The organism is Streptomyces kronopolitis (assembly GCF_050953795.1).
Classification (GTDB): domain Bacteria; phylum Actinomycetota; class Actinomycetes; order Streptomycetales; family Streptomycetaceae; genus Streptomyces; species Streptomyces kronopolitis_A.
The window spans coordinates 5525313-5755998 of sequence record NZ_CP191850.1; the positions used below are offsets into that span (position 1 = coordinate 5525313).

General features: G+C 71.5%; 194 protein-coding genes, 2 tRNA genes, 3 pseudogenes and 1 riboswitch (2 of these 200 only partly in view). Of the genes and pseudogenes, 99 read left to right on the forward strand and 100 right to left on the reverse strand.

Annotation, left to right across the window (positions count from 1 at the left end; all coding sequences use genetic code 11):
• From ACQP17_RS24590 to ACQP17_RS24710, 25 genes are all read right to left on the reverse strand, one after another.
• Nucleotides 1-1253: the 5' portion of a hypothetical protein gene (locus ACQP17_RS24590; RefSeq protein WP_433858225.1), read on the reverse strand. The gene continues 481 nt to the left of window position 1, outside the view; 1253 of the gene's 1734 nt are visible here — the first part of the coding sequence; its start codon is at nt 1251-1253; its stop codon lies off the left edge, out of view.
• 83 nt (nt 1254-1336) lie between these two features.
• Nucleotides 1337-1507, reverse strand: coding sequence for a hypothetical protein (locus tag ACQP17_RS24595; RefSeq protein ID WP_433858226.1), 171 nt, complete (start codon nt 1505-1507; stop codon nt 1337-1339).
• 125 nt (nt 1508-1632) lie between these two features.
• Nucleotides 1633-2208: a hypothetical protein gene (locus ACQP17_RS24600; protein ID WP_433858227.1), complete on the reverse strand. Its 576-nt coding sequence runs from the start codon at nt 2206-2208 to the stop codon at nt 1633-1635.
• 258 nt (nt 2209-2466) lie between these two features.
• Nucleotides 2467-3279, reverse strand: coding sequence for a peptidoglycan-binding protein (locus ACQP17_RS24605; protein WP_433858228.1), 813 nt, complete (start codon nt 3277-3279; stop codon nt 2467-2469).
• Nucleotides 3280-3358: 79 nt separating this feature from the next.
• Nucleotides 3359-5251: a hypothetical protein gene (locus ACQP17_RS24610; protein WP_433858229.1), complete on the reverse strand. Its 1893-nt coding sequence runs from the start codon at nt 5249-5251 to the stop codon at nt 3359-3361.
• A complete protein-coding gene (locus ACQP17_RS24615; protein ID WP_433858230.1) occupies nt 5235-5495 on the reverse strand; it encodes a hypothetical protein in 261 nt (86 codons plus the stop codon). Before ACQP17_RS24615 ends, ACQP17_RS24610 begins: the two co-directional genes overlap by 17 nt.
• Before the next feature lie 3 nt (nt 5496-5498).
• A complete protein-coding gene (locus ACQP17_RS24620; protein ID WP_433858231.1) occupies nt 5499-6293 on the reverse strand; it encodes a hypothetical protein in 795 nt (264 codons plus the stop codon).
• Nucleotides 6283-7323, reverse strand: a complete 1041-nt coding sequence (locus ACQP17_RS24625) for a hypothetical protein (RefSeq protein ID WP_433858232.1) — start codon at nt 7321-7323, stop codon at nt 6283-6285. Before ACQP17_RS24625 ends, ACQP17_RS24620 begins: the two co-directional genes overlap by 11 nt.
• Nucleotides 7324-7359: 36 nt before the next feature.
• Complete coding sequence (locus tag ACQP17_RS24630; RefSeq protein ID WP_433858233.1) at nt 7360-8346, reverse strand: hypothetical protein; 987 nt, start codon at nt 8344-8346, stop codon at nt 7360-7362.
• Nucleotides 8346-9209 carry a hypothetical protein gene (locus ACQP17_RS24635; protein WP_433858234.1) on the reverse strand — a complete coding sequence of 288 codons (864 nt, stop codon included), beginning with the start codon at nt 9207-9209 and terminating at the stop codon, nt 8346-8348. Before ACQP17_RS24635 ends, ACQP17_RS24630 begins: the two co-directional genes overlap by 1 nt.
• A gap of 83 nt (nt 9210-9292) precedes the next feature.
• Nucleotides 9293-11455 (reverse strand): phage tail tape measure protein, encoded by a 2163-nt coding sequence (locus tag ACQP17_RS24640; RefSeq protein ID WP_433858235.1) that lies wholly within the window; start codon nt 11453-11455, stop codon nt 9293-9295.
• 236 nt (nt 11456-11691) lie between these two features.
• Nucleotides 11692-11973 carry a hypothetical protein gene (locus ACQP17_RS24645; protein ID WP_433858236.1) on the reverse strand — a complete coding sequence of 94 codons (282 nt, stop codon included), beginning with the start codon at nt 11971-11973 and terminating at the stop codon, nt 11692-11694.
• 1 nt (nt 11974) lies between these two features.
• Nucleotides 11975-12406 (reverse strand): hypothetical protein, encoded by a 432-nt coding sequence (locus tag ACQP17_RS24650; protein ID WP_433858237.1) that lies wholly within the window; start codon nt 12404-12406, stop codon nt 11975-11977.
• Nucleotides 12406-13389 carry a phage tail tube protein gene (locus ACQP17_RS24655; protein ID WP_433858238.1) on the reverse strand — a complete coding sequence of 328 codons (984 nt, stop codon included), beginning with the start codon at nt 13387-13389 and terminating at the stop codon, nt 12406-12408. Before ACQP17_RS24655 ends, ACQP17_RS24650 begins: the two co-directional genes overlap by 1 nt.
• Nucleotides 13390-13403: 14 nt before the next feature.
• Nucleotides 13404-13841, reverse strand: a complete 438-nt coding sequence (locus ACQP17_RS24660; protein WP_433858239.1) for a hypothetical protein — start codon at nt 13839-13841, stop codon at nt 13404-13406.
• Nucleotides 13842-13850: 9 nt separating this feature from the next.
• Nucleotides 13851-14219: a hypothetical protein gene (locus tag ACQP17_RS24665; protein ID WP_433858240.1), complete on the reverse strand. Its 369-nt coding sequence runs from the start codon at nt 14217-14219 to the stop codon at nt 13851-13853.
• An 83-nt stretch (nt 14220-14302) separates the two neighbouring features.
• Complete coding sequence (locus ACQP17_RS24670; protein ID WP_433858241.1) at nt 14303-15484, reverse strand: phage major capsid protein; 1182 nt, start codon at nt 15482-15484, stop codon at nt 14303-14305.
• A gap of 10 nt (nt 15485-15494) precedes the next feature.
• Nucleotides 15495-16136 (reverse strand): HK97 family phage prohead protease, encoded by a 642-nt coding sequence (locus tag ACQP17_RS24675; RefSeq protein WP_433858242.1) that lies wholly within the window; start codon nt 16134-16136, stop codon nt 15495-15497.
• Nucleotides 16123-17514: a phage portal protein gene (locus ACQP17_RS24680; protein WP_433858243.1), complete on the reverse strand. Its 1392-nt coding sequence runs from the start codon at nt 17512-17514 to the stop codon at nt 16123-16125. Before ACQP17_RS24680 ends, ACQP17_RS24675 begins: the two co-directional genes overlap by 14 nt.
• A gap of 50 nt (nt 17515-17564) precedes the next feature.
• Nucleotides 17565-19124, reverse strand: a complete 1560-nt coding sequence (locus ACQP17_RS24685; RefSeq protein ID WP_433858244.1) for a terminase large subunit domain-containing protein — start codon at nt 19122-19124, stop codon at nt 17565-17567.
• Between the two features lie 12 nt (nt 19125-19136).
• Nucleotides 19137-19505: a phage terminase small subunit P27 family gene (locus ACQP17_RS24690; RefSeq protein WP_433859999.1), complete on the reverse strand. Its 369-nt coding sequence runs from the start codon at nt 19503-19505 to the stop codon at nt 19137-19139.
• Nucleotides 19506-19763: 258 nt separating this feature from the next.
• Nucleotides 19764-20111 (reverse strand): HNH endonuclease, encoded by a 348-nt coding sequence (locus ACQP17_RS24695; RefSeq protein WP_433858245.1) that lies wholly within the window; start codon nt 20109-20111, stop codon nt 19764-19766.
• Nucleotides 20112-20198: 87 nt separating this feature from the next.
• Nucleotides 20199-20435 carry a hypothetical protein gene (locus ACQP17_RS24700; RefSeq protein WP_433858246.1) on the reverse strand — a complete coding sequence of 79 codons (237 nt, stop codon included), beginning with the start codon at nt 20433-20435 and terminating at the stop codon, nt 20199-20201.
• A gap of 96 nt (nt 20436-20531) precedes the next feature.
• Nucleotides 20532-20604, reverse strand: a tRNA-Lys gene (locus tag ACQP17_RS24705).
• Between the two features lie 375 nt (nt 20605-20979).
• Nucleotides 20980-22722: a recombinase family protein gene (locus ACQP17_RS24710; protein ID WP_433858247.1), complete on the reverse strand. Its 1743-nt coding sequence runs from the start codon at nt 22720-22722 to the stop codon at nt 20980-20982.
• Nucleotides 22723-22754: 32 nt separating this feature from the next.
• Here ACQP17_RS24710 and ACQP17_RS24715 point away from each other — a divergent pair.
• Nucleotides 22755-24062, forward strand: a pseudogene (locus ACQP17_RS24715) (S16 family serine protease); the annotation flags it as partial.
• A gap of 70 nt (nt 24063-24132) precedes the next feature.
• Here the strand turns inward: ACQP17_RS24715 and ACQP17_RS24720 are convergent.
• On the reverse strand, nt 24133-25011 hold the full coding sequence (locus ACQP17_RS24720) for a lysozyme (protein WP_433858248.1): 879 nt from the start codon (nt 25009-25011) through the stop codon (nt 24133-24135).
• Between the two features lie 277 nt (nt 25012-25288).
• Here ACQP17_RS24720 and ACQP17_RS24725 point away from each other — a divergent pair, with 277 nt between their 5' ends.
• A complete protein-coding gene (locus tag ACQP17_RS24725) occupies nt 25289-25789 on the forward strand; it encodes a MarR family winged helix-turn-helix transcriptional regulator (protein WP_433858249.1) in 501 nt (166 codons plus the stop codon).
• A 133-nt stretch (nt 25790-25922) separates the two neighbouring features.
• Here ACQP17_RS24725 and ACQP17_RS24730 read toward each other — a convergent pair whose 3' ends face one another.
• Nucleotides 25923-26768: a hypothetical protein gene (locus tag ACQP17_RS24730; RefSeq protein ID WP_433858250.1), complete on the reverse strand. Its 846-nt coding sequence runs from the start codon at nt 26766-26768 to the stop codon at nt 25923-25925.
• Nucleotides 26769-27387: 619 nt separating this feature from the next.
• Between ACQP17_RS24730 and ACQP17_RS24735 the strand changes: the two genes are divergently transcribed.
• The 5 genes from ACQP17_RS24735 to ACQP17_RS24755 all read left to right on the forward strand — a co-directional run bounded on the left by ACQP17_RS24735 (nt 27388) and on the right by ACQP17_RS24755 (nt 33128).
• Nucleotides 27388-30249 (forward strand): nitrate- and nitrite sensing domain-containing protein, encoded by a 2862-nt coding sequence (locus ACQP17_RS24735; protein WP_433858251.1) that lies wholly within the window; start codon nt 27388-27390, stop codon nt 30247-30249.
• Nucleotides 30246-30740 (forward strand): roadblock/LC7 domain-containing protein, encoded by a 495-nt coding sequence (locus ACQP17_RS24740; RefSeq protein WP_433858252.1) that lies wholly within the window; start codon nt 30246-30248, stop codon nt 30738-30740. The genes ACQP17_RS24735 and ACQP17_RS24740 overlap by 4 nt, the downstream gene beginning before the upstream one ends.
• Nucleotides 30737-31135: a DUF742 domain-containing protein gene (locus ACQP17_RS24745; RefSeq protein WP_040898351.1), complete on the forward strand. Its 399-nt coding sequence runs from the start codon at nt 30737-30739 to the stop codon at nt 31133-31135. The genes ACQP17_RS24740 and ACQP17_RS24745 overlap by 4 nt, the downstream gene beginning before the upstream one ends.
• Nucleotides 31116-31787, forward strand: a complete 672-nt coding sequence (locus ACQP17_RS24750) for a GTP-binding protein (protein WP_433858253.1) — start codon at nt 31116-31118, stop codon at nt 31785-31787. The genes ACQP17_RS24745 and ACQP17_RS24750 overlap by 20 nt, the downstream gene beginning before the upstream one ends.
• A gap of 87 nt (nt 31788-31874) precedes the next feature.
• Nucleotides 31875-33128, forward strand: coding sequence for a styrene monooxygenase/indole monooxygenase family protein (locus ACQP17_RS24755; RefSeq protein ID WP_433858254.1), 1254 nt, complete (start codon nt 31875-31877; stop codon nt 33126-33128).
• Between the two features lie 40 nt (nt 33129-33168).
• On the opposite strand, the gene ACQP17_RS24760 is transcribed toward ACQP17_RS24755, so the two are convergent.
• The 3 genes from ACQP17_RS24760 to ACQP17_RS24770 form a co-directional block, all read right to left on the reverse strand.
• On the reverse strand, nt 33169-33432 hold the full coding sequence (locus ACQP17_RS24760; RefSeq protein ID WP_433858255.1) for a hypothetical protein: 264 nt from the start codon (nt 33430-33432) through the stop codon (nt 33169-33171).
• 36 nt (nt 33433-33468) lie between these two features.
• A complete protein-coding gene (locus ACQP17_RS24765) occupies nt 33469-34209 on the reverse strand; it encodes a TetR/AcrR family transcriptional regulator (protein WP_364877389.1) in 741 nt (246 codons plus the stop codon).
• Between the two features lie 72 nt (nt 34210-34281).
• Nucleotides 34282-35229, reverse strand: coding sequence for an AurF N-oxygenase family protein (locus ACQP17_RS24770; protein ID WP_433858256.1), 948 nt, complete (start codon nt 35227-35229; stop codon nt 34282-34284).
• A gap of 165 nt (nt 35230-35394) precedes the next feature.
• On the opposite strand from ACQP17_RS24770, the gene ACQP17_RS24775 reads away from it, so the two are divergent.
• Complete coding sequence (locus ACQP17_RS24775) at nt 35395-36504, forward strand: ferritin-like domain-containing protein (protein WP_433858257.1); 1110 nt, start codon at nt 35395-35397, stop codon at nt 36502-36504.
• A gap of 80 nt (nt 36505-36584) precedes the next feature.
• Here ACQP17_RS24775 and ACQP17_RS24780 read toward each other — a convergent pair whose 3' ends face one another.
• The 5 genes from ACQP17_RS24780 to ACQP17_RS24800 all read right to left on the reverse strand — a co-directional run bounded on the left by ACQP17_RS24780 (nt 36585) and on the right by ACQP17_RS24800 (nt 41739).
• Nucleotides 36585-37442, reverse strand: coding sequence for an ABC transporter ATP-binding protein (locus ACQP17_RS24780; RefSeq protein ID WP_433858258.1), 858 nt, complete (start codon nt 37440-37442; stop codon nt 36585-36587).
• Nucleotides 37443-37544: 102 nt separating this feature from the next.
• The gene (locus ACQP17_RS24785) at nt 37545-38030 is read right to left on the reverse strand and encodes an HD domain-containing protein (RefSeq protein ID WP_433858259.1); all 486 of its coding nucleotides are present in this window, start codon (nt 38028-38030) and stop codon (nt 37545-37547) included.
• Nucleotides 38031-38095: 65 nt separating this feature from the next.
• Nucleotides 38096-39550, reverse strand: a complete 1455-nt coding sequence (locus ACQP17_RS24790) for a penicillin-binding transpeptidase domain-containing protein (protein WP_433858260.1) — start codon at nt 39548-39550, stop codon at nt 38096-38098.
• A complete protein-coding gene (locus tag ACQP17_RS24795; protein WP_433860000.1) occupies nt 39547-41196 on the reverse strand; it encodes an FtsW/RodA/SpoVE family cell cycle protein in 1650 nt (549 codons plus the stop codon). The genes ACQP17_RS24790 and ACQP17_RS24795 overlap by 4 nt, the downstream gene beginning before the upstream one ends.
• Nucleotides 41197-41391: 195 nt before the next feature.
• Nucleotides 41392-41739: a hypothetical protein gene (locus tag ACQP17_RS24800; protein WP_433858261.1), complete on the reverse strand. Its 348-nt coding sequence runs from the start codon at nt 41737-41739 to the stop codon at nt 41392-41394.
• Nucleotides 41740-42613: 874 nt separating this feature from the next.
• On the opposite strand from ACQP17_RS24800, the gene ACQP17_RS24805 reads away from it, so the two are divergent.
• Nucleotides 42614-43900 (forward strand): cytochrome P450, encoded by a 1287-nt coding sequence (locus ACQP17_RS24805; protein WP_433858262.1) that lies wholly within the window; start codon nt 42614-42616, stop codon nt 43898-43900.
• 412 nt (nt 43901-44312) lie between these two features.
• Here ACQP17_RS24805 and ACQP17_RS24810 read toward each other — a convergent pair.
• A tRNA-Arg gene (locus ACQP17_RS24810) sits at nt 44313-44384 on the reverse strand.
• 211 nt (nt 44385-44595) lie between these two features.
• On the opposite strand from ACQP17_RS24810, the gene ACQP17_RS24815 reads away from it, so the two are divergent.
• From ACQP17_RS24815 to ACQP17_RS24935, 25 genes are all read left to right on the forward strand, one after another.
• A complete protein-coding gene (locus ACQP17_RS24815) occupies nt 44596-45117 on the forward strand; it encodes a response regulator (RefSeq protein ID WP_433858263.1) in 522 nt (173 codons plus the stop codon).
• Nucleotides 45118-45396: 279 nt separating this feature from the next.
• Complete coding sequence (gene nrtL, locus ACQP17_RS24820) at nt 45397-46611, forward strand: ArgS-related anticodon-binding protein NrtL (RefSeq protein ID WP_433858264.1); 1215 nt, start codon at nt 45397-45399, stop codon at nt 46609-46611.
• A 23-nt stretch (nt 46612-46634) separates the two neighbouring features.
• A complete protein-coding gene (lysA, locus tag ACQP17_RS24825; protein ID WP_433858265.1) occupies nt 46635-48026 on the forward strand; it encodes a diaminopimelate decarboxylase in 1392 nt (463 codons plus the stop codon).
• 135 nt (nt 48027-48161) lie between these two features.
• Entirely contained in the window at nt 48162-49454 is a 1293-nt protein-coding gene (locus tag ACQP17_RS24830; RefSeq protein ID WP_364877406.1) for a homoserine dehydrogenase, read from the forward strand.
• A gap of 8 nt (nt 49455-49462) precedes the next feature.
• Nucleotides 49463-50548 (forward strand): threonine synthase, encoded by a 1086-nt coding sequence (thrC, locus tag ACQP17_RS24835; protein ID WP_433858266.1) that lies wholly within the window; start codon nt 49463-49465, stop codon nt 50546-50548.
• Between the two features lie 421 nt (nt 50549-50969).
• Entirely contained in the window at nt 50970-51887 is a 918-nt protein-coding gene (thrB, locus tag ACQP17_RS24840; protein WP_189098971.1) for a homoserine kinase, read from the forward strand.
• Nucleotides 51888-52275: 388 nt separating this feature from the next.
• Complete coding sequence (gene rho / locus ACQP17_RS24845) at nt 52276-54327, forward strand: transcription termination factor Rho (protein ID WP_433858267.1); 2052 nt, start codon at nt 52276-52278, stop codon at nt 54325-54327.
• A 397-nt stretch (nt 54328-54724) separates the two neighbouring features.
• Nucleotides 54725-55849, forward strand: coding sequence for an LCP family protein (locus ACQP17_RS24850; RefSeq protein WP_433858268.1), 1125 nt, complete (start codon nt 54725-54727; stop codon nt 55847-55849).
• A 175-nt stretch (nt 55850-56024) separates the two neighbouring features.
• Complete coding sequence (gene rpmE, locus ACQP17_RS24855) at nt 56025-56246, forward strand: 50S ribosomal protein L31 (protein WP_189098965.1); 222 nt, start codon at nt 56025-56027, stop codon at nt 56244-56246.
• Between the two features lie 112 nt (nt 56247-56358).
• A complete protein-coding gene (gene prfA / locus ACQP17_RS24860) occupies nt 56359-57438 on the forward strand; it encodes a peptide chain release factor 1 (RefSeq protein WP_433858269.1) in 1080 nt (359 codons plus the stop codon).
• A gap of 91 nt (nt 57439-57529) precedes the next feature.
• A complete protein-coding gene (prmC, locus tag ACQP17_RS24865; RefSeq protein WP_189098961.1) occupies nt 57530-58375 on the forward strand; it encodes a peptide chain release factor N(5)-glutamine methyltransferase in 846 nt (281 codons plus the stop codon).
• 67 nt (nt 58376-58442) lie between these two features.
• Nucleotides 58443-59090 carry an L-threonylcarbamoyladenylate synthase gene (locus ACQP17_RS24870; protein ID WP_364877419.1) on the forward strand — a complete coding sequence of 216 codons (648 nt, stop codon included), beginning with the start codon at nt 58443-58445 and terminating at the stop codon, nt 59088-59090.
• Nucleotides 59087-59761 carry a protein-tyrosine-phosphatase gene (locus ACQP17_RS24875; RefSeq protein WP_433858270.1) on the forward strand — a complete coding sequence of 225 codons (675 nt, stop codon included), beginning with the start codon at nt 59087-59089 and terminating at the stop codon, nt 59759-59761. Before ACQP17_RS24870 ends, ACQP17_RS24875 begins: the two co-directional genes overlap by 4 nt.
• A gap of 104 nt (nt 59762-59865) precedes the next feature.
• The gene (gene glyA, locus ACQP17_RS24880) at nt 59866-61245 is read left to right on the forward strand and encodes a serine hydroxymethyltransferase (protein WP_433858271.1); all 1380 of its coding nucleotides are present in this window, start codon (nt 59866-59868) and stop codon (nt 61243-61245) included.
• 129 nt (nt 61246-61374) lie between these two features.
• Nucleotides 61375-62712 carry an MraY family glycosyltransferase gene (locus ACQP17_RS24885; protein ID WP_433858272.1) on the forward strand — a complete coding sequence of 446 codons (1338 nt, stop codon included), beginning with the start codon at nt 61375-61377 and terminating at the stop codon, nt 62710-62712.
• 290 nt (nt 62713-63002) lie between these two features.
• On the forward strand, nt 63003-63440 hold the full coding sequence (locus ACQP17_RS24890; RefSeq protein WP_433858273.1) for a hypothetical protein: 438 nt from the start codon (nt 63003-63005) through the stop codon (nt 63438-63440).
• A gap of 279 nt (nt 63441-63719) precedes the next feature.
• Nucleotides 63720-64517: a F0F1 ATP synthase subunit A gene (gene atpB, locus ACQP17_RS24895; protein WP_189099090.1), complete on the forward strand. Its 798-nt coding sequence runs from the start codon at nt 63720-63722 to the stop codon at nt 64515-64517.
• A gap of 75 nt (nt 64518-64592) precedes the next feature.
• Nucleotides 64593-64853: an ATP synthase F0 subunit C gene (gene atpE, locus ACQP17_RS24900; RefSeq protein ID WP_085922929.1), complete on the forward strand. Its 261-nt coding sequence runs from the start codon at nt 64593-64595 to the stop codon at nt 64851-64853.
• Between the two features lie 41 nt (nt 64854-64894).
• Nucleotides 64895-65461 carry a F0F1 ATP synthase subunit B gene (locus ACQP17_RS24905; protein ID WP_329146405.1) on the forward strand — a complete coding sequence of 189 codons (567 nt, stop codon included), beginning with the start codon at nt 64895-64897 and terminating at the stop codon, nt 65459-65461.
• Complete coding sequence (locus tag ACQP17_RS24910) at nt 65458-66273, forward strand: F0F1 ATP synthase subunit delta (RefSeq protein ID WP_433858274.1); 816 nt, start codon at nt 65458-65460, stop codon at nt 66271-66273. The genes ACQP17_RS24905 and ACQP17_RS24910 overlap by 4 nt, the downstream gene beginning before the upstream one ends.
• 214 nt (nt 66274-66487) lie before the next feature.
• On the forward strand, nt 66488-68080 hold the full coding sequence (atpA, locus tag ACQP17_RS24915) for a F0F1 ATP synthase subunit alpha (RefSeq protein ID WP_364877431.1): 1593 nt from the start codon (nt 66488-66490) through the stop codon (nt 68078-68080).
• Between the two features lie 20 nt (nt 68081-68100).
• On the forward strand, nt 68101-69021 hold the full coding sequence (locus ACQP17_RS24920) for a F0F1 ATP synthase subunit gamma (RefSeq protein WP_433858275.1): 921 nt from the start codon (nt 68101-68103) through the stop codon (nt 69019-69021).
• A gap of 5 nt (nt 69022-69026) precedes the next feature.
• The gene (gene atpD / locus ACQP17_RS24925) at nt 69027-70481 is read left to right on the forward strand and encodes a F0F1 ATP synthase subunit beta (protein WP_364877436.1); all 1455 of its coding nucleotides are present in this window, start codon (nt 69027-69029) and stop codon (nt 70479-70481) included.
• A gap of 108 nt (nt 70482-70589) precedes the next feature.
• The gene (locus tag ACQP17_RS24930) at nt 70590-70973 is read left to right on the forward strand and encodes a F0F1 ATP synthase subunit epsilon (protein ID WP_329146395.1); all 384 of its coding nucleotides are present in this window, start codon (nt 70590-70592) and stop codon (nt 70971-70973) included.
• Between the two features lie 145 nt (nt 70974-71118).
• The gene (locus tag ACQP17_RS24935) at nt 71119-71565 is read left to right on the forward strand and encodes a DUF2550 domain-containing protein (RefSeq protein ID WP_364877439.1); all 447 of its coding nucleotides are present in this window, start codon (nt 71119-71121) and stop codon (nt 71563-71565) included.
• Nucleotides 71566-71765: 200 nt separating this feature from the next.
• On the opposite strand, the gene ACQP17_RS24940 is transcribed toward ACQP17_RS24935, so the two are convergent.
• On the reverse strand, nt 71766-72428 hold the full coding sequence (locus ACQP17_RS24940; RefSeq protein WP_433860001.1) for a response regulator: 663 nt from the start codon (nt 72426-72428) through the stop codon (nt 71766-71768).
• A gap of 71 nt (nt 72429-72499) precedes the next feature.
• Nucleotides 72500-73744, reverse strand: a complete 1245-nt coding sequence (locus ACQP17_RS24945) for a sensor histidine kinase (RefSeq protein WP_433858276.1) — start codon at nt 73742-73744, stop codon at nt 72500-72502.
• A 180-nt stretch (nt 73745-73924) separates the two neighbouring features.
• On the opposite strand from ACQP17_RS24945, the gene ACQP17_RS24950 reads away from it, so the two are divergent.
• On the forward strand, nt 73925-74512 hold the full coding sequence (locus ACQP17_RS24950; RefSeq protein ID WP_433858277.1) for a hypothetical protein: 588 nt from the start codon (nt 73925-73927) through the stop codon (nt 74510-74512).
• Between the two features lie 93 nt (nt 74513-74605).
• Here ACQP17_RS24950 and ACQP17_RS24955 read toward each other — a convergent pair whose 3' ends face one another.
• The gene (locus ACQP17_RS24955; protein ID WP_364877447.1) at nt 74606-75178 is read right to left on the reverse strand and encodes a cob(I)yrinic acid a,c-diamide adenosyltransferase; all 573 of its coding nucleotides are present in this window, start codon (nt 75176-75178) and stop codon (nt 74606-74608) included.
• A 540-nt stretch (nt 75179-75718) separates the two neighbouring features.
• On the opposite strand from ACQP17_RS24955, the gene ACQP17_RS24960 reads away from it, so the two are divergent.
• From ACQP17_RS24960 to ACQP17_RS24970, 3 genes are all read left to right on the forward strand, one after another.
• On the forward strand, nt 75719-76567 hold the full coding sequence (locus tag ACQP17_RS24960) for a 3-hydroxyacyl-CoA dehydrogenase family protein (protein WP_433858278.1): 849 nt from the start codon (nt 75719-75721) through the stop codon (nt 76565-76567).
• A gap of 145 nt (nt 76568-76712) precedes the next feature.
• The gene (locus tag ACQP17_RS24965; protein ID WP_364877449.1) at nt 76713-77036 is read left to right on the forward strand and encodes an STAS domain-containing protein; all 324 of its coding nucleotides are present in this window, start codon (nt 76713-76715) and stop codon (nt 77034-77036) included.
• A 359-nt stretch (nt 77037-77395) separates the two neighbouring features.
• Nucleotides 77396-79960 carry an ATP-binding protein gene (locus tag ACQP17_RS24970; protein ID WP_433858279.1) on the forward strand — a complete coding sequence of 855 codons (2565 nt, stop codon included), beginning with the start codon at nt 77396-77398 and terminating at the stop codon, nt 79958-79960.
• A gap of 116 nt (nt 79961-80076) precedes the next feature.
• Here the strand turns inward: ACQP17_RS24970 and nucS are convergent, their stop codons facing one another.
• A complete protein-coding gene (gene nucS / locus ACQP17_RS24975) occupies nt 80077-80739 on the reverse strand; it encodes an endonuclease NucS (protein WP_329146377.1) in 663 nt (220 codons plus the stop codon).
• Nucleotides 80740-80988: 249 nt separating this feature from the next.
• Here nucS and ACQP17_RS24980 point away from each other — a divergent pair, with 249 nt between their 5' ends.
• Entirely contained in the window at nt 80989-81381 is a 393-nt protein-coding gene (locus ACQP17_RS24980) for an SCO5389 family protein (protein WP_364877455.1), read from the forward strand.
• Nucleotides 81382-81536: 155 nt separating this feature from the next.
• On the opposite strand, the gene ACQP17_RS24985 is transcribed toward ACQP17_RS24980, so the two are convergent.
• Nucleotides 81537-82586, reverse strand: a complete 1050-nt coding sequence (locus tag ACQP17_RS24985; protein ID WP_433858280.1) for an LLM class flavin-dependent oxidoreductase — start codon at nt 82584-82586, stop codon at nt 81537-81539.
• Between the two features lie 185 nt (nt 82587-82771).
• Here ACQP17_RS24985 and ACQP17_RS24990 point away from each other — a divergent pair, with 185 nt between their 5' ends.
• Nucleotides 82772-83089 (forward strand): ATP/GTP-binding protein, encoded by a 318-nt coding sequence (locus tag ACQP17_RS24990; protein WP_433858281.1) that lies wholly within the window; start codon nt 82772-82774, stop codon nt 83087-83089.
• A 21-nt stretch (nt 83090-83110) separates the two neighbouring features.
• On the opposite strand, the gene ACQP17_RS24995 is transcribed toward ACQP17_RS24990, so the two are convergent.
• From ACQP17_RS24995 to mce, 7 genes are all read right to left on the reverse strand, one after another.
• The gene (locus ACQP17_RS24995; RefSeq protein ID WP_433860002.1) at nt 83111-84109 is read right to left on the reverse strand and encodes an ABC transporter permease; all 999 of its coding nucleotides are present in this window, start codon (nt 84107-84109) and stop codon (nt 83111-83113) included.
• A 326-nt stretch (nt 84110-84435) separates the two neighbouring features.
• On the reverse strand, nt 84436-85695 hold the full coding sequence (locus ACQP17_RS25000) for an ABC transporter ATP-binding protein (protein ID WP_433858282.1): 1260 nt from the start codon (nt 85693-85695) through the stop codon (nt 84436-84438).
• Between the two features lie 162 nt (nt 85696-85857).
• Nucleotides 85858-86631, reverse strand: a complete 774-nt coding sequence (locus ACQP17_RS25005; RefSeq protein ID WP_364877464.1) for an ABC transporter permease — start codon at nt 86629-86631, stop codon at nt 85858-85860.
• Nucleotides 86632-86634: 3 nt separating this feature from the next.
• Nucleotides 86635-87672 carry an ABC transporter ATP-binding protein gene (locus tag ACQP17_RS25010; protein WP_433858283.1) on the reverse strand — a complete coding sequence of 346 codons (1038 nt, stop codon included), beginning with the start codon at nt 87670-87672 and terminating at the stop codon, nt 86635-86637.
• A 172-nt stretch (nt 87673-87844) separates the two neighbouring features.
• Nucleotides 87845-88783, reverse strand: a complete 939-nt coding sequence (locus tag ACQP17_RS25015) for a cellulose-binding protein (RefSeq protein ID WP_329146365.1) — start codon at nt 88781-88783, stop codon at nt 87845-87847.
• A gap of 113 nt (nt 88784-88896) precedes the next feature.
• Nucleotides 88897-93147 (reverse strand): polarized growth protein Scy, encoded by a 4251-nt coding sequence (scy, locus tag ACQP17_RS25020; RefSeq protein ID WP_433858284.1) that lies wholly within the window; start codon nt 93145-93147, stop codon nt 88897-88899.
• 208 nt (nt 93148-93355) lie between these two features.
• Nucleotides 93356-93796: a methylmalonyl-CoA epimerase gene (mce, locus tag ACQP17_RS25025; protein ID WP_433858285.1), complete on the reverse strand. Its 441-nt coding sequence runs from the start codon at nt 93794-93796 to the stop codon at nt 93356-93358.
• 173 nt (nt 93797-93969) lie between these two features.
• On the opposite strand from mce, the gene ACQP17_RS25030 reads away from it, so the two are divergent.
• Both ACQP17_RS25030 and meaB read left to right on the forward strand, forming a co-directional pair.
• On the forward strand, nt 93970-95145 hold the full coding sequence (locus tag ACQP17_RS25030) for an acetyl-CoA C-acetyltransferase (protein WP_364877708.1): 1176 nt from the start codon (nt 93970-93972) through the stop codon (nt 95143-95145).
• A gap of 70 nt (nt 95146-95215) precedes the next feature.
• Nucleotides 95216-96175, forward strand: a complete 960-nt coding sequence (gene meaB, locus ACQP17_RS25035) for a methylmalonyl Co-A mutase-associated GTPase MeaB (RefSeq protein WP_433858286.1) — start codon at nt 95216-95218, stop codon at nt 96173-96175.
• Between the two features lie 174 nt (nt 96176-96349).
• Here meaB and ACQP17_RS25040 read toward each other — a convergent pair whose 3' ends face one another.
• The gene (locus tag ACQP17_RS25040) at nt 96350-97063 is read right to left on the reverse strand and encodes a PepSY domain-containing protein (RefSeq protein WP_433858287.1); all 714 of its coding nucleotides are present in this window, start codon (nt 97061-97063) and stop codon (nt 96350-96352) included.
• A 110-nt stretch (nt 97064-97173) separates the two neighbouring features.
• On the opposite strand from ACQP17_RS25040, the gene ACQP17_RS25045 reads away from it, so the two are divergent.
• Both ACQP17_RS25045 and ACQP17_RS25050 read left to right on the forward strand, forming a co-directional pair.
• Nucleotides 97174-97887, forward strand: a complete 714-nt coding sequence (locus ACQP17_RS25045; RefSeq protein WP_433858288.1) for a response regulator transcription factor — start codon at nt 97174-97176, stop codon at nt 97885-97887.
• The gene (locus ACQP17_RS25050) at nt 97880-99301 is read left to right on the forward strand and encodes an ATP-binding protein (RefSeq protein WP_433858289.1); all 1422 of its coding nucleotides are present in this window, start codon (nt 97880-97882) and stop codon (nt 99299-99301) included. The genes ACQP17_RS25045 and ACQP17_RS25050 overlap by 8 nt, the downstream gene beginning before the upstream one ends.
• 50 nt (nt 99302-99351) lie before the next feature.
• On the opposite strand, the gene ACQP17_RS25055 is transcribed toward ACQP17_RS25050, so the two are convergent.
• From ACQP17_RS25055 to ACQP17_RS25070, 4 genes are all read right to left on the reverse strand, one after another.
• A complete protein-coding gene (locus ACQP17_RS25055) occupies nt 99352-99828 on the reverse strand; it encodes a MarR family winged helix-turn-helix transcriptional regulator (RefSeq protein WP_189098901.1) in 477 nt (158 codons plus the stop codon).
• A gap of 117 nt (nt 99829-99945) precedes the next feature.
• Complete coding sequence (locus ACQP17_RS25060; RefSeq protein WP_364877481.1) at nt 99946-100719, reverse strand: AIM24 family protein; 774 nt, start codon at nt 100717-100719, stop codon at nt 99946-99948.
• A complete protein-coding gene (locus tag ACQP17_RS25065; protein WP_433858290.1) occupies nt 100716-101399 on the reverse strand; it encodes an AIM24 family protein in 684 nt (227 codons plus the stop codon). Before ACQP17_RS25065 ends, ACQP17_RS25060 begins: the two co-directional genes overlap by 4 nt.
• A complete protein-coding gene (locus tag ACQP17_RS25070) occupies nt 101399-102037 on the reverse strand; it encodes an AIM24 family protein (protein ID WP_433858291.1) in 639 nt (212 codons plus the stop codon). Before ACQP17_RS25070 ends, ACQP17_RS25065 begins: the two co-directional genes overlap by 1 nt.
• A 321-nt stretch (nt 102038-102358) precedes the next feature.
• Between ACQP17_RS25070 and ACQP17_RS25075 the strand changes: the two genes are divergently transcribed.
• Together ACQP17_RS25075 and ACQP17_RS25080 are read left to right on the forward strand one after the other, a co-directional pair.
• Nucleotides 102359-102709: a DUF3817 domain-containing protein gene (locus ACQP17_RS25075; protein ID WP_364877487.1), complete on the forward strand. Its 351-nt coding sequence runs from the start codon at nt 102359-102361 to the stop codon at nt 102707-102709.
• Nucleotides 102706-103014, forward strand: coding sequence for an MTH1187 family thiamine-binding protein (locus tag ACQP17_RS25080; protein WP_433858292.1), 309 nt, complete (start codon nt 102706-102708; stop codon nt 103012-103014). Before ACQP17_RS25075 ends, ACQP17_RS25080 begins: the two co-directional genes overlap by 4 nt.
• Nucleotides 103015-103024: 10 nt before the next feature.
• Here ACQP17_RS25080 and ACQP17_RS25085 read toward each other — a convergent pair whose 3' ends face one another.
• Nucleotides 103025-104011: a DUF5937 family protein gene (locus tag ACQP17_RS25085; protein ID WP_433858293.1), complete on the reverse strand. Its 987-nt coding sequence runs from the start codon at nt 104009-104011 to the stop codon at nt 103025-103027.
• Nucleotides 104012-104097: 86 nt separating this feature from the next.
• Here ACQP17_RS25085 and ACQP17_RS25090 point away from each other — a divergent pair, with 86 nt between their 5' ends.
• The 4 genes from ACQP17_RS25090 (at nt 104098) to ACQP17_RS25105 (ending at nt 108300) form a co-directional block, all read left to right on the forward strand.
• Nucleotides 104098-105474, forward strand: a complete 1377-nt coding sequence (locus tag ACQP17_RS25090) for an MFS transporter (protein ID WP_433858294.1) — start codon at nt 104098-104100, stop codon at nt 105472-105474.
• Between the two features lie 43 nt (nt 105475-105517).
• Complete coding sequence (locus ACQP17_RS25095; protein ID WP_433858295.1) at nt 105518-106027, forward strand: MarR family winged helix-turn-helix transcriptional regulator; 510 nt, start codon at nt 105518-105520, stop codon at nt 106025-106027.
• Nucleotides 106028-106112: 85 nt separating this feature from the next.
• Complete coding sequence (locus tag ACQP17_RS25100; RefSeq protein WP_433858296.1) at nt 106113-106445, forward strand: DUF3817 domain-containing protein; 333 nt, start codon at nt 106113-106115, stop codon at nt 106443-106445.
• Between the two features lie 154 nt (nt 106446-106599).
• Nucleotides 106600-108300, forward strand: coding sequence for an acyl-CoA mutase large subunit family protein (locus ACQP17_RS25105; protein ID WP_433858297.1), 1701 nt, complete (start codon nt 106600-106602; stop codon nt 108298-108300).
• Nucleotides 108301-108399: 99 nt separating this feature from the next.
• Here ACQP17_RS25105 and ACQP17_RS25110 read toward each other — a convergent pair whose 3' ends face one another.
• A complete protein-coding gene (locus ACQP17_RS25110; RefSeq protein WP_433858298.1) occupies nt 108400-109023 on the reverse strand; it encodes a hypothetical protein in 624 nt (207 codons plus the stop codon).
• Between the two features lie 190 nt (nt 109024-109213).
• On the opposite strand from ACQP17_RS25110, the gene ACQP17_RS25115 reads away from it, so the two are divergent.
• The 3 genes from ACQP17_RS25115 (at nt 109214) to ACQP17_RS25125 (ending at nt 111140) form a co-directional block, all read left to right on the forward strand.
• Nucleotides 109214-109558, forward strand: a complete 345-nt coding sequence (locus tag ACQP17_RS25115) for a hypothetical protein (RefSeq protein WP_433858299.1) — start codon at nt 109214-109216, stop codon at nt 109556-109558.
• An 82-nt stretch (nt 109559-109640) separates the two neighbouring features.
• Nucleotides 109641-110762, forward strand: coding sequence for a hypothetical protein (locus tag ACQP17_RS25120; protein WP_433858300.1), 1122 nt, complete (start codon nt 109641-109643; stop codon nt 110760-110762).
• A 27-nt stretch (nt 110763-110789) separates the two neighbouring features.
• Nucleotides 110790-111140, forward strand: a complete 351-nt coding sequence (locus ACQP17_RS25125) for a hypothetical protein (RefSeq protein WP_433858301.1) — start codon at nt 110790-110792, stop codon at nt 111138-111140.
• Between the two features lie 6 nt (nt 111141-111146).
• On the opposite strand, the gene ACQP17_RS25130 is transcribed toward ACQP17_RS25125, so the two are convergent.
• Nucleotides 111147-112547: a sensor histidine kinase gene (locus tag ACQP17_RS25130; RefSeq protein ID WP_433858302.1), complete on the reverse strand. Its 1401-nt coding sequence runs from the start codon at nt 112545-112547 to the stop codon at nt 111147-111149.
• Nucleotides 112544-113266, reverse strand: coding sequence for a response regulator transcription factor (locus ACQP17_RS25135; protein WP_364877514.1), 723 nt, complete (start codon nt 113264-113266; stop codon nt 112544-112546). The genes ACQP17_RS25130 and ACQP17_RS25135 overlap by 4 nt, the downstream gene beginning before the upstream one ends.
• A 57-nt stretch (nt 113267-113323) precedes the next feature.
• Between ACQP17_RS25135 and ACQP17_RS25140 the strand changes: the two genes are divergently transcribed.
• Entirely contained in the window at nt 113324-114493 is a 1170-nt protein-coding gene (locus ACQP17_RS25140; RefSeq protein ID WP_433858303.1) for a UDP-N-acetylglucosamine--N-acetylmuramyl-(pentapeptide) pyrophosphoryl-undecaprenol N-acetylglucosamine transferase, read from the forward strand.
• Nucleotides 114490-115497: a GDP-mannose 4,6-dehydratase gene (locus ACQP17_RS25145; protein WP_433858304.1), complete on the forward strand. Its 1008-nt coding sequence runs from the start codon at nt 114490-114492 to the stop codon at nt 115495-115497. Before ACQP17_RS25140 ends, ACQP17_RS25145 begins: the two co-directional genes overlap by 4 nt.
• Nucleotides 115498-115563: 66 nt before the next feature.
• On the opposite strand, the gene ACQP17_RS25150 is transcribed toward ACQP17_RS25145, so the two are convergent.
• Entirely contained in the window at nt 115564-116217 is a 654-nt protein-coding gene (locus tag ACQP17_RS25150) for a TetR/AcrR family transcriptional regulator (RefSeq protein WP_433858305.1), read from the reverse strand.
• Between the two features lie 360 nt (nt 116218-116577).
• Between ACQP17_RS25150 and ACQP17_RS25155 the strand changes: the two genes are divergently transcribed.
• The 4 genes from ACQP17_RS25155 to ACQP17_RS25170 all read left to right on the forward strand — a co-directional run bounded on the left by ACQP17_RS25155 (nt 116578) and on the right by ACQP17_RS25170 (nt 120791).
• Nucleotides 116578-117549 carry a tetratricopeptide repeat protein gene (locus tag ACQP17_RS25155; protein ID WP_433858306.1) on the forward strand — a complete coding sequence of 324 codons (972 nt, stop codon included), beginning with the start codon at nt 116578-116580 and terminating at the stop codon, nt 117547-117549.
• Between the two features lie 610 nt (nt 117550-118159).
• Nucleotides 118160-118777, forward strand: a complete 618-nt coding sequence (locus ACQP17_RS25160; protein WP_364877524.1) for a DUF6230 family protein — start codon at nt 118160-118162, stop codon at nt 118775-118777.
• A gap of 132 nt (nt 118778-118909) precedes the next feature.
• The gene (locus ACQP17_RS25165) at nt 118910-119473 is read left to right on the forward strand and encodes a DUF6114 domain-containing protein (RefSeq protein ID WP_433858307.1); all 564 of its coding nucleotides are present in this window, start codon (nt 118910-118912) and stop codon (nt 119471-119473) included.
• A complete protein-coding gene (locus ACQP17_RS25170) occupies nt 119442-120791 on the forward strand; it encodes a hypothetical protein (RefSeq protein WP_433858308.1) in 1350 nt (449 codons plus the stop codon). The genes ACQP17_RS25165 and ACQP17_RS25170 overlap by 32 nt, the downstream gene beginning before the upstream one ends.
• Before the next feature lie 98 nt (nt 120792-120889).
• Here ACQP17_RS25170 and pyk read toward each other — a convergent pair whose 3' ends face one another.
• The 3 genes from pyk to pta all read right to left on the reverse strand — a co-directional run bounded on the left by pyk (nt 120890) and on the right by pta (nt 125740).
• On the reverse strand, nt 120890-122317 hold the full coding sequence (pyk, locus tag ACQP17_RS25175; RefSeq protein WP_433858309.1) for a pyruvate kinase: 1428 nt from the start codon (nt 122315-122317) through the stop codon (nt 120890-120892).
• A 61-nt stretch (nt 122318-122378) separates the two neighbouring features.
• On the reverse strand, nt 122379-123599 hold the full coding sequence (locus ACQP17_RS25180) for an acetate kinase (RefSeq protein WP_433858310.1): 1221 nt from the start codon (nt 123597-123599) through the stop codon (nt 122379-122381).
• 44 nt (nt 123600-123643) lie between these two features.
• A complete protein-coding gene (gene pta / locus ACQP17_RS25185) occupies nt 123644-125740 on the reverse strand; it encodes a phosphate acetyltransferase (protein ID WP_364877535.1) in 2097 nt (698 codons plus the stop codon).
• 235 nt (nt 125741-125975) lie between these two features.
• On the opposite strand from pta, the gene ACQP17_RS25190 reads away from it, so the two are divergent.
• On the forward strand, nt 125976-127001 hold the full coding sequence (locus ACQP17_RS25190) for an ATP-dependent 6-phosphofructokinase (protein WP_433858311.1): 1026 nt from the start codon (nt 125976-125978) through the stop codon (nt 126999-127001).
• Nucleotides 127002-127085: 84 nt separating this feature from the next.
• Here ACQP17_RS25190 and ACQP17_RS25195 read toward each other — a convergent pair whose 3' ends face one another.
• From ACQP17_RS25195 to ACQP17_RS25215, 5 genes and pseudogenes are all read right to left on the reverse strand, one after another.
• Complete coding sequence (locus ACQP17_RS25195) at nt 127086-129638, reverse strand: ABC transporter permease (RefSeq protein WP_433858312.1); 2553 nt, start codon at nt 129636-129638, stop codon at nt 127086-127088.
• Nucleotides 129639-129702: 64 nt separating this feature from the next.
• Nucleotides 129703-130500, reverse strand: coding sequence for an ABC transporter ATP-binding protein (locus ACQP17_RS25200; RefSeq protein ID WP_433858313.1), 798 nt, complete (start codon nt 130498-130500; stop codon nt 129703-129705).
• Between the two features lie 192 nt (nt 130501-130692).
• Nucleotides 130693-131317 (reverse strand): annotated as a pseudogene (locus ACQP17_RS25205) (helix-turn-helix domain-containing protein).
• Nucleotides 131318-131561: 244 nt separating this feature from the next.
• The gene (locus ACQP17_RS25210; protein WP_364877545.1) at nt 131562-132242 is read right to left on the reverse strand and encodes a response regulator; all 681 of its coding nucleotides are present in this window, start codon (nt 132240-132242) and stop codon (nt 131562-131564) included.
• Between the two features lie 46 nt (nt 132243-132288).
• Complete coding sequence (locus tag ACQP17_RS25215; RefSeq protein WP_433858314.1) at nt 132289-133947, reverse strand: ATP-binding protein; 1659 nt, start codon at nt 133945-133947, stop codon at nt 132289-132291.
• Between the two features lie 165 nt (nt 133948-134112).
• Here ACQP17_RS25215 and ACQP17_RS25220 point away from each other — a divergent pair, with 165 nt between their 5' ends.
• Nucleotides 134113-135528 carry a cation:dicarboxylate symporter family transporter gene (locus ACQP17_RS25220; RefSeq protein WP_433858315.1) on the forward strand — a complete coding sequence of 472 codons (1416 nt, stop codon included), beginning with the start codon at nt 134113-134115 and terminating at the stop codon, nt 135526-135528.
• A 317-nt stretch (nt 135529-135845) separates the two neighbouring features.
• On the opposite strand, the gene glgB is transcribed toward ACQP17_RS25220, so the two are convergent.
• The 13 genes from glgB to glgX all read right to left on the reverse strand — a co-directional run bounded on the left by glgB (nt 135846) and on the right by glgX (nt 161407).
• Nucleotides 135846-138305 (reverse strand): 1,4-alpha-glucan branching enzyme, encoded by a 2460-nt coding sequence (gene glgB, locus ACQP17_RS25225; RefSeq protein WP_433858316.1) that lies wholly within the window; start codon nt 138303-138305, stop codon nt 135846-135848.
• Nucleotides 138306-138401: 96 nt separating this feature from the next.
• The gene (locus tag ACQP17_RS25230) at nt 138402-139910 is read right to left on the reverse strand and encodes a maltokinase N-terminal cap-like domain-containing protein (protein ID WP_433858317.1); all 1509 of its coding nucleotides are present in this window, start codon (nt 139908-139910) and stop codon (nt 138402-138404) included.
• Nucleotides 139911-140233: 323 nt separating this feature from the next.
• On the reverse strand, nt 140234-141952 hold the full coding sequence (treS, locus tag ACQP17_RS25235) for a maltose alpha-D-glucosyltransferase (protein WP_189104778.1): 1719 nt from the start codon (nt 141950-141952) through the stop codon (nt 140234-140236).
• Nucleotides 141949-143952 carry an alpha-1,4-glucan--maltose-1-phosphate maltosyltransferase gene (locus ACQP17_RS25240; RefSeq protein ID WP_433858318.1) on the reverse strand — a complete coding sequence of 668 codons (2004 nt, stop codon included), beginning with the start codon at nt 143950-143952 and terminating at the stop codon, nt 141949-141951. The genes treS and ACQP17_RS25240 overlap by 4 nt, the downstream gene beginning before the upstream one ends.
• Nucleotides 143953-144767: 815 nt before the next feature.
• The gene (locus ACQP17_RS25245; RefSeq protein WP_433858319.1) at nt 144768-146396 is read right to left on the reverse strand and encodes a M4 family metallopeptidase; all 1629 of its coding nucleotides are present in this window, start codon (nt 146394-146396) and stop codon (nt 144768-144770) included.
• Nucleotides 146397-146683: 287 nt separating this feature from the next.
• Nucleotides 146684-148966 (reverse strand): M4 family metallopeptidase, encoded by a 2283-nt coding sequence (locus ACQP17_RS25250; protein WP_433858320.1) that lies wholly within the window; start codon nt 148964-148966, stop codon nt 146684-146686.
• Nucleotides 148967-149346: 380 nt separating this feature from the next.
• Nucleotides 149347-151254, reverse strand: a complete 1908-nt coding sequence (locus ACQP17_RS25255; RefSeq protein WP_433858321.1) for an ABC transporter ATP-binding protein — start codon at nt 151252-151254, stop codon at nt 149347-149349.
• Nucleotides 151251-153158, reverse strand: coding sequence for an ABC transporter transmembrane domain-containing protein (locus ACQP17_RS25260; protein WP_433858322.1), 1908 nt, complete (start codon nt 153156-153158; stop codon nt 151251-151253). The genes ACQP17_RS25255 and ACQP17_RS25260 overlap by 4 nt, the downstream gene beginning before the upstream one ends.
• 289 nt (nt 153159-153447) lie before the next feature.
• Nucleotides 153448-153978 (reverse strand): DinB family protein, encoded by a 531-nt coding sequence (locus ACQP17_RS25265; RefSeq protein ID WP_433858323.1) that lies wholly within the window; start codon nt 153976-153978, stop codon nt 153448-153450.
• A gap of 95 nt (nt 153979-154073) precedes the next feature.
• Nucleotides 154074-154748, reverse strand: coding sequence for a DUF4328 domain-containing protein (locus ACQP17_RS25270; protein ID WP_433858324.1), 675 nt, complete (start codon nt 154746-154748; stop codon nt 154074-154076).
• A gap of 549 nt (nt 154749-155297) precedes the next feature.
• Nucleotides 155298-157199 (reverse strand): ABC transporter ATP-binding protein, encoded by a 1902-nt coding sequence (locus ACQP17_RS25275; protein ID WP_433858325.1) that lies wholly within the window; start codon nt 157197-157199, stop codon nt 155298-155300.
• Entirely contained in the window at nt 157196-159019 is a 1824-nt protein-coding gene (locus ACQP17_RS25280) for an ABC transporter ATP-binding protein (protein WP_433858326.1), read from the reverse strand. The genes ACQP17_RS25275 and ACQP17_RS25280 overlap by 4 nt, the downstream gene beginning before the upstream one ends.
• A 135-nt stretch (nt 159020-159154) precedes the next feature.
• Nucleotides 159155-161407, reverse strand: a complete 2253-nt coding sequence (glgX, locus tag ACQP17_RS25285; protein ID WP_433858327.1) for a glycogen debranching protein GlgX — start codon at nt 161405-161407, stop codon at nt 159155-159157.
• 241 nt (nt 161408-161648) lie between these two features.
• On the opposite strand from glgX, the gene ACQP17_RS25290 reads away from it, so the two are divergent.
• From ACQP17_RS25290 to ACQP17_RS25320, 7 genes are all read left to right on the forward strand, one after another.
• Nucleotides 161649-162965 carry an Ig-like domain-containing protein gene (locus ACQP17_RS25290; RefSeq protein WP_433858328.1) on the forward strand — a complete coding sequence of 439 codons (1317 nt, stop codon included), beginning with the start codon at nt 161649-161651 and terminating at the stop codon, nt 162963-162965.
• Nucleotides 162966-163141: 176 nt separating this feature from the next.
• On the forward strand, nt 163142-164380 hold the full coding sequence (locus tag ACQP17_RS25295; protein ID WP_433858329.1) for a L,D-transpeptidase: 1239 nt from the start codon (nt 163142-163144) through the stop codon (nt 164378-164380).
• Between the two features lie 81 nt (nt 164381-164461).
• Nucleotides 164462-165229: an enoyl-CoA hydratase/isomerase family protein gene (locus ACQP17_RS25300; protein ID WP_433858330.1), complete on the forward strand. Its 768-nt coding sequence runs from the start codon at nt 164462-164464 to the stop codon at nt 165227-165229.
• Between the two features lie 274 nt (nt 165230-165503).
• Nucleotides 165504-166031, forward strand: a complete 528-nt coding sequence (locus ACQP17_RS25305) for an ATP-binding protein (RefSeq protein WP_433858331.1) — start codon at nt 165504-165506, stop codon at nt 166029-166031.
• Nucleotides 166032-166153: 122 nt separating this feature from the next.
• Nucleotides 166154-166678, forward strand: coding sequence for a hypothetical protein (locus tag ACQP17_RS25310; protein WP_433858332.1), 525 nt, complete (start codon nt 166154-166156; stop codon nt 166676-166678).
• A 57-nt stretch (nt 166679-166735) separates the two neighbouring features.
• Nucleotides 166736-167518, forward strand: a complete 783-nt coding sequence (locus ACQP17_RS25315; protein ID WP_433858333.1) for a DsbA family protein — start codon at nt 166736-166738, stop codon at nt 167516-167518.
• Complete coding sequence (locus ACQP17_RS25320) at nt 167515-168402, forward strand: cytochrome c biogenesis CcdA family protein (RefSeq protein WP_433858334.1); 888 nt, start codon at nt 167515-167517, stop codon at nt 168400-168402. Before ACQP17_RS25315 ends, ACQP17_RS25320 begins: the two co-directional genes overlap by 4 nt.
• A 61-nt stretch (nt 168403-168463) precedes the next feature.
• On the opposite strand, the gene dgt is transcribed toward ACQP17_RS25320, so the two are convergent.
• From dgt to ACQP17_RS25340, 4 genes are all read right to left on the reverse strand, one after another.
• Nucleotides 168464-169789 (reverse strand): dGTP triphosphohydrolase, encoded by a 1326-nt coding sequence (gene dgt, locus ACQP17_RS25325; RefSeq protein ID WP_433858335.1) that lies wholly within the window; start codon nt 169787-169789, stop codon nt 168464-168466.
• 58 nt (nt 169790-169847) lie between these two features.
• Entirely contained in the window at nt 169848-170201 is a 354-nt protein-coding gene (locus ACQP17_RS25330; protein WP_433858336.1) for a hypothetical protein, read from the reverse strand.
• 195 nt (nt 170202-170396) lie between these two features.
• Nucleotides 170397-171227: an ammonia-dependent NAD(+) synthetase gene (nadE, locus tag ACQP17_RS25335; RefSeq protein ID WP_433858337.1), complete on the reverse strand. Its 831-nt coding sequence runs from the start codon at nt 171225-171227 to the stop codon at nt 170397-170399.
• Between the two features lie 165 nt (nt 171228-171392).
• The gene (locus ACQP17_RS25340; protein WP_433858338.1) at nt 171393-171947 is read right to left on the reverse strand and encodes a GH25 family lysozyme; all 555 of its coding nucleotides are present in this window, start codon (nt 171945-171947) and stop codon (nt 171393-171395) included.
• Between ACQP17_RS25340 and ACQP17_RS25345 the strand changes: the two genes are divergently transcribed.
• Nucleotides 171946-172293, forward strand: coding sequence for a hypothetical protein (locus tag ACQP17_RS25345; RefSeq protein WP_433858339.1), 348 nt, complete (start codon nt 171946-171948; stop codon nt 172291-172293). The genes ACQP17_RS25340 and ACQP17_RS25345 overlap by 2 nt on opposite strands.
• A 41-nt stretch (nt 172294-172334) precedes the next feature.
• Here ACQP17_RS25345 and ACQP17_RS25350 read toward each other — a convergent pair whose 3' ends face one another.
• On the reverse strand, nt 172335-173555 hold the full coding sequence (locus ACQP17_RS25350; RefSeq protein WP_433858340.1) for a glycosyltransferase family 4 protein: 1221 nt from the start codon (nt 173553-173555) through the stop codon (nt 172335-172337).
• Between the two features lie 340 nt (nt 173556-173895).
• Here ACQP17_RS25350 and ACQP17_RS25355 point away from each other — a divergent pair, with 340 nt between their 5' ends.
• Complete coding sequence (locus ACQP17_RS25355; protein WP_433858341.1) at nt 173896-174960, forward strand: hypothetical protein; 1065 nt, start codon at nt 173896-173898, stop codon at nt 174958-174960.
• A 248-nt stretch (nt 174961-175208) separates the two neighbouring features.
• Nucleotides 175209-175769, forward strand: coding sequence for a hypothetical protein (locus tag ACQP17_RS25360; RefSeq protein ID WP_433858342.1), 561 nt, complete (start codon nt 175209-175211; stop codon nt 175767-175769).
• Between the two features lie 79 nt (nt 175770-175848).
• Here the strand turns inward: ACQP17_RS25360 and ACQP17_RS25365 are convergent, their stop codons facing one another.
• Genes ACQP17_RS25365 through ACQP17_RS25375 form a run of 3 tightly spaced genes read right to left on the reverse strand, consistent with a single transcriptional unit; the run spans nt 175849 to nt 179748 of the window.
• A complete protein-coding gene (locus ACQP17_RS25365; protein WP_433858343.1) occupies nt 175849-178284 on the reverse strand; it encodes a site-specific integrase in 2436 nt (811 codons plus the stop codon).
• Nucleotides 178281-178622 carry a helix-turn-helix domain-containing protein gene (locus tag ACQP17_RS25370; RefSeq protein WP_331746744.1) on the reverse strand — a complete coding sequence of 114 codons (342 nt, stop codon included), beginning with the start codon at nt 178620-178622 and terminating at the stop codon, nt 178281-178283. Before ACQP17_RS25370 ends, ACQP17_RS25365 begins: the two co-directional genes overlap by 4 nt.
• A gap of 28 nt (nt 178623-178650) precedes the next feature.
• On the reverse strand, nt 178651-179748 hold the full coding sequence (locus ACQP17_RS25375) for a tyrosine-type recombinase/integrase (RefSeq protein ID WP_433858344.1): 1098 nt from the start codon (nt 179746-179748) through the stop codon (nt 178651-178653).
• A gap of 266 nt (nt 179749-180014) precedes the next feature.
• On the opposite strand from ACQP17_RS25375, the gene ACQP17_RS25380 reads away from it, so the two are divergent.
• Together ACQP17_RS25380 and ACQP17_RS25385 are read left to right on the forward strand one after the other, a co-directional pair.
• Nucleotides 180015-180758: a response regulator transcription factor gene (locus ACQP17_RS25380; protein ID WP_364877599.1), complete on the forward strand. Its 744-nt coding sequence runs from the start codon at nt 180015-180017 to the stop codon at nt 180756-180758.
• Nucleotide 180759: 1 nt separating this feature from the next.
• Entirely contained in the window at nt 180760-182319 is a 1560-nt protein-coding gene (locus ACQP17_RS25385; RefSeq protein WP_433858345.1) for a HAMP domain-containing sensor histidine kinase, read from the forward strand.
• 28 nt (nt 182320-182347) lie between these two features.
• On the opposite strand, the gene ACQP17_RS25390 is transcribed toward ACQP17_RS25385, so the two are convergent.
• Together ACQP17_RS25390 and ACQP17_RS25395 are read right to left on the reverse strand one after the other, a co-directional pair.
• A complete protein-coding gene (locus ACQP17_RS25390; protein ID WP_433858346.1) occupies nt 182348-183313 on the reverse strand; it encodes a M56 family metallopeptidase in 966 nt (321 codons plus the stop codon).
• Nucleotides 183310-183729, reverse strand: a complete 420-nt coding sequence (locus ACQP17_RS25395) for a BlaI/MecI/CopY family transcriptional regulator (RefSeq protein WP_433858347.1) — start codon at nt 183727-183729, stop codon at nt 183310-183312. Before ACQP17_RS25395 ends, ACQP17_RS25390 begins: the two co-directional genes overlap by 4 nt.
• A 246-nt stretch (nt 183730-183975) precedes the next feature.
• Here ACQP17_RS25395 and ACQP17_RS25400 point away from each other — a divergent pair, with 246 nt between their 5' ends.
• From ACQP17_RS25400 to ACQP17_RS25410, 3 genes are all read left to right on the forward strand, one after another.
• Nucleotides 183976-184581: a phosphatase PAP2 family protein gene (locus tag ACQP17_RS25400; protein WP_433858348.1), complete on the forward strand. Its 606-nt coding sequence runs from the start codon at nt 183976-183978 to the stop codon at nt 184579-184581.
• Nucleotides 184578-185273 (forward strand): phosphatase PAP2 family protein, encoded by a 696-nt coding sequence (locus ACQP17_RS25405; RefSeq protein ID WP_433858349.1) that lies wholly within the window; start codon nt 184578-184580, stop codon nt 185271-185273. The genes ACQP17_RS25400 and ACQP17_RS25405 overlap by 4 nt, the downstream gene beginning before the upstream one ends.
• A gap of 185 nt (nt 185274-185458) precedes the next feature.
• The gene (locus ACQP17_RS25410; protein WP_433858350.1) at nt 185459-185755 is read left to right on the forward strand and encodes a hypothetical protein; all 297 of its coding nucleotides are present in this window, start codon (nt 185459-185461) and stop codon (nt 185753-185755) included.
• 54 nt (nt 185756-185809) lie between these two features.
• Here the strand turns inward: ACQP17_RS25410 and ACQP17_RS25415 are convergent, their stop codons facing one another.
• The 4 genes from ACQP17_RS25415 to ACQP17_RS25430 all read right to left on the reverse strand — a co-directional run bounded on the left by ACQP17_RS25415 (nt 185810) and on the right by ACQP17_RS25430 (nt 191402).
• Entirely contained in the window at nt 185810-188293 is a 2484-nt protein-coding gene (locus ACQP17_RS25415) for a SpoIIE family protein phosphatase (RefSeq protein WP_433858351.1), read from the reverse strand.
• A 177-nt stretch (nt 188294-188470) separates the two neighbouring features.
• Nucleotides 188471-190312: a LuxR C-terminal-related transcriptional regulator gene (locus ACQP17_RS25420; protein WP_433858352.1), complete on the reverse strand. Its 1842-nt coding sequence runs from the start codon at nt 190310-190312 to the stop codon at nt 188471-188473.
• Between the two features lie 170 nt (nt 190313-190482).
• Nucleotides 190483-190926: a hypothetical protein gene (locus ACQP17_RS25425; RefSeq protein WP_433858353.1), complete on the reverse strand. Its 444-nt coding sequence runs from the start codon at nt 190924-190926 to the stop codon at nt 190483-190485.
• A 101-nt stretch (nt 190927-191027) separates the two neighbouring features.
• The gene (locus tag ACQP17_RS25430) at nt 191028-191402 is read right to left on the reverse strand and encodes an ATP-binding protein (RefSeq protein WP_433858354.1); all 375 of its coding nucleotides are present in this window, start codon (nt 191400-191402) and stop codon (nt 191028-191030) included.
• A gap of 616 nt (nt 191403-192018) precedes the next feature.
• Here ACQP17_RS25430 and ACQP17_RS25435 point away from each other — a divergent pair.
• Together ACQP17_RS25435 and ACQP17_RS25440 are read left to right on the forward strand one after the other, a co-directional pair.
• On the forward strand, nt 192019-192813 hold the full coding sequence (locus ACQP17_RS25435; RefSeq protein ID WP_433858355.1) for an alpha/beta fold hydrolase: 795 nt from the start codon (nt 192019-192021) through the stop codon (nt 192811-192813).
• Nucleotides 192814-193027: 214 nt separating this feature from the next.
• Nucleotides 193028-195322, forward strand: coding sequence for an ATP-binding protein (locus tag ACQP17_RS25440; protein WP_433858356.1), 2295 nt, complete (start codon nt 193028-193030; stop codon nt 195320-195322).
• Between the two features lie 337 nt (nt 195323-195659).
• Here ACQP17_RS25440 and ACQP17_RS25445 read toward each other — a convergent pair whose 3' ends face one another.
• Complete coding sequence (locus tag ACQP17_RS25445) at nt 195660-197102, reverse strand: FG-GAP-like repeat-containing protein (protein ID WP_433858357.1); 1443 nt, start codon at nt 197100-197102, stop codon at nt 195660-195662.
• A gap of 858 nt (nt 197103-197960) precedes the next feature.
• Here ACQP17_RS25445 and ACQP17_RS25450 point away from each other — a divergent pair.
• From ACQP17_RS25450 to ACQP17_RS25475, 6 genes and pseudogenes are all read left to right on the forward strand, one after another.
• A complete protein-coding gene (locus ACQP17_RS25450) occupies nt 197961-198356 on the forward strand; it encodes a PEP-utilizing enzyme (RefSeq protein ID WP_433858358.1) in 396 nt (131 codons plus the stop codon).
• Between the two features lie 25 nt (nt 198357-198381).
• A complete protein-coding gene (locus tag ACQP17_RS25455; protein WP_433858359.1) occupies nt 198382-199119 on the forward strand; it encodes an SDR family NAD(P)-dependent oxidoreductase in 738 nt (245 codons plus the stop codon).
• A gap of 59 nt (nt 199120-199178) precedes the next feature.
• On the forward strand, nt 199179-199970 hold the full coding sequence (locus ACQP17_RS25460; RefSeq protein WP_433858360.1) for a maleylpyruvate isomerase family mycothiol-dependent enzyme: 792 nt from the start codon (nt 199179-199181) through the stop codon (nt 199968-199970).
• 35 nt (nt 199971-200005) lie between these two features.
• Nucleotides 200006-200797, forward strand: a complete 792-nt coding sequence (locus tag ACQP17_RS25465) for a class I SAM-dependent methyltransferase (protein WP_433858361.1) — start codon at nt 200006-200008, stop codon at nt 200795-200797.
• Nucleotides 200798-201271 (forward strand): annotated as a pseudogene (locus ACQP17_RS25470) (2-isopropylmalate synthase); the annotation flags it as partial.
• 4 nt (nt 201272-201275) lie between these two features.
• The gene (locus ACQP17_RS25475) at nt 201276-201845 is read left to right on the forward strand and encodes a helix-turn-helix transcriptional regulator (protein WP_433858362.1); all 570 of its coding nucleotides are present in this window, start codon (nt 201276-201278) and stop codon (nt 201843-201845) included.
• Nucleotides 201846-203835: 1990 nt separating this feature from the next.
• On the opposite strand, the gene ACQP17_RS25480 is transcribed toward ACQP17_RS25475, so the two are convergent.
• The 4 genes from ACQP17_RS25480 to gcvT form a co-directional block, all read right to left on the reverse strand.
• Entirely contained in the window at nt 203836-205221 is a 1386-nt protein-coding gene (locus ACQP17_RS25480; protein WP_433858363.1) for an L-serine ammonia-lyase, read from the reverse strand.
• Between the two features lie 446 nt (nt 205222-205667).
• The gene (gene glyA / locus ACQP17_RS25485) at nt 205668-206927 is read right to left on the reverse strand and encodes a serine hydroxymethyltransferase (protein WP_364877627.1); all 1260 of its coding nucleotides are present in this window, start codon (nt 206925-206927) and stop codon (nt 205668-205670) included.
• Nucleotides 206928-207025: 98 nt separating this feature from the next.
• Nucleotides 207026-207403 (reverse strand): glycine cleavage system protein GcvH, encoded by a 378-nt coding sequence (gcvH, locus tag ACQP17_RS25490; protein WP_433858364.1) that lies wholly within the window; start codon nt 207401-207403, stop codon nt 207026-207028.
• Between the two features lie 129 nt (nt 207404-207532).
• On the reverse strand, nt 207533-208660 hold the full coding sequence (gcvT, locus tag ACQP17_RS25495) for a glycine cleavage system aminomethyltransferase GcvT (RefSeq protein WP_433858365.1): 1128 nt from the start codon (nt 208658-208660) through the stop codon (nt 207533-207535).
• A gap of 151 nt (nt 208661-208811) precedes the next feature.
• Nucleotides 208812-208908: riboswitch (glycine riboswitch) on the reverse strand.
• A gap of 275 nt (nt 208909-209183) precedes the next feature.
• Between gcvT and ACQP17_RS25500 the strand changes: the two genes are divergently transcribed.
• The 9 genes from ACQP17_RS25500 (at nt 209184) to ACQP17_RS25540 (ending at nt 219698) form a co-directional block, all read left to right on the forward strand.
• Complete coding sequence (locus tag ACQP17_RS25500) at nt 209184-209879, forward strand: AAA family ATPase (RefSeq protein WP_433860003.1); 696 nt, start codon at nt 209184-209186, stop codon at nt 209877-209879.
• Nucleotides 209880-209983: 104 nt separating this feature from the next.
• The gene (locus ACQP17_RS25505; RefSeq protein WP_433858366.1) at nt 209984-210781 is read left to right on the forward strand and encodes an enhanced serine sensitivity protein SseB; all 798 of its coding nucleotides are present in this window, start codon (nt 209984-209986) and stop codon (nt 210779-210781) included.
• Between the two features lie 63 nt (nt 210782-210844).
• Nucleotides 210845-211636 (forward strand): enhanced serine sensitivity protein SseB C-terminal domain-containing protein, encoded by a 792-nt coding sequence (locus ACQP17_RS25510; RefSeq protein ID WP_433858367.1) that lies wholly within the window; start codon nt 210845-210847, stop codon nt 211634-211636.
• Nucleotides 211637-212034: 398 nt separating this feature from the next.
• The gene (locus ACQP17_RS25515; protein ID WP_433858368.1) at nt 212035-213033 is read left to right on the forward strand and encodes an ABC transporter permease; all 999 of its coding nucleotides are present in this window, start codon (nt 212035-212037) and stop codon (nt 213031-213033) included.
• A 93-nt stretch (nt 213034-213126) separates the two neighbouring features.
• Nucleotides 213127-214878 (forward strand): ABC transporter substrate-binding protein, encoded by a 1752-nt coding sequence (locus ACQP17_RS25520; RefSeq protein WP_433858369.1) that lies wholly within the window; start codon nt 213127-213129, stop codon nt 214876-214878.
• 72 nt (nt 214879-214950) lie between these two features.
• The gene (locus tag ACQP17_RS25525; protein WP_433858370.1) at nt 214951-215961 is read left to right on the forward strand and encodes an ABC transporter permease; all 1011 of its coding nucleotides are present in this window, start codon (nt 214951-214953) and stop codon (nt 215959-215961) included.
• Nucleotides 215958-217073, forward strand: a complete 1116-nt coding sequence (locus ACQP17_RS25530; protein WP_433858371.1) for an ABC transporter ATP-binding protein — start codon at nt 215958-215960, stop codon at nt 217071-217073. The genes ACQP17_RS25525 and ACQP17_RS25530 overlap by 4 nt, the downstream gene beginning before the upstream one ends.
• Before the next feature lie 29 nt (nt 217074-217102).
• Complete coding sequence (locus ACQP17_RS25535; RefSeq protein WP_433860004.1) at nt 217103-218191, forward strand: ABC transporter ATP-binding protein; 1089 nt, start codon at nt 217103-217105, stop codon at nt 218189-218191.
• Nucleotides 218192-218288: 97 nt separating this feature from the next.
• Nucleotides 218289-219698, forward strand: coding sequence for a M1 family metallopeptidase (locus ACQP17_RS25540; RefSeq protein WP_433858372.1), 1410 nt, complete (start codon nt 218289-218291; stop codon nt 219696-219698).
• 16 nt (nt 219699-219714) lie between these two features.
• On the opposite strand, the gene ACQP17_RS25545 is transcribed toward ACQP17_RS25540, so the two are convergent.
• Nucleotides 219715-220350, reverse strand: coding sequence for a trimeric intracellular cation channel family protein (locus tag ACQP17_RS25545; RefSeq protein WP_189100133.1), 636 nt, complete (start codon nt 220348-220350; stop codon nt 219715-219717).
• A 96-nt stretch (nt 220351-220446) separates the two neighbouring features.
• Between ACQP17_RS25545 and ACQP17_RS25550 the strand changes: the two genes are divergently transcribed.
• The 6 genes from ACQP17_RS25550 to ACQP17_RS25575 all read left to right on the forward strand — a co-directional run bounded on the left by ACQP17_RS25550 (nt 220447) and on the right by ACQP17_RS25575 (nt 230086).
• A complete protein-coding gene (locus ACQP17_RS25550; protein WP_433858373.1) occupies nt 220447-221295 on the forward strand; it encodes a thioesterase family protein in 849 nt (282 codons plus the stop codon).
• 111 nt (nt 221296-221406) lie between these two features.
• Nucleotides 221407-221868 carry a CU044_2847 family protein gene (locus ACQP17_RS25555; protein ID WP_433858374.1) on the forward strand — a complete coding sequence of 154 codons (462 nt, stop codon included), beginning with the start codon at nt 221407-221409 and terminating at the stop codon, nt 221866-221868.
• On the forward strand, nt 221865-224036 hold the full coding sequence (locus tag ACQP17_RS25560) for a trypsin-like peptidase domain-containing protein (protein WP_433858375.1): 2172 nt from the start codon (nt 221865-221867) through the stop codon (nt 224034-224036). Before ACQP17_RS25555 ends, ACQP17_RS25560 begins: the two co-directional genes overlap by 4 nt.
• Before the next feature lie 68 nt (nt 224037-224104).
• A complete protein-coding gene (locus tag ACQP17_RS25565; RefSeq protein WP_433858376.1) occupies nt 224105-225121 on the forward strand; it encodes an AAA family ATPase in 1017 nt (338 codons plus the stop codon).
• Complete coding sequence (locus ACQP17_RS25570) at nt 225118-228621, forward strand: SAV_2336 N-terminal domain-related protein (protein ID WP_433858377.1); 3504 nt, start codon at nt 225118-225120, stop codon at nt 228619-228621. Before ACQP17_RS25565 ends, ACQP17_RS25570 begins: the two co-directional genes overlap by 4 nt.
• A gap of 295 nt (nt 228622-228916) precedes the next feature.
• On the forward strand, nt 228917-230086 hold the full coding sequence (locus tag ACQP17_RS25575; RefSeq protein WP_433858378.1) for a cysteine desulfurase family protein: 1170 nt from the start codon (nt 228917-228919) through the stop codon (nt 230084-230086).
• 56 nt (nt 230087-230142) lie between these two features.
• On the opposite strand, the gene pcp is transcribed toward ACQP17_RS25575, so the two are convergent.
• On the reverse strand, nt 230143-230686 hold the 3' portion of the coding sequence (pcp, locus tag ACQP17_RS25580) for a pyroglutamyl-peptidase I (RefSeq protein ID WP_433858379.1). The gene runs 125 nt beyond the window's last position; only the last 544 of its 669 coding nucleotides appear in the window; the start codon falls outside the window, past its right edge; its stop codon occupies nt 230143-230145.

Here is a 230686-nt window from a genome sequence, read left to right on the forward strand (position 1 = left end):
TCGATCGCCTGGGCGTTCTCTTCCATGAGCTTGATAGCTCCGGGGAAGTGCTTGTTCAGCGACTCAGTTACCGTCGAGAACTCCGACGTGTCGAACGCGTCCAGCCACTCAACAAGGACGTCGGAAGCCTTGTTCTGAGACGCGCGCACCATGGACGTGTGAGCGGCAATCCGGTCAACGTCGTCGTCGGCAATCTTCTTGCGGACCGTGTCGTAAATCTCTCCGGCACCATTCTTCGTCGTCTTCCGGACCGACGTCAGGTCGGGCAGGTTCGCGGCGTCCGGGTTCGGGATGCTGAGGCGCATCCGAAGGATGATGCCCGCCAGACGCTCACCGACGTTCGACAGCTTCAGCCCCAGGTCGAGACCTTCGCTGAACGCCTTGACGCCGTCCGTGATGAGCTTGTCAACGCCTTCGAAGCTACGCGGGTCTTCGGCGGCAACCTCAGCGCGCGTCTGCACTGCGGTAGGCGTGATCGGATCGGCAGCGGGGGCCGGCTCCGGCTCAGGCTTCGCGGTCACCGCCTTGAACGCCTTCGTCACCTGGGTGCGAAGGGTGTTGCGCTTCGCCGTCGGAAGCTGACGAATCTTCTCGTCTGCCTCTTGCTTCAGCGCGGTCGCCTCACCGTGCGCCCCCAGGCCCGGAGTGACAGCCTTCAACTGGTCAATGGTCGCGTGAATCGCGCTGATCAGTTCGTCAACGTCCGGGGCGTTCGTGGCGTCGTTCTCAGTGGTTTCGGGCTTCTTCGCGGCCATGTCGTCTTCCTTCGGGTCGGCTTCAACTTCGGGTTCGTACGTTGCGAACACTTCGGCGTCGTATGTCGAACACGTCTTGCAGTCAACGGCGGCTTCGGTCGTGCGGTACTTCGTGCCACTGTTCGTCATGGCACCCGTACGGCAAGCGGGGAACACGTGGTCACCCAGGTACTTCGCGCGGAAGTGCACCTTGCCGCCCCGTACGCTGACCACGTTCGTACCGCTCATGTCCGCCCCTTTGCCGCTGTCGTTGTCTTGCGTGGCCGACTCTACCGGGGTCGCCGCGCCGTTGTCTAGCCTACTCACGTGAGTAGGCTGAGTTTCTTTGTTCGAGCCGTTCAGCTTGTCGAGCATGATGCAGCTTCGGCAGGTGGCCGGCGCGTCCGTGAAGCGGAACTTCATAAGGCGCATGGCCGGAGTGCTGTACTTCGGGAACGGGTGCGCGCACGTCGGGTCAGCAATATGCACCGTGCCACTGTCCACGCTTACGACGTTCACGCCCGAACCTTCCCGCCTCATGTGTCCGCTGGGATTGAGCGGCCCAACCTACTCACGTGAGTAGGTTGGGCCCGTGTTAGCTCTTACTCGGCCGTCTCGACTTCTTCGAACGGCTCGAAGATCAGCGCGTTCGGTCCCCAACCGATCATCGTGGTGCCACAGATCATGTCGGTTGAAACCGTCTTGACGTCCATCACGCCGCCTTCGGTGATAAGTACGTCCCCAAGGGTTACGTCCTTCGCGCGCTTCTTCATCCCGCCCCCTTCGTTGTTCTTGCTGACAGGTAAGAGACTACTCACGTGAGTAGGCACATGCAACCCCAGGCCACAAAAAAAGGCCCCCTACCGGCCACCCGAAGGCAGTCAGTAGGGGGCACGCGTCAGCGGCTCCGGGGGAGAAGAAGGCTGTCAACGATCCGGTTCAGGTCCTCAAGCGTCCCCGTGTTCGCAATGGTCAGTGAAGCCGCCCAGGTGGCTAGCTCCGTCTCGCTGTCATGCTTCGCAGTGTCGCCGGTAGCTCCGGCCCCAGGTCGAGTAACCCGAACCGTGGCGAAGCCCCTGTCACGAAGGTAGGTGGCTTCGTTCTCGTACCGCACGTCAGTGACGACGACCGGAAGCCCCAGGTGCTCAGCGGCGTCGATAGCCGGCGAAGCGGCACGGACCCAGAAACCGGGGTCAATGTCGCGTACCGTCTGCCCGACGTGCTGAAGCACCCGACGCACTTCCGGATACGTCACCTTCGCGTAATCCCAACCGACAGCGGCAATGAGCTTGCTCAGCCTCACATGCACGCCGTACGTGGTCGGGATGATCGGGTCAACGCGAAGCGCTGCCGCCTTCAAAGGGTCAGCAAACGCGACGCGCTGATAGCCGTAACGCTGCCGGAGCCGGGTTCCGACCGAATCCTTGCCCGACTGAGCCGGACCGACAAGCCCAATGCTCTTGTAATACGCCATGCCCCGACGTCCCTTCGTGTGGATGCTCTTACACCCGACACGAAGGGAGTCGGTGACGTTGGCCGGCTAGACCCCTAGCACCATGTGCGCGACGTCGAGCACGACCCGCCCAGGGAAGTCAGGCTTTACGGCCGTGATAGCCGAGACAGCACCGACCACGAAGGACAGAACGACCCGCTTGTGAGTCATGACCCAGGCGAGAAGAGCGCGAAGCTTCCCCACCTTGTCCGGCTTGCTGTGCTCACCCATAGACACCCCTTAGACCTTCGGAACCTTCAGCGCGTCCCACGAAGCCTTACCGGGCCAACCGTCGGCGTCGGCACCCGTGTACTTCTGCTTACGCTGCCACTTCGCATACGAAGCCTTGTCGGCGTCCGTCCACTGGGGGCCCGGACCCGACTTGTACGCGGAGCAACCGACGGCAACAAGGCGCTTGCCCATAGCCGTAACGATCGCGCTCTTCGGCTTGCCCTTGAAGAAGGCGGAACCGGGGAACGGCTCATACTTCGGCTTCGGCTTCTCGACAGTGCCGCCAACGTCCTTGACGCTGCCGGTTGCCTTGACCTTGTAACCGAACTTTGCGGCGTTCGGGTCCGCAGACACCGACCCGCCGTCGTAAGCCGGGTAGCCGTAGCCGTAAAGGTACGAGTCACGTCGAGCGCGCTTCTTCTCGTACACGCCGTCACCTTCGGCGCTCCCGTTCGCGTTCGTGTTGCCGCCGACCGTGTAGACGTAATCGGCGTCGTAAGAGACGACAATCTCAGTGTGCGACCCGCCACCGTTCCCGAAGAAAACCTGAGAACCAACCGCCGGGTACTCACTGAATCGGCCCTTGTTCCGGAACCAGGAAACGCCGGTTGCACACGAAGCCGTGCGCGGGAAAAGGTCAGCGTGCCCAGCGGTCAGCGCCACCCAGGAAATGAAGGTTGCGCACCATGCCTGATTCTGCGACCACTCAAGCCCCGGAACGGCCGGCGAATACTTCTGAAAGTTGTTCCAATGCCCGCCCGACTTGCCTTCGTGATAGCCGACTTCGGCAGTGGCGACGGACAGAACCTTTGCGATGCTCATACGAGTCTCTTTCTGTGCACCAAAAAGCCCCCCAGTCGGATTACTGAGGGGCCGTACCTACTCACGTGAGTAGGCTGGATTAGACGTTGGCTAGCGCCACAATCGGAAGGTCATGGTCAGCAAGGGCGGTCGACGCTCCCTGATTCGCTGTGGCCGGAAGAGCGCCCGTTCCCTGCCCTTCCGTGTACCAAGCGCGCGCCCATGGCGACGTCGTCATGAAGAAGTTCGCCGTTGCCACCGTGGCTTCGTTCTGTACGTGGTAGTAGGCGAAGTCAGCCGTGCCGCCCGTGACAAGCGCGAAGGCGACCCAGTACCGCCCAGGCGTAAGAACCGTCTGGGCAATCGTGATCGGCACAGCGCCTACGTGAGTCGTCCCCATGGCCGGAAGCGCTCCGGCTTCCTGCCCAGCCATCGTCAGCGCGACGGAAGCCGACTCAACAACCTTCGTGCCCGTGCCCGTGCCGTTCTCGCGGTAGATAGCCGCGCGGTACCGGTTTGCCGCAACGCCGCCGTATCCACGCGCGAACAACACGATCCGGTCAACGGTTGTCGACTCCGTGATGTTGATTCCCGTGAAGTACAGACGCGCGGGCTTCAGGTACTTTGCAACCGGGTTCACGACGCCGTACGGGTCGCACGACCATGCCTCAAAGCCCAGCGCCTTCGCGTTCCACTCGTTCCGGGCCACGTTCGGCACCTGGGCAATGGGAACGTCCCCCGACGCGTCGAGTGAAGCAACGCCGTTCACAGCGCCCTTCGTTGACGTAGCAAGCGCGCCCACGTTCGCGGCGGTAAGCGTCACGGTCGGGCCCGACTGACCGTTGACCGAAGTCACGGCGTTCGGGTCGGCAAGCGTCGGAAGCTGAGCCGAAGGAACCTTGCCGTCAGCGCCCAGCGAAGCAACGCCGTTCGCCACGCCCTTAGTTGACGCCGCAAGCGCCCCGACGTTGACAGCGGCTAGCGTGACGTTGCCGTTTACGTCCGGCGCGACAGTGTTGACCGCCGTGACCGTTCCCGCGCCCGTACCGTCAGCCCCAGCCGGCCCCGTGTCGCCCCGGTCGCCCTTGTCACCCTTGACGCCCTGAACGCCCTGGGGCCCAGCGTCGCCCTTGACTCCCTGAGCGCCTGTATCACCCTTGACGCCCTGAACACCCTGGGGCCCCTTCAGGTTGCCCACAACGGAGCCCCAGCCACTCGCGCCACGCTGCCACACGTCACCCGTGTCGGAGCGAAGCAACATGTCACCCGGCTTCGTGTCAGCGCTCGAAGTGCTCGACGTGCTGACGTACCATGCCGCGCCGCGAACGTCGCCACCAACGCGCGCCCAACTTCCGCCGGAACGCGCCCACATGGCTACCGTTGTCGACGTGACGCCCAGGAAGGTTGACGTCGTGTACTGGGTATAGACGTCGCCGTTCGCGCCCAGTGCCGAAGTCGGGTCAGCGGAACCAGTCCACACCTGGGAGCCGCGCACGCCCTGAACGCCCTGAATTCCCTGGGGACCTTCGAGCGACGCAACCCACTGCGCTTCGGTGCCTTCGTAGCCATTCGCAACGGCCACTTCGTACGCGCTGGGTCCGGGAACGGCTACGTAAGTCGGAGTCTCCGGGTTGGCCGGCGCGACGTCGGCAAGGTCAATCGTGTTGTTTAGTGTGTCCTTCGGCAGCACCATGGAATAGGTGCGCGCCCCAACGACGCCGGTCAGATTCTCCTTAACCGTGTACGTCCACCCAGTCGGGTTCATGTTGGGGGAGTCGGTAGCGGGAAGCCGCACGCCAATGTTTCCGTCGGCGTCAATCAGCCTGCCCGACTCATCGAGCGAACAGACGACCGGACCGGCAAGGAAAAGGTCCGACTCAGCGAACGTGACGAAGGGCGCAGTGAATGTAACGGTGCCCTTCAGCCCCCTTCCGCCGAAACCCTCGTACCATGCCGTGACCTTAACGGTAGGAATTTCATTCGGAATCGGCACGTGCGCCCCCTATCAGGTTGTCGATGTGAGTGCGAAGCTCCCGGTTCTCGATTCGGAGCGCTTCAACGACGTCGATAAGACGCGCAACTTCCTTTTCGAGTCGGTCAGCGCGCGCCGTCTGTGCCTCAGCCTCTTCGCGCCACGCATCCCGCGCGCCGGTCTTCACCTGCCGATAGACCAGCATGAGGAAAAGGCACGCGCCGCCGACAATCTCAGCCGTGCCTATCAGGTTGGAAAATTCCACGGTCTACCCAATCCAAGGGTCATTGATGTTGCCTGGGTCGCCCGTGCTCACGCCTTCCATAGACGTCCAACCCCAGCCGATCGGGTGCGCTTCGGGAATGACGCTTTCGGGCAACCCAACGCAGTAATGGAAATTCGAGATGTTGTAAGAGCCGTCGTCATCGCTGATCGGGCGACGCTGCCACGTCCAGCCCTTCGAACTCTGGTAATACATCTGCCACCAGGTCTCGCCGTTGATCGTCTGCGAGAATCCCGTAAGCCCGTCATCGGTCGTGGCGTTCTTCTTGATGGGGCCGGCGACGTACGTGATAGCCGAAGTGTCCGGCCCGACTAGATAGCGGTGCTGAAGCTCAATCGTGTAGACGCTCGTACCGTCTTCGTAATCCCAGCCAAAGGGGATTCCGTGCACCCAGCGCATAACGAAGGAATCGACAGCGCGCGACGTACCGCCGTGAAGCTGTACGGAAGTGGTCGCGCTGACGCATTCCTTGATGTTGTTTCCCGTGTGCTTGAAGGCGGCAAGCCTCACTTCGCCTTCGCGCTTTCCCTTGATGAAGTTGTCAGTGATGAACTTGACTTCAACGCGGTCGTACACAAGGCCCGTGACGTTCGCGATGCCGCAGGATGACCACACGTTCCCCGCAACCTTGCCGCGCCCTACTGCCGCCCAATCGTTGGTCGGGTACCGGTCGAACTTTGCGAGCACATCAGGCTTCCGCTCGACAGCCGCTAGCCGGCGCTTCAGGTCGTTCAGCTCATTCACAAGGGAAGGGCTCAGCGCGTTCGCGTTAATCGCCACTCGTAAACAACTCCTTATTGGCGAGAGAAAGCGACGTGACTTCGGTGCCGTTCACGTCAACATCGGTCTTGCGCTCCGTAATCACGAAGTCGTCAAGGATCGCGACGTACCCGGAATCAACCTGAACGCCGCCGCTGTCGCCCGGTATGAAGTCGAGCGGGTTGAACTCACCCGGATACAGGGTCAGCGAAGGAATGGCGACAGGGGCACGGCCGGCGGACGCAATCGCATACGCCTTGACTAGAAGAGCCTCAGTCGACTTCACATCAGAGAAAGTCGTGACGCTGTGCTTCGTCGGCATGTCAAGGGCGTTGTCAGCGATACCGACAAGCTTCGTCCCGTTGCCGTTGTCGGCACCGACGGCATACACGCGGGTTGCCATGGCGGCAGCGTCGTACGACACCTGAGTGACGTCACAGTTCGCCTTGTGCGTCAGCGCGAACGGAATAGGGTTCCCGCCCTTGCCCGTCTTCAGCGCCCGGTTACCAACGCGCGTGTTGCTTCGCCAAAAGGTCTCGTACCGGAAATTGAAACCGCCGTCTTCTTCGGCAAGCTCATTGATGGCTTCGGAAACAACCTTCAGTTCGTATTGCGTCCACGTGCGGGAACGAATCTTTCCGGTCGTCGTCAGCCGCGAAACGTCGGTGTCAATGCCGCCGTCTCCGTTGCACAGCGCGAACCAATCCGACAATAGAAGCGCCTGATCGGTCTTCCGGTTGTAGCCGTCGTGAAGCACGCGACCGGCGTAGTAGCTGTGCCACCCAGACGCATTGAGCGCCAACGTTCCGGCGGCAAGGTCAGCCGAAGCCGTCCACAGAATGCCGCCCCACACGGGTTCGTCGTCGCGCGTCACCACAAGGGCGGAGCGCCCAGGAATCAGCGTCGAAGGGTCGGCAGCGTCGAGCGGCATACCGACTGAGCACGCACCCGCAGCGTTCAGGGTTTCGCCGTAGCTAATACCCGTGACGGGCAACGCCATTTCGACGTTGCCCGTCTTCGCCTCTACTTGAAGTACCTCGTATTCAGGCATGGATATACCCCCTACCTATGCGAAGGGAGTCGGTGACTAGGAATTCCACGGGGACTTACTGAACTGTTCGTTGATGTACAGGTTGGCAATGTTGCCGTCGTTCCCGTACTCAACCGTCCCGTTGGTCATCAGCGCGAGACGACCGACGCCACCCGCTGAAGTGGTCCCGTACGTCTGCCCCGACGCCCCGTAAGTGTTCTGAGTCGGTCGAGTAATCCCCGAAGGGAGAAGGGCCGGCGTAGTCAGCGTGTCTAGATCCTTGCTGGGGGAGAAGCCCAACTGACCCGACAACTCCCAGCCGTTCGAAGACTCGCGCACGTACAGGGCACCGGTCACGGTCACGTTCGTGCCGTCCTTCGCCTGAACGTTCTGAGGGGTGCACGCCTTCCACGGTCCGGGGTCAGCCGTGAACCATGTCGAGTTGTCTCGACGCACCCAACGCTGATTCGTGCCGTAGTCGTACAGGGTGAAGCCCACGGGGAACGCCGACGCCGCCGGAAGGGTGCCGCCCCAGTCGATAGCCACACAGCCACCCGCGTACGCTGCCTGATCGGCATACTGACCCGTTGTGCGAACAACCGTGAGTGTGAAGGTAGTTGAGGACTTCGGAACGTCGACAACGCACAGCGCAACCGCATTGTTCGGGCGAGTAGGCGCGGCCGGAGTAGCGGCAGGCGTGCCCTGAATCAGTTCGACAGCAAGCCCGTTGCTGCCGTCAGCCGTCTTCGTGGTCAGCCGAGCAACGATAAGGTCCTTGCGCGGGTTGGTAGTTGAGGCGGCAGGCACCGACAGAGTTACGGCCGGCGACCATGCCCAGGTTGCGCCCCCAGGTGTGCCGCCGATCAGGGCGTTGCCGGAACCAACGGCAATCGTGCGCGTCGTCTGATCAGAGTTCGCAAGGAACTGAGAAGTGGACGTGAACAGATGCTTCAGCGTTCCGCGCGGAGTCATCACGCTTAGCCAATTGGCAAGGTCGTCCGCCGGGTACGAAGAGCCATCCTGAAACCATGCAAACCCAGCCATCAAACCCACCTATCCGACCACGTGATTACCGCCGTGGCTTCCGTGTAAGCGTCGGCACTCAGCAGACGCAACCGATGTTCCCCAGGCTTGTACTCCGGCCACGTGGCACCCGCAGAAATGAAGCCGCTAAGGTCCCCGCCCTGATCGTTCTTAACCGTCTGGGCAGCGGAGTCAATGACGATGTTTCCGGCGTACGACAAGCCGAACCAAAGCCCCGTAACGTCGTCAACAAGCCACGGGGAAGACGCGTTGCGAATCTCAACGACCGGTCGAGCAACAACGCTGCCGTACTCCGTGAAGCGGCTAACCGGGTCCGCCGTGACGCCCTGGGCTTCGAGCACGAACGGCACCGTTTCCCCAGTCGTAAGACCGGTAGCCGGCTGAGCCGTAACGGAACTCCGAACGGTCACGATTCGCGGAGCGTCGCCAACGATGTAAGGGGACGTCGAGAAAAGCTCAACGACCATGTTGCAAGTCATGTACGCGAAGTTCAGGTCAAGGGGTGCGCTCCGCTTCCGCACACGTGCCATGACGTACGCCGTCTGATCGGCCGCAGCGCCCGGAAAGCGGAACCGGAAGGGGATTTCATCAACCCCCGGAGTGAAAGCCGCCTGAAGGGCGTTCAGGGCTTCCGTGAACTCTTCACGCGTCGAGCCGTAGACCTCAAGCGTCAGCGTGACCGTGCGCCCGTTCATGTAGTCGCGCCCAGGCCAAAGCCCGTGACGCTGAACGATGGTTAGGTCTGACGACCGAATCTCAGGCAGCGACAGAAGCCCGTCAACGCCAACGATCGAAACGGCGGAGTCGGGCACCCCCATGACAAGCCCGTTGAACTCACATGTCCAGTCGCTCAGTTCCGCCACTGGGTCAACCTCCTTCAGTCATGGGAGCGCCCCCCAGCCGTCGAGACTGAGGGGCGCTTACCTACTCACGTGAGTAGGCTGGGTTATGCCGGGTTGGTGCGGAGCGCCCAGGCCACTTCACGGCCGATCGCGAACGGGTCGGCGTTGGTCTGGACGTTGACCGTGACTCCGCTGCCGCCGCTCAGGGCATGGTTCGGGCGAACCTGGGAGCCGTTCGGCAAGAAGACTTCTTCCGGGCCACGCTCACCAACGCGCGTCCAGCCTGAAGCCGGTCCACCCATGGCGCGAATCTTCGGAATCGGGCTGTCCGGAAGGTCAATGCTGAGCTTGCCCCAACCCAGCTTGTTCGGAATCGCCCAGTTCAAAAGGTCGATCACTCCGTTGATGGCACCCTTGGCGGCGCGACCGACAGCGGAAGCAAGCGACGACGCGAAGCCGCCCAGCTTGGAAAGCCCGTTCTTGATTCCGTCAATCACGTACCCGCCCAGGCTCTTCGCTGCGCTGAGCAAACGGGAGCCGGCCGAAAGGATGCGCCCAGGGAGCGAACTCACGAAGTTGACCACAGCGTCTAGGGCGTTCTTCGCTAGGTTCTTCACCCAGTTGAAGGCGCTCTTCGTCTTCTCAACGATCGTGTCCCAATGCTTGATGATCAGTCCCGGACCCGTGAAGTTCAGGAAGAGATCCTTCAGCCATCCGAAGATTTTCTTGACCCAGTCCCAAAGCCACTGAAAGACCTTCTTCGTGTACGCCCAAATCGTGTCCCAGTTGGCCACGATCAGAACGACAAGGCCAACGATCAGGGCAATGATGATCGGAATAGGGCCCATGGCGAGAAGCCACGCAGCGGCCATGCGCGCACCCTGAAGCATTGCCTGAGCACCCATGAGCACCCAACCGGCAACGACCTTCGCCGCATTGAGTGCCGCCTGAGCGCCCGACGCTATCCACCCGGCAACGACCTTCGCGTGTGCTAGGGCTTGCTTCGTGGATTCGATCACGGCCGTAGCCGACGACGTCACCCAGGCAGCAACCGCCTTCGCTGCGTTGATCGTTGACTGAACACCCCAGGCAATCAGCGCCGGAAGGAGAAGAACCGTGATGACTCCGGCAACGATGCTGAACGCCGTCTTGTGCTGGGAGACGAAACCCGCAGTGGACGCGATAGCCGAACCAATGCCCGCAATCGTCGGCGTGAACTTCTCAAGAACCGGCAGCACCGTGCCGCCGATGAAGTCGACCATGCCAGTCTGAAGCGCACGCGTGAACTGAGAAATCTTGTTCGCGGCGTTGTCGTGCATGGTTTCACCGGCGGTCTTCGCGGCTCCGTCGACCTTGCCCAGCGACTCAACAGCCGTAGAAGGGTCGAGCGCGAAAAGCGCGTCTTGCATGTCCTCAGCCTGGGTGCCAAAAAGCTTCACCGCTAGGGCCGAACGCTCCGCCGGGTCCTTGACCTTACGAAGCCCGTCAAGAGTCTGGTCAAGCGCCTTCGCTGCCGTCGGCCCACCTTCCGCAATGGCCTTCGTCATGTCCTTGCCGTTAAGGCCAATGGCCTTGTACGACGCGTTCACTTCGTCGCCACCCGCGCGGACGATAAGCCCGAATTCCTTCAGGGAGTCGGCCACAAGGTCAGCGTCACGCGCGCCACCCTTCAAGCCCTGAGACAGAAGACCCATGGCGGTCTTACCGTCAAGCCCGATGCCCTTGAACTGAACGCCGTATTCGTTGAAGGTGTCTAGAAGATCCTCGCTCTTGTTCGCGCCTTCCTGGGTGCCCTTGACGAGAATGTCAAAAGCCTCAGTGGCGTTCTTCGCAAGACCGGTCTTCAACATCTGACCGACAGCGGCAGACGTCGGGCCCACTTCGTCGCCCAGGACGTTCGCGACGTCCATAGCTTGTTTCGAAATGTGCGCCATTTCATCGGCAGTGGCACCCGCCGGAACTAGACCTTGCTGCCACAGTCCCTTCAAGGCTTCGTTCGCATCGGCCACAGACTCGCCGTAGCCGTCCGAATAGACCTTGCCCGCTGCCTCACCCAGGGTCTTCGCCTCAGCCGGCGACGCACCCAACTGAGCGGCGAGAAGGTCAGTGCCCACTTCCTTCTCAAGCGCCGAAGCGATACCCGCACCGATGCCGACAGCGATAGCGCCACCCGCTACAGCAGCAAGCCCCTTCGCCGTCTCACCGAACGAACTGACATCATCGGCGGCGTCATCAAGCGTCTGTGCAAGTTGATCAGCGTCGCCCATGATCGTGACCTGAATAGGTCGAGCCATAGCGCCCCCTTACGTCATGACCGGCGTACGCCGTTCCCCACCCTGGGCACTGCCGCCCCTGCCACGTCCGGCGCGCTTAACGTCCTTGCGCTCCGCCTCAATGTCGTCAACCATCTGAGCAACCAACGCGTTGAAATCGCGAAGTTCCATGCCGCGCACGTCCGACCATGTGAGCCCCTTGAAGTGGCTGATCAGACGTGCGCAAGCAATCACGCGTTGGTCGCGGTAGGGTCCGCCTTGCCCTTGCCCTTCAGGTTGATGCGAAGGTTGCCCGCATCCTCAATCGTGAACTCAGGGTGCTTGCGCTTCATGACGACAAACGCCATGGCCTTAAGCATCGGAGCGCGCCGAGAACCGGGCTTGTTCAGCGCGTCGAGCGGCTGACCCGTAATCTCCTCAATGGCGTCAATCTCATCAATGGTCAGCGACTCAAGCTTGAGGTCAAGAGTGAAGTCGGTCGGGGGCACAAAAACGGGCTTCTTCGCGGGCATATCAACTCTCCAAGAATTGGCGAACGACAGCTTCAATGCGGCGTTCGTAAGTAGCGGCCACGACGTCCGACTTACGGGCCATGGCACGAAACAGGAATCGGTTCGGGCGGATATTCCGCTTCCGGAAACCGAAGTGAATTGCGGCGGCATACGGCACACGCGCCGCTGAGCCGGCCTTGATGACAGCGCCCTTCGCGGACGCCGTGACCTTGATGGACTTATCCAACTTGCCCGGACGGTACTTCTTAGACGACTTCGCGTCGCGGTGACCGTCCGGGCTTTCGTGCTTCGCCTGGGGAATCAGAACTTCGCCGGAAGCCTTGTTGGCAGCGCGTACGGCCTTGTTCAGTTCCTTGTCTTTGAGCGTGCGCACGTTGCGCTGAAATTCGCGGAGTCCATCAACCTGAACCGTGTACGCACTCCGCTGCGCCATTACGGCTCGACCGGAGTACCCGGCTCGACGTACGTGAGCTTGATTGCCGCCGTACCGTCACCGGGGTCGAGCACGCGGAACGGCAGGTTGTGAACGGTGACTTCGTCGGTAGCCGCTTCCGGAGACTCACCCGTGAACTGAATCGCCGGAGCCTCAACGGTCAGCGAAGTGCCGGGCAGGATGCCCGCGAAGGACACCTTCAGGGCGCACAGCTCACCCGCAATGAACGCCTCATACAGTCCCAGCGAAGCCGCCGAGAACTCACCTTCAAGGGTGCCTTCGTACGTGGGCACGGCGTTGCGAATCGGCTTCTTCTTCAGCTCATTGCCGCGAAGGAACCGGCGGTCAACCTTCATGCCCAGTTCGCCGGTCAGCTCAAGCGAAGTGGCGTCGAACGCAACCGCGCTGCCGTTCCGGGAAAGCTCAACTCCGGTACGCGTCCAGTCGTACGGGTACGCCTCAGCGGGATACGTGGGCGCGACAATCTCAGACGGAGTCGACGTGTGCGTGACGTCCTGAAAGTCGAAGGTGACGGCAAGCTTCACAGCCTCTTCGACTTCGGCCGTGATGCTCCACTCAGTGGCGACGCAACCCAGGTGCTTGTAAGCGACCTTACTGCCGTCGGTACCGGGGCGAACCATCTGAGCCGAGAACGACGGAGCCTGAGACACGTCGGAAGTCTCGAAGACCGAAGTCCGTACGCCGGCCGTGTCGGTGACCGTGACCTTGTCGAAAGCGGACTTCAGAACGCTCGAAGCTCCGGCGTCGAGCACGTCAATCTCAAGCTCACCTTCGCCACCCATGTTGACGATATTCCGGCGGTCCGCGCGCGCCGTCTGCATACCGGCCCGGAAGCCGACAGACTCAATGAACTCTCGCGACGTCTTCCAAGAATCCGCCTGCCCCTCATAACCCTCAACGACAGCGGAAACCGTGCCGTAAGTGTCTTCCTGCCCAATGCCAATGCTTGCGTCAAGCGCCATGCGTGCGCCCCCTTCTATTGGTAGACGCGCCCACGAACACGGACGCGAACAGTCAGCGCCGAATAAGCGCCGTCAGTGGTTTCGGTAGATTCGACGCTTGCCGACTCCGGTCGGGCGTCGAGCAATCCGGGCACCGAAGCAAGGTCAGCGTTCAACGCTGCGCACGCTTGCTTGACGTAATCGCGAATGCCGTACACGGCGCGTTCAGCGTCAATCGGGTTGCCCGGAGTCGTGACTACGGCGTGCGCTTCTACGTAGCCGGTCACGTTGGTTGGCTTCGCTCCGGAGCGCATAGCCGCTGGGGCAAGGTCATCGTCAACCGTCGCGCCCAGCCACACACTCTTTCGTCGGGAAGTGTCGCCCGTTTCCGCGAAGGTGCACTGAACGTCAGCCGGCACAGTGGCCTTCAGGCGCTCGAAAAGTGCAACCTTCGCGTCAAAGATCAGTGCCACGGTCGCCCCTCACATGAAAATGAACGGGAGCCTGACCCTGTACAGATTCAGCTTCGCGTTCACTTCGGGCAGCGACGTCGGACGCCAATTGCCCCCAGCCTGAGCAAGCTGAATCGAGCCGAACTCAGACTGAAGCTGAAGCGCCCGATCGGGAATGCGCGACACATGGTCGAGCACGTATTGCCGTGCGAGAGTGCGCACGCACCAACGGATGATTTCCGGCGTCGGGTCTTCCGCCGTGTCCCACTTCCGGCCGCAGTACACTTCGACGGTTTCAACGCTGAAGTCGATTGCGTCCGACAGAAGCTCATCCGTGAACAGCGCCGAATCATCCAACCCGTCAAGCGCGCGAAGCTCTTCAATCGTCGCGTACGCCACGCTGTGCCCCCTTCCGAAGGGCCCAGGGGAAGGGGCCCAACCTACTCACGTGAGTAGGCTGAGCCCCAGCCACCTAGGACGGATTAGGCACCCGCACCGACAGTCAGAACCTTCGCGCCACGGGCGTCAACGAGAAGCCCGTCCGCACGCTGAAGGAAGCGATACACAATCTGATCGGTGCTGAACTTCGCGTCAACCGAACGGTCAACACGCAGCGAACCGGCGAAGCGGACCCGGTACTTGCTCAGGTCGGCAAACAGGATCTTGTCGACCGGCATACCGTCGTCAGTCTCGACAACCTTGCCGTTGAAGAGCGACGGAGCGCCCACGGTAAGGCCGCTCTGCCACAAATACTGTCCGTTGGCATCCTTCAGCTTCCGCATCTGAGCCGCGCGAAGGTCGTTCACGACGTACTTCGCGTTGCCCCGGTACGCGGACGGGACCTCATGGAACAGGTCAATCAGCGCGTCGGAAACCTTGCTGTCCTCATCGGTCAGTGCGAAAGTCGCAGTGGCCGGCGAAGCGTCAGTCAGGATGCCGCGCGGCTGACCCGTACCGGTACCCGTGATGAAGTGGCGACCCATGGCGTCACCGATAGCCGGACCGGCGTCGGAAACCAGGAAGCCGACAAGGTCAAGAACCTGATCGGTAGCGAACTCATACGACACGACAGACGCGAAGCCGTACTTGAAGCCGCCCATGCTGCGCTGAGTGGTTGCCGGGTAGGACTCAGGGACCGGAGTCGCCTCACCGACGATGGACGCCGAAGAGCGCCCCGTGATGATGGTGAAGTCAAGCGGGTTGGCGTCGGACGTGGTGAAGGTCGTCGCGCCGCCGCGCATGATCGCGGAACGCTCGACAGCCTGCGCAATGAGCTGACCGTAAAGGGTGCGGCTCAGAACGTTCGGGTTGTCAGCCTTGTTGCCACCCGCGCGCTTCTCAGGGGCGAACTCAAACGACCGTGCCTCACCCAGGTTGCCCGCGCGAAGGGTCGCGTCGTCGTCAACGTCGGCGGAACGCTGGGCACCGGAGCCGGAACCCTGAAGGCCCGACAGAAGGGAGGTGACAGCGTCGGTCGCCTTGATTGCCTCAATGCCACGCTTGATACGGCCGTCAAAGTCGGCAACCGCAGTGAGAAGGCGCTCTTCAGTCTGTCGAGCGTCAGCGGTCATGTCCTTGCCGGCGAACTCATCAGTGAGCTTGCGAAGCTCCGCAGTGGCCTTCTCGCGTGCCTCAAAGTTCGCGGACAGAGTGGTTGCGTCCATGTGGAGCCCCTTACTTGGAAAGAGCGCGGACAAGGGCACGCGCGTCAAGGTGAGAAGCCGGGGCGTCGTCGCCGTCCGACTGGGAATCGCGCTCTTCGTCAGAAGCCGGGGGCGCGAACTCCCCGATGCTCAGAGCCTCTTCAATCGAGCGAAGAGAAGCCTGAGTTGTGAGATAAGCCGGGTTGGTAACCGGGCCCAGTTCCCGGACGTCCATTGACGTGATCTCCCGAATAGGAAGACCGCTTTCCGGGTCGTCGTCTGCCGAACGCCGCTGCCCGTTGTCGAGCACGCGGAACGTGAACGACGAACCCTGAAGGTCACCGCGCTTCAGAAGCTCAGCAACGTCACGGCCAACCGTCGTGTCCGGTAGATCAATCTCGTACCAACCGCCTTCGCGGTCTTCACCAACTCGCAGCGTGCCGGACGAAGTACGCCCTAGCAGTGCTGACGCGTTGTGGTTGAACGTGGCGTACACGTCGTTTGATCGCAGCGACGGAGCACCGGCCCCAGGAACAATGCGTTCCCGGAAGCCGCCGAGATCCTGACTCAGTTCGTTGAACCGGTAGGCGTACCCGCGCATAGAAATGCGCCCGTCATCAGACGCGCGCTCTTCAAGTGCTCCGACCGCGAACCGAAGTTCACGCGTCGTCATCCTCGTTATCCCCTTCGTTGTCCGGCTCTTCGGCCGGCTCTTCGTCCGGGTCGCCTTCGGCGTTGTCCGGCTCTTCGCCCGGTTCAGATACCGGGGCTTCAATGGCTGGGGGAGTAGGGGCCGGTTCAGGCTCAGGTTCGTCAGTGACTTTGCTGAGATTCATCGGAACCCGGTAAGACTCGCCCAACCCATCGGGCAGGGGCGGCATGTCTTCAGCGGCTCGAACTTCGTCAATCGAATAGATGCCGTTCTGAAGACCCAGTGACCAAAGCTCCATTCGTTCCTTCGGAGCGCCACGCTTGATTTCGTCAAGGTCGAACTTCACGAACTTCATTCGGTCCGCTGTCTCAGCGAAGAGCAGTCGGTTAAAGCCCGACTCGATACGCTCAAGCCACGGACGAAGGCTGAACATCGTGAATGCAATGTTCTGTTCAGCAAGACCGGAGCCCCACGAAGTGGAGTTCGTAGCGTCCGAAATCAGGTGCGGCGGCACGCCAAAGATGCGCGCAATTTCCGGCACCTGAAACTGTCGGGTCTGAAGAAACTGAGCTTCGTCGGGGCTCATGGCCACCTTCGAAAACTTCGCGCCCTCAGTCAGCAATGCGACTCTGTGAGCGTTGTCGACGCCGGAGTTGGCAGCACGCCACGCTTCCCGCGCACGGGCCAAACCCTCTTCTGACATGGTGCCCGGTACCTCAACCACTGCACCCGGCATAGCGCCGTTGCGAAAGAAGTGAGCCCCGTACTTCTGCGAAGCAAGGGCAAGCCCGATGGACTCCCGTGCGTATGAGATAGGCGAGCAACCGACGAAGTCACCGGGCAACATCATCCCCGGAATGTGAAGCACGTCGCGCGGCGTGAACCAACCCAACAGAACTTCGTTCCCGTCGGCGTCAATGTCGTACGCCTCAAACACCTTCCGACGGATGCCGTCCACCATGACCATGTGAACGTGAATCTTCGTCGGGTCGAGCACGTCAAGCCCAGCGATGTTCGGGCCGGCCCAGCGCACAGCAAGGAACGCGTTACCGTCGAGAAGGAGAGAGAGAACCGTCTGAGACAGAACGTCAATCCGACCCATACCCCCAGGTTCGGCGTTCGGGTAGTCCAGCCACTCAGGGGACGCAATCTCACGACGCGCCCCGCCCCGCTTGCTGTACGACGTCAGCGGAAGCGTTGCAATCGTTTCTGAGAGGAGACGAACGCACCCGAAGACCGCAGACACCTGAAGTGCCTCATGGGGCGTTACGCGCTCACCTGAAGCCGCCGTTGCCCCCAGGGCGTACACGGCTGGGTCGTACGGTTCCCATACTCGACCTTCAGCGGCGTCGAGCGCCGGAGAGTGCCCCCGCCCGAAGAGTGCAGACCAGAAACCCACGGTGCCCCCTTCGGGAGTCGGCCCAGCCAACTCACGTGAGTAGGCTGGGGTCAAAGATCAGAGAAGTAGTCGGCAGAAAGCCCGTCCGTGAATACGTGACCGTCGGCGTCTTCCCAGGTGGCGAGAATCGCCGTATCAACCTGGGTGCCGTTGTCTTCGCGCCACATCACAGCGCCATGGACAGCAAGGATCATCGCGATAGCAAGGTCAATCTTTCGACGGCTTGCCGCGTATTCCTTCGTCACGCGTGCGCCGTTCTTGTCCTCACGAAGTACGGCGTTGCCGATGTGTCGAGCCAAAGCCGGGTTGCCGTCGTGGCACAGTCGGCTGTCACGGCACGCGTCGTAAACCGCTTGAGTCGCCGGAATCATGCGCTTCAGTGAGTTGGTCGGGAACGCCTCAACCGGGAAGCCGTCGGCTTCGAGATTGTCTAGCGTCTCTTCCCAGCGGTACGGGTCGGCAACAAGGTTCCGTACCCGGTAGACGTCGAGCGCATCGTGAAGAGCGTCGCGAACGTCAGCCATCGGAACGCGCCAATGCACATCATCGGCCGGCGCTTCCCAGTGGCCCAGGACGAACACCTTCAGGTCGCGCACGCGGCAAGCGACAAGCGCTGTGCTGTCGCCCTTCCATGACCCATCGAAGCCCAAGACAACTTCGTCCCCAGGCTCAAGCGGGTCGTCCGTCGAGACAAGCGAATCCCAAAGCCCATGCGGCAACCACGTAGACGCGCCACGCACGAACTGACTCAGTCGGTAGATGCGGAAGCTAGCTTCCGTACTCCGCTGCGCTGCCGCCTTGAAGTCGTCGGGATTCAGAATCTCGTAAGACGGGTTGCACGCTGCCCACACTTCGGGGTCAAGGTGATCAACCGTCTGACCCAGCTTCGGGCCCCATGACCGATAGAACAACGTCGGGTCGTCGGCTTCGCCGGAGTTGACCCGCTCACCTTGCTCACAGAGTGCGGCAAAGGGGCCGTCCGGGTCGGGCCCAGCGGTCGAGATAATCAAGAACATTGGCTGACTACGGGCAGCACTGCCCAGGGTCAACGCGTCGAACAAGTCGGAGTTCTTCGAGAACGCGTATTCGTCCAGACTGACAGCGGCAGGGTTGAGACCTTGCTGACGTCCGGCGTCCGCAGACACGACCCGATAAGTGTTGTCCTTGTACCGGATCACGTCGCGCTGAACGTTGCACACGGCGGACAGCTTCGGGGACGCGTTCACCATTTGCTTCGCGCTGTCGAAAACCATGCGCGCCTGATTTCTGTCATTCGCAGCGGCGATAACCTGTCGCTGAGAATCGCCACGATCGGCAATCAGGTGATAGAGCATGATGGCAGCGGCAATCGTTGACTTGCCGTTCTTGCGCGCCACGCACACGACAACGGTTCGATGCTTTCGACGCCAACGCCCGAAGGTGTCCTGAGTCAGTTCGTACGCGTCAATCAGAAGCGAACGTTGCCACGGGAGAAGCCGGAACGGTTGGCCGGCGAACGATCCCGTCAGGTAGCAAAACTCTTCAATCCACTTCGCGACCCGGTAACCCTCAGAAGGGAACGGCGCGTCAGCGGGAATGTGTCGAGCGATAACCGGATCAATTCCTGTCACCGGTCACCCCTCCTAAAAGTCTTCGGGTCCGGCGGACACCTTCCGTGCCTCAGCGGCCACGATGCCCAGGCGCAAGCGCGCTTCAGGCGTGAAGCCGATCGCCGTCTCAATCGAGCGGAGTTCCTTCTCCGTCGATTCGACATAGCGGAGCATCGGGTGTGCGACCGGCTGACCGTTGTATCCCTCAGACATGAAGCCGTCGGCTTCGACAAGGGCGAGAAGGTCAGTGCGTCGGTCGTGAAGTTCGCAGTACCGAAGAATCACGTTGCGGTCAGTTTCGGGGGAGTAGGCACCCATACCCGCTGACCACACGTTGCGCCATACGTCCTTGCCCGCGCTCTTCAGGTGAGCCGGCACACGGGGCGCTCGACCCTCGTACACGATGGGGGCAGCGGACTCAGCGGCAGCGTTGGCGTTCCCGGTTCGCATGTCTGGGGACTTCGCGCGGCTCATTAGCACCCCCTTAACGGGTCGTTAACTGACCCATTCTCAGCGTGCCGAAGTGCCGCTTGCCCAGTGTTTACAAGGGTCGTTGCCGCTGGGGGTCGGGGTCCGGCGTCACACCTAGCGTGCGTTTTCCGAGCTGGGGCCGGGATCGCTGAGAGGCAACGGGCTGAACTTTCGCCGCGCCTTCCCCCCTCAGAAGGGACGCTTACCGAAATCCATTGCGGTCTTCGTCTTATGGCATCGCTTGCACAGAGCTTGAACGTTCTCTTCAACGTCTTCGCCACCCAATGCAAGGGGCTTGACATGATCAATGTCTAGCTGACTAGGCAGGTACCAACCCAGGCACACAGCGCAGTGCGCACCGACAGCCTTACGTACAGCGCGCCGCATCTTGGCCGCAGCATTGTTGCCACGCGCTATGGCAGCACGCCGCTTGCTGTGACTCTTGATGCTGCGCTGTGCGTTGTAGTGGGAGTGGTGCAGTGCGCACCTTCCCGCATGGGTGGCCCAGTCTCGACAGTCAAGGCAGCGTGTACGCATGGGCACCCCCCCCTATTACAGGGGCACCCCCCTGGGTAGAACACCCCCCTACCCTTCGAGCCGGCCCAACCTACTCACGTGAGTAGGTTAGAAACGGCCACCTGTCAGGAAGTGCACACTGAGCCATGCCATGAAGGCGAGAAGGCTGAAACGCCGTATGCGGACCCAGCCGCTAGGCGTACCAGTAGAACCCTGGGCAGTGGCGAACCAACGCCACACATGCTCGCTCAGGGTGTCCCCAGCCGTCTTGTTGAACAGTGCCTTGCCCTCAATGGCGACGAACGCGCCCAGCCAAGCAAGCCAAGCCCAGGTGTAACCGCTCATCCTGAGCCCCTTTCAAAATGCGTACCGGTCCGCGCGGTTGCGCGAAAAGAGAGTGCCTGCCCTTCGTAGCCCGTTACGGGGTCGCCGGTAGCTCCGTGCTTCTGACTGGACTTGAACCAGTGACAAGCGCATTAAGAGTGCGCCGCTCTACCAACTGAGCTACAGAAGCAAGGCCGGTCGCTCAACCGTGGGAGAGACACGGGAGTAACCGGCTAAGGGGAGTGCACTCAAGCGCCGTTGCGTTTCGCTACTAGATGCGCGGTGCGGAATCACCCCTCTACCTATATGAAGGGAGTCGGTGACCCGCTCAGCGAAGGGTGCGCGTGACGCTGTGATGAAGTGGCGTCGAATCTGAATTGCCCTTAGAGAAGTCTTATATGAATCCTGGTTATGGGTCACAGCGTCACAGCATCACTCTTCCCAGCTCAGACGGCTTGCCCCTGGGCGCTGTCGTGACGGAGTCACTATTACTTAGCCTAACTAACGATCTGAAGTCAGCAAAAAAGGGCCGAACCGTTCGCCGGCTCGACCCCTTCCCGCTGTGCTACGCCGCTACCGTCTCCGGCTCTTCGTCGTCGTCGTCGCTGCGCCACGTGATCGTTACGCGCTCTTGAATCGGGTCGTACTTGTTGCCCGTCTTCGACTTGCGCACCGTGATGGACTCAACGAAGAGTTGGACGAACGCGCGCTTGTCGGCAAGGCTCGCAGCGGCCCACCATGACCCTGGGCCGGTCGGGTCGCCCCCGTCTTCGGGTAGCCACTGTTCGAGCGGCAAGACAGGGTTCATGGCCGCTGCAAGCTCTCTCAGGCGCTCTTCAGCACCGTCAAGCTTGACGCTGAGACGGGCCTCTTGCTCAAGGAACTTCTTCCGCCCGATGCTGCCGCCGTAGCCGCCTGCCGCACGGTCGTCGTACAGCTCTTCAAGGGCTTTGGCAGCGTCCGCGCGCTCAGCGACCAACGACGCACGTTCACCGGCCAATTCGGGCTTCTCGTTCACGCGCCCGAAGAGCTTGGTTGCCGCATGGATTACGGCAAGGGTGTCTTCGTCGCCTTCCGCCGTCTGAATCAGGGCGTAAATCCGGGATGCAACGTAACCGTCGAGCCGGTCACACGTGATCGTGACGCTTCCGACGTGCTCACCCTTCCGGCATTTGCACTGATAGCCGCTTGCCTTGTTCTGACGCCCGTGGCCGACCATGGGGTTGCCGCCTTCGCACTTCAGCGCTCCGAAGCCGGTCAACAGGTATTCCCCGCGCGTCATGCCCTTGCCACGTCCACGCGTGCTTAGCCATTGCTGAAGTTCGTACCAATCTTCGGGCGGGATGATCGGGCCACACCCCAGCGTCAACGGTTCCATGGTTACCGGGTCGCGCTCGATTCGGTATCCCGTGATGGTGCGCTTGCCGCTCTTCGTCGGCTTGTCGCTGTAAATCGGGCGGGTACGGAACCCTGCAACGCGCGGGTCAATGAGAATGCGCTTAATGGTTGCAGCATCCCATGCGCTGTCAGCGGTCTTCTTTCCAGCCGTAGCGCCCACAGTGGGCACTTTGGTGGCGTGCAATGTGCGCGCAAGATTGGTCAGCGAGCCGGGATGATGCTTTCCGCGAACCGGGGTGAACGTCACGGCCATATTGGGCTTGATGACGTCATACCACCAACGGCGGATTTCTTCGTATTCCCGCTTCTCGTGACGGAGCGCCTGAATCACAACGGGCCGGCCGTCTTCCGTGTAACGCGTCTCCGGAACCATGCGGAAGCCGTATCCAGCCTTGCCCACATATCCGCCCAGTTCGCGCGCCAAATCATGCGCGTCTTTCACGGCGGTCGACTTGTTTTTTGATTCGTTGTGGGCAGCGTCAAGACGCATGATCAGGTGAATCAAGTCCATAAGGTTGCCCTTACGGAAAATGCCTTCTGTCACGCTGACAATGGTCACGCCCAGGTTCAGCAACTCCGTAACAACAGGAATCGCTTCGAGCGGGTCAAGGCGTGAGAACCGGGATACATAATTCACGATCACCATGTTGATTTTGCCCGCATGGCAATCGTGCAAGAGTCGCGTAAATTCGGGCCGATCAGCCTTACCGAAAGCGGAAGTTCCGGGGGCTTCCGAGTAGTGGCCGACCCAAACTAGGTCTTCCCCCGCCTTAATGCGCCGCTTCGCTTCTCCGTGATTAGCCGCGCGCTGTGCTACAGGAGACGCTACGCTTCGGTTATCGCGTTCCTGTGACTGCCGGTCATAGCCTGCCGCGTGAGTGGTCAACCCGGACACCGTCCCAATGGTCATGGGGGAGACGCTAGCCCCCCCAACTGAGGTTTGGCAAGACCTCGCTCGGCGAGTCCGTCGCACGCGCCATGGGCCGCACCTTCGTGCGGGTCGCGCTCGGCGGCGTCCGCGACGAGGCGGAGATCCGCGGCCACCGCCGCACGTACGTCGGCGCGCTGCCCGGCCGGATCGTCCGGGCGGTCAAGGAAGCCGGATCGATGAACCCGGTGGTGCTGCTCGACGAGATCGACAAGGTGGGCTCCGACTTCCGGGGCGACCCGGCCGCCGCCCTCCTGGAGGTCTTGGACCCGGCACAGAACCACACCTTCCGCGACCACTACCTGGAGGTGGAACTCGACCTCAGCGACGTGGTCTTCCTGGCCACCGCCAACGTCCTCGACGCCATCCCCGAGGCGCTGCTCGACCGGATGGAGCTGGTCCGCCTGGACGGCTACACCGAGGACGAGAAGGTCGTCATCGCCCGCGACCACCTGCTGCCGCGCCAGCTGGAGCGGGCCGGACTGGAGCCCGGCGAGGTGAGCCTGGAGGACGGTGCGCTGCGCAAGCTGGCCGGTGAGTACACCCGCGAGGCGGGCGTGCGGAATCTGGAGCGCGCCCTGGCCCGACTGTTGCGCAAGGTCGCCGTCCGGCACGAACTCGGCGAGCAGGAGCTGCCGTTCACGGTGGCCGCGGAGCAGCTGCGCGCGCTGATCGGGCGGCCGCACCACACCCCCGAGTCCGCGCAGGACCCCTCCGAGCGGCGCACCGCGGTGCCCGGCGTGGTCACCGGACTCGCGGTCACCGGCGCCGGCGGCGACGTGCTCTACGTGGAGGCCTCGCTCGCCGATCCGGAGACCGGCGCGTCCGGGCTCCAGTTGACCGGCCAGCTCGGTGACGTCATGAAGGAGTCCGCGCACATCGCGCTGTCCTTCCTGCGCTCCCACGGGGCGGAACTGGAGCTGCCGGTCGCCGACCTGAAGGAACGGGGCGTGCATCTGCACGTGCCGGCGGGCGCCGTGCCCAAGGACGGCCCGAGCGCGGGCGTGACGATGACGACGGCGCTGGCCTCGCTGCTGTCCGGCCGGCCGGTGCGGCCCGACGTGGCGATGACCGGTGAGGTCTCGCTGACCGGGCGGGTGCTGCCGGTCGGCGGCATCAAGCAGAAGCTGCTGGCGGCGCACCGCGCGGGGATCACCACCGTCGTCATCCCGCAGCGCAACGAACCGGACCTGGACGACGTCCCCGCCGAGATCCTCGACGCCCTGGAGGTCCACCCGGTCGCGGACGTCCGTCAGGTGCTGGAGCTGGCGCTGACCCCGGCGTCGAACGGCGCCGCGCCGCAGGTCCCGGTCGCGGCCTGACGGCCGCCGCCGGCAGAGGGCCGGCCCCGTGCCTCCGCGAGGGGAGCACGGGGCCGGCCGCGCGCCGTTCTCAGCCGTTGGCAAGGGCCTTGAGCCGGTCCGCCGAGCCGTTGAAGCGGTTGTGGTCACCGACCGTCGGGCCGGAGGAGGTGTACTGCCAGAGGGTGTGGAAGTCCCAGCCGGCCGGGAGTTCGCCGACCGAGGAGCCGTAGCGCGGGATCCACAGCGGGTTGACGGCGCCGAAGGCCGTGGAGTTGCCGGTGCACTGCTTCCACCAGTTGGTGGAGGTGTAGAGGACGGCGTCGCGTCCGGTGCGCGCCTTGTAGGTCGCGAACCAGTCCTTCATCCAGGAGACCAGCGCGGCCGGGCTCAGCCCGTAACAGGTCGACCCGTAGGGGTTGTACTCCATGTCGAGCGCGCCGGGCAGCGTCCTGCCGTCGCGGGACCAGCCGCCGCCGTGGGTGGCGAAGTAGGCGGCCTGGGCGGCGCCGCCGGAGGTGTCGGGGGTGGCGAAGTGGTACGCGCCGCGGATCATCCCGGCGCTGTAGGACCCGTTGTACTGCTGCGCGAAGGACGGGTTGGTGTAGCTGGTGGACTCCGTCGCCTTCACATAGGCGAAGCGGACGCCACTGCTCCAGAGCGTCGACCAGGACACGCTGCCGTTGTGGCTGCTGACGTCCACGCCCTCGACGGACGCGGTGAGCGAGGCCGCGGGCGGTGCGCCGCCGGCCGTCGTGCCCTCGTGCCGGGCGATCTGCGAGCCCGCCCAGTCCTGGCCGGGGTGGCGGGGCTCGGGGGCGCGCCGGACGTCCGCGGCGCCCGCGGTACCGGCGAGGCCCAGAACGAACGCGAGGAGGGAGAGGAGGGAGAGGAGCGGGAGGAGGACCCCGGGCACGGCCGCCGGGGTGCGGGCGGGCCGGTGGGGGGAGCCGGATCTGAGCACGGACATACGTGCCTCCGAAGAGCTCGGGGGAGGAGCCGAGGGGGGAAGAGCCGAGGCATGGCCGGGCGTGCGGACGCAGGGGGGTGCGGCTTGCGGGACGCGGCGGATCCGCCGGGCGTCCGGGGCCGAAGGTACGGCCATACCGGAAATGACGGTACGCGCGTAGACCGGTGTGCCGAAAGAGGGGGCGCGCACTGCCGTTGGTCTCGTCCTGCGAAATACTGGCCGAGCTGCGGCTTCAGCCGCCGAGGGCGGAAAACTTTCAGGTGAGGAAAGCGGAAGAATGGGCGCTGACGTGCACGACACCGGAGCCGGCGGGGCGGCGGAGGGCGAACCGGTCGGGGTGGACCACGTATTCCTCGCCCTGGAGCGCGAATTGGCGGTGTTTCTGCGCCGGGCCCGTGCCTCGTCCGGCGAACTGGCCCGGGAGGTGCATCCCGATCTGGAGCCCGCCGCCTACGGCCTGCTGTTCCGGCTGGCCGACGCCGGCGCCCAGCGCGCCACCGACCTCGCCGGCTTCTTCGGTGTCGGCAAGGCCACCATGAGCCGCCAGCTGCACGCCCTGGGGACGCTCGGGCTGGTCGCCCGCGAGCCCGACCCGGCCGACGGCCGCGCGGTCCTGGTACGCCTCACCGACGAGGGCCACGCCCGCTTCACCCGCGTCCGCACCGGCCGCCGCGCCCGCTACGCCCGCAACCTCGCCTCCTGGGACCGCGGCGAGGTCGCCGAACTCGCCCGCCTGCTCCACCGGCTGAACGCCGAGCAGGAGAGCGACGAGGCGTAGGGCGGGTAGACGCACGCGCACCGGCCGCGGACCGTCGCGGTCCGCCGTCGCCCCGTCGCCCCGTCGCCGGTCCGCGGCCGTCGAGGCGGCGCGCCGAAGCGGCGGGAGAAAAGCCGCACCCGCCGGTGATTTGTCACGGCGCCACAAAAATCACCGCCGCGTCGTCGCGCGCCTTGCCGCGCGGATACGCCGCGCCCGCGGGGTCGGCCGCCTCCGCCGCGCGGACCCGGTCGATCAGCGCCTGCGGGCCCTGCCCCGCCACCAGGGCCACACAGTCGGCCCAGGAGCCCTCCCGGAAGACCTCCACCCAGCGGCTCGCGCCGTCGCTGAGCGCGGTCAGCGAACGGACCGCGGAGCGCGGGGTGGTGCCGGTGACCGCGCGGGCGGCCACCGAGGGGTCGGCGGCCGCGGTGAAGAAGCCGCCCTCGGCGTTGCGCAGCGCCTCGACCGCGCGGGCGTACTCGCGGCCCGCGGCGGCCCGTTCCGCCGAGCCGCGCGGCAGCGCCCGTACGGCCGCCCGCAGCTCCCGCACCGAGGGCGGCAGTTCGTCCAGCCGGGGGTCCCGCACCGGCAGCACCGAGCCGTCCGTGCGCTCCAGCAGCAGCACCGAATCGGACAGCACCAGATGCTCGACGGTGTGCTCCGACCACCGCGCGGCGACCACGGTTGCCTGCGGCGTACGGGCGTGAGAAAGGTCACAGGAGGCGCGGTGTCCGTCAGTCGTCCGGGAGATGGCCGCGGCGAGCGCCTTCGGGAGCGTCATATCCGGGTGTGAAACCGACAGTTCGAGCATTGCGCCGCCCAGCCGCGCGGTGAACCAGGGCACCGAGTGCACACAGCCGTGGTCGTCCTCGGGTGGTGTCACGCCGTCCAGCAGGACCAGGACCCCGCCCTGGCCGGAGGCCGGAACGGCTACCGATGCGTAGTCCTCGTTCGGGTGTTGGGGGTCGCCCGGCTCGGTGGCGAGTGCGAGATGCATGGCCGCCAGTCTGCCGGAGGGCGTGCGGACGGCCCGCGGGCCGGACGCGCACGGCCGCACCGGTGCGGGAACACCACAGATGTGCAGGGATCGTGTGGAGCGCGGCCCGGCGGCATGCGGGCGCGCATCCTGCCAGGACCCGGACGCATCTCCAAACCCGTCCGGGGGTTGCGCGACGTTGCGGCCGAAAACCTTCTCGCGCGGAAGTTGATGGCCAAACTCCGATTGATGTTCACTCGTTCAGGTGGCCGGGCATGTGTTGCCGAGCCACTGCGCGGCGCCGGTGGAATGGTCGTTGCCCGGATCATGGGGTGGGGCCAGGACGTTCGTCGCGACGCGCAGAGCCGGGCTGCTTCCCCTCGCGGACGTGTGCGTTGCTGCGGTTTTCGCGCAGATCCGCCCCGCCCCGCGAGCGGAGAGCGAGCCGGGTCCGCGACGCCACAGGGCGTGAGCAGGCGAGACAGGAATGCGAGCAGCGGTGCGGAAGATGCGGCTTCGGGGCGGCGCAGGGAAGCCGGGATCACCGGCCGGTTCGAGCGCGGGCACGGGCTCGGCTCCTGGTAAGAGCGGGGGCACGGCGAACGGCGGCGAGGGCCGCACGGGACGCCGTCCCGCGCGGGTGCGCAACCGCCTCGTCGGGGCGGTGGCCGTGGTGGCCGCCGCGGTCCTCGGGGCCGGCGCCCCCGGCCTCGCGGCGACGGCCGACGACGCCACCACCGGCCAGCACCTGGTCGATCTGGCGGAGCTGAACGTCCGCGCCATCGCCCTGGCGCACTCCCTCGCCGACGAACGCGACGCCATGACCGCCTACGCGGCCGGTCACCGCGGCGCCGCGGCGACCGGCGCCGGCGGCGCGGCGGCCACCGCCACCCGGACCCAGCGGGCCCAGGTGGACCGGCAGATCGACGACCTGCGCACCGAGGCCCAGGACGCCTCGGGCGACAGCGCCGCCTACGCCACCGCCGCCAAGCAGCTGGCCGCCCTCCCGCAGACCCGTCACCAAGCGCTCTCCCGCACGGTCTCGGCCGACCAGATCTACGGCGCCTACACCCGCACCCTCCAGGCGCTCGGCACGATCGGCGACGACATCGCCCGCGGGCTGCCCGCCCGCGCGGACGCCGCCGACGCCGACCTGCGCGCCCTGCCCGCGCTGGGCCGCGCCACCGAACAGGCCGCCGGGGCCCGCGCCCTGCTGCTGGCCGCGCTCGACGCGGGCGGCAGCCAGCCCCGGCTGACCGCCCTCGCCCAGGTCGCCCACACCCGTGCCCAGGGCGCGCTGGGCGACTTCCAGCAGGCCGCGAGCGAGCGCGCCCGCGACCGCTACGCCGCCACCGTCAACGGCGCGGACGTCACCGACGCCGAGCGCTATCTGACCCGGCTGACCGACCAGCCCCGGCTGGACGCGACCGATCTGCGGCTCAACCGCGCGCGGGTGCGCGCCACCCTGACCACCCGCGTCGGGCTGATGCGCGGCGTCGAGTCCGCCATGGCCACCGCGGACGTCCAGCGGCTGGGCGTGCTGCGCGACGAGGCGGTGACGGAGCTGGAGATCCGCATCGGGCTGGAGGGGCTGTGCCTGCTGCTGGCCGTCGGCGCCGGCGTCTGGGCGGCCCGCTCGCTGACCCAGCCGCTCGCGGCGCTGCGGATCGGCGCCAAGCGGCTGGCCGCCGACCCCGCCCACGAGGAGCCCCTCGCCTACAAGGGCCGCAACGACGAATTCGCCGCCGCCGTGGGGTCCGTCAACGCGCTGCACGCCCAGGTCGGCGAACTGGCGCGGCGCACCTCCGAGCTGGAGGGCGAACGCAAACGGCTGATCGGCGGCCGGCAGCGCCTGGTCGCCGAACGCGAGGTGCTCCAGGAGCAGGGCGAGACGCTGCGGGAGGAGATCGCCGATCTCACCGAGCGGCTGGCGGCCCTGCACAGCGGTGTGCACGGCCGGTTCGTGAACCTCTCGCTGCGCACCCTGGGCCTCGTGGAGCGCCAGCTCGGCGTCATCGAGTCGCTGGAGGAGAGCGAGCAGGACCCCGAGCGGCTGGAAACCCTCTTCAAGCTGGACCACTTCGCCGCGCGGATGCGCCGCAACAGCGAGAACCTCCTCGTGCTGGCGGGCGCCGAGCAGCACAGCACCAACCACCAGGGGGCGGTGCCGCTGCTGGACGTGCTGCGCGCCGCGATCAGCGAGATCGAGCGCTACGAGCGGGTGCGCATCCAGTCGCTGCCGCCGCACTCCCAGGTCGCCGGGTTCGCCGCGGACGACCTCAGCCACCTGGTCGCCGAGCTCCTGGAGAACGCCACCGCGTTCTCCCCGCCGAACGCCCATGTCGAGCTGTCCGGCTGGCTGCTGGAGAGCGGCGAGGTGATGCTCTCCGTCGAGGACGAGGGCATCGGGATGACCTCGGAGCGGCTGGCCGAGCTGAACGAGCGGCTCGCTGACGTCGAGGCCGCCTCGTCCTCCGAGACCATCGACGAGGCGCTGGGCCTGGGGCTGTACGTCGTGGTGCGGCTGGCCGCCCGGCACGGGGTGCGGGTCCAGCTGCGGGACGGCAAGCACGGCGGGGTCACCGCCGTCATCGTGCTGCCCGGCTCGATCCTGCCCACCCGGCCGGCGCCGTCGGGCCCCCCGGCGCCCGCCTCCCCGGACCTGGCGCACTCCCCGGGGCTGCCCGGCTCGGTCGCCGAGGCCAACTCCAACGCGCTGCCGACGCGGGCGCCGCGCACCGAACCGGCGGCGCGGGCCGGCGCACCGGCCCCGGCGTCCCCGCCCCCCGCTTCCCCGCCCCAGGACGACCGGGACCCGGCCACCGGTGCCGAGCCGTCCGACGCACCGCCGGCCGCACCGGAGCCCCGCGACGAGGGCACCGCGGCCGCCACCGGCGCCGACCCGTTCGTGGCCGCCGCGGAGCGCGCGATCGACGCCGCCGGGCTCGGCGGCCCGGAGGGGCCGGAGCCCGTGGCGCAGCCGTCCGGCCCGACCACCTACTCCCCGTCGGAATCGAGCCCGTACGGCCCGCGGTCGCCCGGACCGTACGCCGCCACCACCCACGGCACCGGTGACCACCTCCCGGCCGGGGACGAGGGGAGCCCGGACCCGGCGCCCGCCGCCCCGGCCCCCGGCCCCGACGCCGAGGTGCCGGCCGGCGAGGTGCCGCCCGCCGGGGAGCCGGCGGCCGGCGAGGCGGCCGACCCAGAGACTGCCGCCGCCCCCTCGGGGAAGCGGCGGACGGCCACCGGGCTGCCCAAGCGCACGCCCAAGGTCGTGGCGCAGCAGCAGGCGCCCGCCGCACCGCGCAAGAGCGGTGCGGCAAACGCCGAGGCGCTGCGGCGCCGGCTCGGCGGGTTCCAGGCGGGGGCGCGAGTCGGCCGGAGCGAGGTCGAGGCCGAAATCGCGGAGCGTACAACGGAGCAGACCATCCCACAGACGGACACCGACGGCGCGGGGGCCCCGGGAGAGAGCCACGTTGTCGAGGAGGCACGCGATTGAACGCGCAAGCGCCCACTGCTTACGGAAACGGCCTGAGCAGCCAGGCACAGAACCTGCACTGGCTGTTGACGAACCTGGTGGACGAGGTGCCGGGCATCCGCTCGGTGGCCGTGGTCTCCTCCGACGGCCTGCTGCTGCTGTCCTCCGACCCCGACCGCACGGACGAGGCGGCACGGCCGGGCGAGCGTGACGGGCCGCGGGGCTCCAGCGCGGATCTGGCCACCATCGTCTCCGGGCTCGGCAGCCTCACCAACGGCGCCGCCAAGCTGATGGAGGGCGGAGCCGTCAAGCAGACGATGATCACGATGGACGAGGGCAGCCTGTTCGTCATGTCGATCAGCGACGGGTCGCTGCTCGGCGTGCACGCCACCCCCGACTGCGACATGAACGTCATCGCCTACCACATGGCGCTGTTCGTCGGCCGGGCCGGACATGTCCTCACCCCCGAACTCCGCAGTGAATTGCGCAAGTCGATGGAGAACGCCAAGTGAGTACTCCCAAACTCCCCGTGCGCGGCGGGGACCGGAAACCCTCGCGCGTGCGGCCGTATTCGCTCACCGGCGGCCGGACGCGATTCGGCCATGTGCTGCTGGTGGAGACGTTCGTGGCCGCGCTGGAGGCGCCCGAGGAGCGCCGCGAACTCACCTCCGGGGGCTGGGGTGACCGGGTGATGCCCGAGATGCGGGCGATCGTCGAGCTGTGCCGCCGGATGCGCTCGGTCGCGGAGATCTCCGCGCTCCTCAAGATGCCGCTGGGCGTGGTCCGGGTACTGCTCAGCGACCTCGCCGACCAGGGAAAGATTCGCGTCTACGGCACCGGGCACGGCTCCGGCCGGCCCGACCGCGCGCTGCTCGAAAGGGTGCTGAGTGGACTTCACAGGCTCTGACACGATATCGGCCGGACCGGCGGCGTCCGCCGGATCCGCGGGCCGGGCCGACCCCGCGGCCGCGGCCGACGCGGGGCTGCAGAGCTGGCAGACGGACCGTTCGCGGGCGCCGATCGCCACCAAGATCGTGGTGGCGGGCGGCTTCGGCGTCGGCAAGACCACGTTCGTCGGATCGGTCTCGGAGATCACCCCGCTCCAGACCGAGGCGGTGATGACCCAGGCCAGCGAGGACACCGACGATCTGACCGCCACCCCGGAGAAGACCACGACCACGGTCGCGATGGACTTCGGGCGGATCACCCTCGACCAGGAACTGGTGCTGTACCTGTTCGGCACGCCCGGACAGCAGCGCTTCTGGTTCATGTGGGACGACCTGGTGCGCGGCGCGATCGGCGCGATCGTGATGGCCGACACCCGCCGCCTGGAGGACTGTTTCCCGGCGCTGGACTACTTCGAGAGCTGCGGACTGCCGTACGTCGTCGCGGTCAACCACTTCGAGGGGACCGACTCCTACGACGCGGAGGACGTCCGCGACGCGCTGACCGTCCCGCCGCACGTGCCCGTGGTGGTCATGGACGCGCGCCGCCGGACCACGGTCATCCAGGCACTGCTGGCGCTGGTCGGCCACGCCCTGGAGTCCGCGCCCGAGTAACGGCCACCGCGGAGGTCCGCCCCCCGGGCGCCCTGCCACCCCCCACTTCACCCCCGAACACCCGCAGTAGCAGAGAAGAGTGCCGCCATGCGGAAGATACTCATCATCGGGGCCGGCCAGTCCGGTCTCCAGCTGGCCCTCGGCCTCCAGTCCCAGGGCTATGAGGTCACCCTCATGTCCAACCGCACCGCCGATGAGATCCGCGCGGGGCGCGTGATGTCGACCCAGTGCATGTTCCACACCGCCCTCCAGCACGAGCGCGACCTCCAGATCAACTTCTGGGAGAGCCAGGCCCCGCGCATCGAGGGCCTCGGCGTCTCGGTCGCCGCCCCCGGCAGCCACGAGTCACCCGAGGGCTCGCAGCGCGCCATCGACTGGGTCGGCCGGCTCGACGGCCACGCCCAGTCCGTCGACCAGCGCGTGAAGATGGCCGGCTGGATGGAGACCTTCGCCCAGCGCGGCGGGCAGCTCGTCATCCACGGCGCCGCCGTCTCCGACCTGGACTTCTTCGCCGGCCGCTACGACCTGACGCTGGTCTCGGCCGGCAAGGGCGAGCTGGTGTCCATGTTCGGCCGCGACGCCTCCCGTTCCCCCTACGACGCCCCGCAGCGCGCGCTCGCCGTCGCCTATGTGCACGGCATGGGCCCGCGCCCCGAGCACCCCGACTTCGAGGCGGTGCGCTGCAACCTGGTGCCCGGCGTCGGCGAGCTGTTCGTCATGCCGACGCTCACCACCTCCGGCCGCGCCGACATCCTCTTCTGGGAGGGCATACCCGGCGGCCCGCTGGACGCCTTCCAGGGCGTCAAGGACCCCCAGGAGCACCTGGCGCTCACGCTGGACCTGATGAAGACGTTCCTGCCCTGGGAGTACGCCCGCGCCACCGGGGTCGAACTGACCGACGCCAACGGCACGCTGGCCGGCCGCTACGCGCCCACCGTGCGCAACCCCGTCGGCCGGCTGCCCTCCGGCGGTCTGGTCCTGGGCGTCGCGGACGTCGTGGTCGCCAACGACCCGATCACCGGCCAGGGCTCGAACTCCGCCGCCAAGTGCGCCGCGTCCTACCTGGCCTCCATCGTCGAGCGCGGCGAGGAGCCGTTCGACGGGGAGTGGATGCGGGCCACCTTCGACCGGTACTGGAACACCGCCCGGCACGTCACCAAGTGGACCAACGCGATGCTGGCGCCGCCGCCGGAGCACGTGCTGAACGTCATCGGCGCGGCCGGCCGGCTCCAGCCCGTCGCCGACCGTTTCGCCAACGGCTTCGACGACCCGTCCGACTTCGAGAACTTCTTCTACGAGCCGGAGAAGGCGAACGCCTACCTGGCGTCGCTGACCGCCTGAGCCCCGGCGGTGTGCCCCCGTTCCGCGGGGGCGCACCGCCTCAGCGCTTGCGCCAGGGCCACCGGGGCCCGTCGCCGGCGGCCCTGCCCTCCGGGTCGTACTCGTAGCGCCAGCCGCTGGGCAGCCCCAGCCGGCCCACCCGCCCCGGCACCCGCCGGTAGACATGACGCCGCGGCGGCCCCTTGCCGTCGTCCGGCACCGGGACCTCGTAGGTCTTCGGCGGCTGCCCGGTCATGCCGACCAGGACGGGCAGGACCCGGCCGTCCAGCGGCCCGCCGACGAACGGCGTGTTCTCGCTTCGCACGCCGTCAGTCTCCCACCGCCGCCGCGGGGCGGAAGCTCACAGCAGATGCGTGGCGTCGCTCACCACGGGCAGCAGCCGGCGGGCCAGTGCGCCGGCCGGGCCGTCGGCGGCCTCCAGCTTCAGCGCCGCCCGGGTCACCCGGGCGGTCTGCGGGTCCCGGGCCGCGGTCGCGGTCAGCAGGGCGATGAAGTGGTCGACCAGCCAGTCCCGCAGCTCGTCGAGGCCCGGCTGCTTGTCCTCGTCGAGCCAGATCAGCGAGGCGCCCTCGACCGCGGTGATCCACATGCGCACGGTCATCCGCAGCCGCAGGCCCGGCTCGGGCTCGCCCAGATGCCGCAGGATCTGATCGGCCGCGGCCCGCCGCACCTCGTCCACGATCGCGCCGGTGCGGGCGGTCTCCACGACGCTGCCGCCCTGGAGCAGTGCGCTGAAGCCCGCGTCGTGCTCGTCGACGAACGCCAGATAGCGATCCAGCGCGCGCGACAGCCGCTGGGTCAGCGGCCCGCTCTCCGGCTCGGCGAAACAGCGCTCCAGCATGTCGGCCGCGCTGCGCAGCGCGGCCTCGTACAACTGCTGCTTGCCGCCGGGGAAGTAGCGGTAGACGAGCGGACGCGAGACCTCGGCCGCGGTCGCCACGTCGTCCAGCGAGACGTCCTCGGGGGCGCGCTGGGCGAACAGACCCAGGGCGGCGGTGAGCAGTTGGCTGCGGCGCTGCTCGACGCTCAGCCTGCGGTAGGCGGGTCGGGGTACTGCTGGGGCGGTGCCGCTGCCGTTCATGAACAGCAGCGTAACCGGCCCGGATTCCGCTTCGGACAGGCGCTCGGTTACCGGGCGGTTCACAGGAATCCTTCAGGCCAGCAGACCCGAGCGGCGCCACAACCTGCGGCCCACGCCCTGCAGTACGCCGATGTCGTCCAGGAAGTCGGTCAGCCGCTTCGCGCCGGACTGCATCACCTCGCGGCGGTGGCCGCTGGCCTTCACCTGGGCGAGGGCCGCGCGCCGGTCCAGCCCGACCTGGGAGTAGACGTCCGGGTTGACGAAGGCGAGCGAGAACACCCGGGCCGCCTCGCCGGAGCTGACGCGGGTCAACTCCCGCTCCCAGCGCGGCGCGGTGATCATCTGGCGGCGCAGTTCCTCCCGGGCGTAGCGCACGTGCCGGGCCTCCTCGACGACATGGATGCGGGTCACCCCGCGCACGATCGGCTGCACCCGCTCGTCCGGGAAGGTCAGCCGCTGCATCCAGTCCAGGATCTCCTCGCCGAGCAGGGTGCAGGCGAACGAACCCGGGGTGGTGGAGACCGTCTTGAGGACGCGGGCGAGGTTGTGGTGCACCCGGGAGACCGGGTAGGCGGGGGTGCCGCCCTTGTGGATCATGCGGGCGAACATCTTGGAGTGCCGGCACTCATCGGCGATCTCGGTGAGCGCGTAGCGGACGTGCGCGCTGGTCACCGGCTTGTCGTAGATGTGCCGCACCAGCAGCTGCATCAGGATGATCTCGAACCAGATGCCCAGCGAGGCGAGCGAGGCGGCCTCGTGCCGGGCGAGGTCCTGCTGCTGCTCCAGGGACATCCGCCGCCACAGCGGGGTGTCGTAGAGCGAGACCAGCTCCGGCGGCCAGAACCACTTGCCCTCCTCCAGGGGCGCGTCCCAGTCGAGTTCGGTATCGGGGTCGAAGGAGTGCCGGGCGGAGGAGTCCAGCAGCCGCTCGGCGACCTGTTCCCGGTCCTTGAGCAGACCGAGGGCGTCCCGCAGGACCTCGGTGTCCGTCACGGTCATGTCGGTGGGTGCGCTCGTCATGATCTGGCTACCTCGCTCTGGGTTTCCCGCGTTCCCTCTTATGAGACTGCTTGTCAGCAAGCTCGTCAATCCCTCGTGCGCGACTTATTGACCCGCCGGTAAGAAGCGTGTGAGCCTGCCAACGACCGCCCGTGACAAGGCGTTTGGCGAGCCGAGGAGGCGTCCGTGTCGACCCGAGACCTCTATGTGCAAGACCCAGGCGACCCCGTGTGGAAGGTGCCCGCCTCCGGCGCGGCCCGCTTCAGCTGGGACTACGACGACGGACGCGAACGGCTGCTCGCGCTCTACCAGAAGGGCAAGGACAAGCAGTGGGACGCCACCCTGCGGATCGACTGGGACCTCGAAGTGGACCCCCGGGACCCGCTCGGCACCCCGGACGAGTCCATGTCCCTGTACGGCACGCGGTACTGGGACAAGATGACCGAGAAGGACCGCGGCGATCTGCGGCAGCACTACACCTCCTGGCAGTTCAGCCAGTTCCTCCACGGTGAGCAGGGCGCGATGGTCTGCGCGGCCCGGATCGTGGAATCCGTCCCGGACCTCGACGCGAAGTTCTACTCCGCCACCCAGACCATGGACGAGGCCCGGCACGCCGAGATCTACAGCCGTTTCCTGCAGGAAAAGATCGGGATGCTCTACCCGATCAACGACAATCTCCAGGCGCTGCTGTCCGACACCCTGAAGGATTCCCGCTGGGACATGCCGTACCTCGGTATGCAGGTCCTGATCGAGGGCCTCGCGCTGGCCGCTTTCGGCATGATCCGCGACACCACCACCAAGCCGTTGCCCAAGCAGATCCTCGCCTATGTCATGCAGGACGAGGCCCGGCACGTCGCCTTCGGACGCATGGCGCTGCGCGATTACTACCGGCAGCTCACCGACGCCGAACTGCGCGAACGCGAGGAATTCGTCATCGAGGGCTGCTACTTGATGCGCGACCGGCTGCGCGGCCTGGAAGTCCTGGAGAACTTCGGCATTCCGCCGAAGGAGGCCGCCGAATTCACCGAGAACTCCGAATTCCTGCACCTCTTCCGGAAGCTGCTCTTCAGCCGCATCGTGCCCTGCGTCAAGGACATCGGACTGTGGGGCGAGCGGCTGCAGCGCGCCTATGTGGACATGGGCGTCTTCGAGATGGGCGACTCCAACCTCGATCTGCTGATGGCCGAGGACGAGGAACTCGCCGAGAAGCTGGACGCCGAGCGCTTCGCGGCCGAGGAACAGGCCCGTACGGCGGAGGTCGCGGCGGCCATCGAGGAGGGCGCGGCACAGGACTGACCCGCGGGGCGGGGCTGACCTGCGGGGCGGGGCGGGCCTGCGGGGCGGGGCGGGCCGGCGGCCCGCCCGGGATCAGGGGGTCAGCGCTTCCCCGACCGTGCCAGCCAGCGCCCCTCGTGCCGCGAGACCTCGATCGGCCGGCCGAAGCAGGCCGTCATCCGCGCCCCGGTGAGCACCTCGTCCACCGGCCCGCGCGCCTGCACCCGGCCCTCGCGCAGCAGCAGGGCGTGGCCGATGGCCGGCGACAGCTCCTCCAGATGATGGGTGACCGTCACCGTCGACAGCTCCGGCCGCCCCGCCGCCAGCCGGTGCAGCGCGTCGATCAGGTCCTCGCGGGAGGGCAGGTCGAGCGCGTTGAACGGCTCGTCGAGCAGCAGCAGCCGGGGCTCGGCCATCAGCGCGCGGGCGATCAGGATCCGGGCCCGCTGGCCGCCCGAGCACACCCCGTACGGCCGGTCCGCCAGCTCCTTGCAGTCCAGCTCGGCGAGCAGCTCGTGGGCGCGCTCACGGGTGGCCGCGTCGTACTTCCGCCACAGCGGCTGCACGGTTCCGGTCGCGCCGGTCAGCACGACGGTGTGGCCGGTCGCGTCCTGCGGGACCTTCTGCGCGCCGGAGACCAGGCCGATGGCGGCCCGCAGCTCCCGCACGTCCACCGAGCCGAGCCGGTGGCCGAGCACCTCGACGGTGCCGACGGTGGGGAACATCAGCGCCCCGGTCAGGCGCAGCACGGTGGTCTTGCCGGCGCCGTTCGCACCGAGCAGCGCCCAGTGCTCGCCGGACCGTACGGTCCAGTCGACGGCGTCGAGGATGACCTGCCCCGTGGTGTGGCGGTGGACGCCGACGCCCTCCAGGGCGGCGATCACACGGGCGGCTCCCGGGTCCGGCCGCGGTGCGGACGGCGCGGGCTCCGGGGACGGCGAAGGCTGCGGAGTGGTCATCACCGCAGACTAGCTGCGTATGACACCTTTCTGTGCAGGTGTCCGATGTGTGGACCCCCGGGGGGCCGGTCGCGGCCGCCGGGCGGCCCGGACCCGCTTCGGTTACGGGCCGGTCAGCCCCAGCAGGGCCCGCACCCGCGCGTACTTCTCCGCCAGCCGCTCCCGGGTCGGTGCGTCCAGGACGGCCAGCCGCTCCGGATCGGCGTTGTGCGCCAGATCCGACTCCTTGATCAGCAGCGCCCCGGGGGTGGCCAGAATGCGGGCGGTGTACTCCTCGAGCGGTTCCTCCGGCCCCTTGGTGACCGCCAGGATCATCGCCTTGACCTCCTGGCTCAGCGCCGCACCGGCCAGCCACGCACGGCTCAGCGCCCCGTCCTCGACCGCGTCGTGCAGCCAGGCCGCGGCGATCTGCTCCTCGCTGCCGCCCCGCTCCCGTACGCCCGCCGCGACCGCGGCCAGATGCTCGGCATAGGGGCGGCCGGCCTTGTCGGTCTGCCCGGAGTGCACCCGCCGGGCCAGCGCCTCCACCTCGGCCAGGGACAGCAGCGGGGGCGGAGCCGGTTCCATGGGCGGGATCGCGTCAGCCATGGGGCCATTGTGACCCGGCGGCCGGGCCGGGCGTCGGCGGGTCCCGCCGGCTCCCGCCCCGTGCCTCATCCCAGCGCCGCCGCCATCACCGCCTGCGCGATCGGCGCCGCGCTCCCGCCGCCGCTGATGTCCGCGCGGTCGGCGGCCGCGTCCTCGACCACCACGGCCACCGCCACGGCCGGCTCGTAGCTGTCCTTGGCCCGCGCCCAGGAGATGAACCAGGCATAGGGCATCCCCTCGTTGTGCACCCCGTGCTGCGCGGTGCCCGTCTTGCCGCCGACCGTGACGCCCTTGAGCGCGGCGTGCCGCCCGCTGCCGTGCGCGACGACGTCGACCATCATCTCCTGGAGCTGCTGGGCCGTGACCGGGCCGATCACCTGGCGGGCGGCCGGGCGCGGACCGTCCTCGACCAGGACCCCGCGGGCGTCGGTCACCTTGTCGACGAGGTACGGCGGCGCCAGCCGCCCCCCATTGGCGACCACCGCCGAGACCATCGCCATCTGGAGCGGCGTGGCGGCGGTGTCGTACTGGCCGATGGCGGACAGCGCGACCTGCGAGGGATCCATCCGGGTGTCGAAGTTGCTGGGCGCCACCGGTGAGGGGATCCGCAGCCGGCGGTCGTTGAAGCCGAACTTCCGGGCGGTGGCGGCCATGCCGCGCAGCCCGACCCGGGCGCCCAGCCGCGCGAAGACGGTGTTGCACGAGGCCCGGAAGGCGTCCTTGAGCGGGGCGTCCGCACAGCCCTTGGCGGCATTGCCGAGCCGGGTGGCGGTACCGGGCAGCGGATAGGGGTCGGGGGAATCCGTCGGGGCGTCGATATCGGTGACCGCGCCGCTCTCCAGCGCGGCCGCCGCGGTGACGACCTTGAAGGTGGAACCGGGCGGATAGGTCTCCCCCAGGGCCCGGTTGAGCATCGGCCGCCGCTCGGCACCGTTCAGCCGGCGCCAGGCCGCGCCCGCCGTCCGGCCGTTGCCGGACAGCTCACCCGGGTCGTACGACGGCGTGCTGACCAGCGCCAGCACCCGGCCGGTCTGCGGCTCGATCGCGGCCACCGCGCCCTTCTTGTCCCCGAGGCCCTCGAACGCGGCGCGCTGCATGCGGGGGTCGATGGTGGTGTGGACCCTGCCGCCCGGCCGGTGGGTGCCGGTGAGACGGTCCCACCAGGGGAAGGCGGCGAGCCGGTCGTCGGCGCCGGAGAGCACGCCGTCCTCGGCGCTCTCCAGCAGCGAGGTCCCGTAGATCTGCGAGGAGTAGCCGGTGACCGGCGCGTACAGGGGGCCGTCGGCGTAGCTGCGCTCGTAGCGCAGCCGCCCGCCGCTGTCCCGGGAGCCGGTCACCGGGCGGCCCGCGACGAGCAGGGCACCGCGCGGCTGCGCGTAACGGGCGATCGCGGTGCGGCGGTTGGCCGGGCTCTTCCCGTAGTGCCCGGTCTCCAGGATCTGTACCCGTGCCGCGTTGACCAGCAGCGCCATGAGCAGCAGGAACGAGAAGGCGGCGGTGTGCCGGATGCAGCGGATCACCGGCCGGCCTCCGGGGCGGAGGCGTCATCGGCGGGCGGGGACGCGGGGGCGGTCGGGGCGTGCGGTGGGGCCGGTGGGGACGACGGGACGGACGCGCCCGAAGGGGGCCGGCTCCGGGCCGCGGAACCGGTCGGCTTCAAGAAGCCCACCACCCAGCTGCCCGCCCCGAACAGGCTGTCCCGCCCGGCCAGGCTCCCCGCCCTGCTCCCGCCGTGCGCCGCCTCGTCGCCCGGCCGGCCGCCGGCCGCAACCGCGGGGGCCCCGGCCTGTGCGCTCCCCACCGCGCCGTCGCCGCCGGCGCCTTCCTTTCCCGGCATCCGCGCCCGGTTACTGATCCGCAGCAGCAGCGCGACGATGATCCAGTTGGTGACGACGGACGACCCGCCCTGCGCGAGGAACGGCATCGCCATCCCCGTCAGCGGAATCAGCCCCATCACCCCGCCCGCGATGACGAAGACCTGGAGCGCGGGCAGCGCCGCGAGGCCCACGGCCAGCAGGCTGCCGAACGCGTCCGGCAGCCCGAGCGCGGCCCGGTAGCCGCGGGCCACCAGCAGCGCGTACAGCAGAAACAGCGCGGTCAGCCCGGCCAGCCCGAGCTCCTCGCCGAACGTCGCCAGGATGAAGTCGGACTTCATCGCGAAGCCGATCAGATACGAGTGCCCCTGGCCCAGGCCGGTGCCGAACATCCCGCCGGCCGCGAACGCGAACAGCGACTGGGCGAGCTGCCCCGGCCCCTGACCCGCAGCGATCCCGGCGAACGGATGCTGCCAGTCCTGGACCCGGACGTGCACATGCGGCTCCAGCGTGCCCACGGCGGCCGCCCCGATGCCCGCCAGAAGCAGCCCGACCGCGATCCAGCCGGTCCGCCCGGTGGCCACGTACAGCAGCACGACGAAGATCCCGAAGAACAGCAGCGAGGTCCCCAGGTCCCGTTCGAGGACCAGCACGGCCACGCTGACCAGCCAGATCGCCACCACCGGCCCCAGGACCCGGCCGGCGGGCAGCTGCAACCGCCCCATACTGCGGCCGGTGCGCGCCAGCACCCCGCGGTTGGCCGCGAGGTAGGCCGCGAAGAAGACGGTGATCAACACCTTGGCGAACTCACCCGGCTGAATGGAGAATCCGGCGAGCCGGATCCAGATCTTCGCCCCGTTGACGGCGGGGAAGAGGATCGGCGACGCCATCAGCAGCAGCGCGAGCGCCGCACACCGCGCGGCGTGCCGCTGCAGCGTCCGGTGGTCGTCCAGCAGCACCACCACCGCGATGAAGAGCACGAATCCGACCGTCGACCACACCAGCTGGGTGGGCGCGGCATGGTCCGCCGGGGTGTCCAGGTCGAGCCGGAAGATCAGCACCAGCCCGAGCCCGTTGAGCAGCACCGCGGTGGGCAGCAGCAGCGGATCGGCGTACGGGGCGCGGAAGCGGACGGCGAGATGCGCCAGCAGCGCCAGCCCGCCGAGCCCCGCCCCGTACCGCAGCGCCCCGGCCGGCAGCGCGTGCCACCGGGCGAGCCCCACGACGACGTACCCGCAGACGCTGATGAGGACGGCGCCCGCCAGGAGGGCCAGTTCGACGCCCCTGCGCCGGGGCAGTAGCGGCAAGGGTGGGGGAGTGTCCAACGGGCGCGCGGCGGCCGCCCTTGCCATTGCCGTCATGCCTGGCAACGTAGCAAGCAGAGGCCGCTATTTCCGTTATGTCGGATACGGCGTCCGGGGCGTCCGCGATGTTCCGGACGCCGGGGCGCACCCGCCGCCGCACACCCCGGACACCGGGACCGGGGATGACCCCGACGTCACCCCGGGATGTCCCCGGGGGCGCCCCGGGGCTGACGCCCGGACGCCTCAACACCAGCGGGGCGGCTCCTGCCCGACCCGCACGATGTGGCGCTCCGAGGACCAGACGTACGAGGAGTCGCTGAGCTTGTACCAGACCCGGTTGCCCTCGACCTTCTGCCCGTTGAGCCTGCAGACGATCCCCACCACCGCCCCGTAGCCCTTCGAGCCCACCGCGCTGAACTCGTAGCTCGGCCCCGTGCGCAGCTCCACCCCCGCCCTGGCGACGATGTGCGCCTCGTACGGGGCGAGGCTGCCGTCACCGTCGGACGCCCGCGCCGGACTCGCCAGGACGGCCCCGGTCAGCGCGCACAGGGCGAACGCACCGGCCACGCCGGTCTTCGGCTTCGGAAACATGCGCTTCCTCCTGCGAAGGGAGAGCCCCGGGGAGTCCCCGCGGGGTGGATCACGTGGTGTCACCTGGCATCACCCGACGGACAGGCCGGGGCCTGCGCCCCGCCGGTGGTGCCGAGCGCACCCTTCCCCGGCGGCGAGTACGGCTCCTGCCCGCCACGCGCCACGCTCCCGCAGCGCGCCCTGCCGCCCGTCTCGCCTCTCCTTTTCACGCTAGAGAGACACCGGACAGTACGCAACTCATCACTTTGCGTAACGAATCCAGTGAGGGCCATCGGGGGTTGCCGCCGGGCGATCCGCCACCCCCGGGCGCGGAAGGGAGCCGCCAACTGCCCGCCCCCGCAGCGCCCTTGATTGCCGTCGGGGCGGCGCGGGCCCGGACGCCGGGCCCTCACGACCTGTACGGAAGTGCAGAACCGCGGGCCCCAGGGGGCACCATCACGGATTCGGGGGGCGTGCGTCCGACATCGCAGCCCTCGGCCCTACGTCATCAGTCATCGATCCTCGGCCGTTCGGTCACCGGTCATCACCCCTCGGCCGTGGGCGGGGAACCGCAGGGCGCATCAGGGGAGAATCAGGGGCCGCCCCGGGGTGGCTCGGGGGTATTCCGGGTTGTTCCGCGAACGCGCCCAATGGCACTTTGTAAACTCGTCCAGACCGAAGAGAAGAAGAAGGCCGAGGCCGAGCTCGTCACGCTGATGCGGATGACCGAAGACACCGGTCGATGGCATGGACCTGGTCCATGACCACCGTGAGCGAGGGGCTATGGCGTACGTCACACCCGTGCACGCCGAGTGGAGGTCCCGTGCCGTCCCGCCTGTTGCGGGCCGCGGAGCGCGGGTGACCGTCCCCCTCGACGAAAGGCAGTATTAGCGTCATGACGACTCTCCGTTCCCGGATCATCGCCTGGGCCGGCCGTATGTATCTGGCGAGAACGCGCAGGAAAGGATTCGACCTGTCTCGAATGTCTTTCTTGCCCGAGTCCGTCCTGATGCCATTGCGGCGCGATGGCCTCGATCCCGTGGGTGATTTGGCGGCCGTCCGGGAGGAGGAGCCCATCAGCCGGCTCCCCGTACCCATAGCCGCCAACGTCTGGCTGGTCACCGGCTACGACGAGGTCAAGGCGGTACTGGGAAAGGCCAATGCCTTCAGTTCGGACTTCACCAACCTCGTCGGCAAGGCCGGCGCGGGCGCCGAACAGAACCCCGGCGGGCTGGGATTCGCCGACCCGCCGGTGCACACCCGCCTCCGGCGCCTTCTCACCCCCGAATTCACCATGCGCCGGCTCAGCCGGCTCACCCCCCGCATCCACGAGATCGTCGAGGAACAGCTCGACGCCATGGAAAAGGCGGGCAAGGACGGCGACCCGGTCGACATCGTCCACTCTTTCGCCCTGCCCATCCCCTCCCTCGTCATTTGCGAACTCCTCGGCGTCCCTTACGAGGACCGCGCCGACTTCGAGCGCCTCAGCGCCGCCCGCTTCGACCTTTTCAGCGGCGCCAATGCCTCCTTCGGCGCCATATCGGAATCCCTTTCCTATTTCCGGGACATCGTCAAGAAGCAGCGTGAGAACCCGGGTGACGGCCTGCTCGGGATGATCGTGAAGGAGCACGGCGACTCGGTCAGCGACGAAGAGCTGGCCGGCCTCGCCGACGGCGTCCTGACCGGCGGCTTCGAAACCACCGCCAGCATGCTGGCGCTCGGCGCCCTCGTCCTCCTCCAGGACCCCAAGCACTTCGCGGCCCTGAACGACGGCGACGACGTCGTCGACCGCTACGTCGAGGAACTCCTGCGCTACCTGACCGTCGTACAGGTCGCCTTCCCGCGCTTCGCCCGCGAGGACCTGGAAATCGGCGGCGTCCAGATCACCACCGGCGACGTGGTTCTGTGCTCCCTGAGCGGCGCCGACCGCGACGGCAAACTGGGCCCGGACATGGAACGCTTCGACCCCTCCCGCAACGTCCCCTCCCACCTCGCCTTCGGCTACGGCATCCACCGCTGCGTGGGCGCCGAACTCGCCCGCATGGAACTCCGCGCCGCCTACCCCGCCCTGGTACGCCGCTTCCCCCACATGCGGCTGGCCGCCACTCCCGAGGAACTGGAATTCCGCAAACTCTCGATCGTCTACGGCATCGAGTCGCTGCCGGTACGCCTGGACGGCTGACGCCGGGAAGCTCCCCCGCCGACCGGGCGTACGGCCACCGAGCCGGGTGCCCGGTCGCTGTGTTGCCACGACGGCGCCGAGAAAAGCCGCGGCGCACTCGCTCCCGACTCGGCCCCCTCTGCCTCGACTCCCGTAGCCTGCCGGGTGAGTTGGGGTTGCTGTGTCGTGCGAGTGCCCCCAACGGGCGGGCTGCACCGAGGGCAGGGACTGCGCCGCTCGGGCGGCGCATCTCGGCAGGCAGGAGACCGAGGCCGATCTCGATCTTCGCGACCCGGCGGAGGGGGCGAGTTCCCGGGCCTCGCCCACGAATGTCGGCGCAGGCCCTCTTCTGGCCGGCCCTGCCTGCGCATACGCGAAGACCCCGGCCTCAGCGTCTCCGCTGATGTCGGGGTCTTGGGCACCTTGTGCAAGGTGCCCCCGGCAGGATTCGAACCTGCGCACACGGCTCCGGAGGCCGTTGCTCTATCCCCTGAGCTACGGGGGCGTTGTCGCCGGTTTGTGTGGCGACGGGTAGAACCCTACCAGCTCTGATGGGGTGTTCATGAACAGGTTTGGTGGGTGGCGGGGGAGGGGGATCGGCGGGGCCTAGCGCATGGATGTCGGGTGGCGGTGGTGGTCGGGGAAAGGTCCCTCACACGGGGGCGGAAGTGGGGAAAACCGGGACGCAGTCGCAGGTGGGGTCCTAGTCTCATGGTGTGCCTGGCTTGTCCGGTCGGATCCTTGTAGTCGATGACAACAAGGTGATCCGACAGCTGATCAGGGTCAATCTCGAGCTGGAGGGCTTCGAGGTCGTGACCGCGGCTGATGGTGCCGAGTGTCTGGATGTCGTGCACCACGTGAGACCTGATGTCGTGACCCTTGATGTCGTGATGCCGCGACTCAACGGTCTGCACACCGCGGCGCGGTTGCGCTCCGATCCGCGGACGTGGGACATCCCGATCGCCATCGTCAGTGCGTGTACCCAAGGCGAGGTGGACAACGGGGAGTCGGTCGGGGTGGACGCGTTTCTGGCGAAGCCGTTCGAGCCGGCCGATCTGGTGCGAACCGTGGGGAAGCTGGTGCGCGAGGGACGGCAGCGGCAGCGCGGGCCCCAGGGCGGCGCCGACGACGAGGACGGGGAAAGCGACGGGGGCGGGGGAGTGGCGGAGCACGGCGCTCCGTCCGGTGGGGTCGCGACATCCGGTGGGATCGGCATGCTGGACGCGGGCGGGGAGTGAGGGATGCCGCCGGATACCTCCGGATACCTTCGGATACTCCGGGAAAGGCGAGCGTCCTTGTTCACCCGCTGAGCGCGCTGACTGCTGATACCTGGTCGTTGATCGCTGGCCGCCGGCTGCCCACCGCTGATCTCTGACGGCTGTGCCCGGCGTTGAATCGTTGGGCGGGCCCGCGGGGTGATCGGTTCGGTCCCGTGTGGCTGGGCGGATCGGGGTGTCGGGTGTCCACAGGGCGAAACCGGTCGCATGGGTACCCCCGGTCTCCCATACGCTTGTCCTGTGACACCCGCTGAGCTCTCCCGTACCGTCCTGCGCTCCGTGCGTGGCGCGGTGGAGGAACAGGAGCTCTCCGTGGCCGTGCCGGCGCGGATCGTGGTGCAGCCGCCGCCGCGCCCCGGGTGCGGGGACTACGCCTCCAATGTCGCGCTGCAGCTCGCCAAGCCGGCGGGCCGGCCCGCCCGCGAGGTGGCCGAGATCCTGCGGAAGCGGCTGGCCGGAAGCCCCGGGATCGCCCGGGTCGAGATCGCCGGGCCGGGGTTCTTGAACTTCACGCTGGGGGACGATGCGCAGGTCGCCCTGGTGCGGCAGGTGCTGGCGCAGGGCGCCGGCTACGGCGACCGGAGCGCCGGGGCCGCCGCGGTCGCCCCGCGCACCGCTGATGCCGTTTTTCCCGCTGATTCCTCGTCCCGTGTCGGCAGCGCAGCCGGCCCCCGGCCTCCCGCCGCCCGTAGCGCTCGCGAGGCCGTGGTGGCCGAGGCCCTCGCGCGGATCGACGAGGCGGCGGCGGCCGGAGTGCCGGACCGGCAGGCCCGGGCCGACGCCCACCCCGTCCCCGTCTCCACCTCGTCGAACGGGCTCGCCGCCCCGGCCGACCCCATCGGCCCCCTCGCCCCCGCCGACCTCCTGGCTCTCCTCCGCCGCCTCGGCTCCGACGAGGCGCGCTGGGTGCTGTTGCGGCCGGCCGCGCACGATCCGGTGCGGGTGCCGGAGCGGCCGGTGCAGCGGGAGAGCAATCCGCGGTTCCGGGTGCAGTACGCGCACGCCCGGGTCCGGGCGCTGCTGCGGAACGCGGGTGAGCTGGGGTTCTCGGGGGAGCCGGGGGACGTGGGGCCGCCCGTGCACGGGGGCCTTCCGGAGGTCCCGGACGAGGCGTCCCGGCGGTCCGTATCCGGTGGAGGCGGCCGGGTGCCGGACGCCCCGAGGACGCCGGACGCCCCCGCCCGGGCCCTGCAGGGGTTCCTCGCGCTGGTTGCCGCCTATCCCTCCGTCGTCGAGGCCGCCGCGCGGCTGCGGTCGCCGGACCGGGTGGTGCGGCATCTGGAGGCGACGGCGGACGCGTTCTTCCGCTGGCACGACGTTTTTCCGCCACTGCCCGTCGGGGAGCAGAAACCCTTGGCCGTGCACCGGGCCCGGCTGGCGCTTGCCGAAGCCGGCGGGACGGTGCTCGCCAACGGCCTGCGTCTGCTCGGCATCTCCGCTCCCGAACACCTCTGAACCATGGTGAGGATCTCTCCGCTATGAGCCGTTCCGCGCATCCCGCAGGGCCCCGGCACGCCGACGTGCTGCCCGAGGGGCATTACGCAGGCCCGCCCGCCGATCTCAACTCTCTCGACCCGCGCGTCTGGTCCCGTACGGTCCGGCGCAACGCCGACGGTGTGGTCACCGTCGGCGGGCTGGACGTCACCGCGCTCGCCGAGGAGTTCGGCACGCCGGCGTACTTCCTGGACGAGGACGACTTCCGGGCGCGCTGCCGGGCCTGGAAGGACGCCTTCGGGGCGGAGGCGGACGTCTTCTACGCCGGGAAGGCCTTCCTGTCGCGGGCGATCGTGCGGTGGCTGAACGAGGAAGGGCTGCACCTCGACGTCTGCTCGGGCGGCGAGCTGGCCACGGCGCTGGACGCGGGCATGCCGGCCGAGCGGATCGCGCTGCACGGCAACAACAAGAGCACCGAGGAGATCACCCGGGCCGTGGAGGCGGGGGTCGGGCGGATCGTGCTCGACTCGTTCCAGGAGATCGTCCGGGTCGCGCACATCGCGGAGCGGCTGGGCCGGCGCCAGCGGGTGCAGATCCGGGTCACGGTCGGTGTCGAGGCGCACACGCACGAATTCATCGCGACCGCGCACGAGGACCAGAAGTTCGGCATCGCGCTGGCGGGCGGGCAGGCGGCCGAGGCCGTACGGCGCGCGCTCAAGCTGGACGGGCTGGAACTCATCGGAATTCACAGCCATATCGGATCGCAGATTTTCGATATGGCCGGATTCGAGGTTTCCGCCCGCCGCGTCGTGCAATTGCTGACCGAGGTCCGCGACGAGCACGGCGTCGAGCTGCCCGAGATCGACCTGGGCGGCGGCCTGGGGATCGCCTACACCTCGGACGACGACCCGCGCGAGCCGCACGAGATCGCGGCGGCGCTGGGCGACATCGTGCGCCGCGAGTGCGCGGCGGCGGGACTCGCGGTGCCGCGGCTGTCGGTCGAGCCGGGCCGGGCGATCGTCGGGCCGACGGCGTTCACGCTGTACGAGGTCGGCACGGTCAAGGAGCTGGAGGGCCTGCGGACGTATGTGTCCGTGGACGGCGGGATGTCGGACAACATCCGCACCGCGCTCTACGACGCGGAGTACAGCGTGGCCCTGGTCTCGCGGACCTCCGACGCCGAGCCGATGCTGTCGCGGGTGGTCGGCAAGCACTGCGAGAGCGGGGACATCGTCGTGCGCGACGCCTTCCTGCCGGCCGATGTCGCGCCCGGGGACCTGCTCGCGGTGCCGGCCACCGGTGCGTACTGCCGTTCCATGGCGAGCAACTACAACCACTCGCTGCGGCCGCCGGTCGTAGCTGTCAGGGACGGTGTGGCCAGGGTGATCGTCCGGCGGGAGACCGAGGAAGATCTCCTGCGCCTGGACGTCGGCTAGGCCAGATCGCCGGGCCCCGCCCCGGGATGAAATAAATGTCTCGGTATCCGGACGACGGACGGAATTCGCCGTCCGGTGCGTGAGACTGGTGCATGAGCAACCGATAATCGCCGATCGATGAGAAGCAGGGGTCGAATGATGCGTACGCGTCCGTTGAAGGTGGCGCTCCTGGGCTGTGGAGTTGTCGGCTCAGAGGTGGCGCGCATCATGACGACGCACGCCGACGACCTCGCCGCCCGTATCGGCGCGCCCGTGGAACTCGCCGGGATCGCCGTCCGCCGCCCGGACCGGGTGCGCGAGGGCGTCCCGGCCGAGCTGGTCACCACCGATGCCACCGCGCTGGTCAAACGCGGCGACATTGATGTCGTGATCGAGGTGATCGGCGGTATCGAGCCGGCCCGCACGCTCATCACCACCGCCTTCGAGCACGGCGCGAGCGTGGTCTCCGCCAACAAGGCGCTGGTCGCCGCGGACGGTGCGGCGCTGCACGCGGCGGCCGAGGCCAACGGCGCGGACCTCTACTACGAGGCCGCCGTCGCCGGCGCGATCCCGCTGGTGCGGCCGCTGCGCGAGTCGCTGGCCGGCGACAAGGTCAACCGGGTGCTCGGCATCGTCAACGGCACCACCAATTTCATTCTCGACAAGATGGATTCGACCGGCGCCGGCTACAGCGAGGCGCTGGACGAGGCCACCGCGCTGGGCTACGCCGAGGCCGACCCGACCGCCGACGTCGAGGGCTTCGACGCCGCCGCCAAGGCCGCGATCCTGGCCGGAATCGCCTTCCACACCCGGGTGACCATCGACGACGTGCACCGCGAGGGCCTCACCGAGGTCACCGCGGCCGACATCGCCTCCGCCCAGCGCATGGGGTGCACGGTCAAGCTGCTGGCGATCTGCGAGCGGGCCGCGGACGGCGCTTCCGTCACCGCGCGGGTGCATCCCGCGATGATCCCGCTGACGCATCCGCTCGCCTCCGTCCGCGAGGCGTACAACGCGGTCTTCATCGAGGCCGACGCGGCCGGCCAGCTGATGTTCTACGGACCGGGCGCGGGGGGCTCGCCGACCGCCTCCGCGGTCCTCGGCGACCTCGTGGCGGTCTGCCGCAACAAGCTCTCCGGCACCACCGGGCCCGGCGAGTCCGCCTACACACGGCTGCCCGTCAGCCCCATGGGCGCGGTCATCACGCGGTACCACATCAGCCTCGACGTGGCCGACAAGCCCGGTGTACTCGCGCAGGTCGCGACCATCTTCGCCGAACACGGCGTATCGATCGATACGGTCCGTCAGCAGGGCAAGGACGGCGAGGCATCGCTCGTCATCGTCACCCACCGGGCGGCGGACGCGGCCCTGTCGTCGACCGTCGTGGCACTGCGCGAGCTCGACACCGTCCGCGGTGTCGCCAGCATCATGCGGGTCGAAGGGGAGTAGAGGAACCCATGTCAGCCAATTCCACCGTGACCACGACGAGCAGTCAGTGGCGCGGAATCATCGAGGAATACCGCGACCGGCTCCCGGTCAGCGACACGACCGAGGCCGTCACCCTCCGGGAGGGCGGCACCCCCCTCGTACCGGCCCAGGTCCTCTCCGAGCGCACCGGATGCGAGGTGCACCTCAAGGTCGAGGGCGCCAACCCCACCGGTTCCTTCAAGGACCGCGGCATGACGATGGCCATCACCCGTGCCAAGGAGGAGGGCGCCAAGGCGGTCATCTGTGCCTCCACGGGCAACACCTCCGCCTCGGCCGCCGCCTACGCGGTCCGCGCGGGCATGGTCTGCGCGGTGCTCGTCCCGCAGGGCAAGATCGCGCTCGGCAAGATGGGCCAGGCGCTGGTCCACGGCGCGAAGATCCTCCAGGTCGACGGAAACTTCGACGACTGTCTGACGCTGGCCCGCCGGCTCTCCGACAACTACCCCGTCGCACTCGTGAACTCCGTGAACCCGGTGCGCATCGAGGGCCAGAAGACCGCGGCCTTCGAAATCGTCGACATGCTCGACGACGCCCCCGACATCCATGTGCTGCCGGTCGGCAACGCCGGCAACATCACCGCGTACTGGCGGGGCTACCAGGAGTACGCGGCCGACGGCATCGCCTCCCGCACCCCGCGCATGTGGGGCTTCCAGGCCTCCGGCAGCGCCCCGATCGTGCGCGGCGAGGTCGTGAAGGACCCGACGACCATCGCCACCGCCATCCGCATCGGAAACCCCGCCTCGTGGGCGAACGCCGAGCGGGCGCGGGACGAGTCCGGCGGCTTCATCGACGACGTGACCGACCGTCAAATCCTGTCCGCCTACCGCCTGTTGGCCGCGCAGGAGGGCGTCTTCGTGGAGCCCGCCTCGGCCGCGTCGGTGGCCGGTCTGCTCAAGGCCGCCGCGGAGGGCAAGGTCGACCCCGGCCAGCGCATCGTCTGCACGGTCACCGGCAACGGCCTCAAGGACCCGGACTGGGCGGTGGCCGGCGCGCCGCAGCCGGTGACGGTCCCGATCGACGCGGACGCCGCCGCCGAGCGCCTCGGCCTCGTCTAGGACGCCGTCGTACGGGCGGGGCCGCCCGTACGGCACCCGGTGGCGGGACGCGATGTGCGTCCCGTCACCTCCGCACGGCGCGCAGATGCGCAGCGGCAAAGTCAGCAATGCCGCAAAGTCGGCGAAGTCGGCGGAGGCGGCCCGGCCGGCGCGGTCTGCAAAAGGCCGCAAAGGTCGCAAAGGCCAGGGAAGGCAGCGCTGGGGCACGGGACGGTGCGCGACACGCATCGTGCGCCTCCTGTGCGCCCTATGTCGCGACAGAACCTTCCTTCGATAGGCTGGCAGCCAACTCCCCTCCCCACGGCATGACGCAGTGGTGTGCAGGGCAGGTCAGAACGGTCCCCATGAGCCGGCCGGGCGCCTCGGTGCCGCGGCGTTCCGGGGCAGTACCGCAGCATCAATCAAGGAGAGTCATCGAGCGATGGCCGGTCCCGCGTTCCGCGCCGCCGCCGTCCGGGTGCGCACCCCCGCTACCAGCGCCAATCTCGGTCCCGGCTTCGATGCCCTGGGTCTTTCCCTCGGCCTGTACGACGATGTCGTGGTGCGGGTCGCCGACTCCGGGCTGCACATCGACATCGCAGGTGAGGGCGCCGACGGCCTGCCCCGCGACGAGAGCCACCTGCTCGTACGGTCCATGCGCACCGCCTTCGAGCTGCTCGGCGGACAGCCGCGCGGCCTGGAAATCGTCTGCGCCAACCGCATTCCGCACGGCCGTGGCCTGGGGTCCTCCTCCGCCGCCATCTGCGCCGGCATCGTCGCCGCGCGCGCGGTGACGATAGGCGGCGAGCAAAAGCTCGACGACACCGCACTGCTGGAACTGGCCACCGAGATCGAGGGCCACCCCGACAATGTCGCCGCCTGCCTGCTGGGCGGATTCACGCTCGCCTGGATGGACTCCGGAACCGCACGCGCGATCCGGATGGATCCCGCCGATTCCATCGTTCCGGTGGTCTTCGTGCCCGGAAAGCCGGTGCTCACCGAGACCGCCCGCGGACTGCTGCCGCGCACCGTCCCGCATGTGGACGCCGCGGCCAACGCCGGTCGCGCCGCACTGCTCGTCGAGGCCCTGACCAGGCGCCCCGAGCTGCTGCTCGCCGCGACCGAGGACCGACTCCACCAGGAATACCGCGCTCCGGCGATGCCGGAGAGCGTGGCCCTGGTGAACCGGCTGCGCGCGGACGGCGTCCCCGCAGTCGTGTCCGGTGCGGGCCCGACGGTGCTCGCGCTGGTCGAGGACGCGGCGGCCGAGAAGGTCGCGGCACTGGCGGGCGAGGGGTGGGCGGCGAACCGTCTGGCCCTCGACGCGGCGGGCGCCTGCGTACTGCCGCTCGCCGGGTGAGCACGCAGGTGGCCGACGATTGCCGGTCTTGGAGAGGGGGAATGTTTGTTGGATCCGGTAGTGTTAACCTCAAGTCAGTACTCGACGCCTGAGCGGCGCGGTGCTTCGTGTCCCCCATCGGGACCACTTTCTTCCGGGAGCCTCCCAAATTGCTTGGCGCAATTGTCGAAACCGGCAATTTCCTGAGCGGGAGTGAGCACGCTCCGGAATCGGCGTGGTGAATGGCCACTCTGCCTCTCCTCACGCCGGCGCCATGAACTGATCTCTCCGCCATTTCCGGCGGGACCACCGCCCCGGCCCGGTGTCCACCAGACCAAGGACCCAGCCGGACAGCACAACCGGTCGCCGAGCCAGACAGGCCGACGCCCGCTCCAGGGAAGGACCCTTCGTGAGCGACACCACCGATCTGATGGGCGCGCGTACCGATGGCAGTGCCACCGCGCCCGCCACGGACGCTCCCGCTGCGCCTGCAACCACGCGGCGCCGCCGTTCCGGCACCGGCCTTGACGGCATGGTCCTGGCAGAGCTGCAGCAGGTCGCCTCCGGCCTCGGCATCAAGGGCACCGCGCGGATGCGCAAGAGCCAGCTGATCGAGGTCATCAAGGAGAAGCAGGCCACCGGCCCGGGCTCCGGTGCCAAGGCCGACGCGTCCGCCGACACCGAGACCAAGCCCAAGCGCCGTACGACCTCCAAGGCCCGTACCGGCGACGACGGCACGGAGCAGGCCGCCGGCAAGGCGGCCGCGTCCGACAAGGGCGCCAAGGCCGCCGAGAAGGCCGGGGCCCAGCAGCAGATCGACATCCCCGGCCAGCCTGTCAGCGACGAGCAGCCGGCCGGCGAGCGCCGCCGGCGCCGCGCCACGGCCGCCGCGGGCAGCCCCGAGGCCGTCTCCGGCGACCTCAAGACCGACACCAAGGTCGAGGCGAAGACCGACACCCGCACCGACTCCAGGACCGACACCGCCGTCTCCCCCCAGGAGACGGGCGAGGGCCGTCCGGGCAAGGGTGAGCGCCAGGAGCGCGGGGACCGCCAGGACCGCGGCCAGAAGGGCGACCGCGGGGACCGCGGCCAGCGCCAGCGCGACCGCGGCGACCGCCGCAAGGGCGACGCCGGCGACGGCGGCCAGGGCGGTCAGGGCGGCGGCCAGGGCGGCCAGCGCCAGCGCGACCGCCGCAATGACAACGACGACGACGACTTCGAGGGCGGCCGCCGGGGCCGTCGCGGCCGCTACCGCGACCGCCGCGGCCGTCGCGGGGGCCGCGAGGACTTCGGCAACGAGCCGCAGGTCTCCGAGGACGACGTCCTGATCCCCGTCGCGGGCATCCTCGACATCCTCGACAACTACGCGTTCATCCGGACCTCCGGCTACCTGCCCGGCCCGAACGACGTGTACGTCTCGCTCGCCCAGGTCCGCAAGAACGGCCTGCGCAAGGGCGACCACGTCACCGGCGCGGTCCGCCAGCCCAAGGACGGCGAGCGGCGCGAGAAGTTCAACGCGCTGGTCCGCCTCGACACGGTCAACAGCGTGGCGCCCGAACAGGGCCGCGGGCGGCCGGAGTTCGGGAAGCTGACGCCCCTTTACCCGCAGGAGCGACTGCGCCTGGAGGGTGAGTCGGGCGGGCTGACGACCCGGATCATCGATCTGGTCACCCCGATCGGCAAGGGCCAGCGCGGTCTGATCGTGGCCCCGCCGAAGACCGGCAAGACCATGATCATGCAGGCGATCGCCAACTCGATCACCCGCAACAACCCCGAGTGCCACCTGATGGTCGTCCTCGTCGACGAGCGTCCCGAAGAGGTCACCGACATGCAGCGGTCGGTCAAGGGCGAGGTCATCTCCTCGACCTTCGACCGCCCGGCCGAGGACCACACCACCGTCGCGGAGCTGGCCATCGAGCGCGCCAAGCGCCTGGTGGAGCTGGGCCACGACGTGGTCGTCCTGCTGGACTCGATCACCCGTCTGGGACGTGCGTACAACCTGGCGGCCCCGGCCTCCGGCCGCATCCTGTCCGGTGGTGTCGACTCGACCGCGCTCTACCCGCCGAAGCGCTTCTTCGGCGCCGCGCGCAACATCGAGGACGGCGGCTCGCTGACCATCCTGGCCACCGCGCTGGTCGAGACCGGCTCGCGGATGGACGAGGTGATCTTCGAGGAGTTCAAGGGCACCGGCAACCTGGAGCTCAAGCTCGACCGCAAGCTCTCGGACAAGCGCATCTTCCCGGCGGTGGACGTGGACGCGTCCAGCACCCGTAAGGAAGAGATCCTGATGGGCAGCGACGAGCTGGCCGTCGTGTGGAAGCTGCGCCGGGTGCTGCACGCCCTGGACCAGCAGCAGGCCATCGAGCTGCTGCTGGACAAGATGAAGCAGACGAAGTCCAACGCGGAGTTCCTGCTCCAGATCCAGAAGACGACGCCGACCACGGGCAACGGCAACGACTGACGCCCGCGGGCGCGTCCGCGCCGTCCCCGGAGCCCCCCTCGCCGCTGTGGCGAGGGGGGCTCCGTGTTGTCCGCCGCCTTGGCCGGGCGGCAGGGGGCGCACTGTGACCTGCGCCCCGTCCGGCCGGGTCCGCGGACGCCTGGTTTGAGACGTTCCGCACAGATCCACTGCCCTCCGCGCGGTTTCGGCCACGGGGGAAATCGGGACGAAAGGCCAGGTGGGAAGGACGAAGGTCCCGGGCAGGCGGATCTTGCCGCCGCCGCTTTCTAAGAAAGCGCTCATGACTCGCTGTGCAACCCTTCCCGTCGACCTCCCGTCTGACAGGGCGCACCGGGCATGACAGCGCGCTGTCCGGTGGCGGCGGGGCGCAGCCGAGCGAACGAGGACTGAGGAGCAGATGGCGGACAGCAACGGGACCGCGAAGACGGCCGAAAGCCGTGCCCGCGGCATACGGGCCACGGGCCGTCGGCGCAAAGGGCCCACCCGACGCCGCCGGATAGTGACCATCACCCTGTGCGCGGCGGTCAGCGTCGTGCTGCTGGGTGGTGCCGCGCTCGGCTACGTCTACTTCAAGCTCAACGGCAATCTCAAGGGCGTCGACATCAACTCCGCCCTCGGGCACGACCGGCCGAAGAACGTCGACAACGGCTCGATGGACATCCTCGTGATGGGCTCCGACTCCCGGGCCGGCAAGAACGGGGAGTACGGCAAGGACGAGGGCGGCGCGCGCTCCGACACGGCGATGATCGTGCACGTCTACAAGGGCCGCAAGAAGGCCAGCGTGGTGAGCATCCCGCGCGACACCCTGGTCAAGCGCCCGGACTGCACCAGCAACGGCAAGGACGTCCCCGGGCAGGAGCGGGCGATGTTCAACACCGCGTTCGAGGTCGGCGGTCCGGCCTGTGCCGTGAAGACCGTCGAGTCGATCAGCGGGGTCCGGATGGACCACTTCATCGAGGTCGACTTCACCGGCTTCAAGAAGCTCATCGACGCGCTGGGCGGGGTGGAGGTCACCACCAAGAAGCCGATCAACGACAACAACAGCCATCTGCACCTGCCGGCCGGCACGCACACCCTCAACGGCGAGCAGTCGCTCGGCCTGGTCCGCACCCGGCACGGCGTCCCCGGCGGCGACGGCAGCGACCTGGGCCGTATCCAGCTCCAGCAGACGTTCCTGAAGGCCCTGATGAACCAGGTCAAGAACGTCGGGGTGCTCACCAACCCCACCAAGCTCTACGACATCGCCGACACGGCCACCAAGGCCATCACCACCGACACCGACCTCAACTCGGTCAGCGAGCTGACCGGACTGGCCAAGAGCCTGGGCAACATCGGGTCGGACAACATCAACATGGTGACGCTGCCGGTCACGTACGACAAGACCAACCCCGACCGGGTGGTGCCGCTGGAGAAGCAGAGCCGCCTGGTGTGGGAAGCGCTCCGGCAGGACCGGGAGATCCCCAAGTCCGCCACCAAGGGCTCGGCCGGTGACCAGGGCGGCACGGACCGGTACGTGAAGTAGCCGGACGCCGTCGCTCCGGGGGCCCGCCGGCCCGCGGAGGCGGCCCGGGAATAGTCGCGGCTCCACCCCGGTTTTGGGAGATACGGCTAGTCCTGGCAGACTGGACCGTCGGCCCCGGTTCACGTGACGCAACCCGCGACACGACCCGGAGCACTCCCGAACCTAGGAGAATCCCTTGAAGCGCGACATCCACCCGGATTACGTCGAGACCCAGGTGAGCTGCACCTGTGGCGCGTCCTTCACCACCCGCAGCACCGTCGCCGGCGGCACCATCCGCGCCGACGTCTGCTCCGAGTGCCACCCGTTCTACACGGGCAAGCAGAAGATCATGGACACGGGCGGCCGCGTGGCCCGCTTCGAGGCCCGCTTCGGCAAGGGCGCCGCTGCCAAGAAGTAGCGACCCTCAAGGCGCCGGTCTCCGGTCGCCCCTGCTCAGGGGTGACCGGACCGGCGTCTTTGTTTGCGTCGTCCCAGGCCCCCGGTAGTCACAGCCAGCAGAGGAACCCACGATGTTCGAGGCGGTCGAAGAACTGATCGGCGAGCACGCCGATCTCGAGAAGCGGCTGGCCGACCCCGCGGTCCACGCCGACCAGCGCGAGGCCATGCGGCTGAACAAGCGCTACGCCGAGCTGACCCCGATCATCACGACCTACCGCGGCTGGAAGCAGACCGGCGACGACATCGAGACCGCGCGCGAACTCAGCCAGGACGACCCGGAGTTCGCCGACGAGGTCAAGGAGCTCGACGCCCAGCGCGAGCAGCTGACCGAGAAGCTGCGGCTGCTGCTGGTCCCGCGCGACCCCAGCGACGACAAGGACGTCATCCTCGAGGTCAAGGCCGGCGAGGGCGGCGAGGAGTCCGCGCTGTTCGCCGGCGATCTGCTGCGGATGTATCTGCGCTACGCCGAGCGGGTCGGCTGGAAGACCGAGATCCTGGACGCCAACGAGTCCGACCTCGGCGGCTACAAGGACGTCCAGGTCGCGGTGAAGACCAAGGGCGGCAACGGCGCCACCGAGCCCGGACAGGGCGTGTGGGCGCGGCTGAAGTACGAGGGCGGGGTGCACCGCGTCCAGCGGGTGCCCGCCACCGAGTCGCAGGGCCGCATCCACACCTCCGCCGCCGGAGTGCTGGTCACGCCCGAGGCCGAGGAGGTCGAGGTCGAGATCCTGGCCAACGACCTGCGGATCGACGTCTACCGCTCCTCCGGGCCCGGCGGCCAGTCCGTCAACACCACCGACTCCGCGGTGCGCATCACGCACCTGCCCACCGGCATCGTCGTCTCCTGCCAGAACGAGAAGAGCCAGCTCCAGAACAAGGAGCAGGCGATGCGCATCCTGCGGTCGCGGCTGCTGGCCGCCGCCCAGGAGGAGGCCGAGCGCGAGGCGTCCGACGCCCGGCGCAGCCAGGTCCGCACCGTCGACCGCTCCGAGCGCATCCGGACGTACAACTTCCCGGAAAACCGCATCTCGGACCACCGGGTCGGGTTCAAGGCGTACAACTTGGACCAGGTGCTCGACGGCGAACTCGACCCGGTCATCCAGGCCTGTGTCGACGCCGACTCGGCCGCCAAGCTCGCCGCCGCCCAGTAGGACCGCACGAGCCGGTACGCACCGGCCACAGACCGCGGCCCCGGCCGGCGGACCGCACAACGAAGACGCAGCGCACTAGGAGGAAGGCCCCGTGAACCTTCTGCTCGCCGAGGTGGCCCAGGCCACCCAGCGGCTGGCCGACGCCGGTGTGCCCTCGCCGCGCTTCGACGCCGAGGAACTGGCCGCGTTCGTGCACGCCGTCAAACGGGGTGAGCTGCACCACGTCAAGGACGCCGACTTCGACGCCCGCTACTGGGAGGCCGTCGCCCGCCGCGAGGCCCGCGAGCCGCTCCAGCACATCACCGGACGCGCGTTCTTCCGCTACCTCGAACTCGCCGTCGGGCCAGGGGTGTTCGTGCCCCGCCCGGAGACCGAGTCGGTGGTCGGCTGGGCGATAGACGCGGTACGGGCCATGGACGTCGTCGAGCCGCTGATCGTCGACCTGTGCACCGGCTCGGGAGCCATCGCGCTGGCCCTGGCCCAGGAGGTGCCCCGCTCGCGGGTGCACGCCGTGGAGCTGTCCGAGCAGGCCCTGGACTACGCCCGCAAGAACGTCGAGGGGTCCCGCGTCGTTCTCCATCACGGCGACGCGCTGACCGCGCTTCCCGAACTGGACGGGCAGGTCGACCTGGTCGTCTCCAACCCGCCGTACATCCCGCTGACCGAGTGGGAGTACGTCGCACCCGAGGCCCGCGACCACGACCCCGAGCTCGCGCTGTTCTCGGGCCAGGACGGCCTGGACACCATCCGTGGCATCGAGCGGACCGCACACCGCCTGCTGCGGCCCGGCGGCGTGGTCGTCATCGAGCACGCCGACACCCAGGGCGGACAGGTTCCGTGGATCTTCACCGAGGAGCGGGGCTGGGCCGACGCGGCCGACCACCCGGACCTCAACAACAGGCCCCGTTTCGCCACCGCCCGCCGGGCGACGCCATGACGCGTCCCGCCCCGGCGCCGGCGGCCGACGCAACCGAAGTTTTCGTTTCGCACGAGGAGGTCCCGTAATGGCACGGCGATACGACTGCAGCGACGCGACCGACCGCACCACCGGTCTGCGCGAGGCCGCCTCGGCCGTCCGCCGCGGTGAGCTGGTCGTGCTGCCGACCGACACCGTCTACGGCATCGGCGCGGACGCCTTCAGCGCCGAGGCCGTCGGCGACCTGCTGGAGGCCAAGGGCCGCGGCCGCGGGATGCCCTCCCCGGTCCTGGTCGGGTCCCCCAACACCCTGCACGGCCTGGTCACCGACTTCTCCGAGCAGGCCTGGGAGCTGGTCGACGCCTTCTGGCCCGGCGCGCTCACCCTCGTCGCCAAGCACCAGCCGTCGCTGACCTGGGACCTCGGCGAGACCCGCGGCACGGTCGCGGTACGGATGCCGCTGCACCCCGTCGCGATCGAGCTGCTGACCGAGTTCGGCCCGATGGCCGTCTCCAGCGCCAACCTCACCGGCCACCCGTCCCCGCAGGACTGCGACGCCGCCCAGGAGATGCTGGGCGACTCGGTCTCCGTCTACCTCGACGGCGGCCCGACGCCGGCCGCCGTGCCGTCCTCGATCGTCGATGTCACCGGCAAGACCCCGGTGCTGCTGCGCGCGGGCGCGATCAGCGCGGAAGAGCTGCGCAAGGTGGTACCCGAGCTCGAGGTGGCCAATTGATGGCGCCCCTCGGGCGTGGCATAGCGGGACCAGGCGACGGCTCTCTCCCCTCCGCATCCCCTTTCCGGATCCTCCACGTCAGCACCGGCAACGTGTGCCGCTCACCGATCACCGAGCGGCTGCACCGCCATGCCCTGGAACTGCGGCTGGGCGCGGCCCGCAGCGGCGGGCTGCTGGTGGAGAGCGCCGGCACCTGGGGCCACGAAGGCGCCCCCATGGAGACCCACGCCGCGACGGTGCTCACCGACTACGGCGCGGACCCGGACGGCTTCCTGGGCCGTGAGCTGCTCGACGAGCACGTCATCCGCGCCGACCTGGTGCTCACCGCCACCCGCGACCACCGCGCCCAGGTCATCTCGATGGGCCACTCCGCGGGACTGCGCACCTTCACCCTCAAGGAGTTCAACCGCCTGGTGCGGGCCATAGACCCCGCCACGCTGCCCGAGCCCGACCCGCGCCTGCCGGACGGCGGGCTGGTCGAGCGCGCCCGGGCACTGGTCGGCGCCGCCGCGGCGCTGCGCGGCTGGCTGCTGGCGCCCAACCCGGAGTCCGACGAGGTCTACGACCCCTACGGCGCCCCCATCACCTTCTTCCGCTCCATCGGCGACGAGATCAACCAGGCCCTCGACCCGGTCGTCACCGCCCTCACGGGACTCCCGGCGCGGGCCTGACGCCCCGGGGCGCGCCGGTGGCCCCTGTGGCCCGCACACCGCGCCCGATCGCCCCGCCGCGCCTACATTGGGACTACGTCCCCGTACGAGGCCCGGAGCAAGCGATGCCTGCCACCACCGCGTCACCCCGCAGCGAGAGCCCGGACGCCCCTTCCCGGACCACCGGGCAGGCCGCCGCCGACCCCTCCGAGACCCTCGCGGACCGTGCCCGGGCCGCCGCCGCGGACGCCGTCACCCGGCCGGCCGGCTCCCCGGACTTCGCCGCCCTGCTGCGCCAGGACCCCGAGATCGCCGGCGTCCTGCTCGGCGAGAGCGCCCGGCAGAGCGACGGACTCCAGCTGATCGCCGCCGAGAACTTCACCTCACCGGCCGTCCTCGCAGCCCTCGGCTCCCCGCTGGGCAACAAGTACGCCGAGGGCTACCCGGGCGCCCGGCACCACGGCGGCTGCGAGATCGTCGACCTCGCCGAGCGGATCGCCGTGGAGCGCGCCAAGGCCCTGTTCGGCGCCGAACACGCCAACGTCCAGGCCCACTCCGGGTCTTCGGCCGTCCTGGCCGCCTACGCCGCCCTGCTGCGCCCCGGTGACACCGTCCTTGCCATGTCCCTCCCGCACGGCGGACACCTCACCCACGGCTCGCCCGCCAACTTCTCCGGCCGCTGGTTCGACTTCGCCGGCTACGGCGTCGACGAGGAGACCGGACTCCTCGACTACGACGCGATCCGCGAGCTGGCCCGCGGCCGCCGCCCCAAGGCCATCGTCTGCGGCTCGATCTCCTACCCCCGGCACCCCGACTACGCCGCCTTCCGGGACATCGCCGACGAGACCGGCGCCTATCTGATCGCCGACGTCGCCCATCCGCTCGGGCTGATCGCCGGGGGAGCGGCCCCCAGTCCCGTCCCGTACGCCGATGTGGTGTGTGCAACCACACACAAGGTGCTGCGCGGGCCGCGCGGCGGGCTGATCCTGTGCGGCGCCGGGCTGGCCGAGCGCATCGACCGCGCGGTGTTCCCGTTCACCCAGGGCGGCGCGCAGATGAACGCCGTCGCCGCCAAGGCCGTGGCCTTCGCGGAGGCCGCCACACCCGCCTTCGCCGCGTACGCCCACCAGGTCACGGCCAATGCCCGCGCGCTCGCCGAGGCGCTGGCCGGACACGGTCTGACGGTCACCACCGGCGGCACCGACACCCACCTGATCACCACCGACACGGCCCCGCTGGGCCAGGACGCGCGCACCGCCCGGGGCCGGCTGGCGGCCGCCGGGATCGTCCTGGACACCTGCGCGCTGCCCTGCGCCGAGGAGCCGGCGAGGGGCCGGACCGGCCTCCGGCTGGGCACCGCCGCGGTGACCACCCAGGGGATGGGCGAGGCGGAGATGACGCAGGTCGCGAAGCTGATCGTGGCGGCGCTGGAGGAGGACCCGGCGGCCCGCTCCGGCACTGTCGCTCTGGTCCGCGGCTTTCCGCCGTATCCCGATCACGGGTGACGGCCGGAACGGAACCGTACGCCGGGTGTCCTGCGTCTTCCCGTGTATTCACGGCTGTATCCACGACTGCATTCACGACCGAGGGGCCGACGCGCATAGGGTGTGGGGCTGTGATGGCCAGCTATACCGATGGGGCAGCCCGTGCGTGAATACCTGCTGACGCTGTGCGTCACGGCCGCGGTGACCTACCTGCTGACGGGGCCGGTGCGGAAGTTCGCGATCGCGGCCGGTGCGATGCCGGAGATCCGCGCCCGCGACGTGCACCGTGAGCCGACCCCGCGGCTCGGCGGGATCGCCATGTTCGGCGGGCTGTGCGCCGGTCTGCTGGTGGCCTCGCACCTGACCAACCTCAAGAGCGTCTTCGAGAACTCCAACGAGCCGCGGGCGCTGCTCTCGGGCGCCGCGCTGATCTGGATCCTCGGCGTCCTGGACGACAAGTGGGGCGTGGACGCGCTGGTCAAGCTCGGCGGCCAGATGATCGCCGCGGGCGTGATGGTCCTCCAGGGCCTGACGATCCTGTGGATCCCCATCCCCGGCGTCGGCACGGTCTCGCTGACGCCGATGCAGGGCACGCTGCTGACCGTCGCCCTGGTCGTCATCACCATCAACGCGGTGAACTTCGTGGACGGGCTGGACGGCCTCGCCTCCGGCATGGTGTGCATCGCCGCCGCGGCGTTCTTCATGTACGCCTACCGGATGTGGTTCGGCTACGGCATCGAGGCGGCCGCGCCCGCAACGCTGTTCTCGGTCGTTCTGATGGGCATGTGCCTGGGCTTCCTGCCGCACAACATGCACCCGGCGCGGATCTTCATGGGCGACTCCGGCTCGATGCTGATCGGCCTGGTGATGGCCGCCGGCGCGGTCTCGGTGACCGGCCAGGTCGACCCGGACCTGCTCTACCTGAAGGCCGGCGGTCTGCGCGAGGCGACCCATGCGATGGTGCCCGTCTACATCCCGCTGCTGCTGCCGCTGACGGTCATCGCGGTACCGGTCGCCGACCTGATCCTGGCGATCGTGCGGCGTACGTGGAAGGGCCAGTCGCCGTTCGCCGCCGACCGCGGCCACCTGCACCACCGGCTGCTGGAGATCGGCCACTCGCACAGCCGGGCGGTGCTGATCATGTACTTCTGGTCGGCGCTGATCGCCTTCGGCGCGGTCGCCTACTCCGCGAACAACGCCAGCATGTGGATCGTGCTGGGCATCGTCCTGCTGAGCGCGTTCGGTCTGGTGCTGCTCCTGCTGCCGCGCTTCACCCCGCGTGCGCCGCAGTGGGCGGAGCGCATGGTGCCGCCGCGCTACCGCCGGCTGGCCCGCGCGGTGGTGGACCCGGCCGGTGCGGCCGCGGAGGCCGAGGCCGCCGCCGCGGAGGAGGAGCGGGAGCCGGTCCCGGCGGGCATCAACGGTGCCACGGCGATCGGCGACCGGTCACGCTTCGTGGACCGCCGAAAGGCGAACAGTCACCGCTGATCCCGGCATCTTGTCACTCGAACGTGCGTCAGGAATCGGGAGAGTTGGCCCCATACCAGACAAAAATCGAGCTGTCAGTGCACCAACGCGCAGGTTCACGCTCAGGTGTGACAGGGTCCACACGAACCAGGTAAAGACCTCATCAAATAGTTTGTGATACCGTTCACGAAACCCGGCGACAGAGCCGGAGGGCCCTAGTGCGACGGCCCTCGGGCCTCAGGTTCCGCCTCAAGGCCGGGTCTACGCTCGTCCCTGACGAACACACCCCCATTTTTTGCCGGAGCGCCGCCATGCAGTCGAATGACGCCCGACTACTTCTTCACGCCCTTGTGCCCACGCTCGCCCTCGGTGCTGTCGCCGTTGGCGTGAGCGTCGCGGTCGCAGGCGCGAAAGGAGCGCTCGGCGCCGTCATCGGCACCCTGCTGGTGGCGCTCGTCATGGGGGCCGGTCTGCTGGTCCTGCAGAAGACCGCAAAGAGCCTTCCGCAGCTGTTCCAGATGATGGGGCTGCTGCTCTACACGACGCAGATCCTGTTCGTGCTGGTGTTCCTGATCGTCTTCAAGGACACAACGCTCTTCGACACCAAGGCATTTGCGTTCACCTTGCTCGGCGCCACCCTCGTATGGATCGCGGCCCAGACCCACGGTCATATGAAGGCGAAGACTCTGTACGTGGAACCCGACTCCGCCGGGACGAAGAAGGCGGAGACGGCGGGGTCGCCGACGTGACACGTAGGGCCGAGATAAATGCCCACAAGCGGGCCTGCTATCGTCCGGTGCCAACTGCGGCGCAGATGGCGCAGGCGGCTGAGCTCCCGGGTTCCACTCGCTGGAACGGGCAGTTCTCGCGGCCGATGCCTGTGATGTGGCCGGGCCCAGCGCCTGCCAGCCGCCCCCTAATCCGTAAGACCAGTCCAGTGCCGCTCCGTGGCTCAACGCCGCGCCGACACAACGAGGTTGCCGTACCCATGCGCCACGCTGAAGGAGCCCGCGGTGAGTGCTGAAACGATGCTCGCCTTCGACACGGAGTGCCACCTCTTCATTCCGGGGTGTGGCTTCGAGGCCCCGGGCCTTCATTCGTTCGTATTCGAACCCCTCTTCACCATCGGTGGCTACGAGTTCAACAAGCCGATGCTGCTGGCGTTCCTCAGCACGATCGTGGTGGTGGGGTTCTTCTGGGCCGCATTCGGCCGGGCCAAGGTCGTGCCCGGAAAGCTGCAGATGATCGGCGAGGCGGGCTACGACTTCGTGCGCCGCGGGCTCGTCTATGACGCGCTGGGGAAAAGGGAGGGTGACAAGTACGTCCCCTTCATGGTCTCGCTGTTCTTCTTCGTGTGGATGATGAACCTCTGGTCGATCATCCCGGTCATGGCGTTCCCGGTGACGTCGGTCATCGCGTTCCCGGTGGGCATGGCCCTGATCGTCTACGTCCTGTGGATGTACCTGACGTTCAAGAAGCAGGGCTTCGTCGGAGGCCTGAAGAACATCTCCGGCTATGACAAGTCGCTCGGCTGGGTGCTGCCGCTGATCATGGTGCTCGAGCTGCTCCAGCACCTGATCATCCGCCCGTTCACGCACGCGGTCCGGCTCTTCGCGAACATGTTCGCGGGTCACCTGCTGATCCTGCTGTTCACCATCGCGAGCTGGTACATGCTGAACGGCGTCGGCATCGTCTACGCGGGGGCGTCCTTCGTGATGACCATCGTGATGACCGCCTTCGAGCTCTTCATCCAGGCCGTCCAGGCGTATGTCTTCGTCCTCCTGGCCTGCAACTACGTCCAGGGCGCGCTCGCCGAGCACCACTGAGCACCCCTCTCCCAGCCCAACAGCTGTCCGGTGGCCAACCCCCACCGGTACGTGAAATGAGAAGGAAGTAACGGCATGTCCGCTGCTCTCGAAATGGTCAACCTCGCCGCCGGCTCCGCCAAGACCAACGTCGTCGGCAACGTCGCCTCGATCGGTTACGGCCTCGCCGCGATCGGCCCCGGCGTCGGCGTCGGCATCATCTTCGGTAACGGCACCCAGGCCCTGGCCCGTCAGCCCGAGGCGGCCGGCCTGATCCGCACCAACCAGATCATGGGTTTCGCCTTCTGTGAGGCGCTCGCCCTGATCGGCATCGTCATGGGCTTCGTTTACCAGTAAACGAACCGCATCGACTATCCATTCAGACGGAAGGCACTGATGTGAACGCCCTGGCGAACATGGCGGCGGAGGTTCCCGAGAACCCCCTGATCCCGCCGATTCCAGAGCTGGTCATCGGCCTGATCGCTTTCTTCATCGTCTTCGGCTTCCTGGCCAAGAAGCTCCTCCCGAACATCAACAAGGTTCTGGACGAGCGCCGGAAGCAGATCGAAGGCCGCATTGAGGAGGCCGAGGCGACCCAGGCCGAGGCTCAGCAGGTGCTCGCGGACTACCGGGCCCAGCTGGCCGACGCCCGCCACGAGGCCGCGCGTCTGCGCCAGGAGGCGCAGGAGCAGGGCGCGACGCTCATCGCTGAGATGCGCGCCGAGGGCCAGCGGCAGCGTGAGGACATCATCGCTGCCGGTCACGCCCAGATCGAGGCTGACCGCAAGCAGGCTGCGCTGTCGCTGCGCCAGGACGTGGGCAAGCTCGCCACCGAACTGGCCGGCAAGCTCGTCGGCGAGTCCCTCGAGGACGCCGCCCGGCAGAGCCGGACCATCGACCGCTTCCTCGACGAGGTCGAGGCCAAGGCGGCGTCGGACACGACGAAGGCTGAGGCCGGCCGATGAACGGAGCGAGCCGCGAGGCACTCGCCTCCGCACGCGAGCGTTTCGACGCGCTGACGGACAACACCTCCGTCGACGCGGCGAAGCTCGCCGAGGAGCTTGCTGCCGTCACCGCTCTGCTCGACCGCGAGGTGTCGCTGCGTCGGGTCCTGACCGACCCGGCGCAGGCCGGTGAGGCCCGCGCCGAACTGGCCGGACGGCTGCTCGGCAGCCGGGTCGGCGGTCCGGCCGCCGACCTGGTGGCCGGCATGGTCCGCTCCCGCTGGTCGCGCTCGCGTGACCTGACGGACGCGCTCGAGGAGCTGGCCTACAGCGCCGACCTCGTCGCCGCGCAGCGGGCCGGCCAGCTCGACGACGTCGAGGACGAGCTCTTCCGGTTCGGCCGCATCGTCAGCTCGAACCCCGAGCTGCGCCGTGCGCTGACCGACCGGAACGCGACGGTCGCGGCCAAGACGGACCTGCTGCACACGCTGCTGGGCGGCCGGGGCAACCAGGTCACCGAGCGTGTGGTGATCCGTCTTGTCGCACAGCCGCGGGGTCGTAGCCTGGAGGCGGGGCTCGACGCCCTCTCCAAGCTGGCGGCGAGCCGCCGGGACCGGATGGTCGCGGTGGTCACCTCCGCGGTGCCCCTCAGTGAAGGACAGCGGCAGCGCCTGGGCGCTTCCCTGGCGCAGCTGTACGGACGGCAGATCCATCTGAACCTCGACGTGGACCCCGAGGTCCTCGGCGGAGTCAAGGTGCGGATCGGCGACGAGGTCATCAACGGGACCATCGCGGACCGTCTCGACGAGGCGGCCCGGCGGATGGCCGGCTGACCCAGCCACCAACTCAAGAGCTGCACAACCGGCGGCCAGACGCCGGACCAGCCGGCCGGACCTCGAGGTCCGGCTGCGGTCCGGGACAGGCCCCGGGGACCAGCACAAGCACGACGGCGGCCCGAGTTGGGCCGTAAGCGGAAACCCCCCGGGGGACAGACCCCCGGACACCCGCAAGTAACTTCGGGCCCAACAAGGAGAGCAGGGAACCCAGATGGCGGAGCTCACGATCCGGCCGGAGGAGATCCGGGACGCGCTGGAGAACTTCGTCCAGGCGTACAAGCCGGACGCGGCCTCGCGCGAGGAGGTCGGCACGGTCAGTGATGCCGGAGACGGCATCGCGCATGTCGAGGGCCTTCCCTCGGCGATGGCGAACGAACTGCTGAAGTTCGAGGACGGCACCCTCGGTCTTGCGCTGAACCTGGAAGAGCGCGAGATCGGTGCGGTCATCCTCGGCGAGTTCAGCGGCATCGAGCAGGGCCAGCCGGTGCAGCGCACCGGCGAGGTGCTGTCGGTCGCCGTGGGCGAGGGCTACCTCGGCCGCGTCGTCGACCCGCTGGGCAACCCGATCGACGGCCTCGGCGAGATCGAGTCCGAGGGCCGCCGCGCCCTGGAGCTGCAGGCTCCGGGCGTCATGGTCCGTAAGTCGGTCCACGAGCCGATGGAGACCGGCTACAAGGCCGTCGACTCGATGGTGCCGATCGGCCGCGGCCAGCGTCAGCTGATCATCGGCGACCGCCAGACCGGCAAGACCGCCCTGGCCGTCGACACGATCATCAACCAGCGCGACAACTGGCGCTCGGGCGACCCCAAGAAGCAGGTCCGCTGCATCTACGTCGCCATCGGCCAGAAGGGCTCCACCATCGCGTCCGTGCGCGGTGCGCTGGAGGAGGCCGGCGCCCTGGAGTACACCACCATCGTCGCCGCCCCGGCGTCCGACCCGGCGGGCTTCAAGTACCTCGCGCCCTACACCGGCTCGGCCATCGGCCAGCACTGGATGTACCAGGGCAAGCACGTCCTGATCATCTTCGATGACCTCTCGAAGCAGGCCGACGCCTACCGCGCCGTGTCCCTGCTCCTGCGCCGTCCGCCGGGCCGCGAGGCCTACCCGGGCGACGTCTTCTACCTGCACTCGCGTCTGCTGGAGCGCTGCGCCAAGCTCTCCGACGAGATGGGCTCCGGCTCGATGACCGGTCTGCCGATCGTCGAGACCAAGGCGAACGACGTGTCGGCGTTCATCCCGACCAACGTCATCTCCATCACCGACGGCCAGTGCTTCCTGGAGTCGGACCTCTTCAACGCGGGCCAGCGCCCGGCGCTGAACGTCGGTATCTCCGTCTCCCGTGTCGGTGGCTCGGCCCAGCACAAGGCCATGAAGCAGGTCTCCGGCCGGCTCCGCGTGGACCTCGCCCAGTACCGCGAGCTGGAGGCCTTCGCCGCCTTCGGTTCCGACCTGGACGCGGCCTCCAAGGCGCAGCTGGAGCGCGGTAAGCGCATGACCGAGCTGCTCAAGCAGGGTCAGTACGCCCCGTACCCCACCGAGGACCAGGTCGTCTCCGTCTGGGCCGGCACCAACGGCAAGATGGACGACGTCCCGGTCGAGGACATCCGCCGCTTCGAGCGGGAGCTCCTCGACCACCTCCACCGGGAGAAGAAGGACCTGCTGACCAGCATCCGCGAGGGCGGCAAGATGTCCGATGACACCATCGGCGCGATCGCCGAGGCCGTCGACGGCTTCAAGCGGCAGTTCGAGACCTCGGACGGCAAGCTGCTCGGCGAGGACGCCCCGGCCGGCACCAGCAAGTGACGACGGAAGGGACCTGATCCATGGGAGCCAAGCTCCGGGTCTACAAGCGTCGCATCCGCTCCGTCACCGCGACCAAGAAGATCACCAGGGCGATGGAGATGATCGCCGCCTCGCGCGTCGTCAAGGCGCAGCGCAAGGTGGCGGCGTCGACGCCGTACGCGAGTGAACTGACCCGCGCGGTGACGGCGGTTGCCACGGGCTCGAACACCCAGCACCCGCTGACCACCGAGGTGGAGAACCCGACCCGCGCCGCGCTGCTGCTCATCACGAGCGACCGCGGCCTGGCCGGCGGCTACTCCGCCAACGTCATCAAGGCCGCGGAGCAGCTCACCGAGCGCCTCAAGGCCGAGGGCAAGGAGGTCGACGCCTACATCGTCGGCCGCAAGGGTGTGTCGTACTACAGCTTCCGCGAGCGCAAGGTCGTGGAGTCGTGGACCGGCTTCACCGACAGCCCGGCGTACGCGGACGCGAAGGCGATCGCCGCACCGCTGATCGAGACCGTCCAGAAGGACACCGCCGAGGGCGGCGTGGACGAACTCCACATCGTCTACACCGAGTTCGTCTCGATGATGACGCAGACGGCGCTCGACGACCGGCTGCTGCCGCTCAGCCTGGACAAGGCCGTGGCGGAGTCCGAGGAGTCGGTCAAGGGCGAAATCCTTCCGCTCTTCGACTTCGAGCCGTCGGCCGAGGACGTCCTGGACGCCCTGCTGCCGCGGTACGTCGAGTCGCGGATCTACAACGCGCTTCTGCAGGCCGCCGCCTCCAAGCACGCCGCCACGCGCCGTGCGATGAAGTCGGCGACCGACAACGCGGAAGAGCTCATCAAGTCGCTCTCGCGGCTTGCCAATGAGGCCCGACAGGCCGAAATCACCCAGGAAATCAGCGAGATCGTCGGTGGTGCCAGTGCTCTGGCCGACGCGACCGCGGGGAGTGACTGACCACTATGACCACCACTGTTGAAACGGCCGCTGCGGCAGGCGTGGCCACTGGCCGCGTCGCGCGGGTCATCGGCCCGGTCGTCGACGTGGAGTTCCCCGTCGACGCGATGCCGGAGATCTACAACGCGCTGACCGTCGAGGTCTCCGACCCGGCCGACGCCGGCAAGAAGAAGATCCTGACCCTCGAGGTAGCCCAGCACCTGGGCGAGGGCCTGGTCCGTGCGATCTCGATGCAGCCCACCGACGGCCTGGTCCGCCAGGCCTCGGTGACCGACACCGGCAACGGCATCACCGTGCCCGTCGGTGACGTCACCAAGGGCAAGGTGTTCAACACCCTCGGCGAGATCCTCAACAAGCCGGAGGCGGCTGCCGAGGTCACCGAGCGCTGGCCCATCCACCGCAAGGCGCCCGGCTTCGACCAGCTCGAGTCCAAGACCGAGATGTTCGAGACCGGCATCAAGGTCATCGACCTGCTGACCCCGTACGTCAAGGGCGGCAAGATCGGTCTGTTCGGTGGTGCCGGTGTCGGCAAGACCGTTCTGATCCAGGAAATGATCTACCGCGTGGCCAACAACCACGACGGTGTGTCGGTGTTCGCCGGTGTCGGCGAGCGCACCCGTGAGGGCAACGACCTCATCGAGGAAATGTCGGACTCCGGCGTCATCGACAAGACCGCGCTGGTCTTCGGTCAGATGGACGAGCCGCCGGGCACCCGTCTGCGCGTCGCGCTCGCCGGTCTGACCATGGCGGAGTACTTCCGCGATGTGCAGAAGCAGGACGTGCTGTTCTTCATCGACAACATCTTCCGGTACACCCAGGCCGGTTCCGAGGTGTCGACCCTGCTCGGCCGGATGCCCTCCGCGGTGGGCTACCAGCCGAACCTGGCCGACGAGATGGGTCTCCTCCAGGAGCGCATCACCTCGACCCGTGGTCACTCGATCACCTCCATGCAGGCGATCTACGTCCCCGCGGACGACCTGACCGACCCGGCGCCGGCGACCACCTTCGCCCACCTGGACGCGACCACCGTGCTGTCGCGTCCGATCTCCGAGAAGGGCATCTACCCGGCGGTCGACCCGCTGGACTCGACGTCCCGGATCCTGGACCCCCGCTACATCTCGCAGGACCACTACGACTGCGCCTCGCGCGTCAAGACGATCCTGCAGAAGTACAAGGACCTCCAGGACATCATCTCGATTCTGGGTATGGACGAGCTCGGCGAGGAGGACCGTCTCACGGTCTACCGCGCCCGGCGGATCGAGCGGTTCCTGTCGCAGAACACCCACGTGGCCAAGCAGTTCACCGGTGTGGACGGCTCGGACGTGCCGCTGGACGAGTCGATCGCGGCCTTCAACGCGATCGCCGACGGCGAGTTCGACCACTACCCGGAGCAGGCCTTCTTCATGTGCGGTGGTCTTGAGGACCTCAAGAACAACGCCAAGGAGCTGGGCGTCTCCTGACCCCGGTATCGGCCCCGGGGGCGGCCCTGGCCGCCCCCGGTGTGCACGACCACTAGTATTTGACCCAACACCTGCCGCACCAGGCAGGTGGAGACCCGAGGAGCCATCGTGGCTGAGCTGCACGTCGAGTTGGTCGCCGCGGACCGCAAGGTCTGGTCGGGCAAGGCCAGCCTGGTCGTCGCGCGCACCTCGTCGGGCGACATCGGCGTCATGCCCGGACACCAGCCGCTGCTGGGCGTGCTGCAGTCGGGCCCGGTGACGATTCGTACGACCGGCGAGAGCGGGGACGGCACCGTCGTCGCCGCGGTGCACGGCGGTTTCATCTCGTTCGCCGACAACAAGCTGTCTCTGCTCGCGGAGATCGCGGAACTGTCCGACGAGATCGATGTCCAGCGCGCGGAGCGGGCTCTGGAGCGAGCGAAGTCGGAGGCCGACGCGGCCGCCGAGCGCCGCGCCGATTCCCGGCTGCGTGCGGTGACGGGCGTTCACTGAGCCCCGGCACCGACGAGATCGATCCTCAGCCGCGGGCTGCCCGGAATACTCCGGAGCGGCCCGCGGCTGAGGCAATGCAGGTGCGTTTCCCTGCTCCCGGGCTCCGTCCGGGGGCACCCCCACCGAGGCGAGGAGGTCGGTCGAGATGGTCCTCGCTCTGCTTGTGAGCGGCGCGGTCGTGGTGGTCCTGGTGCTGCTGGGACTGTTCGTCTTCGGACTGCGACGGCGGCTCATCCAGAGGTCCGGCGGCACCTTCGACTGCAGCCTGCGCTGGAACGTGCCGGAGAAAGAGTCCGGCGGCAAGGGCTGGATCTACGGTGTGGCGCGCTACAACGGCGACCGGATCGAGTGGTTCCGGGTGTTCTCCTACGCGCCCCGGCCACGCCGGGTGCTGGAGCGCTCCGCCATCGAGGTCCTGGAGCGCCGCACCCCCCAGGGCGAGGAGGAGCTGGCGCTGCTCTCCGACTCGATCGTGCTGGCCTGCCGGCACCGCGGCACCCGCCTGGAACTGGCGATGAGCGAGGACGCCCTCACCGGCTTCCTCGCCTGGCTGGAGGCGGCCCCGCCCGGCCAGCGGGTGAACGTGGCGTGAGGCCGGGTGCGCGATCCGGGCTGCCGTGACCGTGGGTGGCCGTGATCGTGGGCGGCCGTCCCGGGAATGTTCTCCGGGCGCGCCGCGTTGAAGGCCCGAAGGGGGCGCCGGTGACCCTTACGGGATCCGTTCGGCCATCCCCTACGGCTGCTGCCCTGCGCCCTGCCCCCGCCCCGTATGCCCGTCCCCGTTGAGGCCCCCTACGGCCCCTCCACCCCCAACTCCCTCGCCAGTACGGCCGCTTGCATCCGGCTGCGCAGGTCCAGTTTGCCCAGCAGCCGGCTGACGTGTGTCTTCACGGTGGCCTCCGCCATCACCAGCCGGCGCGCGATGTCGGCGTTCGACAGTCCGTGCCCCAGGCACCCCAGTACCTCCCGCTCGCGTGGCGTCAGCGCGTCCAGGACCCCCGGATCGGGGGCCGACCCGTCCGCCGGCCGCGTCGCCGTACGGGGATCGGCGAACTCCGCGAGCAGCCGCCGGGTCACCGCCGGCGCGATCAGCCCCTCGCCGGACGCCACGGTGCGCACCGCGGTCAGCAGCGTGGCCGCGTCGCTGTCCTTGAGCAGAAAGCCCGCGGCCCCCGCCCGCAGCGCCCCGAAGACGTATTCGTCCAGGTCGAAGGTGGTCAGCACCAGCACGTCCGCGAGCTGCTCGGCGACGATCCGGCGGGTGGCGGACACCCCGTCGAGCCGGGGCATCTGGACGTCCATGAGGACCAGCGCGGGACGCAGCGTGCGGGCGAGCCGTACCGCCTCCACGCCGTCCGCGGCCTCCCCGACGACCTCGATGTCGGGGGCGGAACGCAGGATGAGGACGAGTCCGGCCCGGACGGCGGACTGGTCCTCGGCGACCAGCACCCGGATCGGTTCCGCCGCGCCGCCGGTGTGCGCGTCTGCCGCATCGCCGGTGTGCGCGTCCGTCGCGCCGCGGGTGGTCACGTTGTCTCCTCCTCGGTGGGCAGTGCTGCCCGGACCAGCCAGAACCGGCCGTCCGGCTGCTGTGCCGGACCGGCCTCGAACTCCCCGCCCAGCAGGGCGATCCGCTCGCGCATCCCGATCAGGCCGGTGCCGGAGCCGGGTGCCCGGGGGCCGGTCCGGTCGGCGAACGGGCTGCGGACGGCGACGGTGAGCGCCCCGTCCTGCTCCCGGGTGAGGCGGACGCGCACCTCACCGGGGGCGGCGTGCTTGAGGGCGTTGGTCAGCGCTTCCTGGACGATGCGGTACGCGGCCAGCTCGGCCGGGGCGGCGGGCCTCGGCGCGGCCCCGGTGCCGTGCGGGGCGCGGGCGTCGTCCAGCACGAAGGTCAGCCCGCTGCTCGCGCCGCTGGTCCGGGCCTGGTCGAGCAGGGCGTCCAGGCCGTCGAGGGTGGGGGTGGCGGCGGGAGTGTCCTGCGGTCCGGTGGTCGCCGGGTTCCGCAACAGCCTGATGAGGCGGCGCATTTCGGTCAGACCTTGCACGCTGTTCTCGCGGATCACCCCGAGCGCCTCGCGGGTCGCCGACGGGTCGTCGATGGACTGGGCGGCGGTGGAGTGGATCGCGATGGCGGACAGATGGTTGGCCACCATGTCGTGCAGCTCGCGCGCCATCCGGGCCCGCTCGCCGGCCACCGCCCGCGCCCGGTCCCGCTCGGCCAGCAGCGCGATCCGCTCGGCCCGCAGCCGGGCGGCCTCCGCGGCATCGCGGTGTTCACGGAGCATCAGACCGGTCGAGGCCGGGGCGATGGTGATCAGCGCCAGGCCGATCGCGACCAGGACGACCTGCGGGCTGTGCCACACCGCGGTCAGCACACCGGTCCCCAGGACCGTCACCAGGACGCAGTGCAGCGGGATCCGGCGGGCCGCGCCCGGCGGACCGTAGAGCACCGCGGCGTAGACCACGTCCGTGAACATCAGAACGGTGACGACCAGGTTGCCGGTGCAGACGTCCAGCGCCAGCGCCGGCAGCGCGACGGCCAGCGCGACCAGCGGGGCCGTGCGGCGCACCAGCTCCGCCAGTGCCATCGCGGCGAGCGCGAGCAGGGTCAGCGCGGGCGGCAGGCCCAGCTGCGGGGGACCGCCGTGCAGCCCCAGCGCCCACAGCAGGAGACCGCCGAGCAGCCCGCCGCCCGCGAGGAGCACATCGAGGCGGTGCGGCCGGCGGACGGTGGCGGGGGAGGTGGCGTGGGGGGACCGGGCGAACACCCCTCCATCCAACACGGGGGCACGGCCCGCCGCGTCCCCGTGAGGGACACCCGTGGGGCAGCGGGCTACATCGAAGGATGCAGCGCCGGATCGTCGCGGACGACGAGGTGCCGGGCGGCGGCCGCTGACAGGCTCAACTGGGGCGGCCGCAGGGCCGGGAGAAGGGAAAGGGGGACAGCCGTGGTCGTCACGCTGATCATCGTCTGTGAGGTCGGTTTCTGGGTGCTGCTGGCGGCCGGTCTGGCGCTGCGCTACCTGGCCGGGATGCGGCGCACCGGCGCCGCGGTGCTGCTGCTGGAACCGCTGCTGGAACTGGTGTTGCTGATCGTCACCGCGATCGACCTGAAGAACGGGGCGACGGCGGACTGGAAACACGGGCTGGCCGCCGTCTACATCGGCTACACCGTCGCCTACGGGCACTACACGATCACCTGGGTCGACGCCCGGGGCGCGCACCGTTTCGCGGGCGGCCCGCCGCCGGTCAGGCCGCCCCGCTACGGGATGGCCCGGGCCCGGCACGAGGGCCTGCTGTGGCTGCGTACGGTGCTGATGGCCGTCGTCGCCTCCGCGCTGCTGCAGTGCGCGATCTGGTACGTCGGCGACGGCGACACCGGCTCCCTGCGCAGCTGGCAGGCCGTCACGCTGCGCGCCGTCGTGATCCACGGCGTGATCGCGCTGACCTATCTCCTCTGGCCGAAGAAGGACCCGGGCCGCGCCGCCACCTCTGACGGCGAAGCGGCCGGGCCGCGGCGGAAGACGCTGCGTTAGGCCGCTGTCCGCCGGACCGCCGGGTGCCCCGCCCGGCCCTGGGGTTCTGGCGAACGTCGCAACACTCGACGTCCGGGCGGGGCACGGAAGGGCTCAGCGCTCGCCGCCCGGCACCCACAGCACGTCCCCGACCTCCTTGTTGGCCGTACGCGCCAGGATGAACAGGAGGTCGGAGAGGCGGTTGAGGTAGGTGGCGGTCAGCGGGTTCATGGTCTCGCCGTGCTCCTCGAAGGCCGCCCAGGTCGCGCGCTCGGCGCGGCGGACGACCGTGCACGCCTGGTGCAGCAGCGCGGCGCCGGCCGTCCCGCCCGGGAGGATGAAGCTGCGCAGCTTCTCCAGCTCTTCCAGGAAGCGGTCGCAGTCGGCCTCCAGCTTGTCGATGTAGCTCTGCTCGACGCGCAGCGGCGGGAACTCCGGGTTCTCCACGACCGGCGTGGAGAGGTCCGCGCCGACGTCGAAGAGGTCGTTCTGCACCCGCAGCAGCACCGCGGTGACGTCCTCGGGGAGCGAGCCGAGCGCGATCGCCACACCGAGGGCCGCGTTGGCCTCGTTGGCGTCCGCGTACGCCGCGATCCGCGAGTCGGTCTTGGCGGTACGGCTCATGTCGCCCAGGGCGGTGGTGCCCTTGTCGCCGGTCCGGGTGTAGATGCGCGTCAGATTCACCATACGGGCGAGCCTACGCCGCGGACCTGCGGAAGGCCCGGGCGCACGGGCGAGGCGCCCGGGCCCGGTGGACGGTCTCCGGCGGCTGGGGGAGGCGGGCCGCGAGCACCGCGCGGAGCGGAGCGCGGCGCCCCGACGGGCGACCGGTGCCAGGCTGATGGCGGGCCAGACCGTCCGGGGCGACCGGAGCCTGACGCACCGGTGGGCGCGTGCGGTGCCCGCCGGCCGCGCGCCCGCGCGGGCCTCGGGCCAGGTGCCGGTCCCCTCGGGGAGAGGGCGGGGACGCCGAGGGGCAAAGGTGCTCAACTACGCCGTACGGCCCGCCGGCTGACGGCGAAGTGTCCGGATCGTTCCCCCCGCGGCGCACCCCGCCGATGTGATGTCCGTCATGGATAATCGGCGCCGTGGCACGAAGCGCCTCGTTACAGGGCGGTCGTCGGGTGACGCGCGGGCGTGACGCGCATCTCTTACCCTCCAAAGGATCGCTCACGACCGCTAACGTCACCCACGACCGTCAAAAGCACAGGGTGTGAGGGGACAGCAGTGGCAAAGAAGCTCGCCGTCATCGGCGCCGGACTCATGGGGTCCGGTATCGCGCAGGTCTCGGCCCAGGCGGGCTGGGACGTGGTCCTCCGCGACGTGACGGACGAGGCGCTGGCCCGGGGCAAGGGTGGCATCGAGGCCTCGTACGAGAAGTTCGTCGCCAAGGGCAAGCTCGCGGCGTCCGAAGCCGAACAGGCGCTGGCCCGCATCACCACCACGACCGACCTGGAAGCCACCGCCGAGGCCGACATCGTCGTCGAGGCCGTCTTCGAGCGGATCGACGTCAAGCGGGAGATCTTCCAGACGCTGGACAAGCTCGTCAAGGACGAGGCGGTGCTGGCCTCCAACACGTCCGCCATTCCGATCACCAAGATCGCGGCGGCGACCTCCCGCCCCGAGCGGGTCGTCGGTGCGCACTTCTTCTCGCCGGTGCCGATGATGCAGCTGTGCGAGCTGGTGCGCGGCTACAAGACCAGCGACGAAACCCTCGCCACCGCCCGGGAGTTCGCCGAGTCGGTGGGCAAGACCTGCGTCGTCGTCAACCGTGACGTGGCCGGCTTCGTCACCACCCGCCTGATCTCGGCGCTGGTCGTCGAGGCCACCAAGCTCTACGAGTCGGGCGTGGCCAGCGCCGAGGACATCGACACCGCCTGCAAGTTGGGCTTCGGCCACGCGATGGGACCGCTCGCCACCGCCGACCTGACCGGCATCGACATCCTGATGCACGCCACCGACAACATCTACACCGAGTCCCAGGACGAGAAGTTCGCACCGCCGGAGATCATGCGCCGGATGGTCGATGCGGGCGATATCGGACGCAAGAGTGGGCAGGGCTTCTACACGCACTGATGCCGCGTCAGGGCCGTCGGCCCGATCGGCTCACCCCGCGGGGTGAATTCGGGTATCGGTTCGCTTACAGGCGGCAACTTCGCCGCACGAGAGGCAGTCAGATCTGTAGACGTCCAGGCACCACCCATGACACCGGGGAGCGCATATGCACATCAGGGGCGACCACGCCGAGCTGGTCGTCGGGGGCCGCCTCGACGTCCGCAGCGCGGCGGACGCCCGAACGGCCCTGCACGCCGCCGTCGACTCCGGTCGCGGCGATCTCGTGCTGGACCTGACCGAGCTGGATTCCTGGGATGCCACCGGCCTCGGTGTGATCATGGGCGTGCACCGCCGTGCCGGCCGGGTCAACCGCAGGCTGGTCCTGCGCGGAGTGCCGCCCCAGATGCAGCGCCTGCTGGTCGCCACCCGGCTGCACCGCATCCTCGCCATCGAGGGCGGCATCGAAGCGGAAACGCTTCCCCGGGTGTGAGGCGGGGCCGCCATGCCGCCCGGACGGCCCGCGCACGGCGTCGGGACGGGGACCGGGTGATCACAAAGGCGCGGCACAGCACGAAAAGCGTGACGCACCGCGTAAGAGAAATGTCGTAAAGCGCGCGATACCGGCCAATCCCGGAAGTTCCGGTCGGGATGGGGCCCCGGCGGCGTGCCGGTCGCACTCCAGGTCTAGGGTTCGGATCCCGCCCGTATGTCACCATCCGCGGCGGGATCCGGACCGGACGCGACGGCGAGACCAGCCGCCGGAGCCGGACAAGCGCAGCCGGCACGACGCCCGGCCTCCTGGGTGCCCGTCGGAGGCGGCGCGGAACGAAGCATCTGGGAGCTTTCAGCATGGACCCGAACACGCACCGGGGGCCCGCGGAGTACGACGAGCAGGACGCCCCCGCCGAGCCGCCGGTCCCCGTGCCCGTCGGCCCGCAGAGCGGCTCCAGGGGGCTCGCCCGCGTCGTCCGGGTCGTCTCCGGCGGCTACCTCCTCACCGTCAATCCCGTCGACGGCAGCGAAATAGAACCCTGCCCGCCGGGTGAGGTCCCCGCCGCCCCCGAGAAGCTCGGCCAGGAGGAACGCGACGCGGCCGCCCGCGCGGCGGCGCCTCCGCCGCCCCCCGGCCCGTCCGGGGCCGCCGGGCGCCAGACCGTCCTCGAAGAGCGCACCGAGGACACCGAGCGGCTGGTCCGGCTGCTCTCCCGCGGCCGCTCGGTACGCGTCACCGGCCCCTCCGGCTCGGGCCGCACCCGGCTGCTGGACGCCGTCGCGGAGGCCTGCGCCGACCTCGCCCCGGACGGGGTGATCCGGCTGTCCGGCTACCACCGCAACGCCACCGACCTGCTCTACGCGCTGTTCGCGGCCGCCCACCGGGCCCCGCAGCACCGCCCCGACCGGGCCGGGATGCTGCGCAGGGTCGCCGGGATCGGCGCGATCGTCGTGCTGGACGACCTGGAGTTCGGCGGCGCCGCGCTCGACGAACTGCTCGACGCCACCCCCGAGTGCGCCTTCCTGATCGCCGCCACCCCCGACGTCGCGGCCCCCAGCCCCGCCTCGCACCTCGAAGAGGTCTTCCTCGGCGGCCTCGGCCGCGGCGGCTGCGTGCGGATGCTGGAGCGCGCCGTGGAGCGGCCGCTCACCGACGACGAGGAGGCCTGGGCGGCCGACCTCTGGTTCGAGTCCGAGGGGCTGCCGCTGCGGTTCGTGCAGGCGGCCGCCCTGCTGCGGCAGCGCGACCGGCTGCTCGCCGGGCCGGGCGCGCTCGACGACGGCTACGGCCTCTTCCCCGCGGAGGCGCCGGACGCCGGCGCACCGGACGCCGGGGCGGACGAGCGGCCCGAGGTGCCGCTGCCGTCCCTCGGCGAGGCCGCCGCCCCCGCCCCGCTGCTGGCCTCCCGGCTGAGCGAGGCCGCGCGGGAGACGCTGCGCCTGGCCGTCGCCCTCGGCGGCGAACTGCCGCACCCGGCGCACCTGCCGGCCCTCACCGAGGACACCCACGCCGACGCCGCCCTCGGCGACCTCCTGGACTGCGGGCTGATCACCCCGGTCGCGGGCCACTACCGGCTCGCCGCCACCGTCCAGGACCAGCTGACCGCGGCCGGCTACGCGGAGGGCGCCGCCGCCCGGGCCCACACCGTCGCCCAGCACTACGCCTGGTGGGCCGGTCACCCCTCGGTCACTCCCGAGCGGGCCGCCGCGGAGTCCGGTGTGGCGCTGGCCGCGATGGGCGTGCTGACCGGCAGCCGGGAGAGCGGGCACACCAGCGCGGCCGTGCTGCTCGCCCGGACGGCCGCCCCGGCGTTCGCCGCGGCGCTGCACTGGAACGCCTGGGAGCGCACCCTGCGGCACGGCCAGGAGGCCGCACGGCTGGCCGGCGAGGTCGCCGAGGAGGCCTACTTCCACCACGAGCTGGGGGTGCTGGCGCTGTGCACCGGCAACCTCGACCGGGCGCGCGCCGAGCTGGAGGCCTCCATCGGGCTGCGCGGGGTGCTCTCCGACCGCGACGGCGCGGTGGCCGGACGCCGTGCCCTGGCACTGGTCACCGACAGCTCGCGGGCCGCTGCCGCCGCCGCGGCCACCACCACCCTTCCGCAGGCGTCCGGCGCCGCCGCGCGCAAGCCCGACCTGGCGAAGAGCCCGGCGGCCACCCCGCCCGGCGGCGTGACGGCGGCGGTGGCGCGGGCGACGCCCGCCGAGGGGGCGGCGACCATCGTCGCCCGCGGCTCCTCCCCGACCGCCGCCACGGCGGCCGTCCCGGCCGTGACCGCGAGCGGCGGAAAGGGCGGCAAGCGGGTGTTCGGCCGGGCCCGCCGCAATGTCGTGGCCGCCGGCGCCGGCGCCCTGCTGGCCGCGGTCCTCGGCACCGTCGTCACCCTCGGCATGCCGTCCGGCAACGAGCACCACGACGACAAGGTCAGCACCGAACAGACCTCGGACGACGACGGCGCCTCCAGCGACGACCCGGCGGAGCAGCCCGCCACCGGCACCGACCAGCTGCCGTTGCGGCCCGGCACTCCCCGCCCCGGCACTCCCGGGCACCCGGCGTCCCCGTCCCCGTCGGCCGGCAGCCCCGGTGCCAGTGGTTCGCCCGCCGGACCCAGCACCGGCCCGACGGACCCGACGACCGGCCCCACCGAACCGACCGGACGGCCCACCACGCCCACCGGCCGGCCGACGCGTCCCACGAAGCCGCCGACCGACGAGCCGAGCAGTCCCCCGCCGTCGGACGAGCCGACCGACAGCACCAGCCCGACCCCCAGCAAGCCCCCCACGGGCAAGCCGTCGACGGAGAGCCCCTCCCAGTCCGCGGCCGCCCCCTCCGGCGGCTCCACGGGGGGCCGCACGCCCGGTGGCACGCCGTCGGACGGCGGCGCCTCCTCCGCCGGTACGGCGAGTTCCCCGGCGGGCTGACGGTCCGCACACCACAGCGCGGCGGCCCGGTCCACGACCGGGCCGTCGCGCTGTGTGGTTCTCGGAGGTCCGCCCCGGGGGATCATGGCCGAGAAGCCCCCCGGGTGCCGACGGGGTCAGAACAGCCGGAGCTTGTCGTCCTCGATGCCGCGCAGCGCGTTGTAGTCCAGGACGACACAGTCGATGCCGCGGTCGGTGGCCAGCACCCGCGCCTGCGGCTTGATCTCCTGAGCGGCGAAGACGCCCTTCACCGGGGCCAGATGCGGGTCACGGTTGAGGAGTTCGAGGTAGCGGGTGAGCTGCTCGACACCGTCGATCTCACCGCGCCGCTTGATCTCCACGGCGACGGTCCGGTGATCGGCGTCCCGGCACAAGATATCCACCGGGCCGATGGCAGTGGGGTATTCACGCCGAATCAGGGAGTATCCCTCGCCGAGGGTTTCGATCCGGTCCGCGAGCAGCTCCTGGAGGTGCGCCTCCACCCCGTCCTTGATGAGCCCGGGGTCGACGCCGAGTTCGTGCGAGGAGTCGTGCATGACCTCCTCCAGGGTGATGATGAGCTTCTCGCCGCCCTTGTTCTCCACCGTCCACACGTCCCCGTCGCCCTCCTTGAGGGTGCACGGCGGCGACATCCAGTTGAGGGGTTTGTAGGCCCGGTCGTCCGCGTGAACGGAGACGGAGCCGTCGGCCTTCACCAGGATGAGGCGGGGGGCCGAGGGGAGGTGGGCGGTGAGCCGGCCCGCGTAGTCCACGGAGCAGCGGGCGATGACGAGACGCATGGGGCGAAACGCTACTCGACCGGGGGCCCCGCACGCGATTCGCCCTGGGTCACTGTGCCTTTACGGGGGAAATCCCCGCACCCCCGGCGCTCGCCAATGGCCGGTTGTATGTGCAATCTCCTGGTGCGGGCCCCTTGCGCGGCATACCGTTGAAGCGGGGGGTCGTGAGGCGAACACGCTGTGTCGCGAAACCCCTTGTCCCGTCCCTAGGCCCCGTCCGTCCCGGCGGGGCCGCGAGAGGAGAACCTCATGTCGCTCGACGTCTCACCGGCCCTCCTCGAACAGGCCGAGCGAGGCGAGGTCGACGAAGCCGCATTTGTCGACTGCGTCCGGACCTCCCTGCCCTTCGCATGGGGGATGATCAGCTCTCTGGTGGCTCAGCTGAAGGTCGACGGCGGAGAGTTCGCCGACAATCAGACGCCTCCGCCGGACGAGCAGGCGCGCGGGCAGCTGCTTCGCGCACTGGCGAGTGACGCCATCCGTGGTTCGCTGGAGCGCCACTTCGGTGTGCGGCTCGCCTTTCAGAACTGCCACCGGGTCGCGGTCTTCCCGCTCGACCCGGCGGTGGACGACCGTCTGGCCCGCTTCACCTCCATACGGGGCCAGCTGCTGAATCAGTCGCCGCAACTCCGCGACTGCTGACCGCCGTTGCTGCCGCTGCGCACAGGGTTGTGAGACGCACCGTTCCGGTGTGCCAGCGGCAGCACTCTCCCAGGACGGGGACAACTCCCGGGCACGGCGCGGGGCTTCACCGCGCGCGGGTGCCCCCACCCGCGCACGGCGGCGCCCCGGACCTGTCACCCCACCTGCGGCAGGACTTCCGCGCCCAGCCGGCGCACATTCTCCTCCGTCGCCGCGAGATCACCGGAGCCCTCGACGAGCAGCGCGAAGCGGGTGATGCCCGTACGCTCCGACGTCGCCGCCAGCCGGTCCGCACACCACCGCGGCGGGCCGACGGGGTGCAGCCCGCACAGCAACTCCGTGTACGCCAGCGGATCACGCATCGCGCGGTAGCGGCCGTCGACGGTCACATGCGCGCCCAGGCCCTGCCGCAGCCAGCCGGGCATCGCCTTCGTCAGCGACTCCCGTGCCGCCTCGCGGGCATCGGCGATCTGCACCACGCCCGCCGAGACGTGCGCGGCCGCGGCCACCTCGTCGCCGTCCCGGCCCGCCTCCAGGGCGGCCGAGCGCCACAGCGCGACCATCTCCGCCTTCTCCTCGTCGCCGCAGTGCATGCCCAGCAGCATCGGCAGTCCGCGCGCGGCGGCCGTGCGCACCGAGGCGGGGGAGGTGCAGGCCACCACCACGGGTGGGCCCGGGGGCCCGGCGCAGGGATCGTCCGGAGCGGTCAGCGCCTGATCCGACCGCGGCACCACCGCCACCTCCCGGAACGCGTAGCGCTCGCCCGCCGCGCCGACCCGCGGCTCGCGCAGCCAGCGCAGCAGCAGGTCGAGGGACTCGGGGAAGCCGTGGTCGTACGCGGCGAGCCCGGCGCCGAAGACCTCCAGATCCACCCAGGGCCCGCCCCGGCCCACACCGAGCGTGAAGCGGCCGCCGGTGGTCAGATGCAGCAGCGCCGCCTGCTCCCCGAGCGCCACCGGATGCTGGGTCGGCAGCACGCTGACCGCCGTGCCGACGCCGATCCGGCGGGTGCGCCCCAGCAGCAGGGCCGCCAGCGTCACCGCGCTCGGACAGACGCCGTACGGCACGAAATGGTGTTCCGCCAGCCAGACGTCGTCGAGTCCGGCCTCCTCCGCGATCTCCGCGGAGCGCACCGCGCGGTGCAGTGCTTCCCCCTGTCCCTGGCCCGGGAATTGAGCGGCCAGGATGAAAGCCCCAACGCGCATCGCTCTCTGCCTCCTCGCAGCCGACGCGACTCCCCCCACCGGCAACAACGGGTGACACGTGCCAAGGGCACGGCCTGACGGGAAATTTCCCGATGATCGCAGAATCCTGCCGAGCGGAGTCCACCCCTGACCGAGCCGCGTACGCTGGTGACATCCCGTGACCCCGTGACCCTCCGAGGTGCTCTGTGTCCCCGCGTCGAAACCGCCAGCACGGCGGCGCGAAGCCCATCGACCGCACGGGCGGTGACCGTTACGGCCTGGAACGTACCGAGGAGTGGCGCGGTGAGACCTGGGTCGTCCGGCAACTGGGCGGTGGCGGCGCGGCCAAGCACTACCGCTGCCCCGGCTGCGACCAGGAGATCCCGCCCGGGGTGCCGCACGTCGTCGCCTGGCAGCAGCACGGCGACGTCGACGACCGCCGGCACTGGCACAGGGCGTGCTGGAACGCACGGGACCGCCGGAGCGCACGGCTCCAGCGGTCCCGGAACGCGCCCAGATACTGAGCGGTCGAGCGGCGGGCGGGGTCAGACGTCGCGCTGCGCGACGGCGGCGTAGGCGCCGCCGAGCACCACCGCGGTCACCCCGGCCAGGATCAGCAGCGGGGTCCAGCCGCTGGGGCCGGTGGTCAGGAACGGGATGTCGTAAAGCTGCGCCAGGGCGCTGGGCACCGAGTACTCGATCAGCACCCGCTGGAGGTCCTTGACGCTCTCGCCCTGGAGGAACAGCGCCAGCAGCATCGGCAGCAGCACGACGCCCATCATCGTGCTGATGGCGCCCGCCGAGTGCCGCAGCAGGGTGCCGACGGCCAGCGCCAGCAGACCGAGCAGCGCGACGTACAGACCGGCGCCGAGGGTGGCGCGCAGCCACTGGTCGGCGGTCGGCTCGGGGCCGCGCAGCATGGCGGCGTCGAGCAGCGCGACCACGGTGGTCGCGACGGTCGTGAGCACCAGCGCGAGGGTGAAGAACACGACGGACTTCGCGGTCAGCACCCGGACGCGGCTGGGGCAGGCGGTCAGCGTCGTACGGATCATGCCGGTGCCGTACTCGGACGAGATCGACAGCACGCCCAGGGTGATCACGCACAGGCTGCCGAGCAGTACGCCGACGAAGCCGACGCCGAGCAGCGGGTCCATCTCGCGGTCCGAGCCCGCCGCGAGGGTGGCCAGCAGGCCGATGCCCACGGTCAGGGCGACCATCACGCCCAGCGTCCAGATCGTCGAGCGCAGCGAGCGGATCTTCGTCCACTCGGAGGCCAGCGCATGGCCGAGGTGGGTGGGGCGCACGGGGATGGGCGAGACGTAGCCACCCGCTCCGGCCCAGGCCTGCTGCGGGTGCGCCTGCTGGGGGTGGGCCTGCTGCGGGACGGGCTGCGGGGCGTGGGGGTGGTGCTGCGGCCGGTCCTGGGCGGGCGGCTGCGCGGGGGCGGGCTGCTGCGCCTGGGGCTGGAGCATCATCGTGCCGGCGTCCCGGCCCGGTCCGTGTGCCGCCAGTGGCTGCGGCGCGGCCTGCTGGGGCTGGAGCATCATCGTGCCCGGCTCCCCGGCCCGCGGGGACGGCGCGGGCTGCCCGGGGGCCTGCTGCGCCGGGGGCTGCTGCGCCTGCAGCGTCATGGTGCCGGGCTCCCCGGCGGGCGGCTGCGGCGCGGGGGGCTGCTGGGGCTGGAGCATCATCGTGCCCGGCTCCGCGGCGGGCGGCGGCTGCTGACCGGGCTGCTGCGGCTGCTGCGGACCGGGCCGCGCGGGGGCGGCGGGCGGTGCCTGGGGCGGCATCGGCGGCGCGGCCGGCAGCGGCTGCTCCCGGGCGCCGGTGTCGTCGGGTCCGCGCTCAGGCTGCGGCTGCTGAGGGCTGGTCATCGGGCTTCCTCGTGGTGCGGCGTGGGCTGGTCTGCGGGGGCGGCGGGCGGCGCGAACGGGGCCGCGGGCGGCATCGGCGCGGCGGGCTGCTGCCCGTACGGGTGAGGCGCGGCGTACGACGCGGGAGCCCCGTACGGGTGACCCTGAGCCGGCCCGGGAGCGGCGCCGGGCGCCTGGGCGTACGGATTCGGGTGGCCCGGCCCGGGCATGCCCGCCGGGACCTGGCCCGGCATGCCCGGCTGACCGGCCGGGTACCCGGGACCACCCGGATACCCCTGCGGGCCGGGACCCTGCGGGGCGTACCCGGCGGGGGCCTCCTGCAGACCGGCCCGCGCGTCGGCCGTCGAGCGGTAGTCCACGGCGCCCTGCGTCATCCGCATGTACGCCTCCTCCAGGGACGCCTGGTGCGGCGACAGCTCCCACAGCCGGACCTCGGCGGCGTGCGCGAGGTCGCTGATGCGGGGGAGCGGCAGGCCCGCCACCCGCAGCGCGCCGTCCGGCTCGTGGGTGACCTGCCCGCCCGCCTCACCGAGCGCGGCGGTCAGCTTCTCGCGCTGCTCCGGCGCGGAGTCCGGGGTGCGGACCCGGGCGAAGTCGGCGGAGTGGGCCGAGATGAAGTCCTTGACCGACATGTCCGCCAGCAGCTGGCCGCGGCCGATCACGATCAGATGTTCGGCGGTCAGCGCCATCTCGCTCATCAGGTGCGAGGAGACGAAGACCGTACGGCCCTCGGACGCCAGCTGCTTCATCAGGTTGCGCACCCACAGGATGCCCTCGGGGTCGAGGCCGTTGACCGGCTCGTCGAAGAGGAGGACCTGCGGATCGCCGAGCAGCGCCGCGGCGATGCCCAGCCGCTGGCCCATGCCGAGCGAGAAGCCCTGGGAGCGCCGTCCCGCCACGTCCTGGAGACCGACCACCTTGAGCACCTCGTCGACCCGGGGAGCCGGGATGCCCGACAGCTGGGCGAGCGAGAGCAGATGCTGGCGCGCGCTGCGCCCGCCGTGCACGGCCTTGGCGTCGAGCAGCGCGCCCACCTGGCGCGGGGCGTTGGGGAGCTGGCGGTAGGGGCGGCCGGCGATGGTCGCGCGCCCCGAGGTCGGTGCGTCCAGGCCCAGGATCATGCGCATCGTGGTCGACTTGCCGGAGCCGTTGGGCCCCAGGAAGCCGGTCACCGTGCCCGGCCGTACCTGGAACGACAGGTTGTACACGGCCGTCTTGGCGCCGTAGCGCTTCGTCAGGCCGACTGCCTCGATCATTCTCCGCCCCTCGCGAGATGCCTCGGGGCAGAGGCGTCCTCGTACCCCCGTGAGGGTTAGGAGGCTATCCGGAGATTGACGGTTCCCGTCAATCGCGACGGGACGCCGGGCCGGCCCGTCACCTGCGCAGGGGCGGGTGACGGGCCGCTTCGCGGGCGGGGGCTACGCGTCCCGCCGCTTCAGCAGGACATAGCCGCCGATCAGCGCGACCACCGTCCAGGCGATCATGATGCCGAGCCCGCCCCACGGCCCGTACGGCACATCGCTGTTGGTGGGCGCGACCACCTGCATGATCTTCGAGCCCGCCTGGTCCGGCAGATAGCGGCCGACCTTCCGGGTCGCCGAGACGTTGCCGAGGATGTTGGAGATGAGGAAGAAGAACGGCATCAGGATGCCCAGCGACAGCATCGGACTGCGCAGCATCACGGCCACCGCCATCGAGAACAGCGCGATCAGCGTCATGTAGAGCCCACCGCCGAACACCGCGCGCAGCACGCCCGGATCGCCCAGGTGCGCGCGCAGGTCGCCGAGCATCGCCTGTCCCGCGAAGAAGGCCACGAAGCTGGTCGCCAGGCCGACCGCGAAGACCAGCACGGTGGCCACCAGCAGCTTGCAGAACAGGAAGGTGCCGCGCTGCGGGACCGCCGCCAGCGAGGCCCGGATCATGCCGGTGCTGTACTCGTTGGAGACCACCAGCACCCCGAAGACGATCATCGCGAGCTGGCCCAGCCCCATCCCGGAGAAGCTGATGTTGGTGGCGTCGAACGACAGCCGCTGCCTGGCCGGCATGGAGTGGAAGTCGTTGCTGGCCAGGAAGCAGATCAGCATGCCCAGCGCGATGGTGAGCACCGCGGCGATGCCCAGCGTCCACACCGTGGACCGCACCGATCTGATCTTGGTCCACTCCGACCGAATGACCTGCCCGAGTGCCGCCATCCGTCAGCTCCTCTTCTTCTGCCAGTCGGCACCCCAGCCGGACGGCTGCGGCTCGCCGGGCCGTGCCCCGGCCGGCTGCGGGGGGCCCGGGGGCCGGGCGCCGGGCGCGGAGCCCGCCTGCGCCGGCACCGGCTCGCCGTCGCGCGCGTGGTACTCCACCGATCCCGCCGTCAGCTGCATGAACGCCTCCTCCAGGGACGCCTGCTGGGGGCTCAGCTCGTGCAGCACCAGCTGGTGCGCCGCGGCCAGCTCGCCCAGCCGGTCGGCGGGCACCCCGTCGACCTCCAGCGTGCCGTTGCCGGCCGTCACCGCCTCGATGCCCTCGGAGTGCAGCAGATCCAGCAGCTTCTCCTGCTCCGGGGACCGCATCCGGACGTAGGACCGGGAGTTCTGCTGGATGAAGTCCCGCATGGAGGTGTCGGCCATCAGCCGGCCCTGCCCGATCACGATCAGATGCTCGGCGGTCAGCGCCATCTCGCTCATCAGATGCGAGGAGACGAACACGGTCCGGCCCTGGGCCGCGAGATTCTTCATCAGGTTGCGGATCCAGTGGATGCCCTCGGGGTCGAGGCCGTTGACCGGCTCGTCGAAGAGCAGGACCTGCGGATCGCCGAGCAGCGCCGCGGCGATGCCCAGCCGCTGGCTCATCCCGAGCGAGAACCCCTTCGCCCGCTTCTTGGCGACCGCGCTCAGCCCCACGGTGTCCAGCACCTCAAAGACCCGGCGGCGCGCGAGGCCGTTGCTCTGCGCCAGACACAGCAGATGGTTGGCGGCGCTGCGGCCGCCGTGCACCGACTTCGCCTCCAGCAGCGCCCCGATGTAGGTGAGCGGATCCTGCAGCTGGCGGTAGTGCTTGCCGTCGATCCGGACCGTCCCCGCCGTCGGGTTGTCCAGGTCGAGCATCATCCGCATGGTGGTCGACTTGCCCGCGCCGTTGGGGCCGAGGAAGCCGGTGACGATGCCGGGCCGAACCGCGAAGGTGAGGTTGTCCACGGCGACCTTGTCGCCGTAATGCTTGGTCAGCCCCTCGAGCTCGATCATGTACGGCACGCTAGGCCCGGCCGTGGGCCCCGGCCACCGGAGCGGGGCCGCCCGGCTGACCCCCCTGTACGCACCGCGCCCCCGCGACCACCCAAACGGCGGTACGGGGGCGGGGGAAGCGGCGGGCCGAAACCTGCCGGGTCGCCGGCCGGCGTGAGCCGGCGGGGGAGGGTCAGCGGGTCTGCTGGGCGGGGACGCCGCGCGAGACGGTCTCCTCCTCGCCGGGCGCACCGGCCGCGGCCACCGCCGCACCGGTCAGCGTCGCGAGCATCTCGCGGACGTTGGTCAGCTGCGCGTTGATCGAGTCGCGGCGGTTGGTCAGCGCCGCCAGCTCGCGCTCGGATTCGCTGCGGATGCGGTCCGCCTTGGCGTTGGCGTCCGCCACGATGTCCTCGGCCTGGCGCTGCGCGGTCTCCACCGTCTGGCGGGCCCGGCGCTCCGCGTCCGTGCGCAGCTTCTCGGCCTCCAGGCGGAGCTGCTCGGCGCGGTGCTCGATCTCGGCGAGCCGCTTCTCGGCCTTGGCCTGACGCGAGGCCAGGTCGCGCTCGGACTGCTCACGGCGCTTGGCGAGGTTGGTCTCGAAGTCCGCGGCGGCCTGGGCCGCCTTGGCGCGGGTCTCCTCGAAGAGGGAGTCCGCCTCCTCGCGCTTGGACTGCGCGTCCTTCTGGGCCTCGGAGCGCAGCGTGGACGCCTCGCCCTTGGCCTTCTCGACGATCCGGGCGCCCTCGTCCTCCGCCTTCGACTTGCGCTCGGCGGCGAACGCCTCGGCGTCGTTGCGGACCTGCTGGGCGGCCGACTCGGCCAGCTCACGGTGCTGCTCGGCGGCCCGGCGGGCCTCCTCGCGCAGATCCTTCGCCTCTTCCTCGGCGAGCCGGAGGATCTTCTCCACGCGCGCACCCAGGCCCGCGTAGGACGGTTCGGCGTCATTGACCTGCGCCTGGGCGTTCTGCGTCTCGAGGTGCAACTCCTCGATCCGCTTTTCCAGCGACGTGATGCGGGCCAGCGCGCTGTCGCGGTCGGCGACGAGCTTCGTAATGCGGTCGTCCACCTGACCGCGGTCGTACCCACGCCGCACGAGCTCGAAGCCGAAGGGGGAGGAAGTGTCGCTCATGGGGTTCCTGTCGAAGAGACCGGTGAGGTGATACGGAGAATCCTAGGGGCCATAACGGCGTGTCATCGAGTCAATGCCGGTTTGATCTGGAGAATGTCCCCTCATTTGAGTGGCTACCCTTCAGACTGCTTGCCACTCGAACGAGTTGCCCCCGCTCCGGCGGCCGCCTTCACACCCCCGCCCTTGCCCTCCCCGTTGCCGCCCGGCGTCTCGAACGACTCCAGCGCCTCCAGCACGTCCTGGACGCGGGAGATCTCGGCGTTGATGTCCTCGCGCCGGCGCACCAGGACCTCCAGCTCCCGCTTGCCCTCGTCCACGATGCGGGCGGCCTCCTCCTCGGCCTCGCGGCGCCGTGCCTCCGCGTCGCGCACCGCCTCGGCCTTCTTGTTCTCGGCCTCCTTGATCAGGCCCTCGGCCTTCTTCACCGCCGAGATCCGGACCTTGCTCGCCTCGCTGTTGGCGTCCGCGACCATCCGGTCGGCCTTCTCCTCGGCCTCCACCTGCTGGGCGGTGGCCTGCGCGATGAGCTTGTCGACGCGTTCGCCGGCGTTCTTCATCGTCTCCGCCGACTCCCGGCGGGCCCGCTCGTGCAGCTCCTCGACCTCGGACTCGATCCGCTGGCGCAGTTCCTCGGCGCGCTCGCGGATGCCGGTGGCGTCGCGGCGGGCCTCCTCCAGCAGGGTGTTCGCGTCCGTGCGGGCCTTCTCCACCCGCTCGTTGCCGTCGGAGGCCGCCTCCGCGAGGACCCGCTCGGCTTCCTTGCGGGCCGCCCCCACCATCGTGTCGGCCTGCTCCTCGGCGGCGGTGGCCGCCTTGAGCGCCTCCTCCTGGGCCCGCGCGACGAGCTGGTCGGCCTGCTCGGCGGCGTCCCCGCGGCGCTGGGCCGCGTCCTTGCGCGCCTCGTCGAGCAGCCGGTCCGCCTCCTGCTGGGCCTCGGTGCGGGTCCGCTCGGCCGCGGCCTGCGCGTCCTCCTTGACCTTCGCGGACTCGTTGCGGGTGCGGTTGGCGTGCTCCTGCGCGGCGGTGACCGTCTCGGCCGCGTCCGTCCGCAGCCGGTCGGCCTCCGCGGTGGCCGTCGCGTGCATCCGGTCCGCCTGCTCCCGGGCGTCGGCCCGGGTGCGGTCCGCGTCCCGCTCGGCGTCCGCGGTCGTCTCCGCGGCCTCCGTACGGAGCCGCTCGGCCTCGGTCGCGGCCTCCGTCATCAGCTGGTCGGCCTGCTCGGCGGCGTCCGAGCGGGTCTTGTTCGCCGCCTCGCGCGCCTGGTCGCCGGTGCGCTCCGCGTCCACCCGGGCGCTCTCCAGCGCCTCGGCCGCTTCGGCGCGCAGCCGCTCGGCCATCCCGGTCGCCTCCGCGACCAGTGCCTGGGCCTGCTGCTCGCCCTCCGTGCGCATCCGGTCGGCGGCCTGCTGGGCCTCCTGGACGATCCGGTCGGCGTCGCCCTGCGCCGAAGACGTCAGCTCGGTGGCCTCGGTGACGATCCGTTCGGCCTCCGTGCGGGCCTCGGTGATCAGCCGGTCGGCCTGCTCCGCGGCGTCCGCGCGCATCCGGTTCGCGTCGTCGCGCGCCTCCGCACGGGCCCGGGCCGCGTCCTGCTCGCCCGACGCCAGCGCGTCCGAGGCGTCGGTGCGCAGCTGCTGTGCCTTCGCGGTGGCGTCGCCGACCAGCTTCTCGGCCTGCGCGTTCGCCTCCGACACCAGCCGGTCGGCCTGCTCGGCGGCCTCGGTGCGCAGCGTGCTGGCTTCCCGGCGTGCCTCGTCGAGCCCCGCGGCCGCCTCGGCGCGCAGCCCCTCGGCCTCCTCGATGGCCTCGGAGACCGCCCGTTCGGCGAGGGACTTCGCGTCGTCCCGCGCCTCCTGCGCCTCCTGGCGCACCCGGACGGCCTCCTCGGAGGCGCGCTCGCGCTCCTCGTAGGCCTCCTTGCGGAGCCGGTCCGCCTCGTCCTGCGCCTCGGCGGTGGTGCGCTCCGCGGCGTGCTCGGCCGCCGAACGCAGCCCGGCGATCTCCTCACCGGCCTGCTCGTGCAGCCCCGCGACGGAGTCCCGCACCTGCTGGGCGGTCTGCTCGGCCGCCGCCATCAGCTCGCCGGCCCGCCGGTCGGCGTCCTCGACCAGCCGCTCGGCCTCCTCCTGGGCCTCGCCGACCCGGGTACGGGCCGCCGCCAGCAGCTCCTCGCTCTGCTCGCGCGCCGCGGTGCGCTCCTGGTGGGCCTCCTCGCGGGCCTCGCCCAGCTGCTGCTCGGCCTCCCGGCGCCGCCGCGCGGCCTCCTCCTGGGCCGCGGCCAGTGCCTGCGCCGCCTCCGTGCCCGTGCGCTCCGCGGCGGTCGCCGCCTCCGCGCGCACCCGGTCCGCGGTCTCCTGCGCCTCCGCCTTCAGCCGCTCGGCCTCGGCCGCCGCCTCGGCGCGCAGCCGTACGGCCACCGCCTCGGCCTCGTCCCGTGCCGCGGAGACGTCGGCGGCGGCCTCGGCGCGCAGCCGCTCGGTCTCCTCCTCGGCCTGCTGCTCCAGCGTCCGGCGCCGCTCGGCCGACTCCGCCTTGAGGCGGGCCGCCTCCTCCTGGGTCTCGCGGCGCAGCCCCTCCGCCTCGGCGCGGGCGTCGCGCAGCCGCTGCTCGGCGGCGGTGACCTTCTCCTCCGCCTCGGTGCGCAGCCGGTCCAGCTCGGCCTGCGCCTCGGCCCGCCGTTCCTGCGCGGCCTCCTCGGCCTCGGCGCGCAGCCGGGCGGCGGACTCCTCCGCCTCGGTGGTGACCATCTCGGCGGCCTGGGCGCCCTCGGTGAGCAGCTCCTCGGCCTCCGAGCGGGCCCGCTCCAGGGCCTCCTCGGCCTGCCGGCGCAGCGACGTGGCGCGTTCGATGGCCTCCGTCCGCACCCGCTCGCTCTCCGCGACGGCGCCCGAACGGGTCTCCTCGGCATCGTTCTTGGCCTTGCCCAGCAGCTCCTCGGCGGACCCGGCCGCCTCCTCGATCTGCTGGACCGCCTCGCGGCGGGCCTCGCTGCGGATCCGCTCGCCCTCGGCGACCGCGTCCGCCCGCAGCTGCTCGGCCTCGCCGCGCAGCCGCCGCGCCTCCTCCTGGAGTTCGACGGTCTTGGCGCGGTACTCCTTGGTGTCGTCCTTCGCCGCGCCCTTGAGCTGCGCGACGGTGTCGTGCGCCTCCTCGCGCAGCCGGTCCGCCTCGGACTCGGCCTCGTGGCGCAGCCGTTCGGCCTCCTCGGCGGCGGCCTTGGTGGTGGCCTTGGCGTCCTCCGACGCCTTGGTCAACACCTCCTCGGCGGTGCGCGCGGCCTTCGCCAGCTGTGCGGCGGAGTCCTCGGCGGCCTGGGACCGGGCGGACTCCTGGGCCTCGGCGAGCAGCCGTTCGGACTCCGTGCGGGCGTCGGTGCGCAGCTGCTCGGCCTCGGCCTTGAGCGCCTCGGCCTCCTTGGTGGCCTCCCCGACCAGCCGGGCGATCTCCGTCTTGGCGGTGCGGGTGCGCTGCTCGTTGTCCGACTCGACCGCCGACAGCCGCTTGGAGGCGGCCTGCTGCGCCTCTTCGACGAGCTTCTCCGCCTCGGCGCGCGCCTCGCGCAGCGCCGTGTCGGCCTCCTGGATGCGGGCCTCGGCGGTACGGGTCAGCTCCGCGGCCTGCCGGCGGGCCTCCTCCGACTCGCTGCCGACGCTGGTGCGCAGCTGTTCGGCCTGGTCGGTGGCCTCCTGGGCCTGGCTGGACGCGGCGTTCAGCAGCCGCTCGGCGTCGGTGCGCGCCCGGCGCAGGAGGGCTTCCGCCTCGCCGCGGGCCTGCTCCGCCTCGGAGCCGAGCCGCTCACGGGCGCGTTCGGCCAGCCGCTGGGCCTCGGCGCGGGCGGCCGTCAGCGCCTGCTCGGCCTCCGCCCGGGACTCCTCCATCAGCCGGCGGGCCTGAGACTCCGTGCGGGCGCGCAGCTGTTCGGCCCAGGCGACGTTCTCGTTGACGTGTGACTCGACGGTCTGGCGGCGCTCGTTGAGCTCCTCGTCGAGCCGCTGGCGGCGGGTGACCGCCTCGGCGTGCAGCTCGGCCTCCAGCCGGGACTGCCGCTCGGACTGCTCCTGCAGCAGCCGCTGGGTCTGTGCCCGCGCCTCGCGGACCTCCCGCTCGGCGTCCGAACGCAGCTGATCGGCCTGGATCTGCGCATTGCGCAGCAGTTGTTCGGCCTGATGGCTGACGTTGTCGTAGGCAGGGCGGGTCGCGAGGTTGCGGCGCGCCTCATGGAGCTTGGCGCGCAGCACCTCGACCTGGTAGCCGAGGTCGTCGGCGTGCTGAACGGCCTTGTCCCGCTCGCTCTTCAGCCGCTCCATCTCGGCCTCGAACTGCGAGAGGTGGTCGTCAGCCTCGTAGCGGTCGTTGCCCCGCACTGCGCGGTCCCATCCGTCCCCTGGTCATGGTGGCGGCCGTCTCCGGATACTGCAGTGCTCGCCCCGTACACGTCACGTCGTACGGACTCGCACCCCTCGGAGCTGACCCTTCCGAAGAAATGGTGTCAGATCATCGGCAGGGTATGGACCGAGCCCCACTCCCTTACCCCGGCCGAAGCTGCACTCTACCGGCCGGGGAAGGCAAAGGTCAGTGGTCCGCCGCGGCAGGGGGCACCGCGGTGACAAGTTCGGTGAGAACCCCATGGCAGTCCTTGGGGTGCAGGAAGGTGATCCGCGACCCCATCGAACCCGTCCTGGGCTCGTCGTAGAGGACCCGCACACCCTTGCCGCGGATGGCCTCGGAGTCGCCGTCGACGTCCGCGGTGCCGAAGGCGATGTGGTGCACGCCCTCGCCGTTCTTGGCAAGCCACTTGCCCACCGCGGAGTCCTCGCGGGTGGGCTCCAGAAGCTGGAGGTAGGAGGCTCCGCCGTCCGAGGTCTCATTGATCTTGAGCATGGCCTCCCGGACGCCCTGCTCCTCGTTGACCTCGGAGTGGAACACCTCGAAGCCGTACGTGGCACGGTAGAACTCGACAGTCTTGTCGAGGTCGAAACAGGCGATCCCGATGTGGTCGATTCGCGTCAGCATGGCTCCAGTGCACCCCTCTCATGGCTGGTTACGCAACGTGCGCGCGATCACACCTGCTTGCCGGTGACCCGGCGCGTACCGCTCAGTACATTGACGGGAACCCTCGTTAACTTCCCTGCAAAGGAAGGCCGCACCGCATGTCTGCAACGAACGGCACCAACGGCAGCACCTCAGTGATCGTGGCGGGAGCGCGCACCCCCATGGGCCGGCTCCTGGGATCCCTGCGGACCTTCTCCGGCGCGGATCTGGGCGGTGTCGCCATCAAGGCGGCGCTGGACCGGGCGGGCATCGGCGGCGACCAGGTGCAGTACGTGATCATGGGCCAGGTCCTGCAGGCCGGGGCGGGGCAGATCCCGGCACGTCAGGCCGCCGTCAAGGCCGGGATCCCGATGAACGTCCCCGCCCTGACCATCAACAAGGTCTGCCTCTCCGGCCTCGACGCGATCGCGCTGGCCGACCAGCTCATCCGCGCCGGTGAATTCGACGTCGTCGTCGCGGGCGGCCAGGAGTCCATGACCAACGCCCCGCACCTGCTCCCGAAGTCCCGCGAGGGCTACAAGTACGGCGCCGTCGAGATGCTCGACGCGATGGCGCACGACGGTCTGACGGACGCCTTCGAGAACATCGCGATGGGCGAGTCGACCGAGAAGCACAACACCCGTCTGGGCATCGCCCGGGCGGAGCAGGACGAGATCGCCGCGCGCTCCCACCAGCGGGCCGCAGCGGCCCAGAAGAACGGGCTCTTCGAGGCCGAGATCACCCCCGTGGAGATCCCGCAGCGCAAGGGCGAGCCGGTCGTCTTCAGCAAGGACGAGGGCATCCGCGGCGAGACCACCGCCGAGTCCCTGGGCAAGCTGCGTCCGGCCTTCGCCAAGGACGGCACGATCACGGCCGGCAGCTCCTCGCAGATCTCCGACGGCGCCGCCGCGGTCGTGGTGATGAGCAAGGCCAAGGCCGAGGAACTCGGCCTGGAGTGGATCGCGGAGATCGGCGCCCACGGCAACGTCGCCGGCCCCGACAACTCCCTCCAGTCCCAGCCCTCCAACGCCATCAATCACGCCCTGAAGAAGGACGGCCTGGCCGTCGGCGATCTTGACCTGATCGAGATCAACGAGGCGTTCGCGGCGGTCGCCGTGCAGTCGGTGAAGGACCTCGGGGTGTCGCCGGAAAAGGTGAATGTCAATGGCGGCGCGATCGCGCTGGGTCACCCGATCGGGATGTCCGGCGCCCGGATCGTGCTGCATCTCGCGCTGGAACTGCGCCGGCGGGGCGGTGGCGTGGGTGCCGCCGCGCTGTGCGGGGGCGGCGGTCAGGGCGACGCGCTGATCATCCGCGTTCCGGGTAAGTAACCGAGAGCCCGTACGCACCGGCGTACGGGCGGCCGATGCGCTACGAGTGAGCCGAAGGAGCCGAGCGGCGATGGTGGACGTTCCCCAGCTGGTGGAGCAGGCACGGCAGGGCCGGCCGCGGGCCGTGGCCCGGCTGATCTCCCTCGTGGAGGGGGCGTCGCCGGAGCTGCGCGAGGTGATGGCGGCCCTGGCGCCGCTCACCGGCAACGCCTACGTGGTCGGGCTGACCGGCTCCCCGGGCGTCGGGAAGTCGACCACCACCTCCGCGCTGGTGACGGCCTACCGCAAGACCGGCAAGCGGGTCGGCGTGCTCGCCGTCGACCCGTCCTCGCCGTTCTCCGGGGGCGCGCTGCTCGGCGACCGGGTGCGGATGAGCGAGCACGCCTCCGACCCCGGCGTCTACATCCGCTCGATGGCCACCCGCGGCCATCTCGGCGGGCTCGCCTGGGCCGCGCCGCAGGCCATCCGGGTGCTGGACGCGGCGGGCTGCGACGTGGTCCTCGTCGAGACGGTCGGCGTCGGCCAGTCCGAGGTGGAGATCGCCTCGCAGGCCGATACCAGCGTGGTGCTGCTCGCGCCGGGCATGGGCGACGGGATCCAGGCGGCCAAGGCGGGAATCCTGGAGATCGGCGACGTCTACGTGGTCAACAAGGCCGACCGGGACGGCGCCGACGCCACCGCCCGCGAGCTCAACCACATGCTGGGGCTGGGCGAGTCCCGGACCCCCGGCGACTGGCGGCCGCCGATCGTCAAGACCGTCGCGGCGCGCGGCGAGGGCGTGGACGAGGTCGTCGAGGCGCTGGAGAAGCACCGGGCCTGGATGGAGGAGCGCGGCGTGCTGGCCGAGCGGCGCCGCTCCCGCGCGGCCCACGAGGTCGAGACGATCGCCGTCACGGCCCTGCGCGAGCGGATCGGCGACCTGCGGGGGGACCGGCGGCTGGACGCGCTGGCCGAGCGCATCGTCACGGGCGGGACGGACCCCTACCGGGCGGCGGACGAGCTGGTGGACGGGCTGACGAACGGCGACTGAGCCACGGGCCGATGCACCCTGTGGCCCGCGCCGCCTCGTGCGTAGGTGAGGCGCCCCGGCGTCCGGCGGCGCGTACCGCGGTCATGCGAGGAAGGCCCGGCCCCCGCCCACCGTGCGGTGGACGGGGGCCGGGCCTTCGCAGGACCGTGTCGCGGCCGGGGCCGGACCGGCGTGTCAGTCGTCCGAGCCGTCGTTGTCGTCGTCATCGGAGTCCTGCGGCGCCGCGCTCGCCTTGCCCGACTGCGGGTCGACCAGCAGCGTGCGCTCGGTGCCGTCCTTCGTGACCGTCCCGACCTCCCAGACGGCCTTCGCGCCGTGGTCGTCGTCCAGCTCGACGGAGGTGACCGTGCGGTCCCCCTTGTCGGTGGCCGCGGTCCGGGCGGCCTCGGCCGCGGTGGTCCGGGCGTCCTTGAGGGCGGCGCGCTCCCGGGCGCGGTCGTCGTCGTCCCCGCGGTCGGTGTGCTGGTTCAGCACCCGCGCGGTGCCGGCGTCGAGGGTGATCTCGTGCTGCTTTCCGTCCTTGCTCAGCACGTCCGCCTCCCAGACCGGGCCGGAGCGCTCCGAGTCCAGGTCGAGGGCGGTCACGGTGCCGGGGACGGCCTTGAGGGCGGCGGCCACGGCGTCCGGTGCGGACACCTTGGCGCCCTTCGCCTCGCGGAGGTCCTCGCGGCCGTCGTCGCCGTCGTCGTCCGTCGCGTCGATGTCCGAGCGGCCGTCCTGCGCCCGGTCGGTGCCCGGGCCGGACGCCCCCGCCTGGCGGGCGGTCGGCTGCGCCGCGGACGACGCGGCGCCGGAGCCGCTGTCGCCGCCGGCCGCGACGGCGGTCACCGTGCCGCCCGCGACGAGGGCGGCCGCGGCGGCGGTGGCGATGATCAGGTGGCGCTTCATGTGGTTTCTCCCCTTGCGATCGACTGTGCCCATACCGTGGCGGATCGAAGCTGAAGGGGAGCTGAAGCAGCCTGAAGGGGCCTTCAGGTTCCGGATGGCAGGGTGGGCGCATGCACCCGCACGTATCGCGCCACCCCCATCCCGGCGCCGCACGCCGCCCCTTCCGGCTCCTGATCGTCGAGGACGAGAAGCGGCTGGCGCTGTCGCTGGCCAAGGGCCTGATGGCCGAGGGGTACGCGGTCGACGTGGTGCACGACGGCCTGGAGGGGCTGCGGCAGGCCGGTGAGGGCGGCTACGACCTGGTCGTGCTCGACATCATGCTGCCGGGGATGAACGGCTACCGGGTGTGCGCGGCGCTGCGGGCGGCCGGCCACGAGATGCCGGTGCTGATGCTGACCGCCAAGGACGGTGAGTACGACGAGGCCGAGGGGCTGGACACCGGGGCCGACGACTACCTGACCAAGCCGTTCTCGTACGTCGTGCTGGTGGCGCGGGTCAAGGCGCTGCTGCGCCGCCGCGGCCGGGACGCCGAACCGGTGCTGCGGGTGGGCGCGCTGGCCGTGGACCAGGGAGCCCGGCGGGTCGAGCGGGACGGGGCCGAGGTGGTGCTGACCACGAAGGAGTTCGCCGTGCTGGAGCAGCTGGCGCTGCGGGCCGGTGAGGTGGTCTCCAAGGCGGAGATCCTGGAGCATGTCTGGGACTTCGCCTATGAAGGCGATGTCAACATCATCGAGGTGTACGTGAGTGCGCTGCGGCGCAAGCTCGGCGCCGGACACATCCTGACGGTGCGCGGCGCCGGATACCGGCTGGTGGCCGATGCGTAAGGCGCTGGGATCCGTACGGGCCAAGGCGGCGGTGGGCGCGACCGTGGTGGTGGCCCTGGCGCTGATCGCCACGGGGGTGGCGGTGCTGCTGGTGCTGCGCGGCCATCTGCAGAGCCAGGCGGGGCTCCAGGCCCAGGTCCAGGGCGCGAAGGTGGCCGGGCAGATCGCGACGGGGACGGCGTACGACAAGCTGGACCTGCCGGACGGTGACGAGGCTCCGGTGGTGGTCACCGACAAGGACGGGCGGGTGCTGGCCGCCGGCGAGGACGTGCGCGCCCTCGACGGCAAGCCCGTCGGCAAGGGGAAGACGGCGGGAGACTCCCGGTCGGCGGAGCACGACGACGACGGCGATGACGACGGCGACGGCGGGCGCCGGCTCGGGCCCGGTGAGATCGATGACGACGTCGGCCTCCGGAACGGGAGCGCCGATGTCGGGGGGAAGGTGGCCGACTACCGGTTCGCGTCGGTCGAGGCCAAGGACAGCCGCGGGACGTCGGTGACGGTGCGGGCCGGGGCGGCGCTGGCACCGGAGGAGGACGCGGTCGCCTCGGTGCGCGACGCCATGCTGATCGGGCTGCCGCTGCTGCTCGTGGTGGTGGCCGGGGTGACCTGGCTGGTGACCCGGCGGGCGCTGCGGCCGGTGGAGGGGATCCGCGGGGAGATGGCCGCGATCACGGCGAGCACGGACCTCAGCCGGCGGGTGCCGGTGCCGTCCTCGCAGGACGAGGTCGGCCGGCTGGCGCGTACGACGAACGAGACGCTGGCGGCGCTGGAGCTGTCCGTGGAGCGGCAGCGGCGGTTCGTCGCCGACGCCTCGCACGAGCTGCGCAGCCCGATCGCGTCTCTGCGCACCCAGCTGGAGGTGGCGGTGGCCCATCCGGAACTGCTCGACGTGCCGGGTGCGGTGGCCGACACCGTGCGGCTGCAGCGGCTGGCGGCCGATCTGCTGTTGCTGGCCCGGCTGGACGCGGGGGAGCGGCCCTCGGACACCCGGGTCGAGCTGGCGGCGATGGTGCGCGAGGAGACCTCGCAGCGCCTGGCGGACCGGGTGCCGGTGCGGATCGGGGAGCTGGCCGGCGGGGAAGTGGCCGGCTCGCGCGGTCAGTTGGCGCGGGTGCTGGGGAATCTGCTGGACAACGCGCAGCGGCATGCAGCCGAGTGGGTGCGGGTGTCCGTGGTGCGCGAGGGGGAGTGGCTGGCGCTGCGGGTCGAGGACGACGGGCCCGGGGTGCCGCCGGACGAGCGGGAGCGGATCTTCGAGCGGTTCGTCCGGCTGGACGACGCCCGGGCCCGGGACGACGGCGGGGCGGGGCTGGGGCTGGCCATCGCGCGGGACGTCGCGGTGCGGCACGGCGGCTCGCTGGCCGTGCGCACGGGGTCGGTCTTCGAACTGCGGCTGCCGGCGGCCGGCTGAGGCCGCCCGCCGGCCGGCGCCCCGGCCCGCCCGGGGCCGAGGCGGGCCGGTCAGAGGCCGCCGCGTTCCTTGCGGAGGTGTTCGGCCACGGGGGTGAGGGAGGCGCGGAACGCCTGGAGGTCCTCGGCCGGGAACAGGTCGATGAAATGCTTGCGGACCGAGGCGACGTGGTGCGGGGCGACCCGGCGCATGGTGTCCCAGCCCTCCTCGGTGAGCACGGCGTACAGCCCGCGGCGGTCCGACTCGCAGCTCTCGCGGCGCACCAGTCCGGCGTTCTCCATCCGGGTGATCTGGTGGGAGAGCCGGCTCTTGGACTGCAGGGTGCTGGTGGCCAGGTCGCTCATCCGGAGCCGGTGGTCCTCGGCCTCGGAGAGGTTGACCAGGATCTCGTAGTCGTTGTTCGTCAGGCCGAACGGCTGCAGGTCGCGCTCGAGTTGGTGCATCAGCAGTCTGCTGACGTCCAGATGAGTGCGCCAGGCACGCTGCTCCTGGTCGGTCAGCCAGGGGGTGTCGCTGTCGGTCGTCATGGAGGAATTCTACCCGTAAATGTTGAATACTGAATTAAATGGGTGGGGGTGGTGACGTCGGCCGGCGGGGGCCGGGCGTGGGTCAGACGTTCGAGGTCACCGTCCGCAGACTACCGCTCACAGCCCGAAGCGGCGCTGGAGGCTCCCGAGGTTGCCGGGCAACTGGGGCAGTTGTGAGCCACTTTGCGGGACGTGTCCGCCCCCGCCCGGAACGCCCGCTTCGGTGGGTACCGCCCCGGTTGCCAGCTCCGGCATCAGCTGCTCCGTGGACTGCAGCAGCACCGTGCCCGCGCCGACGAACTCGAATTGGTGCTCCTCGCCGGACGCCCCGCCGATCCCGGTGTGGGCCCGCAGCCCGCCCAGGAATCCCCGCAGGTACTGATGGTCGTAGTGATGGCACGGGGACGGGCAGTCCGCCCAGCCGACCAGCGCCTGCGGATCCACCCGGATCGGCGGCTCCATGAAGACCACCGGACCGTTGGACGCGGCCACGAACTTGCCCGTACCGATGAGGGTGAGAAAGCCCGGGATGATGGACTGCTTCAGCGACAGAGATGGCTGAAACGCGAGCAGGTTGCCCGAGCGAATCGTCAGATTGCCGTCCTCCAGGTCGAAGGAATTCACATCGAACGCACGGTCCGCCAGCAGCATTTTCCCGCGGCCCTCGGCGACGACCCAGTCCGCGGCGTGCAGTGGCGAATGGAAACTGCCGGCGATCAGGCGGTCCAGCCGGCCGTGCCCTATGCCGTGGAAGTCGATCTGCCCGTAGTAGGCGATCATCTTCCCCTTCTGCAGGAACCACTGGCCGTTCAGATCGACGCTGAAGGCGTAGGCGTTGACGTTGTCGTCGACGGGCAGCGAGGAGACGTCGTGGATGACGGGACCGGTCACAGCTTTTCCTCCGACGCCTGGACGTAGACGGTGCCCTGGCCCGACAGCTCCAGCTGGAAGGCCTCGCCGGAGCCGCGGCCGACCATGTCCCGCCAGCCGAGCGCCGTGGACAGTTTGTTGCGGACCTCGCCGCGGTGGGCGACATAGGCCTGGGGATCGACATGGACCGGGCGCTGGGGGCTGATCGGCAGCTCGATGACGCCGCCGTGCGCCATCACCGCCACCGAGCCGACGCCCTTGAGGGTCGTGGTGAACAGGCCCTGGCCGGTGACCTGGCCGCGCACCATGCCCATCACCCCGCCCTGCGAGCCCATGAACATCGTGCCCTGCTGGAGGGAGCCGTCGAAGGCCAGCAGCCGGTCGGCCTCGACGTAGAGCGTCTCGCCGGTCAGGTCGACGACATGGACGTGATGGCCGCCGTGGCCGAACATGACCGTGGCGATGGGGGCACCTCCCTGGCCATTGAGGCCTTGGGGGACCTCGACGGTCATCAGGGGGGTGGCCTCGCCGGCGATGCGGCGGCCGATCATCGAGCCGACGCCGCCGCGGCCGCCCTGGATGTCGGGGGTGAAGGCGACCTCGCCGCGGTAGGCGAGCATCGCGCCGCGCTGGCTGTACAGCCGCTGGCCCGGACCGATCCGGGCCTCCACCATGCGGGAGTTGAGCACCGTGAACGGCATCAGACCTCACCGCCCACGGTGTTGCGCTCGCTGGGCTGGACGTAGACCAGGCCCTCGCCCTCGAAGCGGATCTGGAAGGCCTCGCCGGAGCCCTCCCCGAGGACGGTGCGGAAATTGACCCCGGACTGGAAGTGCTGCCGCAGCTCGCCGGTGTGCGCGACATAGGCGCCCGGATCGACCTGGAGCGGGGACTGCTTGGTGACCCGCAGCACCACCGCGGGGCCGTCGGAGACGATCGCCGCCTGGCCGCTGCCCTCGACGGTGGTGGTGAACAGGCCGTGCCCCTGGGAGGCGCCGCGCAGGCCGGTGAAGGTCGTGCCGGTCCGCAGCGCGGCATCCGTGCACAGCAGATTGCCGGCCTCGACGTACAGCTTCTCGCCCCGCAGTTGGACGAGGTTGATCTCGCTGGCGCGGTCGGCGAAGTAGCAGGTGCCGTGGCCCTTCACCTCCATCACCTCCATCTGCTCCCCCGTGAGCCGCCGGGTGACCATGCCGCGCAGGCCCTCGCCGCCGCCGGTCATCTTCTTGAACGACATCTGGCCGTCGTACGCGACCATCACACCGTTTTTCGCCTTGACGGCGTCGCCCGTCATGTCGACGGCGAGCACCTTGCTCCCCTGGAGCCGAAACTGAGCCACGCGTCAGACCGTAGTCGGCCCCGGCCGCGCGCGGCAGGGCCTCCGGCCCTGACTTCGCCCTGATCTCCGGGCGGCGCGCGTCGGGGTGGCGCCGGCCGCGGCGCCCCGGTACGGCGGTCACCGCACCCCGGCGCAGTGATCGCCGGAGCGGCTGTAACAATGGGGCGAAGCTTGTGAACTCTTGCACAAGCCCGCCCGTCACCCGACCTCCACCCCCCGAAGACGGCGCTCCGCGCCGACCGCCCGCCCGTCGCCCGACCTCCACCCCCGGAAGACGGCGCTCCGCGCCGATCGCCCCTCTGCCACCCGAACGAGGTTCCCGTGGACATCAAGACCGCTGCCGCCCTGCACCGACTGCGCCTGGCCTCCGTCCCGGAGGCGATCTCCTTCCCGGCGCTGCTGATCTTCGGCACCGGGTTCCGCCTGGCCTTCGGCTACGACTCCCTGGTGATGCCGCTCGGCATGATCCACGGACTGCTGTTCATCACGTACGTGGTGCTGCTGCTGGACGTGTGGAACCGCACCAAGTGGCCCGCCAAGCGCGTCGCCTTCTTCTTCCTGCTGGCGATCGTGCCGTTCGGCGGCCTCTACGGGGACCGCGTCCTCAAGCGCGAGGAGGAGGCCGGCGTGATCGCCGCCCGCGCACGCAAGGAAGGCGTGCTGAACGCATGATCGTCGCCTTCTCCGTGAGCCCGCTGGGCGTCGGTGAGGACGTCGGCGAGTACGTCGCCGACGCGGTCCGGGTCGTCCGCGAATCGGGCTTGCCGCACCGCACGGACGCCATGTTCACCTCCTTGGAGGGCGAATGGGACGAGGTCATGGACGTCGTCAAGCGCGCCGTCGCGGCCGTCGAGGCCCGCTCCGGCCGGGTCTCGCTGGTGCTCAAGGCGGACATCCGCCCCGGGGTCACCGACGGACTGACCTCGAAGGTGGCGACCGTCGAGCGCTACCTCGCCGACGGCGGCGCCTCCTCCTGACCCGCGGTCCTCAGCCGCCCGCCGCCAGCGTGATCCCCAGCGGCGTGCGCGCGTAGCGGACCCGGTGCCCGTCCCGGTGCGAGGTCAGCAGCCCGGCGTCGCGCAGCACGGACAGATGCGCCGAGACGGACGACGGCGCCAGGCCGAGGCGGTGCGCCAGCTCCGTCGTGGTCGAGGGGGTGTCGAGGGCGGCCAGTACGGCGGCGCGGTTCGCCCCCAGCAGCCGGGCCAGCGCCGGGCCGGCCGCCGGCTCGGTCCACAGCCCGCCGATGCCGCGCGCCGGATAGATGACGGTGGGCTGCCACGGCGGGTCGAAGCCGCTGACCACGTCCGGCCAGACGAAGACGCTGGGCAGCAGCAGGACCCCGCGCCCGTCCAGGTCCTGCATCCGGACGAAGTCGGCACGGGTGCGGACGGTGAGGGTGCCGCCCGACCAGGACAGCCGCGGGTGCAGATCCGCGAAGAGCAGCCGCAGCCCGCCGCCCGCCAACTGCCGTGACCGGTAGGCGATCTCGGCCTCCAGCAGCGCCCGCAGCCGCGGCCAGTCCGGGGCGAGCAGCGCCCGCCAGGCCCGTTCGGTGACATCGGCCAGCTCCCGGACCGCCCGCGCCGGGTCCGCCAGCGCCGCCCGGCCGCGCGCCGACCGTGCCGCGTCCGGCCGGCCGGCCAGCGACTTGGCCATCTCGGCGCGGGCCAGGGCCGGATCGGTGGCCCGCAGCCGGGCGATCTCCTCCTCGAAGCCCGCCATCGGGGACTCCGGCGGGCGGCCCAGGAAGTCGGGGGTGTAGCCCGGGGGCGAGGACGGCATGAAGAGCCACAGCGGGGTCAGGTCCAGGCCGTCCAGCGCCCGGCGCATCCGGCGCAGCCACGGGACGTGATAGCCGTGCCGGTCGGTGCGGCGCAGGGTGCGTACCGCCTCATGGGTCTCGCACAGCGGGGAGACGGCGAACCGGACGCGCAGGAAGTCGTCGGCGCCGAAGTGGAGGTTCACCGGCATGGCGGGGCGCGCTCCCCTTCCGGGCCCGGGATTCGGCCGCAGCCGAAAGAATACGGGGCGGGGAGCGGCTCCGGCAGGCTGCGGACATGCCTTCGCCCTCCGGGCCCGCGCCGTCGGGCCCCACCCCCGCCTGCCCTGACGGCGGTCCCGGCCCCGATGCCGCCGCCCGCCCCGACGGCGCGCGCCCGCCCCGGTACCGCGCCGTCTTCGCCGTCCGCGAGTTCCGTGCCGTCTTCGCCGCGCATCTGCTGTCCTCGCTCGGTGTGGTCGTCTGCGAGCTGGCCCTGTCCGTGCTGGTCTTCCGGATCACCGCGTCGCCGCTGCTCGGCGCGCTGACCCTGGCGCTGGGGCTGCTGCCGTACGCGGTCGGCGGGACGCTGCTGTCGGCGGTCGCCGACCGGTGCGCGGCCCGGCGGGTGCTGGTCGGCTGCGATCTGCTGTGCGCCCTGGCGGCCGCCGGGATGGTGCTGCCGGGCACGCCGGTCCCGGTCCTGCTGGCGCTGCGGTGTGCGCTCGCCGCCGTCGCGCCGGTCTTCGCCGGTACCCGGGCCGCGACGCTGGGCGAGATCCTCGGCACGGGGGAGCGGTTCGCGCTGGGGCGCTCGGTGATCCGCCTGGTGAACCAGGGCGCCCAGCTCGCCGGGTTCGGGGCGGGCGGCCTGCTGCTCGCCGCGGTCTCCCCGCGGGCCGTGCTCGCGCTCACCGCGGGCTCCTTCCTCGGCTCGGCGCTGCTGCTGCGGCTGGGGACCCGGGCCCGGCCGGCCCGCGGCGCGGGGCGGGGCGCCGCGGGGCGTGGCGCGCTGCTGGGGGCTTCGCTGGGCGGCGTCCGCCGGCTGCTGACCGACCGCCGGGTGCGGGCGTTGCTGCTGCTGTCGTGGCTGCCGCCGGCGTTCGTCGTCGTCCCGGAGGCGCTGCTGGTGCCCTACGCCGGCCTGCTGGGGGTGGGGCCGGCCGGGGCGGGGCTGCTGCTGTGCGCCATGCCGCTGGGCGCGGTGGCCGCGGAGAGCCTGGTGGGCGCGTTCCTCGGGCCGCGGGCCCGGGCCCGGCTGACCTTCCCCATGGGCGTCTTCGCCGTCCTGCCCTCGCTCGGCTTCGCCGCGCGGCCCTCGTTCGGCTGGGCGGTGCTGCTGCTGGTGCTGACCGGCACCGGGATCTCGTACAACTTCGGGGTCGACCGCTGGTTCGTCGCCGCGGTCCCCGAGGAGCTGCTCGGGCAGGCGATGACGGTGCTGCAGGCGGGGCGGATGACCGTGATGGGGCTCGCGATGGGGCTGGCGGGGGCGGCCGCGGAGTGGGCGCCCCTGCGGGTGGTGATGCCGGCCGCGGGGGTCGTGGGGGCGGTCGCGGTGGCGGCGGTGATCCGGGAGGTGCGGCGGACGGCCCGGGGGCCTGCGCGGCCGGTCCGCAGGCGCGTCCGGGCGGGGCACACCGCGGCCGGGCCGGTCCCCGGGACCGAAAACTGAGACGCGGCTGACCACCATGTGAGCCCCGGGTAGGGTCGGACGCGTGCCGAAGCCGCTCAGCCTTGCTTTCGATCCCATCGCGCGCGCCGACGAACTGTGGCAGCAGCGCTGGGGGGCCGTGCCCTCGATGGCCGCCATCACCTCGATCATGCGCGCCCATCAGATCCTGCTGGCCGAGGTGGACGCGGTGGTCAAGCCGTACGGGCTGACCTTCGCACGGTACGAGGCGCTGGTGCTGCTGACCTTCTCCAAGGCCGGTGAGCTGCCGATGTCCAAGATCGGTGAGCGGCTCATGGTGCATCCGACCTCGGTGACCAACACCGTCGACCGGCTGGTGAAGTCCGGTCTCGTCGCCAAGCGGCCCAACCCGAACGACGGACGGGGCACGCTCGCCACCATCACCGAAAAGGGTCGTGAGGTGTGTGACGCGGCGACCCGCGAGCTGATGGCGATGGACTTCGGGCTCGGGACGTACGACGCCGAGGAGTGCGGGGAGATCTTCGCGCTGCTGCGGCCGCTGCGGGTGGCGGCGGCCGACTTCAAGGACGAGTGACCCGCTCTCCCTGCCCGGTGCCCGGCCCGTCCGTCCACAGGGGGGCGGCGAAGATCGCCGCGGCACCGGTGGTTACGCTCGGGGCATGAAGCGAAGCGTCCTGACCCGCTACCGGGTGATGGCCTACATCACCGCCGTGATGCTGCTGGTGCTCTGCACCTGCATGGTGTTCAAGTACGGCTTCGGGATGGGCAAGGACCTCACCCTGGTCGTCTCGCAGATCCACGGCGTGCTCTACATCGTCTACCTGGTCTTCGCCTTCGACCTGGGCTCCAAGGCCAAGTGGAAGTTCGGCAAGCTGCTGTGGGTGCTGATCGCCGGCACGATCCCCACCGCCGCGTTCTTCGTCGAGCGCACCGTGGTCCGCGAGATCGAGCCGCTGCTCGCCGCCGGGACGCCGGAGCCGGCGAAGGTCTGACGGCGGCCCGGCCCGCCTGACGCGCCTGTCCCCGTGGGGCGGGCGCGTTCTGCTGTGTGCCCGCGGTTACGGAAGGTGACTTCTGGGACGCATGAGGCGACTCCGGGCCCGTTCCCGTCGACAATTACTAGGACGTCCTAGTAAATTCGAGGGTATGGACGCTGACGCGATCGATGAGGGCCGCCGCCGCTGGCAGGCTCGGTACGACTCCGCCCGCAAGCGGGACGCGGACTTCACCACGCTCTCGGGCGATCCCGTCGAGCCGGCCTACGGGCCCCGGCCCGGGGACACCGTCGAGGGGTTCGAGCGGATCGGCTGGCCGGGCGAGTACCCCTTCACCCGGGGGCTCTACCCGACCGGCTACCGGGGGCGGACCTGGACGATCCGCCAGTTCGCCGGCTTCGGCAACGCCGAGCAGACCAACGAGCGCTACAAGATGATCCTCAAGGCCGGCGGTGGCGGACTCTCCGTGGCCTTCGACATGCCGACCCTGATGGGGCGGGACTCCGACGACCCGCGCTCGCTCGGCGAGGTCGGTCACTGCGGTGTCGCCATCGACTCCGCCGCCGACATGGAGGTCCTCTTCAAGGACATCCCGCTGGGCGACGTCACGACGTCCATGACGATCAGCGGGCCGGCCGTCCCGGTCTTCTGCATGTATCTGGTGGCCGCCGAACGGCAGGGGATCGACCCCGGCGTCCTGAACGGCACCCTCCAGACGGACATCTTCAAGGAGTACATCGCGCAGAAGGAGTGGCTCTTCCAGCCCGAGCCTCATCTGCGCCTGATCGGCGACCTGATGGAGCACTGCGCCCGCGGCATCCCCGCGTACAAGCCGCTCTCGGTCTCCGGCTACCACATCCGCGAGGCGGGCGCGACGGCCGCACAGGAGCTGGCGTACACGCTGGCCGACGGCTTCGGCTACGTGGAACTGGGGCTCTCGCGCGGACTGGACGTCAACACCTTCGCCCCCGGCCTGTCCTTCTTCTTCGACGCGCATCTCGACTTCTTCGAGGAGATCGCCAAGTTCCGCGCCGCGCGCCGGATCTGGGCCCGCTGGATGCGGGACGTCTACGGCGCGACCAGCGAGAAGGCGCAGTGGCTGCGCTTCCACACCCAGACCGCGGGTGTCTCGCTGACCGCCCAGCAGCCGTACAACAACGTGGTGCGTACCGCCGTCGAGGCCCTGGCGGCCGTGCTCGGCGGCACCAACTCGCTGCACACCAACGCGCTGGACGAGACCCTGGCGCTGCCCAGTGAGCAGGCCGCGGAGATCGCGCTGCGCACCCAGCAGGTGCTGATGGAGGAGACCGGCGTCGCCAACGTCGCCGACCCGCTGGGCGGTTCGTGGTTCATCGAGTCGCTGACCGACCGGATCGAGGCGGACGCGGAGAAGATCTTCGAGCAGATCAAGGAGCGCGGCCGCCGCGCGGTCCCCACCGGCGAGCACCCCATCGGCCCGATGACCTCCGGCATCCTGCGCGGCATCGAGGACGGCTGGTTCACCGGCGAGATCGCCGAGTCCGCCTTCCAGTACCAGCAGGCGCTGGAGAAGGGCGACAAGAAGGTCGTCGGCGTCAACTGCCACCACGGCTCGGTCACCGGCGACCTGGAGATCCTGCGGGTCAGCCACGAGGTCGAGCGGGACCAGGTACGCGTCCTGGCGGACCGCAAGGCGGCACGCGACGACGCCCGGGTGCAGGCCGCGCTCAAGACGATGCTGGAAGCCGCCCGCGACGGCAGCAACATGATCGAGCCGATGCTGGCCGCCGTCCGCGCCGAGGCCACCCTCGGCGAGATCTGCGGCGCGCTGCGGGACGAGTGGGGGATCTACACGGAGCCGGCGGGGTTCTGAGCTCCCCGCGTCCGCGAGCCCGCGACAGGCCCCGAGAGCCCGGTGATCCGGGGGCTCGGGGCCTTTGCGGTTCTCGGCAGCCGTGGTCCGTTCGCCGGCTCAGGGCGCCAGCACGACCCCGAGCACCGGGCTGACGACGAGCGTGCCGAAGAGGATGACGCCACCACTGGTGAGGACGAGGGTGCGGGTGCGGGTCCCGGCGGTCGCGCGCCACTTCTCCCGTACCTGGCGAAACGTGCCGCCGGTTTCCGCGGTGCCCGTGAGCCAGCCGAAGAGCAGAAAAGGAGCGAAGAGCAGGAAGCCGAAGGCACCCATGAAGTTCTTGGTGATCTCCCCGCGGCTGGTGAGGGCATAGTCCGGCATCAGGAAGCCGACAGCGGATGTGCCGGTGTTGGCTTGGGCCGGCAGGCGCGTACCGGCGGTGTAGCGGATGTCGAGGCCGCTCAGCGAAGCGTCATCATCCACGGCCTTGCCGTCATCCGAGCGGAAATGTCCGGTGCAGTCGTATTCGGGCGAGGACTTGGTCGAGTGACGTGAACTGGTGTGGTGGTGCTGCGCGCATTCCTTGATCGTGAAGGTTCCGTGTGTTCCCGTGAAGCCCGCCGCGGCCAGGCCTTTTACGGCGAACATGGCGCTGGCCAGGAAAAGCATGGCGAAGAGGGACAAGAGGGCGCATCGAGTGCCGAACGAGAGTTTGCCGTTCGCGCGGGTGGGGCTGGGCACGGAAATTCTTTCTCTTCCTGATCGCTGGAGAGTGACGGAGGCTGTCGGGCGCTGACGTCATGCGTGAACACGGTGCGCTAAATGTGAAGTGGGCCTTCACATTCATGGATTCGGCTGCTGCGGACGCCGGATACCGTACGACACGAGATTTATTTGTCTATCTGCGCGCAGTAGATCCGAGGGGGAATCCGTGTCGGGCTCCGGGTACGACGTCGATCCGGCGGTGCTCAAGACGCAGGGCGGCGCCTTCAGGGAGATCGGCTCCGACCTCGGTGAGGCGGCCCGGAAACTCAAGGCGGCATGCGGCGGAGATCCCGGGGAGGCGTGGGGGAAGGACGACTTCGTCGGTACCTTCAACGACTTCTACGGGCCGGTCGCGGAGGGAATCTGCGACTCGATGCCGCACCTCGGCCACGAGATCTCCAGGATCGGCAGCAAGCTCGAGTCCATGGCTGCGCACTACGACGCGACGGAGCAGGAGCAGCGCGACCACCTCGCCCGTTATGCGGCGAGCCGCCCGGATATCGCGCACTGACCGCGCACCCTTCCGGCGCCCGTCGCGCCACCGCCGTCCGTCCACACACGCGCTTTCAAGGGAACGACACCTCGTGTCCGTCATGCTGCCGAATGAGGTCGACTGGATCCTCGATCTGCTGGGTTTTCAATGGCCCAATGTGGATGAGGACAAGATGCTGGAGGCCGCCGGGGCCTGGAATGCCTTCGCCGCTTCCGCCCGGACCTCTCAGCAGGAGGGGAATGCCGCCGCGTACGCGGTGCGCGGCGCCAACTCGGGTGCGGCGATCGAGGCCTTCGGCGACCACTGGAAGAAGTTCGGCCAGGACGGTTACCTCGATGACGCCGCCGATGCCGCCGAGGTGCTCGCCCTCGCGCTGCAGGCGGTGGCAGGCATTGTCATGATCATGAAAGCCCAGGTGTTGCTGCAGCTCCTCGCGCTGGCCGTGGAGCTGGCGACGGCCCAGGCCGCCGCGCCGGTCACGCTGGGCGCCTCCGAGGCCGGAGCCGCCGCCGCCACGGCCACGACCAGGGTGATGGTCCGCAGGATCTTCCAGGAGGCGAAGCAGAAGATCGTCCAGGCCATCAAGGACGCCATCGAGAAGAAGGTGGTGCGGGACGCGAAGGAGATGGCGCAGGAGCTGGCCAAGGCCATCGGCACGGACGCGGCCAAGGGCGTCGGCCAGAACGTCGCCACTCAGGGGATCAAGAGCTATTTCGGCGCGCAGGACCACTTCGACTGGGGCGCGGCGGGGCGAGCGGGGCTCAAGCCCGTCATCGACATCGATGACAAGGGCGGATGGGCACCCGGCGAGAAGGTCAAGGACCTCGGCAAGACGGTCACCGGCGCCTACCACCTGGCGCAGGGCGCCGGTCAGGTCGCGCAGGGCGACTTCGCCGGGGGCGGAAAGAAGATCTGGGACGCGGAACAGGAGACGGCCGACGGCATCAAGAACCTCCATGACGTGCGCTACAAGGACAAGGAGGCGGCCGCGGAGGGCGAGGGCGGCGGCGAGGCCGGCTCCTCCGGGAGCGACTCCGGGACGCCCTCCGGCGGCGAGTCAGGCGATACCTCCTCGTCCGGAAGCGGATCCGGCGGGACGGACTCGGCGGACACTCCCGCGAGCCGTACCACCTCCCCTTCGGCCACCCCCGCGACTCCCCCCGCCCCCACGACCGAAAGCGGCCGGGACGAGACCGAACGCGCCCGCAGCGCCTTCGGCTGAAGAAGGCTGAAGAAGGAAGGGCCACCCATGGACCACAGGTACGACGGCCCCGGTGAGCGGGACTACCCCGTCGCGGAGCCGGACCTCGCCGAGGAGCAGAACGTGCAGCTCACCGAGGCGCTGCGGGGGGTGCGGGATGCCGGGTCGGCGCCGGCCGCGCTGCGGGACCTCGCGCGCAAGGTGCTCGGCGGGCGGCTGGAGTTGAAGGACGTGCTCGACGATCCGTCCGGGTACCGGGTGCTCACCGACGGGATTTCCGGGATGCGGGAGAGTTGGCGGTCGATGTCGCCGCAGGACCGGCAGGCGGTGCGGGCGCGGGTCGAGGAGCGCGCGGCGGAGGCCGACGGGGCGGCGGGCGGCGCGGGCCGCGTGCGCTGACCGGGGCTACCCCGCCGGCGGCATCCGCAGCCGGAAGAGGGCGCCGCCGCCCGGGGCGTGCTCCGCCGTGAGGTCGGCGCCGTGGGCGCGGGCGATCTGGCGGGCCATCGCCAGGCCGAGGCCCGAGCCGGGCAGGGCGCGGGCGGCCTTCGCGCGGTAGAAGCGGTCGAAGACGTGCGGGAGGTCCTCGGGCCCGATGCCGGGCCCGTGGTCGCGGACGGTCAGATGCAACTCCCCTTCACGCAGGGCGAGTTCGGTCTCCACGGGGCCGCCGGGCGGCGAGAACTTGGCGGCGTTGTCGAGGAGGTTGGACAGCAGGCGGGCGAGCCGCGCCGGCACTCCGGGGACCGTGCGGTCCGCCGCGGCCGGGTCGATGCCGGTGGTGAAGGTGATCTCCGGCCAGTGCTCGCGGGCGGTGGCCACCACGTGCTCCAGCAGGGCGGCCGGGCGGACCTGTTCGACCAGCGGCTGGGGCTCCTCGTCGCGGGCGAGTTCGATCAGGTCGTTGACGAGCGTGGTGACCTCGCGCAGCTGGCGGCCCAGCGCGGCCGAGGCGCGGTCGCGCTGCGCGTCCGTCAGACGGTCGGCGCGGGCGAGGAGTTCGGCGTTGGTGCGCAGCGCCGTCAGCGGGGTGCGCAGCTCGTGCGAGGCGTCGGCGACCAGCCGGCGCTGGGAGGCGACGGACTGTTCCAGCTCGCCGAGCATGGTGTTGAAGCTGGTGGCCAGCCGGGTGATCTCGTCCTCCCGGGCGAGCGGCCCGGCGGGCAGGTCGATGCGGTGGCGGGCGTCGCGGGTGGCGGCGATGCGCTCCGCGGTGGCGGTGAGCCGGGCGACCGGGGCCAGGCCGGTACGCGAGACCCAGTAGCCGAGCGCGGCGGCCAGCAGCACCCCGGCGGCGCCGACCGCGGACAGCGCCCAGGCGGCCTGCTCCACGCTCCGGTCGACGGAGTCGGAGCGCAGGGCGACCTGGACCGCCTCGTCCTTGCCCGCCAGGCGCGTGGTGTACATCCGGACCGGCTGCCCGGCGACCTTCTCCTTGCTGTAGAACGCCGCGTGCCGGCCGGCGGCGACCTGCCGGGTGGCGTCCGTGACGCGCAGCAGATACGGCTTGCGCGGGTCCTTGGCGGGGTCGGCCGGCACGATCTGGAAGCAGGACGAGGCCGGGTACTGGCACAGGGCGTCGCTCACCGTCGGGCCCCAGTCCTGGCGCTCGCGCATGACCTCGGTGGACGTCTGGGCCAGGTTCCGGTCGAGCTGGCGGGTCATCTGGTACTCGATGACGACGAACGCGGCCGCGCAGACGCCGACCGCCACCAGCGCCACCGCGGCGGAGGCGGCCAGCGCCAGCCGGGTGCGCAGCGGGCGCCGGCGCCGCCAGCGGGCGCCCAGCCCGCGGGTGCCGCTCACGCGCCCTCCGGGTGGCCGAGGCGGTAGCCGATGCCGTGCACGGTGTGGACGAGCCGGGGCTCGCCGCCCGCCTCCAGCTTGCGCCGCAGATAACCGATGTAGACGGCCAGGGAGTTGGAGTCCGGCCCGAAGTCGCGGCCCCAGACGCGGTCCAGGATCATCTCCCGGGGCATGACCTGTCCGGGGTGCAGCAACAGCAGCTCCAGCAGGGCCCATTCGGTGCGGCTGAACTCCAGGGGGCGATCGCCCCGGTGGCCGGTGCGGGTCACCGGGTCCACCACCAGGTCGCCGAAGGCCAGCCGGGTGTCGTCGGCGGCCGTGGTCGAGGCGCGGCGCAGCAGCGCGCGGATCCGGGCGACCAGCTCGTCCAGGGCGAAGGGCTTGACGAGGTAGTCGTCGGCGCCGGCGTCGAGGCCGTCGACCCGTTCGCTGACCGAGTCCAGTGCGGTCAGCACGAGGATCGGGGTGCGGTCGTCCAGGGCGCGCAGCCGGCGGCAGACGGCCAGGCCGTCCAGGACGGGCATCATCACGTCCAGGACGAGGGCGTCCGGCTGCCAGGAGGCGACCTCGGAGAGGGCGGCCAGTCCGTCGGCGGCGCCGCGCACCTCGTAGCCCTCCACGGCGAGGCCGTCCTCCAGGGCGGCGCGCACCTCCGGTTCGTCATCGACGACGAGGATCCTGGCGGCGGGAGTGTTCCCGGGGGTGGGCGGCATGGACATAGGCTGCCAAACACCTCTCTTAGAAGCTTCTTAGGGCATGTCGCGAGCGTGGCGGCCATGCGCACACCACTCTCTGTCGTGATCGGTGCGGGCGGCACCGGCGGCCACATCTATCCGGGTCTCGCTCTCGCCGACGCGCTCCGCCGGGCCGTGCCCGACGCGGTGATCTCCTTCGTCGGGACCGAACGCGGCCTGGAGACGCGGCTGATCCCGCAGGCCGGGTACCGGCTGCACACCGTCGACATGATTCCCTTCGATCCCTCGCTCGGCGCCCGACGCTATCTGCTGCCGGCCGCCCTGCTCCGCTCGGGCGCCCAGTGTCGGGCGATCCTCAAGGAACAAAAGGCCCAGGTCGCGGTCGGTATGGGCGGCTACCCGAGCGCCCCGGTGATCGTCGGGGCGCGGATGGCCGGGCTGCCGAGCCTGATCCACGAGTCCAACGCGGTGCCCGGGCGGGCCAACAAGTTCGCCGCCCGGCTCACCCCGCACCTCGCCCTCGCCTTCGACCGCAGCCGCGCGCACCTGGCCGGCGGCGAGCGGGCCGAGACGGTGGGGATGCCGCTGGTGGGGCCGCTGGCCGAGCTGGACCGCGCGGCCCTGCGCCCCGCCGCCCGCCGGGCCCTGGGCGTCCCGGACGGGTGCCGGCTGCTGCTGGTCAACGGCGGCAGCCTGGGGGCCGCCCGGCTCACGGAGGCGGCCGTCGAACTGGCCGGCCGCTACCGGGACCGCCGGGACCTGCGGCTGCTGATCAAGACCGGCCCGGCGGCCCTGGAGGAGACCTGGGCCCGGCTGGCGGCCAACGGCGGGTCGGCGGTCGCCGAGGCCGTGCCGTATCTGGACCGGATGGATCTGGCGTACGCGGCGGCCGATCTGGTGGTGTGCCGCGCCGGTTCGGCGACCATCGCCGAGCTGGCCACGATCGGGATGCCGGCCGTCCTCGTGCCGTATCCGCACGCGCCGGGCGATCACCAGACGCACAACGCGCGGGTGCTCTCCGACGCCGGGGCGGCGCTGCTGCTGCCCGACCCGGAGACCTCCGCCGAGCGGCTGGACCAGCTGGTCACGCCGCTGCTCGACGACCCCGCCCGGCTCGCCGCGATGGGCGCGGCCGCCGACCGGGGCACCCACGCCCGGGCCGCCGACCTGCTGGCCGCCAAGGCGCTGGCACTGGCCGGACACCCGGCCGCCTCCCCGCACCCGCACACCCCTTTGAAGGAGTCCGCATGAGCAACCGCACCGCACAGCAGTGGGCCGGCCGCAAGGTCCTGGTCACCGGCGCCGAGGGATTCATCGGCTCGGCCCTCGTCGACATGCTGGTGGACGCCGGCGCCGAGGTCCGCGCCTTCGTCCACTACAAGCCGTACGCCGAGAAGGGAAACCTGGCGCGCTATCTGGTGCCGGGCTCCCCGGTCGAGATGATCGCGGGCGATGTCCGTGACGCGGGCCGGGTGATGGACGCCGTCGCGGGCTGCGACACCGTCTTCCATCTCGCCGCGCTCATCGGCATCCCGTACAGCTACGACTCGCCGGGCGCGTACGTGCAGACGAACGTGGTGGGCACGGAGAACGTCGCGGAGGCCTGCCGGCGCTACGAGGTGCGCCGGATGGTGCACACCTCCACCAGTGAGGTCTACGGGACCGCGCTGACCGCGCCGATCAGCGAGGACCACCCGCTGCAGCCGCAGTCGCCGTACTCCGCCTCGAAGATCGGCGCGGACATGATGGCGCTGTCGCACCGGCACGCGTTCGGGCTGCCGGTGACCGTGGTGCGGCCGTTCAACACCTACGGCCCCCGCCAGTCCGCACGCGCCGTGATCCCCACGATCCTGGCCCAACTCCACGCGGGCGCCCGGCAGATCAAGCTCGGCTCGCTCACCCCGACCCGCGACTTCACCTACGTCACGGACACCGCCGCCGGCTTCCTCGCGATGGCCGACTGCGACCGGGCGCTGGGCGAGGTCGTCAACCTCGGTACCGGGCGGGAGATCTCCATCGGGGCGCTCGCCGAGGCGCTGATAGCGGCCTCGGGCCGGGACGCCGAGGTGGTGGTGGACACCGAGCGGCTGCGGCCGGCCGGCAGCGAGGTCGAGCGGCTGCTGTCGGACAACTCCCGGGCCCGCGAGTGGGCTTCGTGGCAGCCGGAGGTCTCCCTGGAGCAGGGGCTGAAGCGGACCTCGGAGTGGGTCGCCGAGAACGTGCACCTGTTCGCGGCGGACCGCTACCAGGTCTGAGGGCCGCCTACGGGGCGGCCCGGTGTTCCGGACGGACACCGGGCCGCCCCGCGCGCGTCGGCCGGGTCAGTCGTGGCCGCCGGGAGTGGCCAGTCCGGTCAGGCCGCCCAGGAAGAGGGCGGTGAAGTCGCGCCCCCACTCGGCGTCCACGGGCTCCCCGCTGACCAGGGTGCGGTGCACGATCGCCCCGGCGATCACATCGAAGATCAGGTCCATGTTGCGGGCGGCCGCCCGCTCGCCCTCCTCGCCGGTGGTGTCCGGCGGCAGCTCGCCGCGGGTCTGGGCGCGCGAGCGCCCGAGCGAGACCAGCCGCTTCTGGCGGTCGACGATCGCCGAGCGGATCCGTTCGCGCAGCGCCCCGTCGGTGGTGGACTCCGCGACGACTGCCATCAGCGCCGTCTTGGTCTCCGGCCGCGCGAGCAGCGCGCCGAACTGCAGGACCACGCCCTCGATGTCGGCGCGCAGCGAGCCCCGGTCGGGGAGTTCGAGTTCGTCGAAGAGGACCGCCACGGCATCCACGACCAGCTCGTTCTTGTTGGCCCAGCGGCGGTAGAGGGTCGTCTTGGCGACGCCGGCGCGGGCCGCCACCTCGCTCATGGTCAGCCGTCCCCAGCCCACGTCGACCAGCGCGGCACGGGTCGCGCCGAGAATCGCACGGTCGGTCGCGGCGCTGCGCGGTCGGCCCGTACGGCCTTTGCGGGGGCTGGCGGAGTGGCACATGCGGGCGACCATACCGGGCAGTACGGGGCCCGCCGCGGTCCGCCGTGAGGGAGATCACTTCACGCAGGACTGAAACCGGTTGTGGGCCGGGGGCGACGGCGAGTTACGCTACGGGTCGTAGCGAAAGAGTGATAGCCACCGGCCGTGGGTGGGGACCCATGGCCACTCCGGTCCTCCAGGGACCGGGACATCGGGCAGCGATCCAGACCGTGCGCCGGCATTCCGGCGGGGCGCACGAGGCGGAAGCGGTGCTCTGCGGAGGGTCCGGCGGCGCTACCGGACCGGGGAATCCGCGCAGCAGACCGCAGCGCTTTTCGGATCGCTTTTCGGAACGGCCCGCCCAGGGGGGAGGATGGACCCATGCAGCCACGCAACATGTCCATGAGTGGAGTCGTCGACCTCGGTGCGCTGAAGGCGGCCGGGGAAGCGAAGCAGAAGGCGGAGCAGGCACGCGCCGAGGCCGCCCGTACGGGCCAGGCGCCCGCGAGCGGTGCCCGCCTGGTGTTCGACGTCGACGAGGCGGGGTTCCAGCAGGACGTCCTGCAGCGCTCCACCGAGGTCCCGGTCGTCATCGACTTCTGGGCCGAGTGGTGCGAGCCGTGCAAGCAGCTGGGTCCGCTGCTGGAGCGCCTCGTGGGGGAGTACGCCGGCAAGTTCGTGCTGGCCAAGATCGACGTCGACGCCAACCAGATGCTGTTCCAGCAGTTCGGGGTGCAGGGCATCCCGGCGGTGTTCGCGGTCGTGGCGGGTCAGCCGATCCCGCTGTTCCAGGGCGCGGCCCCGGAGTCGCAGATCCGCGACGTGCTCGACCAGCTGGTGCAGGCCGCCGAGCAGCAGTTCGGGATCGTCGGGGCGCCGGTCGAGGCACCGGCCGCGGGCGCTGAGGAGCAGGTCGAGGCCCCGGTGCCGGCCGGTCCGTACGACGCGCTGCTGGAAGCCGCGAACCAGGCGCTCGACTCCGGTGATCTGGGCGGCGCCATCCAGGCCTACAAGAACGTCCTGTCCGACGACCCCGCCAACCCGGAGGCCAAGCTCGGCCTGGCGCAGGCCGAACTCCTGCACCGGGTCCAGGACCTGGACCCGCAGGCCGTGCGCAAGGAGGCCGCGGAGAACCCGGCCGATGTGCCGGCGCAGATCCGGGCCGCGGACCTCGATCTGGTCGGCGGCCATGTCGAGGATGCCTTCGGCCGGCTCGTCGAGGCGGTGAAGCGGAGCGCGGGCGACGACCGCGAGGCCGCCCGGCTGCGGCTGCTGGACCTGTTCGAGGTGATCGGCGCGGACGATCCGCGGGTGACGACGGCGCGCACGGCGCTTGCGCGGGTGCTGTTCTGACCCGCTGTCTTGCGACTCGCCCCCTTGTGACCAGTACGCCCTCCGCGGGTTGACCAAACAAACGAAGCAGCGGCCACGTTTTACCAAAACTTGGTAATCGTGGCCGCTGTTACTTGTAGTAAGTCTGAGCCACCCTCTTGCGGCGTTGTGTCCGCAATTGCCTTATGTTCTCTCGCTGTCAGTAGCGACAGCCCGTGTCCAGTTGATCTCGCTCCGTCGCACCGTGTTTATCGGGCCGTTACCCGCAAGTAACGAGCCCCTTGTGCGGCGGCCGTGAATGGACCACGATCGGCCACGCTCGGTCCATTCCCGCAGCCCGGCATCCGGTTGGTGTCGCGGGGTACTTGGGTCCCCACCGAGTGGTCGGCGGCGGTGTCGCCGGCCGTGGACAGGGGGGTCTCTGCTCATCCGGCAGGGCCTGTCCAGGAGGTTGCGCGAGAGCGTGGCCAGTGGTTGTCGCTCGGGGGTGATCGCCGGTATTCGGAACACGATGTGCCTCCGAGGACGGGCGCTCTCCTTCCCGAGGACGTAGCACTTCTCCCATCCCAGGTACGGCCCCTCAACGGAGGCGGCCGGTACCGGAGATGTACGTCCGAGAAGGAGGAAAGTCATGGAGTCCCTGGCTCGTGGCGGGACCAGATGGAAGCGGTTCGCCGTCGTCATGGTGCCGAGCGTCGCGGCGACCGCCGCGATCGGTGTCGCCCTCTCGCAGGGTGCGCTCGCGGCATCGTTCAGCGTGTCCGGCCAGCAGTTCAAGGTCAGTACTGACCGGCTGGACGGCACCGGATTTGTTCAGTACGGAGCCATTGACGCCCAGAAGGGCGGCAAGCAGGTCCCGGTGGCGGTCTCGGGGTTCTCGAACGCCAAGATCAAGAACCTGTGCCAGTCGGTGGTCGTGCCGGTCCCGGTCTTCGGCGATGTGTCGATGAAGCTGGCGGCCGGTGGCGGTGACACGCCCGTCGAGGCGAAGAACCTCTACATCGACCTGGACCAGCTGTCCGCGGACGCGACCTTCAACAACATCGACATCGGTGTTGCTGCGGGCTCGACGACCAAGGGCCCGGGGATGCACAAGGGCGACAAGGCCGACCCGGGCTCGTTCGCCCAGCAGGCCGACTCGGCCACGCTGACCCACGTACAGCAGCAGGCCTGGGCCACGACGGCCGGCACGTTCAAGCTCAGCGGCCTCAAGATGAGCGTCGCCAAGGGCAAGAGCGAGTGCTACTGACGCACTGAGCGTGCGGGCGCGGGGCGAGCTGTAGACGGCTGTGGCCGTTCCCCGTGCCCGTACGCCGGGTAGTGCCCAGTAGGACACCCCGCACAGAACCACCGATTTGCCAGTCCCGAGGAGCTGTACGACATGAGCGCCGAAACGCGACCACGGCTGATCGAGACCATCGGCCGCAAGCGGCTTTCGTTCCGGGAGTGGCGCGGACACCGCCCGTTCTGGGGCGGCATGCTGACCCTGCTGGCCGGCTTCCCGATCATGTACATCCCTTACGCGAATCTCACGATCGGTTCCCTGACCGTCCGCATGGCGACCACCGCCGGCGCCGGCTCGCTGATCATCGGCGTACTGCTGGTCGTGCTCGGTCTCACCATGTGGTTCCAGCCTGCCTCCCGCGTCTTCGCGGGGGTGGCGGCGATTCTGCTCGCCCTGGTCTCCCTGGTCGTCTCGAACTTCGGCGCCTTCCTGATCGGCTTCCTCCTGGGGCTGATCGGCGGTGCGCTGGGTGTCTCCTGGGCGCCGGGCAAGGCCGCCCGGAGCGAGGCGGACGACGATCAGGCGCCGAGGACGGTCGCCGGGCCCGTGGTCGCCACGCACCCCGCGCCGGCCGCCGGTCCCGGGTTCGGCAACGGGCTGGACGACCTGTCAGGAACGAGCCCGACCAATGGAGAGAACGGGAGGCACCGTGCCGGGTGACGAGCTGCACGAGGAGAGCGCAGCTGCCGGGGCGAGAAGCGGGCCCAGACACGCGGCCCCCAGGAGGCCGCTGCTGACGCGGCTCCACGTGCCCGCGGGCAAGGCGATAGCCATCGCCGCCATGCCGTCCGCCGTGCTGATGGGCATGGGGCTCACGCCCCAGATGGCCATCGCCAAGCCGGCGCCCAAGAGCCCCTTCAAGGACGGCCCCTGCGTCACCGCACCGGACAAGGCGGGCCAGAAGGACGCCAAGTCCAAGGACGGCGCGAAGGACGACACGGGCAAGAAGGACGGCGCCGAGCCGTCCGGCACGCCCTCGGCCGACCCGTCCGGCTCGCCCTCGCCCTCGGCCGGCAAGGACGCGGAGAAGAAGCCCGCGCCCGCGCCGTCCGACGCGAAGGGGAGCAGCGGGCCCACCGGCTCGGCGACCCCTTCGCCCTCGCCCTCGTCCTCCGACGACAAGAAGGACGACGGCGGTCTGCTGGGCGGCATCGGCGATGCGCTCGGCGGGCTGTTCGGCGGCAAGTCCGACGACGCGTCGGCCTCGCCGAGCCCCTCGACGTCGGCCACCCCGAGCCCTTCGGCGTCCGCCTCCAAGGACGCCGCGGCGAAGGAGTCGGCGTCGAAGGCTGATGGGTCCGCCGGGTCGGCCGTGAAGAAGGCCACCAAGCCGGTCACGGACACGGTCGACGGCCTCAAGGACGGCGCCGGCAAGGCCGGTGACGGCCTCACGAGCGGCTCGAAGACGGTCAACGACACCGTCCACGGCGCGGTGGGCGCGGCGGACAACGCCCTGCCCGGCGGCGGCCTGGACGGCAAGGACGCCAGCGGCAAGAAGTCTTTCCCCTGCGTCGTCGAGAACAAGCAGAAGGGCGACGACGAGCAGACCCCCGTCACCCTGCCCGACGACCCCTGGCACCTGGAGTCCAGCGCGCTCACCCTGCGCGGTCTGAACTACGAAGGCGTCGTCAACGTCCAGACCCAGAACGGCCACACCAAGCAGGCCCTGAAGTTCACCGCCGACAGCCTCGACATCGGCGATCTGCACCAGACCGTCGACGACCGGGCGTCCGGCAAGAAGTACCACGTCCAGGCGTCCCAGGGGTCCACGTCCACGATCCGCGGCGGCAAGGTGACCATGTACACCGAGCGGCTGCAGGGCAACCTCTTCGGGCTGATCCCGATCGTCTTCGACCCCGAGCACCCGCCGCCCATCAACGTCCCGTTCGCGTACTTCACCAAGGTGAAGATCGACCAGGCGGGACAGTTCGGCGGCAACCTCCACGTCCCGGGTCTGCACCAGTTCATGACCGGCTGAGGAACGCCCCGGGCCACCGACCCGTTCGGGAGCCGCACAGAACGGCGGTGGGCCGCCCCCCTCTCCAGGGGGCGGCCCACCGCCGTTCTCGCGCGCGGTCAGCCCTGCTGGCCGCCGAGGTGGTGCACCCGGACCATGTTGGTGGTGCCGGGGACGCCGGGGGGCGAACCGGCGGTGATCAGCATGGTGTCGCCCTTGCTGTAGCGCTGGAGCTTGAGCAGCTCGGCGTCGACCAGGTCGACCATCGCGTCGGTGTTGTCGACGTGCTCCACGACGAAGCTGTCCACGCCCCAGCTCAGGGTGAGCTGGTTGCGGGTGGCGGCCTCGGTGGTGAAGGCGAGGATCGGCTGGGCGGCACGGTAGCGGGAGAGCCGGCGGGCGGTGTCGCCGGACTTGGTGAAGGCCACCAGCGCCTTGCCGTCCAGGAAGTCGGCCATCTCGCAGGCCGCGCGGGCCACCGCGCCGCCCTGGGTGCGCGGCTTCTTGCCGGGCACCAGCGGCTGCAGGCCCTTGGAGAGCAGCTCCTCCTCGGCCGCCTCGACGATCTTCGACATCGTCTTGACGGTCTCGATCGGGTACTGGCCGACCGAGGACTCCGCGGAGAGCATGACCGCGTCGGCGCCGTCGAGGATGGCGTTGGCGACGTCGGAGGCCTCGGCGCGGGTGGGCCGGGAGTTGGTGATCATCGACTCCATCATCTGGGTCGCCACGATCACCGGCTTGGCGTTGCGGCGGCACAGCTCGACGAGCCGCTTCTGCACCATCGGGACCTTCTCCAGCGGGTACTCCACCGCCAGGTCACCGCGGGCGACCATGACGGCGTCGAACGCCATCACGACCTCCTCCATGTTGGCCACCGCCTGCGGCTTCTCGACCTTGGCGATGACCGGGACCCGGCGGCCCACCTCGTCCATGACGCGGTGCACGTCCTGGACGTCCTTGGCGTCCCGGACGAAGGACAGCGCGACCATGTCGCAGCCCATGGTCAGGGCGAACTTCAGGTCCTCGATGTCCTTCTGGGACAGCGCGGGGACGTTCACCGCGGCGCCGGGGAGGTTGATGCCCTTGTGGTCGGAGATGACCCCGCCCTCGATGACGATGGTGCGCACCCGCGGGCCGTCGACCTCGACGACCTGGAGGGCGACATTGCCGTCGTTGATCAGGATCGGGTCGCCCTTGGACACGTCGCCGGGCAGGCCCTTGTAGGTGGTGCCGCAGCTGTGCTTGTCGCCGGCCACGTCCTCGGTGGTGATGACGAACTCGTCCCCGCGCACCAGCTCCACGGGGCCGTCGGCGAAGGTCTCCAGGCGGATCTTGGGGCCCTGGAGGTCGGCCAGCACGCCGACCGCGCGGCCGGTCTCCTCGCAGGCCTTGCGGAGGCGGTGATACCGCTCCTCGTGCTCCGGCTGGGTCCCGTGGCTCATGTTGAAACGGGCCACGTTCATACCGGCCTCGATCAGCGTCTTCAGCTTCTCGTAGGAGTCGACGGCGGGGCCCAGGGTGCAGACGATTTTGGAACGGCGCATGGGCGGAATCCTATCGGTTTGTTTAGTCGCGGAATATATAGGTCGGCGGAAACACCGACTCCTAGGCGCTGACCAGTGCGTATGTCTGCTGGGCGATCTCCAGTTCCTCATCGGTGGGCACCACGGCGACCGCGACCCGGGCGTACTCGGGCGAGATCAGCCGGGGCTCGCCGGACCGCCGGGCGTTGAGGTCCGCGTCCACCGCCATCCCCATCTCCTCCAGGCCGGCGATCGCCGCCTCGCGCACCGGGGCGGCGTTCTCGCCGACGCCCGCGGTGAAGGCCACCGCGTCGACCCGGCCGAGCACCGCGCTGTAGGCGCCGAGGTACTTCTTCAGCCGGTGGATGTAGATGTCGAAGGCGAGCCGGGCACGCGCCCCGTCCTCACCGCCGGCGTCGATCCGGCGCCGGATCTCCCGCATGTCGTTGTCGCCGCAGAGCCCGACCAGTCCGCTCTGCTTGTTGAGCAGCTCGTCGACCTCGTCCTCCGACATCCCGGCCACCCGCTTGAGGTGGAAGGTCACCGCCGGGTCGATGTCGCCGGAGCGGGTGCCCATGACCAGGCCCTCCAGCGGGGTCAGGCCCATCGAGGTGTCCACGCAGCGGCCGCCGGCCACCGCCGAGGCGGAGGCGCCGTTGCCCAGGTGCAGCACGATGACGTTGACCTCGGAGGGGTCCTTGCCCAGCAGCGCCGCGGTCGTGCGGGAGACGTAGGCGTGCGAGGTGCCGTGGAAGCCGTAGCGGCGGATGCGGTGCCGGTCGGCGGTCTCCACGTCGAGGGCGTAACGGGCCGCGTACTCAGGCATCGTGGTGTGGAAGGCGGTGTCGAAGACCGCGACCTGCGGCAGATCGGGGCGCAGCGCCCGGGCGGTGCGGATGCCGGTGATGTTGGCCGGGTTGTGCAGCGGAGCGAGGGGCACCAGGCGCTCGATCTCCGCGAGCACCGCGTCGTCGATCACGGTCGGCTCGGTGAACTTCAGCCCGCCGTGCACCACCCGGTGCCCGATCGCGGCCAGCTCGGGGGAGTCGAGCCCGAGCCCGTCGGCGGCCAGCTCCGCGGCGACGGCCTTCAGGGCGGCTTCGTGGTCGGCCATGGCGCCCTCGGTCTCGCGCTGCTCGCCGCCGGTGGCCAGCGGGGTGTGCGCCAGGCGCGAGGACCCCTCGCCGATCCGCTCGACCAGGCCGACGGCGAGCCGGGCGCCGTCGCGCATGTCGAGCAGCTGGTACTTCACCGAGGAGGAGCCGGAGTTGAGGACGAGGACGCGGGTGGCGGTGGCAGTCATGGAGCGCTTTCCGGTGGGGAGGGGCGGGTGGGGCGGGGGCGCGGTCAGGCGGCGGGGGCGGCGCCGGGCCGCTCGCCCTGCGCCTGGATGGCGGTGATGGCCACGGTGTTGACGATGTCCTGCACCAGGGCGCCGCGCGAGAGGTCGTTGACCGGCTTGCGCAGACCCTGCAGGACCGGGCCGACGGCGACCGCGCCGGCCGAGCGCTGCACGGCCTTGTAGGTGTTGTTGCCGGTGTTGAGGTCCGGGAAGATCAGCACGGTGGCCTTGCCGGCGACGTCGGATTCGGGCAGCTTGGTCTGCGCGACCGCCGCGTCCACCGCCGCGTCGTACTGGATCGGGCCCTCGACCAGCAGATCGGGCCGCAGCGCGCGGACGATCTCGGTGGCCTTGCGGACCTTGTCGACGTCGGCGCCGGAGCCGGAGGTGCCGGTGGAGTACGAGAGCATCGCGATCCGCGGCTCGACGCCGAACCGGGCGGCGGTGGTGGCCGACTGGATGGCGATGTCGGCCAGTTGCTCGGCGTCCGGGTCCGGGTTGACCGCGCAGTCGCCGTAGACCAGCACCCGGTCGGCCAGGCACATGAAGAACACCGAGGACACGATCTGGGCGCCCGGCCGGGTCTTGATGATCTCGAAGGCGGGGCGGATGGTGGCGGCGGTGGAGTGCACCGCGCCGGAGACCATGCCGTCGGCCAGGCCCTCCTCGACCATCAGCGTGCCGAAGTAGGAGACGTCCGCGACCACGTCGTAGGCCAGCTCGACGCTGACGCCCTTGTGGGCGCGCAGCGCCGCGTAGCGCTCGGCGAACCGCTCGCGCAGCGGGGAGGTCTGCGGGTCGATGATCTGGGCGTCGGCCAGGTCGATGGCCAGGTCGGCGGCGCGCTTGCGGATCGCCTCCTCGCCGCCCAGCAGCGTCAGCGCGCAGACGTCGCGGCGCAGCAGCACATCGGCGGCGCGCAGCACCCGCTCCTCGCTCCCCTCGGGCAGGACCACCCGGCGGCGGCCGGAGCGGGAGCGTTCGATCAGCTCGTGCTCGAACATCATCGGCGTCACCCGGCCGGAGCGGGCGACGGAGATACGGTTCGTCAGCTCCACGGTGTCCACATGCCGCTCGAACAGGCCGAGCGCGGTCTCGGCCTTGCGCGGCGAGGCGGCGTTCAGCTTGCCCTCGATCGCGAACAGCTCGCCGGCCGTCGGGAAGGACCCGCCGGGCACCGAGACCACCGGGGTGCCGGGGGCGAGCCGGGCCGCCAGCGCCATGATGTCCGGCCCGGGCCGCTCGTCGAGGGTCAGCAGGACCCCGGCGATCGGCGGGGCGCCGGCGCTGTGCGCGGCGAGCGAGCCGATCACCAGGTCCGCCCGGTCCCCGGGCGTGACCACCAGGCAGCCGGGGGTGAGCGCCTTGAGGAAGGTCGGCAGCATGGCGCCGCCGAAGACGAAGTCCCGGGCGTCCCTGGCCAGGCCCGAGTCGTCGCCGAGCAGGACCTCGGCGCCCAGGGTGTGCACGATCTGGCTGACGGTCGGCGCGGAGAGCGAGCCGTCCTCGGGGAGCGCGTAGCAGGGCACCGGCAGATGGGCGGCGAGCCGCTCGATGACGGCCTCGCGCTGCCCGGGCGCCACCCTGTTGACGACCACGGCCACCACGTCGCAGCCCAGCGACTGGTAGGCGCGGTAGGCGTTGCGGGCCTCGGCGCGCACCGACTCGGCCTCCTGGCCCTGCCCGCCGACGACGGGCAGCACGGCCGCGCCGAACTCGTTGGCCAGCCGCGCGTTGAGGTTCAGCTCGTCGGGCAGGCTGGTGCCCGCGTAGTCCGAGCCGAGGACCAGCACGTACTCGTAGTCCCTGGCGACGGCGTGGAAACGGTCGACGAGCCGGGAGACCAGCTCGTCGGTGCCGCGCTCGGCCTGGAGGGCGGCCGCCTCCTCGTAGCCGATGCCGTGGACGGTGTCGGCGCCCTGGGTGAGCCGGTAGCGCGCCCGCAGCAGGTCGAAGAGCCGGTCGGGTCCGTCGTCGTGCACCAGCGGACGGAAGACGCCCACCCGGTCGACATGGCGGGTCAGGAGCTCCATGACTCCCAGCTCGATGACCTGGCGTCCGTCGCCGCGGTCGATCCCGGTCACGTACACGCTGCGCGTCACGCGTGCTCTCCGATCCATTTCCGTTGGTCGCAAGGTAAAAATTAGCCCGTTATGGTGGGCTTGCCCCTCTTGACAATACCTGCGCGTATGGCTAGGTCGCTCTCCCAGTTTCCCTGCTGCGGTCCCTGCGGGGAACAGTAGGGGGAGGTCCGCCGGTCGGGGAGGGCCGGGCGGCCCCGTGAAACAATCGGACCGGCTCACACGAACCGACAGCGAGCACAGGAGACACAGCACGATGCGTATCGGAGTCCTCACCGCAGGCGGCGACTGCCCCGGCCTGAACGCTGTGATCCGGTCGGTGGTCCATCGCGCCCTCACCGGGCACGGCGACGAGGTCATCGGCTTCGAGGACGGCTTCTCCGGCCTGCTCGACGGCCGCTTCCGCAAGCTCGACCTCGAAGCGGTCAGCGGCATCCTCGCCCGCGGCGGCACCATCCTCGGCTCCTCCCGGCTGGAGCGCGCCCGCCTCCGGCAGGCCTGCGAGGACGCCAAGGACCACTCCAAGGACTACGGCATCGACGTCCTCATCCCGATCGGCGGCGAGGGCACCCTGACCGCCGCGCGGATGCTGTCGGACGCCGGACTGCCGGTCGTCGGTGTGCCCAAGACCATCGACAACGACATCTCCTCCACCGACCGCACCTTCGGCTTCGACACCGCCGTCGGCGTCGCGACCGAGGCCATCGACCGCCTCAAGACCACCGCGGAGTCGCACCAGCGGGTCATGGTCGTCGAGGTGATGGGCCGGCACGCGGGCTGGATCGCGCTGGAGTCCGGGATGGCCGGCGGCGCCCACGGCATCTGCCTTCCCGAGCGCGGCTTCGAGGTCAGCGACCTGGTCACGATGGTCGAGGAGCGCTTCGCCCGGGGCAAGAAGTTCGCCGTGATCTGCGTCGCCGAGGGGGCCCACCCCGCCCCCGGCAGCATGGAGTACAAGAAGGGCGCCATCGACCAGTACGGCCACGAGCGGTTCTCCGGCATCGGCAACGCCCTCGCCCACGAGCTGGAGGAGCGCCTCGGCAAGGAGGCCCGCCCGGTCATCCTCGGCCACGTCCAGCGCGGCGGCACCCCCACCGCCTACGACCGGGTGCTCGCCACCCGCTTCGGCTGGCACGCCGTCGAGGCCGCGCACCGCGGCGACTTCGGCCGGATGACGGCCCTGCGCGGCACCGACATCACGATGGTGCCGCTGGCCGAGGCGGTCACCGAGCTGAAGCGGGTGCCGGAGTGGCGGATGGACGAGGCCGAGTCGGTCTTCTGAGCCCCGGTCCTGCCGGACGTGCCGACGGCGGCGCGCCCGCCCCCGGTCGGGGACGGGCGCGCCGCCGTCGGTGCCCGCGGTCGCTCACTGCGCGCCGATGGCCTCCAGCATGTTCAGCCGGGCCGCGCGGCGGGCCGGCCAGAGCGCGGCCAGCACCCCGACGACCAGCGCGAGCAGCAGGAACAGCCCCAGCCTGCCCCAGGGCAGCAGCAGTTCGTACGTCGGGAGCCCCTTGCCGACGAGGCTGCCGCCGGCCCAGGAGAGGAAGATCCCCACGCCGATCCCCAGGACCGCGCCGAACAGCGAGAGGACCACCGACTCCAGCCGGACCATCTGCTTGATGCCGCTGCGGGCCAGCCCGATGGCGCGCAGCATCCCGATCTCGCGGGTCCGCTCGAAGACCGACATGGCCAGGGTGTTGACCACGCCCACCACCGCGATGACGATGGCCATGCCCAGCAGCCCGTAGACGACGTAGAGCACGGTGTCGATCTGCCCGGCGTTCTCCTTGCGCAGGTCCGCGTGGTCCTGGACCTTCAGCAGCGGGCTGTCGCCGAGGGCGTGCCGGATCTGCTTCTCCGTCTCCAGGGTCGGGCTGCCCTGGGTCTTGACCAGCAGCTCCTCGTTCTTCAGCTGGGTCATGTGCGGGTCCACCAGGGAGGTGGCGCCGAACGCGTCGCCGACCACCGGGTTGTCCGCGTAGACGCCGGCGATTGTCAGCTTCTCCTTCTTCTTGTCGTCGAAGGTGGCCTCCACGGTCTCGCCGGCGCGCCAGCCGTTCTCCTTGGCCGCGCTCTGCGAGACCGCGATCTCACCGGCCCCGGCGCGCGCCGGGGAACCGCTGGTGAAGTCCAGCCGGGCGACCTTGCCGATCGTCGCGAGGTCGGTGCCGTTCAGGCTCGTGAAGTGCCCGCCGGCCTCGAAGCCCGTGCTGCGCAGCGGGGCCATCGCCGCGACGCCCGGCAGATCCGCGACCTTCTTCGACAGCGCGGGGTCCAGGCCGGTGTACGTCGAGGTCCCGACCTTGTAGTCGGCCGTCAGTCCGTTGGCCGTCATCTTGTCCATGGCCTGCTGCGTCGAGTTGCCGACGACGGTCATGCCGGTGATCAGGGTGAGACCGATCATCAGTGCCGAAGCGGTCGCCGCCGTACGGCGCGGGTTGCGCAGCGCGTTTTGCGTGGCGAGCTTGCCGCCGATGCCGAAGAGCCGGGTGGTGAGGATGCCGGCGAGCGAGACCAGGGGCCGGGACAGCAGCGGCGCGAGGATGATGACGCCGGTCAGCGTCAGCATCGAGCCCATCATCGCGATCGGCAGGTCGTCGGAGGACGTCAGCGTGGCGACGTAGAACATCACCGCGACACCGAGGCCGGTGACGAGCGCGCCGAGGGAGTTGCGGATCACCAGGCTGCGCGGGGCCGGCGGCGCCTCGACGGTGTTCAGCGCCTCCACCGGGGCGATCTTCGCCGCCTTGCGGGACGGCAGCCAGGCGGCCAGCACGGTCACCCCGATGCCCACCGCGAGCGAGGAGAGCACCGTGGTCGGGCTGATGATGACCGGTCCGTCCGGGAAGCCCGCGCCGTTGGCGTCCAGCACCGCCCGCAGGCCCACCGCGATCGCGGTGCCCAGCCCGAACCCGACGACGGACGAGAGCAGGCCCAGCAGACCGGCCTCGGCCAGCACCGAGCGGACCACCTGCCGCCGGGAGGCGCCGACCGCGCGCAGCAGGGCGATCTCCCGGCTGCGCTGGGAGATGAGCATGGTGAAGGTGTTGGCGATGATGAAGATGCCGACGAACAGCGCGATGCCGGCGAAGACCAGCAGCGTCTGGCTGAGGGCCTTGTTCTGCGCGGTGACCATCCGGGACTGCTCGGCGGCGAGTGCGGTGCCGCTGGTGGCCTCGGCCCGGTCCTTGGGCAGGAGCTCGCGGACCTTGGCGGTCAGCGCCTGCTGATCGGTGCCGGGCGCGGCGCCCACCACCAGCTCGTCGAACTGCCCCGGGTGGAGGTACAGCTTCTGTGCGGTGGCGGTGTCGAAGAGGGCGAGGCTGCCGCCCGTGGTCACCTGCGGGTCGTCGGTGGTGACGATGCCGACCAGCTTCTTCGTCAGCACCGGGCCGTCGGTGGCGAACCGCACGGTGTCGCCGACCTTGTAGTGGGCCGCCTCGGCGGTGGCCTCGTCCAGCGCGATCTCGTTCCCGGTGGCCGGTCCGCGGCCCCGCAGCAGCGGGTAGCGGGCGTCGTGGCCGTCCTTGTCCGGCTGGAAGTTGGCGGCGAGGTTCTGCCAGCCGTTGCCGATCGGTATGCCGTCCGGGCCGGCGAGGGTCGCGGTGCCGGTGACGTCGCGCCGCAGGGACTGCACGCCCGGCAGCGCGCGGACCTTGTCCGCCAGCTTGTCGTCGAGGAGAGTGCTCCGCTTGCCGTTCTTGTCGGTGCGCGGGCCGTCCTCGGCGTCGACGGCCTGGACGGAGACGGCCACGCCGTCGAGGCTCTTGGCGGAGGCCTTCTTGACGGCCTCGCCGACGGTGTCGCTGAAGATCAGGGTGCCGGCGACGAAGGCGACGCCGAGCAGGACCGCGAGCGCGGTCATCATCAATCGGGCTTTGTGCGCAAGGACATTGCGCAGGGCTGTACGCAGCATGGTGGGTCCTGGTCCGGTTGCTCGGGTGAAGGGCGGCGCCCGGGGGCGCAAAAGGGCGCCGGTGTCAGCTCGTACGGCCCTTGGAGTCGAACAGCCGCATCCGGTCCAGGACGCTGTCCGCGGTCGGCTCGTGCAGCTCCTCGACGATCCGGCCGTCGGCGAGGAAGACCACCCGGTCCGCGTAGCCGGCGGCGACCGGGTCGTGGGTGACCATCACCACCGTCTGGCTCATCGCGCGCACCGACTCCCGCAGGAAGCCCAGGACTTCGGCGCCGGAGCGGGAGTCGAGGTTGCCGGTCGGCTCGTCCGCGAAGATGATCTCCGGCTGGGCGGCCAGCGCCCGGGCGACCGCGACGCGCTGCTGCTGGCCGCCGGAGAGCTGGGCGGGCCGGTGGGAGAGCCGTCCCGACAGGCCGACGGTCTCGATGACGGCGTCGAGCCAGGCCTGTTCGGGCTTGCGGCCCGCGATGTCCATCGGCAGCGTGATGTTCTCCAGCGCGGTCAGCGTCGGCAGCAGGTTGAAGGCCTGGAAGATGAAGCCGATCTTGTCCCGGCGCAGCCGCGTCAGCTGCCGGTCGTTGAGCGAGGACAGCTCGGTCTCACCGATCCGGGCCGAGCCGCCGGAGATCGAGTCCAACCCGGCCATGCAGTGCATCAGCGTCGACTTGCCGGAGCCGGACGGGCCCATGATCGCCGTGAACCGGGCCTTGCCGAAGTCGACCGAGACGGAGTCCAGCGCGACCACCCGGGTGTCCTCCTGGCCGTAGACCTTGCTCAGGTCCGTGGCACGGGCGGCGACGGCAGCGGTGTGGAGGGAGGCGGGGGAGGCGGGGAAACCCGGCGAGGCGGCCGCGTGGGACACGGGAACTCCTGGAAAAAGGACGGATGTTTCGACGTCCTTATTTTCGAATGCGCAGATCCTCCCGGTCTTCACCCGCAGGGACCGAAAGCCGGACCGGCCGGAAGTGCCACCCTTGCCCCCGCCGTCATCCTCTGGACGGACGGACCTCAGCCCTCCGGCCGACGGCGGAACCCCGAGGCGCCGGGCCGCGGTTCACGGGTGCGAAGCGTCCACGCGGGACCAGAATTCCGCCAGGATGCCGTCGAGAAAGGCGCGTCCCGCCCGGCCGGACTCCTCGGCGCGCCCCGCCGCCCCAGTGCAGCGTAGCGGCCACCGTCGCCCGGTAGTCGGTGTGCAGCTCCCGCAGCACCTCGCGCAGCAGCCGCCCGGGCAGCGGGACGACCGTGCCGACCGGCCGGACGGCGGCCTGCCAGCGGGTGGTGACGGCGCCGGTCAGCAGCTCGGTCAGCCGTGCCTCCCGGCCGGTGAAGCGGATCAGCGCGGGCAGCGGCAGTGCCGGCGCCCCGGCGAGCGCCGCGGCCTGCCGCTCGGTGCCGCGCCGGCGGCCGCCGTCCTCCAGCCGCTCGTAGGCGGCCGGGTCCATCCCGATCGCGCGCGCGAGGTCCGCGGCGGCCAGGCCGCGCGCCAGCCGGTGGCCGCGCAGGGTCTGCGGAGTGCCGAGCAGCTCGGCCGGCGCGCACCCCAGGGCGCCGGCCAGCGCGGCCAGTTCGGCCTCCGAGGGGGTGCGTTCCCCCGCTTCCCAGGCCGCCACCGTCGCCGGCGGCAGCCGGATCCCGTAGGCGGCGGCGATCCCGTACGCGACATGGGCCGGGGTCATGCCGAGGGCCTCGCGGAGCCGTCGGGCGGCCGTGGCGTCGAAAGGGGACCGGCGGGGCTCCCCGGCGGGTGTGCGCACCGGCTCACGGTAAGTGGCGGGGCGCCGGGGCACCTATGGTGCGGAGGACCAAGGCGGCACGTCGTAGGAAGCTACCAGGCGGCGCCCTCGCCGGGTCCGGCACTCCGGGCGGCGGCGCCCGGCACGGCCGCCAACCGGCCGTGGGGCGCCGCCGGCTGACCGCCGGTCAGTGTCCCGACCAGCGATAGCGCAGTTCGGGCCGGCCGACGTGGCCGTACTGGGGCGCGCGGGCGGCCCGGCCGGCGACCACGAGGTGCTCCAGGTAGCGGCGCGCGGTGATCCGTGAGATCCCCACGTCGGCGGCGGCCTCGGTGGCGGTCAGCCCGCCGCCGGAGGCCCGCAGCACATCGGTCACCGCCCGCAGGGTGGCCGCCGTCAGGCCCTTGGGCAGCGCGGCCGGCTGGGGCGAGCGCAGCGCGGCCAGCGCCCGGTCCACCTCGTCCTGCCCGCTGGCCTCGCCCGTGGTGGCGCGGAACCGGGCGTAGCGGGTGAGCCGGTCGCGCAGGGTGGCGAAGGTGAACGGCTTGAGGACGTACTGCACCACGCCGAGCGAGACGCCCTCGCGCACCATCGTCAGATCACGGGCGGAGGTGACCGCGATGATGTCGGCGGTGTGCCCGGCCGCGCGCAGCGAGCGCACCAGCGCCAGCCCGTGGGCGTCGGGCAGATAGAGGTCGAGCAGCAGCAGATCGACGCCGTGCGCCTCCAGGTGGCGGCGGGCGCCGGCGCCGGAGTGCACGGTGCCCGAGACGGTGAAGCCGGGAACCCGCCCGACGTACAGGGCGTGCGCGTCGGCGGCGACCGGATCGTCCTCGACGACGAGGACCCGGATGTCGGGGGCGCTCACCGCGGGACTCCTGCCCGGACCGGGCGCGCCGGGAGGGGCGCCCCGCTCATGCCGTCGCCCCCGCCCGCAGCGGCAGCCGCACGGTGAACCGCGCCCCGCCTCCGGGGGCCCGGTCCAGCGTCACCGCACCGTCGTGGCGGCGCACCGCCTGCTGCACCAGGGCCAGGCCCAGACCGCGGCCCCGGGCGGAAGGCGCCGCGCCCTGCTTGGTGCTCCAGCCGCGCCGGAAGATCTCGTCCGCGGCGTCCGCGGCCACCCCCGGACCGTTGTCCGCCACCCGCAGCAGCAGTTCGCCGTCGGCCGCCCGCGCGGTGACCGCCACCCGCGGCGGGGCGGCGCCGGGCTCCCGGGGCGCGGCCGCGGCGTCGAGGGCGTTGTCCAGGAGGTTGCCCAGCACCGTGACCAGGTCACGGGCCGGCAGCGCGGGCGGCAGCAGCCCGTCGTCGATCCGGCTGTCGGGCGTCAGCGTCAGCTCGATGCCGCGCTCGTTGGCCTGTGCCGCCTTGCCGAGCAGCAGCGCGGCGAGCACCGGCTCGGCGACCGCCCCGACCACCTGATCGGTCAGCGCCTGCGCCAGCTCCAGCTCCGCGGTCGCGAACTCCACGGCCTCCTCGGAGCGCCCCAGTTCGATCAGCGACACCACGGTGTGCAGCCGGTTGGCGGCCTCGTGGGCCTGCGAGCGCAGCGCCTCGGTGAAACCGCGCACCGAGTCCAACTCCCCGGACAGCGCCTGGAGTTCGGTGTGGTCGCGGAGGGTGACCACGCTGCCGCGGTGCTCGCCGCCGGAGACCGGCGCGGAGTTGACCACCAGCACCCGCTCGCCGGTCAGCTGCAGTTCGTCGACCCGCGGGCCGGGCGCCAGCAGCGCCTCGGTCAGCGCCGGGGGCAGCCCCAGCCCGGTGACCGGGCGGCCCACCGCGTCGCCGGACAGCCCCAGCAGCTCCCGCCCGCCGTCGTTGATCAGGGCGACCCGGCCCCGCCCGTCGAGCATCAGGAGCCCCTCGCGGACGGCGTGCAGCGCGGCCTGGTGGTAGTCGTGCATCCGGCTCAGCTCGCCGGCGTTCATCCCGTGGGTGTGCCGCCGCAGCCGGGCGTTGATCACATACGTCCCCAGGCCGCCGAGCGCCAGCGCCCCGGCCGCCACCCCCACCAGGGCCAGCACCTGGTCGCGCAGCTGCTCGCTGATGGTCTTGATGGTGATCCCGGAGCTGACCAGCGCGGTGATCCGGCCGCCGCGCTGCGGATCACGGACCGGGGCGACGACCCGCACCGACGGGCCGAGCACCCCCATGTGCGTCTCGGCGAAGGTCGTGCCGCGCAGCGCCGGGCCGATGTGCCCCAGGTACGTGTGGCCGATCGCGGCGGGCTCCGGATGCGTCCAGCGGGTGCCGTCCGTGCCCATCACCACCACGAAGTCGACGCCCGCGTCGTGCCGCAGCTGCTCGCTGTAGGGCTGGAGCGCGGCCGTCGGGTCCGTACCGCGGGCCGCCGCGATGACGGCCGGGGAGTCGGCGACGGCGGTGGCCGCCGCGGTCGCCTGCCGCCGCGCGGTCTCCTCCGCCTGCCGGCCGGCGCTGAGGTACGCGAAGACGGCGCAGCCCATGACGGCCACCGCCACCAGCACGACCTGCATCGCGAAGAGCTGCCCGGCGAGGCTGCGGGGGCCCCGCAGCCGTCGGGGCGGCCGGGGTCGGGGGAGTCGCATGCACAACAGTGTGCACGGTGACCGCAGAACCGTCTGCACGGTCACTTTTACGTGAACGAAATGTACGCAAGGGTGACGGGCGCCACAGCGGCGTGCATAGTCGCCGGAACTTGTGGTGCGCCGGAGCCGCAGATCGGCGCACAGCCGTAGACCGAGGAGACAGTCGTGGCCGCACAGACCCCGCCGCGTGGGGGCACCACCGAGGAGACCGCGCCGGCGAAGCGGGACCGGACCCACTTCCTCTACATCGCCGTGATCGGGGCGGTGCTGCTCGGCATCGTCGTGGGCTTCGCCGCCCCCGGTGTCGCCGTCCAGCTCAAGCCGCTGGGCACGGGGTTCGTGAACCTGATCAAGATGATGATCTCGCCGGTCATCTTCTGCACGATCGTGCTGGGTGTCGGCTCGGTCCGTAAGGCCGCCAAGGTCGGCGCGGTCGGCGGGCTGGCGCTCGGCTACTTCATGGTGATGTCGACGATCGCGCTGGCCATCGGCCTGGTGGTCGGCAACATCCTGGAGCCCGGCTCCGGACTGCATCTGACGGAGACCGTGCGGCACGCCGGCCAGGCCCAGACCTCGGGCGGCGGCGAGTCGCTGCCGGAGTTCCTGCTCGGCATGATCCCCACCACGCTGGTCTCCGCCTTCACCCAGGGTGAGGTGCTGCAGACGCTTCTGGTGGCGCTGCTGGTGGGCTTCGGGCTGCAGGCGCTGGGCACGGCGGGCGAGCCGGTGCTGCGCGGGATCGGGCACCTCCAGAAGCTGGTCTTCCGGGTGCTGGCCATGATCATGTGGGCGGCGCCGGTGGGTGCCTTCGGCGCCATGGCCGCGGTGGTCGGCGAGACCGGTCTGGACGCGCTGAAGTCGCTGGCGGTCATCATGGTCGGCTTCTACACGACCTGTCTGCTGTTCGTGATCGTGGTGCTCGGCACGCTGCTGCGGCTCGTCGCGGGCGTCAACATCTTCCTGCTGCTGAAGTACCTCGCCCGGGAGTTCCTGCTGATCCTGTCCACCTCCTCCTCGGAGTCGGCGCTGCCGCGGCTGATCGCGAAGATGGAGCACCTGGGCGTCAGCAGGCCGGTGGTCGGCATCACCGTCCCCACCGGCTACAGCTTCAACCTCGACGGCACCGCCATCTACCTGACGATGTCCTCGCTGTTCGTGGCCGAGGCGATGGGCAAGCCGCTGCCGCTGGGCCAGCAGATCTCACTGCTGGTGTTCATGGTCATCGCCTCGAAGGGGGCGGCGGGCGTCACCGGCGCGGGCCTGGCGACGCTGGCCGGCGGCCTGCAGTCGCACCGCCCCGAACTGGTCGACGGCGTCGGCCTGATCGTCGGCATCGACCGCTTCATGAGCGAGGCGCGCGCCCTGACCAACTTCGCGGGCAACGCGGTGGCCACGGTGCTGATCGGCACCTGGACCAAGGAGATCGACCGCGCCCGGACCGCGGAGGTGCTGGCCGGACGGCTGCCGTTCGACGAGAAGTCGCTGGCCGACGAGGCGTCCGCCGGGCCGGGGACCGCCGCCGGGGCCGACGCCGTCGGCCCGCGCGGGGGCGGGGCGGAGAAGACGCCCGCCGGGGTCTGATCCCGGGCCGCAGGAGGGGAGAAGGGGCGGGTGCCGACACGGGCCCCGCCCCTTCGGCGCGCCGGCCGTCACCCACCCGCGCAGCACCTCGCCGCACCCCCACTCACACCGCCTTGACCTGCGATTTCATCGGCCCGGGTCGATTGTCGGTGGCTCCTGACACCATATGGAGGACAGGGAAGACGCGGCCGGCGAAGGCCGGTGGCGTGGGGGCGCGCACGAGGAGGAATGCGACATAACGCCTTGGGTGAGGGATCTGATCGGCGGGGGCGCCGCGGCAGCGGGAGACGGATCGGACAAGCACCGCCCATGAGTGCTCAGAGGGGTCGTAGCCAGACGGTGGCCAAGGGGGGCAGTACGGGGGTGACGGAGGCGGCGCGGCCGTTCCAGGGGACCGGCTCCGCCGTCAGGGGGTCGGGGTTGGTGACACCGCTGCCGCCGTAGCGCGGGTCGTCGGTGTTGAGGACCTCGCGCCAGGCGGAGAGGTGGTCGGGGACGCCGAGCCGGTAGGCGTGGCGGACCACGGGGGAGAAGTTGGTGACCGAGATCAGGGGGGAGCCGTCGGCGGCGAAGCGCAGGAAGGAGAAGACGTTGTCCTCGCGCGCCTCGCCGTCGATCCAGGAGAAGCCGTCCGGGTCCGTGTCGCGTTCCCACAGTGCGGGCGCGTCGGCGTAATGACGGTTCAGCGCGCGGACCAGATCGCGCACCCCCCGGTGGTCCGCCTCCGCCTCGTAGCAGGGGTCGAGCAGCCACCAGTCCGGTCCGTGGCTCTCGGCCCACTCCGCGCCCTGGGCGAACTCCTGCCCCATGAAGAGGAGTTGCTTGCCGGGGTGGGCCCACATGAAGCCGAGGTAGGCCCGGTGGGTGGCGCGCTGCTGCCACCAGTCACCGGGCATCTTCGACACCAGCGCCCGCTTGCCGTGCACCACCTCGTCGTGCGAGATCGGCAGCACGTAGTTCTCGGAGTAGGCGTAGATCATGGAGAAGGTCATCTCGCCGTGGTGGTACTTGCGGTGCACCGGCTCCTTGGCGGCGTAGCCCAGCGAGTCGTGCATCCACCCCATGTTCCACTTCAGGCCGAAGCCCAGCCCGCCGAAGCCGCCGGGCCCGACATGATGGGTGGCGCGGGTGACGCCGTCCCAGGCGGTGGACTCCTCGGCGATGGTGACGACGCCGGGGCAGCGGCGGTAGACCGTCGCGTTCATCTCCTGGAGGAAGGCGACCGCGTCCAGGTCCTCCCGGCCGCCGTGCACGTTCGGTGTCCAGCCGCCCTCCTCGCGCGAGTAGTCGAGGTAGAGCATGGAGGCGACCGCGTCGACCCGCAGGCCGTCGATGTGGAACTCCTCGCACCAGTACACCGCGTTGGCGACCAGGAAGTTACGGACCTCGGTGCGGCCGTAGTCGAACTCCAGGGTGCCCCAGTCCGGGTGCGCGGCCCGCGCCGGATCCTGGTGCTCGTAGAGCGGCCGGCCGTCGAACTCGGCCAGCGCCCAGTCGTCACGGGGGAAGTGCGCCGGCACCCAGTCCATCAGGACGCCGATGCCGGCCCGGTGCAGCGCGTCGACCAGATACCGGAAGTCGTCCGGGGTGCCCATCCGGGCGGTGGGCGCGTAGAAGCCGGTGACCTGATAGCCCCAGGAGCCGCCGAAGGGGTGCTCGCACACCGGCATGAACTCGACGTGGGTGAAGCCCAGGTCCTTGACGTACGCGGGGAGCTGCGCAGCCAGCTGACGGTAGGTCAGCCCCGGCCGCCAGGAGGGGAGGTGCACCTCGTAGACCGAGAACGGCGCCCGGTGCACGGGCCGCTCCCCGCGCCGGGCCATCCAGTCACCGTCGGTCCATTGGTGGTGCGCGGCGTCCACGATCGAGGCGGTGGCCGGCGGGCACTCGGTCCGCCGGGCCATCGGGTCGGCGCGCACGGTCCGGGTGCCGTCCGGCCGGGTGATCTCGAACTTGTACAGCTCGCCCTCGCCGACGCCCGGCAGGAAGAGCTCCCAGACGCCCGAGGAGCCCAGCGACCGCATCGGGTGGCCGGTGCCGTCCCAGCAGTTGAAGTCGCCGACGACCCGGACGCCCCGGGCATTCGGCGCCCAGACGGCGAAGCGGGTGCCGGTCACCCCCTGGTGGTCCATGATCCGCGCGCCGAGGGCCTGCCACAGCTGCTCGTGCCGCCCCTCGCCGAACAGGTGCAGATCCAGCTCGCCGAGCGCCGGCAGGAAGCGGTAGGGGTCGTGCACGGTCACGGTGTGGTCGCCGTAGTCGACCAGCAGCTCGTAGTCCGGGACGGTGGTCAGCGGCAGCACCCCCGCGAACAGCCCCGCGCCCTCGGCGTGCAGCGCGGCGCGCAGGCCCTTGGCCAGGACGGTGACGCTCTTCGCGCACGGCCGCAGCACCCGGATGAGCAGTCCGCCGCGCACGGGGTGGGCGCCCAGCAGCCCGTGCGGGTCGTGATGGGTGCCGTCCAGCAGCCGGTCGCGGTCCTCGTCGGGCAGCGGGGCGGCGGCCCGCACCCCGTGCCCGCCGCCCGCCGGCCGCGCCGCGCGGAAGGTGGCCGGGGCGCCCTCGGCGCGTCCGGGCGCCGGGGCCGTACGGGGTGCCAGCGGCGGGCGGGCGGCGGGGGTGGCGCCGGCCGTGTCCTGCGTGGCCGTCCGGCCTTCGGCGGACGGCGGTCGGGAGGCCGCCGGGCGGCCGGGGAGCCCCGCCGTGCGGTCGTCGGTCGCGCCCCGGGCGGGCGCGGGGTCGGGGGAGTGCGGAGGGGACGGCGGGCGGGCGGTCACGGGAGGGCCTCCTCGGGCGGGGCAGCGGTCGGATCTCGGCGGGCAACGGGCAACGGGCAACGGGCGGCGGTGCGGCGGCGGTTCGTCGGCGGCCCCTCACCCCCGGCCGTCGGACCCGGCGGACCGGGACGCGCCGGACCCGTCCGCCCCCACGGCCGGCTCCCCGCCCGCGGCCAGCCGCCGGATGGCGGCCATCGGGACGGACAGCCAGTCGGGCCGGTGCCGGGCCTCGTAGAGCACCTCGTAGACGGCCTTGTCGGTCTCGTAGGCGCGCATCAGTTCGGGCGCGGAGCGCGGATCGAGCCCGCCGGCCTCCGCGTAGCCCAGGCAGTAGGCGTCACGGGTGCGGCGCGCCCAGTCCAGCGACCAGGGGTCGCCACCGGCCGGTCCGCTGCGCGCCGCGTAGTCGAAGGAGCGCAGCATCGCCGCGACATCGCGCACCGCCGGCTCCAGCCGCCGCCGCTCGGCCAGCGGGCGGGCCGGCTCCCCCTCGAAGTCGATCAGCGACCAGCGCCCCTCGTCGGCGGAGCGCAGCGTCTGGCCCAGATGCAGATCCCCGTGGATGCGCTGGGCGGCCCAGCCGCGCCCGTCGCGGCCGAGCGCGGCCAGTGCGTCGAACGCGGTCCGCAGCCGGGCGCGGTAGGGCTGGAGCACGGGCACGGCGCGGGCGGTGGCCGTCAGCCGCTCGTTCATCCGGGTGGCGATCGTTTCGAGCTGCGGCCGGCGCAGCTCGCAGACCGGCAGCGTCTGGGCGAGCGCGGTGTGCACCTCCGCCGTGGCGTGGCCCAGCGCCCGCGCCGAGCCGCTGAAGTCGGCCCGCACCGCCAGCGCGTTGAGCGCCAGCTGCCAGCCGTCCGCCGAGCCCGGCAGGAACGGCTGGAGCACGCCCAGGGTGGTCGCCTCGCCGCCCTCCTCCACGGCCGGCGCCTCGAACCACGCGGCCGGCGCCGGCACCCGCGCACACTTGGCGTCCGCCAGTGCCCGGGGCAGCTCCAGGTCCGGGTTGATGCCCGGCTCGATCCGCCGGAAGACCTTCAGGATGAACGAATCGCCGTACACGATCGAGGAGTTGGACTGCTCGACGGCGATCGGCCGGCCGGTCAGCCCGGCGGGGATGACGGCGTCCGGCTCGCGGCAGAAGCGCAGCGCGCCCAGCCGGCCCGGTACCCGCAGCCGCTCCAGCAGCAGCCCGCACAGCCGCGGGTCGAGCAGCGCGTCGTAGACCGTGCGGCCGGCGAGCGGGCCGACGCTGGGGCGGCCGATCGCCGCGGGCGCCAGCTGCGGCGGCGGCGCCCGGTGCACCCCGAGCAGCAGCTGGTAGCGGTCGCCGCCGGCGGGGGTGCGGCTCGGCGGCGCGCTCTGCTGGGCGCGGACGAGCAGATGCAGCAGGCCCGGCGTGCCGCCGTCGGCGGTGCACGGCAGCAGCTCGGTCGCCGAGAGCAGCGAGAAGCCGGTGACCATCCGTCCCTTGCCGGCGAACCAGCGCTGGCGTGGCACCCATGCGGCGAGCAGGGCGGCCAGTGAGGAGAGCAGATCGGGTGCGGCGGCGAGCGGGCGGCGGTCAGGGGTGTTTCGGGTGGCACGGGTCGAGGCGGTGTCCGACATGGCGTCGCGTCCTTTCCCCGGGCACACGACATATAGGGCCAAGTGTCCCGGAATGCGGCCTTGACTGTGCGGCGGCGCGGTGGGGGTACCCCCAGACGGAGTCCGGGAGGCCGTCGTGCGAGAGCGTCCGTACGGCAGCGGATGGTGGGCCCGTGCTGCTCCGCTGCGCGGTGTCCCCCCGGACCGGGGGACCGACGGGGCTCACCCGGCCCGCGCGATAGTAGGGAGACTGCCCGAGCGAAAGGTCAAAAAACGCCCGTACGCGCCATGTGGCCGCGTACGGGCGTGGTTCCCGGCACCCGTGCCCGGTCGGGGCACGGGCGTCACCCGGAATTTCTGCGCAGCCGGAACCAGTAGAAGCCGTGGCCGGCGAGGGTCAGCAGATACGGCAGCTCCCCGATGGCCGGGAAGCGGACCCCGCCGATGAGTTCCACCGGATGGCGGCCGCTGAACGCCCGCAGGTCCAGCTCCGTGGGCTGGGCGAAGCGCGAGAAATTGTGCACGCACAGCACCAGGTCGTCGTCCGCGCCGCCGGTGCCCGGAGCCTCCCGCAGGAAGGCCAGCACCGCCGGATTGCTGGAGGGCAGCTCGGTGTAGCTGCCGAGCCCGAACGCCGGGTTCTGCTTGCGGATCTCGATCATCCGGCGGGTCCAGTGCAGCAGCGAGGAGGGCGAACTCATCGCGGCCTCGACGTTGGTGACCTGGTAGCCGTAGACCGGATCCATGATGGTCGGCAGGAAGAGCCGGCCGGGGTCGCAGGACGAGAAGCCGGCGTTGCGGTCGGGCGTCCACTGCATCGGGGTGCGCACCGCGTCCCGGTCACCGAGCCAGATGTTGTCGCCCATCCCGATCTCGTCGCCGTAATAGAGGATCGGCGAGCCGGGCAGCGACAGCAGCAGGGCGGTGAAGAGCTCGATCTGGTTGCGGTCGTTGTCGAGCAGCGGGGCCAGCCGCCGGCGGATGCCGATATTGGCGCGCATCCGCGGGTCCTTGGCGTATTCCGCGTACATGTAGTCGCGTTCTTCGTCCGTGACCATTTCGAGGGTCAGCTCGTCGTGGTTGCGCAGGAAGATGCCCCACTGGCAGCCGGAGGGAATCGCCGGGGTCTTGGCGAGGATCTCCGACACCGGATAGCGCGATTCGCGGCGGACCGCCATGAAGATCCGCGGCATGACCGGGAAATGGAACGCCATGTGGCACTCGTCGCCGCCGACGCCGTAATCCCCGAAGTAGTCGACGACGTCCTCCGGCCACTGGTTGGCCTCGGCCAGCAGCACCGTGTCCGGATAGTGTGCGTCGATCTCCGCGCGGACCCGCTTGAGGAAGGCGTGCGAGGCGGGCAGGTTCTCGCAGTTGGTGCCCTCTTCGGCGTAGAGGTAGGGCACCGCGTCCAGCCGGAACCCGTCGATCCCCAGGTCCAGCCAGAAGCGCAGGGCGGAGATCATCTCCTCCTGGACCGCCGGGTTCTCGTAGTTGAGGTCCGGCTGGTGGGAGAAGAAGCGGTGCCAGTAGTACTGCTTGCGCACCGGGTCGAAGGTCCAGTTGGAGGCCTCGGTGTCGACGAAGATGATGCGGGCGTCGGCGTACTGCTTGTCGTCGTCGGCCCACATGTAATAGTCGCCGTACGGCCCCTCGGGGTCGGCGCGCGATTCCTGGAACCACGGGTGCTGATCGCTGGTGTGGTTCATCACCATGTCGATGATGACCCGCATGCCGCGGTGGTGGGCGGCGTCCACGAATTCGACGAAGTCCGCCAGATCCCCGAATTCGGGGAGCACGGCGGTGTAGTCGGCGACGTCGTAACCGCCGTCCCGCAGGGGAGAGGTGAAGAACGGCGGCAGCCAGAGACAGTCCACCCCCAGCCATTGCAGATAGTCGAGCTTGGCCGTGATGCCCTTGAGGTCGCCGATGCCGTCGCCGTTGCTGTCCTGGAACGAGCGCACCAGGACTTCGTAGAAGACGGCGCGTTTGAACCAGTCGGGATCGCGGTCCTTGGCCGGGGTGTCCTCGAAGGTGTCGGGGACGGGCTCATTGACGATCAATTGGGTGACCCTCCGATCGGTGAGGACGGTCGCAGCGACAGCACATGGGCGGGCGCGGGAGAGCTGCCCGGCTCCAGGCGCACATAGTTGTCCCTGCCCCAGTGGTAGGTGTCGCCGGTGAGCTCGTCGCGCACCGGGAAGGATTCGTGCCGGCCGAGGCCGAGTTCCGGCATGTCCAACGACACCGTCGCCTCGTGGGTGTGGTGCGGGTCGAGGTTGACCACCGTGAGCACCGTGTCGGTCCGCTCGCCGTGCCCCTCGCGTTTGGAGTAGGCGAGGACGGCGTCGTTGTCGACCCGGTGGAAGTGCAGATTGCGCAGCTGCTGCAGGGCGGGGTGGCGGCGGCGGATGCGGTTGAGCGTGGTGATCAGGGGGGCGATGGTGCGCCCCTGACGTGCCGCCCCCTCCCAGTCACGCGGTCTGAGCTGGTACTTCTCCGAGTCGAGGTACTCCTCGCTGCCGGGCCGCGCCGGGGTCGCCTCGCACAGCTCGTACCCGGCGTAGACGCCCCAGGTGGGGGACAGGGTGGCGGCCAGTACGGCGCGTACCTCGAAGGCGGGGCGGCCGCCCTCCTGGAGGTAGGCGTGCAGGATGTCGGGGGTGTTCACGAAGAAGTTGGGCCGCAGGTAGGACGCCGACTCACCGGACAGCTCGGTGAGGTACTCGGTCAGCTCCTGCTTGGTGTTGCGCCAGGTGAAGTAGGTGTACGACTGGTGGAAGCCGACCTGGGCGAGGGTGTGCAGCATGGCCGGACGGGTGAACGCCTCGGCGAGGAAGAGCACGTCCGGATCGGTGCGGTTGATGTCGCCGATCACCTTCTCCCACAGGGCCACCGGCTTGGTGTGGGGGTTGTCCACACGGAAGATCCGGACGCCCTTGGCCATCCAGAAGCGCAGCAGCCGCTCGGTCTCGCGGACCAGCCCCCGGAAGTCGGCGTCGAAGGCGAGGGGGTAGATGTCCTGGTACTTCTTCGGCGGGTTCTCGGCGTGGGCGATGGAGCCGTCGGCGCGGTGGTGGAACCACTGCGGGTGCAGGGTGACCCAGGGGTGGTCGGGGGAGCACTGCAGGGCGAAGTCCAGCGCCACCTCCATCCGCAGCTCGCGGGCGGTGCGCACGAAGTGCTCGAAGTCCTCGAAGGTGCCCAGGGCCGGGTGGAGGGCGTCGTGGCCGCCGGCCGCCGAGCCGATGGCCCAGGGGGAGCCGACGTCGTCCGGGCCGGCCGACAGCGCGTTGTTGGGGCCCTTGCGAAAGGCGGTGCCGATGGGGTGGACCGGCGGGAGATAGACCACGTCGAAGCCCATGGCGGCGACGGCCGGCAGCCGCTCGGCGGCGGTGCGCAGGGTGCCGCCGACGGTCGTGCCGTCCGGGGTGACGGCGGCGCCCTCGGAGCGCGGGAACAGCTCGTACCACGAGCCGTACAGGGCCCGGCGCCGCTCGACGACCAGCGGCATCGGGCGCGAGACGGTGAGCAGTTCGCGCAGCGGATGGCCCGCCAGCACCTCGGTGACCTGCGGGGCGAGGGCGGCGGCGAGCCGGGTCGCGGCGGGCAGGGCCGGGTCGCGCAGCGCGTCCACGGCGGTGAGCACCGCCTCGCGCCCCTCGCTCTTGGGGACCTCGGCCGCCGCCCGTTCGTGGAGTTCGGCGCCCTCGGCGAGCACCAGCTCGGTGTCGATGCCCGCGGGGATCTTGATGGCGGCGTGCCGGCGCCAGGTGCTCACGGGGTCGGACCAGGCCTCGACGGTGAACGACCAGCGGCCCTCGACGGCGGGGGTGACCTCGGCGCTCCACCGGTCGGTGCCGGGCGCCCGCTCCCGCATGGGTGTCCAGGGGCCGCAGCGGCCGGCCGGATTGCGCAGCACCACATTCGCCGCGACCGCGTCGTGTCCTTCGCGGAACACGGTGGCCGAGACCTCGAAGGTCTCACCCACCACGGCCTTCGCCGGGTGGCGGCCGCAATCGATCTGCGGGCGGATGTCCAGAACAGGAATGCGACCGATCATGGGCTCACCTGGTTTTGTGGTGCTTTACTGTGTTTTCTATGGTCTGCCCTTTCTATCCGCTTTTCGGTGTGGGGAACGGGTCCGGGCATGGGCGCTCCTGTCCGCTTTCACTCGGCTGGCGGATGGCACGGCGGTGCGGGGTGATGCTCAGTGGCCGTCTGCGGCCGGTGGTTCCCCCGGTGGATCCGAGGTGCGGGCGTGTCGCAGGGGCTCCACGGCACTCCCGGTGAGCCCTCCCCGGGCGGGGCCGGGGACGTCCGTCGGGCGTGTCCGGCGGCGCGGCGTGCAGGTGCCGGGGCCCGTCGGGCGGGCCTTCGCCCCGTACGGACGGGTGCGGCGCCGCGCTGACACGTCCGGCTCGCCTCCTCAACTCGGTGTGATCACAGCGGAGTTGCGGTGTGCGGAAGGTGTGGTGCCGCGCCGGGGCCCGTCGGCGTCACTTCGCAGCCTCCCCCCAGGAAGTGGTCCGTACAAGGGCGCATGAGGGGGTGGAATCAGCCATATCGGCGGACGCGGCGGTAGCCTGCGGCGGCTCGGCCCGGCCTGCGAAGTCCTTCGCGGCGGGGGCGGGTTGGGCCCGTTGCGGGCGCAATCGGCGGGTGCCCGGTATCGCGGCTGTGGCGGCGCCGCGGGGTGCAGGGGCGAGGTGCGGGACGGCGCGGCGGGGGCATCGCCGGACGGCCCCGGGACGGCCCCGGACGACGCGGAAGGGCAGTGCCCGGACAACGCGGAAGGGCGGTGCCCGGAAGACTCCGGACACCGCCCCCTCCGGGGTGTCTCACCCCGGCAGGTTCAGCACGTTCCCGCGCACCGCGTCACTTGACGGCGACGCCGTCCCACGCGGCCTCGACACCCTTGACCTCGGGGCTGCCGGCCTTGTACAGGTCGGTGGCCGCCTTGACGGTCGCCTCACGGGCGGCCTTGTAGTCGGTGTTCGAGGTCATGTACTCGGTCAGGGCCTTGAACCAGATCTTCTCGGCCTTGTCCCGGCCGATGCCCTCGACCTTCTTGTCGTCCGCGGTCGGGCTGTCGTACTTGACGCCACCGATCTCCTTCGCGCCGCTGCCCTCGGACAGCAGGTAGAAGAAGTGGTTGGCGACACCCGACGAGTAGTGCGGGTCGAGGTCCCCGGTCTTGGAGTCCCAGAAGTCCTTGGACTGACCGTCCTTGGACGGCTTGTCCATGTAGCGCAGCGGCTTGCCGTCACCGTTGATGTTGATCTTCTCGCCGATGAGGTAGTCGCCCGGGTCCTTGTCGTTCTTGGCGTAGAACTCGACCGAGGTGCCGAAGATGTCCGAGGTGCCCTCGTTGAGACCGCCGGACTCACCGCTGTAGGTGAGGTTGGCGGTGGCGGAGGTGACACCGTGCGACATCTCGTGGGCCGCGACGTCCAGGGCGGTCAGCGGGGCCTTGTCGCCCTCGCCGTCGCCGTAGGACATGCAGAAGCAGCTGTCGTCCCAGAAGGCGTTCACGTAGTTCTTGCCGTAGTGGACGCGCGAGGTGGCACCCTTGCCGTCGCCCTTGATGCCGTTGCGGCCCTGGACCTTCTTGTAGTAGTCCCAGGTCTCGGCGGCGCCGTAGTGGGCGTCGACGGCCGCGGTCTGCGGGTCGTCGGGCTTGCCGGTGCCCCACTTGTCGTCGTCGTCGGTGAAGGCCTTGCCCTCGCCGGACTCGCTGTTGCCGAGGTTGACGGTCTTGTGGCCACCGCGGTCGGCGTCGGTCAGCGTGAAGCCGCTGCCCTCCTTGGAGGTGCCGAGGTCGACGCTGCCGCTGAACTCGCTCTCGCCCTTGCCGGTACGGATGTCGTCGTACTGGAAGAGCTTCTTGCCGCTGTCGGCGTCCGTGATGACGTGCATCCGGCTCGGCGTGCCGTCCTTCTGCACGCCCTTGACGACGGTGTCGTAGGCGAGGACGGGCGAGCCGGAGGCGGCCCAGACGACCTTCTTGGGCGTCTGCGCGTCGGCCTTCTTGGCGCTGAGCGACTTGGCGGCGGTGCCCTGGGCCGACTGCGCGGCGGCCGCGGGGGCGATCTTCGCCGTGGTGGAGGCCACCTTGATCGACTTGTTGGTCGACTTGGTGGTGCTCTTGATCGCGCCGCCCTTGGCGCTGTGCACGACCAGGTCGCCACCGAGCACCGGCATGCCGGCGTAGGTGCGGTCGTAGCGGGTGTGGACGGTGCCGTCGGCGTCCTTGATGACGTCCTTGACGACCAGCTTCTCCTGCGAGCCCAGGCCGAGTTCCTTGGCCATCTGGGCCTTCGCGGCGCCGGCGTCACGCAGCAGTTCGCTGCGCTGCGAGCCGCTGAGCGCGAGGGGGGAACCGTCCTTGGTGGGGGCCGGGGCGGTGGAGGCTCCCGCGGTGCCGGCGATGCCGGCGGCCAGGAGAGCTGCGGCGGCGATGGCGCCACCGGTCACACGGGTCTTGCGAGATATGCGGGGGGTCACGCGTGCTCCTTCAACTTTGCCAAGTGGTGGGGGTGCAAAGCGATGCGGGTGTGACGTGCGTTCGGGAAGACTGCCATTCGAACGCGTGCATGTCAGGAGGGTGTTCGCGGGTTGGCTGGAAATCGTCCATGGAGGCGGGTGCGCGGTCCGTACAACGGAGAGGGGCGCCGCCCCCGGTGAACCGGGGACGACGCCCAATCGCCGTGCTCAGCAGGCCTGTTGCCGGGTGGCTCGATCTGGCGGCCCGCCTATGGCACACGAAGGTGACTCTTCGGTGCCGGCCGTGGTCAGAAAGTGAGCTTCCAGCTGTTGATGTAGCCCGAGTCCTCCGCGTAGATGTCCTGCACCTTGAGCTTCCAGGTGCCGCTCGCCTTCTCGGAGGAGGCGTTGACGGTGTACGTGGTCTTCACGTTCGCCGCCGAGTCGAACGCGCTCGCGTTCTTCAGCCGGTAGGAGGTGCCGTCCGGGGCGATCAGGTCGATGACCAGGTCGCCGCGGTAGCTGTGGACGATGTCCACACCGACCTTGAGCGTGCTCGGGGCGTTGCCGCTGCGGGTGACGCTGAGCGGCGATGTGACCGCCGAACCCGCGTCCGGGATGGCCACGTCGTCGGTGTTCTCGAAGACGCTGCCGCCACCGCCGGAGGTGCTGACCGTCCAGGTGAAGGCGGCCGTACCGGTCTTCTTCGCGGAGTCGGTGACCGTGACCGTCACATTGCTGGTGCCGGCCGTGGTCGGCGTACCGGAGATCAGACCCGTGGTGGCGTTGATCGACAGTCCGGCGGGCAGTCCGGTCGCCGCGTACGTCAGTGCGCCGGCGGTGCCGCTGGTCGCCTTGATCTGCAGGCTGGCGGCCTGCCCCACGGTGCTGGACTGGTTGCCCGGGTTGGTGACGGTGACCCCGCCGCCGTCCGGGACACGCGAGCCGACGTTGACCGCCGCCCAGGTGTTGGCGACGGTGTTGTACGTCGCGCTGCCCTGGCCGAAGAGGTCGGCCGCCGCCTGGAGCGTGGCGGTGCGGGCGCCCGCGTAGTTGGTGTTGGCGCTCATGTACTGGCTGAGTGCCTTGAACCAGACCTTCTCGGCGTTGGCCCGGCCGATGCCCGGAACGGGCAGGTTGTCGAAGGTCGGGCTGTCGTAGTGGACGCCGTTGATGTCCTTCGCGCCGCTGCCCTCGGACAGCAGGTAGAAGAAGTGGTTGGCGACACCGGAGGAGTAGTGCACGTCCTTGTTGCCGACCGTGCTCGACCAGTAGTCCGCCGACGCCCCGTCCTTGGACGGCTTGTCCATGTAGCGCAGCGGGGTGCCGTCGCCGTTGATGTTGATCTTCTCGCCGATGAGGTAGTCACCGGGGTCGGAGGCGTTGTTGGCGTAGAACTCGACCGAGGTGCCGAAGATGTCCGAGGTCGCCTCGTTCAGACCGCCGGACTCGCCGCTGTAGTTGAGACCCGCGGTGGCCGCCGTGACGCCGTGCGACATCTCGTGCCCGGCCACGTCGAGGGCGGTCAGCGGGTCGGCGTTGTTCTCGCCGTCGCCGTAGGTCATGCAGAAGCAGCCGTCGTCCCAGAAGGCGTTGACGTAGCTGTTGCCGTAGTGGACGCGGGAGTAGGCGCCGACGCCGTCACCCTTGATGCCGCTGCGGCCGTGCACGTTCTTGTAGTAGTCCCAGGTCTCCTGGGCACCGTAGGCCGCGTCGACACCGGCCGTCTGGGCGTTCGACGTGGTGCCGTCGCCCCAGGTGTCGTCGGCGTCGGTGAACAGCGAACCGGTCCCGGACGACCCGTGCTTGAGGTCGTACGTCTTGTGGTTGCCGCGGGTCGGGTCGGTCATCGAGAAGTTCGGGGCCGAGCCCGAGGTCCCGAAGGTGACCTTGCCGCTGTACTCGCTGTTGCCGATGCCCTTCTCGATGCCCTGGTACTCGTAGAGCTTGGCGCCGGTGGTGGCATCGGTGATGACGTGCAGCTGGTTGGGCGTGCCGTCGTCCTGCAGCCCGCCGACCACCGTCTCGTAGGCGAGCAGCGGCTTGCCGTCGGCGACCCAGATCACCTTGCGGGGCGCCTGGGAGGCCTCGGTCTTCTTCGACCCGAGCGTCTGTGCCGACTTCACGGCCTTCGCCTCGGCGGCGGCCGGCCGCACCTTCGCGGTGGTGCTCGCGACCTTGAGCTGGGAGCGGACGGCCTTGGTGACGCCCTTGACCGCGCCGCCCTTGGCCTGGTGCACCACGAGGTCACCGCCGAGGACGGGCAGTCCCTGGTAGGTGCGCTCGTAGCGGGTGTGGACGGTGCCGTCGGCGTCCTTCGAGACGTCCTTGACGACCAGCTTCTCCTGCGCGCCGAGCTTCAGCTCGCGGGCGGTCCGTGCCGTGGTCGCGTTCGCTGCCCTGATCAGCTCCGCACGCTGGGACGGGGACAGCTTGGCCGGCAGTGCGCCGGACCGGGGGGTGGCGTGCGTGGTGCCGGACCGCGGGGTGGCTGCGGTACCGGTGCCGGCCTGCACGCCGACGGCCAGCATCGCCGTGACGGCGACGAGTGCGCCGGTCGCAACGGCGCGTCCATGGGGGGTGCGTCTCACACTGACTCCTTCTGCGGTGGCCGCGACGTGACGGGGCGGCCGAGGGGGACCGGGCGGCCCATCGGCCGTCCGGGCAGAGCGAGGCAGAACTCTTGGAGCGTGTGGGGGGAGACGTACGGGTGATGCGTGATGTACCGGTGATACGTGAGGTACCGGTGGAACGCGTGGTGCTGGAGAAAATCCCGGCCGCAGCGGCTGGTGCTGTGGGGGTCCGTGCGGCGGTTGCGGGGAAGAGTCCCACCTCACGTGGCTTGTTGTCAGGCTCCGTTCAACTAATTGGCCGGAAACCGTCCGTTGCCCGAAATCCGTGTCCGGTAGACGGACGGCCCGTGATCGGCCCATACGCGGTTTCCGTGCCCCGGGACCCCCGGGGCCGCAGTTCACGGCCGTCCGGATCCCGACCCGCCTTCCGGGGCGGGTGGCCCCGACGGGCCCCGGCCGTGCCAGGAGTGCCACAACGCGGCGTAGGCCCCGTCCGCGGCCACCAGCTCCTCGTGGCTGCCGAGTTCGGCCAGCCGGCCGCCCTCCATGACGGCCACCCGGTCCGCGTCATGGGCGGTGTGCAGCCGGTGGGCGATGGCGATGACCGTGCGGCCCCGCAGGACGGCGGCCAGGGCGCGTTCGGTGTGCCGTGCCGTGCGCGGGTCGAGCAGCGCCGTCGCCTCGTCCAGGATCAGGGTGTGCGGATCGGCCAGCACCACCCGGGCCAGGGCCAGTTGCTGCGACTGCGCACCGTCGAGGCGTAGTCCGCCGGCGCCCAGCGCGCTGTCCAGACCGTCCGGCAGCTCCGCGGCCCACTCGGCGCCCACGGCGGCCAGCGCGGCGTGCAGCGCGGCGTCCCCGGCCCCGGGCGCGGCGAGCCGCAGATTGTCCCGGAGGGTACCCAGGAACACATGGTGCTCCTGGGTGACCAGGACGATCTGCCGGCGCAGGACCTCCGGATCCAGCGCGGCCACCGGCGCCCCGCCGACCGTCACCGAGCCGCTGCGCGGGGCGTCGATGCCGGCCAGCAGCCGCCCCAGGGTGGACTTGCCGGCCCCCGACGGACCGACCACGGCCAGCCGTTCACCGGGGCGGACGGTCAGATCGACACCGCGCAGCACGTCGTCGTGCCCGTCCCCGTAGGCGTAGTGGACCGCCGTGACATCGATACGGTCGTCCGCGGGCACGGCGGGCGCATCGGGCACGACGGCCGCGGCGGGGGACGGGCCGGGCTCCGGGGAAGGGTGCGGGACGCGGGGCGCGGCGGGGGCGGCCGGGGTGGTCCGCGGCGCCCGGCCCAGGCCCTCGACGCGGGCGAACGCGGCGCCGCTGCTCTGCAGTTGCTCCAGCCGGAACAGGATCGTCTCCACCGGCGCCGACAGCTGCCGCAGATACAGCGCCGCCGCGACGACCGCGCCCAGGCTGACCGCGCCCCGCCCGTGCAGCACCCCGCCCACCAGCAGCACCCCCACCACCGGGAGCAGCGAGGCGGCGTCGACCGTGGGCAGCAGCACGCTGCGCAGGAACAGCGTGCTGCTGCGGGTCTCGCGGCAGCGCGCGATGGCCGCTTCGCCCGCCGTCCGGCGGCGCTCCTGGAGCCGCAGCGCCTCGACGGTGCGGGCGCCCGCGGCGGTGGCCGCCAGCAGTTCGGCGAGCGCGGACGTGGCCGCACCCTCCGCCAGATACGCGGGGTGCGCCCGGCGCAGATACCACCGCACCGCCGGCAGCCCGCCGAGCAGGCCCAGCCCGCACAGCCCGAGCACCGGGGAGACGCACCCCACCGCGCCGAGCAGGAAGAGCACCTGCACCGAGGCGAGGAACACCTCGGGCACCGCGTCCCGCAGGGTCCAGGCGACCGAGGCGATGTCCGCCGTGCCGCGGGTGGTCAGATCGCCGCTGCCGGCCCGCTCCACGGTCGCCGCGGGCAGCGCCAGCGTCCGGTCGGTGAACCGCTCGCGCACCCGCGCCACGGTCCGCTCGCCGAAACGGTGTCCGGCAACGCGCGCATACCGGGTGAGCAGCAGCTGCCCCAGCGCGCACACCAGGAGGACCAGCGCCAGCCGGTCGACGGTACGCACCCCGCCGCCGCCCCGGACCGTGTCCACGATCCGGCCCAGGAGCCAGGGTCCGGCCAGCCCGGCGCCGGCGGCCAGCGCGTTCAGCACCAGGATCAGGGCGAACGCCGGCCCGTCCAGGCGGATCAGCCGGAGCGCGGCCCGCCGGGTGGCGGCCGGTGTGGCGACCGGCAGCGCGGCCCCGTCCGCCGGGGCGGCCTGCGCGGGGGATGCCGTGGCCGTGGAGGTCATCGGGCGCTCTCCTTCGCCGCGGGCGGGGCCGGGGACGCGGCCGTGGGCGGGGCCGGGGGAACGGGGGCGCTGCCGGTCGCCACACCGGCCGCCTCCGCCCCTGCTCCCCCTGTTGTCTCCACTGCCTCTGCTCCCCCTGCTGCCTCTGTTGTCTCTTCCGTCTCGTCCGTCTCTTCCGTCTCGCGTGTCACCAGCCGTCGGTAGCCGGGCTGTTCGGCCAGGAGCGCACGGTGGCTGCCCACCGCGGCGACCACGCCGTCGACCAGGAAGCACACCGTGTCGGCGCGGTCCAGCAGCAGCGGGGAGGTGCTGGTGACGACCGTCGTCCGGCCCGCGCGGGCGGTGTGCAGGCGGGCCGCGACGGCCGCCTCGGTGTGGGCGTCGACCGCAGAGGTCGGCTCGACCGCGAGCAGCACCTCGGGGTCGGCCAGCAGCGCCCGCACCAGCCGCAGCCGCTGACGCTGGCCGCCGGAGAGATTGCGGCCCCGCGCCTCGACCGGCGCGTCCAGCCCGTCCGGCAGTCCGCGGACGATGTCCTCGGCCAGGGCCGTGTGCAGGGCGCGGCCGATCTCCTCGTCCCCGCGGTCCCGCCGCCCGGCGACCACCTCGCGCAGCGTCCCGGCGAACAGATCCGCCTCGTTGTCCGCGACCAGGAGGTGCTCCCGGATCCGGGGCAGCGGGATCTCGTCGAGGCGCACCGCTCCCCAGGTCGCCGCCGAGTCCGCGAACCGGCCCAGCCGGTCGACCACCGCCGCCGAGTCGGCCGGCCGGGTCGCGGCCAGGACGGTCAGCAGCCCCGGCACCACCTCGACGCCGGAGACCGGATCCCGCAGCACGGCCGGTGCCTCGGGGACGTCCCCGGCCGTGGCCGGTTCGCGCCGCCCGTCCGCGGCCGCCCGTCGGCCGTCCGCCGTCTCCGGATCCAGGCGCAGGAACCGGACGACCCGCCGGGCGGCGACCAGCCCCCGGGTGAGGTCGTAGCCGGCCTCGATGAAGAACGACACCGGCACCACCAGCGCCGCCGCATAGCCGTAGACCGCCACCAACTCGCCGAGGGTGATCTCCCCTCGGGCCGCCATCCGGGCCGCCAGCCAGACCACCGCGGCCAGGAACAGCGTCGGCAGACCGACCCCCAGCGCCTGCACCCAGCTCGTCACCACACCGACCCGGTAGCCCTCGGCCCGCAGCTCCCGTGACGCCTGCCGGTAGCGGGCGGCGAACGCCTCCTTGCCGCCCAGGCCGCTGAGCACCCGCAGCCCGCCGACCAGGTCCGTCAGCTGCGCCGCCAGCCCGCTCTGCCGCTCGCGATAGCGCGTCTCGGCCCCCTGGAGTCGCCCCAGCAGCGGCCCCACCACTACGGCGAGCAGCGGCACCCCCAGCAGCACCACCAGTGCCAGCAGCGGGGAGACCGCCAACAGCAGGACGGCGACGACCGCGTACGCCAGCACCGCGCCGACACCGGGCCCGGTCATCGTCAGCGTCTGGCTGATCACCGCGACATCGCCGATCCCGATCGTGACGACCTCCCCGGCCGTCGTCCCGCGGGTCAGCGCCGCGCCCAGCCGCAACGACTGCGCCAGGACGGCCCGCACCGTACGGAAGATGGCGTCCATCCGGATCCTGGTCATCGTGCGGTGCCGCAGGACCGCCAGCCAGGCGTTGCCCACCCCGACTGCCAGCAGCACGGCCACCCAGCCCAGCAGCACCGGCGTCCGGCCCGCCGCCAGCCCGTCGTCGATGGCCCTGGAGAGCACATAGGGCGGCAGCATCAGCCCCACCATCCACAGGCTGCCGTACGTCGCGCCCGCCGCGACCCGCCCCCGCTGACTGGTCACCAGCCACCGGAGGTACCGCCCGGCGGTGTGATGGCGGGTGTCTGCCGCGTCCCCCGAGTCGTCCGTCATGCGGTCGTCCCCCTCTTCCCCCTGTGGTCCTGCGGCGACGCCGGGATCCGGGCAGGTGAGCAACGGTCGTGCCGATGGACGTGCACCACTCGTGGCAGCACACCGGGGCACAACCGGATTGTCTCGGCGGGGAGTTGTCCCGCGAGGAAGCGTGCGCCGCCGGACCGGGCCGGCCCGCCCGGGCCGTCCCGGAAACCCTAGTCAATGGCGGGGGCGGGCGAACGGGCGGCCGCGTGCGGTGGCTGAGGGAGGGCGGTCCGGCCCGTCGCCGGTGGGTCCGCCCGACGGCCTACTCGCCGAGGGTGCCGTCGGCGAGTTCCCGTGCGATGTCGAGGTGGCCGAGGTGGCGGGCGTACTCCTGGAGCAGGTGGAAGAGGATCCAGATCAGCGTCGGGCGGTCCTCCTCGGCCGGCACGCGGCCGCCGAGGGTGGCGGCCTTCTCCTCCAGCCGTGCGCCGGCGACGATCTCACGCGAGCGGGCGCACTGGTCCCGGAAGAACGCCGTGACCTCTGCCAGGGTCTCGCCCGGTTCGAGATGCCACTCGCCGCGCCGGATCTTGACGTCGCCCCACGGCTCGTCGATCCGCTCCCCGGCGAAGCCCCACTGGAGCCACCGCAACTCCACATGGGCCAGGTGTTTGAGGAGGGCCAGCGGCATCCACCCGGAGGGCAGCCGGCTGTGTCGCAGCTCCTCCTCGGAGAGCCCCGCGAGCTTGCGCAGCACCGCCTCCCGGTAGAAATCCAGATAGCCGGCGAGAAGCTCGGCCGGACAGCTGAGCGTCACGGGGGGTTCCGGCGGCGGGTCGACCCTTTGCACCATGGCGTGACGATAGGCAGCAACTGGGTGCCATGTCCAGGCATGTGGAGAACTGCCGGATTCCGGGCGCGGGGCGGGCGGCGACCTGTGGACAACGGCTACCGCGGGGGAGTCGTGGCCTGTCGCGGGGGTTCGGTGGAGCCGGGCCGCCGCTGGGCCGCGGTGAGGGCGCGGACGACGAGGATGCCGGCCAGCGCCGCGCCCAGGACGGCCGCGTCGCCGGCCAGGAGCGGCGGTACATCCCGGTAGGCGCGGGCGATGACCTGGTCCGTGGTGCCCAGCCCCACCTCGCCCAGCAGGCCGGCGAGCCACAGGCCCCACCACCAGTTCACGGCGCGCGGCAGCCGCTGTCCCGGGGCGCTCGCACGGTGGATGTCGACGACGACCGCGCGCGGTATCCACAGGTTCGCGACGGGCACCAGCCAGCCCGCGTAGACCCACGGCCAGGCGTGCCGCGGCGGCTGCCCGGAAAGGATGCGGGCGTTGTCCCGGACGCGCCACAGCCAGGCCAGGAAGGTGATCACGCAGAGCACCGCGGCCACCACTCCCAGGGCGCTGACGAGGTGGTAGTCGTTCTCCAGGGCGTTCAGCGGACGGTGTCTGCCGTCACCCTGGTCCGGCGGCCCGGAGGCCGGCATCCCGGACGCGGCGAGCCGGATCTGCCACAGCCCGCGGGCCGTCCAGGCGGCGCCGGCGAGGGCGAGGGCGGCGATGGCGCAACGTGCCGCTCCGCGGACCGGATACAGGGAGGGCGGTGCCAGATGCTCGTTCACCCGGTCATTGTTTCCCACGGCTGCCCCGCGCGGCCGATTTCCTACGCGCACGGCACCGGCCGGGCGTGTGTGGCCACCATGCCTGCTCTGTAAGGCAGTTGAGGCGAGCGGCCGCACCACCGGCGGCGTAGTCGTCCAGGACGCCCGCCAGTTGGGTGAGTGAGGGTGCCCCGCCCTGGTTGTGCGCGCGCCCCGGCCGGTGGTGGTTCCGGCCGTCAGGGGCTCGGTTCGGGACAGTTATGCCGAACGGCCCCTCCTGGGCTGCTCGGCGGGTTGATCGGCGGTCGCCGGCGTCATGGAGACACAGGAGGACCCGTCCCGGATGGTCGTTCGCGGCCGGCTGGACGCCGAGGGTGACCTGCACGCCACCGGGGGCGTCGTCGCCGGTGGTGATGCGAACAGGGCGCCCTCCACGGCAACTTGCGGGTTCACGGGGCGTTCCGCTCGGGCAGCTGACCGCCACGACGGACGGCCCGCCCGCAGAAGTGGACCGGGCGGGCGGCCGTCCGTCGTCCCGGCGCGTGGCCACCGAAACACCCGCCCCCGCCGCTACCTCACGCTGTCCCGCCACGCCTCGTGCAGCTGTGCGAACCGGCCCCGGGCCGCGATCAGTTGACCGGGTGGGCCGTCCTCGACGATCCGGCCGTCGGACATGACCAGGACCCGGTCGGCGATCTCGACCGTGGAGAGGCGGTGCGCGATCACCAGGGAGGTGCGGCCCCGCAGCACGGTGTCCATGGCGCGCTGTACCGCGCGTTCACCGGGGATGTCCAGGGAGCTGGTGGCCTCGTCGAGGATCAGCACGGCCGGGTCGGCGAGCAGGGCCCGGGCGAAGCCGACCAGTTGGCGCTGGCCGGCGGAGATGCGGCCGCCGCGCTTGCGGACGTCGGTGTCGTAGCCGTCCGGCAGGGCGGTGATGAAGTCATGGGCGCCGAGGGCCTTCGCGGCGTGTTCCACCTCTTCGCGGCCGGCGTCCGGGCGGCCCAGGGCGATGTTGTCGGCGACCGTGCCGGAGAACAGGAACGCCTCCTGGGTGACCATGACGACGGACCGGCGCAGGGCGCCGGTGGACAGGTCGCGCAGATCCACGCCGTCGAGCAGCACCCGGCCCACGCCGGGGTCGTAGAAACGGGCCAGCAGCTTGGCGAGGGTGGACTTGCCGGCGCCGGTGGCGCCCACCACGGCGACGGTCTCCCCGGCCGCCAGGGTCAGATCGAAGCGTGGCAGCACCTCGCCGCCCGTGCGGTAGCCGAACCCCACGCCCTCGAAGGCCACCTCACGGCCGGGCCGCCCGGCCGCGACCGGAGGCAGGGCGGCCGGGGCGGCCGGTTCCGGGACGGAGGGGCGCCGGGCCAGCAGGCCGGCGATCTTGTGCAGGGAAGCGGCCGCGGACTCATAGGAGTTGAGGAACATCCCGAGCCGGTCGATCGGGTCGTACAGACGGCGCAGATAGAGCACCGCGGCGGCCAGCACGCCCAGCGGCAGACTCTCCGAGGCCACGCGGGCGGCGCCCCACAGCACGATCGCGGCGAGCGCGACATTGGCCACCAGCCGGGAGCGGACCACATAGCGGGCCAGTTCCAGGAGCGTGTCGCCGTTGATCCGCTCGTGGTGGTGGTTCAGCCGGGCGAAGGCGTCGTCGTTGGCGCGCTCACGGCGGAACGCCTGCACCGGGCGGATGCCGTTGAGGGTCTCGGTGAATCTCACGATGACGCGCGCCATGGCCGAGGACTTGGCGCTGTAGACGCGGTGCGAGCGGTGCCGGAAGGAGCGCAGGAGGAGGGCGAGCGGCGCGCCGGAAGCCAGGGCGGCCGCGCCCAGGCCCGGGTCCAGCCAGAGCAGGGTCACGGTGATGTAGACCGTCGACAGGACGATCGTGATCAGCTCCTGAAGCCCCTCGTCGAGGAGTTCGCGCAGCGACTCCACGTCCGTGGTGGCCCGGGAGATCAGCCGGCCGGAGGTGTAGCGCTCGTGGAAGTCCAGGCTCAGCGCCTGGGCATGGCGGAAGATCCGGCCGCGCAGGTCGAGCAGCACGTCCTGGCTGATGCGCGCGGCGAGCTGGATGAAGCCGAACTGCAGCGCGCCGGACGCCACCGCGCACAGGGCGGCCGCCACCGCCACGGCGATCAGCGGCCCGTGCGCGCCCGCCCGCAGCGCCGGTACCGCGCGGTCGAGGGCGTAGGCGACCAGCAGCGGACCGGCCTGCACGGCGGCCTGCTGGAGCAGGAGCAGGACGGCCACCACCCCGACGCGGCGGCGGTGCGGCGCCAGCAGGGAGGCGAGCAGGGCGCGCGAGGCGCCCCGGGGAGCGGGCGGCGCGTCGTGGGCGGACGGGTCGGCCGCCGGGGGCGCGCCGGGCGCCGGCCCGGACGGGGGCGGCGCCGGCCGCCGGGGCGAACCGGCGCGGTCCTCGGGGCCGTCGGACGGCAGTCCGGCCGTGGTGGTGGTCATCGGGCGCCCTCTCCCTCTCCCGACATCAGCGCGGCGTACTCGGGGTGGTCGCGGAGCAGTGCGTGGTGGGTGCCGACGGCGGCGATCCGGCCGCCGGACAGCAGCGCCACCCGGTCGGCGAGCAGGACCGTGGACGGCCGGTGGGCGACGACCAGCGCCGTGGTGGTCGACAGGACCTGCCGCAGCGCCGCCTCCACCAGGGCCTCGGTGTGCACATCGAGGGCGGAGAGCGGATCGTCGAGGATCAGGAAGCGCGGCCGGCCGACCACGGCACGGGCCAGCGCGAGCCGCTGCCGCTGCCCGCCGGACAGGCTCAGCCCCTGCTCGCCGACCTGGGTCGCACCGCCCTCGGGAAGGGCGTCGACGAAGCCGTCGGCCTGCGCCACCGCCAACGCCCGGCGCAGCGCGGCCTCCTGGGCCCCGTCGCCGCCCATCAGGACGTTCTCCGCGGCGGTCGCCGAGAACAGGGTCGGCTCCTCGAACGCCACCGCGACCAGGGCGCGGGCCTCGTCCCGGCCGATCGTGGCCAGATCCCGTCCGTCGAGGAAGATGCGGCCCGCGGTGGGGTCGTACAGCCGCGGTACCAGCGCCGTCAGCGTGGTCTTCCCGCTGCCCGTCGCCCCGACCAGCGCCATCGTCTCGCCGGGCCGGATGTGCAGGGTGACGTCCCGCAGCAGGGGCGGGGAGTCCGGCGGCGCGTCGGGGTAGCGGAAGGCGACACCGGAGAAGACCAGGCCCTTGCCGATGTCTCCGGGGGCGCCGGCCACGGCCTCCGGGGCCGGCGCGGGCGGGTCCGTGTCCGCCACCGCCGGCTCGTCCATCACCTCGAAGTACCGGTCGGTGGCCGCCGCCGCCTCGTTGCTCATGGCCAGCAGGAAGCCGATGGAGTCCACCGGCCAGCGCAGCGCCAGCGCCGTCGACAGGAACGCGACGAGGGTGCCCGCGGACAGCTCGTCGTGCGCCACCTGCACCGCGCCGCACACCAGCGCGCCGCCGATCGCCAGCTCCGGGAAGGCGGTGATGCAGCCCCAGATCCAGGCCAGCAGACGGGCCTTGCGCAGCTCGGTGGCGCGCAGCTCACGGGACAGCTGCCGGAAGGCGCGGGCCTGGCTGCGATGGCGCCCGAAGCCCTTGAGGACGCGGATGCCGAGCACCGACTCCTCGACCACCGTCGTCAGATCGCCGACCTGGTCCTGGGCCCGGCGCGCCGCCCGCCCGTACTTCGCCTCGAAGACCGAGCACAACACCATCAGCGGCACCACCGGCGCCAGCAGCACCAGCCCCAGCGACCAGCGCTGGACCATCAGGATCACCGCGCCCACCAGGATGGTCACCCCGTTGACCAGCAGGAACGTCAGTGGGAAGGCGAAGAACATCCGCAGCAGCTGAAGGTCGGTGGTGCCCCGCGACAGCAACTGGCCCGAGGACCAGCGGTCGTGGAAGGCGACCGGCAGCCGCTGCACATGGCGGTACAGCGCCGCGCGCATCGTCGCCTCGACCCCGGCCAGCGGGCGCGCCACCAGGCGGCGCCGCAGCCCGAACAGCAGCGCCTCCGCCAGTCCCAGGAGCAGCAGCAACGCGCCGCCCAGCCACGCCCCGCCCGGATCGCGCCGGGCCACCGGCCCGTCCACCAGCCACTTGAGCACCAGCGGGATGACCAGGCTGATGCACGAGGCGAGCACCGCCACGCACGCGGCCGCGCCCAGACGCACCCGCACCGGGCGGAGGAACGGCCACAGGCGCAACAGCGAGCGCACAGCGGAGTGTGAGGCTGCGTCGGTCCGGTCGGTCGGGTTCGTCGTCTGCGCGGTGTCGGCCATCACTCGCGAGCGTAGGGCGCGCCACTGACAACTCTCCGGTGGTTTTCTGCCGGGGCCGCCGCGACCCGCTGTTTCGAGCCGCCGGCGGCCACCGCCGCCGCCCGCGGCCCGTGCACCGGCCGGCGGACCCGCGACTCACCCCGGAACGGCCCGGAGCAGCACCACCGACCGCCCGGCCAGGGTGAGCGTGCCGCCCGCCGCGAGGGGCGGCTCCGCCGGACCCGGCTGCTCCTCCCGCGCGGTGTCGACGAGGAGTTCGTAGGCACCCGCCCAGGGCGGCCCGGGGAGGGCGATCTCGCGGGGCCGGCCGGCGGCGTGCAGGAACGCGAGGAAGCTGTCGTCGACGATGCGCAGGCCCTGCTCGTCGCGCTGGGAGATGTCGTTCCCGGAGAGGTACATGCCCAGCGTGGCCCCGGGGGTGTACCAGTCCTGCGCGGTCATCTCCGTGCCCTCCGCGGTGAACCAGGCCAGATCGCGCAGGCCGCCCTGGTGGTGCGGCCGGCCGGAGAAGAACGCCCGGCGCCGGAGCACCGGGTGGGCGCGGCGCAGGGCGATCAGGCGGGCGGCGAGGCCCGCCAGCGGGCGCCACCGCGGGTCGTCCAGGAGCGACCAGTCGAGCCAGCTGGTGGGGTTGTCCTGGCAGTAGGCGTTGTTGTTGCCGTGCTGGGTGCGGCCCATCTCGTCGCCGGCCACCAGCATCGGCACGCCCGTCGACAGCAGGAGGGTGGTCAGCAGGTTGCGCAGCTGGCGGTGGCGCAGCGCGGTGACCTCCGGATCGTCGCTCTCGCCCTCGGTGCCGCAGTTCCAGGAGCGGTTGTCGTGGGTGCCGTCCCGGTTGCCCTCGCCGTTGTCGGCGTTGCGCTTGTGCTCGTAGGTGACCAGATCGCGCAGGGTGAAGCCGTCGTGCGCGGTGATGAAGTTGACCGAGGCGTAGGGGCGGCGGCCGCCCCAGGCGTAGAGGTCGCTCGACCCGGAGAGCCGGTAGCCCAGATCGCGCACATCGTGCTGGGCGCCGCGCCAGAAGTCGCGGACGGTGTCGCGGTAGCGGTCGTTCCACTCCGTCCACAACGGGGGGAAGGCGCCGACCTGATAGCCGCCCGAGCCCACGTCCCAGGGCTCGGCGATCAGCTTGACCCGGCGCAGCACCGGGTCCTGGGCGATCACGGCGAGGAACGGGGAGAGCATGTCGACGTCGTGCAGGGAACGGGCCAGCGCGGCCGCCAGGTCGAAGCGGAAGCCGTCCACGCCCATCTCGGTGACCCAGTAGCGCAGCGAATCGGTGATCAGCCGCAGCACCTGGGGCTGGACGACGTGCAGGGTGTTGCCGCAGCCGGTGTAGTCGGAGTAGCGGCGCGCGTCGCCCGCCAGACGGTAGTAGCCGCGGTTGTCGATGCCGCGCAGTGACAGCGTCGGCCCCAGTTCGCCGGCCTCCGCGGTGTGGTTGTAGACGACGTCGAGGATCACCTCGATGCCGGCGTCGTGCAGCGCCCGCACCATCCGCTTGAACTCGCCGACCTGCTGCCCCCGGGTGCCGGTGGCCGCGTATCCGGCGTGTGGCGCGAAGTAGCCGATGGAGTTGTAGCCCCAGTAGTTGCGCAGCCCCCGCCGCACCAGGTGGTCCTCGTGCGCGAACTGGTGGACGGGCAGCAGCTCGACGGCGGTGACCCCGAGCCGGACCAGGTGCTCCAGCGCGGCGGGGTGCGCGAGCCCCGCGTAGGTGCCGCGCAGCCGCTCGGGGACGCCGGGGTGGCGCATCGTGAAGCCCCGTACGTGCAGTTCGTAGAGCACGGAATCCGGCCAGGGTGTCTTGGGCCGGCGGTCGTCCTGCCACTCGTCGGCGCCGCCCTCGTTTGCGGTGTCCTCGCCGACCACCACGCCCTTGGGGACGTACGGCGCCGAGTCCCGGTCGTCGCGCACGGTGTCGGCGAGCTGCTGCTGCGGCCAGTCGCGGACGTGCCCGTAGAGCGGGGCGGGCAGCGCGGGCCGGGGACCGGGCTCCGTACGGGCGCCGAAGTCGCCGTCCACGGCCCTGGCGTACGGGTCCAGCAGCAGTTTCGCCGGATTCCAGCGGGCGCCGGTCCAGGGGTCCCAGCGGCCGTGGACCCGGTAGCCGTAGCGCTGTCCGGGGCCGACACCGGGCAGGAAGCCGTGCCAGATCTCATGGGTCAGCTCGGTGAGCGGATGGCGCGTCTCGCGCTCCGCGTCGTCGAAGAGACACAGCTCCACGGCCTCGGCGCCGCCCGCCCAGAGGGCGAAGTTGGTGCCGGTGACGCCGTCGGGGCCGGTGCGGTGGCGGGCCCCGAGGGGGGTGGGGCTGCCGGGGCGGATGTCCGCGGGTGGGGCGAGCGGTTCGTCCGCCACCGCCTCCCGCTCGGGTGCGCTCGACACGTGCCGGCCTCCTGCGGCTCATGGCTCGGTCGGGCGGAGCCCCGGCACGGGGGCACCGCCCAGCGTGAGCTGGGGGAGTCCCGGCCCTGCAGGTGTCCCGCCCTCCCCGTTGTTCTTCCCGCAACCGGGCGTTGCCTCACGCGTCCCGTGCCGGGGGCTCGCCGTTCGCCCCACGGTGTCCGTGACATTCCGTTACGCGGCATACCTCCCTTCTTGCGCCTCATCCGTCACAATCCGGTATATGACCGCCCATCAGCAGGACCGAGCAGGGGACCGAGCGCACCTCCGCGGCACCGCCCGGGTACGGGAGCGCGTGCCGGGCCGCACGCGCCGCCGGCCGGGCCGTCCGGCGGGTGCCCGGCCGGCCGCGCGCGCCCGCCTGGCCCTCGCGGCCCTGGCCGGGCTGGCGGGGGCGGCTGCGCTGGCCGGCTGCGCGGACGCGGAGGTGTTCACCGGCGACAAGCCGCGCTCCCGGGAGCAGACGATCCGGGTCGTCCCGCACAACGGCGCGCACGGCGTACGGGCCGACGGGCGGTTCGAGATCCGGGTGCCGCAGGGGCGGCTGGAGCGGGTCTCGGTCAGCCGGACCGGTGCGGCCGGCCGGCGGCCCGTCGCCGGGCGGATCGCGCACGACGGGCTGAGCTGGCGGCCGGCGCACGCCCGCCTGCAACTCGGGGCTACGTACACCGTGGACGCGGTCGCGCTCGACGGCGCGGGCCGTCGCGCCCTGCGCCACACCACCTTCACCACCGCCGCCCCCGACCGCCGGCTGATCGGCTACTTCTCCCCGCAGAACGGCACCACGGTCGGCACCGGCCTGATCTTCTCGCTGGTCTTCAACCGGCCGGTCGCCGACCGCGCGGCCGTCGAACGCGCCGTCACGGTCGGCGCCCGGCCCGCCGTCGAGGTCGCCGCCCACTGGTTCGGCCCCCGCAGGCTGGACTTCCGGCCCCGTGCGCGCTGGCGGCCGGGCACCACGATCACGGTCCAGCTGCGGCTGCGCGGGGTGAAGGCCGCCCCCGGCTCCTACGGGGTCCAGCGCAAGACCGTCCGCTACCGGGTGGGGCGGGACCAGGTCGGCGTCATCGACGCCGCCCGGCACACCCTGACGGTGCGCCAGTCCGGCCGGGTGACGGCCGTGCTGCCGGTCACCGCGGGCGACGACGACAACCCCACCTACAACGGGACGATGGTGATCCTGGAGCGGCATTCGGTGACCCGGATGAACGGCGGCACCGTGGGCTTCGGCGGCGAGTACGACATCCCCGACGTGCCGCACGCCATGCGCCTGACCCGGTCCGGGACCTTTCTGCACGGCAACTACTGGGCGCCGCCCGAGGTCTTCGGCGGTCTGAACACCAGCCACGGCTGCGTCGGGCTGCGGGACATCAAGGGCGGCGGCCCGCACACCCCGGCCGGCTGGTTCTACGACCGCTCGATCGTCGGCGACACCGTGGTGGTGGAGCACTCCCCGGAACGCACGGTCGCGCCCGACAACGGCCTCGGCGGCTGGAACCTGCCCTGGGGGCCGTGGCGGGCCGGATCCGCGCGGCGCTGACCCGCGCCCGGCCCGGCGGCGCTCCGCTCCCGCACCACCCCCGCACTTGGGACTGAACGGTGACCTCCGCGGGGAGTTCACTGTCACTGCGGTGTGGTTATCTAACGCCAAGCACGCGGCTGTGCGCATCCGCGTGCGGGGGACCGCGGGCCGTGCGAGGGGAAAAGGGGCCAGTCGTGAACGTCCAGCCGCATTCGGGGGTGCCGGCTCGCCGGCGTCGGTTGCCGCACAAGGGGGGAGGCCCGCTCGCGCTGCTGCTCGGCGCGCTGCTGCTGCTGGTCACCGCCTGCGGGGGCGACGGCGACGAGGGGGCGGCGGCCGGCAAGGCCGACGGGGACAAGGCCGCCTCGCAGGCCGCCGTGACGATAGCGCCCAAGGACGGCGCGGACGGCGTCGCCACGAGCGGCGCCCTGAAGGTGACCGCCCGCAACGGCAAGCTCAAGTCCGTCACGGTCAAGGACGCCAAGGGCAACGAGGTCGAGGGCAGGACGGCGGCCAACGGCGCCCTGTGGCAGCCGAGCGGCCACCTGGGCGCGTCGACGGAGTACAAGGTCGACGCCATAGCGGTGGACGGCCGGGGCAAGGAGGCCGCCGAGCACTCCCGCTTCACCACCCTCGTCCCGAAGAACACCTTCATCGGCCGGTACAGCCCGGAGGACGGCCAGCAGGTCGGCGTCGGCATGCCGGTCTCGCTCCGCTTCACCCGCGGCATCACCGACCCCCGGGCCGTCGAGGACGCCATCGAGGTCAGTGCGAAGCCCTCGGTCCCGATCGAGGGCCACTGGTTCGGCAACGACCGGCTCGACTTCCGCCCCGAGAAGTACTGGGCGCCCGGCACCAAGGTCACCCTCAAGCTGAACCTCAACGGCGTCGAGGGCCGCCCCGGTGTCTACGGCACCCAGGCCAAGGAGGTCTCCTTCACCGTCGGGCGCAGCCAGGTGAGCACGGTCGACGCCGGCTCCAAGCAGATGACCGTGGTCCGCGACGGCAAGAAGATCAAGACCATCCCGATCACCTCGGGCGGACCGGGCACCGAGACGTACAACGGCAAGATGGTCATCAGCGAGAAGCACCTCGTGACGCGGATGAACGGCGACACCGTGGGCTTCGGCGGCGAGTACGACATCAAGGACGTGCCGCACGCCATGCGGCTGAGCGACTCCGGCACCTTCATCCACGGCAACTACTGGTCGGGCCGGGCCACCTTCGGCACCCGCAACGCCAGCCACGGCTGCGTGGGCCTCTTCGACCAGCGCGGCGGCGGTGACGGCTCCACCCCGGCGGCCTGGTTCTTCCGCAACTCCGTCATCGGCGACGTGGTCGTCGTCAAGAACTCGCACGACGAGACGATCCAGCCGGACAACGGCTTCAGTGACTGGAACCTCTCCTGGGAGAAGTGGAAGGCCGGCCGGTAGGACGGCAGCGGCGGACGGACCCGGTGCACTGTGACCGAGTGCACCGGGTCCGCGTGCGTTAACGCGTACTAACCTTCCGGTATGACTGTGAATCTCGAGGTCGCCGACGGCGTCGGCACCATCCGCCTGGACCGTCCGCCCATGAACGCCCTGGACATCGCCACCCAGGACCGGCTGCGCGAGCTGGCCGAGGAGGTCACCCGTCGCGACGACGTGCGCGCCGTCGTCCTGTGGGGCGGCGAGAAGGTGTTCGCCGCCGGCGCGGACATCAAGGAGATGCAGGCCATGGACCACGCGGCCATGGTCGTCCGGTCCAAGGCCCTGCAGGACGCGTTCACCGCCGTGGCCCGGATCCCCAAGCCGGTGGTCGCCGCGCTCACCGGCTACGCCCTGGGCGGCGGCTGTGAGCTGGCGCTCTGCGCCGACTTCCGGATCGCCGCCGACAACGCCAAGCTCGGCCAGCCGGAGATCCTGCTGGGCCTGATCCCCGGAGCCGGCGGCACCCAGCGGCTGGCGCGGCTGGTGGGCCCGTCCAAGGCCAAGGACCTGATCTTCACCGGCCGTCAGGTGAAGGCCGACGAGGCGCTCACGCTCGGCCTGGTCGACCGGGTGGTGCCGGCCGCGGAGGTCTACGAGCAGGCGCACGCCTGGGCGGTGCGGCTGGCAGCCGGTCCGGCGCTGGCCCTGCGGGCCGCGAAGGAGTCCGTCGACGCGGGCCTGGAGACGGACATCGACACCGGGCTGGCCATCGAACGCACCTGGTTCGCGGGGCTGTTCGCGACCGAGGACCGCGAGACCGGCATGCGCAGCTTCGTCGAGGAAGGGCCCGGGAAGGCCAAGTTCCGCTGAAACGGCTGATGTTGGCGAGGTGGCTGAGGTTTGCCCGGTGCGTCATGCCCCGTGTGGGCGAATGACGGAAAACTTAATTGCGCCTTAAGGCAACCTTGTTGGCGCATCGGGCCGTTCGCCCGGACGTCCGATGTCCTCGCAGGTCAGCCGGGCCTGCCGGAACCTTAACTGCCGTTGGCATATGTCGCCCCGGGGGGATGGAACCCACGATTCCGGACAGCGGATTCCGTCGGTTCCACCCCCGTCGGCGCCGGACAGCGGCCATGATGGGGGCATGGCGGGCCTCGAAGAAATGGAGCAGCCGCGGCCGCGGAACGATCCCGCCGCCGCAGACCGGGGCATGCCCGGGAGCGAGGGGGAACCGGTGCCGCTGCCCCGCGGACCGTTGTCCACCGCACTCGACCCGGCCGCCGAACCCACCCTCGGCGAGGTCCGGCTGCCCTCCCGCCCGCAATCCGCCGGGATCGCCCGGCGGCTGACCGCCGCCGTGCTCCTCAGGCAGTGGTCCCTGACGCCCCAGCTCGCCGAGCACGCCGTCCTGCTCGTCTCCGAACTCGTCGGCAACGCCGTGCGCCACACCGGCGCCCGCACCTTCGGGCTGCGGATGCTGCGCCGCCGCGGCTGGATCCGCATCGAGGTCCGTGACCCCTCCCGCGGGCTGCCGTGCCTCATGCCGGTCCAGGAGATGGACCTCAGCGGCCGCGGGCTCTTCCTCGTCGACACCCTCTCCGACCGCTGGGGCGTGGATCTGCTGCCCCGCGGCAAGACGACCTGGTTCGAGGTGCGGATCGCCGACCGCTGACGGCCGGCCGTTCCCCCGCCCGGACCACGAGGTGTCCCGCGGCCCGGCCGGTGCGCCGCCCGCGCGCGCACGATCCGTAGGATGGGTCGTTCATGCTCACGCCGGGACGAAGGGGAAGGAACATGCGCGCTGTGCGCCGGTCGGCCGCGCTGACGCTGCTGCTCCTGCTCGCCGTCACTTTCGGGCCGATGCTGTGCCGGATCGGCGGCGACCAGGCCTGGCTGGCGGGCCGCGCGGCGACGGCCGCGGCGCACTGGCGCACGGGCCTGGTGGCGGCCGACGCGGCCGGCTCCCTAGCTCACGCCGACGCCGGTGCCCACGCCGGCGTGGGGCCCGTCTCCGCGCGCCCGGCGGACGCCGGCGGCGCACCGCGGCGGGCCGCCGCCCACGGCGGCCCGCGGCTCGACGACCACGCGCCGCTCCCCGTCGCCACCACGCCCAAGCGCTGCTCCAACCGCCACGCCCCGGGGACCGACGAGTCCGCCCCGCTGCCCGCGCCGCACCGCGGGGAGCCGCTCGCCCCCGCCACCGCCGGCGCGGGACCGCGCGCCGCCGACCTGCCGGCACAGCACGCGCTCGCCCGGCCACCGACGGACGCCGCCCCCGCCGTCGACGACACCTCGCTCCTGCCCGTACTGCGGATATAGGCCGCCGCCCCGACGCACCCGGTCTGAATTCCCCCTCCGTACGTCTGGAGCTTCCGCATGCCCACATCCGCTTCCCGCACCCGCAAACTGGCCGCCGTCGGCGCGGTCCTCGCACTCGTCGTCGCCGTGATCGCCATCGGCGTCGTCATCGCCAAGTCCACCGCGTCCGGCGGCGACGCCGCGTCCGGGGCCGCGTCCGGCGCCTCCTCCTCGCCCGAGGCCAAGGAGGACCCGGCCCAGCAGAAGATGTTCGACGACCTCGCCCGGCGGACCACCCGCCGCGAGGACGGCGACCCGCTGGCCGTCGGCAAGAAGGACGCCCCGGTGGTGCTGGTCGAGTACGCCGACTACCAGTGCTCGTTCTGCGGCCGCTTCACCCGTGAGACCCAGCCCGAGCTGATCAAGAAGTATGTCGACGAGGGCACCCTGCGCATCGAGTTCCGCAACTTCACCGTCTTCGGCGCCGACTCCGAGCGGGCCGCCCGCGCCTCCTGGGCCGCGGGGCAGCAGGGCAGGTTCTGGCAGCTGCACGACCAGCTGTACGCCAAGACCCGCAAGGGCGCGGCGCTCGCCGAGGACAAGCTCGTCGGCCTGGCCCGCGACAGCGGCGTCAAGGACATCGACCGGTTCCGCGCGGACATGAAGAGCGCGGACGCCGACAAGGCGCTGAAGAAGGATCAGGACGAGGGCTACCAGCTGGGCGTGCAGTCCACCCCGTCCTTCCTGGTCAACGGCCGGCCGGTGGCCGGCGCCCAGCCCCTCGCGGTCTTCTCCCAGGCCGTCGACGAGGCCGCACGGGCGGCCAAGGACCGGCCCGCGGACAAGGGGGCCGCCAAGTGAGCGACATCGGCTATCTCGCGGCGTTCCTGGGCGGGGCGCTGGCCCTGCTCAGCCCGTGCAGCGCCCTGCTGTTGCCGGCGTTCTTCGCCTACTCCCTCTCGACCCCCGGCCGGCTGGTGGCCCGCACCGGAGTGTTCTACCTGGGACTGGCCACGACGCTGGTGCCGCTCGGCGCGGCCTCCACGGCGGCCAGCCGGCTGTTCAACGGGCACCGGGAGCTGCTGATCGCCCTCGGCGGCTGGATCGTCATCGCCCTGGGCCTGGCCCAGATCCTCGGTCTGGGCTTCGCCTCCCGCCGCGCGCAGGCCGCGGCCGCGCGGATCACCCCGCGCTCCGCCGTCTCCACGTTCCTGCTCGGCTGCGTCTACGGCCTGGCCGGCTTCTGCGCGGGGCCGATCCTCGGCGCGGTGCTGACCGTCACCGCGGTCAGCGGCTCACCGGTGTACGGCGCCTCGATGCTCGCCGTCTACGCACTGGGCATGGCCCTGCCGCTGTTCGTGCTGGCCCTGCTGTGGGACCGCTGCAAGCTCGGCACCCGGGGCTGGCTGCGGGGCCGCGAGTTCACCCTCGGCAGGCTGCGGCTGCACACCACCTCGCTGCTGTCCGGGGTGTTCTTCATCGGCATCGGCGTGCTGTTCCTGCGCTTCAACGGGACCAGCGCGCTGCCCGGGATCCTCGACGCGGACGCCGAGTTCCGGGTCGAGGAATGGGCCCGGCGGCTCGGGAACGCCGTACCGGACTACGCGCTGGTCGCGGTGGCCGCACTGATCGTCGCGGTGGTGCTGGGCCGGATCGCACTGCGGCCGGAGAAGCAGCCGCCGCCGCGGGACGGGGCGGAGCGGCCGCGGAGCGGGGCCGGGCAGCGGGAGGGCGGCGCCGACTAGCCGCCGCGCGGCCGCCGGGCCGGGCCGCCGCACGGTGGCACCGGCCCCGGCCGCCGCGCTCTCACAGCCACACGTTGTCGTTGACCGACCCCAGGCCCGTGCCGGACAGCCGGCGGTGCAGCGCCAGGGCCTGATCCTCGGTCAGCGAGGCGACATGGTCCGCGGCCGCCCGCAGCAGGTCGCCGTGGAGCGCCAGCTCCTCCGCGCGGTCCGGCGGCAGCAGCTCGGGGGCGTCATGGCTCCAGCGCAGCAGCTCGCCGACCACCCGCCGCTTGCCGTGCTGCTGGGTGGCCAGGGCGGGGCGGTCGATGACGTAGCACCACACCAGCTCCTTGAGCAGATCGCAGGCGGCCCGCCGCTCCGCCGGGATCAGCAGCCGCGCCCCGTAGCGGATCGCCGCCGCGCCGCCCACCTCCAGCTCGATCCCGCGGGTGAAGTACGAGATCAGATCGGCGGTGCGGCGGTTGACCGCGACCGCGTCCTCGTGGCTGCCGCTGTACGGCGCGGGCACCGCCAGCCGCTTGCCGATGTCCGCCATCATCACCAGCGCCGCGTCCCGGTCGAACGCCTCGCCCGCGCGGGCCCGCTTGGCCTGCACATAGTCCAGGAAGCGCAGCGTCTCCCGCTCGGTCTCGGCGCTCGCGGCGCCGTCCGGCGGGAACAGCGCGGCCAGCGGGATCAGGCCCGTGCGGTAGAAGTCCTCGACGTCGTGACAGGCGTAGGTGACGTCGTCCGCCCAGTCCATGACCTGCTCCTCGACCGGTACGGCGGTGTCCGTACGGCCGGCCCGCACCCAGGAGAACGCCTCCCGGTCGGCGACGTAGACCCCCCACTTCACATGGCGCGCCGGATCCCGGTCGGCCGGCGCGCGCTCCCAGGGGTACTTGGTGGAGGCGTCCAGGCAGGCGCGGGTCAGGTGCAGCCCGCGGTGGCCCGGGTACTTGTGGGCGGCGAGGAAGGTCAGCACCCGCAGGGTCTGGGCGTTGCCCTCGAAGCTGTCCAGCACGCCGTCGGCGCGGTGCAGTTCGTCCATCGTGGCGCGCAGCGCCAGCTCACCGGCGTGCCCGAAGGGCGGATGGCCGATGTCGTGGGCCATGCACGCCGCCTCGACGAGCGCCGGGTTCGGGCCGCCGTACTGCCGCTCCAGCCGCTCCGCCATCCGCCGGCCGAGCTGCGCCACCTTCATGGAGTGCGTCAGCCGGGTGTGGTACGCGCCCAGCTCGGCGCTCGCCACCACCTGGCTCTTGCCGGCCAGCGCCCGCCACTGCGTGGAGTACAGGATCCGGTCGACGTCGTGCTCGAACCCGGAGCGCTGCCCGTCGTCGGGCACCCGCCGCCGCAGGGAGTGCTGCTCGAGGTCCTCATCGCTGTATCTGGCAGGTCGCATGCGCGGATGGTAGTCCGGCGGGCCGGGCCGGGGCCCGCCGGTGGTCGCCGGTGGTCGCTCAGGCGTTCAGCCGGTGCCGCCAGCGCGGGGGGAGCCGGGCGTGCGGGCGGGCGTGCAGGGGGTGGGCGTCGGCCCGGCGCCGGCGGTCGTTGCACAGCAGGCACTTGCCGTAGCCCGGGGGCAAGGGGTCTTCGGGGTCGCCGTACAGCGGGTCGACCGCGCCGTGCGGGTGCAGGGCGCAGCCGGTCGGGCCGGTCTCCGCGCCCAGCGAGCCGGCGGCGGCCAGCGCCTGCCGCAGGACGTGCACGAGTTGGTCGGCGTCGCGCCGGTTCGGCGCGCACTGCAGGGCCGAGGCCAGGTCGGAGGCGGTGGTCAGTGCGCTCTGGAGTTCGCGCAGGTTTGCGTCACCCATGCCCCGGAGCGTAGGCGGCCCCACTGACAGTTGATCTTCCGATCGCACTTCGCGGCTTCCCATGGCCGCATGCATGCCCGCTCCGGCCCACGGTTTAGCACCGACACGGTGACGGTCCCCTGGCCAGGGCATGACGGGTGGGGGCGGGGCGGGGCGACGGCGCCCCTCAGTGCCTCCTCCCCCGCCGCCGGCATCTCACGGTGCGATCGGCAGCGCGCGCTTGTGCGCGGTGAGCCGGTAGCGGCGGACGATGGCCCCGGCGGCCTCGTCGTCGACCGCCCGGCCCTCCAGGAAGTCGTCGATCCGGTCGTAGCTCACGCCGAGCGCGTCCTCGTCCGGCTTGCCCGGGTCGAGCGTCTCCAGATCGGCGGTCGGCACCTTGTGGACCAGCTCCGCCGGGGCGCCCAGCGCCGCCGCGACGGCGCGTACCCGGCGCTTGGTCAGACCGGTGAGCGGCACCACGTCGGCCGCGCCGTCACCGAACTTCGTGAAGAAGCCGGAGACCGCCTCGGCCGCGTGGTCGGTGCCCACGACCAGGCCGTCATGGGCACCGGCGACCGCGTACTGCGCGATCATGCGCTGGCGGGCCTTGATGTTGCCGTGCACGAAGTCCTGGTGGTGGGCGTCGCGGAAGACCAGCCCGCCGTCCACCGCGGCCGCCAGCGCCGCGTCGCTCGCCGGGCGGACGTCGACGGTCAGCTCCCGGTCGGCGCGGATGAACTCCAGCGCCCGCCGGGCGTCCTTCTCGTCCGCCTGGACGCCGTACGGCAGCCGCATCGCGTAGAAGGTGGCCTGGTGCCCGGCGGCGCGGGCCCGCTCCACGGCGAGCTGGCAGAGCCGCCCGGTGGTCGTGGAGTCGACGCCGCCGCTGATCCCCAGGACCAGGGCGCGCAGCCCCGTGGAGGTCAGCCGGGCGGTGAGGAAGGCCACCCGGCGCTCGATCTCCTGCTCGGCGTCGAAGGACGCGGTCACCTGGAGATCCCGGGCGATCTCCTGCTGCAGGGCCTGGGACGCCGGGTCGGTCACGGCTGCTCCTCTGTCTGTCGTGTGCGTCATGCCGTTGTCGTGACGCACGGTCGTGGTGGCCCGCTCCCGTGTGACGCGCTGTTCCGCGAGGCGTACGCAGCGTGCGTGAGCCGCGTGCGTGCGCCTCCCGGGGGGGGCGCGAAGGGGCGTGCCGGTAGGAAAACCTTATGCCGGGTGCGCCCACTTCTTGAGGGCGGCCTTGCTCGCGAAGTTCGCGACGTCCTTGTCCAGCGGGGAATCGGTGTACTGGTGGATGCGCCACGCCGCCTTGATCCGCGGGTGTCCGGCGGAGACGTAGTCGGCGATCCACAGGCCGTCGGCCGCGTAGGACGTGGTGTCGCGGTGGAGCCAGAATTCGCGGTTGCAGTAGAGCAGCACGCGGTGGGTGGGGCGCAGCCGCTTCACCTCGGCCAGGAACTGGTCCTTCTGCGCATTGTTGGCGTACGTCCCGTCGCCGGTCAGCTCCCAGTCGCAGGCCAGAAGATCACCCTGGACCGAGGCGCACTTTTCGACGAAGTATTTCGCCTGGGCGGCGATATTTCCCGGCCACAGGAAGTGGTAGAAACCGACCACACAGCCCGCCTTACGGGCCTGGGACGCCTGTGCGGACTGGTGCGGATTGATGTAGGAACGGCCTTCGGTGGCCTTGACGAATACGAAGTCCAACCCCTCGGTGGAATATGAGGAGTTGTAGGAGCTGACATCGACACCGTGCAGCATGAACGGCCTCCTGCCGATCGGACCTGCGGATTCGAAGCGTCAACTGCTCGAAGCGGCAACCGTGTTGCGACGTGTGGTGGAGTTCCTGCCTTTGTGCGCCGTTGTGCCCCGGCACGCGTGTGTTCCGGTGTTCTCGTCCGCTGCCGCCGCCGTGATCAGGATCCGCTGCGATCCCGAACTGCCGTGTTACCGCAATGCGGTGTGGCCGGGATACGGCGTTTCCGTCGTCCGTGCGATTCGGTTTCGTTCCAGCAGTTTCCAGCAGTTCAGCATGTCGATACCGCAAGGCGCCAGATCGTGGTCGGGAAATTCCGTGCGGAAGAGCGGAACTGACGGCGCACCATGACGGGCCGGGTGCGCCGGTCCGCCGTTCGCCACCGGGTGGTCTCAGCGGCGCAGGGCCCGTCGCAGCAGCCGCCGCACCCGGTTGCGCAGGCGTCCCAGGGCCCGCTGCCGGGCCCGGCCGGTGCGCGTCGAGTGCAGCTCCTGGAACAGGTGTTCATAGCGCTCGGCGATCGGCTGCGGGTCGTAGCGGTGCGCGCTGTGCCGCGCGGCGTCGGCCATCTCGCGGCGGCGCTCGGGGGCCTCGATGAGTTCCAGCAGGGCGCCGGCCAGCGCCTGGCCGTCCCCGCGCGGCACCAGCAGCCCGTCCCTGCCGCTGTCGATGATCTCGGCGGGGCCCAGCGGGCAGTCGGTGCTGACCACCGGCACCCCGCAGCGCATCGCCTCGACGAGGGTCATGCCGAACGACTCGGCGTCCGAGGCCGAGGCGACGATCGAGGCCTTGGCGAACTCCGCCTCTATCGGCGAGCGCGGCCCGGTCAGCTCCGCCTGCCGGCGCAGCCCGAGGCCGTCGATCAGCCCCTGGAGCCGCTCCCGCTCGGCGCCGCCGCCGTGTATCCGCAAGCGCCAGTCGGGGTGCTTGGCGGCGACCGCCGAGAAGGCCTCGATCAGCAGGTCGAAGCGCTTGCCGCGGACCAGCCGGCCGGCCGCCGCGATCACCTTCGCGGTGCCCTCGGACGGCGGCCCGTCCGGCGCGGGCACGATGTTGGGCACCGCCAGGACCCGTACCCCCGGCAGCGGCATCCGGGCCCGGTAGACGGCGGCGTCCGCCTCGGTTGTGGTGACCAGGGCGTCCAGTGAGCTGTAGTGGCGGGCGAGTTCGGCGCGCAGCCGCTTGCCGTGGGCGTCGTGCCGCAGGTGCTCCTGGGCGATCCGCAGGGCCCGGCGGGGGCCGAAGCGGGCCAGGTAGACGTTGATGCCGGGCCGGGTGCCGATCAGCACGTCCGCTTCCGTGGCCCGCAGGAACTCCGCGGCGCGCACGTCGACCAGCCGGTTGTACTGGTGGTGGCGCTTCTCGGCGAGCGGGAAGTCCTGCGCGGGCTCGCCGAAGAGGGGATCGGCCATGTCCTCGCTGCCGACGCGGGTGTCCACCAGCGGCACCAGCCGCACCCGGGGATCCGGGGTGAACCGCGGGACCTCGCGGTGCCGCAGCATCGAGACGATCTCGACGTCGTGCCGGTCGGCGAGCGCGGCGGCGAGGTTGAAGGTGGTGCGGACGGTGCCGCCGATGGCGTACGCGTTGTGCAGCAGGAGGGTGATCTTCATGCGGTGCGGTGCTCTCCCCGAGGTGCCGAGTCGTGTGGACCGTCCGGTCCCCTTGCGACCCGGTCGTCGCGCCGTTCCGTCCGGCACGGGGCAACCGTGGCGGCAAGGGGTAAGTCAATGGCGTGGCCAGTAATGGTGGAGTCGGATGTTGCAACTCTCGGAATAGCCTCCTCGATCGCGCAGGGCAGGCTGCCAGCTCCTGAGCTGAGTGAGTGCTGGGGGGCTCCGGCTCTTGGATGCCCACTGGAACTGCACTCGACGTGCGGCACTGGTCCGCCATCTGGGTGACCCTCGCAGTGATCAAGGGGAATGCCAGAGCCCGTCTGATCATCATGGGCATATGAGTCGATTCGTATCCCGACGTACCGCCCTTGCCGCTGTGATCGCCGGTGCGGCTGCCGCAGGTCTGCCGCATGTTCCCGCTCTGGCCTCCGATCGTCGCGCAGCGGCCGAGGAGAGCGGGGCTGCGCGCGCGGCGTATCGCTACTCCGTCTACCTCGATTCCTGGTCCCAGCCGTGGGCTCCTGACCCAGCGCAGTTGGATCTGGCCAAGTCTCCGTCGTACATCGGCACCATCGTTTTGAGCTTCATGCAGCCTGACGCGCAATACACCCGCGGGTCCTATTCGTTGCGTGGGACCGGCCTCCAGTTTTCCTGCGAGGAGACCGTGCTGCGTGACGCGTTGTCTCTGCTGCGCGAGCGCAACCCCGGCGTCGAGGTGCTCGTCGGCATCGGCGGCGCAACCTACACGGGCTGGTACGCGCTCAACGTGTCCGCGATCGCCGACTTCGTCAGCGACTTCGGCCTCGACGGCGTCGAGGTCTGCTACGAACCATCGAACCCGGGGTGCACGCGATCCAGTAGCGGAATGGTGTGCGCAACAGATGAGGAGTCCATCTCGATCGTGAAGCAGCTCGCCAAGGGACTGCCCTCAGGATCGACTCTCTCGGTCGCCGTTGCGCACGTGGGTGCCTACGGCGAGGGAGCGTGGGCCGACTCCCAGCCGCTGTCTCCCTACACCGGAGCCTCACTGGCTCTGCTGCGCTCGGACGCGGCCTCTTCGATCACCCGGCTGAACATCCAAGCCTATGACGCCGGCACCGCGTACAACCCGAAAGAGGCTCTGGCCGCCTACCAGCACTACTTCAAGGGGCCCATCCTGCTGGGCGTCGGGATCGCACCCGACGCGTGGCCGCCGGAGGGATCACCTGATGCTCACGTACTGTCACTGCCCGAGGTCAAGGACCTGGCCAATGAGGTCAAGGACCGAGGCGCCGGCGGCATGTCGCTCTGGAGCCTGTACAAGCAGCCCAAGTCCGGCACGCCTGGTGCCCGGGAGGTCTCCCAGACCATCTGCGACGTCCTGGGCCTGGGCGACAGTACACAGCCGTGGCCGTGGAAGTGAGGCATCACGAGAATGGCTCTGCATCGGGCAGGGCCCTCACCATCCAAACGAGGCCCAGGGCAGGGCCCTTGTGGCCATGACGGATCAGGGACCGCATCCGTTTCCGAGAGTGTCCTCCACGGTTCCTCCCCGGGCTCAGGCACTCGAAGGTCTCCAGCGTGAAGAGCTCCTCGGAGCAGTGTCCGCTCAGGTCGCCGGAACAGGCGGCTTGGGCGTGGGGGCGCGGCTCGGCCCCGTAGTCTGTTTCCGTGAGGAACACCAAAGCTTTCAGGGATGCGGTCGCGCAGACGCTGGCCGAGCTCGCCCGCCTCGGGGTGACAATGCGGCCCGGGACCGTCGAGGACACCATCGAGGCCAACATGAGCAGGGTCGCCACCCAGCTGGGCGTCCAACAACGCTCCGCATGGCGGTACTTCGACGCGGCAGAGCTGGCCAAATCCCTCGCTGAGCAGCAGAAGGAGTTCGAGGCGTCCAGCGAGAGCGCCGGCGTGGGCGTGGCGCCGATGCCGCCGGTCAACAATCCAGAGTTGGCCTTGGTGTTGGCCGGCGTTCCGGACTCGCTCGTGCAGACCGGCGGGGACCTGTACGCAGTGATCATCAACGTTGCCGTGAACGCGTGGATGGCCGGTCACATCCACGGTGAGGACGGTTGCGAGGGCTGCGAGGGCAGCCGTGGTCCTTCCGGTCACGACTGGGACGACCGGATGAAGCAGATCACTGCCATGTCCCCGGACATCACCAAGTGGTTCGACCGGGATCGGTGGACCGCTGCGTTGCACGACAGCGGTTTCAGCATCGAGCGTCGCTGATCCGGTGAGGGCGGTGGGTTGTTGAAGCGGCGACCACCGACTTCGCCACCCTGCAGCACCATGATCGAACGAGCATGCTCTAGGGTCGGGACGGCGCCTTCGGTGATCGGGACCTCGCGCTCGACCGGCGGCTGACAGCAGCCGCGTAGGCCATCCAGTCCCCGGCCGACAAACGCTGCCACGAGACCGCTACGTCGACGGTCAGGCCGAGCTTGCGGGAGAGAATCGCCGCTGGCACCTCGGTGGCCAGCGCGAACAGTGCAGCGTTACGACTGGCTCCGGGGCGGACGCCGATCTTGGTGAGGCGCTTGCGCATCCCGGACTCGCTAATGTGCTGGCCTGGGCGGTTCCCCGGGAACAGCCATGGTGAGTCAGCGGGGGCGCCGAGGAGGGATCGGCCGCGCCGGGTCTCCAACAGTTCTCGCATGATCTGGTCGAGCGGGGGCGCGAGCCGGATCGGGGAGGGCCCAAGGTGCAGGAGTACCTTGCCGTCGTCCTCGGTGACCTGATCGGCTTTCAGCCGGATGACCGCCGACAGCTGCTGGGCGTAGAGCAGGATCACCAGGCCGGCCACACGGTCGGCCGGGCGTAGGTCCTCGTCGTGCAGGAGTCGGCGGGCGGCGGCCCACCGCTGGTCCTCGTCGAAGGGGCCGCTGACGCGGTGCTGGACGCGACGTGGCGGGACGATCCCCGACGCATGGCCCTGTGCCAACGCCCAGTGGAGGAACGCGATGGTCTCCCTGGGACGGATGCCCTTCGGAGGGACGTAGACGTCGACGTCGCTCTGGGTGCACGTCGCCATCGTGCGCCCCTGCTCGGACAGCCAGTCCAGGAAGGCGACGGCCGCGGCGAGGAGCCGGCGGATGTTCAGGTACTGCTGGCGGGTGGTGGACTCGCCGGGCTTGACGCGCTGGCGGAGTCGTCGCAGTAGCCGCCAGTGTGCGTAGCCGTGCAGGATCCGGCGCTCGATGGGGTTGGTGCGCGCGTCGACGGCCTCGCGGGCCAATGCCTCGAGCGCGCCCAACAGTTCGTCACGGTTCGGCAGCGTTCCGGCCGCGACCAGCACGCTGCGGATGTGCGCGAGCGTGGGAGTCTGCGGCAGCTCGTCGAGCAGGCTGTGGCCGAGCGGACCGGTCTGGTCCCGCAGCCGGGTGACGACCGCCTCGACCTCGGGCTTGCGGAGCCAGAGCAGGGCCGTATCCGGGCGTTCGACGCCCAGCAGCGCGGTACGCAAGGAGAGCAGGTCCGGCCGTATCCCGCTGGCGGGCCGGTCGAGCAAGTCGTCCACGTGGACGTCGAGTTGGCACCGCTGACAGGGAGCGGAGGAGATCTGCCAGCCGGTGCCGCAGCGGCCGCAGGACCTCCAGAAGGCTGGATCGGAGTTGTGGCAGCGGGCGCAGAGTGGTTTGTCGCGGGTGCCTGCGCGCACGGGAGCGACTGTGGAACAGCGGCTGCAGCGCATCCATCGGCCGACGCACGGTGGGCACCAGGGCAGGCCGGTGACCTGTGAGATCTCGACGTGTTTCTCGCGGCCGCACAGCGAGCAGGTGCCGGTGCGGCGGGGTCGGCAGTTGTTGCACAACGGGCCCTGGCCGGTGCGGTGAGCGACGGGACGCTGCTTGCCGCAGCCCGAGCATCGCTCCCGGACCACCGGGTCGCGGCTCCGGCAGGCGCCGCAGACCAGCAGGCCGGCCTCGTCCCTCCAGGCCAGGGGCCGTCGGTCGCCGCATCGGGTGCAGGGCTTGGACCGCGCGTCCTTGTCGCACGGCTGGCAGACCCGGACGCCGTCGAGCATCGGAGACAGGGGCCGCTGGTGGCCGCACCTGGGGCACAGCGGCAGGACCAGCTTCGTGGCGCCGGCGGCGACCAGCAGTTCGAGGAAGTGCAGGGCCACCGGTTCCGGTGCCTGGGCCCCTTCCCCGGTCAGGAGGTCGGGTTGCTCCAGCACGGTGCGCGCCAGTCGGCGCCGGACGGCGGGTCTGGCCGCCACCTGCCCCAGTGCCTTCGCCACGGCGTCCGCGGACAGCGTCGGATCCAGTTGGGAGACCAGTTCCACCAGGTCGCCTTCGTCGCTCCCGTCGTCGGGGCACTTCTGGCACAGAGGCTGCCCGTGTCGGTCGCGCTTGCTGACCCGGCGTACCCGGCCGCACCCCGTACAGACCTCGTTCGGCCGCTCGCAGGTCTTGCAGGTCCAGTAGCCGCCCCGGCGGCTGCACGGCGTACGCAGTTCCTTCCCGCAGTCGCAGCAGACCGGCGCGGAGACCTCCCGGGCCCCGGCCTTCTTCAACGCGACGAGCAGACGCCCGACCGACCACATCGACGGAGACCGCCCGGTAGCCAGCACCTGGGGGTTGCGCCGCAGTTCCTGCTCGACTCGGCGACGGGTGACCGGTCCCTGGACGGTGCTCGCCACGGTCTCCCGGACCAGTGCGGCGGGCAGGTGCCGCTCCACCTGGCAGATCAGTCCCGTGATGTCGTCCAGCGCATCGCCGCCGCCTTCGTGCCCCGGGATCATGTCGGAGTGATCCGAGCGCGCTTGGGCCGCAGGTCACCCAGCGCGGCCTCGGGTGCACTCTGGCCTGCCGCCGCCTTCCGCGGAGCCTTGCTGCTGGAAGCCGCGGCGATGGGCTCGATCAGGTCGTCCATCTGGCAGTTCAGGATGTCCAGGAGGGCCATGAGGACCTTCAGGCTCAGCCGTTCCGGTCGCTCCGCGACCAGGCGGTAGACCTGGCTGGAGGAGAGCGTGATGTCCCGCTCGGCCAGCAGCGGGATGAGGTCGCTGGTGGAGAACATGCCCTGCTCCGCCATCACCTTGCGCAGGTTCCACTGGTAGTCGAGCTTCGCGGCGCTCATCGGATCAGTCCCTCTCTCCCGGCCGAAGTCATACGAAGGCCGGCTCGAGCGCGTTCTGCAGCGCGGTGTCCATGAAGTCGTCGCTGACGTGCGTGTAGATCGCCGTCGAGCTGTCGTTCTCATGGCCGACTTGCTGCTGGATGAAGCGCCGGTCCACGCCGTCCTCCGTTAGATGTGTCACGTAAGAATGCCGCAGGGAGTGCGGGACGAGTTCCTTCGGCAGCCCCAGGGCGTCGCGGTACTCCACGAAACGGTCGTTGATGTGGGCCGGCCGCACCCGGCCGCCGCGCTCGGTGACCCACAGGGCGGGGTTGTTGGGGAACCCGAACCTCGGTCGGACGTTCTCCACATAGTCCTGGACCGACTCCACGGCCCAGTCCATCACCGAGAGCACGTTGCGCCGGCGCGGCGGCTGGCCTCTCTTCGCCTTGCCGAAGCGCACCATCAGCGTGCCGTACCGGCCGAACTGACGGGCCTTCGGATTGCGCCCGAAGTCGAGCAAGTCGAGCTTGGAGGTCTCGGTCCGGCGTAGCCCCCAGCCGTAGATCGTCTTGAAGATCGTCGCGTCCCGGTAGGCCGCCAGCGCGCCCTTGCGCCCCGACCGCAGCGCACGCTCGACCTGGTCGTCGGCGTAGTCGAGGAAGAGCTGGAGCTCCTCCCGGCTGAAGGGCCGCGCTTCCGGCTGCCCCTCGTACTCCTGCAGGTGAGGGATGGTGTTCCACTCGTGGCAAATGGCCACCGGGAAGGTGCCGAACGCGGTCTCGCACACCGGCGCCCACCCGTACCGCGGGTCGACGAGGAACTCGGTGAACAGCCGCACCGCACCCTGGTAACCGCGGACAGTCGATGCCGCCAGGTGCCGCTCGCTGGTCAAGGTGGCCGACCAGTCATCCATGTGGCCGGCCGACCACTGCCAGGGGTACTCGGCGCTGAAGTCCTGGAACTTCTTGACGATCCGCATCCGGTCGTAGATCGTTCCGTGCTTCAGGTTCCGGGACAGCTGCTGCGAACGCCAACCGCTCAACATCGCGTCGACCATCGCGTCCTCGGGGTGCAGCTGCCGTACCCCGGGGACCAACTCCAGATGAGCCGCCCCAGCGAGGTCGGGCAGCCTGGATCGAGCCATCAACGACCTCCCGCCAGATGCGCAAATCATGCATCAAATGCGAATCCTTGGGAAGTGCCCCAGGTCAGCGCTCTGAGCGGTACTGTGAAACTCAGCGCATCGGTCAGCCCGACGACCTCATACGCAGCGGCTACGCGCTCATCCGATGCAATACCGGACGGTTGGTGAGAGCCCGGTAAGAACCACGGGTGAGAGGCGGGTAAGAAACCCGCTGCCGGACCGGCCGCCCGCCGCCGCGCCACCGGGGCCTTGGCACACTGGCCCGCGTGACCCATTCCGTGCTGCTCGCCGAGGACGACCGCCCCATCCGCACCGCGCTGGAGCGTGCCCTGACCCTGGAGGGCTACCGGGTCACCGCCGTCGCGGACGGGATCCAGGCGCTGGCCGCCGCGCACCGCGAACGGCCGGATGTGATCCTGCTGGACGTGATGATGCCGGGGATCGACGGGCTCCAGGTGTGCCAGGTGCTGCGGGCCGAGCAGGACCGCACCCCGATCCTCATGCTGACCGCCCGGGTCGAGACCGCCGACCGGATCGCCGGGCTGGACGCCGGGGCGGACGACTACGTGGTCAAGCCGTTCGAGGTCGAGGAGGTCTTCGCCCGGCTGCGGGCGCTGCTGCGGCGCACCTCGGCGGTCCCGGCCGGGACGGAGGGCCCCGCGGGGGCCGACGGCGCCGGGGAGGCGGACGAGGCCCGGGCCGTGGACAGCGGGGTGGTCGAGGCGGCGGACCTGCGCATCGACGGCCCCTCACGACGCGCCTGGCGCGGGGAGCGGGAGCTGGAACTGACCCGCACCGAGTTCGAACTGCTGGAGCTGCTGGCCCGTAACGCCGGGATCGTCCTGGACCATTCGACGATCTACGACCGCATCTGGGGCTACGACTTCGGGCCGGGCTCGAAGAACCTCGCGGTGTACGTCGGCTATCTGCGCCGCAAGGTCGACGTCCCGGGCAGCCGCCCGCTGATCCACACCGTGCGCGGCGTCGGCTACGTCCTGCGGGAGGACTGAGATGGCCGGGCCCGGCAGCGGCGGCAGCGGTCCAAACGCCCGGACCGGGCGGGGCCGGCGGGCCCGGCTGCGGGCCCGGCTGGTCTCCCGGCTGCGGTCCTGGCGCAGCGGCGGGCAGGCCGCCTGGCTGCGCACCCGTAAGCCGGCCAGTCTGCGCACCGCCTTCGCGGTGGCCTTCGCCGCCGGCGCCGCCGCGGTGACCGTCCTCGTCGGCTTCCTCAGCTACGACGCGGCGGCCCGGCTGGTACGGGTGGACGAGAGGTCGGTGTTCTCCGAGGTCGTGGGGGATCTGCGCACCCAGGTGCAGGAGAAGCCGCTGGCGCCGGGGGACTACACCTCCTCCGACCCCGACCACGACGGGCCGCGCGACGACCTCACCCGGCCCACCCGCACCGATGTGCAGATCCTGGGAGCCGGCGGCCGGATCGTGGAACGCGGCAGCCCGGCCCTGCCGGCCGGCGCCGCGGAACAGCGGATCGCCCGGGACGAGCGCGCCGGCCACTCCGCCGAGCGGGAGGCGGACATCGGCGACGACGTCTACCACGTCGCGACCGTCGCGCTCGGCGGCGGCCGCGGGGCGGTCCAGGTCGCCCAGAAGTTCAGCGAGACCGAGGACCTGCTCTCCGCGCTCCAGCAGCGCACCGCCCTGCTGGCCGCCGCGGTCATCGCGCTGTCCGGGGCGGGCGGCTGGTGGCTGGCGCGCCGGATCACCGGCCGGCTGGTGCGGCTGACCTCGGTCGCCGAGAGCGTGGCGGAGCACGGGCGGCTGGACGTCCCGGTCCCGGTGGCGGGGCGCGACGAGGTGGCCCGGCTCGGGCGGGCCTTCGACGACATGCTCGGCCGGCTGGCCAGCGCCGTCCAGGACCAGCAGCGCCTCGTCCAGGACGCCGGACACGAGCTGCGCACCCCGCTGACCTCGCTGCGGACCAACATCTCGCTGCTCAAGCGCTTCGACGAGCTGCCGCCGGAGGCCCGCGAGGAGCTGCTCGCCGACCTGGCGGGCGAGGCCAGGGAGCTGAGCGATCTGGTCAACGAGCTGGTGGACCTGGCCGCCGGGCAGCGGGACGACGATCCGCTGTCCGACGTGAGCCTGGCCGAGGTCGCCGAGAAGGCGGCCGCCTCCGCCCGCCGCCGCACCGGCCGCGAGATCACCGTGCGGACCACCGCCCCGGCGGTGGTCGAGGGCCGGCCCGCCGCGCTGCACCGGGCGCTGACCAACCTGCTGGAGAACGCCGCCAAGTTCGACGCGGGCGGCACGGAGCCGATCGAGGTCCAGGTCACCGGCGCCCGCTGCGAGGTGCTCGACCGCGGCCCCGGGATCGCCGAGGCGGACCTCACCCGGGTCTTCGACCGCTTCTACCGCGCCGCGGGCGCCCGCGGACTGCCCGGCTCCGGCCTCGGCCTCGCCATCGTCCGCGAGATCGCGACCGCCCACGGCGGCCACGCCTTCGCCGCCCGCCGCCCGGGCGGCGGCGCCACGCTCGGGTTCACGGTCGGTACGGGGCAGGGGAGCGGCGCCGCGCCCCGGACGCGCCCGGGGCGCGAGCCCGGAGGCGCCTGACGTCCCGGCCCCGGCCCACCGCCGACCCTCAGTGCGGGGCCTCCCCCTGGGCCACCTCCACCGACGTGTGCAGATCGGCCGCGGCGTCCAGGGCGGCGGCCGCCGAGAAGGCGACGCAGGCGAGCAGGGCCGCGGCGATCAGCCGGCGGCCCCGGAAACCGGCCCGTTCCACGGGGTGACCCGTCGCCCGCTCGTCGGCCAGCAGCGCGGCGACCCGGCGCGGCACCGGGCCGGCCGTCGCGGCGAGCACCCCGCCCGGACGGTGCGGCGCCCCGGCGTCCGGGCCGGTGGCCAGCGCGGCGCGCCCGATGGCCCGGGCCGTGACCCGGCGGTCGCCCACCCGGGAGGCGGCGGCCTCGTCGGCCCAGCGCTCCAGGGCGTACTCCAAAGGCGCGCGCAGTGCGCGCAACAGCGGATGGCAGGCCGCGGCGAGCGTGACCGTGAGCAGGAACAGATGGTGGCGGCCCGCGAGATGGGCCCGCTCATGGGCGAACAGCGCCTCCCGCTCGGCCGCGGTCAGCGTCCGCAGCATCCCGGCGGTGACCACCACCCGGCCCGGCCGGCCCGGCAGGGCGTAGGCCTCGGGCACGGGGTCCGGGAGGACGACCAGATCGCCGGAGGCGGGGTGGGCGCCGGCGGCCTGCCGCGCGGTGCGCAGCGCCGAGTGGTGCCGGCGGGCGTGGCGCGCGACGGCGAGGGCGCCGGCGCCCAGTAGAACGGCGGCGGCGACGGCCGCGGGGACGGTCGCGGCGCCGTCGCCGCGGTCGCCGAGCAGTGGCGGCGAGAGGTGGCCCAGGGCGGCGACCGGGGGCAGCCGCAGCACCCCGGCGGCCAGCAGCAGGCCGAGCGCCGCGGTCGTACAGCCCGCGAGTGCGGCGGCGCAGCCGGTCAGCAGCCCGGCGGCGGCGCGCGGGGGCAGCGACTCCGCCAGGCGGCGGGCGGCCGGCACCGCGAGCAGCGGCACCAGCAGCGGGATCCAGACGGCGAAGATCACGGGCCGGCCCCGGGCTGTCCGGGGGCGGGCGGCCCCGGCGCGTCGTCCTCCGCCGACTCCAGCAGGGACCGCAGCAGCTGCTCGTCCTCGCTGGTCAGCTGGGAGACGAAGCGGGCGAGGGCGGTGCCGCGGTCGTCCTGCTTGTCGAGCTCACTGCGCATCCGCCGGGCGGTCAGCCCCGCGGAGTCCTGTATCGGGGAGTACACGAAGCCGCGGCCGGCCCGGGAGCGGGAGACCGCTCCCTTGTCGTGCAGCCGCGTGAGGATGGTGGTGACGGTGGTGCGCGCCAGCCGGCCGCCCAGCGCGCTCTGCACCCCGGCCGGGTTCAGCGGGCCCCCGGCCGCCCAGAGCGCCGCGAGCACGCTCGCTTCCAGCTCTCCGGCGGGGCGCCGCTGAGCAGGTGATGTCTCCGACATGGAACGCCCTTCACCTTTTCGTCGTCTACAGTTCCGAGGACCGTCTACGTGACTGTAGTCGGCCGGTCGGTCAGGGGGCAGGCCCGTCACTCATTATGCGAGCGGCCGCCGACATCGCCGCCGCCGCTGCATGTCCGCAGGTGAACGGGGTTGTCCGCCCCGTCACCGGGCGCCGGGCCACCGCCCCGGGGCGCGCCCCGCGCCGTCCGTACCACCGCACCACCGCTGAACCGCCAAGGAGTACCCGTGAACCACCTCGCCTTCGGCGGCGCCTCGATAGACGGCGGCCTGTACACCCGGATCACCGGCCTGGCGCAGCACGCCCCGTCCGGCCTGAACACCCTCGTCTCCTACGGGACCGACTACGGCCTCGGCGTCTTCGCCGTCCTGATGCTGATCGCCTGGTGGCGGGCGCGCCGCGGCACCCCCGCCGCGATGGCCGGCGCCCTGGCCCTCCCCGTGGTCGTGCTCCTCGCCTACGCCGCCAACTCCGTCGTCAAGGCGCTCTTCGACGAACAGCGGCCCTGTCAGACGCTCCACACCGTCACCGTCGAGGCCTGTCCCGCCCCCGGCGACTGGTCGTTCCCCAGCAACCACTCCGCCATCGCGGCGGCCGCCGCCGTCGCCCTGCTGCTGGCCGACCGGCAGCTGGGCCGGATCGCGGTCCCGGCCGCCCTCCTGATGGCCGCCTCGCGCATCTGGGTCGGCGCCCACTACCCGCACGACGTCGTCGCCGGCCTGCTCGTCGGCGCCCTCCTCGGGTGGCTCCTGGCTCCCCTCGCCCGTCATGCGGGCCCCGCCGTCGCACGGGTCCGCTCCACCCGGCTGCGGCCCCTGGTGGCCGCCCGGTGACGGCGCCCGGGCCGCCGCCGGGGCCCGAGGGACAGGCGCCGCGGCGCGGCCCCGGCGTCCGCCCCCTGCTGACCGTCGCCGCGGTCTGCGCGGCGCTCTTCGCCGCTCTCGCCGTCACGGTGTCCCTGCGCCACGGCGCCCCGCTCGCCCCCGAACGGGCCGCCGTCCACTGGACCGCCGCCCACCACGGCGAGCCGCTGCCCGCGCTCGCCCGCGCCCTGAGCGCCACCGGCACCGGCCCGGTCCCGTATCTGCTGGCGGTGCTCGCCGGAATGCTGGCCGCCCGGGGCGCGCGCGGGCGGCTGCGGACGGTGGGCTGCGCCGTCCTCGTCCTCGCCGCCGGCCAGGGCATCCGCTACGGCCTGATGGAACTGCTCGCCCGCCCCCGCCCACCGGCCGCCGACTGGGCCGGGTACGCCTCCGGTTACGCCTTCCCCTCCGGCCACGCCACCACCTCGGCGCTGGCGGCCGGCCTCCTGGCCTGGGGCCTTGCGCGGCGGGTGCGGCCCGCGGCCGCCCGCGCCGGGTGGGCGGTGCTCGCCCTCTGGGCCGCCGGCGTCGGCCTCACGCGTGTCTACCTGGCCGTTCACTGGCCGGGCGATGTCGTCGGCGGCTGGCTCCTGGCCACCGTTCTGCTGTGCCTCGCGCTGCTGCTGGAGCCGTTCGCCGTGCCCCGCCCGGACCGCTCCTGACCCGGCCGTACGCCCCCGTTTCACGCATTCCCATGAAGAGCTGACGATCCGACCAGGTCTTCGCCAAGGCGGCATGGACGCCTTCCGCGCCGAGCAGCACTGTCCTGGGCACCGGACGGCGGGCACCCCTCGGCCGGCCCGCCACCGGCAGCCCACGGCACGTACCACCGCATCAGGGGGACACCATGAGGAACCAGCCGCCCGACCTCCCCGTTCCGCGCCCGGCCGCCGCGTCCACCGCCCGCGTCCGCTGCCCGGCCGCCGCCGCCAAGGACCCCACCCCGTGCGAGGGACCGCACGACGCCGCCACCATCGTCGACCGCCACGGCCGGGAGGTCGCCGGCTGCGTCCAGCACTGCGCCCGCCTGCTCGCGGGCCTCGACGGCGCCCGCGTCCACCCGTTCGTCCCCGCCCCGCAGTCCCTGGAGATCTACTTCCGGGCCCGGGAACTCCCGCCCTTCGCCTGGGAGATCGGCCGCTGACCCGCCGGCTCGGGGGCCCCGCACGCCGGGGGGCCGCCCGCCCCGCCGACGGCCCTACCGCGGGGACGCGGGGTGCCCGTCGGGGAGCGGCTGCTGGGCCCAGATGGTCTTGCCGCGGGTGTGGTAGCGGGTGCCCCAGAGTTCGGCGAGCTGCGCGACCATGTAGAGGCCGCGGCCTCCTTCGTCGGTCTCCAGCGCCCGCCGGACGTGCGGGGAGGTGCTGCTGCCGTCCGTCACCTCACAGATCAGGGTGCGGTCGCGGATCAGCCGCAGCAGGATGGGCGGGCTGCCGTAGCGCAGGGCGTTGGTGACCAGTTCGCTGACCACCAGCTCGGTGCTGAACTCCAGCTCCGCCAGGCCCCATTCGGTCAGCTTCGCCGTCGCCAGCGCCCGGGCCCGGCCCACGTCCTCGGGCTCGGCCGCCAGCTCCCAGGTGGCGTGCCGGTCCGGATCCAGCCCGCGCACCCTGGCGACCAGCAGGGCGGCGTCGTCCTGCGGGCTGCCGGGCAGAAGACGGCCGACCACGGTGTCACAGACGCTGGCGAGCCTGACCGCCGAGGTGAGGGCGGGGCCGGACAGCAGCTCACGGAGCCGGTCGAGGCCGGTGCCGGGACCGGCGCCGGAGCCGTGCTGCCCGGACTCCACCAGGCCCCTGGTGTACAGGACCAGCACATCGCCGTCGGTGAGCGTCACCTCGCCGCTCGCGAAGGTGGCTCCGCTGCGGCCGAGGGGCGGCCCGCCGGGCAGGTCGAGCAGCTCGGCCTGCCCGTCCGTCGACGCCAGCACGGGCAGCGGATGGCCCGCGACGGCGGCGGTGCACCGCCGCGAGAGGGGGTCGAAGACCGCGTACACACAGGTGCTCCCGGATGCCCCGGCGGTCGGCCCCTCGCCCCGGGCGCCCGGACCGGGCTCGTCCATGAACCGGTTGATCTGGTCGTTCAGTACGGTGAGCAACTCCTCGGGGGCCAGATCGAGATCGGCCAGCGTCCGCACCGCGATCCGCAGCCTCCCCATGGTCATCGCCGCCTCCAGGCCCTGCCCGGCCACACCACCCATCACCAGCGCCACCCGCGCGCCGGAGAGCGGGATCACGTCGAACCAGGTGCCTCCCAGCTCGGTACGGCCCCGGGCCGGCAGGTAGCGGGACGCCGCCTCCACGGCGCTGAGCACCGGTAGCTCCCGCGGCAGCAGGGTGCGTTGCAGCGCCGACGCCGTCGTCCGCTCCTGCGTGTAGCGCCGCGCGTTGTCGATGCACACGCCGGCCCGCGCCACGACCTCCTCGGACAGCAGCACGTCGTCCCGCTCGAAGCCGTGGGCACGATGGAACCGCACGAACACCACCGTGCCCAGCGGTCCGCCGCGCGCGTACATCGGCACGAGGAGCCAGGAGTGCACGCCGTATTCGCGGACCAGCGCGGCTCGCCGCGGCTCCACCCGGGAGATCTCGGCGATCAGCTCCTCACCCGACAGCAGCCGGGGAGTGCCGCTGCTGAGCGCCCGGCTGAACAGCGAACTCGCCCCGGAGGCGAAGGAGTCGATCTCGCCGGTCGCGACGAGTGCCCCCGGCGGGCCGTCGGGGACGCACGCCATCGCCGCCCGCCGCTGCGGCACCGCCCCGGCGATCGGGCCGACGACCGGCTCCTCCCCGCTGAACACGGCGTCCAGCAGGTTCACATAGGCCTGGTCGGCGAACAACGGGACGGCCACATCCGCCAGCTCCTGCGCCGTGTGCAGGACGTCGAGGGTGCTGCCGATCTTCGCGCCCGCCTCGTCGACGATGGCCAGCCGCTCCCGCGCCCGGGCCTGCTCGGTCACATCGATCACCATGTGCCCCAGGCCGATCACCTCCCCGGCGCGGTCGCGCAGCGGGACGATGGTCTCCGACCAGAAGCTGTCCCGGTCCGGGTCCTGGGGCCGCCGGCCGCGTACCTCGTTGGCCACCGACGCCTCGCCCGTGGCCAGGACCCGCCGCTGCCGGGCCTCCAGCGCCGCGAAGTCCATCAGACCGGGCGGCGCGGCCTCCGCCACGGTGTGCCCGAGGACCTCGTCCGCCCAGCCGGCGGCCCGGCTGCGCGAGGAGTTCTGGAAGAGGTAGCGGAGCCGGGTGTCGAAGACGTCGATCAGCACGGGCGATTCGGCGAACAGGCCCCTGAGCAGCGAATCGGCGAGATTCTGCCGGCGTACGGAGTCGGCGCCCACCGCCCGGACCAGCCAGTGGCCGTCACCGCCGGCCGGGGTGAGGCGATGCACCCACACCACGGCCTCCACCGGGCGCCCCTCGCGATGCCGCAGGACCAGCTCGCCGAGCGCCGGAGAAGCGTCGTCCCGGCAGCGCTCCGCGAGCCCCGCCGCCCCGGCGGGGTCGTCCAGCAGGGTGTGGGCGGGGTGCCCCAGCACCTCGTCCGCCGCATGGCCGAGGAGCTGCTGTGCTCCCGTACTCCAGCTCAGCACCGTGCCCCGGCCGTCGACGATGGCATATGCCTCACCCTCTGGCTCGGCGAAATCTCCAGAGGGCCCGCGGAACACGGGACGCTCCATGTGTCACACCATTCCGCGGATCGCGGCCCACCTGGGCGCTCGTCGGGTGCTCCGCAGCCGGATCGGGACAAAATGCTCTTTTCGCTGCCTGCAATTCTAACGTCGGTCCCCGGTTCGTGCTGATCAGCGGCCGGCACAGGGGGTTTCCGGGGGCCCCGGCCGCGGTGGCGGCCGGGATCAGCCGCCGGCCTCCAGGCTCCGGACCGCCTCGGGGAGTTGGCGGCGGCCGGCGATGCCCAGCTTGCGGAAGCCGTTGGTGAGGTGGTTCTCCACGGTGCGCCGGGTGACGAACAGCTCCTGCGCGATCTCCCGGTTCGTCAGACCGCTCGCGGCCAGTACGGCGACCCGGCGCTCGCCCGCGGTCAGGGCCCGGACTCCGACGGTGCACGGGGTGCGCGGCCGGGCGCCGAAGTCCCGCAGCCTGCCGAGGGCTTGCGTGCTCAGGCCCGCCGCCGCGCACTGCTGGGCGAGCCGGAGGCAGCGCTGGGCCAGTTCGCGGGCGAGGCGGGTGTGCCCCGCCTCGTGCCGCACGGTGGCGAGTTCGAGGAGCGCGCGTGCCTGCTCCAGCGGCGCCCGGGCCCGCTCCAGCAGCTCGACGGACTCCTCCAGCAGACGCCGGCCGCGCGGTCCGCCCGCGACCCCACCGGCGGCGCGCAGGGCGACGCCCAGGGCGCGGGGCGCGCCGAAGGCCCGTGCCCGGTCGAGTTCCTCCTGCGCGAGGCGTTCCGCCGGGCCGTGGTCGCCCAGGGCCCGGTGCGCGAGGGCCGCCAGGGAACGCCAGGGCAGCACGGCCGGGTTGTCCTGGCGCCAGGCGGTCTGCCGGCGGCCGCACTCCAGCAGATCACCCAGCGCCTCGTCGTAGCGGCCCCGGGCGAGGGCGAGGCGCGCACGGGCCTCCAGCAGGGGTGTCCACTGCCGGTCCGGTTCGAGACGTGAGCAGTCGGGCAGCGCGAGAAGCCGGGCGGCCTCGTCGGTGTCCGCGGTCTCCACCAGCGCGCACACCAGGGTGGCCGTCGCCGGCGCCACCCGGGCGTCCCCGCGAAAGGTGGCGAGCAGGCCCAGGGCGGCACGGCCCGCGTCGATCGCCGCCGGCAGGTCACCGGAGCGGTAGGCGAAGGCGCTGCGGCTCATCGACACCAGGATCCGGGCGGCGGGCTCCGCGTCCGGCGGGAGGTCTGCCGCCATGCGGTCGAGGAACGCGGCCGCCTCGTCCTGCCGGTCGCACCAGGTCAGTGCCTGCACGGCCAGCCCGGCCGCCGCGACCGTCACGCCCCGCGGCAGCTCGCCCGCCAGCGCGCGGCGTGCCCGGGCGGCCACCCGGTCGGCGTCGGCGTCCGTGCCGAGGGCGAGGGTCGCCCGCACGGCCGCCACCGCCCGCACGGCCACGGGAGAGTCCGGACTCCCCGACTCCAGCGCGGCCAGGGTCCGGTCGACCTGCGGACGTCTCGCCCGGTCGTCGAGGTCGGTCAGCAGCCGCCGGACGTCCAGCCGCACGGCCAGGTCCCCGTGGGAGGGTGCGGCGCCGGCCAGCGCACGGGCCTCGCGGTCGAGCAGCTCGGCCGCCTGGCAGCCGCGCCGGCACCGGGTGAGGGCGTCGGCGAGGACCGGCACCAGCTCCCACCGCTGCGGGGCCCGCTCGCCGAGCAGGGCGAGGGCCTCGGTGAGGTGGCGGACCGCGGCCGCCGGGTGGTCGCCGGCCTCGGCGCGGCCCAACTCGCCCAGCACGAGGGCACGGTCGTCGTCGGGCAGTGCTTCCCGCAGGGCCCGGCGCAGGTAGTCGACCGCCGCGCCGGGATCGTCGCGTTCCCCCGCCGCCCGGGCGGCGGCGCGCAGCACGCTGAGGACCCATGGGATGCCGGTCGGCTCGGCGGCGAGGAGCTGCCCGGCGATCTCCTCCGGCGGCGCGTCCTGGTCGTGCAGCCGGCGGGCGGCCCGGTAGTGCGGGCAGGACCGCTCGCACGGCTCGGAAACGGTGATGGCTCCATCCCCCTGTCGACGAATGCGTACCTGTGTACGCACCCAGTGTGGCGGCCGGCGGCGCGCCCGGGCAGGGGAGAAATACCCGTGCCGCCACCGCGGGCGCGGGTACGTACCCGCGCCACCCGCGGGCGGCGGAAACGCGTGCGCCCGCGCGCCCGGACCGTGGCGTGCGAGGGCACGGCCACCGCGGTCCGGGCGCGCGGGACGGTTCAGCCGGCCCGGCGCAGCCCGGCCACCTGCAGAGAGGCGAAGACCAGCACCGCCACGCCGATGAGGCCGACGTAGCAGATGCCCAGCCCGGTGATCGCGAACCAGCCGGCCGTCAGCAGTGCCCCACAGCCCACCGCCCAGACGACGTTGAGCACCACGGCGGCGACCGCGATCGGGCGGACGGCCGCCGGGCGGGTGGCCGCGTACCACAGCGCCGCGGCGTAGACGGCGAGGAACGCCCCCTGTCCCCAGTGCAGCCACGCCGGGAGACCCAGCGCCTCGTCGAGCATCCGCGCGCCCAGCAGGCTGAGCGCCGCCACGAGGCCGGACACCGCCCCGTCCAGCTTCAGGGCGAAGCGCAGCAAGCCCTCGTTCCCGGCCGTCGCCGCGTGCCCGCGCGGCCCGTCGGCCCGTATGTCGTCCCTCGCCACCATGTCAGTCACAACCCTCAAACCTCGTGCTCGGATCGGTGTCCGACCCGCTGTGCGGGCCGGCCGGTGAAGCTTTCCGGGATCAAGGCTGGCCGACGGGGGGCGGCCGGGAATCACGGAATCCCCGTGAGATTTCGCCGCGGCTGCCGGGCCCGGTGCGTGGTTCCCGCGGCGTGGCGCAGGACGAGCGGCGGCTGCGTGTGCTCCACGGCGTTCGTGACCAGCTCGGACACCACGAGCACCACCGAACCGGCCGCGTCGTCGCCGATCTGCCGGGCGTCGAGCACCGACCGGACGAGGTGACGCGCGTCGGCCCCCGCTTCCGGCCGGTGGGCCGGCCCGTGCGACGTGTGGGCGGCGGGCCGGGGCGCACCGGCCGTGCGGGCCCGGCCCTGACCCCGGTCGCGGGGGCGCGGGCCGTCGCCGGCGGCGTACCGCGGCGTCCGGAGCGCGGGGGACTGCGGGTGCGTGGTCCCCCTCGTCCTCACCGAGGGGGATCGGCGCAGTGCGGGAACGCCTCTCACGCCAGGAGGCCGGCCCTGCCGCGAGAAGGCGGAGACTGCGCGGACCGCTACCTGTCGGCCGCCCACGCACGCCCCGCACCGCGAAGCGCCCGGCCGGTCCGGCGGGGCGGCGCCGCCGGACCGGACGTCGCCGCCGGTGGGCGCGCGCCACGGGTACGTACGCAGCAGGTAGCGATACCCGTATTTCTCGCCTGCCCAAGATCGCGAGGCGGCGGGAGAGTGAAGGGGCCCGCTGCTTCCGCGCCCGTGCGGAGGCAGACCACAGAAGTGCCCAGTGAGGTAGGGGGATTGCTTTCGCCATGCCGGAGACGAACGAGCCGCCGCGCCCCGCGGCACCTGGCCGTGCCGCGAAGGCCGCACCGGGCGAGGCGATCGAGGGCCTCGCCGGGAGTACGTCTCCGGAGCCCGGCGGCCCGGGTACCGCCGCTGACGGGCCACCAACAGGGCCCGTACGGCTTCCGGTTGCCGCCGCCGGGCGGCGCACGCCACCGGACCCGCCGCGTCCGCTCACCGCCACGCCCCGGCCGGACTGGTTCCCCCGCCCCACGGATCACCACAACCCCAGAAGGAATGATCACTGATGTCCGCACGCACCCTCCCCGAGGCCACCTTCGCCCGCACCGTGGTCGGCTCCGGCCCGGGCCTGGCGCTGGCCCACGGTGCCGGCAGCAGCATCGCCGGCACCTACGGCCCGATTCTCGAAGGCCTGGCCGCCGACCACACCGTGGTCGGCGTCGACTACCCCGGCAGCGGCGACACCCCCCGCTCCACCACCCCGCTCTCGCTGGACGACCTGGCCGACCAGCTCGTCGCCGCGGCCGTCGCCGAGGGCCTGGACACCTTCGCCGTGCACGGCTACTCCATGGGCGGCCCGGTCGCGATCCGCGCGGCCGCCCGCCACCCCGAGCGCGTCACCGCCCTCGTCCTGAGCGCCACCATGGCCTACCCCAACAACCAGCAGACCCTCACCGTCCGGGTCTGGGGCAAGCTCGCCGCCACCGGCGACAACAGCCTGGTGAGCGAGTTCCTCTTCCCGCACGCCCTCAGCCCCCAGGCCATGGAGGCGATGCCCGCCGAACAGCTCGAACAGGTCGTCGCCTACGCCGCCGCCGACATCGCCGAGGGCACCGTCGAGCACGCCGACCTCGTCAGCCGGATCGACGTCCGCGACGATCTCGCCGGTATCCGCGTGCCCACCCTGGTCATCTCCACCACCGCCGACCACATGGCGCCCCCCGCCCTGCACCGCCGGCTCGCCGAGGGCATCCCCGGTGCCGAGCTGACGGAGATCCCCACCGGCCACCTGCCCATGGTCGAGCGCCCCGAGGAGTGGCAGCAGCTCATCCTCAACTTCCTCAAGCAGCACGGCGCCTGAGACGGGTGGGGGCCGGGCCGGCACCGGAGCGGCCCCCACCGCGGCGGCCCGCGCGTGCCGGACGGTGGGCACGCGCAGTGGTGCCCTCCCGGTCACCGGCGGGGGAGGGGCGCCGAGGACGCTGCACGAAGGGCGCCGCCCCCTCCCCGTATGCCGGATATACCGGCCCGTACACCTGTTTGCCCGCCGTATCGGGGGAGGCTAGGGTCGGAGCATGGGCGGTCACGTGCAGGAAGCGGGCACGCTGCCTGCTGAGCTGACCCGGTTCATCGGGCGGCGGCATGAGCTGTCCGAGGCCCGGGCGCTGCTCTCGCGCGGCCGGCTGGTGACCCTGACCGGGCCCGGCGGCATCGGGAAGACCCGGCTGGCGCTGCGCCTGGCCGCCGACGTACGGCGCTCCTTCCCCGGCGGGGCGTGGCTGGTGGAGCTGGCCGCGCTGACCGACGGCGAACAGGTCGCCCAGACCGTCGCGGCGCGGCTGCGGGTCGGCCGCGAGGCGCTGAGCGATCCGCTGCCCCGCCTCGTGGAACACCTGGCGGGCCGGCGGATGCTGCTGGTGCTGGACAACTGCGAACACGTCCTGGACGGCTGCGCGCAGCTGGTGGCGACCCTGCTGGCCCGAAGCCCCGAGCTGGTGGTGCTCGCGACGAGCCGTCAGGCGCTCGCGGTGAGCGGGGAGCACGTCTTCCCGGTGCCGCCCATGACGTTGCCCGGCCCCGAGGCGGCCGCGGAGCACAGCGAGGCGGTGGCCCTGTTCGCCGACCGCGCCGCCGCCGTACGGCCGGACTACACGCTCACCGCACAGAACGCCGCCGTGGCCGGGGAGATGTGCCGCCGCCTGGACGGGGTGCCGCTGGCGATCGAGCTGGCGGCGGCCCGGATGCGGGTCCTGTCGGCGCCTCAGATCCTCAGCCGGCTCGACGACCGCTTCCGGCTGCTCGACGCCGGGCCGCGGACCGCCTCGCCGCGCCAGCGGGCCCTGCGGGCGGCGATCGACTGGAGCCACGACCTGTGCACGCACCAGGAGAGACTGCTGTGGGCGCGGCTGTCCGTCCTGTCCGGCGGCTTCGATCTGGAAGCGGCCGAACAGCTCTGCTCCGGTGCGGGAATCGACCGGAGCGACATCCTGGCCCTGATCACCGGCCTGGTCGACAAGTCCGTGCTGACCTGCGAGGAGCAGGGCTCGCGCATGCGGTACGGGATGCTGGAGACGCTGCGCCACTACGGGCAGGAGCAGTTGGCCGCCTCGGGCGAGGAGCCCGCGCTCCGTGCACGGCACCGCGACTACTACCACCGGATGGCCGCCGAAGCCGAAACCGCGTGGTTCGGCCCGGACCAGATGGCCTGGTTCACCCGGCTGCGCCTCGAACACGCCAACCTCCAGGCGGCACTGGCATTCACGACGGCCGAGCCGGACCGGGCGGAGGCGGCGATGAGCCTGGCCGCTTCCCTGTGGAGCCATCCGCTCGGCTACGGATCCTTCCACGAGGGCCGCCGATGGCTGGGCGGCGCCCTCGCGCTCGACGACGGGCCCAGCTTCCCGCGGGCCGCGGCGCTCTTCGTCGACGGGCTGGTGACCGTGCTCCAGGGAGACATCGGCGCCGCGCGCAGCCGGCTGGAGGAGTACCGCGCCACGGCGGAAGTCCTGGGAGCACAGCAGGAGTTGGCCCGGGGCGCGGTGCACCTCGACGGGCTCGTGGCCCTCTTCCAGGCGGACTTCCCCCGCGCGATCGCGCTGCTGGACGAGGCCTTCACCCGGCACCGGGCCGCCGGGGACGCCGGCAGCGCCGCCGTCGCCGCCTGCATGCTCACGAGCGCCTGCGTCAACGTCGACGACCCGGAAGCCACCCGCTACGCCGAGCGGTTCCTGGCGCTGTGCGACGAGCACGGCGCCGCCTGGTCGCGCACCCACGCGCTGTGGGCCCTGGGCCTGGACCACTACCGCCGCGGGCTCTATCCGCGGGCGGGCACGCTGGTGCGCCAGGCACTGCGCGACAAGCCGCTGTCCTACGACCAGTGCGGAGTGGCCCAGTGCCTGGAGGTCCTGGGGTGGTGCGCGGCCGCCGCGGGACTCTTCGCACGCGCCGCGACGCTGCTGGGCGCGGCCGACGCCGCATGGCAGGTCGCCGGCTCCACCCTCACCGGACTGGGCCATCTCCAGACGGGCCACCAGAAGTTCGAGTCCCGCCTGCGCAAGGAACTGGACGCCGCCACCTTCGAGGCCACCACCCGGGCCGGCCGCGCCCTCACCCTCGAACAAGCCGTCACCTACGCCCTGCACGACTCCGCGCCCACCCCGCCACCCGCCCAGGAAGCGTCCGCGCCCCTGACCCCCCGCGAACGAGAGGTCGCCGACCTCCTCGCCGAGGGCCTGACCAACAAGGACATCGCCGCCCGCCTGACCATCTCCCGCCGCACCGCGGAAGGCCACGTGGACCGCATCCTGACCAAGATGGGCTTCACCTCCCGCGCCCAGGTAGCCGCCTGGATCGCCACCCACCGGACCTGAACGCGGGCGGGGCCCGGGGGTGTTCCCGTGCGCCCCGGGGGCCTCACCATCCGATCGGGACGGCCCCGACCAGCACTCAAACGCACCTACGCCCTGGTCGAGGCCGCCGACCTCAGCACCCGATGCCGGTCAACCGTTGCAGAGCCCCTGCCTCCGACGCTTCGGGTGGTGGGGGTCGCTCGGTGCATCGAGCAACGGACCATGCCAACCCTGTTCGTCACCTGATCGGTGCGGGACCGGCCCCGCGGGTGCGGGGAGCGGATGTCGAGCAGGTCGGCGTGCATGCCCCACCGGCCGACAGGCACATGATCCGCCGAACAGGCCCCGGCGTGCGTGCCTACTTCGCCGGGTTCGTCAGCTCCGTGCCGAAGTGGCCCTTCGTCGCCGGGGCGCCCAGGTCACCAGGGGTGATGAGGGACGAGCCCTTGGCGCTCAGTCCGTCGGTGCCCGCGTACAGCAGGGCCACCGCGCCGGCACCCTCGGTGCGGTTCGGGATGCCCACGGCCAGGTCCGCCTTGCCGTCACCGTTGTAGTCGGCCGGCGAGACGGACGTACCGAACTTGTCGTTGCCCTCCATGGAGCCAGGGACGCCCTCGGTGTCGAGCGAGAAGGTCTGCGCCCCCGCGTCGGTCAGCCAGTTCGCGGTGCCCTTGAGCACGTTGACGGCACCGGCGTTGTTGTAGCCCCCGGGCGCCTCGGCGCCGGTGTTGCTGACCACCAGGTCGTCGTGGCCGTCGCCGTCGAAGTCGGCGAGCCCGATGGCCTCGCCCTCCTGCGCCTTGCCCTTCCAGTCCACCGGCTTGGCGGAGTCGAGCCCGCCGGCGGTGCCGGGGTAGGTGCGCAGCTTCTGCTCCTGCGGACCGTCCGAGAAGCCGGTGTCCGTGACGACGTCGTCCTTCCCGTCGCCGTTGATGTCACCGACCACGGGGCGGTACTGCGCGAACGGCAGCGGGATGTCCTTGCCCAGCGGCGTGCTCTTCAGGCCCCCGGACGAGCCGGGCAGCACGCCGAGCGTGCCCTCGTCGGAGGGCGAGTCCTCGGAGGCGACGGTGACGAGATCGGCGTAACCGTCCCCGTTGATGTCGCCGGAGGCCAGGTGTTCGACGCTGACGCCGCCGCCGGGCGGGGTGACACCGGTCATCTTCGGGGTCGCGGTCTGCCGCAGGTTCTTCGCGCCCTTGACGAGCTGCACCTTCGTGCCGTCGGAGATGGCGAGGTCGCTGAGGCCGTCCTTGTTGTGGTCGCCCACGGCTATCCGGTCGCCGAAGTGCGCGTTGGCGGTGACCTTCGGCGCGTGGAAGGCGATGGCGTCGCGGGACAGGCCGCTCTTGGAGCCGAAGACGATCGTGACGGAACCGGCCTGCGTGGTGCTGCCGATGGCCTCGTTGTTCGCGGCGACGACCAGGTCGGCGTAACCGTCCCCGTCCACGTCGCCGCGCACCACGGTCGAGCCGAAGCCGTCCTTGGCCTCCGGGGTGCCGGGCACGCCCGGACTGGCCTGCGTCAGCGTGCTGTGCCGCGTGGTGTCGACGCCACCCTTGGCGCCATATGTCACGCCCACATAGCCCGCTTTGGACTTGCCGGAGACGGCGCCCTCGGGCGCTCCCACGCCGAGGTCGGCGTGGCCGTCGCCGTCGAGGTCGCCCTGGGTGACCTCGCTCCGCTCGACGGCACTCGCGGAGGGCTGGTCCTGGCCCCGCCCGTTGCCGTCCGTCGGCGCTGCCATGGCGCCGCCGGCCACGGCCGCGACCACGGCGGCGCCCAGAGCACCTGCCACCATGCTCCTGGTTCGGTTACGCACAAATCCTCCAATGAGTCACACACCGGTCGCCCCTCGGACCCGTCCCTCTGAGCCGTGGGCCCGGTGGGACGGAAGAGACGCTGCAGAGAAAGACAGCAACAAAACCGAGATGGTTGCAGCATGAACGGAAAATGACCCGGTCCCGCACGCTCACGCAGCGCGCACCAACTCTGTTCCGGGTCACCGCACTTGACGCCTCCATCCGCCTCTCGATTGCGACCACCCGCCGTCGCCTCCACACCCAGGCCGCCTCGCCGTAGTCGGCGGCGTGGCGAGGGCACCGAGGTCCAGCGGCCGCGTGTCCAGGTGGGTGCCGCGGGTGATGTTCTCGCATGGACCAGCCCAGTGCACATGCTCTGATCAGGTAAAATGTCACGAGGCGGCCCCACGTGGCACCAGGCGGCACGACTGCTGACGGTCTCGCAATGGGTAGGAGTGCGCATCCTGAAAGCGGCTCAGCTTTGGTCTGCGCGCCTGCCTAGCAGGGGCACAACCCCGCGGGGACGGGGAGCAGTTGGGCTGATGGAGGTCTTGCCCGGGAGCTGTTCCGCCTACCGCAATAGGTGGATGGCTCCCCTTGAGGCCCTCGCCGGCCGGGGACATCCCGGGGACTTTTCAGGGACGTTCAAGCCTGTCCCAGGGCGATTCCAGGGACTTTCCGCCGCGTAAGCAGGCAAGGCCCTGACCGCGCGGAAAGTCACGAACGCGCCGGTCAGGGCCCACACCCGCCGCTGGAGGTGGACGGCCGGCCGGCCGGTCGGCGCCGCCTGCCTGGCCGTCCAGGTCCTGCTCGGTCAGCCGGCCGACCTGGAGTTCGCCGTCCTGGAGACCGGCCTGGTGTGGGTGCAGTGCCGCCCGGTCACCCGCGAGCTCGGCCGGCCCGATGTGCCGGCTCCCGGCACCGAGGCCACCGGCCTGGTGCTGACCGGGGTCGCCGCCTCCCAGGGCACGGCCCGGGGCCGGGCGGTCCGGCTACGGGGGCCGGACGAGCCCGGCTGGGAGCCGGGCTCGATCCTCGTCACGCGTGAGACGGGCCCCGAGTGGGTGCCGCTCATGACCGAGGCCGCGGGCCTGGTGACCGCCGTCGGGAGCATGCTCTGCCACGCCGCCATCCTCGCCCGTGAGTTGGGCCTCCCCTGTGTGACCGGAGTGGGTGAACAGGCTCTGGCCGCACTGCCATTGGACGTCGTGGTCGAGGTGGACGGCTCCCGTGGCAGGGTGGCGGTGTCATGATCGACGAGAGAGCCTGGAGGGCCTGATGGGCAGCGTGGAACGTGTGGTAGTGGTCAGTGGCGGCGGAACCGGCATCGGGAAGGCGATCGCGACGTGGTTCGCCCGCCAGGGCGACCGGGTGACGATCGCGGGCCGGCGGGCGGAGGTCCTGGCAGCCGCGGCCCGGGAGATCGGTGGCGACCGTCCCGTCCGCACCGTGGTCGTGGACCTGTCCGCGCCGGACGAGGTCGAGCGGAAGCTGGACGAGCTGCCGGAGCGCGTGGACGTGCTGGTGAACAACGCCGGCGGGCGCGGTACACCCGTGCGGCAGGGCGGTCTGAAGGAGGTCGCCGAGCGCTGGCGGCGGGACTTCGACAACAACATTCTGCCGGCCGTCCTGCTCACCGAGGCCCTGCTGCCCCGCCTCGCGCGACCCGGCGGCCGGGTTGTCACCCTCAGTTCCCTCGCGGCCCAGCGCGGCAACGGATCCTACGGCGCGGTGAAGGCAGCCCTGTTGGCCTGGAACCACTCTCTGGCCACGCAGCTGGGCCCGGCGGGGATCACTGCGAACGTCGTCGTGCCCGGGTACGTGGCGGGGACCGAATTCTTCGGCGCGCCTGCCGGGGAGGAGGAGCTCGCACGGCGGCGTGCACAGACCCTGGTCGGCCGGGTCGGCGAGCCGGACGACATCGCCGCGGCCGTCGCCTTCCTCGCCTCACCCGAGGCCGGCTACATCACTGGCGAGTTCCTCAACAGCAACGGCGGCGCGCTCCTCGGGCGTTGACCGATGGCCGCCACGGCGCACAGCCCGCTGCCGCGGCCTTCGACGTGAAATGGAAGGCTATGCGACGAGAAGTTCTCAGGGGAGCCGCGTCCGCCCGCGCGGCCTGGACGGGCGAGCTGCTCGACCTGCGCGAGGAACACCGGGCGTTCGCGGCCCTGCTGTCCTGCGTGGGCGAGGCCGACTGGGAGCGGCCGTCGGCCGCAGCGGGCTGGACGATCCGCGACCAGGTGGCACACTTGGCGGACACCGAAGAGGTGGCGGCCGACACCCTGCTCGACGGGCCGCGCGCGTTCGGCCGGGCCCTTGAGGGGTTCCGTACGCCGGAGGAGTTCACCGCCGCCGGATGCCGGGCCGGCCAGGACCTGGTGCCGATGGCCCTCATCGCCCGGTGGGCCCAGAACGCCGACCGCACGGCGGACCTGCTCGCCGTCCAGGGTCCCACCGCGCGGGTCGCCTGGGGTCTGGGGATGCCGGGCCGGTCCTTCGCCGCGGCCCGGCTCATGGAGCACTGGGCCCACGGCCTCGACGTGGCCGACGCACTGAGCCGTACCGTCACCGAGACACCCCGGCTCCGCCACATCGCGACGCTCGGCCTGGCCACCTTGCGCTACGGCTTCGCCCTGGCCCGGCAGCGCTGGCCGCAGGGACGCACCCTGCGGCTGGAGCTCACCGGGGCCGACGGCACCCGCTACCACTTCGGGGACGAGGACAGCACGGACGTGGTCCGCGGCCCCTTGGTGCAGTGGTGCTGCACGGTGACCCGACGGACCCCTCGCCCTGCCGTCGCCGGCTTGGAAGCCGAGGGCGAACTCGCCGAGCTGGCCCTCGTCCACGCCCGCGCCTACCTGTGACGTGGTCCCGCCCAGACCGAAGGAGACCGACCCACGTGACCGACAAGCTTTCGCCCGAGTTCGGGCTGACCGCCGCGGACTACGCGGCCCACCGCGCGGGCTTTCCGGCAGAGCTGATGCACCGGCTGCACCGCCGCGGCATCGGACTGTCCGGGCAGCGGGTGCTTGACCTCGGCGCCGGCACCGGAGCCTTGGGGCGGCTGTTCGCGCGGGCCGGCGCCGAGGTGACCGGGCTCGACCGGTCCGAGGCGCTGCTGGCGCAGGCCGCGCAGCTCGACGCCCGGGAAGGGCTGGGCACCGCCTACAGGGCGGCGTCGGCCGAGGACACTGGGCTGCCTGACGCGTCCTTCGACGTGGTCGCCGCCGGCCAGTGCTGGCACTGGTTCGACGCCGCACGCGCCGCGCGCGAGGCCCGACGTCTGCTGCGCCCCGGCGGCCATGTGGTCATCGCCCACTTCGATATGCTGCCGCTGCCCGGCAACTTGGTGGAGGCGACCGAGCGGCTCGTCCGGGAGGCCAACCCCGCCTGGACGCTTTATGGCAGTACGGGGCTGTATCCGCGCTGGCTGACCGATCTGGCCGTGGCCGGGTTCACCGGCATCGAGACCTTCTCCTTCGACGTGGAGGTCCCGTACACGCCCGAGGCGTGGCGGGGGCGGATGCGGGCCAGCGCCGGGGTGGGGGCGAGCCTGCCACCAGAGGGGGTAGAGCGCTTCGACGCCGAGTTGGCGTGCACGCTGAGCGAGCGCTTCCCCGGCGCGGAGCTGCGGGTCCCGCACCGCACGTGGGCGGCGCTGGCCATACCCCCGGCCGGGGACGGGAGCTGACCCATGCCCATGCCGGCTCACCGCTACCGCCCGTACGAGCAGGTCGTCCTCCCCGACCGCACGTGGCCCGGCAAGCGGATCACGGCCGCCCCGCGCTGGCTGTCGACCGATCTGCGGGACGGCAACCAGGCCTTGATCGACCCGATGTCGCCGGCGCGCAAGCGGGCCATGTTCGATCTGCTGGTGCGCACGGGATTCAAGGAGATCGAGGTCGGTTTTCCGTGCTCCGGCGCGACGGACTACGCGTTCGTGCGGTCGATCATCGAGGAGGGGGTGATCCCCGAGGACGTGACGGTGTCCGTGCTCACCCAGGCCCGCGAGGAACTCATCGAGCGGACGGTCGAGTCCCTGCGCGGCGCCCACCGCGCCACGGTCCATCTGTACAACGCCACCGCACCCCTCTTCCGCCAAGTTGTCTTCCGGGGCTCGCGCGAGCAGGTCAAACGGATCGCGATGGACGGCACGGGTCTGGTCAAGTGTGCAGCCGCTGGGGCGCGGCGTCACGCTCGCCGAGCACGCACTCCGCCGTGACCTGGCCCTGCTGGCCCGGAAGGTCAAGGTGTGCGCCGTGTTCGGGCACTACGCCCGCCACCACGCGGAGACGGTCCGCTACGCCGAACTGGTCCTCGCGGCAGGCGGGGAGGTCCGCACCACGGCCTCCCTACTGCCTCCGCTGGTGGTGTTCGACCACTCGGTAGCAGTGCTCCTGGGCGACGAGGACGAGGGCGGCGGCCACCTGGTGCAGCACCCGGCCGTGGTCGGCTTCTTCGCCCGGACCGTGGAGAACGCCTGGGCCTCCGCCGATGTCTTCCAACCGGCCCAAGGCAGCTCCCGGCTGCCGGACAAGCTGACGGACGAGACCAAGGCGGCCATCGTCAAGCTGCTGGCCGCCGGTTACAAGGACGAGGTCGTCGCCAAGCGGCTCGGCATCGCCCTGCGCACCTGCCGCAAGCACATCGCGGAGGTCTTCAGCGAACTGGGGGCCCGCAGCCGATTCCAGGCCGGCTGGCTGATCCGCGAGCGGGCCGTGGAAGCCGAAGGGGCCTGACCTTCCTGCTCACTGCCCCACGGGCCGGGCGCCGGGGCCGTTCCACGGCCGCGAGCGCTCGGCCCACCGGGCCGCCCCCCGGCGCCGACGAACAGCACCGCCAACCCCGTCCAGCCCGCCGCGCTGTGCCCGGAGACCAACGCGGAGGCGACCGCCGACGTGACCGCCACGCCCAGCTGGGTGCTCAGCGTGAACAGCCCCTGGTACTGGCCCTGGCCGTGCTCCGGCGCCAACTCGTACGACAACGCCCACGACCCCGCGCTGTACAGCAGCTCGCGCATCGTGTGGATCACGACCCTGATGGTGAGGCACGCGACGGCCCCCCCAGCGCGTCCGGTCCGCCGCCAGCGCGAACACCAGACAGCACCCGGCCAACCACACCCCCGACAGCAGCAGCGCCCGGCCCCCGGTGCGAACGTCCCGCACACCCTTGCCGACCGGCACCTGCAAACACACCACAAGGACGGTGTTGACGAGCAGGAGCGGCGCGAAGGCGGAGGCCGGTGCACTGGTGCGGCCGGCCATCCACAGCGGGAGCGCGACGTTCAATATGCCGGCGTTCATCACCAGGACCGCGTTGAGCACGCCGACCACCGCGAAGGGCACATCCCGCAGGACCTGCCAGCGCGGCGCCTGCGGTGGCCGCCGCAGCACCGGTACCTTCGGCACCCGCAGCAACGCCAGCCCTGCCAGTGCGAGCTGCGCCCCGGCATCCAGCAGTTCGGCCGCGTAACGCACCGAAGGAGTGCCGGCTCAGCGCGAGCGCGCCGCACAGCGTGCCCACCGAGAAGCCGACATTGGTGACCGCGCGCAGATAGGCGTGGGCTCGCACCCGATCCTGCGCCGGGACCGCATGCGCGACCAGCGCTCCTCGCGCGGCGTTGGATGCGGAGTCCGCCACCGCCACCCTGTCGGCCGCGAACAGCAGACTGATGAAATCCCCGACGAGCACGGACGTCCACAGCACGACGCCCTGGAGCACGACGGAGACGACCGAGGCGAAACGGACCCCGAAGGCATCGGCCGCGTGCTCGACGGGAAACGCTCGCGACCATGCCGACCAGGGCGGCGGCGGTCAGCGCGAACCCCACCCGCTCGGGGGCGATGTGCACCGTGCGGGTGAAGTAGAGGACCGCGATGGTGACGACGATGCCCTGCCCTGCCCTGCCCTGCCCGGCGCTGCGGGCGAGCGTGCTCAGGGACAGCGTCCTGACCGGACCCGACCACGGCAGAACCCTGCGCGGTGACCAGGACCCGTACGGCGGTGGACGTCGTCACCGCACGCCCCCCACAGCGCTCGGGACGGCCTCCGCCACGCGCGGCCCCGGACCGCGTCCGGGCCGCCCAGGTCTTCGGGGCGCACTGCAGCCAGCCACACGCCGTCCGGCGTGCCGAACGTCCCCTCCGCACGGTCCCAGACCGCGCCGGACCGTCATGTCGGGCCGGCCGGTGACCGTCCAGCCCTCGTAGGCCGACCAGCCGCACTTCGAGCGCGCCTGCGCCGCTGACATGAACCAGGTGGACCCGCTGTCGAAGACGACCTGCGCGAGCAGCAGCGCTGACAGGGGTTCGCCGGCGACCCCAGCTATGCGGCGAGATCAGGTCCAGCGCTTCCTCGGCCCAGATCGCGGGGGGAGGGGGAGCAGGGCTTGACGCGCATGCGCCGTCGTGAACGTGGGGGAGAGGCCGGCCAGCCGCTGCTCCAAGCGCGAGTTCTCCGCAGCACTCAGGTATCGAATGACAACCCTCCAGCGGTCTTGGAGGATCGATTTGATACATCCTGGCAGCGGCTGACGGTCAGGGCAGATCGGAACAGTGACCGAGGGTGCCACAAACTCCCAGGTAAGGCGCCCATCCCGTGGGATTTCCCGGGGACCTTTCGGGACTTTCAAGCCTGTCCCGGGGACCTTTCGGGGACCTCCCGCCGCGTGAGCAGGGAAGGCCCTGACCGCGCTGAAAGACACGAACGCGCTGGTCAGGGCCTCCACGCTCAGCACTCGATGATGTTCACCGCCAGCCCGCCCCGCGCCGTCTCCTTGTACTTGACGCTCATGTCGGCGCCGGTGTCCTTCATGGTCTTGATGACCTTGTCGAGGGAGACGTGGTGGTGGCCGTCGCCGCGCAGGGCCATGCGGGCGGCGGTGACGGCCTTGACGGCGGCCATGCCGTTGCGCTCGATGCACGGGATCTGGACCAGGCCACCGACGGGGTCGCAGGTCAGGCCCAGGTTGTGCTCCATGCCGATCTCCGCGGCGTTCTCGACCTGGGCCGGTGAGCCGCCGAGGACCTCGGCCAGGCCGCCGGCGGCCATCGAGCAGGCGGAGCCGACCTCGCCCTGGCAGCCGACCTCGGCGCCGGAGATCGAGGCGTTCTCCTTGAAGAGCATGCCGATCGCGCCGGCCGCGAGCAGGAAGCGGACGACGCCCTCCTCGTCGGCGCCGGGCACGAAGTTGACGTAGTAGTGCAGGACGGCGGGGATGATGCCGGCCGCGCCGTTGGTGGGGGCGGTCACCACCCGGCCGCCGGCCGCGTTCTCCTCGTTCACGGCCATCGCGTAGAGCGTGGTCCACTCCATGGCGCGGGCGCCGGCGTCGCCCTCGGAGCGCAGCTGGCGGGCGGAGTGGGCGGCGCGGCGGCGGACCTTGAGGCCGCCGGGCAGGATGCCCTCACGGCTCAGCCCGCGGGTGACACAGGACTGCATGACCTGCCAGATCTCCAGCAGGCCGGTGCGGATCTCGTCCTCGGTGCGCCAGGCCTTCTCGTTCTGGAGCATCAGGGCGGAGATCGACAGCCCGGTGTCGCGGGAGAGCCGCAGCAGTTCGTCGCCGGTGCGGAAGGGGTGGGTCAGGGCGGTGTCGTCGGGCACGATCGGGTTCTCGCCCGCGACGGCGTCCTCGTCGACGACGAAGCCGCCGCCCACCGAGTAGTACGTCTTCTCCAACAGCGGGGCGCCGGTGGCGTCGTAGGCGAAGAGGGTCATGCCGTTCGCGTGGTACGGCAGGGCACGGCGGCGGTGCAGGATCAGCTCGGACGACTCGTCGAAGTCGATCTCGTGGGCGCCGCCTATTTCGGCGCCCAGCAGCCGCAGACGCTTGGTGGTGCGGATGCGCTCCACCTCGTCGTCGGCGGTCTCGACGTCGACGGAGCGGGGGGAGTGGCCCTCCAGGCCGAGGAGGACGGCCTTGGGGGTGCCGTGGCCGTGGCCGGTGGCACCCAGGGAGCCGAAGAGCTCGGCGCGCACGCTGACCGTCTCGGCGAGCAGGCCGTCCTTCTTGAGCCGTCCGACGAACATCCGCGCGGCGCGCATGGGGCCGACGGTGTGGGAGCTGGAGGGGCCGATGCCGATGGAGAAGAGGTCGAAGACGGAGATGGCCACGGGGGCGGACTCCCTTGTCTGCTCGTGGTGGACGGTGGAGCAATGGAGCAGCAGGTACGTTTCTGCGCCGATTGTCGAGCGTAACGCGGACCGGACGCGCTGCCTCCGCACGGAGCCCGGCGGGCAGTCGTCACCGGGGGTAACAGTCGGTGTCGGGAGGGTGCGGAGCCGCGGTGGAGACCGGGCCGGGCGCGGCCGCCGGCCGTCGGGCCCGGTGGCGGCCGGCCGGTACGCGGCGGTGGGGCCGGGACGCGGCGCGGGACCGGGCGGCCGGTCAGGGCGCCGGACACCCCGGAATCCCAGGGGAGGGGAGGGGAGGAAGAGAGGAGAAAAGGGGAAGCGGGGTGGGGCGGTGCCCCTGTCCCGCCGGGCCCGTCGGCTTCCGATCCGTCGCTCCCCCCGGCCCGCCGGTGGTGGCGGGCCGGGAGGTCAGCGCATGAGACGCGTCACAGCGACGGGTAGAGGGGGTGCTTGTCGGCCAGCGCCGTGACCCGGGCCTTGAGGGCCTCGGTGTCGTAGGCCGGCTTGAGGGCCTCGGCGATGATGTCGGCGACCTCACGGAAGTCGTCGGCGGTGAAGCCGCGGGTGGCCAGCGCCGGCGTGCCGATGCGCAGGCCCGAGGTCACCATCGGCGGCCGGGGGTCGTTGGGGATGGCGTTGCGGTTGACGGTGATGCCGACCTCGTGGAGGCGGTCCTCGGCCTCCTGGCCGTTCAGCTCGCTGTCGCGCAGGTCGACCAGGACCAGGTGCACGTCGGTGCCGCCGGACAGCACGGAGACGCCGTGCCGGCGGACGTCGTCCTGGACCAGGCGCTCGGCGAGGATCCGGGCGCCGTCGAGGGTGCGCTGCTGGCGCTCCTTGAAGTCGTCGGAGGCGGCGACCTTGAAGGAGACGGCCTTGGCGGCGATGACGTGTTCGAGGGGGCCGCCCTGCTGGCCGGGGAAGACCGCGGAGTTGATCTTCTTGGCCAGGTCCTGGGTGGACAGGATGACGCCGCCGCGCGGGCCGCCCAGGGTCTTGTGGGTGGTGGTGGTCACCACGTGGGCGTGCGGCACCGGGTTGGGGTGCAGACCGGCGGCGACCAGGCCGGCGAAGTGCGCCATGTCGACCATGAGGTAGGCGCCGACCTCGTCGGCGATCCGGCGGAACGCGGCGAAGTCGAGCTGGCGGGGGTAGGCGGACCAGCCGGCCACGATCAGCTTGGGGCGGTGCTCCTTGGCGAGGCGCTCGACCTCCTCCATGTCGACCAGGTTGGTCTTCTCGTCGACGTGGTAGGGCACCACGTTGTAGAGCTTGCCGGAGAAGTTGATCTTCATGCCGTGGGTCAGGTGCCCGCCGTGGGCGAGGTTGAGACCCAGGATGGTGTCGCCCGGCTTGATGAGGGCGAACATGGCGGCGGCGTTGGCCTGCGCGCCCGAGTGCGGCTGGACGTTGGCGGCCTCGGCGCCGAAGAGCGCCTTGATGCGGTCGATGGCGATCTGTTCGACCACATCGACGTGCTCACAGCCGCCGTAGTAGCGGCGGCCGGGGTAGCCCTCGGCGTACTTGTTGGTCAGGACGGAGCCCTGGGCCTCCATGACGGCGACGGGGGCGAAGTTCTCCGACGCGATCATTTCGAGGGTGGACTGCTGACGGTCGAGTTCGGCGTCGACGGCGGCGGCGACATCGGGGTCGAGCTCATGGAGGGAGCTGTTCAGAAGCGACATGAGTCTTCCTGGGGGAGTCAGGGGCGCGATCGGGATCCGGCCGGACGAGGAGTCCGGGGGCGCCTGCGCGCAAGCGGAGGCGGACGGGGAGCGGCGGCTCAGCTCTGGATGAAGGCGGCGTACTCGTCGGCCGAGAGCAGCTCGGCCGGCTCACCGCTGGTCTTCACCCGGAACAGCCAGCCACCCTCGAACGGGGCGGAGTTCACCAGCGAGGGGTCGTTGACGACATCCTCGTTGATCTCGGCGATCTCACCGTCGACGGGCGAGTAGAGGTCGCTGACCGACTTGGTCGACTCCAGCTCGCCGCAGGTCTCGCCCGCCGCGACCGTGGCACCGACCTCGGGGAGCTGTACGAAGACGACGTCGCCGAGCGCGTTGGCCGCGTGCTCGGTGATGCCGACCGTCGAGACGCCTTCCTCGGCGCCCGACAGCCACTCGTGCTCCTTGCTGTAGCGCAGCTGCTGGGGGTTGCTCATGGCTCGATTCTCCTGTACGCGAGGGTGTGGTCGTGAAAGGGGGTCGCCCCCGGCGCGCGGCCGGGGGAGGTTCGTGCACCGTGAGACGCGCGGGCGCGCGCCGCGGCCCGCTCCCGGGGGAGCGCGCCGCTACTTCTGCCGCTTGTAGAACGGCAGCGCGATGACCTCGTACGGCTCATGGCTTCCACGGATGTCCACGCGGACACCCTCGGTGCCCGGAGCGGCGTGGGCCGCGTCGACATAGGCGATCGCGACCGGCTTGCCCAGGGTGGGGGAGGGCGCCCCGGAGGTGACCTCGCCGATGGCCGTGCCGTCGGCGGTGACGACCCGGTAGCCGGCGCGCGGCACCCGGCGGCCCTCGGCGATCAGGCCGACCAGCTTGCGCGGCGGGTTCGCCTCGGCGCGCTCGGCGGCCGCGGTCAGCGCGGCGCGGCCGACGAAGTCACCGTTGTTGGTGGTCTTCTCGAACTTCACGACCCGGCCCAGGCCCGCGTCGAACGGGGTGGTCGCGGTGGTCAGCTCGTGCCCGTACAGCGGCATGCCCGCCTCCAGGCGCAGGGTGTCGCGGCAGGACAGGCCGCAGGGCACCAGGCCCGCGTCCTTGCCGGCCTCGGTCAGCGCCTCCCAGAGGGCGACCGCGTCGGCCGGGCGCACGAACAGCTCGAAGCCGTCCTCGCCGGTGTAGCCGGTGCGGGCGATCAGCGCCTCGACGCCGGCGACCGTGCCGGGCAGGCCCGCGTAGTACTTCAGGCCGTCCAGGTCGGCGTCGGTCAGCGCCTTGAGGATGCCGGGGGACTCCGGTCCCTGCACCGCCAGCAGCGCGTAGGCCTCCCGGTCGTCGCGGATCGCGGCGTCGAAGCCGCCGGCCCGCGCGGTCAGTGCGTCCAGCACCACCTGGGCGTTGGAGGCGTTGGCGACCACCATGTACTCCTGGTCGGCCAGGCGGTAGACGATCAGGTCGTCCAGGATGCCGCCGCCGTCCTCGCAGATCATGGTGTAGCGGGCGCGGCCGGTCTTGACCCCGCCGATGTTGCCCACCAGCGCGTAGTCGAGGAGGTCGGCGGCCTGCGGGCCGGTGATCGTGATCTCGCCCATGTGGGAGAGGTCGAAGAGGCCGGCGCGGGTGCGGACGGCGACATGCTCGTCACGCTCGCTGGTGTAGCGCAGCGGCATGTCCCAGCCGGCGAAGTCGGTCATGGTGGCGCCGAGCGCGCGATGGGTGGCGTCCAGCGCAGTACGGCGGGGGGCATCAGTCATGGTTCCGGGCTCCCAGGCATGGGTGAGAGGACGTTCTCCCCATCTGTCATCGGAACCTGAGAGGTTCACCGGGATCCCGCGAACGGACCCGGTTTGCACCTTGGGTGGAGCCGACCCCGACACCGGGCGGCGGCTCGCTTTTCAGATCTGCCTAGCCCGCGCGGTATAGGGGCCTGAGAGATTCAAGGGAGGACTTGCTCCTTCGGCGCCCCGCCCATGGCGGCCGGGGACTCTCCCGCGCGGGTTCAAGCGGCCGGTATGCAGTTGGCGGTGCACAAGTGAGACACGTGGTGCACCTGGCGGCCACATCATTGCACGGGATCGCCGGATACAGGAGCCCCTGTGGGTGCCCCGCTCATGACGTGCGCGGATCGGGGCCGCACCTTGATGGGCATTACCTTTTCTTGACACTCTGCGGGTACGGGACGGACTCGAACCGGAACAGATCCGGACGGGGAGGGTGATCACGGTGCACGGAGAAGCGGCATGCGGTGCCACTTCGGGGGTCGTGTCCGCCGGGGCCGTGCCGGCCGGGGCCGTGCGTCCCGGCGTCGCGGGGGCCGGCAGGTACGTGTCCCGGGGCGGGCGGGTGCGCCGCAGGGTCCTGCGTCCCGGCCGCCGCGCCGGGGTCGTGGACCTGCGGGGCGGAGGACGGGCACGGGACGCGGTGGAGCTGCGCTTCCCGGCGGGCGACCTGGTGGTCGTCTCCGGGCTGCCCGGCAGCGGCAAGAGCACGCTGATGCACCGGGTGGTGCCGCCGCTGGACGGCCGCGGCGCCCTGGTGCACCGCATCGATTCGCAGGACGCCCGCGAGCGGTGGGAGCGCGGCAGGCTGCGCCGGCTGCCCTACGCCCTCTACCGCCCGCTGGTGCGGGCCGCCCACTATCTGGCGCTGCGCCGTGCGCTGCGCTCCGGCGACAGCGTGGTGGTGCACGACTGCGGGACGCTGGCATGGGTGCGCGGCTGGCTCGCCCGGACCGCGCTGCGCGGCGGCCGCGGGCTGCACCTGGTGCTGCTCGACGTGCCGCCGGAGGTGGCGCGCTCCGGCCAGGAGGCCCGCGGGCGGGGGGTGTCGGGGTACGCCTTCGCGCGCCACCGCGGGGCGGTGGGCCGGCTGGTCGGCGCGGCCGAGGCGGCCCGGCTGCCGGCCGGGGTCGGCTCGGCGGTCCTCCTCGACCGGCGGGCCGCGAACGCCCTGCGGGCGATCGGCTTCGGCTGAGCGCGGCGGCTCCCGGGATCCGGTCCGCCCCCGCAGGTTTCACCGCCCGCCTTCTCGTCTAGGGTCATTTGCCAGAAGGCGCGGTTGGGAACGGGTGGGTTGACATGACATTTCCGGATCAGGGGATACCGCAGCTGGCGTGGCCGGCGAACGAACTCGAAGAGGTCCTGGCCGCCGCGGTCGGGCATCCGGGTGCGGGCGGCCGGATCGTCGAGGTGCTGGGGCGCAGCCGGGTGTGGGTGCCGCTGCCCAACGGCGGCGGCCCGCAGAGCGCGGGCCCCGGTGCCCGCGGACTCGATCTGCCCACCGTCGACATGGGCGGTGCGCCCTACGTCCCGGTCTACAGCTCCGAGCAGGAATTCCTGCGGGTGGTCGGCTCACACATGTCCTTCACCGTCGCCCCGGCCCAGGAGTTCGCCCGCGGACTGCCGCCGCAGGTCGGGATCGTCGTCAACCCCGAGGGCACGATAGGCGTCCCGCTGCCGCCGGCCGCGGTCTTCGAGCTGTGCCGCGGCGGGGCGCAGGGCGTGGACGGCCTGCCGAGCGGCGGCCGGGTGCGGCTCTTCGAGCCGGACTGGCAGCAGGAGCCGGTGGACTTCCTCGCCTCCGCCGGGCTGGAGTTCTCCGCCGCCGGAATTGTCCTGAGTGCCCGGCGTGCCCTGGCCAGCGTCGAGGGCGACACGCCCGCGTTGTTCGTCGGTGTCCAGGTCGCGGCCGACGCCACCGCACTGCACGACGGCACCGCCCGCCAGGCGGTACTGTCAGCCCTTGGACGTGCGCTCGGCGCCGTACCGGTGCCCTGGCCCGTGCAGCTCGTGATGCTCGACCTCGCCCAGGGGGACCCGGTCGCCGACTGGATGCTGGAGCGTGTGCGGCCCTTCTACTCCCGGGACCACTCGTAAGCTGGTTGGATGACGGGCGGGCGCACCCCCAACGTGCCCTGCTGAACAGAAGGGACGGACCACGTGAGCGCGGGTGCGCATCAGGGGCCGACGGCGGCCGGAGCGCTGGAGCAGCTGCTCCAGCAGGTCTCGCCCGGCCGTTACGACGCCTATGAGGCGCTGCTGCAGGCGCTCGCCGCGGGCCAGGTCTGGATGCTGCTCTGGCAGGGCCGGGCCGGTGCGCCCGACGCGCAGTACGGCAACATGGAGGTCGACGGCCTCGGCTACGCCCCCTGTGTGACCTCGGCGCCCGAGCTCGCCGCCTCCGGCTGGAACCGCGACCACGAGGTGGTCACCGGCCCCGAGATCGCCGCCGCGCTCTTCCCCGACCGCTGGGGCCTGTGGCTGAACCCGCACGCCCCCGGGGGCGGCGTCGGCATCCCCTGGCTGGACCTGCGCCGGATCGCCGGCGGTCTCGACCGGCTGCCCGCCGGGCCGCTGCGGATCAGCGAGCCGGTCATCGACATCCCGCAGTTCTACGCGCTGCTCGCGCAGAACGCGCACCGCACGCCCGCCGTCCGGTCGCTGCGCCGGGCCTGGGTGCAGCCCGCGCTCGGCGCCCCTTATCTGGCGGTCGGTCTGGATCTGTACGACACCGGTCAGCACGCGGTGGACTCGGTGCGGTTGATGATCCAGCAGTCGATCGGCGCGGTGCCGGACGGCCTGCCGGTCTCCACGGTCGCGATGAACGACGACTACGACCCGGTCGCCCTGTGGATGCGGGCCTCCACGCGCCCGTTCTTCGACCGTGACGGCTACGTCCAGCAGCAGCCCACGGCCCCGTCCCCCGGCTACGGCTACCCGCGCCCGTACTGACCTCCCCGGGGCCCCGCCGGCTCCCTCCCGGCGCCGGTACCGGTGCTTTTCCGGGGGAATTCTCCTGATATGCCCCGCGGTTGAGGTGCTCTCCCGCGGTGGTGCGCCCCGCTCAGGCCGCGCGGATGTCCGCATAACGGAAGACCGCGGACCACATCACAGTTACGCATCCTTTCCCGACCGGGTCTGGTGAGTGATCGCAACTCGGATGAAGACTCCGGCAGCAGAGGACCTCGGTTCCTTGTACGAGTGTCATCCCGCACGACGTCACGCGAATCCCCGAAATCCGCCGCGCGAACTTCCGGGACTTCCGCAGGACTTGCACCAGTGATGTGAGGCAGGCCGCTCTCGCGGCAGGGATGTGGGCCGGCACGCCGGCCGAGAGGGGTCAAGGCACCGTGACCGCACCGATCGAGACCACCGGGGCGGCTGCCCAGGCGCAGCCGGAAGCGGTGCTGAAGGGCGTGGAAGGAAAGCAGATCGAGGGGCGGTCGCTCGGTCAGATCGCCTGGTTGCGCTTCCGGCGGGACAAGGTCGCCGTGGCCGGTGCCATCGTTGTCATCCTGCTCATCCTGCTCGCCGCCTTCTCCCGGCCGCTCCAGGCCCTGCTGGGACTCGACCCCGACAACCCCCACCAGTCACTGATCGACCCCAACACCACCCTCCCCAAAGGGGACTTGGGCGGGATGAGCGCGGATCATCCGCTCGGCGTGGACCCGAAGTTCGGCCGTGATCTGCTCGCCCGGATCCTGGAGGGCTCCTGGGTGTCGCTGATCGTGGCGTTCGGCGCGACCCTGCTGTCGGTCGCCCTCGGCGCCGTCCTCGGGGTGGTCGCCGGCTTCTACCGCGGGCGGGTGGACGCCTTCATCAGCCGGATGATGGACGTCTTCCTCGCCTTCCCGCTGCTGCTGTTCGCCATCGCGATCTCCGCCTCGCTGCAGGGCGGTGCCTTCGGCCTGGAGGGCCTGCCGCTGCACATCTCGGTGCTGATCTTCGTGATCGGCTTCTTCAACTGGCCGTACATGGGACGCATCGTGCGCGCCCAGACGCTCTCGCTGCGGGAGCGTGAATTCGTCGACGCCGCCCGCGGCATGGGCGCCCGCGGGCCGTTCATCCTCTTCCGGGAGCTGCTGCCCAACCTGGTGGGGCCGATCATCGTCTACTCCACCCTGCTGATCCCCTCCAACATCCTCTTCGAGGCGGCCCTGAGCTTCCTGGGCGTCGGCATCCAGCCGCCCCAGGCGTCCTGGGGCGGCATGCTCAACCAGGCGGTCAAGTACTACGAGGTCGACCCCCAGTACATGATCGTGCCCGGCCTCGCGATCTTCGTCACCGTGCTCGCGTTCAACCTGCTCGGTGACGGTCTGCGGGACGCGCTGGACCCGCGGAGCCGCTGACGGCGGCGCGGGGCGCCCGCCCATGGTTCCACCGAGTTTGTGACATTCCGATGTTTTGAACCTTTCTCGACGAACGAAGGGGCACCGACCATCATGCGAAGGTCAGTTCCGGTCGCGGCGGTTGCGGCCATCACCAGTGCGGGCCTGTTGCTGGCCGGCTGCAGCGGGGGCAAGGACTCGGCGGGCGGTTCGGGGGAGGCGAACGCCGCCACCAAGGGCGTCGTCAACGCCTCGGACGCGAAGGGGGGCACGGTCACCTACGCCCTCAGCGACGCCCCCGAGTCGTTCGACCCGGGCAACACCTACTACGCCTTCATCTACAACTTCAGCCGGCTCTACGCGCGCCCGCTGACCACCTTCAAGCCCGGCCCCGGCGCCAAGGGCAACGAGCTGACCCCGGACCTCGCCGAGTCGATGGGCAAGTCCAGCGACGGCGGCAAGACCTGGACGTACAAGCTCCGCAAGGGCGTCAAGTACGAGGACGGCACCGAGGTCACCTCGCAGGACGTCAAGTACGCCGTCGAGCGCAGCAACTTCGCGCGAGACACCCTCTCGCTGGGCCCGAACTACTTCCAGCAGTTCCTCAAGGACAACGACGGCGGCTACAAGGGTCCCTACAAGGACAAGGGCAAGGCCGGCCTGAAGTCCATCGAGACCCCCGACCCGCAGACGGTCGTCTTCCACCTCAAGAAGCCGTTCGCCGAGTTCGACTACCTGGTCAGCGCCCCGCAGACGGCGCCGGTCCCGCAGGCCAAGGACAAGGGCGCGGACTACACCAAGGCGGTGCTGTCCACCGGTTCGTACAAGTTCCAGAGCTACGACGAGGGCAAGCAGCTCACCCTGGTGCGCAACCCGCAGTGGTCGGCGAAGACCGACCCGCTGCGCAAGCAGCTGCCGGACAAGATCGTCCTGAATCTGAAGGTCGCCCAGTCGACCATCGACAAGGACCTCCAGTCGGGCAACACCCTGGTGGACCTGGCCGGCCGCGGGGTCGACGGACAGACGCAGGCCCAGCTGCTGACCGACCCCAAGGAGAAGGCCCACACCGACAACGCACTCGGCCAGCGCCTCGTCTACACGGCGATCAACACCAAGGTGAAGCCGTTCGACAAGCTGGAGTGCCGCAAGGCCGTCGAGTACGCGATCGACAAGAAGGCCGTCCAGACCTCGCTCGGCGGCCCGATCCGCGGTGCCGTGGCCTCCACGGTCCTGCCGACCGACATCGACGGCTACCAGAAGTACGACCTCTATCCGCAGAAGTACACCGGCGACGAGCTGGACCTCGCGGACGCCAAGAAGCACTGGGCCGCGTGCGGCGCCGGCAAGACCACGACCACGATCCTGGCCCGCAACGACCGCCAGGATGAGGTCGACGCGGCCACCTCGATCATCGACTCGCTGAAGAAGATCGGTGTCACCGCGAAGATCCAGTCGTACCCGACCAGCAAGTACTTCTCGGACTACGCGGGCGTGCCGAAGTTCAACAAGAAGAACAACGTCGGCCTGATCATGATGCAGTGGGGCTCGGACTTCCCCACCGGCTACGGCTATCTCCAGCAGATCCTGAACGGCAAGGCGATCAGCCAGTCCGGCAACACCAACCTGTCCGAGCTGGACGACCCGGCGATCAACAAGCTGCTCGACAGCGCCATCGCCAACCCCGACAAGGCGGCCCGCGAGAAGGCCTACGCCGAGATCGACAAGAAGACGATGGAGCAGGCGGCGCTGGTTCCGCTCACCTACTTCAAGGTCCTGATGTACCGCTCGCCCAAGGCCACCAACCTGGTGTCCACCTCGGCCTTCAGCGGTCAGTACGACTACCTCAACATCGGCGTCAAGAAGTAGCAGCCCCGGAAGGCAGGTGAAGGCATTGGCGTCCGCGGGCCGCCCCGGCCCGCGGCGCCGACGCCGCGCCCCGTGTTCTCGTACCTCATCCGCAGGTTGATCAGCGCAGTGGTGCTGCTGCTGATCGTCAGCGCGGTCACCTTCGGCATCTTCTTCCTGCTGCCGAAGCTGGCCGGGCAGACCACCGACCAGCTGGCCCAGCAGTACATCGGCAAGGCCCCCACGCCCGCGGACATCGCGGCGGTGAAGAAGAACCTCGGCCTGGACAAGCCCCTGTTCGAGCAGTACTGGGACTTCCTCAAGGGCATCTTCGTCGGCGTCGACTACAAGTTCGGCCCGGAAGCGGCCAAGTGCCACGTGCCGTGCTTCGGTTACTCCTTCAAGACCCATATCGAGGTCTGGCCGGAGATCCAGAACCGGCTCCCGGTGACCCTCTCGCTGGCCGCCGGCGCGGCCGTGCTGTGGGTGGTCTCCGGCGTCGCCACCGGGGTGCTCTCCGCGCTGCGCCCCGGCTCGTTCTTCGACCGGATGGCCATGACCGTGGCGCTGGCGGGCGTCTCCCTCCCGATGTTCTTCACCGGTGCCCTGGCGCTGGCCCTGTTCACCTACCAGTGGCCGATCTTCGAGCGCAGCGACTACGTGCCGCTGTTCCAGGACCCGTTCCTGTGGGCCCGGACCCTGGTCCTGCCCTGGGTGACCCTGGCCTTCCTCTACTCCGCGCTCTACGCCCGGCTCACCCGGGCCGGGATGCTGGAGACGCTGAGCGAGGACTACATCCGCACCGCCCGCGCCAAGGGCCTGCGGGAGCGCAAGGTCGTCGTCCGGCACGGCCTGCGGGCCGCCCTCACCCCGATCATCACGGTCTTCGGCATGGACCTGGGACTGCTGCTCGGCGGGGCGCTGATCACCGAACAGGTCTTCTCGCTCAAGGGGGTCGGGGCCTTCGCCGTCGAGGCGATCAACGCCAACGACCTGCCCAACATCCTCGGCGTCACCCTGCTCGCCGCGTTCTTCATCGTCCTGTGCAACCTGGTGGTGGACGTTCTGTACGCCGCCGTCGACCCGCGGGTGAGGCTCTCGTGACCGACTCCTCCGAGGACAGGACCGGGGCCGCGGCCGCCCCGGCCGCCGCCGAAGCGCCCGGGAAGGCACCGCGGGGCGCGGCCTTCCTCGACGTACGTGATCTGAAGGTGCACTTCCCCACCGACGACGGGCTGGTGAAGTCCGTCGACGGGCTGACCTTCAGCCTGGAGAAGGGCAGGACGCTCGGGATCGTCGGCGAGTCCGGCTCCGGGAAGTCGGTGACCTCGCTCGCCGTCATGGGCCTGCACCGCGCCTCGCGCCGCCAGCGCAGCAAGGTGACCATGTCCGGTGAGATCTGGCTGGACGGCAAGGAGCTGGTGGCCGCCGACCCGGACGAGGTGCGCCGGCTGCGCGGCCGCGAGATGGCGATGATCTTCCAGGATCCGCTGTCCGCGCTGCACCCCTTCTACTCGGTCGGCAACCAGATCGTCGAGGCCTACCGCGTCCACCACGACGTGGACAGGAAGACCGCGCGCAAGCGGGCGATCGAGATGCTCGACCGGGTCGGCATCCCGCAGCCCGACAAGCGGGTCGACGACCATCCGCACCAGTTCTCCGGCGGGATGCGCCAGCGCGCCATGATCGCGATGGCGCTGGTCAACAACCCCGAGCTGCTGATCGCGGACGAGCCGACCACCGCGCTGGACGTCACCGTCCAGGCGCAGATCCTGGACCTGATCCGCGATCTGCAGAAGGAGTTCGGCTCGGCGGTCATCATCATCACCCACGACCTCGGGGTGGTCGCCGAACTCGCCGACGATCTGCTGGTGATGTACGGCGGACGGTGCGTCGAGCGCGGCCCGGCCGAGAAGATCTTCTCCGCCCCTCGCCACCCCTACACCTGGGGGCTGCTCGGCTCCATGCCGCGCATCGACCGCGACCAGACGGACCGGCTGATCCCGGTGAAGGGCTCCCCGCCCAGCCTGATCAACGTCCCGTCCGGCTGCGCCTTCAACCCCCGCTGCCCGTACGCGGACGTCCCCAAGGACAACCTGACCCGTACGGTCCGTCCCGAACTGCGCGAGGCCGACGGCGGGCACTTCTCCGCCTGCCACCTGCCGCAGGAGGAGCGGGAGCGTATCTGGACCGAAGAGATTGCGCCGAAGCTGTGACCGAGACGACGGACGACCAGAGCAAGAAGATCCCGCTCCAGAAGGGGGCCGGGGCCGAGACGGACCCCGACGACCCCGCGCCGCTGCTGCGGGTGCGCGGTCTGGTGCGGCACTTCCCGATCACCAAGGGGCTGCTCAAGCGGCAGTCCGGGGCGGTGCAGGCGGTCGACGGCATCGACTTCGACGTGCGGCCCGGCGAGACGCTCGGCGTCGTCGGGGAGTCCGGGTGCGGCAAGTCGACCATGGGCCGGCTGATCACCCGGCTCGACGAACCGACCGGCGGCACCATCGAGTTCCAGGGCCGCGACATCACCCATCTGTCGCCCGGCAAACTGCGGCCGATGCGCCGCGACGTCCAGATGATCTTCCAGGACCCGTACGGTTCGCTGAACCCGCGGCACACCATCGGCGGCATCGTCTCCACCCCCTTCCGCCTCCAGGGCGTCGAGCCCGAGGGCGGGCTGAAGAAGGAGGTGCAGCGGCTGCTGGAGCTGGTGGGCCTGAGCCCGGAGCACTACAACCGCTATCCGCACGAGTTCTCCGGCGGCCAGCGCCAGCGCATCGGCATCGCCCGCGCGCTGGCGCTCAAGCCCCAGCTGGTGGTCGCCGACGAGCCGGTCTCCGCGCTGGACGTCTCCATCCAGGCGCAGGTCGTCAACCTCATGGACGACCTCCAGGAGGAGCTGGGCCTGACCTACGTCATCATCGCCCACGACCTCTCGGTCATCCGGCACGTCTCGGACCGGATCGCGGTGATGTACCTCGGCAAGATCGTGGAGTTGAGCGACCGCAAGGCGCTCTACGAGTCGCCGATGCACCCGTACACCAAGGCGCTGCTGTCCGCGGTGCCGGTGCCCGATCCCAAGCGGCGCACCCAGCGCGACCGGATCCTGCTCAAGGGCGATGTGCCCTCGCCGATCAACCCGCCCTCCGGCTGCCGGTTCCGTACCCGCTGCTGGAAGGCGACCGAGGTGTGCGCCACCACCGAGCCGCCGCTGGTCGCGCTGCGCACCGGGCACCAGGTGGCCTGCCACCACCCGGAGAACGCCGGCGACCCGGCACCCGCCGCCGCGCCGGCGGACGGGAGCCGCGGCGACGGGGCGGCAACCGGCGAATAGCGCCTGGAGTTGGCAAAGTCCTGGGCGCGGCGCAGCGGGAGGGTGCAGAGTCAGCACGGTTGTTCGATCTTCATCCGTGTGTCCGAAGGGATGGCTCATGGCACTCTCCCGTTCTGCGCGCCGCACCTCCAGGTGGCTCGCCCTGGCCACCGCGGTGGCCGCGGCCGCCTCGATCGCCGCGGCGCCCGGCGCGTCCGCCGGTGCCGCCGGTGCCGGGGACCCGTACTTCCCCCAGCTGGGCAACGGCGGCTTCGACGCCCTGCATTACGACCTCGGCGTCAGCTACCACCCCTCCAGCGGCCGCCTCGACGGCCGCACCACGCTCACCGCCAGGGCCACCCAGAACCTCTCCGCCTTCGACCTCGACCTGCAAAAGCTCACGGTCGACTCGGTGCGGGTCAACGGCCGCCGGGCGCACTTCACCAGATCCGGCGACGAGATGACCATCCGCCCCGACTTCGCGCTGCGCCGCGGCCACAAGTTCACCGTCGCCCTCGGCTACCACGGGGTGCCCAAGGCGCTGAGCGGGCCGATCGTCTTCGGCTCCGACTACGGCTGGATGAAGACCAAGGACGGCGTCTTCGTCGCCTGCGAGCCCAACGCCGCCTCGACGTGGTTCCCCTCCAGCGACCACCCCAGCGACAAGGCGACCTACGACATCCGCATCGACGCCCCCAAGGGCCTGACCGGCGTCTCCAACGGGCGGCTCATCAGCTCGGGCGAGTCGCACGGCCGCTCCCATGCCCACTGGCGCGAGAGCCGCCCGATGGCGACGTACCTGGCCACCGCCACCATCGGCAAGTTCGACGTCCGCACGGGCACCACCCCCGGCGGGATACCCATGTACGTGGCCACCGACCCCACCCTGCCCACCGGCAAGGTCGACGTCTACGGCGTCACCGCCGAGGCCACCGACTACTGGTCGAAGGTCTTCGGCCGGTACCCCTTCGAGGAGACCGGGGCGATCGTCGACGACATGCCGCAGGCCGGCTTCTCGCTGGAGGTGCAGTCCAAGCCGGTCTACTCGGCGGTCCGCAGCGAGTCCACCATCGTCCACGAGCTGGCCCACCAGTGGTTCGGCGACTCGGTCTCGGTCAAGCAGTGGAAGAACATCTGGCTCAACGAGGGCTTCGCCACCTACGCCCAGTGGCTGTGGTCCGAGCACCGCGGGACGCTCAGCGCCCATGACGCCTTCCGCAAGGCGTACCACGAGATCCCCGCCGACGACTCCTTCTGGAAGCAGAAGATCGCCGACCCGCAGCGGGACACCATGTTCGCCGACTCCGTCTACGAGCGGGGCGCGATGACGCTCCAGGCGCTGCGCGAGCGGATCGGCGACAAGGCGTTCTTCACGCTGCTGCCGACCTGGACCGCGCAGCACCGTTACGGCAACGCCGACACCGCCCAGTTCATCGCGCTCGCCGAGAAGGTCTCCGGGCAGCGGCTGGACGACCTGTTCCACACCTGGCTCGACACGGACACCAAGCCGGCCCTGCCCGGCAAGTGAGCCCGCCGCCCCGGGGTCAGTCGGCGTCCGGCCGGCCGCCCCGGGGCCGCAGCTGCTGCGGCCGCGGCAGATGCAGTCCGAGGTAGACCGCGCCCATCCGCAGGGCGAACACCACCCCCGCCGAGATCCCCGCGGCGGGGGTGGGGCCCACTCCCAGGTGGTGCAGCAGCAGATAGCAGCAGGCGCCGGCCAGCGCGGCGATCGCGTAGACGTCCTCGCGCAGCAGCAGCGGCGGGAACTCCCCGCACAGCACATCGCGCACGACCTCGCCGGTGACGCCGGTCAGCACCGCCAGGATGATCACGGCGAGCGGGGTGGCGCCGGCCTCGATCGCGGCCCGCGCGCCGATCACCGTCACGACGGACAGCCCGATCGCGTCGACCACCAGCAGCGACTTGTGCGGCAGCTGCCGGAACCGCAGATAGGCCATGGTGCCGACGCCGACGCAGATGATCACGGTCAGCAGCACCCAGTCGTGCGTCCAGTACAGCGGCCGCCGGTCGAGGATGAGATCGCGCAGCGTGCCGCCGGAGATGGAGGCGGCGAAGGCGAGCACCAGCCCGCCGAAGGGGTCCATGTTGGCGCGGAAGGCGGCCAGCACCCCGCTCGCCGCGAAGGCCGCGACCCCGACCAGGTAGAGGACGTGAAGCATGGCGCACATCATCGCAGGCCCGGAAGGACCGCTTCCGCCCGAGGTCGCGGATACTGACACTACCGGTCGGTAACTATCCGGTGTAGCGTGCAACCCATGGCTCTGGTGACCCTTGGCAACAGCGAGTTCGACCGCGACACGGCGGTCAGCCGCCGCGCCCCGGGCGTCTACGACGCCCACCTCTCCGCCGGCTGGACGATCATCCAGGCGGTCAACGGCGGCTATCTCCTCGCCCTCATGGGCCGGGCCCTGGGCGATGCCCTCCCGCACCCCGACCCGATGTCGGTCACCGCGCACTACCTGACGGCCTCGGTCCCCGGCCCCGCCGTCATCCGCACCGAGGTGGTCCGCACCGGCCGCACCATGTCGACCGGCACCGCCCGCCTCCTGCAGACCGACGCGGAGGGCAACGAGGTCGAGCGGCTGCGGGTGCTCGCCTCCTACGGCGACCTCGACGCCCTGCCCGACGACGTCCGCACCACCGCCAAGCCCCCGGCCATCCCGCCGTACGAGCACTGCCTCGGCGCCGGCGACGCCCCCGGGGAGGGCACCGCCATCCCCGGCAGCACCGCCATCACCGAGCGGCTCGACCTGCGGCTCGACCCGGACACCGCCGGCTGGGCGGTCGGCGCCCCCTCCGGCAAGGGTGAGATGCGCGCCTGGTTCGGTCTGGCCGACGGCCGCGACCCCGACCCGCTCTCCCTGCTGCTGACCGTCGACGCGCTGCCGCCCACCGCCTTCGAGATGGGCCTGCTCGGCTGGGTGCCCACCGTCGAACTCACCGCCCACGTCCGCCACCGCCCGGCCCCCGGCCCGCTGCGGGTCGCCATCACCACCCGCAACATGGCCGGCGGATTCCTGGAGGAGGACGCGGAGGTCTGGGACTCCCAGGACCGACTGGTCGCCCAGTCACGGCAGTTGGCCCGCGCGGTGCTCCGGGGCTGACCCCCGGCGTCGCGTCCGGACCCGTTCCGCGGCCGGCCCCGGGCGTGTTGGCGGAAAAGTGTGACGCAAAGAGCAGGCCGTGGCCGACCGGCGCGTGCCAGACTGATCGCCATGGGGGATGTGGCTCTCAGAATCGACGACGCGACCGTGGTGTGGCTGCGGGACGGGCAACCGGCCGCGGAGCGGCCGCCCCGCACCCACGAGCGGTCCGCCGAGCGGCAGGCCGACGCGGGCCGGGGCCGGCACCCCGGCGACGAGTTGGAGCTTCCCGACGGTTACGGCGCCGCCCGGCCGGTCAGCGTGGACGCCCGGATGAGCCGGGCGCTGACCCGCGGCGGCGAGGCCCTGGAAGAGGCCCTGCGCCCGCTCGGCGGCGTCCTCGGCCAGATCCACCGCTCGATCTCCGCCGGCACCCACCGCCCCGACACGGTCACCGTCGAATTCGGCGTCACGCTCGGCTCCGACCTGAGCCTCGGGGTGTTCTCCGGCAGCGGCGAGGCCAGCTTCAAGGTGTCCGCCACCTGGAACCTCGGCAGCGGCACGGACGGCCCCGGGGGGACGGCGACGCCGTGATCCCAGGCGCAGGCCCGGACACCCCGCTCCAGCAGTCCTTCGTCTCCTTACGGCACGACGGCCGGGCGGTCGGCGCGGGCGTACTCGTCGCCGAGCGGCTCGTGCTGACCTGCGCCCACGTCGTCAACAGCGCACTGGGCAGGGACCGTTTCGCCCAGGACACCCCGGGCGGGAGCGATCCGGTCACCCTCCGGCTGCCCCTCGTCGCGGCCGGCCGGGAGCTGACCGGGCGGGTCGTCCGGGAGATGTGGGTGCCGCCGCGGGCCACGGCCGCCACGAGCGCCCCGGTCCGCCCCGGGCAGGTGCCCCACCACGGCGATCTGGCCGTCCTGGAGCTGGACGGGATCCCGCCCGCCGGCGCCGAGCCCGCGCCCTTCCTCCCGCACAGCTACGCCGGCGAGACCATCGCCTTATGGGCCAGCGGCAATCCGCTGCCCACGGTGCGCGCCGTGCCCCGGGTCTCGGCCCCGCCCTGGATCGCGCTGGACGTGCTCGGCGGCGCCGGGGTCGCCGAGGGCTTCAGCGGCGGCCCGCTGTGGGACCGCGCCCGGCAGGCCGTCGTCGGCCTGGTCGTGGCCGTGCACCAGGCCCCGGAGGTGGCCGCCCCCGGGGCCCCGCCGACGACGATGTACGCCCTCAGCGTCCCGGCCATCGAGGCCGAACTCCCCACGCTGCCGCCCCCGGCGGTGCCCACCGCCCGCCGCGGGGTGCAGCAGCTGCTCACCGCCCTGGAGCGGGTCCTCCAGGGCCACGAGGCGGTGCTGGACTGCGAGGCGCGGCTCGCCGCCCGGCTGGGCAGGACCTCCGCGGGCCCGGCGGCCGACCTCGAACGGCTGGTGGGCCTCGCGGTGGGCGTCCGCCGCGGCATCCCCGAACTCCTCGACCTCGTACGGGGCTACGAGCCGCCGCCCGCCGCCCCCTGCGACCCGCACCACCGGCCCGGCCACCACGGCGCCCGCGAGGACTGGGAGCGCCTGCGCCGCGCCGCCCGCACGGTCCGCCCCGGCGAGTACCTCACGACTCGTCAGCGCCGTGACCTGTCCGGCCTGCTGGCCCACTGCACCCGTACCGATCCGCGCACCCTCCTCGAACGGGTCCTGCCGCACGCCCCGGAACTCCCCGCCGTCGCCGGCCTGGCCGACGTGATGGACGCTCTGGAGGGCTTCAGCTCCCTGACCGGCGCGCCCGTGCCGCCGCTGCTGCAAGGGGTGGTGCGGATCAGCGTCGAGGAGAGCGCGGCCGGCGCCTACCCGTCCGAGGACCTGGACGCCTGGGTCGAGCGGGTGGGCGCCCGCTCGGGCGTCGACGAGGCGGCGGTCAGCCAGTTCCGCGCCGATGTGGTCGCGGCCGCCGCCCCGGTCCGCACCCCGGCGGCGGGAGCGCCCGGCACCACCGCCCCCGCCGCCCCGCGGGTGCAGGTGGAGCTGCTGCCCGCCGCCACCGGCCGCCGTTTCACCTACCAGATCTGGACCCTCGCCGACCGCCGGACGCACCGCCTCGCGCTGGTCCGCGACGCCGAGGCGGGCAGCGAGCAGGTGGTCGACGACATCCGCCGGGTGCTGCGCACCGAGGTCCGCGAGGACCCGGAGACCGCCCTGGTGGAGTATTTCCTGCCGTCCGCCTGGCTCGGGCTGGACGTCGACTCGTGGGAGTCGCCCGACGGTGACGAGGACGGGCCGTTCGTCCCGGGCATCACCCGCCGGGTGGTGGTGCGCACCACCGAGCGCTCCCGGGAGAGCTACGCCGGATGGAAACAGCGCACCGCGGCCCTGCCGCACGCCAAGCGCCTGGTCCTCGACGAGCGGCACACCGACCGGATGGTGGCCCGCGCCCAGCTGGAGGTGCACCGCGACGCCGGGACGGTGATCGTGTGCTGCCCGCCCGACCACCACGGCACGCTGCTGCGGCAGTGCGTCCAGGCGGGCGTCCACACCGTCCTGTGGCACCGCGCCGAACACGGCGCGCAGCTCGCCCGGGACCTGCTGGACCTGGTGGACGGCGCCGACCACACCGAGGTCCCCGAGGTCGTGCGCCTGGAGCGGGCCAAGGCGATGGCCGAGCCGGAGAGCACCGCCCACCACGGCCGCCGGCTGTCCCTGCTCTACGACGCGCCCGACCACCGTCCCCCGCAACTCGCCCCGGACGCCTGGGTGCTGACCCAGCCCTGAACGCCCGCGGACCGTGGACACGGCGCCCGCGGACGGCAGTACACAGCGAAGAACGAGGAGAACGTGCGGTGACCGGACAGAGCGCAGCAGGCGCCCCCCACGACCCGGAGGCGACGCCGGAAGCCTGGTGGGTGTTCCGCGGCCCGGCGGACCTGCCCGCGCCCCCGCCCTGGCGGCGCTTCCCGGCGGAAGGGGGGACGGCGGCCTCCCGTGCGCCCTACCTCCTGGAGCGCAACGAGATCTCCGTGGTCAACGCGGCGCTGCATCTGCACCGTCCGCTGCTGGTCACCGGCCGCCCCGGCGCCGGCAAGAGCTCGCTGGCCCATGCCGTGGCCGAGGAACTCGGGCTCGGTGACGTGCTGCGCTGGTCGGTCAACAGCCGCTCCACGCTGCAGGACGCCCTCTACCGCTACGACGCCGTGGGCCGCCTGCGGGAGGCCTCGCTGCGCCGGGAGCACGAGGCCTCCCACGGCCCGGTCCGCCGCCCCAGGACCCCGCGCGCCACGGCCGCCGGGGACATCGGCCAGTATCTGCGCCTCGGCCCGCTCGGCAGCGCGCTGGCCGCCGGCCGCCCCCGGGTCCTGCTCGTCGACGAACTCGACAAGGCAGACATCGACCTGCCCAACGACCTGCTGGTGGTCCTGGAGGAAGGCGCGTTCGAGATCCCGGAGCTGGCCCGGCTGCCCGAGCACCAGCAGGAGGTACAGGTCCTGCTGAGCGGAAGCCGGGAGCGGGTCGCGATCCACCGCGGGATGGTGCGCTGCACCCACTTCCCGGTGGTCGTGATGACCAGCAACGGCGAACGGGACTTCCCGCCCGCCTTCCTGCGCCGGTGCGTGCGGCTGGATCTGCCGGAGCCGACCGGCGACCGGCTGCGCAAGATCATCGAACACAACCTGGGCGAGCGGGCGGTCGCCGCCGCGGAGGACCTCATCGAGGTCTTCCACCAGCGCGCGAAGACCCAGACACTGGCCACCGACCAGCTGCTGGCCGCCGTCCACCTGCGCATCAGCGGCGCCGACCTCACCAAGGACGAGCTGCTCGGCGCCGTGCTGCACCGCCTCGACGAGCCCATGGCGCCATGATCGACCGACTGCGACAGGCCATGTCGGCCGCCGGCTACGACCTCGGGGCCGCCGAACTCCTCGACGTGCTGTGGCTGGCCCGGGCGATGGAGGGCAACGCGGTGGCCGGGGAGCCGACGGATGCGGGGGAGCCGGCGGAGTGGGCGGGTGGGGACGGGGAGAGGGGCGAAGGGGCGGCCGACCCGGCGGGTGTGGCGGCCGGGGGCGCCGACGGCGTAACGGGCCCTGCGCGTACGCCATCTGACGAGCGGCCGGACGATGCGGCATCCCCGCCGCCTGCCGATCCCACCGCCGACGACCCGGCCGACGCCTCGGCTCCCGCGTGCGCTCCTCCACCACCCGCCCCGTCGGACCCGTTGACGCCCCCCGCCCGGCCCCGCCGTGCCCTCTACGCCTGGGGGAGCGAGGGCGGTGGACCCGGCGCGGAGCGGGCCCGGCCCGCGCGGGTGCCCGGCGGGCGGGCGCTGCCCGACGCCCAGCAGCTGGGCCGCGCGCTGCGCCCGCTGCGCAGGTCCCGCGACCACCCGCACCGCACCGTCACCGATGTCGAAGCCACCGTCCGGCTCGCCGCCGAGACCGGCTTCCTCGACGTCGTCGCCCGCCCGGAGCAGGAACGGCGCTGGTCGGCGGTGCTGTTGGTGGACTGTTCGGCCGCCATGCAGGTGTGGGGGCCGCTCGCCGCCGAACTGCGCGCGCTGCTCGCCCGGAGCACGGTCTTCCGCTCCGTCCGGGTCCAGCGGATCGACCCCCACCACCCGAGCGGGCCGGTGCACCGCCGTCGCTCCGCGGGCGCCACGGTGACCTTCGTACTGACCGACGGCACCAGCCCGGGATGGCGCAGCCCGCAGACCGTCCGCGCACTGGCCGCCTGGGGCGACGGCGGCCCGCTGGCCGTCCTGAACCCGCTGCCGCGGCGGCTGTGGCGCGGCACCGCACTGGACGCCCGGCCCCGGCTGCTGGCCGCGCCCGGCGCGTTCGACGGACTCGGCCGCCTCCTCGTCTGCGATCCGCTCAGTGGTGAACGCGACCCGGAGGCGGCGGGGGTGCTCGCGCTGCCCGTGCTGCATCCGACCGCGTCCGCGCTGGAGCAGTGGGCGGGTCTGCTCACCCGCCCCGGCGTGCCGCATCTGCTCGACACCGTGCTGCTGGACGAACGGCCCGGACACCGCGAGCCGGCCCGGCCCGAGGGCAGCGCCGAGGAGCTGCTGGCGCACTTCCGCGGCGCGTTCTCCCCCGAGGCCTACCGGCTCGCGGTCCGCCTCTCCGCCGTCCGTCCGCTGACCACCCCGCTGATGCACCTGGTGCGCGCCGCCACGATGCCCGACGCCGGCCCCACCCATGTGGCGGAGATCCTCCTCGGCGGCCTCCTGGAACGCACCGACGGCGCCCGGGACACCTCCGCCGCCCACACCCTGGACCGCGCCCTGGGCGCACCGCCACCGGGCGCGGGCGCCGGGCCCGTCTACGATTTCCGGCCCGGTGTACGGGAGTTGCTGTTCAGCGGGCTGGGTGCGGAGGCGGCCGTGGAGGTCGTCGAGGCGGTCGGCCGGTCGCTGGAGCCGTACATGGGGCGGCTGCCCGACTTCCCGGTCCTGATGGGCGACGCGGACGGCGAGCTGCGGCTGCGGTCCTCGGCGCGGGCCTTCGCCGTCCTGGCCAGCCCGGTGCTGGAGCGGCTGGGTGGCGCGGTCCCCGGCCGGACGGACGGGGCGGTGCCGTCGCAGCGACGCCCCGAACCGCTGCTCCCGGCGCTCGACGGCCGGCTCTCCGCGCCCGCGCGGCGCGCCCTGCGCCTGCTCGCCCTGGCGGACCTCGCGGACACCCCGCCCGCCGGCCTCCCCCTGGGCGCCGCGGTGGCGCTGCTGGACGAATCCGCACCGCGGACCCGGGCCGTGCTGGACGAACTGGTGGCGACCGGTGCCCTGGAGCGAGCGGCGGGCGACCGGCACCGCCTCGCCGGCGCGATGCGGGATCCGGCCCGCGAGGCCGCCGGGCGCGAGCTGCCCGCGGCGGAGCGGGACGCGGCGCTGTCGCGGCTGCTGACCTGGTACCTGGCCGCGGGCCGGGAGAGGTACGCCCTGCGGTATCCGGGGGAGCGGACGCTCCAGGACCTGGCCCGCGCCTCCTCGCCCGGCCCGCTGCCCACGACGAAGGACCGCGCCGCGTCCCTGGCCGCCTGGGCCGAGGAGCTGCCGCAGCTGCTCGCCGTCGTCCGCCGTGCCGTGCTCCGCTCCCCGCGCACCGTTCGCACCGCCGCCGATCTGCTGGTGCTCGCCGGGACCGCGGCGGACAGCGGGGTGCTCTCCGCCGCCTTCGAGCCGGCCGCCCGGACCGTGGCGGCGCGGGCGGCGGGGGCGGGCGACGCCCGGGCCGAGGGCCGGGCCCGGCTGGCGCTGGCCGAGGCCTACCTCGCGCTGGGCAAGGCCGACGAGGCCGAGGCCGCGGCGTGCCGGGCCGAGGAGCTGGCCGACCGCTGCGGGGACGCGCTGACCCGCTTCCGGGCACCGTACGCGCGCGGGCTCACCGCCCTGCACCAGGCGCGGTACGACGCCACCGAACGCCATCTCACCGCGGCCTGGGAGCGGTGCGGGCGCCGCGGCGACGGGCTCGGCGAGGCCCTGGTGCTCGGCGCGCTGGCCCGGCTCTGGGCGGCGACCGGCAACGGCTACGAGGCCGTGCTGTTCGCCGAGCGGAGCGTCGCCCTGCACCGCGAGGCCGCCGCCGGCTCCCCGCGGCTCGCACACGGCCACTACGCCCTGGGCGTGGCGCTCTCGTCGGCCGGCCGCCCCGCCGGCGCGCTCCGTGAACTCTCCCGGGCCCTGCCCCTGTTCGACGCGGACCGCCAGCGCCTGTGGGCGGGCCGCACCCGCTGCCGGATGGCCGAGGCGATGGTGGCCCTGGTCCGGCCCGCCGAGGCGGTCTCGGCCGCCGAGGACGCCGCGGATCGGCTGCTGGTACCGGGCGGGGAGCGGTGGCGGGCCGACGCCCTGACCGCCGGGGGCCACGCCCGGACCGCCCTGGGACACCGGCAGGGTGCCCGGACGGACTGGTGCGAAGCGCTCGCCGTGCTGGAGGACTTCGCCGCCCCGCAGACCGCCGAAGTGCGCGCCCTGCTCCGGGAGCGGCCGGACCCGCCGAGGGCCGGCCCGCGCCGGCCGGGCCTCTCGCGCGCCGCGGAGACCGCCCGCACCGGCACGGTGCTGCGCGACCTGACGGCGGCCGTCCGGACACTCGGCGACCAGCTGCGGCTGCGGCCGCCCGCGGACGGGGAGCCCGGCGCGCCGGCCGCCCTGGACGCCCTGGCGGCCGAACTCGACGGCCACGTCCGTGAGATGGAGCGGACCGGCCGGAGCCCGCGCACCGCCCTGCCCGGTCTGCGCGCCACGCTGGAGTCGTTCACCACCTCCGACGCGCTCACGGCGGCGGAGGAAGCGGCGGCCGACGGGGAAGCCGGGACGCTCGCCGCGCTCCGCGCCCTCGGCCGCCGCCTCGGCCCGTAGCCGGGGTGCGGCCGGGCCGTCCGTCCCCGAGCACGGCCCACCGCACCGGGGCACCCCGGCGCCGTGCGGAACGTACGGTCCGGAAGCCGGTCGGTCACGACGGTCAGGCCAGTGACTCCCTACAGGGGTGTCGGGAGGCGTCGGGAGGTGCCGAAGGACGGGGCGCCGGGGGCCGGCGGCCGCCCCCGCACCGCGCCCCGGACCGGCGGAGCCGCCGCCTGCGGGCACCAAGCTTCCGCGCGCCGCGGATGCGCCCCCGGAGCCCGTCGCGCCGGCTCGTAGAATCGTGCGCACCATGGTTTACCTCGACCACGCCGCCACCACCCCGATGCTCCCGGAGGCGGTGCAGGCGATGACCGCCCAGCTGACCGTCACCGGCAATGCGTCCTCGCTGCACGCCGACGGCCGGCGGGCCCGGCGCACCGTCGAGGAGGCGCGCGAGTCCCTCGCCGCCTCCCTCGGCGCCCGCCCGAGCGAGATCGTCTTCACCGCCGGCGGCACCGAGGCCGACAACCTCGCGATCAAGGGCCTGTACTGGGCCCGCCGGGCCGCCGACGCCTCCCGCACCCGCGTCCTCGCCAGCCCCGTCGAGCACCACGCCGTCCTCGACGCCGTGGAGTGGCTCGCCGAGCACGAGGGCGCCCGGGTCGAATGGCTGCCGGTCGACGCCCTCGGCCGGGTGCACGCCGACGCGCTGCGCGAGGCCATCGCCCGCAACCCCGCCGACGTCGCGCTCGCCACGGTCATGTGGGCCAACAACGAGATCGGCACCGTCCAGCCGGTCCGTGAACTCGCCGACGTGGCAGCGGAGTTCGCGATCCCGCTGCACGCGGACGCGGTGCAGGCCGTGGGTCAGCTGGAGGTGGACTTCGCCGCCTCCGGGCTCGCCGCGATGACGGTTTCCGGCCACAAGATCGGCGGCCCGTACGGCATCGGCGCCCTGCTGCTGGGCCGTGAGTACGCCCCGGTGCCGGTGCTGCACGGCGGCGGCCAGGAGCGGCAGGTGCGCTCCGGCACCCTCGACACCCCCGCCATCGCCGCCTTCGCGACCGCCGGCCACAGCGCCGTCAGCCGCCGCGCGGACTTCGCCCGCGACATCGGCGCGCTGCGCGACGACCTGGTCAAGGCGGTGCGCGCGGCCGCCCCGGACGCCGTCCTCGGCGGCGACCCCGACCCGGCCGGCCGGCTCCCCGCCAACGCCCACTTCTCCTTCCCCGGCTGCGAGGGCGACTCCCTGCTCCTCCTCCTGGACGCCCAGGGCATCGCCTGTTCCACGGGCTCCGCCTGCACCGCCGGCGTCGCCCAGCCCAGTCACGTCCTGCTCGCCACCGGCATGTCCCCGCAGCTGGCCCGCGGCACCCTGCGGTTCTCCCTGGGCCACACCTCCACGGCGGACGACGTGGCGGCCCTGGCCCAGGCCATCGGCCCGGTCGTGGAGCGGGCCCGGAGCGCGGGGCTGAGCTAGGGGGTGTCCCGGAAACGGGAGGTGCGGGCGGCCTCTGCGGGACGCGGGCAGGAAGCTCAGATCTGGAGTCGCGAGTGCACGTGGTCGGGCACGTCGTCGGCGTGCTCCAGCGCCGCGGAGATGGCGACACGGACCCCGGCGGCCGACGTGGCCAGCGACATGCTCGGTGCCCCGAGGTTGATGTCCAGGGCGGCGACCTCGGGGAGGTGGGGCAGATGGAGCCATCCGGTGCGAGCCGCGAGTCCGTGGGTGGCGACGTGTCGGAGCACCCCGTACATGAGGTGGTTGCACATCAGCGTGCCCGGCGCGTCGGAGATGTCGGCGGGGATGCCGGCCGCGCGCATCGCCAGGACCATCGCGCGCAGCGGCAGGGTCGACCAGTAGGCCACCGGGCCGTCAGGGTCGGTGAGATCGCCCTGCAATACGCGCCCGCTGTTGTCGGCGACCCGGTAGCGGGCGGAGTCGTTGAAGTTCTGGGCGATGCGCTCGACCGTGATCATCGACCGTCCGCCGTACTCGCCCAGCATCAGCACGAGGTGGGGAGCGGTCCGGTCGATGGCCTCGGCGACGACGTCGACGCAGTCGAACCACCGGCTCGGT

Coding starts and splice junctions, on each gene's coding strand:
- ACQP17_RS24595 (WP_433858226.1), bottom strand. CDS start 1,507: ATGAAGAAGCGCGCGAAGGACGTAACCCTTGGGGACGTACTTATCACC.
- ACQP17_RS24600 (WP_433858227.1), bottom strand. CDS start 2,208: ATGGCGTATTACAAGAGCATTGGGCTTGTCGGTCCGGCTCAGTCGGGC.
- ACQP17_RS24605 (WP_433858228.1), bottom strand. CDS start 3,279: ATGAGCATCGCAAAGGTTCTGTCCGTCGCCACTGCCGAAGTCGGCTAT.
- ACQP17_RS24625 (WP_433858232.1), bottom strand. CDS start 7,323: ATGCCTGAATACGAGGTACTTCAAGTAGAGGCGAAGACGGGCAACGTC.
- ACQP17_RS24630 (WP_433858233.1), bottom strand. CDS start 8,346: ATGGCTGGGTTTGCATGGTTTCAGGATGGCTCTTCGTACCCGGCGGAC.
- ACQP17_RS24640 (WP_433858235.1), bottom strand. CDS start 11,455: ATGGGCGACGCTGATCAACTTGCACAGACGCTTGATGACGCCGCCGAT.
- ACQP17_RS24645 (WP_433858236.1), bottom strand. CDS start 11,973: ATGCCCGCGAAGAAGCCCGTTTTTGTGCCCCCGACCGACTTCACTCTT.
- ACQP17_RS24650 (WP_433858237.1), bottom strand. CDS start 12,406: ATGGCGCAGCGGAGTGCGTACACGGTTCAGGTTGATGGACTCCGCGAA.
- ACQP17_RS24655 (WP_433858238.1), bottom strand. CDS start 13,389: ATGGCGCTTGACGCAAGCATTGGCATTGGGCAGGAAGACACTTACGGC.
- ACQP17_RS24670 (WP_433858241.1), bottom strand. CDS start 15,484: ATGGACGCAACCACTCTGTCCGCGAACTTTGAGGCACGCGAGAAGGCC.
- ACQP17_RS24675 (WP_433858242.1), bottom strand. CDS start 16,136: ATGACGACGCGTGAACTTCGGTTCGCGGTCGGAGCACTTGAAGAGCGC.
- ACQP17_RS24695 (WP_433858245.1), bottom strand. CDS start 20,111: ATGCGTACACGCTGCCTTGACTGTCGAGACTGGGCCACCCATGCGGGA.
- ACQP17_RS24700 (WP_433858246.1), bottom strand. CDS start 20,435: ATGAGCGGTTACACCTGGGCTTGGCTTGCTTGGCTGGGCGCGTTCGTC.
- ACQP17_RS24710 (WP_433858247.1), bottom strand. CDS start 22,722: ATGACCATTGGGACGGTGTCCGGGTTGACCACTCACGCGGCAGGCTAT.
- ACQP17_RS24720 (WP_433858248.1), bottom strand. CDS start 25,011: ATGTCCGTGCTCAGATCCGGCTCCCCCCACCGGCCCGCCCGCACCCCG.
- ACQP17_RS24725 (WP_433858249.1), top strand. CDS start 25,289: ATGGGCGCTGACGTGCACGACACCGGAGCCGGCGGGGCGGCGGAGGGC.
- ACQP17_RS24730 (WP_433858250.1), bottom strand. CDS start 26,768: ATGCATCTCGCACTCGCCACCGAGCCGGGCGACCCCCAACACCCGAAC.
- ACQP17_RS24755 (WP_433858254.1), top strand. CDS start 31,875: ATGCGGAAGATACTCATCATCGGGGCCGGCCAGTCCGGTCTCCAGCTG.
- ACQP17_RS24765 (WP_364877389.1), bottom strand. CDS start 34,209: ATGAACGGCAGCGGCACCGCCCCAGCAGTACCCCGACCCGCCTACCGC.
- ACQP17_RS24770 (WP_433858256.1), bottom strand. CDS start 35,229: ATGACGAGCGCACCCACCGACATGACCGTGACGGACACCGAGGTCCTG.
- ACQP17_RS24780 (WP_433858258.1), bottom strand. CDS start 37,442: ATGACCACTCCGCAGCCTTCGCCGTCCCCGGAGCCCGCGCCGTCCGCA.
- ACQP17_RS24785 (WP_433858259.1), bottom strand. CDS start 38,030: ATGGCTGACGCGATCCCGCCCATGGAACCGGCTCCGCCCCCGCTGCTG.
- ACQP17_RS24795 (WP_433860000.1), bottom strand. CDS start 41,196: ATGGCAAGGGCGGCCGCCGCGCGCCCGTTGGACACTCCCCCACCCTTG.
- ACQP17_RS24800 (WP_433858261.1), bottom strand. CDS start 41,739: ATGTTTCCGAAGCCGAAGACCGGCGTGGCCGGTGCGTTCGCCCTGTGC.
- ACQP17_RS24805 (WP_433858262.1), top strand. CDS start 42,614: ATGACGACTCTCCGTTCCCGGATCATCGCCTGGGCCGGCCGTATGTAT.
- lysA (WP_433858265.1), top strand. CDS start 46,635: ATGAGCCGTTCCGCGCATCCCGCAGGGCCCCGGCACGCCGACGTGCTG.
- ACQP17_RS24830 (WP_364877406.1), top strand. CDS start 48,162: ATGATGCGTACGCGTCCGTTGAAGGTGGCGCTCCTGGGCTGTGGAGTT.
- thrC (WP_433858266.1), top strand. CDS start 49,463: ATGTCAGCCAATTCCACCGTGACCACGACGAGCAGTCAGTGGCGCGGA.
- thrB (WP_189098971.1), top strand. CDS start 50,970: ATGGCCGGTCCCGCGTTCCGCGCCGCCGCCGTCCGGGTGCGCACCCCC.
- ACQP17_RS24850 (WP_433858268.1), top strand. CDS start 54,725: ATGGCGGACAGCAACGGGACCGCGAAGACGGCCGAAAGCCGTGCCCGC.
- prfA (WP_433858269.1), top strand. CDS start 56,359: ATGTTCGAGGCGGTCGAAGAACTGATCGGCGAGCACGCCGATCTCGAG.
- ACQP17_RS24870 (WP_364877419.1), top strand. CDS start 58,443: ATGGCACGGCGATACGACTGCAGCGACGCGACCGACCGCACCACCGGT.
- glyA (WP_433858271.1), top strand. CDS start 59,866: ATGCCTGCCACCACCGCGTCACCCCGCAGCGAGAGCCCGGACGCCCCT.
- ACQP17_RS24885 (WP_433858272.1), top strand. CDS start 61,375: ATGGGGCAGCCCGTGCGTGAATACCTGCTGACGCTGTGCGTCACGGCC.
- ACQP17_RS24890 (WP_433858273.1), top strand. CDS start 63,003: ATGCAGTCGAATGACGCCCGACTACTTCTTCACGCCCTTGTGCCCACG.
- atpB (WP_189099090.1), top strand. CDS start 63,720: ATGCTCGCCTTCGACACGGAGTGCCACCTCTTCATTCCGGGGTGTGGC.
- atpE (WP_085922929.1), top strand. CDS start 64,593: ATGTCCGCTGCTCTCGAAATGGTCAACCTCGCCGCCGGCTCCGCCAAG.
- ACQP17_RS24910 (WP_433858274.1), top strand. CDS start 65,458: ATGAACGGAGCGAGCCGCGAGGCACTCGCCTCCGCACGCGAGCGTTTC.
- atpA (WP_364877431.1), top strand. CDS start 66,488: ATGGCGGAGCTCACGATCCGGCCGGAGGAGATCCGGGACGCGCTGGAG.
- ACQP17_RS24920 (WP_433858275.1), top strand. CDS start 68,101: ATGGGAGCCAAGCTCCGGGTCTACAAGCGTCGCATCCGCTCCGTCACC.
- atpD (WP_364877436.1), top strand. CDS start 69,027: ATGACCACCACTGTTGAAACGGCCGCTGCGGCAGGCGTGGCCACTGGC.
- ACQP17_RS24935 (WP_364877439.1), top strand. CDS start 71,119: ATGGTCCTCGCTCTGCTTGTGAGCGGCGCGGTCGTGGTGGTCCTGGTG.
- ACQP17_RS24955 (WP_364877447.1), bottom strand. CDS start 75,178: ATGGTGAATCTGACGCGCATCTACACCCGGACCGGCGACAAGGGCACC.
- ACQP17_RS24965 (WP_364877449.1), top strand. CDS start 76,713: ATGCACATCAGGGGCGACCACGCCGAGCTGGTCGTCGGGGGCCGCCTC.
- ACQP17_RS24970 (WP_433858279.1), top strand. CDS start 77,396: ATGGACCCGAACACGCACCGGGGGCCCGCGGAGTACGACGAGCAGGAC.
- nucS (WP_329146377.1), bottom strand. CDS start 80,739: ATGCGTCTCGTCATCGCCCGCTGCTCCGTGGACTACGCGGGCCGGCTC.
- ACQP17_RS24980 (WP_364877455.1), top strand. CDS start 80,989: ATGTCGCTCGACGTCTCACCGGCCCTCCTCGAACAGGCCGAGCGAGGC.
- ACQP17_RS24985 (WP_433858280.1), bottom strand. CDS start 82,586: ATGCGCGTTGGGGCTTTCATCCTGGCCGCTCAATTCCCGGGCCAGGGA.
- ACQP17_RS24995 (WP_433860002.1), bottom strand. CDS start 84,109: ATGCTCCAGCCCCAGCAGGCCGCGCCGCAGCCACTGGCGGCACACGGA.
- ACQP17_RS25000 (WP_433858282.1), bottom strand. CDS start 85,695: ATGATCGAGGCAGTCGGCCTGACGAAGCGCTACGGCGCCAAGACGGCC.
- ACQP17_RS25005 (WP_364877464.1), bottom strand. CDS start 86,631: ATGGCGGCACTCGGGCAGGTCATTCGGTCGGAGTGGACCAAGATCAGA.
- ACQP17_RS25010 (WP_433858283.1), bottom strand. CDS start 87,672: ATGATCGAGCTCGAGGGGCTGACCAAGCATTACGGCGACAAGGTCGCC.
- ACQP17_RS25015 (WP_329146365.1), bottom strand. CDS start 88,783: ATGAGCGACACTTCCTCCCCCTTCGGCTTCGAGCTCGTGCGGCGTGGG.
- mce (WP_433858285.1), bottom strand. CDS start 93,796: ATGCTGACGCGAATCGACCACATCGGGATCGCCTGTTTCGACCTCGAC.
- meaB (WP_433858286.1), top strand. CDS start 95,216: ATGGTGGACGTTCCCCAGCTGGTGGAGCAGGCACGGCAGGGCCGGCCG.
- ACQP17_RS25040 (WP_433858287.1), bottom strand. CDS start 97,063: ATGAAGCGCCACCTGATCATCGCCACCGCCGCCGCGGCCGCCCTCGTC.
- ACQP17_RS25045 (WP_433858288.1), top strand. CDS start 97,174: ATGCACCCGCACGTATCGCGCCACCCCCATCCCGGCGCCGCACGCCGC.
- ACQP17_RS25050 (WP_433858289.1), top strand. CDS start 97,880: ATGCGTAAGGCGCTGGGATCCGTACGGGCCAAGGCGGCGGTGGGCGCG.
- ACQP17_RS25055 (WP_189098901.1), bottom strand. CDS start 99,828: ATGACGACCGACAGCGACACCCCCTGGCTGACCGACCAGGAGCAGCGT.
- ACQP17_RS25065 (WP_433858290.1), bottom strand. CDS start 101,399: ATGCCGTTCACGGTGCTCAACTCCCGCATGGTGGAGGCCCGGATCGGT.
- ACQP17_RS25080 (WP_433858292.1), top strand. CDS start 102,706: ATGATCGTCGCCTTCTCCGTGAGCCCGCTGGGCGTCGGTGAGGACGTC.
- ACQP17_RS25085 (WP_433858293.1), bottom strand. CDS start 104,011: ATGCCGGTGAACCTCCACTTCGGCGCCGACGACTTCCTGCGCGTCCGG.
- ACQP17_RS25090 (WP_433858294.1), top strand. CDS start 104,098: ATGCCTTCGCCCTCCGGGCCCGCGCCGTCGGGCCCCACCCCCGCCTGC.
- ACQP17_RS25100 (WP_433858296.1), top strand. CDS start 106,113: ATGAAGCGAAGCGTCCTGACCCGCTACCGGGTGATGGCCTACATCACC.
- ACQP17_RS25105 (WP_433858297.1), top strand. CDS start 106,600: ATGGACGCTGACGCGATCGATGAGGGCCGCCGCCGCTGGCAGGCTCGG.
- ACQP17_RS25120 (WP_433858300.1), top strand. CDS start 109,641: ATGCTGCCGAATGAGGTCGACTGGATCCTCGATCTGCTGGGTTTTCAA.
- ACQP17_RS25125 (WP_433858301.1), top strand. CDS start 110,790: ATGGACCACAGGTACGACGGCCCCGGTGAGCGGGACTACCCCGTCGCG.
- ACQP17_RS25135 (WP_364877514.1), bottom strand. CDS start 113,266: ATGTCCATGCCGCCCACCCCCGGGAACACTCCCGCCGCCAGGATCCTC.
- ACQP17_RS25140 (WP_433858303.1), top strand. CDS start 113,324: ATGCGCACACCACTCTCTGTCGTGATCGGTGCGGGCGGCACCGGCGGC.
- ACQP17_RS25145 (WP_433858304.1), top strand. CDS start 114,490: ATGAGCAACCGCACCGCACAGCAGTGGGCCGGCCGCAAGGTCCTGGTC.
- ACQP17_RS25150 (WP_433858305.1), bottom strand. CDS start 116,217: ATGTGCCACTCCGCCAGCCCCCGCAAAGGCCGTACGGGCCGACCGCGC.
- ACQP17_RS25155 (WP_433858306.1), top strand. CDS start 116,578: ATGCAGCCACGCAACATGTCCATGAGTGGAGTCGTCGACCTCGGTGCG.
- ACQP17_RS25160 (WP_364877524.1), top strand. CDS start 118,160: ATGGAGTCCCTGGCTCGTGGCGGGACCAGATGGAAGCGGTTCGCCGTC.
- ACQP17_RS25165 (WP_433858307.1), top strand. CDS start 118,910: ATGAGCGCCGAAACGCGACCACGGCTGATCGAGACCATCGGCCGCAAG.
- ACQP17_RS25170 (WP_433858308.1), top strand. CDS start 119,442: ATGGAGAGAACGGGAGGCACCGTGCCGGGTGACGAGCTGCACGAGGAG.
- pyk (WP_433858309.1), bottom strand. CDS start 122,317: ATGCGCCGTTCCAAAATCGTCTGCACCCTGGGCCCCGCCGTCGACTCC.
- ACQP17_RS25180 (WP_433858310.1), bottom strand. CDS start 123,599: ATGACTGCCACCGCCACCCGCGTCCTCGTCCTCAACTCCGGCTCCTCC.
- ACQP17_RS25190 (WP_433858311.1), top strand. CDS start 125,976: ATGCGTATCGGAGTCCTCACCGCAGGCGGCGACTGCCCCGGCCTGAAC.
- ACQP17_RS25195 (WP_433858312.1), bottom strand. CDS start 129,638: ATGCTGCGTACAGCCCTGCGCAATGTCCTTGCGCACAAAGCCCGATTG.
- ACQP17_RS25215 (WP_433858314.1), bottom strand. CDS start 133,947: ATGCGACTCCCCCGACCCCGGCCGCCCCGACGGCTGCGGGGCCCCCGC.
- ACQP17_RS25230 (WP_433858317.1), bottom strand. CDS start 139,910: ATGTCGGACACCGCCTCGACCCGTGCCACCCGAAACACCCCTGACCGC.
- ACQP17_RS25240 (WP_433858318.1), bottom strand. CDS start 143,952: ATGATCGGTCGCATTCCTGTTCTGGACATCCGCCCGCAGATCGATTGC.
- ACQP17_RS25255 (WP_433858321.1), bottom strand. CDS start 151,254: ATGACCTCCACGGCCACGGCATCCCCCGCGCAGGCCGCCCCGGCGGAC.
- ACQP17_RS25260 (WP_433858322.1), bottom strand. CDS start 153,158: ATGACGGACGACTCGGGGGACGCGGCAGACACCCGCCATCACACCGCC.
- ACQP17_RS25265 (WP_433858323.1), bottom strand. CDS start 153,978: ATGGTGCAAAGGGTCGACCCGCCGCCGGAACCCCCCGTGACGCTCAGC.
- ACQP17_RS25275 (WP_433858325.1), bottom strand. CDS start 157,199: ATGACCACCACCACGGCCGGACTGCCGTCCGACGGCCCCGAGGACCGC.
- ACQP17_RS25280 (WP_433858326.1), bottom strand. CDS start 159,019: ATGGCCGACACCGCGCAGACGACGAACCCGACCGACCGGACCGACGCA.
- ACQP17_RS25290 (WP_433858328.1), top strand. CDS start 161,649: ATGACCGCCCATCAGCAGGACCGAGCAGGGGACCGAGCGCACCTCCGC.
- ACQP17_RS25300 (WP_433858330.1), top strand. CDS start 164,462: ATGACTGTGAATCTCGAGGTCGCCGACGGCGTCGGCACCATCCGCCTG.
- ACQP17_RS25305 (WP_433858331.1), top strand. CDS start 165,504: ATGGCGGGCCTCGAAGAAATGGAGCAGCCGCGGCCGCGGAACGATCCC.
- ACQP17_RS25310 (WP_433858332.1), top strand. CDS start 166,154: ATGCGCGCTGTGCGCCGGTCGGCCGCGCTGACGCTGCTGCTCCTGCTC.
- ACQP17_RS25315 (WP_433858333.1), top strand. CDS start 166,736: ATGCCCACATCCGCTTCCCGCACCCGCAAACTGGCCGCCGTCGGCGCG.
- dgt (WP_433858335.1), bottom strand. CDS start 169,789: ATGCGACCTGCCAGATACAGCGATGAGGACCTCGAGCAGCACTCCCTG.
- ACQP17_RS25330 (WP_433858336.1), bottom strand. CDS start 170,201: ATGGGTGACGCAAACCTGCGCGAACTCCAGAGCGCACTGACCACCGCC.
- ACQP17_RS25345 (WP_433858339.1), top strand. CDS start 171,946: ATGAACGGCCTCCTGCCGATCGGACCTGCGGATTCGAAGCGTCAACTG.
- ACQP17_RS25340 (WP_433858338.1), bottom strand. CDS start 171,947: ATGCTGCACGGTGTCGATGTCAGCTCCTACAACTCCTCATATTCCACC.
- ACQP17_RS25350 (WP_433858340.1), bottom strand. CDS start 173,555: ATGAAGATCACCCTCCTGCTGCACAACGCGTACGCCATCGGCGGCACC.
- ACQP17_RS25355 (WP_433858341.1), top strand. CDS start 173,896: ATGAGTCGATTCGTATCCCGACGTACCGCCCTTGCCGCTGTGATCGCC.
- ACQP17_RS25365 (WP_433858343.1), bottom strand. CDS start 178,284: ATGATCCCGGGGCACGAAGGCGGCGGCGATGCGCTGGACGACATCACG.
- ACQP17_RS25370 (WP_331746744.1), bottom strand. CDS start 178,622: ATGAGCGCCGCGAAGCTCGACTACCAGTGGAACCTGCGCAAGGTGATG.
- ACQP17_RS25375 (WP_433858344.1), bottom strand. CDS start 179,748: ATGGCTCGATCCAGGCTGCCCGACCTCGCTGGGGCGGCTCATCTGGAG.
- ACQP17_RS25385 (WP_433858345.1), top strand. CDS start 180,760: ATGGCCGGGCCCGGCAGCGGCGGCAGCGGTCCAAACGCCCGGACCGGG.
- ACQP17_RS25395 (WP_433858347.1), bottom strand. CDS start 183,729: ATGTCGGAGACATCACCTGCTCAGCGGCGCCCCGCCGGAGAGCTGGAA.
- ACQP17_RS25410 (WP_433858350.1), top strand. CDS start 185,459: ATGAGGAACCAGCCGCCCGACCTCCCCGTTCCGCGCCCGGCCGCCGCG.
- ACQP17_RS25415 (WP_433858351.1), bottom strand. CDS start 188,293: ATGGAGCGTCCCGTGTTCCGCGGGCCCTCTGGAGATTTCGCCGAGCCA.
- ACQP17_RS25435 (WP_433858355.1), top strand. CDS start 192,019: ATGTCCGCACGCACCCTCCCCGAGGCCACCTTCGCCCGCACCGTGGTC.
- ACQP17_RS25440 (WP_433858356.1), top strand. CDS start 193,028: ATGGGCGGTCACGTGCAGGAAGCGGGCACGCTGCCTGCTGAGCTGACC.
- ACQP17_RS25445 (WP_433858357.1), bottom strand. CDS start 197,102: ATGGTGGCAGGTGCTCTGGGCGCCGCCGTGGTCGCGGCCGTGGCCGGC.
- ACQP17_RS25455 (WP_433858359.1), top strand. CDS start 198,382: ATGGGCAGCGTGGAACGTGTGGTAGTGGTCAGTGGCGGCGGAACCGGC.
- ACQP17_RS25460 (WP_433858360.1), top strand. CDS start 199,179: ATGCGACGAGAAGTTCTCAGGGGAGCCGCGTCCGCCCGCGCGGCCTGG.
- glyA (WP_364877627.1), bottom strand. CDS start 206,927: ATGTCGCTTCTGAACAGCTCCCTCCATGAGCTCGACCCCGATGTCGCC.
- gcvH (WP_433858364.1), bottom strand. CDS start 207,403: ATGAGCAACCCCCAGCAGCTGCGCTACAGCAAGGAGCACGAGTGGCTG.
- gcvT (WP_433858365.1), bottom strand. CDS start 208,660: ATGACTGATGCCCCCCGCCGTACTGCGCTGGACGCCACCCATCGCGCG.
- ACQP17_RS25505 (WP_433858366.1), top strand. CDS start 209,984: ATGACATTTCCGGATCAGGGGATACCGCAGCTGGCGTGGCCGGCGAAC.
- ACQP17_RS25520 (WP_433858369.1), top strand. CDS start 213,127: ATGCGAAGGTCAGTTCCGGTCGCGGCGGTTGCGGCCATCACCAGTGCG.
- ACQP17_RS25540 (WP_433858372.1), top strand. CDS start 218,289: ATGGCACTCTCCCGTTCTGCGCGCCGCACCTCCAGGTGGCTCGCCCTG.
- ACQP17_RS25545 (WP_189100133.1), bottom strand. CDS start 220,350: ATGCTTCACGTCCTCTACCTGGTCGGGGTCGCGGCCTTCGCGGCGAGC.
- ACQP17_RS25550 (WP_433858373.1), top strand. CDS start 220,447: ATGGCTCTGGTGACCCTTGGCAACAGCGAGTTCGACCGCGACACGGCG.
- ACQP17_RS25555 (WP_433858374.1), top strand. CDS start 221,407: ATGGGGGATGTGGCTCTCAGAATCGACGACGCGACCGTGGTGTGGCTG.
- ACQP17_RS25570 (WP_433858377.1), top strand. CDS start 225,118: ATGATCGACCGACTGCGACAGGCCATGTCGGCCGCCGGCTACGACCTC.
- ACQP17_RS25575 (WP_433858378.1), top strand. CDS start 228,917: ATGGTTTACCTCGACCACGCCGCCACCACCCCGATGCTCCCGGAGGCG.